Origin of the sequence: Mesorhizobium sp. WSM3862, assembly GCF_002294985.1 — a bacterium.
In the GTDB taxonomy this organism is placed as follows: Bacteria; Pseudomonadota; Alphaproteobacteria; order Rhizobiales; family Rhizobiaceae; genus Mesorhizobium.
In genome coordinates this window covers 109,777-333,251 of record NZ_NSGE01000004.1, presented here as the reverse complement: position 1 = coordinate 333,251, position 223,475 = coordinate 109,777, and the positions used below count along the sequence as shown (strand labels likewise).

The following is a 223,475-nucleotide window of genomic DNA, read 5'->3' as shown; positions in this document are numbered from 1 at the left end:
AGCGTGTCTCCGCACACTGAATGTTGACGAGGGCCGCTGGCTGACCGGCGGCCGCTCTCCTCAATGGCTGAACGACAAGGCCGGCGCGATGCGATCGCGCCGCAGCCAACGGACGAGCAGGAGCACCGCCACCACCGCCAGGCCTGACGACAGGCCGATCCAGATGCCGACGCCGTGAAAGCCGAAATGGAAGGCGAGCAGCACGCCGAGCGGAAGGCCGACCCCCCAATAGCCGATCGCGGCATAGATCATCGGCACCTTGGTATCGTGCAGGCCGCGCAGCATGCCGGCGGCCACCGCCTGGGCGCCGTCGAAGATCTGGAACAGCGCCGCGAACACCAGGAAGGACACGGCAAGCGTGATCACCCTGGCATTGGCCGGATCGGCGAGATCGATGAAGGCGCTGATCAAAAGATGCGGCCACAGGATCATCACCAGCCCCATCAGCGCCATGAAGGAGACGCCGATGACAAAGCTGGTCCAGCCGGCGCGCGAGACGCCCTCGGGATTGCCGGCGCCATGTGCCAGGCCGACGCGCACGGTGACCGCCTGGTTGAGGCCGAGCGGCACCATGAAGGAGATCGAGGCGATCTGGATGGCAATCGCGTGGGCTGCCAGCGAATCCGCGTCGATCAGACCCATCAGCAGGGCTGCCGCATTGAAGATCGTCACCTCGAAGGCGAGGATGCCGGCGATCGGCAGGCCGAGCCTCAGCAGGCCACGGAAGCGCGGCCAGTCGGAGCGCCAGAAGCGGCCGAAGAGGTGATAGCGGCGGAATTTTTTCTCCAGCACCACCACGGCCGCCAGTCCAACAAACATCAGCATGCTGGAAAGCGAGGTGGCGAGGCCCGAGCCGGCGATGCCCATCGGGCGGACGCCGAGGTTGCCGAACATGAAGACCCAATTGAAGAAGGCATTGCAGGCGACGGCGACGAAAACGATGATCAGCGCCCAGCCGGGCCGCTCCAGCGCCGAGATGAAGGAGCGCAGCACGATATAACCGTAAAAAGGCAGCACCGCCCATTGCAGCCAGTGCAGGTAGATGCCTGCCTGGTGCGCGAGGTCCGGCTTCTGCCCCATGGCCAAAAGCACTTCTTCGCCATGCCAGAGGAACAACCAGATCGGGATCGAGACGAGGACCGCCAGCCAGAGTCCTTGGCGCACGGTGCGGCGCAGGTCGCGCACCGAATGGCGGCGGCGGCCGAGCTCGGTCGCCATCATCGGCGAGGTGGCGAGCATCAGGCCAAGCCCGAAGATCAGCGGCATGAAATAGAGATTGGAGCCGAGCGCGCCGGCGGCCAGCGTATCGGGTCCCAAACGGCCCATCATCATGACGTCGGTCGCGGTCATGGCGGTCTGGCCGAGGTTGGTGAGCACCATCGGCCAGGCAAGCAACAATGTCGCCCTGATTTCCTGACGCCAAAAATTTTCCGGCGCGCGAGCGCCGGCTTCGATCGCAGACATTTTTCGCTCTTCAGACCACGGCGCGTCGGGACAACGCCCGGAAGCCGCACGCAAACGGCGCAAAATGGCGCCGTTTGCGCCGTCTTGTGAACGAAATGCGACATATTGGCAAGGAGGAGGAGCGGCGACCTATTGAGCCAGCGGGAAGCGCAGGAGCCGGGCCTTCTATTGGATGGCGTCGAGCGCCTGCCGCTGGCGGTGCATTTCGAGGAAGATGCGATAGTCGCGGTCGAAGCGAGCGCCGGCGGCCGGATTTGGGGGCCGCGTCCTGCCGCCCTGCTGCATGGCCACGCAAGCGGCGTTCAGGTCGGCGTAAAGCCCAGCGGCGGTCGCCGCGACCATGGCGGTGCCGAGCAGCACCGCCTCGTCGGCCAGCGGCTCGATGACGGTGCAGCCGGTGGCATCGGCATAGAGTTCCATCAAGAGCGGGTTCTTGGTGTGGCCGCCGGTGACGTGCAGCGTGTCGATCAAATAGCCGTTCTCGTTCAGCGCCTCGAGCACATGGCGTACGCCGAGCGCGATGCCGACGGCGGTGCGCCAGTAGAGCTTGCACAGACTGTCGAAGGAGGAATCGAGTGTCAGCCCGCTGACGACGCCAACCGCGTGCGGGTCGGCGAGCGGCGAGCGATTGCCGTGGAAATCCGGCAGCACATGCAGCCGCGCCGCCAGCGCATCGCCCTCGGCGGCGCGCAGTTCGGCGACGCGCTTGGCGATCCTGGCATGCATTGCCGCATCCGGCTCGCCGCCGGCGCCGTGCCAGCGGATGATGTGGTCGAGCAGAGCGCCGGTCGCCGACTGACCGCCCTCCGACAGCCAAAGCTTTGGCAACGCCGCGCCATAATATGGTCCCCAGACGCCGGCGAAGGGCTGCGGATCCTGCGACATCGCCATGACGCAGGACGAGGTGCCGGCAATCAGCGCCAGGTGCCGGCTGATGTCCTTCTCGTCGCCGGCAAAGCCGCCGAGCACGCCGAGCGCGCCGGCATAGGCGTCGATCACCCCGGCGCCGACCCGGCATTTCTCCGTCAGGCCGAGATCTGCCGCCGCATCGGCCGTGAGTTGCCCGATATCGGTGCCGACGGGGCTCGCCTTGTCCGGAAGATTGCCATGCTCGAAGAGATCGCCGATGCCGACGAGCTTGAAGAAATCGCGCCGCCAGCCCGTCTCCTCATGCGCGAGATACGTCCATTTGGCCGTCAGCGTGCATTGCGAGCGGGCGAGCGATCCGGTCGCTTTCCAGGTCAGGAAATCGGCGAGATCGAACAGATAGCCGGCTTCATTCCAGGTGGCGGGCAGGTTGCGCTTCAGCCACATCAGCTTCGGCGTTTCCATTTCCGGCGACATCACCCCGCCGATATAGTCGAGCACCGCATGGCCGCTTCTGGTGCATTCGTCGGCTTCGGCGATGGCGCGATGGTCGAGCCAGACAATGGTGTCCCAGCGCTTCTCTCCCGTGACCGAGACGCTCAGCTGATCGCCCTGCCTGCCGCGCACCACCAGCGAGCAGGTGGCGTCAAAGGAGATGCCGACAATATCCGATGCGGCGACGTTCGTCTTCTCGCGCGCGGCCCGCACGGCAGCGCAGACTGCCGACCAGATATTTTCCGAATCGTGCTCCGCGTGATCGGGCTTAGGCTGGTGCATGGCGATCGGCCGCTCGGCGCGGCCGAGCAGGTTGCCATGCGAGTCGAGAATGCCCGCGCGAGCGCTCCCGGTGCCGACATCGACCGCGCAAACAAAACTCGTCAAGATGCTTTTACTCTCGCTCCCAGGTCTGCAATCAGGTCGGGCAATTGCAGCATGTCAGCGAATATAAAGTCCGGTTCGGTCGACGCAAGCCGCGCCTTGAGCGCAGGGTTGTTTGCATGCGATCCGCCGGTGAAGGCAAAGACACGCATGCCCGCCGCACGCGCCGCGGCGATGCCCGCCGGGCTGTCCTCGATGACAAGGCATTTGCCCGGATCAGCGCGCATCGCGGCGGCGGCATGGAGGAACAGGTCCGGCGCCGGCTTGCCGCGCTTGACCATGGCGGCGCTGAAGAGGTGCGGCTCCAGCAGGCCCAGCAGGCCGGTGCACTCGAGGGCGTAGCGGATGCGCTCCAGCGTGCCGGAAGAGGCGACGCAATGGGGCAGGCCAAGCTTCGGCAGGATCTCCTTGATGCCGGGGATCGGCTTCAGCTCCTCGCGGAACTTGCGCATCAGCTCGACGCGCATGGCGGTAAGATGCTGGTCGCTGATCTCAAGCCCGAAATCGCTGCCGAGGAGCTCGCGCACGCTCTTCATGCTCTTGCCGAGGAAATGCTCGTAGGCGACGTCCTCCGAGACCGTGCCGCCGGCGAGCTCGATCATGCCCAGCAACGCCGAGACCGAAAGCGCCTCGCTGTCGACCAGCACGCCGTCACAGTCGAAGATGACGAGCTCGGGCGTCATTGCGGCTGCGTCCAAAGAGCTTCAGAGCTTGCCGGCGAGATAGCGCGTCAAGGTTTCGCGCGCGCCGTTCGCCCACAATTCGTTCAGCGCATGGGCGAAAGCTTCGGCAAAGACGGCGGAGCGGCCGACATCGCCATAGATGTCGTCCATCGCCAGCCAGGCCTCGGGCGAATTCTTCGCGGCTTTGGCGGTCGCCTGCATCCGGTCCCAGCTCGGATCGTTCGGCTCGATGACGGCGCCGCTGTCGGTGGTGCCGAAGCAGTAGCGGCACCAGAGCGCGGACTCCAGGGCCAGGCCGGCAACACCTTTGCCCGCCATCAGCCGGTCCGCAGCGGTCGGAATGATGAATTTCGGCTGGCGGTTGGAACCGTCGAGGCAAAGCCTTCGGATGGTGTCGCCGATCTTGGGGTTGGAGAAGCGGCGCTCGATGAGCTGGTAGTAATCCTCGAGTACCGTGTCCGGCACCGGCGGCACGGTCGGGATGATCTCGTCGCGCTCCAGCTTGGCGAGGAAGCCGCGCACCAGCGGCTCCTGCATCGCCTCATGCACGAAATGGATGTCCATCAGGCCCGCCGGATAGGCGATGGCTGCGTGGCCGCCGTTCAAGATGCGGATCTTCATCAGCTCGTAAGGCGAGACATCCTTGACGAATTGGACGCCGGCCTGTTCCAGCGGCGGCCGACCGGCGGTGAAACGATCTTCCAGCACCCATTGTTTGAACGGTTCGCAGAAGACCGGCCAATTGTCCTCCAGCCCGAAATCATTGGCCAGAATGCTGCGCTCGCGATCGGTGGTGGCCGGCGTGATGCGGTCGACCATGCCGTTCGGGAAAGCGACATTGTCCCTCACCCAGTTGGCCAGAGCCTCGTCGATCAGCCGGGCAAGGCCGATGACGCCGTCGGAGGTGACGTGGCCATTGTGGGGGATGTTGTCGCAGGACATGACCGTGAACGGCACGATGCCGCCGGCGCGCCGGCGCACCAGTCCGGCAAGAATGATGCCGAAGACCGTCTTCGGTGCCGCACCCGGCTGGGCATCGGCGACAATGTCGGGATGGGCCGGATTGAACTTTCCGGAGGCCGGATCGATGAAATAGCCGCCCTCGGTGATGGTCAGCGACACAATCTTGATCGCAGGGTCGGCGAGCTGCTCGACGATCGCCTCAGCATCGCCCGGCATCAGGAAATCGACCATGGCGCCGGTGACGCGGGCGCTCATATGGCCCTGGTCCTGCTCGACCACGGTGGTCAGCCAGTCCTGCTCCTGCAGCCTGGCGCGGCCGGCCTTCTCGCCCTCGAACACGCCGGCGCCAATCAGCGCCCAGTCATGGCCGAGGCCGGAATTGAACAGGTCGTCGAGATAGACAGCCTGGTGCGAGCGGTGGAAGTTGCCGACGCCGAAATGCACGATGCCGGCCTTCAGCGCGGCGCGATCGTATTTCGGACCGGAAACCTTCGACGGAAGCTTTGCGAGGTTCGAGGAAGAGAGTTTCACGGTCATCTTACTTACCCTTTGGCCGATATGCAGCCCGACAATCCAACCCCCAATTCACCCGCTTGGGGCGAGCGGTGAGGGGCAGCATCCGTTTGCCGGTATGCGCCCCTCACCTGCCCCGCGACGCGTCCTCCCCGGAGGAAGGGAGGCGCGCTTCCCCCTCAACTCATCCATTGACCGCCATCGACGTTGTAGGTCTGGGCGACAATGTATTCGGCTTCTTCACTGGCGAGGAAAACCGCCATGCCAGTCAGATCTTCGGCTCGACCCATGCGGCCATAGGGCACGCTTTCGCCGACGAGCCTCTTCTTCTCGCCCTTCGGCCGGTTCTCATATTTGGCGAACAGCGAATCGACGTGATCCCAATGCTCGCCGTCGACGACGCCCGGTGCGATGGCGTTGACGTTGATGCGGTGCTTGATCAGGTCGAGTCCGGCCGACTGGGTAAGCGAGATGACGGCGGCCTTGGTGGCGCAATAGACCGCGACCAGCGGCTCGCCGCGGCGTCCGGCTTGGCTCGCCATGTTGATGATCCTGCCGCCCCGGCCGGCAGCGATCATCGAGCGGGCCGCGGCCTGCAGCATGAACAGCGTGCCGGCGACATTGACGGAGCAGAGCTTGTCGTAGCTCGCGCGGCTGATCTCGACGATGGGCGCAAGGTCGAACAAGGCGGCATTGTTGATCAGGATGTCGAGGCCGCCGGCGTTCGCTTCGACGGCTTTCACGCTGGCCTCGATCGAGGACTGGTCGGTGACGTCGAGCCGGATCGCGTAAGCGGCAGAGCCGATATCCTTTGCCGTCGCTTCCGCCGCTTCGAGATTGATGTCGGCAATCGCTACCGTGGCGCCTTCGCGAACATAGGCTTCGGCGAAGGCCCTGCCGATGCCGCGCGCCGATCCGGTGATCAGCGCCGATTTGCCTTTGAGCCTCACTGCGCCAGCGCCTTGCCGTCGGCGCCGAAGCGATGGAGCTTGGCCTTGTCGGGCGTCAGGTAGACGGTGTCGCCGTGCTTGACGGCAACCTCGCCGTCGGCGCGCACATTGATCGTGCCGATGCCGTCGGTCTGGACATGCAGGAAGGTGTCGGAGCCGAGATGCTCGGCAACGCCGACCGTCGCCTTCCAGTCGCCCTCCGTGGTCGAGATGTTGATGTGCTCGGGCCGGATGCCGATGGTCTTGGCGCCATATTTGTCGGCCGGCGCGCCTTCGATCAAGTTCATCTTCGGCGAGCCGATGAAGCCGGCGACGAACAGGTTCTTCGGCGTCTTGTAGAGTTCCATCGGCGAGCCGACCTGCTCGATGTTGCCGGCATTTAGCACGACGATCTTGTCGGCCATGGTCATGGCCTCGACCTGGTCGTGGGTGACATAGATCATCGTCGTCTTCAGCTGATGATGCAGTTCGCTGATCTCCAGCCGCATGGTGCCGCGCAGGGCGGCGTCGAGGTTGGACAGCGGCTCGTCGAACAGGAAGGCCGATGGCTGGCGCACGATGGCGCGGCCGATGGCGACGCGCTGGCGCTGGCCGCCGGAGAGCTGGCCCGGGCGCCGCTCGAGATAGTTGGTGAGGTTCAAGACGCGCGCCGCGTCCTTGACCTTCTTGTCGATGGTCGCCTGGTCCTCCCCGGCCATCTTCAGCGGGAAGGCGATGTTCTTGGCGACCGTCATATGCGGATAGAGCGCGTAGGACTGGAAGACCATGGCAAGCTTGCGCTTGGCCGGCGCCTCGCGGGTGACGTCGCGGCCATCGATGCTGATGGTGCCGCCGCTGGTGTCCTCCAGCCCGGCGATCAGCCTGAGCAGCGTGGACTTGCCGCAACCCGAGGGGCCGACGAACACGACGAACTCGCCGTCCTCGATGGCGAGATCGATGTTCGGAATGATCGTCGTCGACCCGAAGGACTTGGAGACGTTCTTGAGCGTGATGTTTCCCATGGTTTCCTCCCGGATTTCGTCCGCCGCTTACGGCTTACTTCACGGCGCCAAAGGTCAGGCCGCGCACCAGCTGCTTCTGGCTGAACCAGCCCATGATCAGGATCGGCGCGATCGCCAATGTCGAGGCGGCCGAGAGCTTGGCCCAGAACAGGCCCTGCGGACTGGAGAAGGAGCTGATGAAGGCGGTGAGCGGTGCGGCCTCGGTGGTGGTCAGGCGGATCGTCCAGAACGCCTCGTTCCAAGCCAGGATGATGTTCAAGAGCATGGTCGAGGCAATGCCGGGAACAGCCATGGGCGTCAGCACATAGATGATCTCGTTCCACAGCGAGGCGCCGTCCATGCGCGCCGCTTCGAGGATCTCACCCGGGATCTCGCGGAAATAGGTGTAGAGCATCCAGACCACGATCGGCAGGTTGATCAGCATCAGCATGACGGTGAGGCCGATGCGGCTGTCGAGCAGGCCGGTGTCGCGGAAGATCAGATAGATCGGGAACAGCACGGCGACGGCCGGCATCATCTTGGTGGAGAGCATCCACATCAGGATGTCCTTGGTCCGCTTGGTCGGCGAAAAGGCCATCGACCAGGCCGCCGGCACGGCGACGATGAGCGCAAGGACGGTCGAGCCGACCGACAGGATCACCGAATTGAGGAAGAACTTGAAATAGCCGCTCTGCGCCTGCACTTCCGAATAGCTTTCGGTGGTGCCCGACGGGATCAGGGCGAAGCCCTGGATCGCCTCCTGCTCCGACTTGAAGGATGTGATGATCGTATAAAGGATCGGGAAGAAGATCAGCAGGGCGACGACCCAGGCCGCGACTGTTGCGATCGTCTTGTGCTGGGTGGTGACTGCGCGTGCCATTCTATCCTCCCTACTTGTCCAGGTTCCTGCCGACCGCGCGCATGACGAAGAAGGCGACTATGTTGGCGAGAATGACCGCAATGACGCCGCCTGCTGACGCCTGGCCGATTTTGAATTCCAAGAGCGCCTTCTGGTAGACGAGAAACGGCAGGTTGGTGGAGGCGTAGCCGGGACCGCCATTGGTGGTGACCAGGATCTCGGCATAGACCGAGAGCAGGAAGATCGTCTGGATCAGGATGACGACGGTGATGGCGCGCGACATGTGCGGCAGCGTCAAGTACCAGAAGCGGCTGAGGAAGCCGGCGCCATCCATCTCGGCCGCCTCCTTCTGCTCACCGTCAAGCGATTGGAGCGAGGTGAGCAGGATCAGCGTCGCGAAGGGCAGCCATTGCCAGGCGACGATCAGGATGACGGCGGTCAGAGGATGCTGACCGAACCAGTCGATCGGGTTGGCGCCGAAGAAGCGGGCAATATCGGCAAAGACGCCGTATTGCGGGTGCATGATCATGTTCTTCCAGACAAGTGCCGCCACCGGCGGCATGACGAAGAACGGCGAGATGACCAGGATGCGCACGAAGCCCTGACCCCAGATCGGCTGGTCGAGCAGCAGCGCCAAAAGGATGCCGCCGATCACGGTGATGGCCAGGACACTGACGACGATGGTCAATGTGTTGAGGATCGACTGCAGGAAGGCGGGGTTGGAGTAGAAGAGCTTGTAATTGGCGAACCAGACGAACCCATCGCGGATCGGATTGAGCGGGTTGTACTGGAGGAACGAGAACCACAGCGTAAAGACCAGTGGCACGATCATCCAGATGAACAGCAGGATCACCGACGGCGCCATCATGAAACGGGCAAGCGAACGGGTTTGCTGAGTAGCCATGACGGTCACCCTCCCAAGGTCAGCCGGATTTAGACTTGTGCCAGAATTCCTGATTGCAAAGGTGGCCGCCCGAACTGGGTTTCGGCCGGCCTATGCCGGTCATGATCCGCTACCGGCGTTCGGCACCGGGAGGAGCCTTACTTGAGGTAGCCGCCTTCGGTCATCGCGGCAGTCGCCGCGTCCTGGGCCTGCTTCAGCGCATCATCGACGCTCGACTGGCCGGCAAGGGCGGCGGAGAAGAGCTGGCCGACGGTGGTGCCGAGGCCCTGGAATTCCGGGATGGCCACGAACTGCACGCCGACATAGGGCACCGGCTTGACGGTCGGATGCGTCGGGTCGGCGGCATTGATGGAGTCCAGGGTCATCTTCGCGAAGGGCGCTGCCTTCTGGTACTCCGGATTGTTGTAGAGCGAGGTCCGCGTTCCGGGCGGAACGTTGGCCCAGCCTTCCTTCGAAGCCACCAGGTCGAGGTAGTGCTTCGAGGTCGCCCAAGAGACGAACTTCTCGGCGGCGTCCGCCTTCTTGGTGCCGGCGGGGATGGCGAGAGACCATGCCCACAGCCAGTTGCCGCGCTTGCCGAGACCCTTGTCGGGCGCCAGCGCATAGCCGACCTTGTCGGCGACCTGCGAGGCCTTCGGGTCGGAGACGAAGGACGCGGCGACGGTGGCATCGATCCACATGCCGCACTTGCCCTGCTGGAAGAGCGCAAGATTCTCGTTGAAGCCGTTGGAGGACGCGCCCTCAGGACCATCTGCCTTCATCAGGTCGACATAGAACTGCAGCGTGTTCTTCCATTCCGGCTGCTCGAATTGCGGCTTCCAGTTCTCATCGAACCAGCGGGCGCCGAAGGAGTTCGACATGGCGGTCAGGAAGGCCATGTTCTCGCCCCAGCCGGCCTTGCCGCGCAGGCAGATGCCGTTCACGCCATTGGCCCGATCGGTCATCTTGTCGGCGGCCTCCTTGATGAAGTCCCAGGTCGGCGCGTCGGGCATTTTGAGCCCCGCCTTCTCCATCAGGTCCTTGCGGTACATGACGAAGGAGCTCTCGCCGTAGAAGGGCGCGGCATAGAGCTTGCCGTCGACCGAAAGGCCGCCGGCAATGGCCGGGATGATGTCCTTGACGTCGTAGTCATCGCCGAGCTTCTCGAGCGGCAAGAGCCAGCTCTGCTTGGCCCAGATCGGAACCTCGTAAGTGCCGATGGTCAAGACGTCGTACTGGCCACCCTTGGTGGCGATGTCGGTGGTGACGCGCTCGCGCAGCACGTTCTCTTCGAGCGTGACCCAGTTGAGCTGGATGTCGGGATTGGCCTTCGTGAAGTCGTCCGTCAGCTTCTGCATGCGGACCATGTCGCCATTGTTGACGGTGGCGATGGTGATGGATTCGGCATGCGCGGCGAATGCAAGGGCGCTGGCCGACAACAGGCCCAGGGTGAGCGTGCGAAGTTTCATCAATTCCTCCCTAAAACCAAGATGAGCATTTGCCTTGGCTGTGGGCAATTACTCACTAAGTGTGAATTATGTCAAGGCGGAATCGATGCTGCAGCGCAGCACAAATCGATGCCGCGCCCGTCTGGGCGATGCGCAGCGGAGACGGCAGGCTGTGATGCCGGCCTAATGACAGGCGATCTCGGCGAGAATCCAATCGCGGAAGGCGCGGATCTTCGGCACGTTGCGCCGGGCAGTGGGATAGACCAGCCAGTAGGCGTGGCCGTCGTCGCCGACGAGGTCGAAGGGCTGGATCAGCCGGCCGTCGGCAAGCTCGTTCTTGAACAGGGCGCTGGTGACGATCGCAACACCTTGCCCGGCCATCGCGGCATTGGCCTCATAGGCCTGCGCGCCCATGCTGGTGCCGGGGCGGCTGGCGAGTTCCTCCGCGGGCAGGCCGGCGAGCGCGAACCATTCCTGCCACCAGATGTCGCCGGGATCGAGGATGGGGAGCTTGAGCAGGTCGGCCGGCTCCTTGACGCCGCCGATGCTCGCCGCAAGCCTGGGGCTGAGCACCGGAGTGAAGTCGGCCCTGAACAGCATATGCGTTTCCACGCCCGGCCACTTGCCGCCGCCGGAGCGGATGGCGATGTCGACGTCCTCGCGCGCGAAATCGACGACTCGGTTCGAGGTGTCGACGCGCACGGCAAGCGAGGGGTGCGCGACCTGAAAGGATCCCAGATGCTGCGCCAGCCAGTTCGAGGCGAAGGTGAGCAGGGTGGAAACGCAAAGCACGCCGTCGGCGCCGGCTCGGGCGGCCGCATAGGCGCCGCTCAGCAGCGCGAATGCCTCGCTGACAGCCGGCGCAAGACGCTGGCCGGGTTCGGTCAGCTCGATCTGCCGTGGACGGCGCAGGAACAGCGGCGCGCCGATGCGCTCTTCCAGAAGCTTGATCTGATAGCTCGCGGCGGCCTGGGTCATGCCGAGCTCCTCGGCGGCCTTGGTGAAGGAGAGGTGTCTGGCCACGGCCTCGAACACCCGAATCGCCTGCAGGGGCGGGAGCTGGACATTCTGCCGGGAGCTCAGATCGGGCATAAGGCCTCTTTATGGGTCATGATCGACGTTTGATTGGAAGCACGTGCCGATCAGCCCGATATTTGGGGTCGACGATCACTCCAGTTCAAGCATAGCGAAGGCTGACGATCATGACCCCGATGCAGGAAAAACTCGATTCGACCCCAATACATGGATGGATTTCGCTGCTGGCGCGGGAATTCTCGTGGTTCGCCAGCCGCAGGCGCGGCTATGTCGATGTCCGAGAACTGTCGGAGCACCTGCAGCGGGACATGGGCTTCCTCGACGGCAACGATCCGCATGGACGCTACAAATAGCCGGGTTTCTTTTTATCGCCAACGGCTCGTCGCGTCAGATTCGGCCCGAACCCAGCATCAGGATCACGCGCCGCCGAGCAGGGCGGTGGCTGTCCGTTCATCGGTGATGAGGCCATTGACCAAACGCCGGTTCACGGCGGCGAGAATGCCCGGCAGCTTGCGCTCGCCCATGGCAAGCGCGATGACCAAGGACTTCTCGCGTGACGGCAAGGCGGCGGACGAAACGCGGTCGTTGGTGATGCCTTCGATCATGCGGCCTTCGCGGTCGAAAACCCAGCCGACGATCTCGGCGACGCCGCCGGCTTTCTGCAGCGCCTTCAGTTCCCCCTCCGAGATGAAGCCGTCCTCATAGAGCGGCGCCTTCGGGCCGAGATCGCCGATGCCGACGAAGGTGACGTCGGCTTCCGCGGCCAGCGCCAGCGTCGGCTGGATCATCGGCTGGCTGAGCAGCATGTCGCGCTCTTCCGGCGAGGAGGCGATGACCGGCAGCGGCATCGGGAAGGAGCGCGCCTTGACCCGGTCGGCCATGGTGAAGATGACGTTGTAGAAGGCGGCCGAGCCGTCGGGCGAGATGTTGCCGGTCAAGGACACCACCTTGTGCTGCGGGCACTCCATCGGCGGCAACAGCTCGATCGCTGCCTTCAGGGTGCGCCCGGTGCCGATCGCCATGACGATGGGGGCGGCGGAGCGCAGCCGCCGCTCGATCTCGGCAGCCGCCGCCTCGGCGACGCCGATCGTCGTCGAGGACGAGGTCGGATCGCTCGGCACCACCTCGACGAGATCGAGCGCGAAACGCGACTTCAGCCGCGCGGCAAGGTCGAGGCAATTGGCGATCGGATGATCGACGCGGACCTTGATCAGCCCTTCCGACATCGCCAGCGAGACGAGCCGCTGCGCCGTCTGCCTGGAAATACCGAGCTTGGCGGCGATCTGATCCTGGGTATTGCCGGCAACATAGTAGAGCCAGCCGGCCCGCGCGGCGTCGTCCAACCTGGTGCTGCCGGTTTCCTGTCGCGCGTTCACATTCTGCCTCCCCAAGCCCGACAATAGCGGGCCCTCTAGATTACAGCGAAAGCGGCTCTGCGCAATTGTCAATTGAAGGAGCAATTGCTTGCGCCGCTGCCGACCAAGGTTGGCCCTGTTCGCACTCGCTTCAACCATTTGCCGGGAGAGCGGTTTATCTCTGACCGGAAACCCATTAAGGGATCGGCAAAAGGAGCCTTGCATGACGCCGAAAGCGGTTTTCTGGGACATGGACGGCACGCTGGTCGACAGCGAGCCGCTGCACGAGGCAGCACTTGTGGCCGCCTTGCGCAGCGTCGGCATCACGCCGCCGACCGACCTGCACGAACGGGTGCTGGGCGTCGCGGCATGGCCGGTCTACGAAATGCTGCGCGACCAGTTCGGCCTCGACCTGCACTTCGATGACTGGATCGTGCGCAAATACGACCACTATCTGCCGATGGCCGGGACGCTCAAGCCGCGGCCCGGCGCGATCGAGGTGTTCAACCAATTGCGCGCGCTAGGCGTCGAGCAGGCGGTGGTGTCCAATTCGGACCGGCTGATCGTCGACGCCAATCTCGGCGCGGTCGGTCTCGTCTATCCCGGCATGCACACGGTGAGCCGAAACGACGTACGCCAAGGCAAGCCGCATGCGGAACCCTTCCTGCGCGCGGCCTATCTCGCCGGTGTGGATCCGGCCGACGCGGTCGCGGTCGACGACAGCCGCACCGGGGCGATGGCCGGCCTGGCTGCCGGCATGAAGACGATTTTCTGGCCGGAAGCGCCGATGGAAGGACCGCCCGGCGCAATCGTCATTAACAGCGCCGAGGAACTGCGGGCGCAGTTGGGTCTCTGAATAGACTTTCAGGCGTCGACGCTGCCCCTCGTCCGCCTGCCGGCACCTTCTCCCCGTGACTACTGGGAGAAGGGACACGCTCCGACGCTGGCGATTCCCCTTTCATCGTCCTTCACGGGGAGAGGTAAGGGTGAGCGGCAGCGCCCGGCTTCGAAAATAGGCGAAAGCCAAGCCTCCAGCGTCAACCCACAACCGCGGGGCTCAGTTCCTGTAGACCGGCTCTTCCTCGTCGAGGATTGCCTTCAGCTCGGCAAGGTGGCGCTCGGCTTGGCCGGGATAGTCGTCCATCTCGCTCGCCGTCTTTTCCGCGATCTCGTCGGAGAGCGTGCGCAGCGGCCGACCGGTCCACAGCGCCTTGATGTAGGTCTCGGCGGCACGCTCGAAATAGAACATGCGATTGAAGGTGTCGGCGACAGAATCCCCGATGACCATCACGCCGTGATTGCCCATGACCATCACCTTGACCTTGGGATCGACGAGCAGTCTCGAGCAGCGCTCGCCCTCCTCTTCGAAGGCCAGCCCGCCATAATGAGGGTCCACGACATGGCGGTTGAAGAACATGGCCGAGTTCTGGTCGATCGGCGGCAAGGTGGAGTCGGCCAGCGAGGCAAGCACCGTGGCGTGGATCGAATGCACATGCATGGCGCAGCGCGCATGCGGCACGTTGCGGTGGATGGCGCCGTGCAGGCCCCAAGCCGTCGGGTCGGGCGCGTTGGGGCCGGAGAGCGTTTCGGGATCGTTGGCGTCGATCAAAAGCAGATCGCTCGCCTTGATACGCGAGAAATGCACCTGGTTCGGGTTCATCAGGAACTTCGTGCCGTCCTCGTTGACCGACAGCGAGAAATGATTGGCGACCGCCTCATGCATGTTGAGCCGCGCCGTCCAGCGGAAGGCGGCGGCGAGATCGACCCGCTCCTGGTAATAAGGCAGGTTGGTCAGCGTTTCCTTCTGCAGACGGGCAAGGCTCATCGAAAATCCTCCGGTTTGGCCGAGCATGCCGTGCATGGCGGCTGCCAGCAACCGCAAACTGATGGGTCAGGCGGCAGGCCGTGCCGATTGCAACCCGCCCAGCTCGACGATGAACTCGATCACTTCCTGCAGGCCTTTGCCGCGCGACAGATCGGTGAAGCCGAAAGGCCGCTTGCCGCGCATGCGGGCGGCGTCCGCCTCCATGACGTCGAGGTTGACGTTCACATAGGGCGCCAGATCGCTCTTGTTGATGACGAGGAAGTCTGAGCGGGTGATGGCCGGGCCGCCCTTGCGCGGTATCTCCTCGCCCTGGCAGACCGAAATGACATAGAGGGTCAGATCGGCAAGGTCCGGCGAGAAGGTGGCGGCGAGATTGTCGCCGCCGGATTCGATGAAGACGATGTCGAGGTCGGGGAATTTGCGGTTCAACTCGGCGATCGCCCGCAGGTTGATCGAGGCGTCCTCGCGGATGGCTGTGTGCGGACAGCCGCCGGTCTCCACGCCGACGATGCGCTCCTCCGGCAGTGCCTGCAGGCGCGCCAGCATCATGGCGTCTTCCTTGGTGTAGATGTCGTTTGTGACGACGGCGATCGAGAACCGGTCGCGCAGCGCCTTGCAGAGCTTTTCGGTGAGCGTCGTCTTGCCGGAACCGACGGGACCGCCGATGCCGATGCGCAGGGGACCATTGGCTTGGCTCATGCCGGAAACTCCGTGATGGCGAGGATTGCGAAGCCCAGCCCGATCAACAGGCAGAGCGGCGAGTAGAGGCGCTGGTCGAGCCGTGCGAAAGGCTGCTCCGGCGTCAGCCCGCGCCACCAGGGCGTGAAGCCGGCGATGCCTCGCCCCAAGAAGACGATGCCGAAGAGCAGCGCGGTAGCGGCAAGGCCCTGCCTGGGAAAGGGCGAGGCGAAGACGCCTTCAAGGGCCAGCGGCCATAGCGTCGCGAGCGCCAGGCACGCGGCGACGGCAAAGCTCGCGACGGGCGAGGGCATGTCATCCACGCCGCGAAAGCCGACGACGGCGCGGGCGCAGGATTTCGCGTCCTTTCCCGGCCAGATGCCGCCTATGCCCCAATAGACGTGCAGCGTGGTGATCAGCAGCAGGATGAGGGAGAGGACAAAGGCAAGAATGATCATGAGCGGAACAGACGCGAATATTGGGTTTCGTGCTTCATCGCGGCAATGTCGGATATCAAGGCCGAGCCGCCGAGATCATCGAGCGTGGAGTTCGCGGCGCGAGCAGCTGTCGCGAGCGCCAACGGTTCGAAGCCGGCTAACAACGCTGTGGCGTCGACCTGTCCTACAACGCCGAGCCGGATAGCGGCCTGCACGAGGTTGGAGAAGAAGGCCTGCAGGAAGGCCGACAGCGCGTCCGCCAAGCCGATGCCATGGCTGCCAGCGATCGCGCCGACGGCGACGCAATAGGGGCAATCCGCAGGCAGGCGCTCGAGTGCGGGACAGGGCCAGGCAGAGGCGGCTTTTTGGAAGGCGGCGCCCTGGAGCATGGTTTCCATGTGACGCTGCTGCGATCCGGCAAGCGCCTCGGCAAGCGCGGCGACTTCCGCGATATCGCCGCCGTCACGCGCACGCCGCCAGCTTTCGGCAAACAGCACCGCATCGTTCCAGCCCGAGCCCATCTCGACCAGCGTCCCCAGCCACTCGGCGAGATCCCGGCGATCGGCGACTAGTCCGTCATGCACGGCGCGCTCGAGACCGTGACTGTAGGAGAAGCCGCCGACCGGAAAGGACGGCGACAGCCAGGCCATCAGCCGCAGCAGTGCGGTACCGGACGGTTGGTCAGTCATGGTGATGGTGGTGATCGTGGTCGTGGTCATGATGGCCATGCGCGTGATCATGATCGTGATGGTCGTGGCCGTGATCATCATGCGCATGGCTATGTTCGTGGCCTTGTCCGGAATAGGCGCCGCGCACGGGACTGAACGGTTCCACCACCTCGCCGACCGTGGCGCCGAGCCCTTCCAGCATCGCCTTGATGACATGGTCGCGCAAGATGAGGATACGGTCCGCCTCGATTGCCGCCGCGAGGTGGCGGTTGCCGATATGCCAGGCAAGCTCGGTGAGATGCACGGTGTCGCGGGCGCGGATGTCGTAGACCTCTTCGGGCGCGGCGACGATCTCGAGCTGGCGGCCGTCCTCCAGCACCAGCCGGTCGCCATTGCCGAGCGCCACCGGCTCGGGCAGATCGACCAACACCCTGTCGCCGCCGGCGGTTTCGATGGCGCGGCGGCGCAGATGCCGCTCGTCATGCGTCAAGATAGCCTTGTCGAAAGGTGTCGCCGCTCCGCCCTCGCCGGCCGGGAGCACCGAGACGGCGCGCGGAAATTTGGTGAAATCGGTGTTGATGTTGAGCTTCATTTCATGGCTCCGCCATTGGCTTGCGCCCGCGCCCGGGCGGGTCGCGACAGCACGCGATCGAAATAGGCGTTGACGCGATCTGAGTCGACCGGGAACCGGCCGGCGCGCGCCCAACCACCCATATCGCCGAGCAGAACGTCGACGGCGGAAAAGCGGTCGCCGAGCGCAAAAGGCTTGTCGCCAAGCCGGCGGTCCAGCGCCTTGACTTCCGAAGCGAAATCATGGGCGGCGGCAGGGCCGACATCGACGCGCAGCTCCTTGGGCAGGATGAAGCGGTGGCGCAGTTTGTTCCACAGCGGCGCTTCGAACTCGCTCTGAGCAAAATGCATCCAGGAATCCATCTCGGCGCGGCCGGCGAGCCCGGGATTACCGCCCATCCCCTTATCGGTATGCTTGTCCGCTAAATAGACGCAGATCGCCGCCGAATCAGTGATCGTCAGCTCGCCGTCGATCAGGATCGGCACCTTGCCGGAAGGGTTCAGTGCATAGGCCTCGGGCGAGCGCAGCTTCACCTCTACGAACTCATAGGATTGCCCGAGCTCCTCGAGCATCCAGAGCACGCGGCTGACCCGGGAACCTCGTGATCCGACGGCCTTGTACATGGTTCAAATCCTGCCTCTTCCCGGAGCCTAGACCATCCAAGCCATCAGCCCAATGGCGATCAGGCGATGAGGTCGAAGAGCCGCAGGACGAATGAAATGCGGTAGCGCTAAAACAGAAAATACCGTTGGGCCATCGGCAGCACGGTCGCCGGCTCGCAGGTCAAGAGCTCGCCGTCGGCGCGCACCTCATAGGTTTCCGGGTCGACCTCGACGTGCGGCGTGGCGTCGTTGAGCACCATCGAATGCTTGCCGATGCCGCCGCGCGTGTTCTCGACCGCGACCATCGCCTTCTCTACGCCAAGCCTGCCCTGCAAGCCGGCATCAAAAGCCGCCTTGGAGACGAAGGTGACCGCGGAGTTGGTCAGCGCCTTGCCGTAGGCGCCGAACATCGGCCGGTAGTGCATCGGCTGCGGCGTCGGGATCGATGCGTTGGGATCGCCCATCGGGGCGGCGGCGATTGTGCCGCCTACCAGCACCATCTCCGGCTTGACGCCGAAGAAGGCCGGGTTCCACAGCACGAGATCAGCGCGTTTCCCGGCCGTCACGGAGCCGATCTCCTTCGACAGGCCATGCGCAATGGCCGGATTGATGGTGTATTTGGCGATGTAGCGGCGGACCCGGAAATTGTCGTTGTCGCCCGTCTCCTCAGCCAGCGCACCGCGCTGGCGCTTCATCTTGTCGGCGGTCTGCCAGCAGCGGATGGCCACCTCGCCGACGCGGCCCATGGCCTGGCTGTCGGACGAGATGATCGAGAAGGCGCCGATGTCGTGCAGGATGTCCTCGGCCGCGATCGTCTCCTTGCGGATGCGGCTTTCGGCAAAGGCGATGTCCTCCGGGATCGACGGCGACAAATGGTGGCAAACCATCAGCATGTCGAGATGCTCGGCCAGGGTGTTGACCGTGTAAGGCCGCGTCGGGTTGGTCGATGACGGGATGACGTTGGGCAGGCCGCAGACCTTGATGATATCGGGCGCATGGCCGCCGCCGGCGCCCTCGGTATGGAAGGCGTGAATGGTGCGGCCCTTGATCGCGGCAACCGTGTTCTCGACAAACCCGGACTCATTCAGCGTGTCGGTGTGGATCATCACCTGCACGTCGTAGTCGTCGGCGACCGAAAGGCAGCAGTCGATGGCGGCCGGCGTCGTGCCCCAATCCTCATGCAGCTTCAGCGAGCAGGCGCCGGCGAGCACCATTTCCTCCAGCGCCGCCGGCCGTGACGCATTGCCCTTGCCGGACAGTCCGATATTCATCGGGAAAGCGTCGAAAGACTGTATCATGCGCGCCATGTGCCAGGGGCCGGGCGTGCAGGTGGTGGCCAAGGTGCCATGCGCCGGACCGGTGCCGCCGCCGAGCATCGTGGTGATGCCGCTCATCAGCGCTTCCTCGATCTGCTGCGGGCAGATGAAGTGGATATGCGCGTCGAAGCCGCCGGCCGTCAGGATTTTGCCCTCGCCGGCGATGATCTCGGTGCCCGGACCGATGATGATGGTGACGCCATCCTGGGTGTCCGGATTGCCTGCCTTGCCGATCGCGGCGATGCGACCGTCCTTCAGGCCGATATCGGCCTTGACGATCCCGGCGAGCGCGTCGACGACCAGGGCGTTGGTGATGACGGTGTCGACGGCACCGCCCGCCCTGGAAACCTGGCTCTGACCCATGCCGTCGCGGATGACCTTGCCGCCGCCGAATTTCACTTCCTCGCCATGGACGGTGAAATCCTTCTCGACCTCGATGAAGAGCTGAGTGTCGGCAAGCCGCACCTTGTCGCCGACCGTGGGGCCGTACATCTGCGCATAGGCGGCACGGGAAATTCTTGCCATCAGCGATTGCTCCCAAAAGCGAGTTTGTGTGGGCGCGGAGCGCACATTGTCGCCATCCAATGGTCATGCAATGACCCGCTCGACGACACCTTCCGATCCCATTTGGCGGTTGAGGTGACCGAGTCAGCCCAAAACGACCGTTTTCCAAACCGAGGGAAGGAATATCCATGCGAAAGACGATACTTTTCGCGGCCGCCGCCAGCTTGATGATGGCGGGTGCGGCCGGCGCGCAGCAGCAGCCCGCGCCACAGCCGAGCCCGGGGCCTGCGGCACCTGCTGCCGCCGCGCCCAAGGCGCCGACGATCGAGAGCGTCAGCATCGTCGATATTACGGAACTGCCAAAGGACACGCAGACGCAGGTCAATCAGATCGTGGCGCAACGCGGCGACGCCGGCCTGCAGACCTTGCGCAAATCGATCGACGCGACACCCAAGGTGAAGTCCGCGCTCGAAGCCAAGGGGATGAGCTCGGCGCAGGTGATCGCCGCCAGCCTGCAACCCAATGGCGCGCTGACGCTGATCACCAAGAAGGCGAGCTGACGACCAATGCTGGCGGGCCGGTTGCAGGCCCGTCAGCATCATCGCGAACGGAACCTCCCGCCAACAAGACTCGTTTCGCCTTTTTCGCCCCGCCACAAGTTCAACCAGGAGCGAGCGATGGCGAGCGCCGCGTGCCCCGGAACAGGATTTCCAGCCCTTGTCTTTCCAGCCCTTGTGGTGGCCATGCTTCTCGTGGTCGCCGCCCCAGCGTTTCCCGCGCAGCCTGCGGACGGCAAGCCGCCACTGGACAGCACCAAGCCGGGTGCGACGATCGTCGATTCCGACGTGCGGCAGGAGGAGGCGCTGTCGAAGACAGAGGCCGGCAAGGTCATCACCGCCATCGACCGCACGCGCGACAATATTGGCACCGTGCGCAAGACGACCAAGCTGGATACCGTCGATATCGTTTTCCTGACGGATGCCGCGCGCAGCGAAGGCGGGCCGCCGCCTGCGATCGAGAACAAGGTGAAGCAGCATCAGGAAGACGTCGCGGAGCTGCGGCAGGAGATCGAAGCGAACGCCCTGCTCTTCAACGCCATCGATTCGCGGCGCGTGCAGGCCGAGGACGTGCTTGCCGTCGAGTTCGACAATCCCGGGAAGGTCGTCATCTACGCGGCCGCCAAGCCGCCGAAGTGATTTGAGCGCGCCGCCACGCCTCACAGCTTGCCCATCACCTTCTGTTGAAATCCATAGACCTCGCGCTTGCCGCCGAGCGGCACCAGCGTGACGTCACGTTCCTGGCCCGGCTCGAAGCGCATGGCCGTGCCGGCGGCGATGTCGAGCCGCATGCCGCGGGCGCGTTCGCGGTCGAATTTCAGGCCCTCATTGGTCTCGAAGAAATGATAGTGGCTGCCGACCTGGATCGGACGGTCGCCGCTGTTGGCGACCTTGAGCGTCACCGTCGGCAGGCCCTTGTTCAACTCGATGTCGCCCTTTGACGTGATGATTTCGCCCGGGATCATCGCGGCCTCACAGAACGCCGAAGGCCAGGCCAGCGCCGACCGTCGCGCAGGCGGCGCCGGCAAGACGCGCCAGGGCGCGGAAGCGGAGCCCAAGACCGAGCGCGGCCGCGGTGCCGATGCCATGAAGAAGCGCCGTCGCCACGGCGAAACCCGCCATATATTCGAGGCCGCCGGCATTCTCCGGCACTTCAGTGCCATGCGCATGGCCGTGGAACAGGGCGAACAGGCCGATGATGGCCACACCCGCCGAGACCGGCAGGTCGACCGCCAGCGCTACCAGCAACCCGAGGACAACGACCGAAGCGAGGATACCCGGCTCGACGAAAGGCACCGGCACCTGCAGCATGCCGAGTGCTGCGCCCGCCACCATCACGCCGACAAAGGCGAGCGGCCATGCCCACACCGCCTTGCTGCCTTTCATCGCCGCCCACAGGCCGACCGCGATCATGACGGTCATATGGTCGAGGCCCGACAGCGGGTGCATGAAGCCCGCCGTGAAGGACGAGGTCGTGCCAACGCCGACATGGGCGTCAGCCGGCATCGCCGCCGCCAGGAAGAGGATCGCGGCAAGCGCGGTGCGTTTCGTCGAAGCGGAAATCATGGACGGGCCCTCTTCAAATTGCCGACTCATGCGGCCTTGCGGGGGCCGCAGCCCCCGGCCTTGAGCACGCGTTTGGTCGAGGCCGGGTATTTCTTCAGTTTTGCCGCCGGCCGGATCGGCCGCGGCGCGAAGTTGCCGCCGCAGTTCGGGCAGACACCGCCGAGAACATCTTGCGCACAATCGGCGCAGAAGGTGCATTCGAAGGTGCAGATCAGCGCATCCGCCGCCTCGGGTGGCAGATCCTTGTCGCAGCATTCGCAATTGGGTCTGAGTTCCAGCATCGGATCCTCCTCACCGGATCGGTTCGTGCACGGTCACCAGCTTGGTGCCGTCGGGAAATGTCGCCTCGACCTGGACGTCGTGGATCATCTCGGCAATGCCGTCCATGACCTGGGCCCGTGTGACGACGTGGGCGCCGGCCTCCATCAGCTCGGCCACCGAGCGGCCGTCGCGGGCGCCCTCGACGACGAAATCGGTGATCAGCGCGATCGCCTCGGGGTGGTTGAGCTTGACGCCGCGTTCCATTCGCTTGCGCGCCACGATCGCCGCCATGGCGATCAGCAGCTTGTCCTTTTCACGCGGCGTCAGGTTCATGCGTCTTCTCGGTACTCAAGATCAAAGTAGTCGAAGGTCAAAGTGACCATAATTTGGGCAGGCCAGCCCGTCCGTTGAGCAGCTCGACGAGCGGAACCAGCCGCTTGCGGAGCTGGTAGCCGTCGCCGGCGGTGAGCCTCGCAAGAAGCTTGCCAGATTGCCCGACGCTCCAGAAACTGGCGCCACCCTGATCACCGATAATCGCGCGGGCAGGCTCCAGCATGGTTTCCGCATGCGGGGAGACGAGAAGCATCGTTGCAATTGCAAGCGCGCCACCGGCCACGGCCTGGCGCTGGAGCCCGGCCGCGATATCCGGGCCGATGCGAAAGTCCTCGGCGTGGATGAGCCTGCCACCCTGGCGAACCCGCCAGCGGTCATGAAAATTGCCCAGGACCGTCCGTTCGCCCATCGCAAGCCGGCCGAACAGCGTCGCCTCCAGGAGCAGCGCCTCGGCCCCGACCGCCAGCTCGACATGCAGCGCGCGGGCAAAGGCCGCGCGGTTGAAAACGATGGTTTCCTGCGGCAGCCAGGCAATGCGGCCGCCGGCGCCAACCGTGAGGCTGACCTTCGTCTCGGCCCGGTCGGATGCGGCGCGATAGATCTTCTCGCAGGCCTGGGTGGTGATCGATGCCGAGGCGCCCTCGCCGACCTCGATCTCCCAGCCCAGCCGGTCGCCGCCCGTCAGCCCACCGGCCGTGTTGATCAGCACGGCCTCGAGCGGGTCGCCCTGCACCGCCGGCATGCGAATCTTCGCCGATCCGTCCTGATAGAGACGTTGAAGGCGGCTCCTGCCGCGGCTATTGCCGCAGAAAAGCCTGCCTCGCCCGGCAACACGTTGCGCGGCAGGCAGCGAAATCAGGATATCGTCGATCATGTCCACGGCGCCAACGTTAAGCACTCCACCGGCTTTGTCGATATATAGCTTGTTGCTTGACATCGTTTCGGTTTCTATAGAGGGAGCCACCTTGGAGCGGTCACACGGATTCCTGGCGAGGTAAGGGGCGACGACGTTTGTGAATCCGGGGACACAGGGGCGCTGATCAGTTGGCGTCGGAAAACGACAGGGGAAGGAACCGAATGGCTGACCAGCTGACGACCGAAATCATCGAAAAGATCAAGGCGCATGCCGAACCTGGCGGCGAAGAAATCACGCCGAGCACGGATCTCAACACGCTGGGGATCCATTCGCTGGAATTGACCGAGATCATCTTCGATCTCGAGGAGAAGTACGGCATCGAGATCGAGATGAACACGGTCGACGCCTGGAGCAACCTCAAGAACGTCGGCGACATGGTCGAGGCGGTTCGCGAACTGATCGCGAAAAAAGCCTGACTGCATGCTCAAGCGCGTCGTCATCACCGGCATTGGCGGAATATGCGGGCTCGGCACCGATGTGCCGGCGATCTGGGACGCCATGCGCGCCGGCCGCTCGGCAATCGGCCCGATCGACAATCCTTCGCTGCATGACCTGAAGGTCAAGGTCGGCTCCGAAATCAAGGCGTTGCCCGATCACGGCATCGACCGCAAGCAGGTGGTGTCGATGGACCGCTTCAGCCTGCTGGCGGTGATCGCGGCGCGCGAAGCGATGCGGCAGTCCGGACTGGTCGCGCATACCGACAACACCTATCGGATGGGTGCCGTTGTCGGCGTCGGCGTCGCCGGCTTCGAAACGATCGAGGAGAATTACCGCGCGATCCTGATCGAGGGGCGCAACCGCGCTGCTATCTTCACCGTGCCGAAGGTTATGCCTGGCGCGGCCGCCGGCCAGGTCAGCATGAGTCTCGGCCTGCGCGGACCTGTGTTCGGCGTCACTTCGGCCTGCGCGTCGGCCAATCATGCCATCGCCTCGGCCGTCGACCAGATCCGGCTTGGCCGCGCCGACGTCATGGTCGCCGGCGGCACCGAGGCGCCGCTGGTCTGGGGCGTGCTCAAGGGCTGGGAGGCGCTGCGCGTGCTCTCGCCCGACACCTGCCGGCCGTTCTCTGCCGACCGCCAGGGCCTGTCGCTCGGCGAAGGCGCAGGCATGGCGGTGCTGGAAAGCTACGACCACGCGATGGCGCGCGGCGCCACCATCCTTGCCGAGATCGCCGGCGCGGGCCTCTCGGCCGACGCTTCCGACATCGTCGCGCCGACCGTCGAGGGACCGGAAGCGGCGATGCGCTTCTGCCTGGTGGATGCAGGGCTCAATCCCGAGGACGTCGACTATCTCAATGCGCATGGCACCGGCACCAAGGCCAACGACCAGATCGAGACCGCGGCGATCAAGCGCGTCTTCGGCGAGCATGTGAGCGCGCTCTCGGTCTCCTCGACCAAGTCGATGCATGCGCATTGCCTTGGCGCCTCGGGCGGGCTGGAGATGATCGCCTGCGTCATGGCGATCCGCGACGGCATCGTGCCGCCGACTGCCAATTTCCGCGAGCCCGACCCCGAATGCGATCTCGACGTGACGCCGAATGTGGCGCGCGAGCGCAAGGTGCGCGCAGCACTGAGCAACAGTTTTGCCTTCGGCGGCACCAATGCCGTGCTGGCCTTCAAGGCGATCTGAGACGGGCGATCTGAGATGGGCGACCCGACACGGGCGCTCGCCGGCGCCGGACGCGTTCCCATCCTTGCGGGTGCTTTGGCTGACTGACCGTCCACGGGGGGGTCGATTGCCGGCCATATTGATCCCGAAGGGTCGGGATCCTAATTCTTGCCCACCCGCCACGCGCGCCGCCACGCGCCCATCCGCATCCGGAGCCCCGATGACCGACCTGTCCGCCTTTCCGATCGCCAAGCGCTGGCCGGCCAAGCATCCCGATCGCCTGCAGCTCTATTCATGGCCGACGCCCAACGGTGTGAAGATTTCGATCGCACTGGAGGAGATCGGCCTGCCTTATGAGCCGCATCCGGTCGACATCGGCAAGAACGAGAGCTGGACGCCGGAGTTCCTGTCGCTCAACCCGAACGGCAAGATACCGGCAATCATCGATCCGAACGGGCCCGGCGGTAAGCCGATCGGGCTTTTCGAATCCGGCGCCATCCTGCTCTATCTCAGCGACAAGACCGGCAAGCTGATCCCGGCCGATCCCATCCGGCGCTACGAGACGATCCAGTGGGTGTTCTTCCAGATGGCCGCGATCGGCCCGATCTTCGGACAGGTCGGCTTCTTCAACAAATTCGCCGGGCGCGAGATCGCCGACAAGCGCCCGCTGGAGCGGTATCGCGACGAGTCGAGGCGCCTCATCGGCGTCCTGGAAACGCGGCTCAAGGGCAGGCAATGGATCATGGAAGACGAGTTCACCATCGCCGATGTGGCGACGCTCGGCTGGGTGCGCAACCTGATCGGCTTCTACGAGGCGCGCGATCTGGTCGGCTTCGACGATTTCCCTGGTGTCGCGGCATGGCTGGAGCGCGGCCTCGCGCGGCCCGCCGTGCAGAGGGGCCTGACCATCCCGGCCAGGGGCTGAGTCGCTCTATTTGGGCTTGGCTTTGGCGCCGCCCCGGCCGAGCACCGATGCGGCAAGCCGCGCGGTGGCCACCACCGCGCCGGTCGCCACGCTTGCCACAGTGCGGATCGGCCCCGACCTTGCCGCTGGCTTATGAGGTTTGGCGGCCTTCGCGGGGGCCTTGTGAGCCGTGCCGGGCACGACCTTCTTGGGCGCCGCCTTGCCGAAGCTCGGCTTGGCGTCCTTGGAGCGCTCGGCCGTTGCGGTAGCTGCACCAGCTCTGGATTGATTGGCTCTGCTTCTTGCAAGCGCGGGTTTTCTGGTCTTGGTTGCCATAAGACGGTTCCCTGTTATCGCGCAATTCCGGAAGCCGTTACACACTTTCTTTCCTGGAATCGCGTCAGTGCCGGACAATTCGGGTCATGGAGATAACGACCTGTAAATCTTAAGGTTCCCGCCCGAAAATGGTGAAAATTGAGCAGGTTAACCAATCACCAGGTCGGCCTCCCGGCGACGCGCCAGCACCCGCTCGATATTGGGCATGTCGTTGGAGGCGATCCAGGCGCGGGCGTCCTCGTCGGACTTGCCATGGCCGCGCCAGCGCTCCATCAGCCGGCGCTCGAGCTCGTTGCGCGGGACATCGACGAAAATGGTGAAATCGAACAGCTCTGCCAGCCGCGACCACGGCTCCTCGTCGAGCAGCAGATAGTTGCCCTCGACCAGGATGAACTTGGTGTCGGCGGAAATGATCTCGGCGGCGGCGCGCGAGAGTTCGATGCTGCGGTCGAAGACCGGAATGGCAATGTCCGGCTCGCCGGAGCGGATCCGCTTCAAAAGCGTCTCGAAGCCGGCAAAATCGAAGGTTTCCGGCGCCCCTTTTCGGGCGCGCAGGCCGCGCCGGTTGAGCACGATGTCGTCGTAATGAAAGCCGTCCATCGGCACGACTTCGGACGTGCCCTCCGGCAGCAATTCATGCAGCCTGCCCGATATGGTCGACTTGCCGGCTCCCGGCGGGCCGGCAATGGCAACAACGAAACGCTTGGCCTTGCCGGCGCGCTTGAAGATGGCGGCGGTGATATGGGCTAAGTCGGACATCAGCGCCTCTTCGCTAGCGACTCCGGCCGCATCTTGGCGGTACCGGGGAGAAATTTCAAACGGTTATAAGGCTCTGCCGCACGCCTTTGAGATCGGTCGGCATCCTATGGCGGAGCAAGGGCCTCAGGCGGGCACGGAACGGCCGATGCGCAGGAATTCGCCGTCGAACGGTATCTCCTTCGCTGAGCCATTCGGGGCAAGGACGCGCAGTCGATCGGTCGCTTGTTCCAGGCCGCTTGGCGGTTCGACGTCGGCTGCCGGAACCGCGCCGATGACATGGCGGAAGGAGACGCTGCGCCCTTCGGCAAGCGCGAAGGCCGTCGCCACGCCCTCATGCTTCAGCCAGTTGTCGCCGAGCGAGGCGGCGTGGCCGACCGCGGCGCGGCCGTCCTCGATGCCGAGCACGCCGACATGGCGGCCGCTCCAGGGCGCATAGTCGCGCCCGGCATTGCTGAACCACAGCATGGTGACCGGCAGCTCGGCCGGGTTCTTCAGCACCAGCACCAGATCCTGCTCGGCGCGGCGGGCGAGCGCCGTCCAGCCCGGCCCGCCATGATCGGCCTCGACCAGGGTGATGAAATCCTCGCGCCGGTCTTCCATGCGGTAGTCGGCGAGATCGGCGGTGCCGCCGGCCGCGAGCGGGAAACGGGTCAGGTCGGTGGCGCGGGCGGGATAGGCCAGGCGAAACCGGCCGCGCGCCGGATCGGGCTCCAGCGGGGTCGCCGGCGTGACCGCCAGACGTTTCGGCGAGAAGGCGAGCCGGCCGCCGTCCTGCATCGCCGTCATCGGATGGTGGGCGACGGAAATGGCGCCGGAACCGCCGGAGAAGATGTGTTCCTGGTAGAGGAAGGGATGGTTGTCGCGCAGCGTGAAGAGCTTGTCGATGGAAGCTCCCATCACCTTGCGCCGCAAGCGGAAAACGGCGCGCCAGCCGCCGGCGATGGCACTGCTTTCGACGACATCCCACTCGCTGTTGGCCGTCCAGCCGTGGAGGGGTGCTTCCTCGACATCGCTGGTGGAGAACGGCGCGCAGAGGAAGTCGCCGGACAGGCGCACCGTGCCTTCGGGGAGGTTTTGCGGCAAGGTCGCGCGCGGCGAGCCGACCCAGGGCGCGCGGTGCAGCGGTTTTAGGCGGCGGCCATCGGCCTCGATTTCCAGGGCGGCGATGTGGCCGACGGCGAGATCGAGGGAGACCGAGATGCCTTTTGCGTTGATGCTGAGGGTGTCCATTGCCAAAGCTCGAATCTTCGGTGACAACAAAGCCTGACCGGCGGCAGCGGCGCAAGCAGGGCGATAGGCATTTTGCATCAGGCGAATGCCACCAATTGTCGAACTCGGCGCTGCCCCTCACCTGCCTGCCGGCATCCTCTCCCCGTATAGTGACGGGGAGAGGGACGCTGTCGCCGTCGATTTCGCCAATCGCCAGTGTTGCAGGAAAAAGCGCCGAGGTTGCGGCTGGCCCCCTTCTCCCCGTTACTATACGGGGAGAAGGTGCCGGCAGGCGGATGAGGGGCGGCGCCAACTTCCAAGGCAATGCAACCAAGTGCGACCCTCCAAAAGCTGGGCAAATGCCTCATTCTCGCCGTTAACCAGTTGGACGGGGCATATGCGGTAGGCTAGCTTCGCCGCATCTCCGCAACCGTTTTTGAAACAATCTTGTCCACTCCGCTTTCGCTCCTCCACAAACTGATGGCCGCGCTGGTCCTGCTGCTCCTCATTGCCGGCTGCACCACCGCCGCGCCGCCGGAGACCGTGCTGGCCGTGCCGGCGCAGCCGCAGAAATATGCGGCGATCGTGGTCGACGCTTCGACCGGCAAGACGCTGTTCGAGGTCAATTCGACGGCGCAGCGCTATCCCGCGTCGCTGACCAAGATGATGACACTCTACATGCTGTTCGAGGCGCTGGAGAGCGGCCGGGTGAGCAAGGAGACGCAGATCCCGGTATCCAACCACGCCGCCGCGCAGCCGCCGACGAAGCTGCGCTTCAGGCGCGGCGAGACGATCGACGTCGATTCCGCCATCCGCGCCATGGTGGTGAAGTCGGCTAACGACGTGGCGGTGGCGGTGGGCGAATATCTCGGCGGCGGCAGCGAGGAGCAGTTCGCCGCCATGATGACCGCCAAGGCGCGCCAGCTCGGCATGACCAGCACCCACTTCCGCAACGCCTGCGGCCTGCCCGACGACGGCCAGGTGACGACGGCGCGCGACATGGCGGTGCTGGGCATCGCGCTCCAGCGCCGCTTCCCGCAGCATTTCCACTATTTCTCCGAAAGCGACTTCATGTTCCGCGGCCGGCTGGTGCGCGGCCATAACGACATGCTGGGACGGGTGCGCGGCGTCGACGGCATCAAGACCGGCTATATCCGCGCCTCCGGCTACAACATCGTCACCTCCTACAATGCCGACGGCAGGCATCTGATCGTGGTGGTGATGGGCGCCCAAAGCGCGCGCCAGCGCAACGACCATGTCGAGGCGCTGATCCAGCGCAGCTTGGCGCCGATGAGCGCCGATGCGCAGACGCGGCTGATGTATGCCGGGCAGCAGCCGGCCGGTTCTGCGCTTCCGGGTGTGCCGGCGCCGAGTTCGTCGCTGCCCGGTTTGCCGGCGCAGTAGCGAAGTGCGGGTGGCGGCGGCAGCCTGCTCAAGCGACCGGCTTGACCTTTTGATGTAATTTACTGGCCAGGACCCCCACAGGGCCAGGACAGGCCAGGCGGTGGCGACCATGGCGCCAGCGAGGCAGGACCAATGCTTTCGACCGGTGGCGCTGCTCCTCACCTGCCTGCCGGCATCCTCTCCCCGTAAGTGACGGGGAGAGGGGCGCTCTCATCGCCGGTTTCGCCACTCGGCAGCGGTGCAGCGGAAGGCGCCGAGCCTGCGCCCAGCCTCCTTCTCCCCGTCTATACGGGGAGAAGGTGCCGGCAGGCGGATGAGGGGCGGCGCTGCCCCCAGAGATTTGTTGTTGCTCAGCAAGCCCTTTCAACCAAATCTTCCCAGAATTGGATCTATTTCTTTGCGCGCCGAAAGCACATCCATCCATCACAACAACTTGTTCGGTCACACCAGCTTCACAGTCGCGGTGGATATGCCGCGCCGGCTCGGCGTATCGTAACGAAGCCCGAGAAGAGGAGCACTGAGCATGGCCGGCGACCCGAAGGCATCCGCGCAGACAATGGCCGACACCGAAAACGACTCGGGCGGCGAATATCTTGAGGCGGCCACCGTGCCGGAAGATCAGCATGAGGCGGCGGACGAGATCCTCGAAGAGCCGGAGGTGCCGGATTCGGAGCCGCACCTGCCCGGCGCGGCGCGCGCAAAGCCCAAGAAAAAACCGTCGGCGATCAGCGGCCGGAAGTTCCGCAAGCGCGACTTGGTGCGCGTCGACGACCTCAGACCGAGCCTCGCCGACCGCATCCGCTCCGACCATCCCGACCTGCCGCGCGGCGCCCGCATCAGCCGCGAGGAGCTCGCCCGCTACCGCATGCGCTACATGGAGGAATTGCTGCAGCAGGAGCATGGCGAATTCTCCGAGCTCGACCGCCAGGTGGTGGAATCGATCGCCAGACAGGACACGATCTCGGAAAACTCGGAAGAAGAGTTCGAGGAGCGCCGCTCCTTCGCCGACCGCGTCTCCGACGACATGGCGGCCTTCGGCGGCAGCTGGTGGTTCCTGATCTCGTTCGCGGCGGTGCTTCTGATCTGGATCGGCCTCAACCTCTTCGAGGGCGCGGCCGCCGCCTTCGATCCCTACCCATTCATCCTGCTCAACCTGCTCCTATCCTGCATCGCCGCCATCCAGGCGCCGATCATCATGATGAGCCAGAAGCGGCAGGAGGCGAAGGACCGGCTGCGCTCCTTCAACGACTACCGGGTGAACCTCAAGGCCGAGCTCGAAGTGCGGCACCTGCACGAAAAGCTCGACTACCTGATCTCACGCCAATGGCAGCGGCTGGCCGAGATGCAGCAGATGCAGCTTGATGCCATGCACGAGCTGACCGCGAAGAAGCAGAAGCGGGCGACGCGCGGGGTGCAGCGGAGAGCGGCGAAGAGCGAGGCGGAGGGGTGAGGGCTGGCGAGAGCTTGCGCCTGAACAACGCTCGGAAGTCGCGATGCATTGCCGAAGCGGGGCCGCCGGCCTCCGAGCCTACATGAGTTGGGACCGCTCGCTCTCGACTCCGGCACCTCCACCGGACGAATGCGAGCCTGCCCGCTACGGCGAATATTCCGCCAAGCCAATTGCCCGTTGAAGCCGGCACGCGCTTCCGCTAAGAAGCCGTGGCTGGCCGGCTCACCGGCCGGTTCGTTTTCCGGTTTCCGGGAAGCACCCGTAGCTCAGCTGGATAGAGCGCTGCCCTCCGAAGGCAGAGGTCACAAGTTCGAATCTTGTCGGGTGCGCCATATCGCGGACAATGCGCTCTTCAGGCCGTTTGCTGATCCGAAGGTCTCGGTCCTGCTTCGGACCCTCGCTTATTCACCTGCCAAGAGGATATCGTATAACGACATATAGTCGTCAGCTTCTGTATCTCTCGCGACTTCTGCGCTGGCTAGTGAATACCTGAGAAATGATACCTTTCTCGGGTGACGAATTGCCATAAGGACTGCGACAGAGCTAAATATTTTAGGACCAAATGGCACTATCGACACGGTCGCTTTATCAACGAACGCGTCAACTATGTCGCGCAAGACTCCATGCAACGATACCGGATCTTCAATGTTGTACGGCAATACTTGGTATTTTCCCACTCCAAAGTCAAAATTGAAATTGGCCTTTCGCACTGCCGGCTCATAGTCCTTTGCGCGGCCAACTGGGTAGAAGTAGAAAGCGCTGTTAGGTTCAATCACCTCGATCGCGCTTAAGGCTGCTCCGTACTCATAGCCAAGGCCCATCACAAGACAGCTCTCACGGTATGGCTCTCCGACATTAGCTGCCATAGAGGGGATGGCAGGGCCAAAATACTGAGCTGGCATCATGTATAGGGTCGGCGGCACGAACTTTCCCGGCGTGTAAGTTACCGTTATCCGTCCGACCAATTCGGATAGCCTGAGAAGCGTTGAAAAGCTTTGCGCAATTAGGCTCCTGTTCAAACAGGAAACGTCTATAACCACATGTGCTCGATTGGCACCGCCAGGTCTCAATATATGAGTGAGGTTGGCCTCTAGATCAATGCAATTTGTGTCGAGGCCTATGTCACCTCTTTGCGTGAATTTCCGATAATTGCCATCGTATGAATGTACGCCCTCAGACCTATAAACAAACGCTGCATTTTTCTTGGCGCTCAATTCGTCCCGCATTTTCGCGGATCGCTGCTCGTAACCCACCGCATAAATCAGGAGATCCGGTTCGGTCGGCAGAACAGCAGCCAAATCTGTCTTCTGCAGCCGGTAGCTAGGTAATGCGTCCAAAAAGGTCCTCCATTGTAGGTGGGCGTGAGGGCAGCTTGCTTGGCGCTTCGGTCAATGCCGTGCTTAGGTTAACTCGCCCCGAGACGATAAGAGGCAATCGAAAATACGGGCAAAGCAGGTAGGAGAGACGCAGGCGCGCTTCCGACAGTCCGCCAAAAGAGGCGTCACCCATCGCGTTTTCAACCATGACAAAAGCGCCCTGGTTCAGAGCTTGACCGATCGCCTTCTGGAGCGATGAGCTGATGTTTCCATCAACCACGAAAGTTCCAACCAGCTCGGGAGAGAACTCGGGCCCATAGTTCCTAGATTGGATATAGTCGCCAATCTTTTGAAGCAACTCCAGTATCGAGGTGTTACCTCTCGGCTGATTCAAGGGGGCGGGTATCGCTGATAGGAGCGACAAGAACTTGTCGATAGCCGACTCGACGATCTGAGATTGAATGTGAGTCGGCACTCGCCTGTTCTGATTCCGTCGGAAAGCAGCGATAAGGTCTCGGAACAGTCCAATGGTTACGCGTGGGTTCCCCTCGCACATCGATATTACCGCATCAGATCCGGTATATATCGGCGGTGTTCGCTTGTTAGATGCGCTACGCAAACCCACGTTGCCACCAAACTTGAATGCTTGGTGACTTCCGTAAACCAGCCGAAGCGCTACAGGCCAAATAATCTTGCGCGCAGAGGCCGCGCGTGACCTCTCGTCCATGTCGTTCAACTTTTCGATATCAATTTCACGCGCGTCAAGATATCTTCGAAACGCGGCATCAATCTCATACAGCTCTTTGAATCTTTTGTAGTGGGCGCCGTTTGGGGCTCTGTAAGCGCTATTGAGTTCCCCAGGTTTCCCCTCGTCCGTGATGGGTGATCGCCCTAAGAGGATCTCTGGCGTTGCACCCGATGGGAGATCCTCCGCGCTGAGCAGCTTCCCAACCAATTGACGGACGAAGCGATTTGATTCGGATCGCGACCTATCAGTCAAATTGATAATAGTGTAGTCATGACCGTACATTGGCGCAGCGCCAGGCTCTTCCGTGTCAAACGACGGTGTGTACGGACTTGTTGCCAGCTTCAGCAGAAGTCGTTGATCGGTTGACCTTAAACTAAGATAGAAATAATCTTGTATTGTCTCAGGCATTATTTCTAGTTCATCAACGCAAAGGCACCACATCCTCGATCGATGCTCAACCGATGACTCGAACGCGTCGACAAACGAGCTAACGCTCGAAAGCGTATCAAAGCTCAAGCTATCATCAAAGTCTGTCGCTTTTGCTCCATTTAGCCTTATCTCCATAATTGCTGCATTAATACGTTGAATTCTAGACCAAAGTTCGGCTCTAAGCTCTACTATGTTCCGGATGTCAGAGCTCATTCGCCATGATCTATTCAACAAGACGCAAAAGTCTGCTTCCTGTTGTCGAGACATCTGAACATACTGGTGCGAAACCGCCGAAATGTTCTCGGTAGCTGGATCAGTTATTTCTTTTAGCGTATCCAGCAAAGCGAATTGAGTTCTAATGGCCATCAGTGAGTGCAGCAGACTTTCCAGCGACTTCGGAACATCCCGGCCGACATCTGTAAAACCTCGCATCGGTAGCTCGAACTGACGATCCGCTCCTACATAAACAGGGGTATATTTTATCTCCTTGAACACTCGATGAAATTTCTGCGAGGCGCGTATCTGAGCACCAATCTTCAACATCTTTAATAGTGTTGTTTTCCACTCCCCCTTGGACCCAAAAGCAAGACATTGTTATGCTCAGAGAGCTGCTTGAAAGCCCTTTCACGCATGACGAAGCTGTCGCCGACAGTTTGAAAGTCGACAAACCTTGCGTTGTAAGATCCAAAGAACGTTTCGGCCACTACGGCCTCCTCAGCAGCGTTTCTGACCTCATGTCTCCTACGGTGACCTTCAGCCTGCGCTTCTTCAATTCGCGAACGGCCAAGTCCAGATCGGTAGGCAAAAGGTACTTTAAGAGCGGATCGGCCTCGAACGCCTCATAGAAGTACATGTATGGCAGGCCTGAATTACTGAGGGCGGACTCAAACCGATCGGCTGCCTGTGTAGGATTTAGCCTTGTGCCAAAGCCGGTCCCATATGGCACTTTATGCCGAGAGGGGGAGCGTTCCCACCTACCATCTGGCGACCAAAACCAGGCATCGATTGTACCACAGGGGGTCCAACCGTCGAGTGATCTTCCGCCCTCCGCAAGCTTTAGGAGATAGATCTGATTTGGGGACTCTCTGAGCTACCCCCATAGTGATGGGCGGACGCGCTCCCAGCAGATAGCACGACTGGCGCCAACGCCGATCCTCGCCCATAGTCCAGTTCCGGATAATGTAGATGACCATGGATCACAATCCAGCTTGATTTTGTTGCGTCGGTAAGGCGATGCATGAGTCTACTGCCGCCCCGCATTTCGCTATACTCGTCGGCGTATATGTGCTCGTTGCTGACTATATGATGGTGTGTGATCAGTATATTTACCGGATATTCCTTAGATTTTACCTCTTCAACGATGTTGTTTATTGTCGCTTCCGACACTCTTCCGTGCTCGAACTCCTTAGGAGTACCGGTCTCCTTTCCGTAACCATGGAACGCTGAACTATTTATATTCACGATTCGGCAGATTTCATTGTCATATACGGAATAATGTCGCGACCAATACTTATCGCAGTCGACGTCAGTGATGCCGGGAAACGGAGGCTTTAGCGCCTTGATATTTGCCAATGGATCGAAAGCGCTGTTAACAAACCGCGAATCCAAATCATGGTTGCCGGCGGCGCCGATCAGGAATCGGGCTCCGACCTTTTGCTTCAATGCATTCAATTCGGCCCAAACAAACGCTTGCCCCTCCGGAGAAGCCTTGTCCCCTAGATCGCCCGGACAAACGATCCAATCAGGGCAGACGCCATCGTCTTCTAGGACCTTCGCTATTTCCCGAATCATGTTTGTTCGGGCAGTATGGGACACCTCCAAAAGCGAAGGCTTTCCGGCTGACGGTGAGGGAGCAAATGCATGGGTATCACTAATAATAAGAAATTTAGACATCTGAGCTTCTGATGTTAGTCACTGCAATTTCTGTCGCCATTCGTCTAGTGGACTTAAACCCACCGACATTTCTCCGAACATTAAATAATACGGATCGCCATCCCATCTCGCCCGGATCAAATGGAAGAGACTCTACGTCGTAAGTTAGAACAAACTTGGCTCCAGCTTCGTCTAAAATTCTTAGGGATTTTGTTAAACGTCCCAAGTCGCTGATATTAAACGAATTTTGATGGTACTCTGTGAATGATCTACCCTCCGATTTCGCGTAAGGTGGATCGATAAAAAAGAAGGTATTTGGGTTTGCATTTTCCCGCAAAGTCTTATCAAAATCCCTCGAAACAAACTCCACGCCTGAAAATTTAGAAGCGCGGGCAATGAAATCTTCCTTCGAAATAAATTGAGCCAGTCGCTTACCCGAATAAGGCACGTTAAATTTTCCACGGGTATTTGTTCTATATATACCATTAAAACACGTCCTATTTAGGTAATAAAAATAGGCCGCATTCTGAATTGAGCTTCTGGATTTGTTGAATAAATCCCTAACTCTGTAGTACATGTCAGGATTTACTGGAATCTTCGACGAAATCTCCCAAACCTCTTCTGGATTACTTTGACATTTTTTATAAAAAGAAATTAGATTTTCGTTTATGTCGGCAAGCACCGCGGCTGAGGGGGCCAGGTGGAAGAACAGGGCTGCGGAACCGCAGAACGGTTCAATGTAGGTAGCGTCTGAACGACAGAGATCGGCGAGCGCTTTCACGGATGCCCGTTTGCTCCCCGCCCATCGAAGAAGCGGGCTAAGTGGCGTTGACGGTGTTTCCAAGTCTTACCCCATCGAATCTGGTATCGTTACCCTACCCCGTGCTGCTGAGACAATCGGCATCACTAGTTGCCCACCGAATCTATCGGAAGATCTGGTCATTGATCACCGCAGCAACAGATTGCTAACGCTTTTTAGGCGTACAGCATGCTCTCCGTCGCCTAGTGACCTTCCTTCACCCCAGCGTCTCTCTGATCGTCGCCGCCAGCCGCTCCACCCCGTCCCGCGTCTACGTCGCATCACAGGGCCGCATAACCCAGCACCAGCCCTTGGGTCGCCGCCGTGTTCTGGAACATTTCGACAGCGGCGAGACGTTGATGGCCCTTTTCGCCGCGACCTAGCTGACCTTGATGTCGTCGATGCCCGCCTTCAGATAGCCCACCACCTGGATGCCGGCTTCGGCGGGGAAAAGCGTGATCTCGTCGCGCAGGCGCTCGGAAACGATCTCACGGAAAAGCTGGCGGCGCTGGGCGTAGATGCGGCGCTTGCGCTTTAGGTGCCGGCTCATGTGGCCTTCGGTGATGAAGTCGGCCAAGGCGGCCTGTAAGAGCAGCGGCGCGAATTGGCCGGTGGTGGAGAGCGCGTTGACGGTGCGGCCGGCGAGGTCGATGGGAAGCACCATGAAGCCGAGCCGCAGCGCCGGCAACAGCAGCTTGGCGAAAGTGCCGACATAGATGACGCGGCCGGTGCGGTCCATGCTCTGGATCGCCGGCACGGGACGGCCCTGAAAACCGTATTCGCCGTCGAAACGTCCTCGATCACCCAGTTGTTGGCCGCCTCGGTGATGTCGAGCAGGTGCAGCTGCTCCTTCAGGCGCATAGTGATGCGGCGCAGCTCAGATCGCGCTGAAGGTCAGGGCACGATGCCGCGGCAGGCCCAGGCGACGTTGGCGAAAGACCTCGGCCCATCGGCACGACCGGCCTCATAGGCATCGCGGACTGCAGCCTCCGTGCGGGTCCGCTCGGCTGCGTCGAGCGTGGTCATATATTTGCCGAGCGGGCCTTCGCCGGCGGCAATCGGCGCCCAGTAGTCGTCGAAATTCTGGTAATCCATGCGGATCATCAGCTCGGTTTCGGTGACGTCGGCCAGGCCCTGTTCGACAAAGGTCCGCTTCATTTCGTCGGGCTGCATCATCGGCTGGAAGCAGTAGCGATTGCGCATCTGGCGGCCGCTTTCGCTGAGCGCGGCAACGGTGTCGATCATCATGCGCATGGCCGGCATGCCGCCGAGGTGATCCCACACCACGGCGGCGACCACGCCGCCCGGCCGCGTTACGCGGCGCATCTCGGCCACCGCCTTGCCGGTCTCCGGCACGAAGTGAAGCACCAGCAGCGCCAGCGCACGGTCGAACGCATTGTCCTCGAAAGGCAGCGCCGTGGCGTCCGCCTGCTCAATAGTGATGCGCGGATCGGTGTTCCTCTCCTTCGCCGCCGCGACGAAGACGGCTGAGAAGTCGATGGCCTGGATTTCGGCGAGATCGCGCGACTTCGCCAGTTCGAAGGTCAGGCTGCCGGTGCCGCAGCCGACGTCGAGGATCTTCTCGCCGCCGGCTAGGCCGACGAAGTCGATGAACTTGGGCGCGAGCCTGCGGCTCCAGCGGCCCATGAGCTGCTCATAGCCGGATGCCGCGTGAACGGTGAAGCTTGATGTCATCCCGTCCTCCCTTACTGGTTTCAGCCTAGACCCACGCGGGAACCATGCCAAGCAACGAAACCAGCCTCGTCCCGAGATCGCACAGGTGGGCGTTGGCAGGAGCATACGAGGCCGAGGCCGAGCGCCAGTGTTCTATCGCAACCAGATCGCCGCCGACCGAGCCCGGATCGCCGAGATGAACGCGCCGGCGGAGGCGTTGCCGGTCCGCCGCCGAATCCAGTCATGGCCCGGCTTTTCGCCGCCGCAAGCGAGGATGCCGACGTGTTTCCGCGGCGTGATCGAGATCGCCATGTGCGCTTCGCAGCCGCAGATCACCAGAGCGCATATGGCGCCAAAACTGGCCGAGCTGGGCGGCCGCCCCTTGCCGCCGAATGCCGGCATCATCGATCGCGACCGGATGGCATGCCTGCCTGCCGGCCGATCTTTTCGCAATCCGGATTGCAACTTGTCAGTGACGTCAACGAGCGGAGACTTCGCTCACGCAGGCGTCGATTTGCCGGTCGAAAGCGCTTCGAACACCTCGCCGGTTTCGGCCACGAGTGTCTGCATCAATTCGCCGGCAGGAAGCTCCCGGTTCAAGGCGGCCGCCTGCCCATAGAGATGAAAGGCGAAATCTCCTTTTGCACCGGACTCGCCGAGCGGAGCGCTGAGCGCAACCATTTGCGGGAAGTCGGGGAGGTGCGCCCGGTTCACGTCCATCTCCAAGGCGAAGCGGGTGCGTCTCGCCCGCGCCGCGCGGCCGGTGAAGGCATCGGTGACCATCGTGTCCATGTCCGTGGCGGCGCGGATCAGGGCTCGGCGCGGTCCGTCGGTGCCGGCCTCGTCGCAAGACAGGAAGCCGGTGCCGATCTGCACGCCGCTGGCACCAAGCGCGAAGGCGGCCGCTATGCCGCGGCCGTCGGCGATGCCTCCGGCGGCAATAACCGGCAGCCTGACGGCATCCACGACCTGGGGAACCAGCGCCAGCGTTCCCACGCCGTCACCGGGACGGTTGGGAGCGTGCGATCCCCGGTGGCCGCCTGCCTCCCAGCCCTGAGCTATGACCGCGTCGGCTCCGCTGTCGGCGAGTTGGCGCGCTTCGGCGACATTCGTCGCGGTGCTGATAACCACGATCCCGGCCTCCTTCAACTTGGCGACCGCGGCCGCGTCCGGAATGCCGAAATGGAAGCTGACGACCGGTGGCCGGATCTCGAGCAGCAGTTCAAGCTTTTCATCGTCGAAACCCGGGCCGATCGGCGGAAGCCTCCGCGAGGGTTCGTCGAGCGACAGCTCCTTGTAGTAGGGCCGCAACCTGTCGATGACCTGGGTCAGCACGGCGTCGCTGGTGTCCGGTCTGGGAAAAACAAAGAAATTGAGGTTGAAGGGACGCTCGGTCGAAGCGCGCAGCTGGCGCGCAGCGGTGCGCAAGCCGTCCGGCAGCATCGATGCGCAGCCGAGCGATCCCAGCCCGCCGGCATTGCTCACCGCGGCGGCGAGTTCCGGAGTCGCCGAGCCGGCCATCGGAGCCTGGATGATCGGATGTTCGATCTTTAGGAGATCGCATAAACGACGGTTCGGCCACACGAGCGTTTTTCCTGTGTCAGGAAAGGAACACGCGCAGTCCATCATAGGCCTGGATCAAGACGGGGTCACCGGAATTGTGCGAGGCAGGCTCCCACGCTCTCGCGCTCCACCAAGGGGCATTCAAGCTTGGTGATGGGATAGCGGCCACGGCCGGGCGGCGGCGGTGCCTCCAATTGCTCGATCGCCCATTGGCCCATCGCCAGATGCGGCAGGATCGATGTCGTCAGCGGCGGGAAGAGGTGGCGGGCGATCTCCTCGTCGTCATAGCCGATCACGGAAATGTCGCCGGGGATATGCAGGCCGGCCTCCTTCAGCGCCTCGTAACAGCCGATCGCCGTGCGGTCGTTCTGGCAGAAGATGGCGGTCGGGCGTTCCTTCAGCGCAAGCAGCTTCACCGTCGCGGCATAGCCGGCGCTGGCCGACCAGTCGCCCTCCACCACCAGGTCCGGATCGAAGGGGATGTCGGCGGTGGCCAAAGCGCGGCGATAGCCCTTCAGCCGATCCTGCGCCGCCTGCATCCAGGGTTCGCCGGTGATGGTGGCGATGCGGCGGTGGCCGCGGCTGATCAGATGCCGGGTGGAGCTCTGGCCGCCCGCGATCTCGGAGGGCACCACGGCCGGAAAGGCATAGTCGGCGGTGTAGCAGTTGAGCAGGATGACCGGAATGTCGAGGCTGTAGAGGAACTCGGGCGCGGTGATCTCGCGGGTGAAGATGGTCATGTAGATCAGCGCCGAGAGGCCGCGCCGGGTGAGCGCCTGGATGGCACGCGGCTCCATGACGGCGTCACCCATGGTCTGCGCCACCAAGAGCACGTTGCCGGCATTCCAGGAGGCCTGCCGCGCGCCCTCGATGGCCACAACCGCCTCGGGGCTGGTGGCGAGCTGATCGACGGCAAAGCCGATGACGCCATCCAGTCCTTCGAAGGGCGTGACGGGCGGACGCAAAGCTGAAAAGACCGGCGGCGAATAGCCCAGCGCTCTAGCTGCCTCGATCACACGGTCGCGCGTCTGCCGCGACAGCCTGATGCCCGGCGAATTGTTGAGCACGAAAGAGACCGTCGCCTGCGAACAGCCGGCGGCCCTCGCTATATCGGTCATGGTGACCCGGCCCTTGGGCTTGGCCGAGGCCTTGCGGCGTCTGGACGTTTCCCGTGGATCGCGCAGTTGCGTCGGTTCGCTCATGGTCGTTTCCCAAACCTGCCGGGCTGTTACGCAAAGCCCGCCACCCAGCAGGAATGCTTATAACTATTATCACTAAAAAGGGCGTTGGCACCAGCCACGGCACGCGGCGACAAAATGGCCAAAAAGGTCAGCAAAGCTGTCATTTTTCCCGAGTTTTGCCGACCCGACCAGCGCAAATCCTGCTTCCGCCGGCGCCCACCGCGGCACCCGGTTCGCCGTGTTGGTGTGCCGGTCCGATCCCGCTACTAATACTATTTACTAATATCGGTAAGCGATCTACTGTCAACGCGTCGCCGGGCGAGCTGCGGCGACGGCATCTGGGAGGAGCGCAGGTTCGCTGCCCGGCAATTTGCCGGAAGAGGGCTGCCCTCATCCTCACGAAAATGTCAGACAAATCGGACTATTTACGAACGTCAAATCTGTGTCTAGTGTTTCGGTCGCGGCTGGATCGGCCCCGGACCTTAGGTGCCAGACCCTTGAGGAGGAGGGCGTCCAGGCCGCAGCCGAGACATCAGCGATGAGTTTCAAAAGGGAGGTTGAAGCATGAAATCCATGATACGCAACGCGTCCGTCGCCGCGGCGGCCTTGGCTATTGGCCTGACGGCCAGCGCAGCCGTGCGCGCCGACGACAAGCCGACGCTGGCCTTCGTCGTCAACGGCGCGTCAGACTTCTGGAAGGCGGCGGAAGCCGGCGTGAAGAAGGCGCAGGGCGAACTGACCGACTACAATCTCGAGCTGAAATATCCCGAGCAGTCGTCGGTCGCCATCCAGCAGCGGCTGATGGACGACTTGGTGACGGCCGGCGTGAAGGGCATCATGGTGTCGGCGGTCGACCCCAAGACCTCGACCGACGGGCTGAACAAGATCGCGTCCGAGACCGCTCTGTTCACCACCGATAGCGACGCCCCGCAGACCAAGCGCGTCGCCTATATCGGCTCGTCCAACGTCGATGCCGGCAAGCAGGCGGCCGAGATCGCCAAGAAGGCGATGCCGAACGGCGGCAAGTGCCTGGGCTTCGTCGGCCTGCTCGGCGCCGACAATGCCAAGGAGCGCATCGAGGGCATGAAGGAGGGGCTTGCCGGCAGCAAGATCGAGCTGGTGGACGTGCGCGGCGACGACATCGACCAGGCGCGGGCCAAGAAGAATGTCGAGGACGCGCTGGTCGCCAGCCCCGACATCACCTGCATGGTGGGCTTCTACTCCTACAATACGCCGCGCATCTATGAGGCGCTGCGCGACGCCGGCAAGCTCGGCCAGATCACCGTCGTCGGCTTCGACGACGATCCGATCACGCTGGGCGGCGTCAAGGAAGGCACGGTTGCCGCGACCGTGGTGCAGCAGCCCTTCGAATGGGCCTATCAGGGCATGAAGCTGATGGCCGCCTACCTCAAGGGCGACAAGTCGGGCATTCCGGCCAACGGCCTGATCATCGTGCCGACCAAGATCATCGGCAAGGACGATGTCGACGCCTATGCCGCCAACCTGAAGGCGATGGCCGGCAAGTAATCGATGCACAGTTGCGCCGGCTCAAGCTTCGCCTTGAGCCGGCGTCCGTATTGACGGGCCGCATGCGGCCCGTCAGTCTGCAGCCTACCGGCTGCCGATAAGCGCGATGAACAATGGCGTGATGAATTATTCCGACCCATCCATCGTCCAATCCGCTCCGTTCCTGAGCCTCGAGGCCGTGCGCAAGACCTATCCCGGCGTCGTGGCACTGGACGGCTTCTCGATGCAGGTCAGGCCGGGCGAGGTGATCGGGCTGGTCGGCGAGAACGGCGCCGGCAAATCGACATTGATGAAGATCCTCGGCGGCGTGACGCGGCCGGACAGCGGCACCGTCACCGTCGACGGCGTCGCGCATGACGGCTTGACCGTGGAAGCCAGCATCGGCTCCGGCATCGCCTTCGTGCATCAGGAACTCAACCTGTTCGAAAACCTCGACGTCGCCGCCAACATCTTCTTCGGCCGCGAGCCGCTGAAGGCCGGGCCGCTGAGGCTGGTCGACCGCGCCAAGCTGCGCGAGATGGTGGCGCCGCTCCTGAAACGCGTCGGCGCCAATTTCTCGACCGACGCGCCGGTCGCCTCCCTGTCGCTGGCGCAGCAGCAGATGGTCGAGATCGCCAAGGCGCTGTCGATCAAGGCGCGGCTGGTGATCCTCGACGAGCCGACCTCCAGCCTGCCGATCGCCGAGACCGAAAAGCTGCTCGACGTGATCAAGGGACTGCGGGCGGAAGGCATCAGCGTCATCTTCATCTCGCACCGCCTGCACGAGGTCGAGCGCGTCGCCGACCGCGTCGTGGTGCTGCGCGACGGCATGCTGGCCGGCACGCTGCCGAAGAGCGACATCAATCACGACCAGATGGTCAAGCTGATGATCGGGCGCATGCTGAAGGAGCGCGAGAAAGCAGCGGAGGCGGGTCGCGCGCCGGGCGGCGTCGCACTCTCGGCGACAGCGGTGCGCACCAGCGCCTATCCCGACCACCCGGTCGACCTGGAGCTTCGGCGCGGCGAAATCCTCGGGCTTGCCGGCCTGGTCGGCTCCGGCCGCACGGAGCTCGCGCGCGTCCTGTTCGGCATCGACGAGCGGCTCGGCGGCAGTGTCGCGCTGGACGGCAAGGCGCTCAATGTCGGATCGGCCGCCGATGCGGTGGCGAGCGGCATCTTCCTGGTACCCGAAGACCGCAAGCTGACCGGCATCCTGCTCGACCTCTCGATCGCACAAAACATTTCGCTGCCCAATATGCCGGCGCATGCGAAGCGCTCGCTGGTGTCGACCAGCGCGGAGCTCGCCACCGCCGAGAAGCAGAAGAAGGATCTCGGCATCAAGGCGCCATCGGTCCTGACCCGCACCGGCACGCTGTCCGGCGGCAACCAGCAGAAGGTGGTTCTGGCCAAATGGCTGGCGATGAACCCCAAGGTGATGATCCTCGACGAGCCGACGCGCGGCATCGATATCGGCGCCAAGGCCGAGATCTACGCGCTGATGCGGGCGCTGGCCGATGCCGGCGTCGCGGTGCTGATGATCTCCAGCGACATGGAGGAGGTGATCGGCGTCTCGGACCGCATCGCGGTCATGCATGAGGGGCAGATCTCCGGCATCCTCGACCGGGACGATTTCAGCCAGGAGAACGTGCTGTTGCTGGCGGTGGGCAAGAAGCCGAAGCTGGCGCAAGCCGCGGGAGGAGCGCAATGAGCAAGAAAGACCTCGGCCTGCTGGTCCTGATCCTGGTGGTCGGCGCGGTGGTCACGGCTATAAATCCGCGCTTCCTGTCGACGATCAATCTCGCCAACACCTCAAACCTGGTCGCGCTGTTCGGCATCCTTTCGATCGGCCAGGCCTTCGTCATTATCACCGGCGGCATCGAGCTTTCGGTCGGTTCGCTGATCGCGCTGCTCGGCACGCTGTTCATCGACTTCATCGCCGTGCGCGAGATGGACTGGCCGTTGGCCTTCGTGCTGATCATCGTGCTCGGCGCCATCATCGGCTTCGTGCATGGCTGGCTGATCACGCGGCTCAAGATGCAGCCTTTCGTGGTGACGCTTTGCGGCCTGCTGATCTACCGCGGCGTCGCCCGTTTCTACACCGCCGACGGCACGGCGGGCTTCGCTTTCGGCCAGAATTTCCCGGATCTCGAATTCCTGACCGCCGGCCGCTCCGGCGGGTTGCCGAATTCCTTCATCGCGCTGATCGTGATCGCCATCGTCATGTGGGTGGTGCTGCACCGCTCGGTGTTCGGGCGCTATCTCTATGCCATCGGCAAGAATGAGGAAGCGGCGAAGTATTCGGGCATTCGCACCGGGCGCGTGGTGATCGCGGCATACGTGATCTGCGGTGTGCTGACGGCGCTGTCGGCGATCTACTTCGCCATGTACACGCGCTCGATCTCGCCGGCGAGTCACGGCCAGTTCTATGAGCTCTACGCCATCGCCGCGGCGGTGCTTGGCGGCTTCTCGCTGCGCGGCGGCGAGGGCTCGCTGGTAGGCGTCATCCTCGGCACCGTGCTGCTGCAGGAACTGCAAAACCTCGTCAATCTGCTCGGCATCCCGTCCTCCCTGAACTTCGCGGTGATGGGCGGCGTCATCCTGATCGGCGTGCTGGTCGACCAGCAGTGGGGCGTGTTCCGCGCCCGGCGCCGGATGATGGAGGCGTCGCGCCGGAATGTCGCCGGCGCGCCGGCGGAGTAGCTTCCCTCGTCCGATCTCGGCAGGCAGCGGCGCAAATTTCAACTTCGCGTGCTGCACACATTTTTTGGACGTTGGCGCCGACATCAACAAGTCTCGGCTCAACCTCCCACTCGCAAGCCGGCATCACCCCGTCAGATCATGTCCGAAAGGTCCGAGAACGCCATCGCCTTGCGCAGCACGTCGGCGAAGCGCTCGCCGGCGATCTCCCTGGCGCCGCTGTTGTCGATGGAGGTGACGTCCGGTCCGGAAAGCGTCACGCTGGTGCTGCGCGCCAGACGCGCCAGCACTTCGCCGCGCGATTCACGGCCGCGCGCCGCCAGCCGCTCGGCGAGGATCTCCGGCGCCGCGGTGATCTCGACCACCGCCAGGTTGGCATAGCGCTCACGCAGCGCCGGGATGACGGCACGGGAGACGTTGGCCACCGCGACATGACCATTGGCGATCGCCCAATCGACATCGGCCGGCAGGCCATAGCGCAGGCCATGCGCGTCCCAGCAGATGGCGAAGGCGCCGTCCGCTTCCGCCTCGGCGAAGGCGGCGTCGGCCAGCGTATCGTGGTCCTCGCTGGCGGAGTCGCTCGGACGGGTGATGACGCGGCGGACGAACTCCAGCCGCGTCTCGCCGGCAAAATGCGCCCTGGCGTAGCCGATCACCGTGTCCTTGCCGGCGCCGCTCGGCCCGACCACCGCGACGAAGACGCCGTTGCGGATCGGAAGGGTCTCGGTGAGCTCTCGTTCGATCAGCGCAGAAACCATCATGCGACGCGCCTGCCCTGACGCCAGACGTTGCGCACGACCGGCACATGCTGGTCGACGCGCACGCGCACGAGGTCGGCGCGCCGGCCGGGCTCGATGACACCGCGATCGCTAAGGCCGACCGCTTCCGCCGGGTTCTTCGAGACCATGGCGACCGCCTGCGGCAGCGAAATGCCTTCCACGACATCGCCGAGGAAGAAGGCGGACTGAATCAGGCTGAAGGGGATATAGTCGGACGACAGGATGTCGAGCAAACCGTCGCCGGCAAGCGAGCGCGCCGACACATTGCCCGAATGCGAGGAGCCGCGCATGACGTTGGGCGCGCCCATCAGCACTCCCAGGCCTGCCGCCTTCGAGGCCCTCGCCGCCTCCTCGGTGGTCGGGAATTCGGCAACGCGCACGCCCTGCTCCACCGCCTCGTCGACATGGCCGGCTGTCGCATCGTCGTGGCTGGCAAGCACGATGCCGCGCTCGCGGCAGGCGGCGGAAATGAAGACGCGGTTCGGCCCGGAATTCTTGGCCGATTCCGCCATACGCTTCTCGCAGAATTTCTGGAAGTCGCGGTCGGTCAGCTTCAGCTTGCGCTGGTAATAATAGGCGTAGGTCTCGAGATCGACGAACTGGCGCTGGCCCGGCGCATGGTCCATCAGCGAGGCGAGCTTCACCCTGTGGTCGGTCTCGAAATTGGCGAAGGCCTCGAGGCAATCCGGCGCCGAGACCTCGCAGCGCAGATGGATGAAGTGGTCGGCCCTGAGCCGATCCTGGCGCACGCTGTCCTCGATCGCGTCGGCGAGCTTGCGCACGTCGTCGGACTTCAGGTCGGCATCCTCGTCCATGCCGACACGCAAGGCGTCGAGCACCGTGGTGATGCCGGCGGTCGCCACCTGCGCATCGTGGGCGAGCACGGCGGCGATCGGGTTCCAGCGCACTTTCGGACGCGGCGCGTAATGGCCTTCGAGGTGATCGGTGTGCAGTTCGACGAGACCTGGGATGATGTAGTCGCCGCCCATGTCCTCGCCGGTGCGGGCCGCACCCGGCTCGATCGCGGCGATCAGCCCATCGCGCAGCAGCAGCGAGCCCGCGACGATCTCGTCGGGCAGCACGATGCGGGCATTGTTCAAAACGGTCTCGGCGGTCATTTCAGCAGTCCTATCTCAGGCGGGCGGACATCAGGCGGTTTTTCTGGCCGGGCGGCGTCCAAGCACGTGGTGCGAGAGCACCATGAAGGGCGCGCGCGGTTCGGTTTCGACGAACAGCGTCAGCGTATCCACCGGCACCGGACGCTGCAGCACATCCGCGAACAGGCTGTCGATTGCAGCGCGAAGGCGCGGGCTTTCCTGTGGCCCGACGCGTCCGGAGAGCGTCATGTGGAAGCGGAATGTCTCGAAGACGTAGGGATAACCCCACTGGCAGAGGTTGCGGAACTCATCCGGCTTCAGCGAGTCTGGACTGCGGCGCTCGATCTCGGCCTCGGTCAGCGGCGCGCGGAAGCGGTCGAAAGCGCGCACGACCTCGCCGGCGAAACTGTTGAGCGGCTCGAAAGGACTTTCCGGCACCAGCGCGAAAAAGCCGTCGATCTGGCCGACGACCAAACGCGGGATGACGACTGGCGGCGTGACCTCGGCGAAATCGTCGAGCGCCGCCCGCAGCGAGGCTTCCGATTCGCTGGGCGCCAGCCGGAACGGCGCCTTCAGCGTCGCGTGGAAGCCGTAGCGCCGAGCCGAGGCGGTGTGGAAGGCAACTTCCGCCGCCGACAGGGCACCCACACCCTCAACCGGCCGAGTCGGCGCGCCGAACGGGTCGCGCCCCAGCCAGTTGGCGGCGATCCGCGCCAGCGGCTCATCCTGCCTCGGGGTAAAGTAAATGGCATAGCGCATCGAAAATCCTCGTCAGACCCGCTGCCATAGGTGATTTCCATGACGGATTGACGAAGCTTTCATGGGTTTTCGAAGGCAACCCAGGCTCTGGCGGTCCTTAGCCGACGATTTTCCCGAACTGGACCAACAGGTTGAGGGCTATGAAAAATCTCACGCCTTCATCAGCCACTCATGCTCGGCGGCGTTGTGGAATTTCCATGTCCGCTTCGGGCCGGCCATGACGTTGAGATAATAGAGATCATAGCCGTGGCAGGCCGCACACGGGTGGTAGCCTTTGGGCACCAGCACGACATCGCCGTCCTCGATCGCCATCGCCTCGTCCAGGTCGCGCACGCCATTTCTGTCGGCGTCGGTGTAGACGCGCTGGAAGGCGAAACCCTGCGGCGGGTTGAGGCGGTGATAATAGGTCTCCTCGAGATAGGACTCGGCCGGCAGATTGTCCTGGTCGTGTTTGTGCGGCGGATAGCTGGAGGTATGGCCGCCGGGCGTGATGACCTCGACCACCAGCAGCGAGTCGGCCGGCTTGCCCTCGGGCAGGATGTTGGTGACGTAGCGGGTGTTGGTGCCCTTGCCGCGCACTTCCTGACCGAGATCGTCGGGCGCAATGACGCGAGCGGGCAGGCCGCCGCCAAGACCGGGCGCCGAGCAGACGGCAAGCTCCAGCTCGGTGTCGGCGGTCACTGCCCAGTCGGAGCCTTGCGGCACATAGACCGACCAGGGCTTGCCTTCGAAGGGCGACATGCGCTCGCCGAGCAGGCCGAGATCCTTGCCGCCGGCCGCAGCCTGGCCCTTGCCGGTGACGAACACCAGGCAGACCTCGCGCTCGCCCGTCTTGCCGGCGGCCGTCTCGCCCGGCCGCAAGCGGTGGAGATCGAAACCCACGTAAGTCCAGCCCGCGCTTTGCGGGGTGACGTGGGCGACGTGGCCGTGGCCCTTGTCGGCCTTGACGAGCAGTTTCGACATTTTGTCTCCTGGATCATTCCTTCGGCTCGGCCGGAGGCTTGGGCTCCTCGGCCGGCTTGTAGAGGTAGAAGAACTGCCACACCGCGTAACCGGCGAAGCCGAGCGCGATTACACCCCAGAACGGCGTGCCGGAGGCGAATTCGATCACCGACCAGATTAGGCAGACGGCAACGACGGCAATGCGCCGCCACAGCGGTCGGAAGAAGGGGTGCTCATAGTCTTTCATCGCGCCAATCCGGGACTTGTCCAAACGCATCAGATAGACCGAGCGGCCGGACGAATCCACCGTTTACGCCGGGAAGCCCTGCGTCTCCACCGTATAACCGGCGGCCGTCATCACCCGCATCAGCTCCTTGTGGCCGACCTCAGCCATCCTCAGCGGCGGGTTCTTTTTCGGATCCTGCTCGGCCTCGACCACGAACCAGCCTTCATAGCCGTAGTCGGCGAAGCGCTGGACGATCGCGCCGAAATCGAGCGAGCCGTCGCCGGGCACGGTGAAGGCGCCGAGCGCGACGGCATCGAGGAAGGACTGCTTCGTGCGGTCGAGCCCGTCGATCACGTTCATGCGCACGTCCTTCACATGGACGTGGTTGATGCGCTTGTGGTGGTTGTCGATGGCGCGCAACACATCGCCGCCGGCGAAGGCGAGATGGCCGGCATCGAGCAGCAGCGGGATGCCCTCGCCGGAATGATGCATGAAGGAATCGAGTTCCGGCTCGGTCTCGACCACGGCCGCCATGTGATGATGGTAGGAAAGCGGCATACCCTGGTCGGCGCACCATTCGCCGAATTCGGTGACGCGTCGGCCATAGGCCTTCATCTCGTCGCCGGAAAGCCGTGGCTTGGTGGCAAGAGGCTTGGAGCGGTCGCCCTGGATGGAGCGGCCGACCTCGCCATAGACGATGCAAGGCGCGTTGACCGCCTTGAACAAGTCGATCATCGGCTGGATGCGATCCTTGTTCTTCGACATGTCCTCATCGACCAGCGTGCCGGAGAACCAGCCGCCGCAGAGCGTGACGTCGGCCTCTTTCAGGATCGGCAGCATCACCTTCGGATCGTTGGGGAAGCGGCGGCCCATCTCCATGCCGGTGAAGCCGGCCGAGCGCGACTGGCGCAAACACTCCTCCAGCGACACATCATCGCTCAATTCCACGAGATCGTCGTTCCACCACGCGATGGGAGACATGCCCAGTTTGGCTTTCAAGTCGTCACTCCAGGTTCGGATCGTTCAACTTTCGCTCGTCGGCGCTGCCCTCATCCGCCTGCCGGCACCTTCTCCCTGGAAATGACGGGGAGAAGGGACAGGCTTCAGCGGTGGCGGCCCCTCTCCCCGTTCTTCACGGGGAGAGGGCAAGGGTGAGGGGCAGTGCCAGCTTCAATCACCTAAGCTCCGCATGAGCTTTTTCTCGTCATACGCCTTGCGCGCGGCGTTCACCTGCGGCCGCGACGAGACTTCCGGCACGGCAACATCCCACCAGTGGCCGCCGGCCTCGGTCGACACCAGCGGATCGGTGTCGATGACCAGCACGGTGGTCTTGTCGTTGCCCTTCGCCTTGGCGAGCGCCGTCTCGAGTTCAGCAATCGAGGCCACCTTCTCGGCGACGGCGCCGAGGCTGGCCGCATGGGCGGCGAAGTCGACGTCGGGCATCACCTCGTGGCGAGCGTCCTTCAGGAGATTGTTGAAGTTGGCGCCGCCGGTCGCCATCTGCAGCCGGTTGATGCAGCCATAGCCGCGATTGTCGAGCAACACGATGGTGAGTTTCAGGCCGAGCATCACCGACGTCGCGATCTCGGAATTGAGCATCAGATAGGAGCCGTCGCCGACCATGACGACGACTTCCTGGTCGGGTTTCGCCATCTTGACGCCGAGCCCGCCGGCGATCTCGTAGCCCATGGTCGAGAAGCCGTATTCGGCGTGATAGGAACCGGGCGCGCCCGCTTGCCAGAGCTTGTGCAATTCGCCGGGCAGCCCGCCGGCGGCATGCAAAAGCGTGACACCCGAGCCCATCGCGCGCTGCACGGCGCCGATCACCTGCGCGTCGGAGGGATAGGCGGCGTTGGTCGAGGCCGTCACCTTGGCGGCGGCAGCCTGCCATTCCGTCTTGCCCTTCAGCGCACTGTCGGTCCAGGCGGTCGGCGCCTTCCAGCCCTTCAGCGCGGCGGAAAGCTCGGCGAGCCCTTCGGTGGCGTCGGCAACCAGCGGCAGCGCCCAGTGCTTGCCGGCATCGAAGACCTGGGTATTGAGCCCGATGATGGTGCGGCCGGCATTCTTGAACAGCGCCCAGGAGCCGGTGGTGAAGTCCTGCAGCCTGGTGCCGACGGCAAGAACCACATCGGCCTCTTCCGCCAGCCGGTTGGCCGCTGATGTGCCGGTGACGCCGACGGCCGCCATGTTGAGCGGATGATCGTCGGGCAGCGAGGATTTGCCGCCTTGGGTCTCGCAAACCGGAATGCCGGCGCCCTGCACCAGCTTGGCCAGCTCTCCGGAAGCCTGCGAATAGAGGACGCCGCCGCCGGCGATCACCAGCGGCTTCTTGGCGTTCTTCAGGGCCGCCACGGCGACGGCCAGTTCGTTGCGATCCGGGCGCAGCCGGCGCGGCGTCCAGACGCGCTCGGCAAACAGGCTTTCCGGATAATCATAGCCCTCCGCCTGCACGTCCTGGCAGAGCGAAAGCGTGACCGGGCCGCATTCGGCCGGATCGGTCAGCACCTGCATGGCGCGGTTCAGCGCCGGGATGATCTGCTCCGGCCGCGTGATGCGGTCGAAATAGCGCGAGACGGGGCGGAAGCAATCGTTGACGCTCGCCGTGCCGTCGGAGAAATCTTCGGCCTGCTGCAGCACCGGGTCGGGCAAGCGGTTGGCGAAGACATCGCCGGGAAGCAGCAGCACCGGTAAGCGATTGACGTGGGCGAGCGCCGCAGCCGTCACCATGTTGAGCGCGCCGGGGCCGATCGAGGTGGTCGCGGCCATGAAGCGGCGGCGGAAATTCGCCTTGCCGTAAGCAATCGCCGCATGCGCCATCGCCTGCTCGTTATGGGCGCGGAAGGTCGGCAGCTCGTCGCGGACCTGGTAGAGCGCCTCGCCGATGCCGGCGACATTGCCGTGGCCGAAGATCGCCCAGACGCCGCCGAAGATCGGCGCCTTCATGCCGTCGATCTCGGTCATCTGGCGGCTGAGAAAGCGGGTCAGCGCCTGCGCCATCGTCAGGCGAACGGTCTTGGTCATTGTCGTTTCCTCCGGCTTTCCCTGTGCCGCCTAATATGCTGCCCGTTCTTCTTATGCTGCTTTGCGGCCGCGCGCTGCAAGCCATGCCTCGGTCAATTGCTCGAAGCGCGAGGCCATGTCGGCGACAGCCTCGTCATCCGAGATCTTGCCGGCCAGCCATTGTTCGGCGGCATTGACAAAGATGGTGCGACCGACCGCAAATCCCTTGACGACCGGCGCATTGGCGGTGGCGGCAAAGGCTGCGACCAGCTCGTCCTGCGGCGCCTCCAGACCGAGCAGCACGACGCCGCGGCACCACGGATCGTGCTTGACGATCACCTGCTCTATCCTGGCCCAGGCGCCTGCCGAGGCCTGCGGCTCGAGCTTCCACCAGTCGGGCTTGATGCCCAGCGCATAGAGTTCTTCAAGGGCGCGCGGAATGGTGGCGTCGTCCAGCGTGCCGTGCTTGCCGGCGATGATCTCGACGAGCAGTTCCCTGCCCACTTTCCGCGCCGCCTCGAACAGGGCTCGCAGTTTTTGCTGCTGCTCTGTCTTCAGCGCTTCCGGATCATCCGGATGATAGAAGCAGAGGCACTTGATGCAATGGTCGACCGGCCATTCGGTGAGCTGCGAGCCGACGTCCTGCGAGAATTCGAAGCGCAGCGGCCGCGATCCGGGCAATTCGACCGGCCGACCGAGCCAGGCAAAGGGATGGCGGGCGAATTCGAACATGGCCTCGCGGCCGTATTTCTCATCGATCAGCATGCCGTAGCCGTCGCGACCGGCGGCGACCTTGGCCGCCGCCTTGACGGTGAGCACCTTGAAGTCGGGGATGCGCGAGACATCTGCACCGACCCTGGCGGCGACATCTTCCAGCTGGACGCGATGGTCGCAAGCGAGCGCCATCAGCGAAGGGATGTCGCGCCGGCGCGTCGTCGCCCAGTGGATGTGGTTGATCGCCTCGTCCTTGCGCAGCGCCAGATGCTTGCTGCCGTGCTTCAGAAAGAACTGCAGCTCTTCGAAGGTGGGATATTCCGGCGCGCACAGCAGGCGCGACACGGCGAAGGCGCCGCAGGCATTGGCCCAGGTCGCCGCCGTGGCAAAGCTTTCGCCGCCGAGCCAGCCGCGCAGGAAGCCCGACATGAAGGCGTCGCCGGCGCCGAGCACGTTGTAGATCTCGATCGGGAAGCCCTCGCCGACGACGCCGTCCTCGAGGTCGTCGCTGATCGGCCCGTCATAGACGATGCAGCCTTTGGCACCGCGCTTGAGCACGATGGTAGCGGCCGACAGCGTGCGGATCGTCTTAAGCGCGCTCAGACAATCGTCGGCGCCGGAGGCGATCATGATTTCCTCCTCGGTGCCGACGATGAGGTCGCAATCGGGCAGCACCGTCTTCAGCTGCGCCGAGACCCGGTCCGACTTGACGTAGCGCTCGAAGCCCTCTGCATGGCCGGCGAGCCCCCAGAGGTTCGGGCGGTAGTCGATGTCGAACACGACCTTGCCGCCCTTGGCCTTCATCAAACGGATCGCCTTGCGCTGTGCGGCATCCGAGTTGGGACGCGAGAAATGGGTGCCGGTGACGACCACGGCGCGCGCCGAGGCGATGAAAGCCTCGTCGATGTCCTCTTCGGCGAGCGCCATATCGGCGCAATCCGAACGATAAAAAATCATCGGCGAGACGCCTTCGTCCTCGACGGAAAGCAGCACCAGCGCCGTCAGCCGTTCCTTGTCGGTCTTCAGGCCGTCGACCGAGACGCCCTCACGCCTGAGCTGCTCGCGGATGAAGCGGCCCATCTGCTCGTCGCCGACGCGAGTGAGCAGCGCCGAGCGCAGGCCGAGCCTTGCCGTGCCGACGGAGATATTGGCCGGGCAGCCGCCGACCGACTTGGCGAAGGAGGTTATGTCCTCCAGACGCGAGCCGATCTGCTGGCCGTAGAGATCGACAGAGGCGCGGCCGATCGTGATGACGTCGAGCGGCGGATATTTCGCTTCCACGGCTTCGCCCATTCGAACCTCCCATCGGCTTTGTTGTGCAGAGCAGCGTCGTTTTGGGCAGCACGCGCGAACGGCGGCGTGACACCGTCAATATGAAATAATAATTCCAATCCATAGTCAATATGGAATGAGTGTTCCCTGATGGAAAAACGCCCGTTCGGGGCCGCTCAGGCCTTGCGCCTGCGGCCGGCGTCGCGCCGCTTTTCGCCGACGGCAACGGTCAGCGCCATGGCAAGCGCCATCGTTGCCGACAAAGAGCGGAAGCCGCCGAAATCGGATTCGGCCACCTCGAACCAGACCTTGGCGAATTGGGCGAGCGGCGAGAACGAGCTGTCGGTGATGGCGACGATGGGCACGCCCTGCTCGGCGATCGAGCGCGTCTCCTCGATGGTCGCAGGCGCGTAAGGCGAGAAGCTGATGGCGATGACGGCGTCGCGCGGCGTGGCGAAGCCGATCATCTCGGCGTTCAAGCCCGCGGCCGACTCGATCAGTTGGTTGCGGATCTTGAGCTTGCCAAGCGCGTAGGCGATGTAGGAGGCGACCGGATAGGAGCGGCGCTTGGCTAGCACATAGATTGTCTCGGCCTTTGCCAGCAGCGTGATCGCCTGTTCGAAATGCGCATCGTTCAGCGCGCGCGAAATGTCGCTGAGCGAGGTGCTGGCGGCAGCCACGAAGCCGTCGAAGATCGCCCGGTGTCCAGCGCCTTCCTCGGCCTTGGCGCGCAGTGCCGCCAACCGCTCGTCATAGGAGGAATTGCGTTCGCGCAGCCGCTCGCGAAACACCTGCTGCAGGCTAGTGAAACCATCGAAGCCGAGCTGCTGGGCGAAGCGGATCAACGTCGAGGGCTGGACGCCGGCGGAAGCCGCGATACTCGCCGCCGTGCCGAAGGCGATGTCGTCGGGATTGTCCAGCGCATAGGCGGCGATCTGCGCGATGCGCTTGGGCAGACTGGTGCGCCGCTCCAGGATCGTCGTGCGCAAGGTCTCGAAATCGCGAGGCACCCGTCCGTCCATCGTCGCTCCGCCCACGGCCATGCTGGTGTTCCCTCTCCTGCCTCATCATAGCGGTTTCGCGCAAGAACACCATAAAAAATGATTTGGACGTTCCATTCTCGGCTGAAATGGATTAATTCATCCATGCGAATTCTTCCCCTTCAGCGGAGACAATCGACATGGTCGGAGTGGGCCTCATCGGCACGGGCTTCATGGGCAAGTGCCACGCCATTGCCTGGAACGCGGTCGGCACCGTCTTTCCCGATGTCGAGAAGGCGAGGCTGGTGCATCTGGGTGAGGTCAATGACGAGCTTGCAAAGCGCAAAGCGGCCGAGTTCGGCTTCACTCGAGGCTCGGGCGACTGGCGTGCCGTCGTCAACGATCCGGAGGTCGATGTCGTGTCGCTGACCACGCCCAACCAGTTCCATCCTGAAATGGCGATCGCCATCCTCGAAGCCGGCAAGCATCTGTGGTGCGAGAAGCCGATGGCACCGAGTTTTGGCGAGGCCGAGGCGATGGCAAAGGCAGCGACCAAATCCGGCAAGGCTGCCGTGCTCGGCTACAACTACATTCAGAACCCGGCCATCCGCCACATCGGCGCGCTGCTCGAGGAAAAGATCATCGGCGATGTCAATCTCGTGCGCATCGAGATGGACGAGGATTTCATGGCCGATCCCGAGGCGCTGTTCTTCTGGAAGCATGAGGCGGCTTCCGGTTATGGCGCGCTCGACGATTTCGCGGTGCATCCGCTGTCGCTGATCAAAGTGCTGTTCGGCCGCGTCGCTCGCGTCATGTGCGACATGGCGAAACCCTATGCCGACCGGCGCGTCGCCTCCGGCGGCCGCCGTGCGGTCGAGACCTACGATATCGCCAGTGTGCTGATGCATCTGGAGAACGGTGTCGCCGGTACGCTGCTGGTCAATCGCTCGGCCTGGGGCCGCAAGGGCCGTATCGCCCTCCAGATCTTCGGCTCGAAAGGCTCGATCCTCTACGACCAGGAGCGAATGAACGAGTTCCAACTTTATCTGACCGCCGACCGGCCGACCGAGCAGGGCTACCGCACGATCCTGCTGGCGCCGCACCACAAGCCCTACGATTCCTTCGTGCCGGCGCCCGGCCACGGCCTCGGCTTCAACGACCTCAAGATCATCGAATGCCGCGAGCTTTTGATGCGGATCGCCGGCAAGCCGGCGCGGACCATCGACTTCGACGAGGGGCTGGAGATCGAGCGCACCGTGCATGCGATGGCGCGATCGTTCCAGGAACAGCGCTGGGTGGATGTGAGGTGAGCCGGCTCGCCTTCAGGTGCCGGCGGCTGCTGCCGCATTGATCTCCCAGCCGTCCACCCAAACCTGCCGCAGTTGATCGCCTTCGCCTTTGAACCACAGGCCGGTCGGCTGGCAATCCTCGATGCGGTCGCTGCGGAAATTGCGGATGGCCTGGCGCAGCTCGCACCAAGCGACGATGTTGGCGGTCTCGGCGTAGTAGATCAGCGCGATCGGGCGGACGATACGCTGTGTGTCGCGGCCGGCTTCGTCGCGGTAGGCGAGGTCGAGCTTCTCCTCGTCGCGGATGGCGCGGCGCACCAGCGCCAGATCGACCGCCGCGGCCGCAGGCGAAAAACCCCAGGCATGAAGAGCGTTGGCGTCGAGCGTCTGGCGCAAGGGCGGTGGCACGGCGCCGGCGATCTTCGCGCCGACCCGCTTTGCCGCCTGCTTGAGCTCGTCGTCGCCGGTGCGTTCGAGCAGCGCCAGCGACAGCACGATCGCCTCCATCTCCTCGATCGAAAACATCAGCGGCGGCAGGTCGAAGCCGGGGCGCAGGATATAGCCTATGCCGCGCCCGCCCTCGATCGGCACCCGCATCGCCTGCAGCGCTGCGATATCGCGATAGACGGAGCGCACCGTCACTTCCAGTTGCTCGGCAATCGTCGCCGCGGTCACCGGCTTCTTGGCCAGCCGCAGGATCTGGATGATTTCGAACAGACGCGAGGCCTTGCGCATTTTTCCACTCGATCGTAACGCAACTGACACACCCCCGTCAGTTGGGACGACCTATAGGGCCGCGCATCGGTTTGAAAATCAACAGATTCCTCAGCGTCCTTGGCGGGCGCTGCGACAGGCAACTGACATGAGTTACACGGAAAATCTCTGGCTATTCTTCATCCTGCTGTTCGGCATCATCGCCGTTCCAGGCATGGACATGCTGTTCGTGCTGGCCAATGCGCTGACCGGGGGGCGCGACAGGGGGCTGGCGGCGACCGGCGGCATTATGCTCGGCGGCGTAGTGCATACGTTGAACGGGGCGATCGGCGTCGGGCTGCTGATTCATTTCGTGCCGGTCCTGTTCAAACCGCTGCTGATCGCCGGCGCCGCTTACATGGCCTATATCGGAATTTCGCTGATGCGCAGCTCGATCACCGTCAGCGATGACGGGCCCGCCGGCAGCCGCTCCGCCTGGAAAGCCTTTCGCCAGGGATTGGTCACCTGCCTGATCAACCCCAAGGCCTATCTGTTTATCCTTGCCGTCTATCCGCAGTTCCTGAAGCCGGTTTACGGTCCGATCTGGATGCAGGCGACCATCATGGGACTGCTGACTGTCGTCACACAAGCAGGAATCTACGGCGGCCTCGCCATCACAGCCGGGCGCAGCCGGGCGCTTCTGGTCGGCAATCCGCGGGCAACGGTCATTGCCGGCCGTGCGGCCGGGCTGCTTCTATTCGCGGTCTCGGTATTCACCGCATGGGAAGGGCTGAGGGCGGCGTGAACGCCGCCCTCGCCAGGGTTGTCAGGCGGCGCCCTGACGGGTGGCGAGCAGTTCGCGCTTCACCGACCGGCGCCACTCGACGGCGCCGGCAAGTCCGTGCAGCACCGTTTCGGTGGTCGCCCAATCGATGCAGCCGTCGGTGATGCTCTGGCCGTAGGTGAGCTGCTTGCTGGGCACGACGTCCTGACGGCCGGCGACGAGATTGCTCTCGATCATCACTCCGATGATGCGCTCGTCGCCCGCTGCGACCTGGCCCGCCACGTCGTGCGCGACTTTCGGCTGGTTCTCCGGCTTCTTGCCGCTGTTGGCGTGGCTGACATCGATCATCAGGCGCGGCGCGATGCCGATGCGGCCGAGCTCCGCGGCGGCCGCGTCGACGCTTGCCGCGTCGTAGTTCGGCGCCACGCCGCCACGCAGAATGACATGGCAGTCTTCGTTGCCGGTCGTCGCCGCGATCGCGCTGCGGCCGCCCTTGGTCACCGCCATGAAATGATGCGGCTGCGCAGCGGACTTCACCGCCTCGCCGGCGATTCTCAGATTGCCGTCGGTGCCGTTCTTGAAACCGACCGGGCAAGAGAGGCCCGACGCCAGCTCGCGGTGGATCTGGCTTTCGGTCGTGCGCGCGCCGATGGCGCCCCAGGCGACGAGGTCGGCGATGTATTGCGGCGTCGTCATGTCGAGGAATTCCGTCGCCGCCGGCAGGCCGAGATTGTTGACGGCGGAAAGCACGTTGCGCGCCATCCGCAAGCCTTTGTCGATGTTGAAGCTGCCGTCGAGATCGGGATCATTGATCAGGCCCTTCCAGCCGACCGTGGTGCGCGGCTTCTCGAAATAGACGCGCATGACGATCTCGAGCCGGTCGGCCAGGGCCTCGCGCAGCGCCGCCAGACGGCTGGCGTAGTCCACGGCGGCGACCGGATCGTGGATGGAACAAGGGCCGACGATCACTACCAGTCGATCGTCAGCCCCGGTCAGGATGGAATGGATGGCGTTGCGCGAGGCGGCAACGGTGCGCGTCGCCGTGAGCGAGCGCGGTATCTCGCGCATCACGTCGTCCGGCGTGCTCAGGACTTTGAGTTCCTTGACCCGTAGGTCGTCTGTGGTGGTCAACACGGCTTTCTGCTCCTGGTTAGGAGACCTGCCGGCTGAAACGAAAAAGCCGCCAGGTCTGGCGGCTTTTCGGATTAGATGCTGCAATCTTCAGATCGAGCGCAATCCTCCCGCCGCCAGCGAGCTACCGTAGCTAAAGTACCAAAACGAGGCGGTCAGGTGGATCATGCGGCTCATATAGTCGATGCCGAGGCGCTTGTCACGTCCTCATGAAGCTAAGCATTTGCTTGGTTTGCGCCGTGCTCCGTGGCCTCGGGAAAAAAGAGAGCATCATGCAGCGGTTCACGGTTCATGCAGACCATGGATCGAAAAGTTCGATTGCAAAGCCTTCGAAATCCTTCGAATTACGCGTTGCCAAGGTGAGCTGCTTCGCAATCGCGGTGGCGGCGATCAGACCGTCCATCGACGACAGACCGCGACCGCGGCGCTTGGCAAGGCCCATCAGGTCGCCCCAGGCCAAGGCAACGGCTTCGTCCACCGGCAAAACCCTTTGCTCGAAGCGCTGCGGCAAATCTCGAGCGAGCCATTCGGCCAGTGCCTCTCGTTTGCGGCCCTCATCCATGAGGGAAACGCCGCGCCGGATCTCGGCGATCGACACGACGCTGATGAATGATCGATCCTCATCAAGCCCGTCCAGCCACTTTAGAACGCCTGCATCCGGCGCCGGCCTCGTCACCTCTGACAGGACATTGGTATCGAGCAGAAGCCTCAAAGCGGCTGATCACGCGGTTCGTCGGCTTGACGCTCAAGGTCGAGATCGGCGCCGCGCAGCGGCGACTCCAGGAGGAACTCCGCAAGCGTTCCTTTGCGGGCGGTCTTCCGCCGCCATTCCTCTGCGGACACGACGACAACGCTTGGTTTGCCGTTACGGGTGATCGTCTGAGGCGAAGATTGCGCCCGATCTATTACCTCCGAGAGCCGGGCCTTTGCCCCAGCGACCGTCCAGCTCGTATCGTCTTTGGGTCCGGGCAGCATCTCAATCTCATGACTATTCTGACCATCTTGACTATACCGGAATCGCAATGCTGCGGCAACAGGGGCTCTCAGGGGCCGGATACCTTTGGGCGCACGAGGCTGATCACATCTGCACCCATAGCTGGCCTGCTTCTGGCGTAAAGCTGCTCGTTGTCACTACTCCCCGATCACGCCAGCTATATTTTGATCATAATCGACCAGCGAGCCGGTCATGACGCCGGCCTGCGGGCTGAGCATGTAGGTGATCAGCCGGGCGAGCTGCGCCGGCTTCACCAGCTGACCCATCGGCTGCGCGGCCTCGGCCTTTTCCAGCCAGTCGTCCGGCGCATCGTGCCACTTCTTCTGCACGATCGCCTCGCCCTCGGTGTCCATCCAGCCGGGCAGCACCGCGTTGCAGCGAATGCGGTTTTTCCGGTAGGAGCTGGCGACATTCTTGGTCAGCGTCATCAGCGCGCCCTTGCTGGTCGAATAGGGCGTCAGGAAGGACTGGCCGGCATGCGCCGACATCGACAGCACGTTGACGATCGAGCCCGGCGCCCTGCGCTCCAGGAGATGCGCGACGAGGCCCTGCATCAGGAAAAAGGGGCCGCGCACATTGGTGTCGAAGATCTGATCGAAAAGCTCTTCCGATGTCTCGACCAACGAGCCGCGGGCCGAAGTGGCGGCGGCGTTGACCAGCGCGTTCAAGGTGCCGAAATGCGCGAGCGCCGTTGCGACGGCGCGCTTGCAGTCGGCGACCTTGGCGACATCGGCGCTGATGAAGATGGCGTCGACACCGTTTTTCTTGAGCGCTGCGACCGCCTTGTCGCCCTTCTCCTGCGAGCGGCCGACCAGCGCCAGCGCGCGGCAACCCTCGTCGGCCAAGGCTTCCGCCACGGCGAAGCCGATGCCCTGCGCGCCGCCGGTGACGATGGCGCGCGTTTCTGAATTGCGACCGGCTAGACCGTTCATCGCTCTGCTCCTGTAATCGATTTCAAAACCTTCAGGCGACGCGGACGGTCTTGCCCGTCTTGGCAGACTCCAAGGCCGCATCCGCCAACTTCAAGGCGACCAGCCCGTCCTTGCCGCTCGGCGCCGCCTTCTTGCCGGCAGTCGCGGCGGCGATGAAGGAAGCGATCTCGTTGGCGTAGGCGTCGATATAGCGGGTCATGAAGAAATCGTGCAGCGGCGGGCGGGTGTAGCCCTTGTCATTGGCGAGCTCGATCGACACCGGCCGCTGATTCTCGGCCGCAACCATGCCCTTCGAGCCGTGCGCCTCGATGCGCTGGTCGTAGCCATAGGTGGCGCGGCGCGAGTTGGAGATGACGGCCTGCTTGCCGGACGCCGTTTCCAGAATGACGCTGACGGAATCGAAATCGCCCGCTTCGCCGATCTTCTTGTCGACCAGCACCGAGGCGTGCGCGCTGACCGCCACCGGCTCTTCGCCGAGCAGGAAGCGCGCCATGTCGAAATCATGGATGGTCATATCGCGAAAAATGCCGCCGGATCGCGCGATGTAGTCGAGCGGCGGCGCGCCCGGATCGCGCGAGGTGATGGTGACCATCTCGACATCGCCGATGGCGCCGTCGTCGATCGCCTTGCGGACGGCGGCGAAATGCGGGTCGAAGCGGCGGTTGAAGCCGACCATCAGCGTAGCGCCGGCCTTGTCGACCACGGCCAGGCACTGCTCGACGCGCTTGACGTCGAGGTCGATCGGCTTCTCGCAGAAGATCGCCTTGCCGGCCCTGGCGAAGCGCTCGATGAGGTCGGCGTGAGTGTCGGTCGGCGTGCAGATGATGACGGCGTCGATGTCCTTGGCCTGCTCGATGGCGTCGATGCTGCGCACCTCGGCCCCATAGGCGGAGGCAAGCTCCGTCGCCGCTTTCTCGAAGGCGTCCGCCACGGCCACCAGCTTGGCCTGCGGGTTTGAGGCTACGGCGCGGGCATGCACCTTGCCGATACGGCCGGCGCCGAGAAGAGCGAAGCGGAGAGTCATGGAATGTCCTTTGAGGGTGGCTCTAAAACGTGTCCGCGCCGGCCGGCGCGGACGATTTGGTCTGGTCCCGTCGTGGCGCCTGGTCAGGCGGCCTGAAGCTCCGCCTGCCCGGTCTTGGCGCCGGTGATGTAAGCGACGATGTCGTTGCCGTCGGTGTCCTGCTTGCGCAAATTGGCGACGATGCGGCCGCGCCGGAAGACGACGATGCGGTCGACCAGGTCGAAGACCTGGCGCATGTTGTGGCTGATCAGGATCAGCGGCTCGCCGTTCTCCTTCAGCGTGCGGATGATGTTTTCGACCTGCGCCGTTTCCTGCACGCCGAGCGCTGCGGTCGGCTCGTCCATGATGATCAGCTTGGAGGCGAAGGTTGCGGTCCTGGCGATCGCCACGCATTGGCGCTGGCCGCCCGACATGTGGCGGATGGTGCTGGAAAGGTTCGGGATCTTCACCGCGGTGCGGATCAGCGCCGCCTCCGTCGCCCTGCGCATCGCCTTGCGGTCGAGAATCGAGAAGGGGCCGAGGTTGAAAAGCACCTTCTCCCGGCCGAGGAAGAGGTTCGACGGCACGTCGAGGTCGTCGGCCAGAGCCAGGTTCTGGAACACGGTCTCGATGCCGGCCTCGCGCGCCTCGATCGGGCCGGCGAAGTTCACTTCCTTGCCGTCGAACCAGATCTTGCCGTCGGTGCGCTGCTCGACGCCGGTGATCTGGCGCACGAAGGTCGACTTGCCGGCGCCGTTGTCGCCCATGATGGCGACATGCTCGCCCTTGCGCAGCTCGAAATTCGCCTCCTGCAGCGCGTGAACGCCGCCATAATGCTTGGTGAGGTTTTCGGTCTTCAGAACGATATCGGACATGGTCAAGCTCCTATCGCCCGGCGGCGCTGGCGCCATTGATCGAGAACGACTGCGCCGACAATGATCACGCCCTTGACCATCTCCTGGTAGTAGGCGTCGAGGCGCAGGAAGGTGAAGCCGGAAATGATAACGCCGAAGATCAGCGAGCCGATCACCGTGCCTATGATAGACCCGCGGCCGCCCGAGAGCGAGACGCCGCCGATGACCGCCATGGCGATGGCGTCGAGCTCGTACATCACGCCCATGCCGGCCTGGGCGGTGAGGTTCTTGGAGGAAAGCACCACCGCGGCGATCGAGGCGAGGATGCCGGCAATCACATAGACCAGCACCTTGTGGTTGGCGATCTTGATGCCGGACATGCGCGCGGCGTCCTCGTTGGAGCCAATGGCGTAACAATGCTTGCCGTATCGGGTGTAGCTCAGGATGAGCTGGAACAGGATCGCCAGTGAAATGAAGATGATGACCGGCATCAGCCCCTTGCCGATGGCCGCGAAGCTGTCGGTCGGGAACGAGATCGGTTGGCCCTTCGACCACCATTTGGCGATGCCGCGCGCCGTGACCATCATGCCGAGCGTGGCGATGAACGGCGGAATGCGGGTGTAGGCGATCAGGGCGCCGTTGATCAGGCCGGCAATCAGCCCGCAGCCGATCGCGACCAGAAGCGGCACGATGACCGGCAGGTCGGTCCATCCGTAGTCAATGAACATCGCCTTCGGGTTGGGATTGCCGTTGACGGTCGCAACCTGCGCGAAACTCATGGCGATCATGGCGGTGGCGCCTACGATCGAGCCCGAGGACAGGTCGATGCCGCCGCAGATGATGACCTGCGTGACGCCGATGGCTATGATGCCGACGATCGACACCTGCAGGATGATGATCTGCAGCCGCTGCTCGTTGAAGATAGCATCGACGTTATCGCGGGTGTTGAAGAGGAAGCTGTCGCCGAGGAAGACGCGGCCGATCAGCTCGAATGCGCCGACCAGGATGACCAGCGCCAGAAACACGTTGAACTCGGCAGGCCAGGGGCGCTTCTTGGCGTCATAGCTCAGCCCGCCAATGCCATGCGATGTCTGTGACACGTCTTCTTCCTCCGAATGACCGCGCCCGCTCTCCCGCCCGGTCGGGCGGGAGAAGGAAGGGAGCGACGCTGCTCTGTCTGCAGCCGATTTCAGCCAACTCGATGCGTCGGAGCGCCGCTCCAGGGTTTGTCCTCACGCAAGTCCGTATGGAAAACTTCCTGGAATTGCGTTGGCGCGGCGTCAGTTCTTCTTCAGGAACTTGTCGATGTTCGCCGGCGTCACGAGCTGGAAGGGGATGTAGACCTTGCGCTCCACCTTCTCGCCCTTGGAGAGCTTCAGCGCCGCATCGAGCGCGCCCGCGCCTTGGCCAGCCGCATCCTGGAAGACCGTGACGTCGAGATCGCCCGCCTGCATCGCGGCCAGCGCGTCCTGGGTTGCGTCGACGCCGCCGACCACGACCGACTTCATGTCGATATTGGCGGCCTTCATCGCCTGGATGGCGCCGATGGCGCTTTCGTCATTGTTGGCGATGACGCCGTCGAACGGCTTGCCAGACGACAGCCAGTTGGTCATCAGGTTCTGCGCTTCGTCACGCTTCCAGTTCGAGGTCTGCTTGTCGATGATCTTGATGAAGTTGCAGTCCGGCGTGGCAATCACTTCATCGATATCCTTGGTGCGCTGCACCGCCGCCTGATTGGAAAGCTCGCCCATGATCACATAGACATTGGCTTCCTTCTTGCCGGCTTCCTTGAACAGCCGGCAGATTTCCTTGGTCTCGAGCGTGCCGGACTCGGCCTCATTGGACGCGACGAAAGCCTGGTTGTCGGGCAGCTTGTCGACATTGACCGGCTCGCGGTTGACATAGACCAGCGGGATCTTGGCCGCGGCCGCCGCATCCGACATCGCCTGGGTGGCCGAAGTGTCGACCGGGTTGACGATGATCGCGTCGACGCCGGAAGCGGCGAAGTTCTTGATCTGGTCGAGCTGCTTGGCCACGTCGTTCTGCGCGTCCTCGACCTGCAGTTCGACGCCGTCCATGCCCTTGGCCTGTGCGATCATGCCGTTGCGCAGCACGGTCAGGAAATTGTCGTCGAAAAGAGCCATCGAGACGCCGATCTTGGCGGCGAAGGCGGACGAACACATCAGCGCCGAAAGCGCGACGCCCAAAAGCAGTTTCTTCATTTTAGTTTCTCCTCCACTTGGTGTCCGGCTGCACCGATTGAACCGGAATCCCCGATGTTACCGGGGAATCTCTCCCATGGCCCTTCCGGCGGCGTTTTCCTCGCATAATGGAACGCCTGGTCCTCTGTTTGAAACAGATGTTCCGGAACGAAAGAACCAAAATACCCAGTTGGTGAAATATTTATTCCATTTCGCTTGCAGCCGTCAAGGGAGATTCGAAATGGACGTGCCGGTTTTTCGATGGAGGCAAGCGTGCAGCGCCCTCGCGGCCGGGCATGCAAACGTGCTGCGGCGGACTTCCGGGCGATTTCACGGCGCGAAAGAATTCCATCAGCCTGATGGATCACATCATTCCGACGGGAGGCGGCTTAGATGTTTTCCGGCAGATAGATGTCGAAGGGGAGAAAAGTCTGGCCGGGCGCATTGGCGGCGCCGGTCTCGATAGCATGCGCCATCAGCCCGACAAGCTCGCGGCAGAGCGCCGCCAGCGGGGTCGAGATCACCATGGTCAGGATGTTGTCGGCAAGTGCCGCGCGCGACTCCGCATTGATCTCGTTGCAGACGACCACCGGCATATGCGCCGGCTTCGCCGCCCTTAACGCCGCGACCGCGCCCTCCATGCCGCCGCCGGCGACGTAGCAGCCGGCAAGGTCGGGATGCCGAGCCAGAAGCTCGAGCATCGCATCATGCGTCACCTGGTTGGCCTCCAGGTTGACCAGCGTCTCCATCACAGTGAAATCCGGCGCATGCTCGCGAAAATAGGAGCGGAAGCCGATCTCGCGCAGCTCGTGACCATGAAAACGGTGGCTGCCGACGAAAAGCGCGACCTTGCCTGGCTTGCTGGCGGCCTTGGCGATCATCCAGGCCGCGGTGCGTCCGACCTTGCGGTTGTCGAGCCCGACATAGCCTTCACGGATGCCGGCGGCGAAGTCGGAGAGCAGCGAAAAGACCGGCTGCCCTCGCGCCTTCAGCGCCTCGACCACCGCCGTCAGGGTGGGATGGTCCGGACCGACCACGGCGATGGCCCTGGATTTCGCCGCCAGCTTGCGCATCTGGGCGGCGATCTCATCGGGCGCCAGCGAAGCGGCGAAGTCGATCGTCGCAGTGCCCCGGAAACGTTGCGATTGCGAGACCGCAAGCTCCAGCTCGCGGGCGAAATCGCCGTAGAAAACGTCATTGCCGCGTAGCAGCAGGAAGCCGAGACGATATTCGGGCAACTCCTGGCGCATGCGCTGCCTGATCAGGCCGGCGGCGTGATAGCCGATGTCGGTCGCCGCGTCGTAGACGCGACGCGCCGTCTCCTCGCGCACCGGCAGGCGATTGTTCAACACCCGGTCGACCGTGGCGACGCTGAAGCCTGAAACGCGCGCGAGATCGGTGATTGTCGGCCGCTTAGCCATGAGGTGCTCCATCGCTTGCCCGACTCAGATTAGCCGAATCTGATAGAAAATGATAGAATCTATCTTTGTGACATTGAGGCTATCATGGCTTGGCGCTATGGTGAAGTCGAAGCCAGCCATGGGCGAGGCGCGGCATTGCCGAGGGCCGTTCGCCAGGTGCTGATGGAGGACTCCGCAATGACGGCAATCACGTCTCCGGCGCCGTCCGGACGCGACTACAGCCTGACCGGCCGCGACGCCAAGCGCGCGGTCGAGAACGGGCTTTCGGCGGCCCAATGGTACCACACCGAGATCCCGCGCAAGCAGATGAAGGAGCTGATGCAGCGCTCCGACCAGCCCGCTATCCGCGACACCATCATCTGGCTCGGTGCGCTGATCCTCAGTGGCGCGGGCGGCGCTTGGTTCTGGGGCAGCTGGTGGTGCGTACCGTTCTTCTTTGTCTATGGCACGCTCTACGGTTCCTCGACCGACTCCCGCTGGCACGAATGCGGTCACGGCACCGCCTTCCGCACCCAATGGATGAACGATGCGGTCTACCAGCTCGCCTGCTTCATGATCATGCGCAATCCGGTGACCTGGCGCTGGAGCCATACACGCCACCACACCGACACCATCATCGTCGGCCGCGACCCGGAGATCGCCGTCATGCGACCGCCGGACCTTTTGCGCGTTGTGCTGAATTTTTTCGGCGTGCTTGATGCTTGGCATGCGATGACCGACATGGTGCGCAATGCCGCCGGCGTCATCAGCGCCGCAGAACAGACCTTCATCCCGGAACAGGAGCAGCCCAAGGCCATCCGCATCGCCCGTATTTGGCTCGCGATCTATGTCGCGACGATCGCGCTGGCGCTCTATCTGCATTCATGGCTGCCGCTGATGCTCGTCGGCCTGCCCCGCCTCTACGGCGCCTGGCATCACGTCATGACCGGGCTGCTGCAGCATGGCGGGCTGGCCGACAATGTCATCGACCATCGGCTGAACAGCCGCACCGTCTACATGAACCCGATCAGCCGGTTCATCTACTGGAACATGAACTACCATGTGGAGCACCACATGTTCCCGATGGTGCCCTACCACGCGCTGCCCAAGCTGCATGAGCTGATCAAGCACGATTTGCCGGCGCCGACGCCGTCGATCCTGGCCGGCTACCGCGAGATGATCCCGGCCTTCCTGCGCCAGCTGCGCAACGAGGACTACTTCCTCAAGCGCGAGCTGCCGCCGACGGCAAAGCCCTACCGGGAAGAGCTCCACAACGACAATCCGGTAGCGGCCGCGGCCGAGTGACCGGATCCGACACAACCGACAACGAAGAATTTCGCCGGAGGACGACATGAGCGACTGGGTCGAGGCCTGCGCGGCCGGAGACATCGACGAGGAGGACGTAATGCGGTTCGATCATGCCGGCCGCACCTACGCCATCTATCGCAGCCCGGAGGACGAGTATTACGCGACCGACGGCCTGTGCTCGCATGAGAAAGTGCATCTGGCCGATGGGCTGGTGATGGACGACATCATCGAGTGTCCAAAACACAATGGCCGCTTCAACTACAAGACCGGCGACGCGCGCGGGGCGCCGGTCTGCGTCAATCTCAAGACCTATCCGGTCAAGGTCGACGCCGGCAAAGTCCTCATTCAGCTTGGGTGACGGAATGGCGGGAGGAATGGTCATCATCGGCGCCGGCGAGTGCGGCGGTCGTGCCGTGCTTACCCTGCGCGACCTTGGTCATGAAGGGCCGGTGACGCTGGTCGGCGACGAACCGCATCTGCCCTATGAACGGCCGCCGCTGTCGAAGGAGGCGATGACCAGCGAGGCGCCCCTCATCAAGGCGATCGCCAGCGACAAGCTTTTGGCCGAACGCTCGATCCGCCACATCCATTCCGTTCGGGCCGTCGCTATCGACCGCGCCGCGCATCTCGTGCGCCTCTCCGACGGCTCTTCGCTTGGCTATGGCAAGCTGCTGCTCGCGACCGGGTCCGTGCCGCGCAAGCTGCCGATGCCTGGTCTGGGCGGCCGCTGCGTTTATCTCAGGACCTTCAACGACGCGCTCGCGATCCGCGCCCATCTCAAGCCGGAGAACCGCGTCGCCATCATCGGCGGCGGTTTCATCGGCCTCGAGCTTGCCGCTTCGGCGCGCAAGCTAGGCGCAACGGTCACGGTGCTCGAGGCGCAGCCGCGCATCCTGATGCGCGGCGTGCCGGCCGAGGTCGCGGAAATCATTCATAAGGCGCATCAGGCCGAAGGCGTGAAGGTGCTTACCGGCCAAGGCATCACGGCGATTGCCGATGACGGCACGCAAGTTCGCATCACGCTTGCCGACAGGCAGGACATCGTCGCCGATCTTGCCGTGATCGGCATCGGCGCGGTGCCGGTGACGGCGCTCGCCGCCGAAGCAGGACTTGCGATCGACAATGGTATCGCCGTCGATGAGAACCTTTGCACCGCGGATCCGGATGTTTTTGCCGCCGGCGACTGCTGCTCGTTCCCGCTCGCCGTCTATGGCGGCCGGCGCGTGCGGCTGGAAGCCTGGCGCAACGCGCAGGAGCAGGGCGCGCTCGCCGCGAAGAACATGCTGGGCGCCAAGGAGGCGCATGCCGCGGTGCCGTGGTTCTGGTCGGATCAATATGGGCTCACGCTGCAGATCGCCGGGCTTTCGGACGAAGGCCGCTCGACCGTACGGCGCGACCTCTACGACGGCGCCTTCATTCTGTTCCACCTGGCCGAGGACGGCAGGCTGGTCGCCGCCAGCGGCATCGGGCCCGGCAATGCGGTGGCGCGCGACATACGGTTGGCCGAGATGCTGATCGCCAAGCGGGCGACGCCCGCGCCTGAGGCGCTCGGCTCGCAATCGGTCAAGCTGAAGTCGCTGCTGGCGGCATAGACCCGAATAACCGAGGGGGTTCACGGACATGGCACGCAACAGATCGACCGTCGCCGATTTGCAATCGCTCAAGGGCAAGCGGCAGCTTTCGAAGCTGCGCGTTTTCTCGCTGGAGGAGGCCGAGGCCGCCGAGCGTGCCGGCATCGACATCATCTCGGTCCCCTATGATCTTATCTTCGATCCGCGTTTTCGCGACGCCGCGCCCACCTGCTTTGCCATTCCCGGCGACGAACGCATCAAGATGGGCGCAACCACCGACGAGATCCTGCGCGTGGCGGTGAAGCTGCGCGCGGCCAGCGCCGACGCCATGTATTGCTCGGCCAGCCTGCAGACCATCCGCCGGCTGCGCGACGAGCATATTCCGGTCTGCGGTCATGTCGGCCTGATCCCGGCGCATGCGACCTGGACGGGCGGCTTCAAGGCAGTCGGCAAGACGGCCGAAAGTGCTGCCCTCGTCTGGAAGCAGGTCAAGGAGCTTGAAGCCGCCGGCGCCTTCGCCGCCGAGATCGAAGTTGTGCCGGCGTCGGTTGCAAGCGCGATCTCGCGGCGGACGCCGCTGATCATGATTTCGATGGGCGCGGGCGCCGGCTGCGACGCGCAATATCTGTTCGCGGAAGACGTGCTCGGCAGCAATCGCGGCCATTATCCGCGCCATGCCAAGCGGTACCGCGACTTCGCGGCGGAGTTCGACCGCCTGCAGAGCGAGCGCATCGCGGCCTTCCGCGAATATGCCGACGATATCCAGTCGGGCGCCTATCCAGAGCCGCGGCATATGGTCGAGACGGATGCCTACGAAATGCGCAAGTTCGAGGCGTTTCTCGCCTCGGAAGGCTACTGAGCCGCCCGGCTCAGCCGGCTAGAACAGCGTCTTCAGCTCGTCCAGCTTGTCGTTGACCAGCCAGCCGTAATAATTCTCCTCGGGCAGCTTTTCCGGTTCCCCGGCGGCGCGACGCTTCTCGTTCTCCTCCTCCAACGCATAGGCGCGCTGCTCGGGGTTGCCGACATTGTAGAGCGTGGCGGTCAGGCCCGGATTATGCGAGATGTCGAAGCCGGCGATGCTGTTGTAAGCGTCGATCGACTTCCTGATGGTCGCAGCGACGTAAGGCAGCGTGAGGTCGGGATCCATGATGGTCTTGTAGACCGTGTTCGGATCATTGACGTCGAGCTCGGGCAGGCCGGAGACCTTGTGCACGAGATCGCTCATCTGCAGCGCCGTCAGCGGGTTGAGCTGGCCGAGTCCGAAAGTCTGGCCGGCATAGTAGGGCTGGAAGAAAGTGGCTCCGAAGCGGTCGTTGGGGAAGCTGGTCCCGCCGACGGTCTTGCCGCGGAAGGAATGGTTCCACACCTGCTCGCGGCATTCCCAAAGATCGTAGCTGTCGGTTATGCCGGCGCATTTCTGGAATTGCGGCCGCTCAACGAAATCGCTGACGTCCTCCCCTTCATAAGCAAAGGTGAGCTTGCTCGACAGGTATGACATTGCCTTGACGTAATAGGTCTGCAGCCGATCATAGGCGTCGACATTATAGGTGTGCTCGCCGACGATGGCGCCGACGATGTGCATCGGATCGATGTCGTAGGCGGCCGCCACTTTCCGGATCTTGGCGCGCAGCTCGGCATCGTTCTGCAAGAGCGCGTAGACCTTGCGATACTTGGCCTGGAAGCTGGTGTTGGTGGCCTGAGTGCGCCGGCTGGAAGCGCCCGGAATATCCGGCTGCACGCTGTTGCGATTGCCCGGCGGCACCATGGTCGCCGCGTTCGCCGTTGCCATCGCCGCGGCCAATGCCAGCCCAACAAAAAGAAGTATGCGTTTCTTCATCCACCGCCGCCTTCAAGTCGGCGGCAAACTAGGTAAAGCGCGTGGGAGAGTCGAGACGAGGCAAGCTTCCGACGGGACGAAAGGTGGCCAGATGGTACCATCTGGCCACACATCGCCGGGCTCGCCCGTTAGAGGATGAACCGTGACAGGTCGGTGTTGCGCGAGAGATCGCCGACATGCTTCTGCACGTAGTCGGCATCGATGGTGACCGCCGTGCCGTGGCGGTCCGGCGCGTCGTAGGAAATCTCGTCCAGCACCCGCTCCATCACCGTCTGCAGGCGTCTGGCGCCGATATTCTCGACATTGGCGTTGAGGTCGACGGCAATGCAGGCGAGCGAATCGATGGCGTCGTCGGTGAAGGCCAACTCGACGCCTTCGGTCTTCATCAGCGCAATATACTGCTTGATGAGGCTGGCCTCCGTTTCGGTGAGGATGCGGACGAAATCCTGCTTCTCCAGGGCACGCAACTCGACCCGGATCGGCAAGCGGCCCTGCAGCTCCGGAAGCAGGTCCGAAGGCTTGGAGACGTGGAACGCGCCCGAGGCGATGAAAAGAATATGGTCCGTCTTGATCGGCCCGTATTTCGTCGCAACGGTGGTGCCTTCAACCAGCGGCAGCAGATCGCGCTGAACGCCTTCACGCGAGGGACCGCCCGAAATGTCGCTCCTGGCCGCGATCTTGTCGATCTCGTCGAGGAACACGATGCCGTCATTCTCCGTCGATTCCAGCGCCTGGCGAACCACCTCGTCCTGGTCGAGCAGCTTGTCGGACTCGTCATTGATCAGTAGCGCGTAGGATTCCTTCACCGTCGTCTTGCGGGTCTTGGTCTTCCTGCCGCCCATCGCCTTCGACAGCATATCGTTGATGTTGAGCACGCCGATATTGGCGCCCGGCATGCCGGGGATCTCGAAGCCCGGCATACCGCCGGTGCCGGTGTCCGCCACCTCGATCTCGATCTCCTTGTCGTCGAGCTCACCGTCGCGCAGCCGCTTGCGGAAGCTGTCGCGCGTGGCCGGGCTCGCGGTCTTGCCGACCAAAGCTTCGAGCACGCGCTCTTCGGCATTGATGTGAGCGCGCGCCTTGACGTCCTCGCGCATCTTCTCGCGCGTCAGCCCGATGGCGACCTCGACGAGATCGCGCACGATCTGCTCGACGTCGCGGCCGACATAGCCGACCTCGGTGAACTTGGTGGCCTCGACCTTGACGAAAGGCGCGCCGGCCAGCCGCGCCAGCCGGCGCGAGATCTCGGTCTTGCCGACGCCGGTCGGGCCGATCATCAGGATGTTCTTGGGCATCACCTCTTCGCGCATCTGGCCCTCCAGCTGCTGGCGACGCCAGCGGTTGCGCAAGGCGATCGCCACGGCGCGCTTGGCGTCTTTCTGGCCGATGATGAAGCGGTCGAGTTCCGAAACGATTTCGCGGGGAGAAAAGGTGCTCATATTACTCAAATTCCACTTTGCCACTGCCTGATGGACTCGAACGGATGCAGCAGCATGATCACGTTGAGCGTCAGATTGTCCCGGATGATGTAGCCCGTGCCGAATTCGAAAATGAGCGCCAGGGCCACGATCACCCATATAGGGAGCTTTCGCGCCATCACAAATCCGAGCGCCATGAACAGCGTGTCGGACACCGAATTGATGATGCTGTCGCCGTAATAGTTGAGGGAGATAGTGCCGGCGCGGTAGCGGTCGATGATGAAGGGGCTGTTCTCCAGGAGTTCCCAGCCGCCCTCGATGAGGACGGCGAAAGCCAGCCTCAGCCCGACGGGCGAGCGCGGGAACAGAGCCCAGGCCAGCGCATAGAACAGGAAGCCATGGATGATGTGCGAGAAGGTGTACCAGTCGGCGATGTGCTGGGAATTCTCCGAGCTATTCACCACACCGTGCCAGAGCTTGACGTAGCCGCAGGTGCAGATCGGCGGATGGCCCATGCCGTAGAGAATGCCGGCCTGGAAAACGACGAGAGCCAGCACCAGCAACAGCCCCATGCGCCAGCTGTCTTCATAGGCCGACAGCGTCTTGTCTCCCCCGGATGCGGTCATTGTGATCAGTCCCCCTCTTGTTGGTCGCTTTCGGCCGCATCGACGGCCATCAGCACGACGTCCCCATATTCCGAATGCCTGCGGCCGATCGGCCTGAAGCCGGCCTTTTCATAGGCGCGGATGGCGCGGCCATTGCCGGGATGCGGATCGATGACGACGCGCGGCGCGCCTTCCTCGAACAGTTCCGCGACGAACTGGCGGACGATGGCCGAGCCGTGGCCGATGCCGACCAGGTCCGGCGGCCCGATCGACAGATCGATACCCAGCGTGCCGAATGGCTGGTCGGCGTAAGGATGGTCGTCCTCGAGATGCGGATCGTAGCTCTGCAGATAGGCGATCGGCCTGCCGCCCAATTCGACGATCAGCGGCTCCACCGAAACCGACCCGATATGCTCGCGTATCTCGGCGATCTCCTTTTCCGGATCGCCCCACCATTCGGCGATATGCGGCTCGGCAAGCCAGCGGGCGATCATCGGCAGATCCTTTTGGGTGACCGGCCGAAAATCGTAGCTGTCTTCCTGTTCGACCATGATCTGTTCCAGAAGCCGATTCCCATTTTTCGGGATCATGGCCGGCCGCCTAGGCGGCATCGAGCGTTTCGACGACGAAGCTGCTGTTGGTGTAGACGCAGATATCGGCGGCGATCTGCATCGCCCTGCGGGCGATCTCCTCGGCGTCCTTGTCGGTGTCCATCAGCGCGCGGGCGGCGGCGAGCGCGTAGTTGCCGCCGGAGCCGATGGCCATGACGCCATGTTCTGGCTCGAGCACGTCACCGGTGCCGGTCAGCGCCAGCGAGACCGACTTGTCGGCGACCAGCATCATCGCTTCCAGGCGCCGCAGATAGCGGTCGGTGCGCCAGTCCTTGGCGAGCTCGACGCAGGCGCGGGTCAGTTGGTCAGGATATTGTTCGAGCTTGGCTTCGAGGCGTTCGAGGAGAGTGAAGGCGTCGGCGGTTGCGCCAGCAAAACCGGCAATGACACTGCCGCCCTTGCCGATGCGGCGCACCTTGCGTGCATTGCCCTTCATGATGGTCTGGCCAAGGCTGACCTGGCCGTCGCCGGCGATGACAACCTTGCTGCCCTTGCGCACGGTGACGATGGTCGTGGCGTGCATGGTCAGTTCATTCGACATTTCCTGCTCCGAGTCGCGCTATCCCTCAAAGGCGATTGGCGCGGTACGAGTGACTTTGATCGGCCATATGTATGCATAGGGCGAGTGATTGCAAACCGTCCGCGGCAAGGCCGATACAGTCCGGAATGGCAACTGGCAATCGCCGGATCATGCTGATAGAAGGCTCTCGTTTTCAAGCCCGCGCCTCTGAACAGGACAGACTGATGCCGCCCCGTTCCGCAGAAATCAGCCGCAAGACCAAGGAAACCGAGATTTCCGTATCGGTCCATGTCGACGGCACGGGTAAATCCGACATTTCGACGGGTGTCGGCTTCTTCGACCACATGCTCGATCAGCTGTCGCGCCATTCGCTGATCGACATGACGATCGAGGCCAAAGGCGATCTTCACATCGACGACCATCACACGGTCGAGGATACCGGCATTGCCATCGGCCAGGCGCTGAGCAAGGCTTTGGGGGAGCGGCGCGGCATTATGCGCTATGCCTCGATCGACCTGGCCATGGACGAGACGCTGACCCGGGCGGCGATCGACGTTTCCGGCAGGCCGTTCCTGGTCTGGAACGTTTCCTTCTCGTCGCCGAAGATCGGCACATTCGACACTGAGCTGGTGCGCGAATTCTTCCAGGCGCTGGCGCAGAATGCCGGCATAACGCTGCATGTGACCAACCACTACGGCGCCAATAACCATCATATTGCGGAAACCTGCTTCAAGGCCGTGGCCAGGGCGCTGCGCGTGGCGCTGGAGCCTGACCCGCGCCAGCCCGATGCGGTGCCGTCCACCAAGGGATCCCTGAAAGGATAACCCTATGGCCATCTATGTCGTGATGCAGCCGCCTGCGGGGGGCAACGAGAAGGACGCCGCCCTGGTGCGCGACAGCTTCACCTGGCTCGGTTTCCTGTTCTCGCCGATCTGGCTCGCCTGGCACCGCCTCTGGATCGAGGCCCTGCTCACCTTCGCGGCCATGGCGGCGTTGTCCATGCTCGGCGAGAAACTAAGGCTTGAATGGGCTGGATCGGCGCTCTCGCTGCTGGTGTCGCTCTATATCGGCTTCGAAGGCCAGGCCCTGCGGATCGCGGCGCTCCGCCGCCGCGGCTGGCGGGAATGGGGCGTCGTCGAGGCCGGCAGGCTCGGCGATGCCGAGGTCCGTCACGCGCTTGAAGCCAGCGAGCGCACGCAGGAACAGGCGCCGATGCCGCACATCGTGCCCGACACCAACCTGGCGCGGCCGGCGCAGACGGGCATGGCGCTGGGGCTGACCCATACGCCGGGAAGGCCCTGACATGCGGGTAGCGATCATCGACTATGGGTCGGGCAATCTGCGCTCGGCCGCCAAGGCCTTCGAGCGCGCCGCGCATGAGGCGGGCATCGCCGCGACCATCGATCTCACCGCCGACGCCGAGCGGGTGCGCAGCGCCGACCGCGTCGTCCTGCCGGGCGTCGGCGCCTATGCCGACTGCGCGGCCGGCCTGCATGCCGTCACCGGCATGTGGGAAGCGGTGGAAGAGGCGGCGCTTCGCAAAGGGCGGCCGTTCCTCGGCATCTGCGTCGGCATGCAATTGATGTCGGAACGCGGGCTGGAAAAGACCGTCACCGAGGGTTTTGGCTGGATTGCTGGCGACGTCAAGGAAATCACGCCGAAGGATCCGGCACTAAAGATCCCGCAGATCGGCTGGAACACGATCGAGCTCGCGCGCAAGCATCCGCTGTTTTCGGGCGTCGAGACCGGTCCGAAAGGGCTGCACGCCTATTTCGTCCATTCCTACCACCTGGAGGCGAGGAACCCGGCCGAGGTGCTGGCGACGGCCGACTATGGCGGGCCGGTGACGGCGGCCGTTGCCCGCGACAACTTTGCCGGCACGCAGTTCCATCCCGAGAAAAGCCAGGCGCTCGGCTTGGCGCTGATCACCAATTTCCTGAATTGGAGGCCCTGAATGAGCAAGAAGGGCTACTGGATCGCCATGATCGATGTCCGCGACCCGGACACCTACAAGAAATACATCGAGGCCAACGCGAGGGCCTTCGCCAAATTTGGCGCGAAGTTTGCTGTTCGGGCCGGCCGCCATACCGACCCGGAGGGGGCAACGGGAAACCGCCATGTCGTGGTGGAGTTCGATTCTTACGACAGGGCGCTCGCCTGCTATCAGTCGCCCGAGTACCAGGAAGCCTTGAAATTCCGGCTGGCGGCATCGACCGGCCACTTCGCCATCGTCGAGGGCGCCTGATCGTGATCCTGTTTCCGGCAATAGACCTCAAGGACGGCAAATGCGTGCGCCTGAAGCACGGCGACATGGCAACCGCCACCATCTACAACGATGACCCGGCGGCCCAGGCACGAGCCTTCGAAGAGCAAGGCTTCGAATGGCTGCACGTCGTCGACCTCAACGGCGCCTTCAAGGGACAGAGCGTCAATTCCGCGGCGGTCGGCGCCATCCTCAAGGCGACGAAGAACCCGGTGCAGCTCGGCGGGGGCATCCGCACGCTGGCGCAGATCGAGGACTGGCTGGACCGCGGGCTGGCGCGAGTCATCCTCGGGACCGTGGCGGTGCGGGAGCCCGAACTGGTGAAGGAGGCATGCAGGACCTTTCCCGGCAAGGTAGCGGTCGGCATCGACGCCAAGGGCGGCAAGGTGGCGGTCGAGGGCTGGGCCGAAGCCTCGGAACTCGGCGTCATCGAACTGGCGAGGAAGTTCGAAGGTGCGGGCGTGGCCGCCATCATTTACACCGACATCGACCGCGACGGCGTGCTCTCCGGGATCAACTGGGATGCCACCATCGATCTCGCCGAGGCGGTGTCGATCCCGGTGATCGCTTCCGGCGGATTGGCCTCGATCGCCGACATCGTGCGCATGACCATGCCCGATGCGAAGCGCCTGGAGGGCGCGATCTCCGGCCGCGCGCTCTATGACGGGCGCATCGACCCGGCGGAGGCGCTCGCCATCCTGCGCGGCAACGCGGAGGCACGAGCGTGAACATCTCGATCATCCTGGCGTCCTATGACAGCGGCCACTTTCACGGCCGCTGTGGCCAAGGCCCCGATGCGCTGATCTCCGGCGGGCTGGCCGAGGCGCTGAAGCTTGCCGGTCACGACGTCGAGGTGCGCGACATCGGCAAGGTCGTCGAGGACGAGCAGGAGCGCGAGATCGGCACGGGATTTGCCGTCTGCAACGTCGTTTCGGGCGAGGTCCGCATCGCGCTGGACAATGGGCGCTTTCCCATCGTTCTGGCCGGCAACTGCCTGACCAGCGCGGGCGCGGTCGCCGGTGAAGGCGCGGACGCCATCATCTGGGCCGACCAGCATGGCGACCTCAACACGCCGGAAACCTCCACCTCCGGCTTTCTCGACGGCATGGCGCTGGCAACGGCGCTTGGATTGTGTTGGCGGCGCATGGCGGCGCAGATTCCCGGCTTCAGGCCGATCGAGCCGGCCCGCTGTGTCCTGGTCAACGCACGCGACCTCGATACGGCCGAGAAAGAGCTTTTGGAGAAGCTGCCGATCATCCGCACCGAGTGTCCGGACTGGGCAGTGGCCGCGGCGAAGCTGAAGGCCACGGGTGCCGAGCGCATTCACATGCATGTCGACCTCGACGTGCATGATCCGGAAACGCTGCAGGCCAATCGTTACGCAACGCTCGGCGGCCCGGCGCCGGAGCAGGTCCGCACCGCGATGTGCGGCTTTGCCGGCCCGCTCAGCATCGCCGGACTTACCATTTCCGCCTACGATCCGGCGTTCGACCCGAAGGGCGAGGTGCCGCCGCAGGTCGGCGAGCTGGTGGTCGACCTTTTGTCGACCATGGAGGGGCGCTGATGCTGAAAGCCCGCGTCATTCCCTGTCTCGACGTCAAGAACGGCCGCGTGGTCAAGGGCGTCAATTTCGTCGACCTGGTCGATGCCGGCGATCCGGTCGAGGGGGCGAAGGCCTATGACGAGGCGGGCGCCGACGAGCTCTGCTTCCTCGACATCACCGCATCGTCCGACAATCGCGAGACGATCTTCGACGTGGTCGCCCGCACGGCCGAACAATGTTTCATGCCGCTCACCGTCGGCGGCGGCGTGCGCCAGGTGGCCGACATCCGAAGGCTGCTTCTGGCCGGCGCCGACAAGGTATCGATCAACACGGCGGCGGTGAAGAACCCGGATTTCGTCGCGGAGGCTGCCGACAAGTTCGGCAACCAGTGCATCGTCGTCGCCATCGACGCCAAGAAAGTATCGGCTGCCGGCGAGGCCGACCGCTGGGAGATCTTCACGCATGGGGGGCGCGAGAAGACCGGCATCGACGCGGTCGAGTTCGCCAAGAAGATGGTCGATCGCGGCGCCGGCGAGATCCTGCTGACCTCGATGGACCGCGACGGCACCAAGGCCGGCTACGATATCGCGCTGACCCGCGCGATCGCCGATGCCGTGCGTGTGCCGGTCATCGCTTCGGGCGGCGTCGGCACGCTTGATCACATGGTGGAAGGCATCCGCGATGGCCATGCCGCCGCCGTGCTTGCCGCCTCGATCTTTCATTTCGGCACCTACACCATCGCCGAGGCCAAGGCGCATATGGCGGGCGCCGGCCTGCCGATGCGGCTGGACTCGACCGTGCATCGGACTTAAACCACTGCTATGGCTCAATTTTCGCTCGCCGAGCTGGAAACGATAATCCATCAGCGCGCCCATTCCGGCGACCCGGACTCATGGACGGCAAAACTGTTCGCCAAGGGCATGGACAAGGCGGCGCAGAAGCTCGGCGAGGAAGCGGTCGAGGCGGTGATCGCCGCCATTCGCGGCGACAGGCAGGCCCTCGTTTCAGAAAGCGCCGATCTTCTATATCATTGGCTGGTCGTTCTCGCGATCGCGGGCATTCCGCTGCAGGACGTGATGAAGGAGCTCGAGGGCCGCACCGGCCGCTCGGGCGTCGCCGAAAAGGCGTCCCGGCCCCGGGGCTGACCGCTAAAGACGGATAGAGCATGATGTCGTCCGAAAACCGCTCCACACTTTTCGGCATCATGCTCTAGGAGGGCAGGAGACTCGATGGACCAGCTTGCTCCGACCGAGAAATACTCCCCCTTTCGTTTCTTCTCGGCCGAGCAATGGTCACAGTTCCGCGCCGACACGCCGCTCACGCTGACCGAGGACGAGATCGACCGGCTGCGTTCGCTCAACGACCCGGTCGACCTCGAAGAGGTCAAGCGCATCTACCTCTCGCTTTCCCGTCTGCTTTCGGCGCATGTCGAGGCGAGCCAGCTGCTTTTCAGGCAGCGCCAGGCCTTCTTCAACGCGCAGGACGTCGTCAAGACGCCGTTCATCATCGGCATCGCCGGCTCGGTCGCGGTCGGCAAATCGACCACCGCCCGCGTGCTCAAGGAACTGCTGGCGCGCTGGCCGTCGAGCCCGAAGGTCGATCTCATCACCACCGACGGCTTCCTCTTGCCGAACGAGATCCTGCGCCGCAACAATCTGATGGAGCGCAAGGGCTTTCCAGAAAGCTACGACGTCGGCGCCCTGCTCCGCTTCCTGTCCGGCATCAAGTCGGCGCAGCGCGACGTCCGGGCCCCGGTCTACTCGCACCTGACCTACGACGTCATTCCGGGCGAGTTCGTCACCATCGACAGGCCGGACATTTTGATCTTCGAAGGCATCAATGTTTTGCAGCCGGGCAAGCTGCCGAAGGACGGCAAGATCGTGCCGTTCCTGTCGGATTTCTTCGACTTCGCCATCTATATCGATGCCGACGAGAAGCTGATCCACCAGTGGTACACCCAGCGCTTCATGCGACTGCGCGAGACTGCCTTCCGCAACCCGGACTCCTTCTTCCACCGCTATTCGCAGCTGTCGGAGGATGCCGCCCGCGCCATCGCCGAGGGCCTGTGGAGCAACATCAACCTGAAGAATTTGCGCGAGAACATCCTGCCGACCAGGGCGCGCGCCGACCTCATCCTGCGCAAGGGCGCCAACCACCTGGTCGAAGAGGTGGCATTGCGGAAACTCTGATCGAATCCGGGGGACCGGCGCCTAGGGCGCATGGTCCTGGCGCCGATTCAGGCTACGCGCTTTCAAATTAGTCTTTGTTCTTAGTCGGGGGCAGCTTCGATAAGGAGCCGGGTCTCAGCAGACCGTAGCGGCCGCCACGGGACGGTTGACGGCTCCGATCGGCATGTTCGGCACGAGGCAACGGTCGGCGGGGATCAGCTTGCGAGCGACGATGTAAATCACAGACACGACGATGACGGCGACATAGCTGTCTATTGCATAGTGCCATGCCAGATAGACCGAGCTGACAGCAACAAAGGCCACGTAGAGCAGAGCGAAGGCGCCGAGGAGGCGGCTGTATTCGCGCACGAACAATGCATTGAGCATCGCAAGGCCGACGTGAACGCTGGGAAACGCCGAGATACCCGTGGCAAAACCGGTCTGCTTGGCCTCATACAGCGACCATAGATACTGCTGGTAGGCGGCCGCGGAGTTGCTTGACCCAGCCCCGCGGGCCAGGAATGCAAGCTGTTCACCAAATCGCGCCGTGTCTCCCGTGACCGCGCCGTAAAATGCCGGACCCGCCGAGAGGAACAGCGCCGCCAGGATGTTCCCGACCAGGATCCAGACTGCCATAAAGCAGGCGAGATAGCGCGTTCGGACCGATGCCACCATGGGCGATGTCGCGACGAAGAACAAGCCGACGAAATTCAGCAGAAACCAGAAGACGTTGTAGTTCCATTCTATTATGGCGCGCACCAGATCACTTTCGGCCACGGAGTAGAGCCAGCGCCACGGATCGGCGCCCAAATGGAGGAAAGCGTCGATGTCCGCGTGCAGGACATCGAATTGAAAACCGCCTTGCCAGGCCGACATTCCGTTCTTCACGGACGTGAAATTGCCCTGAAAGATCATGAGCGCCATCAGAAGGCACAATCCCGATAGCGAGTATGCCAACCGCCCGGTCGAAAACACTCTTTTCGCAGCCAAACGTCGCCGGGAATTGAAGCGATGTATAATGAGAATTGCGTCGGCAAGGATTGCTATTGTGGGCAGTGCGAAGCCATTGAGAGAAATCCAGGACCCGAAATATATCGAGAACGCGAGGCGGTCGGCGGCGCCAATCGCGTTCAGAAAGATCAGCCCGGCCAAAACATAAATGACGATGGCCAGATAGAGGCCCGAATCCCTGCGAACGAGTTGGGCTGCCTCCGTGACGATTGCCCACAGGCCGCGGAGGACCGAATAGCTTTGCGACATTGCCGAGCCCCAAGCTGCAATAGCTGCCCGTCTTTATGAGGAAAACTTCTAGATTTCGTTAGCTTGCGGGCACCGTTACCCGCCGCAGCGTCAGATTGATACGGCCGCCACTCCTCAACAGCGCCGAGGTCGCTGGGTAGATGCGGTCAACGCCGTGGAAACAGAGGCGTCCCTCCCCGCCAAGCACGACGACATCGCCGCTCTTCAGCCTGAACGACTTGGTGCCGCCTTCGCGCGTGGTGTGACCGACCCGAAATAGGCAGTCGTCGCCGAGCGACACCGAAACGACGGGTGCTGCGAAATCCTGCTCGTCGCGGTCCTGGTGCAGGCCCATCTTGGCCTCGCTCGAATAGAAATTGACGAGGCAGGCTTCAGGCGCGTGCGGATAGGCCGACACCTCGCGCCACACTTTTATCAGGGCTTCGGGGATCGGCGGCCAGGGCTCGCCTGTCACCGGGTGCATCGGCTGGTAGCGATAGCCGCGCTCGCGGTCGGTCACCCAACCGAGCGTCCCGCAATTGGTCATGCGCACGCTCATTTCCTTGCCGGTGCGCGGCATGGCCGGCACATAAAGCGGCGCCGCCTGCACGATGCGCCTGATCTCCTCAACCAGCGCTTCCTGCTCCGTGCGCGACAGATAGCCCGGCATATGGCGAATGCCCTTGGGCAGAACGAGCATGGGATTCGATCCGATCAGTTCGTCCGAGCATGCCACCGGCAGAACGGCTTCGCGACCCGAAAGCGGCCGTCGTCGGATGTCGGCCCCTAGTCACTTTCCACTCGGCCGCGCAGCTTCTTCACCGTCGAGCGCCCGGCCTTGGTCTTGAGGCGCCGCTCGACGGCGCCCTTCGAAGGCTTCGTCTTCTTGCGCGGCGGCGGCGGCGGCTCGGCCGCCTTGGCGACCAGTGCCGTCAACCTGGCTCGCGCGTCGGCGCGATTCTGTTCCTGAGTGCGGAAGCGCCCGGCCTCGATGACGATGACGCCATCCTTGGTTGCGCGCTGGCCGGCGAGCTTGATGGCGCGCTCCCGCACCCGCTCCGACAGGCCCGGCGCATTGGCGGCGTCGAAGCGCAGCTGGACGGCGGTCGCCACCTTGTTGACGTTCTGGCCGCCCGGGCCGGAAGAGCGGATGAAATCCTCGTGCAGGTCGTCCGGATGGATGACCGCGTCACTGGCGATGATGATGCTGTCGTCGGCATTCATGCGCACAGTCATGGCGCGGCGGCGGGAAAAAGAAAAGGCCCGGCCAAAGCCGGGCCCTGGAGGAAGATGTTGGAGCGGCAGCTATTCCGCCGCCTCCTGCAGGCGCGGCGCGGCGCCGCGGATGGCCGCGTCGACATGTGTTTCGAATTTCTCGAAGTTGGCGGCGAACATGCTGACCAGCCTGGAGGCCTGCCGGTCATAGGCCGCCTTGTCGGCCCAGGTCGAGCGCGGATCGAGAATGGCGCCGTCGACGCCCGGCACCGCCACCGGGACCTCGAAGCCGAAATTGGCATCGGTGCGGAATTCGGCGGCATTGAGCGAGCCGTCGAGCGCCGCGCCGAGCAGGGCGCGCGTCACTTTGATCGGCATGCGACGGCCGGTACCAAAGGCGCCGCCGGTCCAGCCGGTGTTGACCAGCCAGCAATCAACGCCATGGCCGGCGATCAGCTCGCGCAGCAGATTGCCGTATTCTGACGGATGGCGCGGCATGAAGGGCGCGCCGAAGCAGGTCGAGAAGGTCGCCTCGGGCTCAGTTATGCCCTTTTCGGTTCCGGCGACCTTGGCGGTATAGCCTGAAAGGAAGTGATACATCGCTTGCGCCGGCGTCAGCCGGGCGATCGGCGGCATGACGCCGAAGGCGTCGGCCGTCAGCATGATGACGTTCTTCGGATGGCCGGCGCGGCCGGTCCTCGAGGCATTGGGAATGTAGTCCAGCGGATAGGCGCAGCGCGTGTTCTCGGTGAGGCTGCCGTCGTCGAAGTCCGGCACGCGGGCGGCGTCGAGAATCACATTCTCCAGCACCGTCCCGAAGCGCTGCGTGGTGGCGAATATCTCGGGCTCCGCCTCGGCCGACAGCCTGATCGTCTTGGCGTAGCAGCCGCCTTCGAAGTTGAAGATGCCGTGCGGCCCCCAGCCGTGCTCGTCGTCGCCGATCAGCGTGCGCGATGGATCGGCCGACAGTGTCGTCTTGCCTGTGCCGGAAAGGCCGAAGAAGACGGCCGCGTCGCCGGCGGGTCCTTCGTTGGCCGAGCAATGCATCGGCATGACGCCTTTTTGCGGCAGCAGGTAGTTCAGCACGGTGAATACCGATTTCTTCATCTCGCCTGCATAGGACGTGCCGCCGATCAGCACGATCTTGCGGGTGAGGTCGACCGCGATAACCGTCGCCGCGCGGGTGCCGTGGCGGGCCGGGTCGGCGCGGAAGGACGGCAGGTCGATGATCGTCATCTGCGGCACGAAGCGGTCGAGCTCGGCGGCTTGCGGGCGGATCAGGAGATTGCGGATGAACAGCGAGTGCCAGGCGAATTCCGTCACGACGCGAACCGGCAGCTGGAACTCGGCGTCGGCGCCGCCGACGAGATCCTGCACATAGAGATCCTTGGCCGCAGCATGGGCGCGGAAATCGGCGAGGAGCGTCTCGAACTGCGCCGGCGAGATCGCCTTGTTGTTTTCCCACCAGACATGCGGGGCGGTGCTGTCGTCACGCACGACGAATTTGTCCTTCGGCGAGCGTCCGGTGTGCTGGCCGGTCTCGGCAACCAGCGCGCCCTGCGCCGTCAATTTCGCCTCGCCGCGGCGGATCGCTTCCTCATAGAGCTCGGCAGCGCCGAAATTATATCGCACCGTGCCCGTGGTCCTCAGGCCGATCGCGTCAATGGCGCAGTCGGGGTTGCGTTTGCCGGCTTCCGACATCAAATTTCCTCTCCGGATTTTGGCCGCGCTGACCGGTCATTGCCGGAACGCGCAAGGGACTAGGTAGGGTCAGAACCAGAAAAGGCGAATGATATCAAATCATTAATCGATTTAAAAATTTTGAAAGTTGTTTAAATCGTTTATATGTGCAAAAAATCACAGAGGTTGCCCAAAGGATTGGCAGGCTTCGTTCGTCCAATCCGGTTATGGGTGCGATCGTGTGTAGCGGCAGGCCGCCCGTGACTTCGGACAAGGCCCGTGCCACATTTTGTACCCAATTTGTCCTGCAAAAGCCCTTTCTCGACGACAGAAGGGACAGCTCATGAGGGAGCCGCTTGAAATGGCAACAATCGCGCTTGTCGACGACGACCGAAATATTTTGACTTCGGTGTCGATCGCGCTCGAATCCGAGGGCTACCGCGTCGAAACCTACACCGACGGCGCGTCGGCGCTCGAAGGCCTGGCGGCGCGGCCGCCCAACCTCGCCATCCTCGACATCAAGATGCCGCGCATGGACGGCATGGAGCTGTTGCGCCGGATGCGGCAAAAATCCGACTTGCCGGTGATCTTCCTGACCTCGAAGGACGACGAGATCGACGAACTGTTCGGCCTCAAGATGGGGGCCGACGATTTCATCCGCAAACCGTTCTCGCAGCGCTTGCTTGTCGAGCGGGTGCGCGCGGTGCTGCGCCGCACCAGCGCCCGCGAGGCGGCGGCCAAGGCGCCCAGCCAGCAGGCGCGCTCGCTCGAGCGCGGCCAACTGGTGATGGACCAGGAGCGGCACACCTGCACCTGGAAGGGCGAGCCGGTGACGCTGACGGTAACCGAGTTCCTGATCCTGCATTCGCTGGCGCAGCGCCCCGGCGTGGTAAAGAGCCGTGATGCGCTGATGGACTCGGCCTATGATGAGCAGGTCTATGTCGACGACCGCACCATCGACAGCCACATCAAGCGGCTGCGCAAGAAGTTCAAGGCCGTCGATGACGACTTCGAGATGATCGAAACCCTTTACGGAGTCGGCTACCGGTTTCGGGAGGCTTGATATAGTGAATAGGCAATGGTGAATGGTGGATGGTGCGAACGGCCCACTGGGCTCTATCTAAGCGCCCCATTTTTCCATTCACCATGCACCATTCACCGGACAGGGACTGCTAGTTGATGGCAGTGGACGTAGAGCGAGGCAGGCGGGCGGGCGCGGCGAAGCGCCCGTCCCGTATCGTGCCTGCATTCCTGTCGAAGATCACGGTGCCGATGCGCCGCTTCCTCGGCCACCACATCTTCTCCAGCCTGACGCGGCGCATCCTGTTTCTCAACCTGGCCGGCCTCGCCGTGCTGGTCACGGGCATCCTCTATCTCAACACCTTCCGCGACGGGCTGATCGACGCCCGCGTCGAAAGCCTGATGACGCAAGGCGAGATCATCGCCGGCGCCATCGCGGCCTCGGCGACGGTCGAGACCGACTCGATCAGCATCGATCCGGAAAAGCTGCTCGAGCTGCAGGCCGGCGAAAGCCTGGGGCCAGGCTCCGACCAGCTCGACAATCTCGATTTCCCGATCAATCCCGAGCGCGTGGCGCCGGTGCTGCGGCGGCTGATCTCGCCGACCCGCACGCGCGCCCGCATCTACGACCGCGACGCGAACCTGCTGCTCGATTCGCGGCATCTCTATTCGCGCGGCCAGATCCTGCGCTACGACCTGCCGCCTGTCGACGACGAGCAGCCCGGCCTGTTGGAACGCGTCGAGAAATTCGTCTTCGACTTCTTCCGCAACAAGGACCTGCCCGTCTATCACGAACAGCCCGGCGGCAATGGCGCGGCCTTCCCCGAAGTGGTCAAGGCGCTGACCGGCAGTCCCTCGACCATCGTTCGGGTAAGCGAGCAGGGCGAGCAGATCGTCTCGGTGGCGGTGCCGATCCAGCGATTCCGCGCCGTGCTCGGGGTCTTGATGCTGTCCACCGAAGGCGGCGATATCGACAAGATCGTCGCGGCCGAACGCAAGGCGATCCTGCGCGTGTTCGGCATCGCGGCGCTTGTCACGGCCATCCTCTCGCTGCTGCTGGCCTCCACCATCGCCAATCCGCTGCGGCGGCTGTCGGCTGCCGCCGTACGGGTGCGGCGCGGCGTCAAGAACCGCGAGGAGATCCCTGACTTCTCCGACCGTCAGGACGAGATCGGCAATCTGTCGATCGCGGTGCGCGACATGACAAACGCGCTCTATGCGCGCATCGAGGCGATCGAAAGCTTCGCGGCCGATGTCTCGCACGAGCTCAAGAATCCGCTGACCTCGCTGCGCAGCGCGGTCGAAACGCTGCCGCTGGCCAAGAACGACACCTCACGCGCGCGCCTGATGGAAATCATCCAGCACGACGTGAAGCGGCTCGACCGACTGATCACCGACATTTCCGATGCGTCGCGGCTCGACGCCGAATTGGCGCGCGAGGATGCCTCGACGGTCGATCTGAAGAAGTTCATCACCGATCTTGTCGCGGTCTCGCGCGAGACGACGCGCAACAAGAAGTCGGTCGAGATCGAGCTCAAGGTCGCCAAGCTGCCGCAGGGCGTCAAAGGCTACGTCGTTGTCGGCCATGATCTGAGGATAGGCCAGGTCATCACCAACCTGATCGAGAACGCGCGTTCCTTCGTTCCCGAGGAACACGGCCACATCACCATCTCGCTGGCGCGCGCCGGCAAGTTCAACATCGTCACCATCGACGACAACGGTCCGGGCATCAGAGCCGAAAAGATCGACCGCATCTTCGAGCGCTTCTATACCGACCGGCCCGCCGGCGAGGCCTTCGGCCAGAACTCCGGCCTCGGCCTGTCGATCAGCCGGCAGATCGTCGAAGCGCATGGCGGCACGCTGACGGCGGAAAACATCCCCGGCACCAAGCCGGGCGAGATCAAGGGCGCGCGCTTCGTGGTGACCCTGCCGGCCGAAGGCTGATCTCCGTTCCCAGACACGATTCGAAGAAACGATCATGTCCGATCCTGCCGTGAAGCCCGAAAATATCCACGCAACGGCGATCCTGATCGGCGATCGCGGCGTCCTCATCACCGGGCCGTCCGGCGCCGGTAAGACGACGCTGGCGCTGACGCTCATCGACCATTGCCGGATGCGCGGGCTGTTTTCGCGACTGATCGGCGATGACAGGCTGCTTGCCGCCCCGCGTCACGGGCGGCTGGTCTGCCGGGCGCCGGCCACCATCGCCGGTCTCGCCGAAGTGCCCGGCTTCATTCCGAGCCCGCTGCCGTTCGAGCCGGGCGGCGTGATCGACCTGCACGTCCGGCTGGTGCCGAAAGAGGAAATGGCCCGCTTCCAGGAAGAAATCAGCGAGCCGGTCGCGGGCTGCCCGGTGCCGCGCATCGATCTTGCCGAGCGCAATGTTGTCACAGGCGTGCCGGCCGTGATGGCGCGGCTGTCGATAGCGCCTTTTTCATGATCCGGTCCGGATTTTTTGCTGCAATGCGTCAAAATGGACCGGGCCGTCGCAATTTTGGGCTTGTCAACCGGCCGTGCGTCGACAAGATAGCGCTCCCGCCGCCTGGAATGGTTGGCGAACATAAAATACGCCAGTGAAGCGGCGATGACGGGAGCCACCAAAGAATGATCGGACTCGTGCTCGTGACGCACGGTCAACTCGCCACCGAGTTCCGGCATGCCGTCGAACACGTGGTGGGGCCACAGGACAATTTCGAAACGGTCGCGATCGGCGCCGACGACGACATGGAGAAGCGCCGGGCCGACATCGTCGACGCGGTGGCACGCGTCGACACCGGGGCCGGCGTCATCGTGCTCACCGACATGTTCGGCGGCACGCCTTCCAATCTCGCCATCTCGGTGATGGAATCGGGCCGCACCGAGGTCATCGCCGGCATGAACCTGCCGATGCTGATCAAGCTCTCCTCGGTCCGCAAGGGCGACAACATGGCGGCCGCGCTCGACGAGGCGCAGGCCGCGGGGCGCAAATACATCAACGTCGCCAGCCAGCTTCTGAGCAGCAAATGAACGCCCATGCGCCGGAAAGAGACGAGGTTGTGCGAGAGTTTCCGATCGTCAACCAGCGCGGCTTGCATGCCCGCGCCTCGGCCAAGTTCGTCCAGGTCGCCAGCGGCTTCGACGCAACCATCCATGTCGAGAAGGACGGCGTGAAGGTCGGCGGCACCTCGATCATGGGCCTGATGATGCTGGCGGCAAGCCCCGGCTATTCGATCCGCGTCACCGCCAGCGGTCCGCAAGCCGGTCCGGCCATGGACGCGCTGGAGCAATTGGTCGCCTCGCGCTTCGGCGAGGAAATCTGACGGTTGCCGCTCGCTGCTCGCATCGTCTCGAAAGACATGCACGAATAAAGATTTCTTTATATCCCATTGTCGTTTGGCAGCCGATCTGCTACTCAGGCCGGCAATCCGCGCCCTCCATGCGCCGTCCCGGCCCCGGCGCGCTTTTGAAGACAATCACACCGGAGCACTGCCATGACGGGTAGCAAGGACTATGTGGTCGCCGACATTTCGCTTGCCGGCTGGGGCCGCAAGGAGATCGAGATCGCCGAAACCGAGATGCCGGGCCTGATGGCCTGCCGCGAGGAATTCGGCGACAAGAAGCCGCTCAAGGGCGCGCGCATCACCGGCTCGCTGCATATGACGATCCAGACCGCGGTGCTGATCGAGACGCTGAAAGCGCTGGGCGCCGATATACGCTGGGCCTCCTGCAACATCTTCTCCACCCAGGATCACGCCGCCGCGGCGATCGCCGAGGCCGGCATTCCGGTCTTCGCCATCAAGGGCGAGTCGCTGCAGGACTACTGGGATTACACCGACCGGATCTTCCAGTGGGCCGACGGCGGCACGTCCAACATGATCCTCGACGACGGCGGCGACGCCACCATGTACATCCTGCTCGGCGCGCGCGCCGAGGCGGGTGAGGACGTGCTGTCCAGTCCCGGCAGCGAAGAGGAAGAGATCCTGTTCGCCCAGATCAAGAAGCGCATGAAGGCTTCGCCGGGCTTCTTCGCCAAGCAGAAGGAAGCGATCCGCGGCGTCACCGAGGAGACGACCACCGGCGTCAACCGCCTCTACCAGCTGCAGAAGAAAGGCCTGCTGCCCTTCCCGGCGATCAACGTCAACGACTCCGTCACCAAGTCGAAGTTCGACAATAAATACGGCTGCAAGGAATCGCTGGTCGACGGCATCCGCCGCGGCACCGACACGATGATGGCCGGCAAGGTCGCCGTGGTGTGCGGCTATGGCGACGTCGGCAAAGGCTCGTCGGCCTCGCTGCGCGGCGCCGGCGCTCGCGTCAAGGTGACCGAGGTCGACCCGATCTGCGCGCTGCAGGCGGCGATGGACGGCTACGAAGTGGTCACGCTGGAAGACGCAGCCCCCACCGCCGACATCGTCATCACCACCACCGGCAACAAGGACGTCGTCACGCTCGACCATATGCGGGCGATGAAGGACATGGTGATCGTCGGCAACATCGGCCACTTCGACAACGAGATCCAGGTGGCGTCTCTGCGCAACCTGAAATGGACCAACGTCAAGCCGCAGGTGGACATGATCACCTTCCCGGACGGCAAGCGGATGATCCTTCTCTCCGAAGGCCGCCTGCTCAACCTGGGCAACGCCACGGGCCATCCGAGCTTCGTCATGTCGGCTTCGTTCACCAACCAGGTGCTGGCTCAGATCGAGCTCTTCACCAAGCACGGCCAGTACCAGAACCAGGTCTATGTGCTGCCCAAGCACCTCGACGAGAAGGTGGCGCGGCTGCATCTCGACAAGCTTGGCGCGCGCCTCACCGAGCTCTCTTCCGAGCAGGCGGCCTATATCGGCGTGACGCCGCAGGGCCCGTTCAAGCCTGAGCACTACCGCTATTAACCAAAACGAAAATATCTACCACATATTGAAGCCGGGTGTTGACTTTCCGCCCGGCTTCATTTTTTGCAACTGTGATTCTTCACGCCGATTCCGGCAGGCGTTATTGTTGTGATTCGCGGTCCGGGGACAGTTGGACCGGGGACGCATTCAGGGCGGTCTTGCATTCAAGCGGCGAAGAGGACCAAGACATGCCGGGGGATAACCCGCCACGCGCGGGAAAGGCCGTTTCCGGCGGCCACGAGGATTCGATCACGACCGGCTCCGCCGCGGCGGGCGGAGCTCTCCCATGGCGCGCCGGCGCCCGTCTCGGCACGCTTCTTGCCGCCGCCACGTCTGCTGCCCCATTGCTTAGCGTTGCGGCGCACGCCGATACAGGCGTGGCCGCGGCGGTCAGCACGGTCGAAGTGATGCAACTTGCCATGTTTGCCGGCGTCATGGGGGCAGCCCTTGTCTCGGCCATCTTCCTGATCCGCGAGCGGGCACGGACGGCGTCGCAAAATGTCCAGCTCAGGGCGCGAATCGCCGACGTCAACGCGGCCCTGCAGCGCTCCGAGGCGCTGCTCAATTTGCGCGACCAGCGCGTCGTCGTGTGGAGTTCGGAGATCAAGAAACCGGAGCTGATCGGCAGCCTGCCGCTCGAAAGCGGCGCACCGGACGAGCGGTCCGCCTTCCTCGCTTTCGGCCGCTGGCTGATGCCGCGCTCCGCCGCGGCGCTCGAGAACGCCATAGCGGCGCTGCGCGACCAGGCGAAGACTTTCGACCTCGTCATCGAAACGCAGGCGGGCATGCCGCTGGAGGTGCATGGCCGCAAGAGCGCCGCGCATGTCCTGGTCCGCTTCATATCGCTGTCCGAAACGCTGCGCAGCCAGGCCCGGCTGAAGATCGAGAACCAGCGGCTCAGCGCCGACTACGATACCATGCTCGGCCTGCTCGACGCGCTGAAGATGCCGACATGGCTGCGGGCGGCCGACGGTCGGCTGAAATGGGTCAACCGCGCCTATGCCGAGGCTGTCGAAGCGGGAAGCGCGGAGGCCGCCGTGCGCGAGGCCAAGGAGTTCCTCGGCGGACAGGCGCGCGAGCAGATTGCCGAACAGCACAAGTCGCGCCCCGTCTTCGAGCAGACATTGTCGACGGTGATCGAGGGTGATCGCCACATGTTTTCGGTCACCGACTTTGCCAGCGCCGACGGCTCGGCGGGGCTCGCCTGCGACATCAGCGCGATCGAGACGATCCGCGCCGAATATGAGCGCACCGTGCGCAGCCATGCCGACACGCTCGACCAGCTCAACACGGCGGTGGCGATCTTCGATACCGACGAAAACCTGCGCTTTTTCAACCAGGCATTCCAGAAACTGTGGGGCCTGGACGGCGGCTTCCTGCACAGTGCCCCCTCCAACGCGCTGCTGCTCGACCGGCTGCGCAGCGAAGGCAAGATCGCCGAACAGCCGGAATGGCGGCGCTGGAAGGAGAACCTGCTCGGCGCCTATCGCGCCGTCGAATCGCAGGAGCATTGGTGGCACCTGCCGGACGGCAAGACGATCCGCGTGGTGGCCAACCCGCAGCCCAAGGGCGGCGTCACCTGGGTGTTCGAGAATCTGACCGAGAAGATGGACCTCGAAAGCCGCTACCAGACCGCCGTGCGTGTGCAGGGCGAGACGCTGGACAATCTGGCGGAGGGCGTGGCGGTGTTCGGCCCGGACGGACGGCTGCGCCTGTCCAACCCCGCCTTTATCGCGCTGTGGGGGCTGGCGCCGGACGCGATCAAGGCTAACGTGCATGTCTCGGCGATCCGCGATCTTTGCGACCAACGCGCGGCAGACAGTCCGTGGGGCGGCTTCGTCGCCGCCATCACCGGCTTCGACGACGAACGCCGCGACCGCCACGGCCAGGCCGAACTCGTCAACGGCACGGTGCTGAGCTATGCCGTGATCCACCTGCCCAACGGGCAAGTGATGATGACCTTTGTCGACGTCACCGACACCGTCAATGTCGAGCGGGCGCTGAAGGACAGGAACGAGGCGCTGGAGAAGTCAGACCAGTTGAAGAACGAGTTCGTGCAGCACGTCTCCTACGAACTGCGCTCGCCGCTGACCAACATCATCGGCTTCACCGAACTGCTGTCGCTGCCGACGACGGGACCGCTGACGCCGAAGCAGCGCGAATATGTCGAGCATGTCGGCTCGTCGTCCTCGGTGCTGCTCACCATCGTCAACGACATACTGGATCTTGCGACGGTCGATGCCGGCATCATGCAGCTCGACATTTCCGAGATGAGCATCGACAGGACGATCGCCGCGGCCGCCGAGCTGGTCGCCGATCGGCTGGAGGAGCATCAGATCAAGCTCAAGGTCGACGCTGCATCGGCGCCGAAGAGCTTCCACGGCGACGAGATCCGGGTCCGCCAGATCCTCTACAATCTCTTGAGCAATGCCGCGAATTATGCCCCAGCGGCGAGCACGATCACGCTCACTTGCCGTCAAATGGCCGACGGCGTCGAATTTTCGGTGCATGACGACGGGCCGGGCATGCCGCCGGACGTGCTGGAATCGGTCTTCCGACGCTTCGAGCCGCGCGCCAATGGCGGCCGCCGACGCGGCGCCGGGTTGGGGCTGTCGATCGTCAAGAGCTTCGTCGAATTGCATGGCGGAACGGTGCGCATCGAGACCGGCGCGGACAAGGGCACGACCGTGATCTGCACCTTCCCGGAGACGCCCTCCGGCGGCATCCGCGAAGCGGCCGAGTAACGCGCTTTGGCAGAAATGGTGTTGAGACGTTTTCTCGCCGACGAGGCGGCGACCGCAAGGCTTGGCGAAGACCTTGCCATGGCGCTGCGGGCTGGCGACGCGATTGCGCTGAAAGGCGATCTCGGCGCCGGCAAGTCGACGCTGGCCCGCGCGCTTATCCGGGCGCTTGCCGACGACGCCGGCCTCGAAGTGCCGAGCCCGACCTTCACGCTGGTGCAGAGCTACGAGACGCGGATACCCGTGCACCATTTCGACCTCTACCGCCTATCCTCGCCGGACGAGCTCGACGAGCTCGGCCTCGACGACGCGCTGGCGCAGGGCGCGGCACTGATCGAATGGCCGGACCGAGCCGGCGACCAGCTGCCGGCAAATGCGCTCCAGGTCGAGCTTATCGAGCAGGGCGCGGGCCGGTCGGCAAGGATCTCCGGACAGGGAGCCGCCTTCGAGCGCGCGGCGCGCTCGCTGGCGATGCGTGATTTCCTGGCCTCGGCCGGCTGGGGCGAAGCGAGCCGCCGTCATTTCGTCGGCGACGCGTCCGCCCGTTCCTACGAGATCGCCTCGCTTCCCGGCCGGGCGCCGCGGGTGCTGATGAACTCGCCGCGCCTGGTGCTCGGACCGCCGGTGCGGGACGGCAAGCCTTACGCCGTGATCGCTCACACCGCACAATCGGTCACCGCCTTCGTCGCCATCGACCGCGCACTTCTCGCCGCCGGCGTCAGCGTGCCGCTTACCCATGCGCAGGATCTCGACCAGGGCTTTCTGCTGCTCGAACATCTCGGCTCGGAAGGATTTTTGGGCGGCGACGGCCAGCCGATCGTCGAGCGCTATGAGGCAGCGGCGGAGCTGCTCGCCATGATGCATGGCAAGGCCTGGCCCGACCGCATGGAGGCCGCGCCGGGCGTGTACCACGACGTTCCGCCCTTTGACCGCGAGGCGATGCTGATCGAAGCGGACCTTCTGGTCGATTGGTATGTGCCGATGGTCACCGGCGAGCCGGCAAGCGATGCATTGCGGGCAGGCTACCACAAGGCATGGAACGCGGTGCTCGACCGGCTCGAGGGCCAGGAATACACGCTGATGCTGCGCGACTTCCATTCGCCCAACATCATCTGGCGGGCAGAGCGTTCCGGCCTCGATCGGCTCGGCATCATCGACGTGCAGGACGCGCTGATTGGCCCGGCGGCTTACGACGTCGCCTCTTTGGCCATGGATGCGCGTGTCACCGTCTCGACCGAGATCGAGCGGCGGACGGTCGAAGTCTATGTCGCAGCGCGGCGTTCGGCCGGCGCCTTCGACGAAGCCGGCTTCGCCGAGGCCTATGCGATCATGGCGGCGCAGCGCAATTCGAAGATCCTCGGCATCTTCGTGCGGCTCGAAAAGCGCGACGGCAAGCCCTACTATCTGAAGCACCTGCCGCGCATCCGCGACTATCTGAGGCGGGCGCTGGCGCATCCGGCGCTTGCCGGCCTGAAGGAATTTTACATGGCCCACGGCCTGCTCGAGGAGCGCTCGCCATGAAGCCGAAGACCGCGATGGTGCTTGCGGCCGGTCTCGGCAAGCGCATGCGGCCGATCACCGACACGATGCCGAAGCCGCTGGTGACGATCGCCGGCAAGACCTTGCTCGACTGGGGGTTGGACAGCCTGGAAGCCGCCGGCGTCGCCAGCGCCGTCGTCAACGTTCACTACCTGCCGGAGCAGATCATCGCCCATGTCGCCGGGCGCCGGGCGCCGAAGATCGACATTTCCGACGAGCGCGCGGGCCTGCTGGACTCGGCCGGCGGCATCGTCAAGGCGCTGCCGTTCCTGGGGGGCGAGCCTTTCTACATCATCAATGCCGATACGTTCTGGATCGACAGCGGCGAGCCCAGCCTCGAGCGCCTCGCCCTTGCATGGGACGCCGCCAGAATGGATATTCTGCTGATGCTCACCGATCTCGACTCAGCGATCGGACACTGCGTCGGCACCGACTTCCTCGTGGCGCCGGACGGCGCGCTGCGCCGGTCCAAAGGCGACCCTGCCGGCTTGATCTATGCCGGTGCCGCGATCATCGATCCGCGCATCTTCAAGGATGCGCCCGAAGGCCCGCATTCGATCAACGCCTATTTCGACAAGGCAATCGCCGCCGGCCGCCTGTTCGGCATGAAGATGAGAGGCCGCTGGATCACCGTCGGGACGCCGGACGCCATTCCGGCGGCCGAAGCGGCGGTCACCGGCGCGCCCGCGACCGCATCGGCCCAAAAATCGGGTGCGATTTTTGGAAAGCACGATGCGTAGACTCAAAGAGTTAGATCGTCGTTTGTGCGCCCAAACGGGCGCACAAAGATCTAATGCGGTATGAGCGGCTCGCGCCGCGTCTTTTCCATCCCGTCCGGAGCGCCGTTCCTGCCGACGCTGGCGGAGGCGTTGCTCGAAGGCCGCCTGATCCCAACCTTCCGCTTCGACGGCGAGCCGCTGGCGCTGGCCGATGCGACCATCTATGTGCCGACGCGGCGCGCGGCGCGCGCCCTGCGCGGCGCCTTCGTCGACATGCTCGGCAGACGCTCGGCCATCTTGCCGACGGTGCGGCCGCTCGGCGAGTTCGACGAGGACGAGGCCGCCTTTGATGCCGAGGCGGCACCGGCAATAGACCTCGCACCGCCGATCGCCGCGCAGGAAAGGCTGCTGTTGCTGGCGCCGCTGGTGCGCGCCTGGAAGGAAAGCCTGCCGGCGCATGTCAAGGCTCGCTTCAACGAGGAGTTCGTCGTCCCGACCTCGGCCGCCGACGCCATTTGGCTTTCGCGCGACCTTGCCCGGCTGATGGACGAGATCGACACCGAGGGGACGGATTGGGCGAAGCTCGCCACGCTGGTCACCGGCAACCTTGCGGGCTGGTGGCAGGTGACGCTCGATTTCCTCGGCATCGTCACCGACAACTGGCCGGAGTTGCTCAAAGAGCGTGACCGCTCTAATCCGGCCGCGCACCGCAGCGCGCTGATCCGGCTGGAAGCGGCGCGGCTGAAGCGCAGTCCGCCGACCGGACCGGTGATCGCCGCCGGTTCGACCGGCTCCATTCCAGCCACGGCCGAGTTGCTTGCCGTGATCGCCGGCTTGCCGAACGGCGCCGTCGTGCTGCCCGGGCTCGACCGTGAGCTCGACGACGCGTCCTTCGCGGCGATAACCGCGCCCGGCGCGCGGCCGGCAACACTTGGTCACCCACAATACGGCCTCGCCAAGCTGATCGGCAGCATTGGCATTGAGCGCCGCGATGTCGAGGAGATCGGCGCTGCGTCAAGACCGCTTGCATTACGCGCCGCCCTTGTCGGCGAGGCGCTGCGGCCGGCCGAGACCACCGAGCTTTGGACGGAGTCGCGGCCGCGTTTCCCGGTCAGCGATGTCGAGCAGGCGCTGGCCGGCGTGACGCTGGTCGAGGCTGCCAATGAGCGCGACGAGGCGGCAGCGATTGCCATTGCGCTAAAGCGCGCAGTGGAAATGCCGGACAAGCGCGCGGCACTCGTCACCGGCGACCGCGCCCTGGCGCGACGCGTCTCGGCCGAGCTGCTACGCTTCGGCGTCGTCGCTGACGATTCCGGAGGCACGCCGCTAGCCAACACGCCGGCCGCCAGCCTGCTCAGACTGGCGGTAGGCGCAGCATTCCGGCCAGGCGATCCGGTGGGTCTATTGTCGCTGCTCAAGCATCCGTTGCTTGGCCTCGGTCTCGAACGCCAGAGCGTGCGCAAGGCTGCCGAGCTGATCGAGCTGGTGGCGCTGCGCGGCGGCACCGGCCGGCCGGACGTCGCTTCCCTCGACGCGCTTTTCGAGACGCGGCTCGCGGGCCTTGGCGGCGACAGCCGTCAGCCCTTCTGGTTCCAGCGCCTCACGGTACGCGGCATCGAACAGGCGCGGGGCGTGCTCAATCGCCTCACCGATGCGCTATCCCCGCTCACGGCGATGCGCGGCGAGAAGGATGCCGATATCGCGACATTGACGCGGGCGAGCGTCGTGGCGCTGGAAGGTCTCGGCCGCGCGGCCGATGGCAGCCTGACCGGCCTCTACGCCGGCGACGCCGGCGAGAAGCTGGCCGATCTGCTGCGCGGGCTCGTTGCCGCGTCATCGCCGTTTAAGTTCGATGCGGGCGAATGGCCCGACGTGATGGAGGCGCTGATCGCGCCGGAAACGGTCAAGCCGGCGCAAGGCACCGACCGCAACATCGCCATCTGGGGCGCGCTGGAAGCTCGCCTGCAAAGCGTCGACACGCTGGTCATCGGCGGCCTCAATGAAGGGGTCTGGCCGCGCAAGCCCGAGAGCGACCGGTTCATGTCGCGGCTGATGAAGACCGGCATCGATCTCGAGCCGCCGGAGCGGCGCATCGGCCTTGCCGCGCATGATTTCCAGATTGCGATGGGTACTGAAACGGTGGTGCTGACCCGCTCGGCCCGATCCGGCGACGCGCCGGCAGTGCCGTCGCGCTGGCTGCAGCGCATCCTCACCTTCATCGGCAAGGACCAGGCGACGGCAGTTCGCCGGCGCGGCGACGCGCTGCTTGCCTGGGCGCGCGCGCTCGATGCCGGCGACAGGAAGGACTTCGCGTCCCGCCCACAGCCGAAGCCGCCGCTGCACCTGCGGCCACAGCATTTCTCGGTCACCGAGATCGAGACGCTGCGCCGCGACCCCTATGCGATCTATGCCAGGCGGATTCTCGGCCTGATGCCGCTCGACCCGGTGATCCGCGACCCCGGTGCTGCCGAACGCGGCACGCTGTTCCACGAAATCCTGCATTTGTTTTCGCGAAGGGTGGAAGATCCGAGGGCGCCGGGCGCGCTGGCAGCCCTCATCGAGGCCGGTCGCGCGTGCTTTGCCGACGCGGCACTTCCGCCCGATATCGAGGCGGTGTGGTGGCCGCGCTTCGAAAAGCTCGCGGAAAACATCATCGAATGGGAGCATACCCGCGCCGACGCCGTCGCCCGGCGCTATGCCGAGGAACGCGCCGAAAAGACCGTTGTCGGCCGCACCGGCATCACGCTTTCGGGCTATGCCGACCGGGTCGACCTTCTCGCCGGCGGCATGGCCGACATCCTCGACTACAAGACCGGTTCCTCGCCTTCGAAGGCGCAGGCGCATACGCTTCTGTCGCCGCAGCTGGCACTCGAGGGCGCGCTTCTTCGACGGGGCGCCTTCAAGGAGCTCGGCATCTGCGAGCCCTCGCAGCTTGCCTTCGTGCGGCTGAAGCCGAACGGCGAGGTGTTCGAGGAATCGATCCTCGAATACAACCGCAAGCCGAAGACCGCCAACGAGCTTGCCGAGGAAGCGTGGGCGCGGCTGGAAAGGCTGCTCTTCCACTATGCTGACCCGACCACCGGCTATCTGTCACGCGCGCTGCCGTTCCGCGAAGGCGAGGCCGATGGCGACTACGACCATCTGGCGCGCGTGCTGGAATGGTCGGCCGGCGGCGCAAGCGAGGACGAGGCGGAAGGATGAGATATCCGATCCCCTCCGACACCGCCGCCAGCCAGGCGCGCGCTTCCGATCCGCAAAATTCCGCCTGGGTCTCGGCCAATGCCGGCTCGGGCAAGACCCATGTGCTGGCGCAACGCGTCATCCGGCTTCTGCTCAACGGCACCGATCCGTCGAAGATCCTGTGCCTGACCTACACGCGCGCCGCCGCCGCCAACATGTCGAACCGCGTGTTCTCGACGTTGTCGGAGTGGACGGCGCTTCCAGACGCCGAGCTTGCGACACGGATCGCGGAGCTCGACGGGCGGGCGGCCGACCGCGATACGATGCGGCGCGCGCGCCGATTGTTTGCCGAGGCGCTGGAAACGCCGGGTGGCCTGAAAATTCAGACCATCCACGCCTTCTGCGAATCGGTGCTGCATCAGTTCCCGCTGGAAGCCAACATCCCGGCGCATTTCGACATGCTCGATCCGCAGATGGAGGCCTCGCTTTTCGCGGATGCGCGCCGCGACATGATTTCGGGTGCCGGCGCCGGTGTCGAAGGCCTGGCGGAAGCCTTTGCCACGCTGCTGGAGCGCGGCGGCGAATTCGGGCTCGACATGCTGCTCTCCGAGATCGTCGGCAAGCGCGACGAACTGCGCGCCTTTATCGAAAAGCTGGGCAGGGACCGGGAATTCCGGCTGCTGTTCGCCGAATTCGGCTTCAAACCCGGACAGACGGCAGCCGGCATTGCCGCTTCGGTCTGGCCGCTGCCGGGCTTTGGGCCGAGCCAGTTCGCTGAATTCGCGCGCGCCGCCGAAGCCGCCGACGCGCGGCAAGTGCTGAACAACGTGCTGCCCTATGCGCAGACCGCTTTTGCCGAAGCCGATCCGATCAGGCGACTGCGACTGCTCGCCAAGGCATTTCTGCGCTCCGATGGCGACCCTTACGATCCACCGAAGATCTTCAAGAAAGCGCTGGTCGACAGGCTGCCCGACCTGCCCGAGCGCTATCTCGCGGCGGCCAAGGCGATCCTCGATGTATCGGACCGGCTGGCGCTGTTCCGCATGCTCGAAGGCACGGCCGCCGCGCTCACCGTCGCCGGTTGGCTGATCGCCCGCTACGAGCAGTTGAAGCGAAGCCGCGGTTTCCTCGACTTCAACGATTTGATCACCCGCACGGTCAGCCTGCTGTCGCGGCCCGATGCCGGGCCGTGGGTGCAGTTCAAGCTCGACCAGGGCATCGACCATATCCTGCTCGACGAGGCGCAGGACACCAGTCCCGACCAGTGGGAAGTGGTGAAGAAGCTGACGGAAGAATTCTTCGCCGGGCTCGGCCAGCGCGAGACGGTGCGGCGCACCGTGTTCGCCGTAGGCGACGAGAAACAGTCGATCTACTCCTTTCAAGGCGCAGCGCCCGATTCCTTTGCCGAAAGCCGGCTTTTGTTTGCCGGGCGGGTGCGCGACGCGGAGGCTTCGTTTGCCGACCTGAAGCTCACCTGGTCGTTCCGCTCGAGCGACGACGTGCTCGCCGCCGTCGACCGCGTCTTCGCCGAACCAGGCGTGCGGCGCGGCATCAGCCACGATCCCGATCCGCTCAGCCACAAGGCGATCCGCACCGATGCGCCGGGCTATGTCGAGGTGTGGCCCTCGATCGGCGCCGAAATGGTCGAAGAGCCCGACGACTGGACCTTGCCGGTCAACCACGCCAGCGCGCCCGCCGTGCGCGTGGCCGAACATGTGGCAACGACGATCCAGAACTGGCTGCGCCACGGCGAGGCCATCGAAGGCAAGGGCCGCAAGCTGACCGCCGGCGACATCCTGGTGCTGGTGCGCAAGCGCGATAGCTTCGTGCACGCGCTGTCGCGCAGCCTCAAGAACCGGCAGATCCCGGTCGCCGGCGCCGACAGGCTGAGCCTTCCCGGCCATATCGCCGTGCAGGACCTGATCGCGCTCGGCCATTTTTTGATTCAGCCGGAGGACGACCTGTCCCTGGCCGCCGTGCTGCGCAGCCCGATCTTCGAGGTTTCCGAGGAGACGTTGCTCACGCTCGCCGGCGAGCGGCCAAAGGGCCAGTCGCTGATCGCATCACTCCGGCAGCATGCCGGCGGAGACGAGGCCTTGGCTGCCGTTGTTAGCCGGCTCGATGGCTGGGCGACTGAGGTGGCGTTCAAGCCGGTCTTCGAATTCTATGCCGCCGCGCTTTCGCGTGACGGCCTGCGCCGCAAGATGACGGCCCGGCTCGGGCCGGAAGCCGGCGACATCCTCGACGAGTTCCTGAGTTTCTGCCTGGCTGAGGAACGTATCGGCCTGCCGGGGCTGGAATCCTTCCTCTCGACGCTGGAAAACAGCGGGCCGGAGATCAAGCGCGAGATGGACCAGACCCGCAACGAGGTGCGCGTCATGACCGTGCACGCCGCCAAGGGCCTGGAGGCGCCGGTCGTCTTCCTGGTCGACGGCGGCTCGGCGCCGTTCAGCGACCAGCACCTGCCGCGGCTGATGGCCTTCGAAAGCTCGGGCGCTGATTGGAAGGGCAAGGGCTATCTCTGGCGCTCGGCGAGTGATGTCGCCAACGGCGTTTCGAAAGCGGCCTCGGCGCGGGCGCGCGAGCTTGCCGACGACGAATACCGGCGGCTGCTCTATGTCGGCATGACGCGCGCCGAGGACCGGCTGATCGTCTGCGGCTATCACGGCAAGCGCGCGCCGAGCACCGGCACCTGGCATTCGATCGTCAGCCGGGCACTGCTGGGTGCGCCGGAAAGCGCTGAACGGCGGCATCCGGCGACACCCGATGTGGCAGTACATCGCTTCCATATGACCAAGCTGCCGCCGATGGCGCTCAATCAGGCTGAGGAGACGATACCGTTCAATCATGCCGCGCCGCTGCCGGACGACCTGTTCCGGCCGCTCCCGCCCTATGAGGACTTACCGCGACCGCTCTCGCCTTCAGGCGCCTCGGCGCTGATCGACGAAGCGACGGAAAGCTTGCCCGACACGCGCTCGCCGGTGCTCGACGCGGAAACCGAACCAGGCTTTGCGGTGATGCGCGGGCTGGCACTGCACAAATTGCTGCAGATGCTGCCCGGCATCGCCGAGGACGGGAGGCGGAGCGCGGCCGAACGCTATCTGGCGCGCGCCGGCGCCGACTGGCCGGCTGAAGAGCGCGACACCGCGCTGGAAGCCGTGCTTTCCATCCTGTCCGACAGAAGCTTCGGGGCGCTGTTCTCGCCGTCCTCGCGGGCGGAAGTCGCCGTCATGGGCAGCCTGGAGGTGAAGGGCAGGCTGCGCTCGATCTCCGGCAAGATCGACCGGCTGGCCGTCACCGCGGAAACGGTCTCGATCGTCGACTACAAGACCAACCGGCCGGCGCCGGCCAGCCTGGCCGAAGTGCCGCCGGCCTATGTCCTGCAGCTTGCGCTCTACCGCGCGCTGCTTCAGCCGCTCTATCCGGGCCGCACGGTGACGGCCGCGCTGCTGTTCACCGAGGCGCCGCGCCTGATCGAGCTGCCGGCAGCGGCCATGGACGGTGCCCTTGCCCGACTCACGGGAGCGTGACACAAGAACTGCTTGAACATCGCCACCACAGCCACCACATTTGGTGCAACCCGAGTTTTCGAAAGGATTTCAGCATGGCCACCATCAAGGTCGACAAGGGCAATTTCCAGGCCGATGTGCTCAATGCCAAGGAGCCGGTCGTGGTGGATTTCTGGGCCGAGTGGTGCGGTCCGTGCAAGATGATCGCCCCGGCGTTGGAAGACATCGCCAAGGAGCTCGGCTCGAAGGTGAAGGTCGCCAAGCTCAACATCGACGAGAATCCCGAGTTGGCCGCCCAGTACGGCGTGCGCTCGATCCCGACGCTGATGATCTTCAAGGGTGGCGAAGTGGCCGACATGAAGGTGGGTGCGGCACCGAAGACCGCACTGTCGCACTGGATCAATGGCAGCCTCGCCTGAGCCAATCCGAATATTAGAGAGATCGAGCCCGGCCATTGCGCCGGGCTTTTTCTTGGCGCCATCGCTGACGGCACTCTGGCCCTGACGCTTCGGGCGGCCATCTCCTTTCCTTAAGAAAAGGAGCCCCACATGACCGGAACAGCCAAGGCCACAGTTCACGTCGACAATGAGCGCGTGATCGTCACCGAATACCGCTTCGCCCCGGGCGCCAACACCGGCTGGCACCGCCATGGCCACGACTATGTCGTCGTGCCGCTGATGGACGGCAAGGTGAAGCTGGTGACCAACGACGGCGAATCCTTCGCAGAGATGAAGCAAGGCGCGCCCTACTTCCGCCGGGAAGGCGTCGAGCACGACGTCATCAACGCCAATGACGGCGAATATGCCTTCATCGAGATCGAGCTGAAATAACCTTCGAGGCAGGCGCCGCTACCAATCGGCGACGCGATCGCCGCCGATGAATTGCGCGCTTTTGGCCGTGTATTCGAACAGCTCGATCTTCACGCCGTTGGGGTCTTTGATCCAGGCCTGCCAGGTGCCGTCGCAAGCGAGCTTCTTCGCCGTGACCTCGACCCCTTGCGACCGGATATGGGTGATCGCGGCGTCCATGTCTTCCACCTCCAGGCAGAAGTGGTTGATCTGGTTCGCCTCGCTGTAGCGGGCTTCGGCCTTCTCGAACACCTCGACATGGCTGCGGCCGCCGCAATCGAGATAGAAACCGAAGATCTTGCCGTCGCGCAGGAAGTTGAACTGCGTGTCCATGCCGAGCACATCCCGGTAGAAGCCGCGCGTCGCCTCAAGGTCATGCGCGAAGATGCAGACATGGGCCAGCTGGTTCACCTTGATCACGATTGCTCCTCGCGACTGCCTCGGCGCTATCAGGTCGGCGGCGTGCCGTTCTCGTCCAGCACAGCGCCGGCGAAATAGAGCGAGCCGCCGATGAGGATGCGCGGCGCCGGACCGTCCCAGCTGTCGCGCAACAGCATCAGCGCATCGGCGACGGAGTTGACCGGCTCGGCCGACAGGCCGGCCTCGGTGGCGCGCAGCGCGAGCTCGTCATTCGGCACGCCGGCATCGCTCTTGCTCACCGGCACCGTGTAGACGTGACGGGCCAGTCCCTTGAAAGCGCTGAAGTAGCCGGTCTGGTCCTTAGTGTTGATCATGCCGGAGATGAGGATCAGCGGGCGCGGGTTCTTTTCCTCCTGCTCGGCCAGCGCTTCGGCGATGACGACGCCGGCGCCCGGATTGTGACCGCCGTCGAGCCAGATCTCGGCGCCCTTTGGGGCAAGCTCAACCAGCCTGCCCTGCGTCAGCTTCTGCATCCGGGCCGGCCAGGCGGCACTGGTCATCGCTTTTTCGGCAGCGCGATGGCTGATCTCGAAGCCGGCGGCCTTGACCGCGGCGATCGCCGCGGCGGCATTGGCGAACTGATGCCGACCGGGCAGGCGCGGCAGCGGCAGGTCCATCAGACCGTCCTCGTCCTGATAGACCATGCGGCCGTTCTCCTCGAAGGCCAGGAAATCCTGACCGTAGACGACAGTCGGGCAATCCAGCCGCTCGGCGGTCTCGATCAGCACCTCCAGCGCGGTCTCGCTTTCCTGCGCGCCGATCACCACCGGGCAGCCGCGCTTCATGATGCCGGCCTTTTCGGCCGCGATCAGCTCAACGCGGTCGCCGAGATAGGCTTCGTGATCCATCGACACCGGCATGATCACCGAAACGGCAGGCCGGGAAATGACATTGGTGGCATCGAAGCGGCCGCCGAGCCCGACCTCGATGATCGCCGCCTCGGCCGGATGCTCGGAAAACAGGATGAAGGTGACGGCGGTGAGGATCTCGAAAACGGTGATCTTCTGGCCCTGATTGGCCTTGGCGACGCGCGCGATGGCCTCGGCAAAGACATCGTCGTCGACCAGCTTGCCGCCGCCCTCGGCGGCCAGCCGGTAGCGCTCGTGCCAGTTTACCAGATGCGGCGAGGTGTGCACGTGGACGAGATGACCGGCCGCCTCCAGCAGCGCCCGCGAGAAGGCGGCGCAAGAGCCCTTGCCGTTGGTGCCGGCGATGTGGATGACCGGCGGCAGCCGGTCCTGCGGGTTGCCGAGACGCTCGAGCAGGCGGGCGATGCGGTCCAGCGAAAGGTCGAAACCTTTCGGATGGAGCGTCATCAGATGTTCGATTTCACGAGCGGCGGCGAGCGTTGTCATGGCGGAATCCTAGAGCATTTGCGGCGAAAGAACAGGATCGCCTTCAATGCTTTTCGTTCGTGTGCAATTCCGGACGCAAAACCGCTGCGCACTCTTGCTGGAATTGCTCTGGCGCATGAGCCCGAAAACCGGGATCGGTTTTGGAAAGGGATCATGCGCAAACAGCTACTGCGCAGCGCAGCTGGCGCAATCGCGGTGGGCGGCAAACGATGTCGCGTCAGGCCTGCGGCCGGGATTCGGCGTTGACGACCGCCGGCGGCAGGATCTCAGGCTCCAATGGCGTCTCGGCCACTGGGGTCTTGAGCAGCATCTTCAACAGTCGTGCGATGGTCGAGCGCATCTCCAGACGCGAGACCACCATGTCGACCATGCCGTGTTCCATCAGATATTCGGCGCGCTGGAAGCCATCGGGGAGTTTCTCGCGGATCGTCTGCTCGATGACGCGCGGCCCGGCGAAGCCGATCAGCGCGCCGGGCTCGGCGATGTGAACGTCGCCCAGCATGGCATAGGACGCGGTCACGCCGCCGGTGGTAGGGTTGGTCAGCACGACGATATAGGGCAGACCGGCTTCCTTCAGCCGGTCGACGCCTACCGTGGTGCGCGGCAATTGCATCAGCGAGAGGATGCCTTCCTGCATGCGGGCGCCGCCCGAGGCGGCGAACAGGATCAGCGGCCGCCTGCGCTGCAAAGCGACCTCGAAGGCATGGACGATGGCTTCGCCCGCGGCCATGCCGAGCGAGCCGCCCATGAAGGCGAAATCCTGCACGGTAACCACCACCGGCAGGCCTTCGATGGTGCCGACTGCGTTAAGAATCGCGTCCTCGAGGCTTGTCTTGGCCTTCGCCTCTTTCAGCCGATCGGTGTAGCGCTTCTCATCGCGGAACTTCAGCGGATCCTGCACGACCTTGGGGTTTTCCAGCGTCTCGTATCTGCCGTCGTCGAAGAAGTATTTCAGCCGCTCCTTGGCCGAGATCTTCATATGGTGGCCGGAAGACGGGATGACGAACTGGTTGGATTCGAGGTCCTTGTGGAAGATCATCTCGCCGGTCTCGGGATCCTTGATCCAGAGATTTTCCGGCATGTCGGTGCGCCGTCCGAGCATCGAATTGATCTTCGGTCGAACGTAGTTGGTGATCCAGTTCATCGCTTCGGCTCCTGTCCCGACGAAGAGACGTCCAGCAATTCCAGGAAAAGTGTGTGGCGGTTTTCCGTCCGGAATTGCGTAAAAACAAATAATCAGACTATTCGGCGGCAGCAAGGCGGGCCGAGCGGACGCCCTGGGCAAGCCCGCTGACCAGCGTGGCGACCGCTTCGGCCGGATCGGCGGTCTTCTCGCCCTTGGGCCCGAGCACATTGGCGACCGCGTTGACAATCGCCGTGCCGACGACGACGCCGTCCGCGGAGGCGCCGATGGTACGCGCCTGCTCCGCTGTCTTGACGCCAAAACCGACGCAGACGGGCAGCGCGGTGTGACCCTTGATCCGTTTGACCGCCGCCGACACCTTGGCAGTGTCGGCCAAGGCCGAGCCGGTGATGCCCGTCATCGATACGTAGTAGACGAAGCCGGAGGTGTTCTCGAGCACCTTCGGCAGGCGCTTGTCGTCGGTGGTCGGCGTCGCCAGGCGGATGAAATTGATGCCCGCCTTCAGCGCCGGAACGCAGAGCTCCTCGTCCATTTCCGGCGGCAGGTCGACAACGATCAGGCCGTCGATGCCGCTCGCCTTGGCGTCGGCCAGGAAGCGATCGACACCGTAAACGTAGATCGGGTTGTAGTAGCCCATCAGCACGATCGGCGTTTCGTCGTCGCCGGCGCGGAATTCGGACGCCATCTTCAGCGTCTTGACCAGCGTCTGACCGCCTTTCAGCGCCCTGAGACCCGCCGCCTGAATGGCCGGGCCGTCGGCCATCGGATCGGAGAAAGGCATGCCGAGCTCGATGACATCGCTGCCGGCGCCGGGAAGCGCCTTCATGATAGCGAGCGAAGTGTCGTAATCCGGATCGCCGCCCATGAAGTAGGTGACGAAAGCCGGACGGCCCTCGGATTTGAGCTTCGCCATGCGGCGGTCGATGCGGGTCGTCATTGTCAGATCTCCATGCCCAGCATCTTGGCCACCGTGTGCACGTCCTTGTCGCCGCGGCCGGACAGGTTGACGATGACGATCTGGTCCGTGTCCATTTTCGGTACGATCTTCATCGCATGCGCGATGGCGTGCGCCGATTCCAGCGCCGGGATGATGCCTTCGACGCGGGTCGTCAGTTGGAAGGCCTCCAGCGCCTCCTCGTCGAGGATCGGCTCATATTCGACGCGGCCCGAATCGCGCAGCCAGGCATGCTCGGGCCCGACGCCCGGATAATCGAGACCGGCCGAGATCGAATGGCCGTCGAGAATCTGGCCGTCCGCATTCTGCAAGAGATAGGTGCGGTTGCCGTGCAGCACGCCCGGCGCGCCGGCATTCATCGAGGCGCAGTGCTCGACGCCGTCGAGGCCGCGACCGCCGGCCTCGATGCCGATGATGCGCACATCCTTGTCGTCGAGGAAGGGGTGGAACAGGCCGATAGCGTTGGAGCCGCCGCCGACGGCGGCGATGATGACGTCGGGCAGCCGGCCCTCCTGCTCCAGCATCTGGGCGCGTGCTTCCGTGCCGATCACCGACTGGAAGTCGCGCACCAGCTCCGGATAGGGATGCGGGCCGGCGGCGGTGCCGATCAGATAATAGGTGTCCTCGACATTGGTGACCCAGTCACGCAGCGCCTCGTTCATCGCGTCCTTCAGCGTGCCGTGGCCGGCGGTGACCGGGCGAACCTCGGCGCCGAGCAGCTTCATGCGAAAGACGTTCGGGCTCTGGCGGGCGACGTCGGTTGCACCCATGTAAACCACGCAGGGATAGCCGAAGCGCGCAGCGACCGTGGCGGAAGCGACACCATGCTGGCCGGCACCGGTCTCGGCAATGATGCGCTTCTTGCCCATGCGCTTGGCGAGCAGGATCTGGCCGAGGCAATTGTTGATCTTGTGCGAGCCGGTGTGGTTCAGGTCCTCGCGCTTGAAATAGACCTTGGCGCCGCCCCCGAGGCCCTTCGCCGAGGAAACCTCCCGAAGATACCTTGTCAGGCCCTCGGCGAAATAGAGCTTCGACGGTCTACCGGCATAATGGGTCGAAAGGTTCTCCAGCTCCGCCTTGAACTCCGGATCATTCTTGGCCTTGTTCCACTGCTCTTCGAGATCGAGGATCAGCGGCATCAGCGTCTCGGCGACGAAGCGGCCGCCGAAAATGCCGAACATGCCCTGCTCGTCGGGCCCGGTGCGGAAGGAATTGGGCATAGCCGGCCTGTTCATCGCCGATCTCCTGAGTCTTTGCTTCTGAGCACGTCCTTATCGGAAAACCGGTTCCCACTTTTCCGGGACATGCTCGGGTTTGAAAACTTCCTCAGGCGGCGCGGTCGTCGCGCGCGGCCCTGACGGCCCGGAAAAACTGCTCGATCAGCGCCGGATCCTTGACGCCCGGAGCGCTCTCCACGCCGGAGGAGATGTCTATCCCGGGCGGATTGGCCAGTCTGAGGGCATCGCCGACATTGGCGGCGTTGAGCCCTCCGGAAAGCATGTAATCGAGGCCGGCGTCAAGGCCGGCAAGGATGCGCCAGTCGAAGGCGACGCCGTTGCCGCCCGGCAATTGCGATCCCTGGGGCGGCTTGGCGTCGAACATGACGCGGTCGGCAACGCCGACATAGGGCTTTATCCGCTCGAGATCCGCGGCTTCGCTGACCGACAGCACCTTCATCACCGGCAGGCCGTAGCGGGTCTTGAGCTCGGCCACCTGCACCGGCGTTTCGGAACCATGCAGTTGCAGCATATCCGGCTGCATCCTCGCGACAATCTCGTCGAGAAGGGCATCATCCGCATCCACGGTGACGGCAACCGCCTTGGCCTTGCCGATGGCCGCCTGGCGCAGACGGCCGGCCTCGGCCGGATGGACGAAGCGCGGGCTTTTGGCAAAGAAGATGAAGCCGACATGGCTGGCCCCGCCAGCGAGCGCGGCGGCCATCGCGGCGTCGGTCTTCAATCCGCAGATCTTGATGTCGAGCGTCATGGCGCGGGATTGGCACGAAAAGCCGCAAGAGTCGAGAAAAAGCATGCCGTTGCCGGGCCGACGGAAAGCGCTACCTTTCGAGTAGGGACACAGGCGGGAGCAGAAAGATCATGACCGACAAGACCGTCGCCGAACTCAGGCAGAAGATCGCGCAGGCGCGCGAGGTGATCGTGCATCTGATGGACAAGTCCGCTTTCAACGGCGCCGAGGCGCACCGGGCGCTCGACTATTTCGGCAGCGACGCGTTCGACCGGAATTTTCTGCCGTGGCCGCATGCGAGTGAGGAAGGGCTGCGGCCGGAGGAACTCAACGCGGCGAATGACGATTGAGCGGCTGCGGTGGGCCGCCAGCTATACGGGTGCCAGGGCGACGCCTACTCAAACACGATCGCCTGCAGCGCGCCGCCGTTGCGCTTCAGCCAGTCCTTGCAGCGATCGGTGTCGGGGCAGAGCTTTTCGCACAGCTTCCAGAATTTCGGTCCGTGGTTCATCTCTTTCAGATGCGCGACCTCATGCGCCACCAGGTAATTGATGACCGGCGGCGGCGCCATCATGATGCGCCACGAGAAGGACAGATTGCCCTCCGAGGTGCATGACCCCCAGCGGCTGGAGGTATCCTTGTAGCGGATCGCCTTGGCGCGCTTGCCGATCGCCTCGGTGTGCTTGACCACCAGCTTCTCGATCTCGCGCTTGGCCTCGCGTTTCAGATAATCGGCGATGCGGCGCGGCAGGTGGACACGCTCGCCATGGATGATGAGCAGCGGGCCGCGCTCGTCGCGCGCGATGGTGACGGTGCCGCGTTTCGCCGGCTCATGGACGATGCGGTGCGGCACGCCGCGGATCGGGATCTTGATGCCGGGCCGCACCTGCGGGCGCATCGGCACCTTGGCCAGGCGCTGCTCCAGCCAGTCCTGATGGCGGTCGAGGAACTTCTCCACCTCGCCGCGGCGCAAGCCGGGCGGCACGGTTATGCGCAGCCCCTGGCCGCCGGAATCGATACGCAGCGTCAACCGCCGGGCCCTCGCGCTCTCGACGATTTTGAGCGGCAGGGTGCGGCCGGCGACGCAATGCTCGCGCTCCACGACGGGCTTGGGTTCTGGCTTGGTCAGATTGCGAAAGAAGCCGAGGGTCATGGCCGGACGATACGCGATTCGAGAAAAACGACCAGTAGAGTGAGGCTACATGGAGAACAAAAAAGAAACGGCGCCGCTCGCGCGACGCCGCATGTCGGCCGAGCCTTATGATTGAGGCTCAGTCGTCAAGGAGGTTCGACCCCTTGCCGCGCTTCGGCCCCGTCGCTCCGGTTGGACCACTCGTCGTGGTCGGCGCGGTCCGGTTGTTACGCTCGGCCATGAAGCGGTCGAACTCTTCCTGGTCCTTGGCACGGCGCAGCTCGCGGGCATACTCGTCGAACTCGTTCAGCATCTCGTCGAGCTTGCGGCGCTCCTCGGCGAGGCGTTCGAGTTCCTTCTCGCGCCAGTCGTCGAAAGCGACGTTGCCGGTGCGGGACGAGCCATGGCCCCAGCGGGCCGCCTTTTCCGAGCCACGGCGGCAGCCGGCGAAGATGCCGTCGGTGGCGCGGTTGACATCGCGCTTGAAGCCTTCGAGCCGGTCGCCCCAGATGATGTAGGCAAGCATGGCGAAGCCCAGCGGCCAGAACACCATGAAGCCGATCACCATCAGCGCGATGGTCGCCGGCGTCCAGGCCGGACGGATCAATGCACTTGTGTTCATTTTCTCCCAATCCTTCCGTTGGAGACAGCCAAACCGGCTGCGTGGAATCGAAATGGGAAGGCGAAATCGGCGATTCAAGGCAAGTCCGGCCAAAACCGGCGAAAGGCCTGAAATGATTATCGCTTTTTGAGTTTCTCGAGGAAAAGCACTGCCATTCCGGCGACCAGCCCCCAAAAAGCCGCGCCGACGCCGAACAAGGTGAGCCCTGAGGCCGTCACCGCAAAGGTGAGCGTGGCCGGCATGCGCTCGCCCGCATCATGGAGCGCGATCGAGAGCGCGTTGGCTAAAGGCGCCATCAGCGCCAGGCCGGCGACCAGCACGATCAGGCTCTGCGGCAGGACGGCGAAGATCGCCACCAGCGAAGCGCCGAAGATGGCGAAGACCAGATAGGCGAGCGCATAGAACGGCCCCGTCTTCCAGCGCTCGGCGGGATCCGGATGGACATCCGGGCCGGTGCAGATCGCCGCGGAGATCGCCGCCAGATTGGTCGTCGAGGCGCCGAACGGCGCCGAGAGCAGCGAGAACAGCCCGGTGACGCCGATCAGCGGGCCAGGTTCCGGGTGGTAGCCGGCGGCTTTCAGCACCGCGAGACCGGAGAGGTTCTGCGAGGCCATGGTGACGAGGTAGAGCGGCAAGGCCAGGCCAATGATCGCCGAAACGGTGAACTGCGGAGCGATCAGCGTCAGTGTCGACAATTCCGGCGCCGGCAGGCCGCCGACGCGGCCGGTGAGGAAGGCGGCAAGGCCGCCGCCGATCAGCACGACAAGGACCGAAACCGCCGGGTTGAACAGCCGGATGACGAAGAAGGCGGCGATCAGCGGCAGGATCAGCCACGGATCGGCGGGAATGGCCTTGACCGCGTTGATGCCGAAGCCGACCAGGATGCCGGCCAGCATGCCGGACGCCACCGAGGCCGGAATCTGCGCGATCAGCCGGGTCAGCGGCTTGAACAGGCCGGTGGCGATCAAGAGGATGCCGGTGACGATGAAAGCGCCGACGGCTTGCGCCATGGTGAAGCCGCTGGAGGCCGCGATCAGCGCCAGGCCCGGCGTTGACCAGGCGGTGATGACCGGCATTTTCGTGCGCCAGGACAGCCACAGGCATTCGATGGCCATGGCCAGGCAGATCGCCGTCACCCCGCTCGCGGTCTCGATCTGAGTGGCGCCGATCGCCTTGGCGGCGGCAATGACGATGGCCAAAGTGCCGCCAAAGCCGACGATGGCCGCAACGAAGGCGGATATCGGGATGGAAATGCGCATGCTTATGAAACTCGCTGGATCAGGTCGCCGACGGCGCGGTTGAGCATGTCGAGATCCTCCGGGCGGGAGAGGCGATGATCGCCGTCGGGGATAAGCGACAGCGTGACGTCATCGGCCGGCAGCAGTGCGGCGAGCTTCAGCGCATGACCGGAAGGCACGTCGGGATCGGCGAGACCCTGCACGATATGTACCGGGCAATGAGTGTCGATCGGCCCGGTCATCACCCGGTTCGCGCGGCCGTCCTCGATCAGCGCGCGCGTGTAGATATAGGGCTCGGCGGAATAGTCGGACGGTTCCTCGAAAAATCCCTTTTTCGAAAGGTCGCGCTTCTGCGCCCTGGTCAGCACCGGCTCGATCAGCTCGACGGTAAAGTCGGGCGCCGGCGCAAGCAGCACCAGGCCGGCGATGCGGTCGTCGCCGGCCTTGCGCAATTCCTGCACCATGCGCAGCGCAATCCACGCCCCCATCGAGGAGCCGACCAGGATCTGCTTGCCCTTGCTGAAGCGGCGAAAGACGGCGAGGCTCTCGGCCAGCCATTTCGAGATCGTGCCCTCGGCGAATTCGCCGCCCGATTCGCCGTGGCCGGAATAGTCGTGGCGCAGATAGGCGCGGCCTTCGCGGCTCGCCCAGGCCGACAGCGCCTCGGCCTTGGTGCCCAGCATGTCGGACTTGTAGCCGCCCAGCCAGACGATGCCCGGCGCTGAGCCCAGCGCCTGCCTGACAGCGATCTGCGTTCCGTTCACGTCGATGAAAACTGGTGCGCTGGCGTCCATGACCTCGTCCTTCCGGCCGGTCTTTTGGCACATCCGGCGGTTCGCGGAAAAGTGCTCGCACCTTTTCTTTGCTTGGTGCAGGCAATGGCAAGCTTTGAGGTGATTTCCTGGCGAGGCTGTGCTATTGACTCCGGCCGCGCGCTCACCACATAGGCGCGTCCAAGCGATTGAACTCAAAGAAACCCTGAACGAAACGGCCGAGGAGACCACGACCATTCGCAGACCTTTCAAAGCAGCGGCCCCGACCAAGGACGGTCCGCGCTCCAACCGAGACATCCGGGTGCCCCGGGTCCAGCTCATCGACGCAGAAGGCCACAACCGTGGCGAAGTTTCCATCAACGACGCGCTGCTGCTGGCCGAAGAGGCCGGGCTGGATCTCGTCGAGATATCGCCCAACGCGCAGCCGCCCGTCGTCAAGATCCTCGATCTCGGCAAGCTGAAATACGCCAACCAGAAGAAGGCGGCCGAGGCGCGCAAGAACCAGAAGGTCATCGAGATCAAGGAGATCAAGATGCGCCCGAACATCGACAGCCATGACTACGAGACCAAGATGAAGGCCGTGCGGCGCTTCTTCGAGGACGGCGACAAGGTCAAGCTGACGCTGCGTTTCCGCGGCCGCGAAATGGCGCATATGGAACTCGGCATGCAGCTCCTGAACAAGGTGCGCGAGGAAGTCGCGCCGATCGCCAAGGTCGAGGCCGAGCCGAAGCTCGAAGGCCGACAGATGATGATGGTGCTGGCGCCCCGCTGACGGTGCGCCTCACGTTTCCTTTCCGTCCTGGAGCCATTCCGGCGCGATCGCCGCAAACTGTCGCGCCGATCACGGTTTCGCGAAGGAGAATTGACCGGCCGCCGCTGCTTGGTGCTCCAAAATCCGCCTGAATTGCCGCGCAGGGGCGACCCGACGATCGGCGGGGGCGCCTGTTTTTCTATCCGATCGCCGGCTCCTCGACGATCGAGCTCTTTGATCGCGAGCAAATCGACGATCGGGTGTTCCCGATCGCGATCAAAACACGACGATCGGATTGGCCATGGTCGATGAAACAAAGATCCCGACCGACAACCAGATAGAAGGGTTGGGCGGCTACCAGTATATGCGCCGCATCGTACTGGCGGTGCTCATCGTGGTGCTGTTTGCGGCACTCCTTTTCGGCCAGTCGACGTTCCCTCCCGAGACGCCCGTGCACGAGACGATCGAGATGTTCGGCGTGCTCCTGATCTTCCTGGGCATCGTCGGGCGCTTGTGGTCGACGCTCTACATCGGCGGCCGCAAATCCTCCGAAGTGGTCACCGGCGGGCCCTATTCGATCACCCGCAACCCGCTCTATCTGTTCTCGACCGTGGCGGCAGCCGGCGTTGGCGCGCAGATCGGCTCGTTTTCCGGCATCATCCTCTTCGCGGTCCTTTGCGCCGGCGCCTTCCACGTCGTCATCCTGCGCGAGGAGCGCTATCTCAAGGAAGTCCTCGGCGCTCCCTACAAAGCCTATCTGGCGCGCGTGCCTCGCTTCTTTCCGAAGCTTTCACTCTACCAGGAAGGCGACACCGGCAGCTTCAAGCCGCGCCTGCTGTTGAACACGCTGCTCGACGGGCTGGTGTTCCTGGTGGCGCTGCCGGCCTTCGAACTGATCGACGGCGCGCAGCAGTCGGGGGTGCTGCCGGTGTGGTTCACGCTGCCCTGAACGGGAAAGCGCGCCGCGGGGCGGGTAGTGTCTCAGTTTGAAATTAGGAATTGAGATCAGCAATCGGAGTCGCATAGACGACGATACCGTAACCCTCTTGGACCGCAGTCGCAGCTGCGTTTCGCAACGGTTCGTCGCTGATCGAAGAAATTTCGATTTCCAGCCTTTTCGAGCCTCTTACCTCGATCAGCTCCCATCCGCATTCGGCCAGAAACCGTGGTGATGATGAGAGTGCAGTCCCCAAGTCGTAGGCATTGATGTAGACCAAAAGTGCGTGGCGTTCCCCATCGGGATACTGGGTGTGCCTGTTCGCGCAGGCTATGATTTTCAATACGTGGATGCTCATTTGGCCTTTCGTACTTTTCCCGTAGGGACCGCGCTTGCCCGGCTTCGGAGCAACGGCGTCCATCTTCGCGCAATGGTCGTCCATCGACCAGAGCGTCTTGGACACGCCAGCGGCCATTGCCGGCGTCATCTTCAGCGTCTTGTGCTTTGCGGTAAGTACATAGGAGTTCGGCGCAGGCGATAACCCTTAGGCGGAAGCGCATATTTCAAACTGAGACACTACCGCATGGCGTGAGGTGTTGCGCACGAGCCCTGTTTGATCTATAGGACCGCCGTTCCGCGTATCGGCCCGGAAATCATCTCTGATTTACGGAAAGCAAGATACGCAGAGCAAAAAACAAAAACCGCCCGGCAGGGCATGCCGTGGCGGTTTCATTTGCTTTTCGGGCTTTGGTCGGCCCGAAGCGAGAAAAGAAGCGCGATGGTGCGCTACCAATACGGAGTAGCAAAATGCCCAAGATGAAGACCAAATCGGCCGCCAAGAAGCGGTTCAAGATTACCGCCACCGGCAAGGTGCTGTCGGCTGCCGCCGGCAAGCGCCACGGCATGATCAAGCGTTCCAACAAGTTCATTCGCGATGCCCGCGGCACGATGGTTCTGGCTGAACCGGACGGCAAGAAGGTCATCAAGAATTTTCTGCCGAACGGCCTTTAAGCATTCGGTCCGGAACAGCGTTTAAGGAGATCATGACATGGCACGCGTAAAGAGAGGCGTCACCGCCCACGCCAAGCACAAGAAGGTCCTGAAAGCCGCCAAGGGCTTCTACGGCCGTCGCAAGAACACCATCCGCATCGCCAAGCAGGCGGTGGAAAAGTCGCTGCAGTACGCCTATCGCGACCGCAAGAACCGCAAGCGCTCGTTCCGCGCGCTGTGGATCCAGCGCATCAATGCAGCGGTGCATGAGCACGGCCTGACCTATGGCCGCTTCATCGACGGCCTCAACAAGGCCGGCATCGAGATCGACCGCAAGGTCCTTTCGGACATGGCCATCCACGAGCCGCAGGCTTTCGCAGCCCTTGTGGCCAAGGCCAAGGTGGCGCTCGAATATCTGAAGAACACCACGCCGAATGCTTTTGAGAGCGCTGTCGCCTAAGCCAGCGCTTCCCAAGCATTCGCTATTCTGATTTTGGGGAACCCGCGCTGGCACGGCTGGCGCGGGTTTTTCTTATGCCTGATGCAACCAAATTGGTGACGCGCCGAACCCCGGTGGTTGCCCGATCGAGAGAGTTTCGCCGTGAACGCCACCGCTGGAAATCTTGAAACCCTTGAAGCTTCTTTGATGGCCGACATCGCGGCCGCGGCCGACGAGCAGGCGATCGAGGCGGTGCGCGTCTCGGCGCTGGGCAAGAAGGGCTCGGTCTCCGAGATGCTGAAAACGCTCGGCGCGATGAGCGCCGAGGAGCGGCAGGTCAAGGGCCCGGCGATCAATGGGCTGAAGAACCGCGTCACCGAGGCGCTGACGGCGCGCAAGTCGGAGCTGAAGGACGTGGCGATCGCGGCGCGGCTCGCCGCCGAGACGGTCGACGTCACGCTGCCGGTGCGCCAGTCGCCGGCCGAGCGCGGCCGCATCCATCCGATCAGCCAGGTGATCGACGAAATCGCCGCGATCTTCGGCGACCTCGGCTTCGCGATCGCGGAAGGTCCGGACATCGAGACCGACTATTACAATTTCACCGCGCTCAATTTCCCGGAAGGCCACCCCGCGCGCGAGATGCACGACACCTTCTTCTTCCAGCCGGACGAGAAGGGCGAACGCAAGCTTTTGCGCACGCACACCTCGCCCGTGCAGATCCGCACCATGGAGCAGCAGAAGCCGCCGATCCGCATCGTCATCCCCGGCAAGACGTACCGGCAGGATTCGGACGCAACGCACTCGCCGATGTTCCATCAGGTCGAGGGGCTGGTAATCGACAAGACCGCCAACATCGCCAACATGAAGTGGGTGCTGGAGGAATTCTGCAAGGCCTTCTTCGAAGTGCCGAGCGTCAAGATGCGCTTCCGGCCGTCCTTCTTTCCGTTCACCGAGCCCAGCCTCGAGGTCGACATCCAGTGCGACCGCTCGCGGCCGGGAGAAGTGCGCTTCGGCGAAGGCTCCGACTGGATGGAGATCCTGGGCTGCGGCATGGTGCATCCCAACGTGTTGCGTTACGGCGGGCTCGATCCCGACGAATACCAGGGCTTTGCCTGGGGCATGGGCATCGACCGCATCGCCATGCTGAAATACGGCATGCCGGACCTGCGCGCATTTTTCGACGCCGACGTGCGCTGGCTCACGCATTACGGCTTCCGGCCGCTCGACATGCCGACGCTGTTCGGGGGCCTTTCCACATGACCGCTCCCCATACCGGGGGCTGCTGCTGCGGTGCCGTGCGGTTCCAGGCCTCGGCCGAGCCGCACCACATCAGCTATTGCCATTGCGGCGATTGCCGGCGTGCCAGCGGCGCGCCGGTGTCGGCCTTTATCGGCTTCACGGCCGACCAGATCGCGCTCGAAGGCAAGTCGCTGAAGAGCTACCGGAACGGCCCGGTGGCGCGCTCGTTCTGCGGCATTTGCGGCTCGCCGATCGCCTATAGCGACGAGCGGCTCGCCGGCCATATTTACTTCACGCTCGGCGCCATGGACATGCCTGCCTATTTCAGGCCGACGCTGCATGCGCATGTGCGCGAGCAGCTGCCCTTCCTGCATATGCCGGATTCACTGCCGCGGCACCTCAAGACGAGCGTGGCTAGACCTGACGCGCAAAGCCCTTCCTACGGAACACAGTCATGAAATTCACCCTCTCCTGGCTCAAGGACCATCTCGAGACCGACGCTTCGCTTGCCGAAATCGTCGAGCGGCTGACGGCGATCGGCCTCGAAGTCGAACATGTCGACGACAAGGCGGGCCTAAAACCCTTTGTCATAGCCAAGGTGCTGACTGCCGTGCAGCACCCCGACGCCGACCGCCTGCGGGTGCTTAGCGTCGATACCGGCGACGGCAGGCCGCCGCTGCAGGTGGTGTGCGGGGCGCCCAACGCCCGCGCCGGCCTGGTCGGCGCTTTTGCTGCGCCCGGCACCTATATTCCCGGCATCGACGTGACGCTTTCGGTCGGCAAGATCCGCGGCGTCGAGAGCCATGGCATGATGTGCTCCGAACGCGAGCTGCAGCTTTCGGACGAGCATACCGGCATCATTGATCTGCCCGAAGACGCACCGGTCGGCACCAGCTTCGCCGCCTACGCGCATCTCGACGATCCGGTGATCGAGATCAACCTGACGCCGAACCGCCCCGATGCCACCAGCGTCTACGGCATCGCGCGCGATCTCGCGGCGAGCGGCCTCGGCCGGCTGACCGGCGGCGCGATCATGCCGCACGCCGGCGACGGCATGTGCCCGGTGAAAGTCAAGATCGAGGCGCCGGAACTCTGCCCCGGCTTTGCGCTGACGCTGGTGAAGGGCGTGAAGAACGGCCCGTCGCCGAAATGGCTGCAGCAGCGGCTGATCGCCATCGGGCTTCGGCCGATCAGCGCGCTGGTCGACATCACCAACTACGTCACCTTCGACCGCGGCCGGCCGCTGCATGTGTTCGACGCGAAGAAGGTCACCGGCAACCTTGTGGTGCGCCGCGCCAGGGACGGTGAAAAGGTGCTGGCGCTCGACGGACGCGAATACTCGCTGACGCCCGAGATGTGCGTGATCGCCGACGACAACGGCATCGAATCGATTGCCGGCATCATGGGCGGCGAGCATTCGGGCTGCGACGAGAACACCACCGACGTGCTGATCGAATCGGCGCTCTGGGACCCGATCACGACAGCCCGCACCGGTCGCACGCTCGGCATCATCAGCGATGCGCGCTACCGCTTCGAGCGCGGCGTCGACCCTGAGTTCATGGTTCCAGGCGTCGAGCTCGCGACCAAGCTGGTGCTGGAATTCTGCGGCGGCACGCCGACCGAAATCGAGGTGGCGGGCTATGCCGGCCACAAGCCGAAGATCATTTCCTTCCCGCTGTCGGAAGTGAAGCGGCTGACCGGCATCGACGTGCCGAAAGCAGAAGCGCTCGCAATCCTGACCCGACTCGGCTTCGAGCCGCGCAGCTCAGGTGACGGCGTCGAGGTTAAGGTCCCCTCCTGGCGTCCAGATGTCGACGGCAAGGCCGATCTCGTCGAGGAAGTGATGCGCATCCACGGCGTCGACAACATAGCGCCGCAGCCGCTCACCTCGCATGACGCGGTCAACGGCAGGATCCTGACCATGCTGCAGGTGCGCACCCGGGCCGCCAAGCGCGCGCTCGCCGTGCGCGGCATGATGGAGGCGGTCACCTGGTCGTTCATTCCGGCGAAACACGCCGAGCTGTTCGGCGGCGGCCAGAACGGGCTGAAGCTCGCCAATCCTATCGCCGCCGACATGTCCGACATGCGGCCGTCACTGCTGCCCGGGCTGATCAGCGCCGCCCAGCGCAATGCCGATCGGGGCATCGGCGACGTGGCGCTGTTCGAAGTGTCCGGCACCTATGAAGGCGACTTGGCCGACCAGCAGCGGCGCGTCGCCGCGGGCGTGCGGCGGGGCACCGCCAAGCTCGACGGCTCGGGCCGCAGCTGGGCCGGCAATGCCGGGCCGGTCGGCGTGTTCGACGCCAAGGCGGACGCGATCGCGGCGCTCGAAGCCTGCGGCGCACCGGTCGACAGGCTGCAGATCGAGCCTGGCGGCCCGGCCTGGTACCATCCTGGACGCTCAGGCACGATCAAGCTCGGGCCGAAGACCGTGCTCGGCACTTTCGGCGAGTTCCATCCAAAGACGCTCGAAGTGCTCGACGCCTCCGGGCCGCTCTGCGGCTTCGAGGTCTTTGTCGATGCGGTGCCGGAGCCGAAAGCCAAGCCGACGCGCACCAAGCCGAAGCTGGAGCTTTCGCCGTTCCAGGCGGTGAAGCGCGACTTCGCCTTTGTCGTCGACAAGGCGGTCGAGGCCGGCACGCTGGTGCGGGCAGCTTTGGCCGCCGACAAGAAGCTCGTCACCGGCGTCTCGGTGTTCGACGTCTTCGAAGGCGCCGCGCTCGGCGCCGCCAAGAAGTCGATCGCCATCGAAGTCTCGATCCAGCCGGTGGAAAAGACGCTGACCGACGAGGATTTCGAGGCGCTGGCCAAGCGCATCGTCGAGAACGTCAACAAGCAGACGGGCGGCGTGCTGAGAGCATAAAGGATTGCCGGAAGGTGGCGAATCGCCCTCCAAAGGGCGATGCACCATCTCCGCTATTCCGGCCTGCCTTTCGAGGAGCAGCGCGCGGCGTTCCTCGAAATCGTGGCGGCGGACCCGCTGCTGGCCAAAACGCTGGCGCGAGTGCGTGAACTGGCGTTGCCGGACTGGCTGGTGGTTTCCGGCGCGCTCTACAACAGCATCTGGAACCATCTCACCGGCAGGCCCTCAGGCTACGGCATCAAGGATGTCGATCTGTTCTATTTCGACGGCACCGATCTCTCCTACGAGGCCGAGGACGCGGTGATCCGCCGGGCGGCGCAGCATTTCGAAGGACTGACGCTACCGGTGGAGGTGCGAAATCAGGCACGCGTGCACCTGTGGTATCCGGCCAGGTTCGGGCAGGCATGCCCGCGCTACACGAGCGCGAGTGAATCGATCGGCTATTTCGCCTCGAAGACGCATGCGGTCGGGGTGCGGTTCGACGCAGACGAGGCGTTGGAGCTGGTGGCTCCGTTCGGGCTCGACGACATTTTTTCGTTTCGCATCACGCCGAACCGGGCGCTGGACAACCAGCGGACGCATGAGGCGAAGGGGAGGAGGGCGCGAGAGAACTGGCCGGAGATCAGCGTGGTGCCTTGGTAGGTCAGCGAGAGGCGCCCCCCTCTGTCCTGCCGGACAGAGGGGGGCGCTGTCCCGCCAGCGTCTCAAAGCAAGCTGAAATGTCTAACCATTCACCAGCGCCAGCAGCTCTTCGGTATAGCGCTTGCCGACGACCTTGTCGGGCGACAGCGCGTCGCCGATGGCCGCGACCTCGGCGGCGCTCAGCTTGATCCCGGCCGCTGCCGTGTTCTGCTCCAAATGGCGGATCTTGCGCGCGCCGGGGATCGGCACGATGAAATCGCCCTGGTGCAGCACCCAAGCGAGCGCCAGTTGCGCCGCTGTCACGCCCTTTTCCGCCGCCAACTTTTCCAGCACAGCGATGACGGCATTGTTGGCTTCCATGGCTTCGGCCTGGAAGCGCGGCAGGCCGAGGCGCCAGTCGCCGGCGCCGAGCGTATCGCGCTTGGCGATGGTGCCGGTGAGCAGGCCGCGGCCGAGCGGACTGTAGGGGACAAAGCCGATGCCGAGCTCGCGGCAAACGGCAAAGACCTCGTCCTCGGGATCGCGGCTCCACAGCGAATACTCGCTCTGCACGGCGGCGATCGGGTGCACGGCATGCGCCCGGCGCAGCGTGGCGCCGCTCACTTCCGACAGGCCGAGCGCCCGCACCTTGCCCTCGCGCACCAGTTCGGCCATGGCGCCGACCGTGTCCTCGATCGGCACGTTCGGGTCGACACGGTGCTGGTAATAGAGGTCGATGACGTCGGTATCGAGCCGCTTCAGCGAGGCCTCCGCCACCGCCTTGACGTGCTCAGGGCGGCTGTCGACGCCGATCATGCGGTCGATGCCCGAACCGTGCTCGGATATCTTGAAGCCGAATTTGGTGGCGATGGTGACCTTCTCGCGTACCGGCTTCAGCGCCTTGCCGAGCAGGATCTCGTTCTCGTAAGGGCCATAGACTTCGGCGGTATCGAAGAAGGTGACACCGATCTCGACGGCGCGGCGCAGCGTGGCGATGGCTTCCGCCTCCGGCTGTCCGCCATAGACAAAGCTCATGCCCATGCAGCCGAGGCCGACGGGGAAGACCTCGAGTTCAGTTCCTAATTTGCGGGTTTGCATGGCGCATCTCCTTGTTGCGATGGCGATGAAATAGCGCCTAGTCATCCGTTCGATAATCATGTCTCTTTCGCACAGCTCGCTCTATAAGATAGATCAATGAACCGGACGAACCTTTCCCAGCTGGCCGTTCTCGCCGCGGTCGCGCAATGCGCCAGCTTCCGCGGCGCGGCCCGCGAGCTCGGCATCGCGCCGTCGGCGGTCAGCCATGCGGTGGCGAGCCTGGAGGCGCGGCTCGGCGTGCGGCTTCTGGCGCGCAGCACGCGCAGTGTCGCCCCGACCGAGGAAGGCGCGCGGCTGTTGGAGCGCCTGCGGCCGGCACTGTCCGAGATCGACCTGGCGCTGGAAACGGCGGTCGAGACGCGCGACCGGCCGGCTGGCAATCTCAGGCTTAGCGTGCCGCGCACCGCCGCGCATCTGGTGCTGACGCCGCGGCTCGCTGCCTTCACAGCCGCCTATCCCGAGATCGTGCTGGAGGTCGTCATCGAGGACCGCTTCACCGATGTGGTGGAGGGTGGGTTCGACGCCGGTGTCAGGCTGGGCGAAAGCCTGCAGCGCGACATGATCGCGGCGCGCATCGGACCGAACATCCGCGGCGCGTTGGTCGGCGCGCCCTCCTACTTCGCGACCATGCCCAAACCGCGTCATCCGCGCGATCTCGCCGATCACCGCTGCATCCGCTTCCGCTTCTCCAGCGGCATCCTCTACCGCTGGGAGTTCGAGAAGGACGGCGAGGAAATCGAGATCGCAGCACAAGGGCCGCTGATCCTCGACGAGGACCATCTGATCGCCCAGGCCGCGATCGACGGCGCCGGGCTCGCCTTCGTCTTCGAGGACTATGTGAAGGCGCCGCTCGCCGATGGCCGGCTGATCCGCGTGCTGGAGGACTGGTGCCCCGCCTTCGACGGCTTCTTCGTCTACTACCCAAGCCGCCGCCAGATGCGGCCGGCGTTGCGGGCCTTCGTCGATTTCTTCAAGGTGAGCGGGTAGGCTCCTCCGTTCCCCTTGTGGGGAGGGCTGGAAGAAAGGTGATTTCAGCGACGTTTTTCGACCATGCAATCGTCCATCACCAACACCGCCACCCGCTATGGCTGGGCGATGATCATCCTTCACTGGCTGATCGGCCTCATCTTCATCGGCCAGTTCGTGCTCGGCTTCGTGATGATGCGGATCGACAGCCAGCGGACATCCTTCGAGCTGATCCAGCTGCATAAGTCCTTCGGCTTCCTGCTGCTTGGGCTGGTCATCCTGCGCATCGCCTGGCGTGTCGGCGATGCGGCGCCAGCACTCCCGCCTTCGGTGGGAACATTGGAGCGCAAGGCAGCGCCGCTGGCGCATTTCGCGCTTTACGCCTTCCAGGTTGCGCTGCCGCTCTCCGGCTGGACGCTGGTCTCGGTCTCGACGCTGGAAATCCCGACGATGCCGTTCAACCAGTTCGTCATGCCCGACCTGCCGCTCGCCGAATCCGACGCCGCGGAAAGCTTCTGGTCGGCCGCGCATTGGTATCTTGCCTATGCCGGCATCGCGCTGGTCGCGTTGCATATCCTTGCTGCGATGCGCCACCATTTCCTGCTGCGCGACAGCGTGCTCACGCGCATAATCACGCCTTCGTCAGCCCGGGAATAGGGCGTGCCGCCCGTTCGTTGGTGGCGGGAAGACAGCAATGCGCTGGTTCAGGATAGGAAAGATGTCGATGCATGCGCGCATCCTCGGATTGGCGGCCTTTGCCGCTTGCCTTGCCGCGCCGGTTTGCGCCGCGGTGGCGCTCAGTGACGCCGCCGGCAGCTATACGATCAGCCCGGCGGGCTCCTCGATCCGCTTCACCATCGGCAAGGCCGGCGGTGGCGGCTTCGGCGGCGCCTTCGGCCGCTTCAAGGGCACGATCCGCATCGACAATGCCGATGTCGGGCGCTCGAAGGTCAACCTCACCATCTTTCCGGAAAGCGTCGGCACCGGCCAGGGCCGCATCGATGCTTTCCTGCGTTCCGACGCCGTCTTCGACAGCGCCAACAATCCGGAGATCCAGTTCCGCTCGACAAACGTGACCCGCACCGGCGAGACCACCGCCGTGGTCACCGGCCGGCTGACGGCGCGCGGCAAGACGTTTTCGGAAAAGTTCACGGCCGAGCTCGATGGGCTGAAGTCAGGAACCATCAAGTTCCATGTCACCGGCAAGGTGCTCAGATCGCGCTACGGCATGGATGTCGGCACGCCGATCTATTCCAACGTCGTCGACTTCGACATGACCCTGACGGGGAGAAGGGGTTAGCTCTGGTCGCGCATCCTCGGGTTCGTCATCCTAGGGCGGAGCAAGGAGCGAAGCGACGCGCGCAGACCCTAGGATCCATGCCGTGACGCTAAGGCGTTGCAACGGTTACAGAATTCTGCATCCCTGCACTTTACGTCATAGGTCACGGAATGGATCCTCGGATCAAGCCCGAGGATGACGAAGGCGCTTTGTGGCCCGCGTCTGCGATTGGCTTTTCTCCGGAATTGGGGCACACCTCCATCGACGTAACCGACATGGAGAAGCATGATGTTCCGATGGGGTGTTCTGTCGACGGCCAAGATCGGCCGCGAGCAGCTTTTGCCGGCGATCGTGGATTCTGAGAACGGCGTGCTGTCGGCGATCGCCAGCCGCGATCTGGCGAAGGCTCGCGCCCTGGGCGAGCGTTTTGGCGCCCGCCATGCCTTCGGCTCCTATGAGGAACTGCTCGCTTCCAAGGAGGTCGACGGCGTCTATATTCCGCTGCCGACCTCGCAGCATGTCGAATGGACGGCGAAGGCAATCGAGGCGGGAAAACATGTGCTGGTCGAGAAGCCTCTTGCGCTCGACGCCAAGGACATCCCGCCGCTGATCAAGCTGCGCGACGAGAAGAACGTGCTGGTCTGCGAGGCCTTCATGGTCGTCTACCACCCGCAGTGGATCAAGGTGCGCGACCTGATCGCCAGCGGCGCGATCGGCCGGCTGCGCCACGTCCAGGGCGCGTTTTCCTATTACAATGTCGATCCCACCAACATGCGCAACCAGCTCGATCTCGGCGGCGGCGCGCTGCCCGACATCGGCGTCTATCCGACCGTGTCGACGCGCTTCTCGACCGGCAAGGAACCGGTCCGCGTGCAAGCCACCATCGAGCGCGACAAGACCTTCGGCACCGACATCTATTCCTCGATCCGCGCGGATTTCGGCGACTTCGAACTGTCCTTCTACCTGTCGACGCAGATGGCGGCGCGACAGGTGATGGTGTTCCACGGCGAGAAGGGTTTCATCGAGGTCTTTGGCCCGTTCAATGCCGGGCTCTACGACCACCATCGCATCGAATTGCACAACCAGAACCACACCGAAGCGCAGGTGTTCCGCTTCCCAGGCACCCAGCAGTACCGGCTGGAATGCGAGGCCTTCGTACGCGCGGCCCAGGGCGGCAAGGAGCGTGTCTTCACGCTGGAGGAATCGGTCCTCAACCAGAAGGTCATCGACGCCATCTTCCGCGCCGGCGACAAGGACGGCTGGGAGCCCGTCTGACAGGCCGTCGGAAGGCGCTGGGGGGAACGAAGATGGCTGACGACGCGGATGTCATCATTGTCGGCGCGGGGCTGGCAGGCCTCGTCGCCGCGACAGAACTTGCCGAGGCCGGCAAGAAAATCATCATCGTCGACCAGGAGCCCGAGCAATCGCTGGGCGGCCAGGCCTTCTGGTCGTTCGGCGGGCTCTTCCTGGTCGACTCGCCCGAGCAGCGGCGCATGCGCATCCGCGATTCCCACGACCTCGCGCTCGCAGACTGGATGGGCACCGCCGCCTTCGACCGCCCTGAGGATTTTTGGCCGCGCAAATGGGCTGAAGCCTATCTCGGCTTCGCGGCGGGCGAGAAGCGCTCCTGGCTGATCGAGCGCGGGTTGAAATTCTTCCCCGTCGTCGGCTGGGCCGAGCGCGGCGGCGGCACTGCCAGCGGCCACGGCAATTCGGTGCCGCGCTTCCACATCACCTGGGGCACCGGGCCCGGCGTGCTGGAGCCCTTCGTGCTGCGCGTGCGCGAGGCGCAGAAGCGTGGGCTCGTCGAGTTCAAGTTTCGCTACCGGGTCAACGAGATCACGCGGACCGGGAAGACGGTGACCGGGGTGCGCGGTGACGTGCTGGAGCCAAGCACGGTCGAGCGTGGACGCAGGAGCTCGCGCAACGTGGCCGGGGATTTCGAGCTCCACGCCCAGGTCGTGATCGTCGCTTCCGGCGGCATCGGCGGCAACCACGAGCTGGTGCGTAAGAACTGGCCGCAGCGTCTCGGCGCGACGCCGAAGCGGATGATCACCGGCGTGCCGGACCATGTCGACGGCCGCATGCTGGCAATTGCCGAAGCAGCGGGCGGGAGGGTCATCAACCGCGACCGCATGTGGCACTATGTCGAGGGCATCAAGAATTGGGCGCCGGTCTGGACCGATCACGCCATACGTATCCTGCCGGGCCCCTCTTCGCTATGGCTCGACGCGCGCGGCAGACGGCTGCCGGTGCCGCTTTTCCCAGGCTTCGACACTTTAGCCACGCTCAGCCATATCATGAGCACCGGCTTCGATTATTCCTGGTTCATCCTGACGAAGAAGATCATCCAGAAGGAGTTTGCGCTGTCGGGCTCGGAGCAGAATCCGGACCTCACGGGCAAGAGCTGGCGGCAGGTGCTCGGCCGCGCCACGTCGGGCATTCCCGGGCCGGTGAAAGCCTTCATGGAAAAGGGCGAGGATTTCATCGTCGAGGCCAACCTTTCGAAGCTGGTGACGCGGATGAACGGGCTGGCCGGCGAGCCGCTGCTCGATGTGGCGCAGGTCGAACGCGAGATCAGCGCCCGCGACATGCAGCTCGACAACCCGTTCTCCAAGGATGCGCAGGTCACCGCGCTGCGCGGCGCGCGCGCCTATCTCGGCGACAGGCTGATCCGCACCGCAAAGCCGCACAAGATGCTCGATCCGGCGAACGGCCCGTTGATTGCGGTCCGCCTCAACATCCTCACCCGCAAGACGCTGGGCGGCCTGCAGACCGATCTCGACAGCCGCGTGCTCGACGCGGCGGGCGAGCCGGTCCCTGGTCTCTACGCGGTGGGCGAGGTCGCCGGCTTCGGCGGCGGCGGCGTGCACGGCTATGCGGCGCTCGAAGGCACCTTCCTCGGCGGCTGCATCTTTTCCGGCCGCAGCGCCGGAAGGGCGGCGACGAAAGCGGTCGGCTGAGCGAACGAACGGTTTGCCACAAGCTCGTGAGCTCGGCCCACCTTGTATGCTGCGGCCTCATTCCGGGGATTGATGTTGCTTGAAGTCGATGCCGGAAAGGGCGTCGACGATGCACGGAGACCTCATACGAAGCGGCCTCCGGCAAGTTTGGCCTCTTCCCAAGCAAGATGGCCCCTTACAATGGGTACCCACGCGCTTTAACGGATGCTAATATTCTCCGTTACTCGGGAACGTCGCAATGTCCAAGATTTGTTTGTTGTGCGCGTGCCTTCTTTTTCTGGCCGGCTTGTCGACACCGGCTTCCTCTGAGACCCAGATCGGTCAACGCAGCCATAGATATGCGCTCGTAATCGGTAACTCGGCCTACCGTTTTGCGTCATCGCTTCCCAACGGGGTAAATGATGCGAATGCCATCTCCCGAGTTTTGCAAGAGACGGGCTTCGACGTCACCCTTGGATTGGATACTGACGCATCAACGTTCAGGGAACTCATCGGAAAATTCAGGCGAAACCTGCGGCCGGGTGACGTCTCGCTTTTTTACTTCGCCGGACACGGGCTCCAAGCGAACGGGGAGAACTACCTATTGCCGGTTGACGCCGCCCTTCAACGTCCGGCCGACTTGGCTCTGGAGGCTGAGCGCCTGCAAGACATCATCGCCGCCATGACGGCCGAGGAAAATATCGCAATCGTCCTTCTCGATGCCTGTCGGGACAATCCTTTCGTTAAGCAATTGAGTGGACCGGGTCAAAGTCGCGGCCTTGCCATAGGAAAGGGGCTGGGAGCCTTGGATGCTGGCAGGGGAGTCTTTATCGGCTTTGCAACACAACCCGGCAACGTGGCTCTCGATGGAGCCGTCAATCATAGTCCGTTTGCAGACTCTCTTGTGAAGCGGATAAAGACTCCTTCGATCGACATTGAAATTCTCATGCGTCGCGTCCGGTTGGACGTCATGAACGCGACTTCTGGGAAGCAGGTTCCCTGGAGCAACTCGTCCCTGGTGGAGCCGGGATTCTCATTCAACCCAGATGCCGCGTCTAGTCAGTCTCCGCCAGACCCCTATCAGCCAGACATCAACGCGGCGGCAGAGCTTGAATTCTGGAAATCAATCAAGGATACATCCGATGTCTCGATGTATCGTGCTTATCTAGCGGCATTTCCGAATGGTGCATTCGTCGAAATTGCAAAGAGCCGAATTGCCAAGTTCCAAGCACCTACGCCGCCACGCAAAAAGATCCTGCCAAAGAAAGTCAGTCGCAAGCCGCAAGTGTCGTTGCCTATCGATGAACCTTCCAATCGTTCGGCAAAAACGAGCGCACCAGCTAAACCGGAATCCGTGGGGCGATGCAGGGATGGCAACAAGGAGAGGTGTCGCCAGAGATGCCGTGAAGGCGCAAGGCGTGCCTGTCGCAAGCTGCAACAGCTAGGGGGTTAGTAACGCCAATGACTGCCTCGCGCCCGGCGGACTTAGGCCGCGCCGCCTGCGGCTGGAGACGAGCAAGGGTGCATGAAAAAAAGCAGAACTCAAGAACGCTCCGGGCACCACTGCCGACCCGATCAGGATCGTGGATTAATACGCCACGTGAACCTCGCCGCGTGAGCGTAGGCAGCCAGCGACCGCTTCGGCCGGCGAGGCAAATGCGCGGGAGTTCAGTTTGATTAATTGGCGCACCGGAGCGGATGAAACTGGGAACTCGTATGTCATTGTGGTTACTTCAGATTCGTGACGGGAACGTCCGCTTTGCGCCACCATTTTCGCCATTCAGACCACCGTTGCAGCTTCCCGAGAGCTGACGGTCTGCCTAAGCCGGCACTAAGGCCCCGAACGCGTTGGTAGCGTTTACGCCGGTCACAGGTCCTGGAACACCGCCCAAAGCGTAGAGGTTTGGACTGAGCTGCTGCCGGTTCGGTGGACACGAGGTTAGGCTAGGTTATCCGCCCGCGTGGTCATTGCCACCGTGCGCGGCGATGAACATGGCGACGGCCGACCGGCAATAGGATTCGATCTCGTTGTCGTCCTCTGCTCTCGCCTCATCGAAGCGTGCGATAATCAGGAGATCGGAGCCTTTGAAAAGCGCGGCAAACAAACGGGCGGACCGGAGAGGATCGGGCACGTTCAGAACCGCCTTCGCGTGCAACTGACGCAACAGGGCCTCGATTTGGGCGATGATATGGGCGGGGCCGGCTTCGTAATGGAGCTTGCTCAACGACTTTTGACTCGTCATGTCGGCCATGACCATGGCTTCGACATTGCGGACGTCCGGGCGCAACAGCGTGCGAAGCAGTGATGATCCCACCGCCATGAGCTGATCTTCGGCCGAACCGTCGACGCCTTCAAAAAGGGCCTGTGGTATTAACTGATTGCAGCGGGCCGCAAACGCCGCGCCAAACAGCGTCTCCTTGTTCTCGAAGTGCCGATAGATGCTGAGCTTGGATATCTTCGCTCGCTGGGCGACCTTGTCCAATGTCGTCGCTTGAAAACCCAGTTCCGCAAAAAGTTCGCCCGCGGTGTCGACGATCGTTTGGCCAAGCGCCTCGTTGGCGGGCCGGCCGCGCCGGCCTCGGCTATTTTCGGTCACGACAATTCCAGTCCTTGACAGTATCCTAATTCCTGAATTACGATACCATACAGTTTCTTAAATGCGCAAGCCATTGGGGAGGTTTCAACCATGTCCTCCAAATCCGGGCCGCCCGGCGATATCGAATGCGGCATCGTCCGGTCGATCAACGCAGTGATGGGCGACTCGCTGGACGATATTGCGCGCCAGGCCCAACCCAACCCCCTCCAACCACAACACGGAGCCCATCACCATGGATGACGTCATCATCATCGGCGGCAGCTTTGCCGGTCTCGCTGGCGCCCTGCAGCTCGGCCGTGCCCGCCGCAAAGTCACCGTTCTCGATACCGGCCTGCCGCGCAATCGCTTCGCCGGCCACTCGCATGGTCTGCTCGGCCACGATCACAAGCCACCGCTGGACATCCTGGCTGAGGCGCGGCAGCAGCTGGCCCGCTATCCCACGGTCAAGCTGGTCAATGCCCGGGCCGAAAGCGTCTCCGGCGCCATCGACGATTTCTCAGTCGTCACTGATGATGGCGAAACCCTTAGGGCGCGCCGTCTGATCCTGAGCTATGGCGAAACCCTTAGGGCGCGCCGTCTGATCCTGAGCTATGGCGTCATCGACCAGATGCCTGATGTGCCGGGCTTTGCCGAAGGCTGGGGCACGTCCATCGTGCCCTGCCCCTATTGCGACGGCTTTGAAGTCGCCGGCCAGCATTGGGGCCTCGTCTGGTCCGGCCGGCAGTCGCACAATCAGGTCAGGCTGTTCCACGATTGGACCGACAGGTTGACGGTGTTCGCCGATGGTCATGACATTCCGCCCGATATCCGGGCCGATCTGGCGCGCCGCAACACACCTGTCGTCGATGGCCGGATCATCGAGATCGCCCATCACGGGGGCCATAACGCCACCGTCAAGCTCGATACCGGCCCGAATGTCGCGGTCGACATCCTGTTCGCGCATCCGCGCAACAAACCGTCCGCAAGCCTGCATCAATCACTGGGCCTCGCCACGGTCGATACGCCCGTCGGCATCATCCTCAAGGTCGACGAGCGCCGCGAAACCAGCATGCCCGGCATCTACGCCGCCGGCGACCTCGCCAACCCCCTCACGCCGCCATCGGTTACCCTGGCATCATCGCACGGCGCGATGGCAGGTATCTTCGCCCAGCAGTCCATGCTGGTTTGAGAGCAGAGATTGGAGAGGAGCATGGCCGTCGAACCGGACAGCGCGGGTGTGCGCTTCCCTCCGCCTTTGGTCTATCTGGGAGCGCTGCTGTTGGGGCTGGCGGCGGAGCGGTTCGTCACCCTGCGCTCTTTCGACATCGACTGGCGGTTGCTGGTCGCGACGGGCGCGCTGCTGTTCGTTGCCGGCGCGGCGATGATGCTTGCGGCGGCGGGGCTGTTCCGGCGGCTGGGCACCAACGTTCCGCCGTCGCAGCCAACGACCCTCATCGCAACGACCGGTCCTTATCGGTGGACCCGCAATCCCATGTATCTCGGCATGGCGCTTATCTATGCCGGCCTTGCGATCGGCTTCGACGGGCCGATCGCCTTCGCGTTGCTCCCATTGGTGCTGATCGCGATCCAGACGCAGGTGATCGACCGCGAGGAGCGCTATCTCGAAGCGAAGTTCGGCGACGACTACCGCCGCTATAAGGCCGAGGTTCGCCGCTGGCTCTGACTGTTCCGCCGCTGCCGCCTGCGGGGCTTTCTGATAAACCAGCACCGGCTTCCTTGCCGCGAGCTATCATATTCTGAAGGTTGCGGGCCGGTGTCATGGAAAACCGACTGGCCGGCTGACCCCGCAGTACACCCGGCGCCTGAGGAGACGCACAGATTTGGTCACCGCTTGCCGCCACAAATGAGCCGTCGACGCACTGCATGCCGACGTCTGCTTTCGAGAAGCGGTAACCAAGAGCGGAGAGACCGCCACCGGCCAACTCCGGTCATCGGACCGAAACGGACTGGAATGTGCGGAAAGGGTCTGGAAGCGGCCACCTTAGGAAGCCTGACGACGTCCGCACCACATTGGTATGTGCATTACAAAATGGCGCGCCCGAAGAGATTCGAACTCCTGACCCCCAGATTCGTAGTCTGGTGCTCTATCCAGCTGAGCTACGGGCGCGCATCAGGCCGTGTGAGACACAAGCCCCGCGATCCGGTCGAGACGCCGACCGCGATGTGGAGTGTTCCCTAACGACTGAATTTCGGAAAAGCAAGCCGGCCCGGCAAAAGTTTTGTCGCAGGCGTTTACAGGATCACATTCCGACCGGGTTCTTTGCTTCGCGGAACTCCGAAGCGGGAACGTCTTCCCTGGCCTGCCACGATCAAGCCGGGCGGCGCAGGCCGTTGCGGGCCTGATCGAGCCGCACCGGCTGGTCGGGGATGGTGACGGCGAAGACCGTGCGGCCGCCGATCGATTCGACCAGCTCCACCGTGCCGCCATGGGCGCGGATCAGCTCATGGGCGATCGCCAGGCCAAGGCCGGTGCCGCCGCTGCGCGCCGAGCCGCGGAAGGCGGCGAACAGGTTCTCGCGCGCCTTGGGCGGGAGGCCGGGGCCGGTGTCGCTGACGGTGATGCGGCTGACGCTGCCCAAGCGCTCGGCCGAGACGGCGAGCCGACGCACCACCGCGCTCTCCGTGTCGGCCGCCATTGCCTGCACCGAGTTGCGGCACAGATTGGTGAGCACGCGGAAGAGCTGGTCGGAATCGGCGTCGACTTCGAAGGTGAGCTCGACGGCATTGATGAATTCGATGCCCTCCTCGATGTCGAGCAGGCCGTGCACGTCGTCGACCAGCTGGCGCAGCCGCAAGCGGCGGCGCGACGGCGCCGGCTCCTGTGTGCGGCCATAGGCAAGCACGCCCTCCGAATAGGCGACGGCGCGGTCGAGCGCGCGCAACAGCTTCGGCGCGAAGGACTGGACGGTCGGATCCTTCACCTGGCGCAACCGGTCCGACATAAGCTGCGCGGAAGCCAGGATGTTGCGCATGTCGTGGTTGATCTTGGACACGGCAAGCCCGAGGTTGGCGAGGTGCTTCTGCTCGGCGAGCATTTTTTGCAGCCGATCCTGCATCTGCGACAACTCGCGCTCGGCGACGCCGATCTCGTCGGCACGCTCCGTCGGGCAAATTATGCGGCCGGGATCGTCCGGCGCTTCGGAGAAGGACAGGATCGAGCGCGTCATGGTGCGGATCGGGCCGATCATGATCAGATCGATCGCCGCATAGACGAGCATGGCGGTGAACAGCGAGATCAGCAGCGAGACGACGGCGACGTTGCGCGAATATCTGAGCATGGCGTTGCGCAGACTGTAGTCCGGCATGATCAGCTCGAATTCCTTGTCGCTGTCGCCGACCGGGCCGAAGACGCGCAGCATGCGGTTGCCGCCGGCGAACAGCGTTTCCAGCGCGCCGGTCATGCCGTTGACCAGGCCGACATTGGCAATGTCGATATGCTCGTCGACCTTCGGCGGCATGTCGGCCACGACCAGCAGCCGCGAGACGCCGCCGTCGCGCACCGCGATCGCCTTGGCGCCGATCGCCATCAGCACGTCGTTCTGGGCGGTGTGCGACAGGGAGTTGGGCTCGCCCTGCAGCAACACGATCGACACGGCGGCGGAGGTGCTCAGCCGCTCCTTCAGCCAGTTCACCCGGTAGCTGGCGATCCAGGGCAGGAAGATCAGGATTTCGGCGAGCAGCACGAAGACGATGGTGAGAAGCAGAAGCTTGGTCGACAGACCGCGCGACAGCGGCACCCGGCGCGGCGAGCTTGCCGCCGCGGGGCGTGGCTTTTCATCCGTTGACAGGACTTCACTTGTCATGACGCGGTTTTCACGAAGGCTTGATCGAGCAAGATTATGCGATTTGCGGCTTTTTTGCCAATTTCGCCGCCGGCCAGTGAAAAAATGCCTTTGGGCGGGCTGGATTGACTTCCAAAATCCTTCTTCCTATAAGCCCGCTCACGCTCGGGCCTTCCGTCCCGGCGCGGTTTCGATCGCGCCTATAACCGGCCCGGCAAAGCTCCTGTTACAGTGTGACAGAATCAAGAAGGGCCGCACGCCGCGGTATTAAAACAAATGAAGCGTACCTACCAACCGTCCAAACTCGTCCGCAAGCGCCGGCACGGTTTCCGTGCCCGTATGGCCACCAAGGGTGGCCGCGGCGTCGTCGCAGCCCGCCGCAACCGCGGCCGCAAGCGGCTCAGCGCCTGAACGAAAGACGAGATCGTTGCCCGCAACCGGCAAGCCAAAGGGGAAAACTCCCGGGCGGCTTCTGAAACGCGCGGATTTCATGGCTGTGCGCGGCGGCGAGAAGCGCCGCGGGCGGCTTTTTCTCGTCGAGGTTCTCGACCGGGGCGACGATTGTGCGCCACGCGTCGGCTACACCGTGACCAAGAAGGTCGGCAACGCCGTGGTGCGCAACCGCGTCCGGCGGCGGCTGAGAGAAGCCGTGCGAACGCATGCCGCCGATGACATGGCGCCCGGCAGTGACTATGTCATCGTCGGGCGCGAAGACGTGCTTGCCATTCCGTTCGGCCAGTTGAAGGCCGAGCTTTCCCGCCGGCTGCGCGGAACACGATAGGCCAAGGGCTTTCGATGGAAAACAACCGCAATTTCTTCATCACCATCGCGCTGTCGGTGCTGATCCTGACGCTCTGGCAGGTGTTCTACATGAACCCCAAGATGGAGCAGCAACGCGAGCAGGCCCGCATCGAGCAGCAGCGCGTCGAGGCGCAGAAGAACGAAGCGCAGGGGACCAATCCGGGCGCGGCCGGGACGCCGGCGCCGGCTCCGGGCGCCATCCCAACTGCGCCTGGCGGCGAGACAGTCACTGTCGAGAGCCGTGACCAGGCTGTTGCCGCGACCAAGCGCATCAAGATCGACACGCCGAGCCTCGAGGGCTCGATCAATCTCACCGGCGCTCGCCTGGACGACCTCAAGCTCAAGCACTACACCGAGACGGTCGACAAGAATTCGCCCGAGATCCAACTCCTCAATCCGCAGGCGCTACCGACCGGCTATTTCGCCGAGATCGGGTTCGTCGGCACCGACAAGACCGGCGCGGTGCCGAGTTCCGACACGGTGTGGAGCGTTGAGGGCAATCCGACGCTGACCCCGTCGACGCCGGTGACGCTGACCTACACCAACGACAAGGGCCTGACCTTCAAGCGCACCATCTCGGTCGACAACGATTATATGTTCACCGTTTCGGACACCGTGCAGAATTCGGGAAGCGCTGCCGTCAGCCTGTTCAACTACGGTCGCGTCACGCGCTACGACAAGCCGGCGGTCGCCAGCACTTATGTGCTGCATGAAGGCCTGATCGGGGTTACTGGCACCGAGGGGCTGACGGAATACAAATACGCCGCCATCGAGAAGGACAAGGAAGTCAAGCCAGGCAAGTCGACCGACGGCTGGCTCGGCATCACCGACAAGTACTGGGCCGTCACCATGGTGCCGACCGAAAAGCAGCCCTTCCAGCCGCGCTACGGCTATTTCGAGGACGGGCGCCATCGCTACCAATCCGACTTCCTCACTGATCCGATCAACATCGAGGCCGGCCAGTCCGCAACCATCGAAACCGAAGTGTTCGCCGGCGCCAAGGAAGTCGCCAAGATCAACGCCTATGAGGCTGACCGCCATATTCGCCAGTTCAATCTGCTGATCGACTGGGGCTGGTTCTATTTCATCACCAAGCCGATGTTCTGGCTGATCGACACGCTGTACAAATTCTTCGGCAATTTCGGCCTAGCGATCCTGGCCACGACCGTCATCGTCAAGGCCATCTTCTTCCCGCTGGCCAACAAGTCCTACGCGTCGATGGCGAACATGAAGAAGGTGCAGCCGAAGATGCTGGAAATCCGCGAGAAATACGCGGACGACAAGATGAAGCAGCAGCAGGCGATGATGGAGCTCTACAAGACGGAAAAGATCAATCCGTTGGCCGGCTGTTGGCCGGTGGCGCTGCAGATCCCGGTCTTCTTCTCGCTCTACAAGGTGCTCTACATCACCATCGAGATGCGGCACGCGCCGTTCTTCGGCTGGATCCACGACCTCGCGGCGCCCGATCCGACCTCGGTGTTCAACCTGTTCGGCCTGCTGCCCTTCGCGCCGCCGGCCTTCCTCCCGCATATGGGCGCCTGGGCGGTCGTGATGGGCATCACCATGTTCCTGCAGATGCGCATGAACCCGACGCCGCCGGACCCGACGCAGGCCGCGGTGTTCACCTGGATGCCGGTCCTCTTCACCTTCATGATGGGTTCCTTCCCGGCCGGCCTCGTCATCTACTGGGCCTGGAACAACCTGCTCTCGATCCTGCAGCAGGGCGTGATCATGAAGCGCCAGGGCGCCAAGATCGAGTTGTGGGACAATCTGGCGGCGATGTTCCGCAAGAAACCATCGCCGGCGGAATAGATGGCACCCCGGCCCTAACACCAAAACCCCGGCATGACCGGGGTTTTTCGTTGGCGGCTTGCCCTATGGCGCTCCGGACAGAACTTCGCGCAGCCGTCTTTCGGAATTTGGCCTGCCCCCGCGAAACTGCGGCATGGCCTGCCTCGTAGCTTCCCCGGTCCTCCCCAAAAGCCGCGACGGCTTCCGGCGCAGCGACGCCGGTGTTGGGAAGGCCGTCCGGCAGGCCGGGGTCCCGCGGGGGGACCCCGGTTTTTCCTCCTAAAGCGCGACGCGCTTTAGGGACTTTGTTTTAATGCAGTGTCGTTTTCCCAAAACCGCTCCACGCTTTTGGGCGACATGCACCAGCTCACTCCATGACGGCGCTGTGGTCGACCTTGGCCGGTGTGCCAGGCTTGCGCAGCAGAAGCACAAGCGGGATGGCGGCGAGCGAGAGCAACATCATCAGCTCGAAGTCGTCGACATAGCTGATGATCGTTGCCTGCAGCGTGACCAGCCCGTCGAGCGCGGCGCGGCCGGCGGCGGTGTAAGGGCTCAGCGCCTGCGCGATCGCCGGATCGCCGAACGCCGGATTATAGGGCGTCACATAGTCGGCGATGTTGGCATGGTTGATCTGCTGGTTCTGCGTCAGAAGCGCGGTGACGACCGAGATGCCGACGCTGGAGCCGATGTTGCGCGACAGATTGTAGAGGCCCGTCCCTTCAGCGCGCCGTTCCGGCGCCAGCGTGGCGAAGGTGATGGTGGTGAGCGGCACGAACAGGAAGCCTAAGCCGGCGCCCTGGATGAAGCCGGTGCGGATGATCGTCCATTGCGAAACGTCCGGGGTCCAGCCGGTCATGTCGTACATCGCCCAGGCGGTGACCGCGAGCCCCGTGAACAGCAGCCAGCGCGTGTCGACCTTGCCGACCAGCCGGCCGACAAGGAACATGCAGGCCATGGTGCCTAGGCCGCGCGGTCCCATGACGATGCCGGCGGTCACCACGGGATAGCCCATCAGCGTTTGCAGGTAGGGCGTCATCAGCGCCAGGGAGGCGAGATAGGTGATGCCGATGATGAAGATGAACACCATGCCGACCGCGAAATTCCGGTCGAGGAACAGCCGCGGGTTCACGAAGGTGTCGCGGGCGGTGAAGGTGTGGACGATGAAGATATAGAAGGCCGACGCGCAGACCAGCGCCTCGACGATGATCTCGGACGAGGAGAACCAGTTGAGCTGCTCGCCGCGGTCGAGGAACATCTGCAGCGAAGCGATGGCGAGGCTGAGCATGCCGAAACCCAACCAGTCGAGCCGGGCCTTGAGGTCGAGCTTGGTCTCCTGCACGAACATCGAGACGCCGGCGAAAGCCAGCACGCCGATCGGCACGTTGATGTAGAAGACCCAGCGCCAGGAAACATTCTCGGTCAGCCAACCGCCCATGACGGGCCCAAGCACCGGGCCGACCATCACCGAGACGCCGAACAGCGCCATGGCCGAACCGCGCTCCTCGACGCTGTAGATGTCCAGCAGGATACTCTGGGACAGCGGTACAAGGGCGGCGCCGAACAGGCCTTGAAGCAGCCGAAAGCCGACGATCTGCGGCAGCGACTGGGCAAAGCCGCACAGCACCGAGGCGACGACGAAGCCGGTGATGGCGACCAGCAGGATGCGCTTGCGGCCGAAGCGGTTGGCAAGATAGCCCGAAGGCGGCGTCATCACCGCCGCGGCGACGATATAGGAAGTGAGCACCCAGTTGATCTGGTCGGCGCTCGCCGACACGCTGCCCTGGATATAGGGCAGCGCCACATTGGCAATGGTGGTGTCCAGCGCCTGCATGATGACCGCCAGGATGACGCAGGCGGTGATGGCTCCGCGATTGGCGACCGCAGGCGTGCCCGTGGCGACGGTGCTCATGACTTTTGCTCAAACCGCTTGAAGAGGTCGGTCACGAAATCGGGCAGGCCGCGGGCATGGCCGGTGTCTATGCTGACAACCGCGCTCATGCCCCCGCGCAGCGGCGGCTTGCCTTGCGGGTCGTCGATCGTCACCCGCATCGGAATGCGCTGCACGACCTTGACCCAGTTGCCGCTGGTGTTCTGCGCCGGAAGCAGCGAGAAGCTCGAGGACGAGGCCGGGCTGATGCTGCCGACCTCGCCATGCCAGACCTCGCCCGGATAGCCATCGATGCTGATCGTCGCCTTTTGCCCCGGCCGGACATAAGTGAGCTCGGTTTCCTTCGGCTCGGCGGCGATCCAGATGTCGGTCGACGAGACCAGGCTGAAGGCCGGCTGTGAGGCGGGCAGGTACTTGCCGACTTGCAGCGCATCGACATTGGTGACGACGCCGTCGAACGGCGCCTTGACGACGGAATCGCCGAGATTGCGCTCGGCATCGTCCACCGCCGATTTGGCCTGCAGGTAGAAGGGGTTCTTCTCGACCGGCTGGTCGGCGTCGCCGCCGAGCTGGGCGAGCGTTGCGTGCGCCTGCGCCTTGGCGACGATGACTTTCTGCCGGGCGGCGATGAGATCGTGCTGGGCGCTGTCGAAAGTCGCCTTCGAGGCGGTTGAGGTCTTGAGCAGGTCCTGCTGACGCTGGAAGGCCGACTCGTAATAGGGGATGTCGGCCTCGGCCTGGGCGATCTGCGCCAGCGATTGCTGGTAGCTCGCCTGCAAGGTCAACACCTGGTTGCGCACCGTGCCGAGTTGCGCTTGAGCGCCGGCCAGCGCCGTCTCGAACGAGCCCGGCCGCAAGCGGAAGAGCACCTGGCCCCTCTTAACCGCCTCGTTGTCATGCACGTCGATCTCCTGCACGGTGCCGGAGACATCGGTGGAGACGCCGAGCGACTGCGCCTGGATATAGGCATTGTCGGTGGTCATGACCTGACCGCCGGCGACGTAGTAATAGCCGCCGACCGCCAGCGCCACCGGAAGCAGCGCAAACAGGACAGACCGGGTTAAGCTGCGCCGCGGCTTGGCCCGGGCCGGCGAAGCTATCGTGACGGCGGCCGGCTTCGGCTGGGCCGAGGGTGCTTCGAGCGCAGCAGGTTCCGGCGCGACAGGGGCTTCCAGCTCATCGTTTTCGAGCCCCGGATTGGCGGCACGCCTTTGCTCGCGCTGGCTGTCCAGGCGAATGACCTGGTCGCTGCTTCTGTCGCCGGCATTGTCGCCGTCGGCGGGTTTGCGTGGTGAGGCTGGTTCAGACATGGACTTTCTCCCGGTCGACAGCCGGCTGGACGCAGGCCTCGAGCAGATTGGATTTGATCAGACAAAGTGTTTGCAGCTCCTGCCGCGCGTCCGCGGAAAGCTGAATGCCTTGCTGTCGAGACAGATAGGGCCGCACCTGCCAATGCCCGCGAGTCAGGCTCGAGCGGCGCGAGCGCTGTTCGAAGCGTTTTCCGGGCAGGCGCGCGACGTCGTGCAGGACGAAGCTGCTGGTGAGCGAGGAAGGCATGGGAGGAACTTCGGAGTCGGCAGACAAGCTTTCGTGAGCATGCTTATTATCATCATGCACATAATCCTGCTGGACGCGGTGCGCAAGACCAGCTAAGCCGCCTGGAGCAAACGTCGCGCCGACGTGGCGCAACTGAAGGCCGGCAGAGGCACGCACGAAAAATGAAGATGAACCGGCTCAGGATCGCGACCGTGGCTGCCCTCCTGAAATGCGCGTTTCCGGCCGCCGCCAAGGAAGCGGTGAGCTGCGGCGGCGCGGCAATGCTCGGCGGCGCGCAGCTCAACTGCAGCCACGTGCAACCCAAGGCTCCGCCGCAGTTCTGCACCTATAGCTGGGCCCTGCACACCTCGGCCGGCGACCAGAAAGTCGTCGACGGCAGTTTCACGCTGCCGCCCGGCGCCTCCAACGTCCAGGTCTATCAGGGCAGCGGTTTCGACAGCGCGCTTTCCAACCCGATCGTGATCTGTCGCGGCAGCCGCTGAGCGCGGGTTGGTGCTGCAGCCGGATCACGGTAGTTTGATCGGGAGACAGCGTCGCCAGGGCGCCGCCTCGTGCCTGCCAACTACGGACTGACCGTGATGACCGGACCCAACCCCAACATCAAGCATCCCATTGCGATGCATCCGCGCGTCGGCTTCCTGAAGCCGCTGGTCAATGCGCCGAACATCGAGATCGGCGACTTCACCTATTACGACGATCCCGACGGCCCGGACAAATTCGCCGAGAGGTGCGTGCTGCACCACTATCCCTTCATCGGCGACAGGCTGATCATCGGCAAATTCTGCGCCATCGCCGAGGGTGCCCGCTTCATCATGAACGGCGCCAATCACGCCATGTCCGGCTTCTCCACCTATCCGTTCAACATTTTTGGCCGTGGCTGGGAGGAAGGTTTTGACCCCGAGACCTGGTCGAAAGAGATCCGCGGCGACACGATCGTCGGCAATGACGTGTGGATCGGCATGGATGCGGTGATCATGCCGGGCATCGAGATCGGCCATGGCGCGATCGTCGCCGCGAAATCGGTTGTCACGCACGACGTGCCGCCCTATGCGATCGTCGCCGGCAATGCGGCCAAGGTGGTGAAGATGCGCTTCGATGAGTTCACGGTGCGACGGCTTTTGAAAGCGGCCTGGTGGAACTGGCCGGTCGACAAGGTCAGCCGCAACCTCAACGCCATTCGCGGCACCGATATTGCCAAGCTGGAGACCGCCGTTTGAACGCGCCGGATAAAACCACGAGCGAAACTGCCCTAAGTCCGGAGCTGTTCACCCGCGCGTGGATCTTCATCCGCGGCGTGCCGTCGATGAAATTCCTGCCGCCGGAAGGGCCGCCGGAGATCGCCTTTGCCGGCCGCTCCAATGTCGGCAAGTCGTCGCTGATCAACGCGCTGGTCGGCCAGAAGGGGCTGGCGCGCACCTCCAACACGCCGGGACGTACGCAGGAGCTGAACTATTTCGTGCCGGACGGCTTCTCCGGCGAAGGCGCCGACCTGCCGCCGATGGCGCTGGTCGACATGCCGGGCTACGGCTACGCCAGCGCGCCGAAGGACAAGGTCGATGCCTGGACGAAGCTGATCTTCGAATATCTGCAGGGCCGCGTCACGCTGAAGCGCGTCTATGTGCTGATCGACGCCCGGCACGGCATCAAGGCCAAGGACGAGGAGGTGCTGTCGCTGCTCGACAAGGCGGCGGTGTCCTACCAGATCGTGCTGACCAAGACCGATAAGATCAAGGCAGCCGGCGTGCCGAAGCTGATCGAGGAGACGCTTGCCAAGATCAAGAAACGGCCGGCGGCGTTCCCGGCGGTGCTCGCGACTTCGTCGGAAAAGGCCTCAGGGCTCGAGGATCTGCGCGAGGCGATCGCCTTGGTGGCGAACGGCGGCTGACGCATTTTCGCCTTGGAGCAGGGCAGTCGCGTATGGTGCTCCCCCTGACCCAGCCCCCGCTTCGCCCGGCTGACCTCTCCCCGACGGCCCCAGATCGAACAAGGACGCGGGCAGGACCAGCCGTAATCGGCCGACCTGACTGCGCCTCCCGACGCCCCGCTCAATCTGTCTCGTCGCGCTCCGGCGCATGGTCGCGCCGGCCGGCAAGGATTTCGCGCTTGCCGACATGATTGGGCGCGCCGACCAGGCCTTCCTTCTCCATGCGTTCGACCAGCGAGGCGGCGCGGTTATAGCCGATGCCGAGGCGGCGCTGGATGTAGGAGGTCGAGCATTTCTTGTCGCGCTTGACCACTTTGACCGCCTCCTCATAGAGGGCGTCGCCATCTTCGGCGTCTATCGAGCCCTTGTCGAAGACTGGACCCGTGTCGGCCGGATCTTCTTCCTCTTCCTCGCCGGCGGTGACCGTATCGAGATATTCCGGGCGGCCTTGCGCCTTCAAATGCGCCACGACGTGCTCGACCTCGAGATCGGAGACGAAGGGACCGTGCACGCGCACGATGCGCCCGCCGCCGGCCATGTGCAGCATGTCGCCCTGGCCGAGCAACTGCTCGGCGCCCTGCTCGCCAAGGATGGTGCGGCTGTCGATCTTGGACGTCACCTGGAAGGAGATACGGGTGGGGAAATTGGCCTTGATGGTGCCGGTGATGACGTCGACCGACGGGCGCTGTGTGGCCATGATCAAATGGATGCCGGCGGCGCGCGCCATCTGCGCCAGCCGCTGGATGGCGCCTTCGATCTCCTTGCCGGCCACCATCATCAGGTCGGCCATCTCGTCGACGATGATGACGATGTAGGGCATCGGCGCGAGGTCGATCTCCTGCTCCTCGAACAGCGGCTCGCCCGTGCCCTTCTCGAAGCCGACCTGCACCTGCATGACGACGACCTCCCCCTTGTCGCGGGCGGCCGCGGCGCGCTGGTTGTAGCCGTCGATGTTGCGCACGCCGAGGCGCGCCATCTTGCGGTAGCGCTCTTCCATCTCGCGCACCGCCCATTTGAGCGCGGTGACCGCTTTCTTGGAATCGGTGACGACCGGCGTGAGCAGATGCGGGATGCCGTCATAGACGGACAATTCGAGCATCTTGGGATCGACCATGATGAGGCGGCACTCCGCCGGCTTCATCCGGTAGAGCAGCGACAGGATCATGGTGTTGATGGCGACCGACTTGCCCGAGCCGGTGGTGCCGGCGACCAGCAGATGCGGCATCTTGGCAAGGTCGGCGATGACCGGCTCGCCGCCGATGGTCTTGCCCAGCCCCAGCGCCAACTTGCACGACGTGTTGCGGAAGCCGGTCGACTCGATCAGCTCGCGGAAATAGACCGTCTCGCGCGTTTCGTTGGGCAGCTCGATGCCGATGACGTTGCGGCCCGGCACCACCGCGACGCGCGCCGAGATGGCCGACATGGAGCGGGCGATGTCGTCGGCCAGGCCGATGACGCGGCTGGACTTCACGCCCGGCGCCGGCTCGAACTCGTAGAGCGTGACGACCGGACCCGGCCGGACATGGATGATTTCGCCCTTGACGCCGAAATCTTCCAGCACGCTTTCGAGCAGGTCCGCGTTCTGTTCCATCCGCTCCTGAGACATGTAGAAGCCCTGGCCTTCCGGCGGCATCTGCAGCAATTCCTCGGACGGAAGCTCGTAGCCGGCCGAAGCGGGCTGCGGCGCGACCTTGCCGGCGACGGGCAGGGACGGCGCGGGTCTCGCGGCCTGGGCGCTCTTTGCAGCGGAACGCGGCGCGACGGACTCAGGCGCGGGCGCGCGCGATTCGATTTCCACAGGAGCGGGCCGGAGCGCGGGCAGATCGACCGACGGAGTCAGCGGGGCCAGACTTGCGGCCGGCCCGTGCGAGCGCCATTCGATGACGCGGTAGAACGAGGTCGCCTCGCCGATCGCGGCGGGGCGGAACGAGCTCGGTTGCGCCGCAGGACTCACCCGCGCGGAAGCCGCGGGCGTCTGCAAAGGATCGTTCAGCCGTGCCCGCGCCAGGCGCTCGGCGAGCAAGGGCAGGCTGAACTCGAAAAACGCATCGTCGGAGAGATAGGACCAACGAAATTTCGGCGGCTGCGGCTTTTGCGCCGGAGTGGCTGCCGCCCGCGGCGGCGCGGCGCTGGCCTGCTGCGGCTTGACGATGGCCTGCGGCGGCTTGGCCGGGGCGGTGGCGGCCGCGGCGGGGACTGCCCGGCCCGGATTGGTCGGCTGGGGCGCCGGCGGCGCCGGGCGAATGGGAAGCCCGCGGGAAGCCACCGCCTTGGCCGGCGCTTCATCAACTGGCTCCGGTGCGGGCCGTTTGTCGGAATCCGGCGTGCGAGTGAAGCGCACATTGGGCGCGAGGAAGAAATATTGCTGCCAGGCCTGGCCGCCGAACTCGTCGCCGCCAGCCGAATCGGCGGTGTTCGATTCGCCGTCAGCGGCGGCTCGCAGCGTGACGACCTGCCCCGTTTGTCGCTGCGGCGGCACGGCAGCGCCATGATGCCGCGCGTCTTCCGAGCTGCTGTCGTCGTTGTCGCCGTAAGCGGAAGCGCCGGAAGGATTGGCACGGGTAAAACGCATGGATGTCACACTCGAGATTCGTCGAACAAACGTGTCCCGAGACATAGGAACCGATGGTTAACAAGCTCTTCCGGAAGGGTCCGGGAAAAGTGCCGGTCGACGGTTCGAGTTGAGCTGGAAGAAGGAGGTGACCGGTGGCATCGAAGTCGGCTGCCGCGGCGCCGTAGCGTCGTCAAAGCGCCTCGCGTTCCTTCGCAATCGCTGCGCGCCGCAGGTTCACGCCGAGAGCGACGCCTGCTCCTCGGCCGCGAGCTTCTCGGTGCCGTAGGCCTTCAGAAAGACGTTCACGCCGGAGCGGACGACATGCTCGATCTCGGCCTGGCTCGGCGCCTTGGTGCGGTAGGAAAAGATGCACTGGCGGAAGAGGCCGGCGAGGCAGAGCTCGGTGAACTGATAGGCGGCGAGATCGACATCGTCGATCTTCAGCAGGCCGCGTTCGACGGCTTCGTTGAGGAAGATCATCACCTTGTCGTGGCCACGCTTGGGACCGCGCTCGTAAAAGCGGGCGCCAAGCTCGGGAATCCTGTCGGAAGCGCCGACCACGGTGCGCTGCGCCTGGATGACCTTGGCCGAGGTGATCTTGGCGGAGAGCACCATGCCGAACTTCACCAGCGTCTTGCGCAGATCGTCGAAATGGTCGAGCACCTCGTACATATTCTTGAAGATGGTGCCACGCTCTTCCTCGATGAGAGCCTCGAACAGCTCTTCCTTGTTGGCGAAATAGACATAGATCGTGCCCTTGGAGACGCCGGCCTCGCGCGTGATGTCGTTCATCGACGCGGCTTCGAAGCCCTTGTCGATGAAGACGCGGCGCGCGCCTTCGATGATCTGGGCCCGTTTTATCGGATCCTGCCCGGCCGCAGGACGGCCTTTGCGCAGGTCGAGCAGATCGCTATCGGCTGTCGTTTCGACCATCGACGTCAAACCTCGCGAAATATTTCGAACCAACCGGTTCGATTTGCTCTTGATATGGGCCTCTTTCCGCGCTATGTCAATCACCAATTCGAACCGAACGGTTCAGTCTGACTGACTTGTCCCAGAGAGATTATCATGTCCTCGAACGCGCCCGCTACCGCCGAAGTCCGCAATTTCCCCAACGCCAAGGTCCAGCCGTCGACCGAAGCTCCGGAAGCGCCTGTACTGCCCGCGCCTGCCGAAGCGCCGGCCAAGAAGAAGCGCTCTGTCCGCTCGCTGCTGCTGCCGATCATCGGGCTGGGCCTCCTCGGCGCCGGCTGCTGGTACGGGTACGATTACTGGACCGACGGCCGGTTCATGATCTCCACCGACGACGCCTATGTCCAGGCCGACATGTCGTTCGTGTCGCCGAAAATCTCCGGCTATGTGGACAAGGTGCTGGTGAGCGAGAACCAGAGCGTCAAGGCCGGCGATCCGCTGTTCGTCATCGATGACGGCGACTACAAAATCGCGGTCGCCCAGGCCGAGGCGCAGATCGCCACGCTGGCGAAGACGCTCGACCGCATCGACGCGCAGACCAAGGCGGCGCAGGCCTCGCTGGCGCAAGCACAGGCGCAGAAGATCGCCGACCAGGCGGCAGCCGACAATGCGGCACGCGCCCAGGCCCGCGCGGCGCAGCTGCTCAAGACCCATGTCGGCACGCAGGCGCAGCTCGACGACGCCCAGACGGCGCTCGACCAGGCAAAGGCAGCCCTTGCCGGCGCCGACGCGCAGATCACCGCCGCGCACGCCAATATCGGCGTGCTTGAAGCCCAGCGCGCGGAATCCGCCAGCACGCTCGCCTCGCTGCAGCTCACCCGCGACAAGGCGCAGCGCGACCTTTCCTTCACCGTGCTCAAGGCGCCCTATGACGGCGTCGTCGGCAACCGCTCGGTCGAACAGGGCGACCTCGTCACCCCCGGCCAGAAGCTCGCCGTCGTCGTGCCGATGGACAAGCTCTACATCGTCGGCAACTTCAAGGAGACGCAGCTTGGCCGGCTGGTGCCCGGCGAGAAGGTCCGCATCACGGTCGATGCCATCGACGGCCAGACCTTCGAGGGCACGGTTTCGTCGCTGGCACCGGCTTCGGGCGCGGTGTTCTCGCTGCTGCCGCCGGAAAACGCTACCGGGAACTTCACCAAAGTCGTGCAGCGCGTGCCGGTCCGCATCGACGTGCCGGCCGACGTGCTGAAGACCGGCAAGCTGCGCGCCGGCCTGAGCGTCATCGTCGCCGCCGACAGCCGCACCGCGCCGGCCACGACGACCAACTGAGAGTTTGGGGGGCGGCCCGGTGGCCAATTTGAGCGCCGAGCCGCCCAGCCTGTTTTGACGCAGTTCCGGGCGGAAAACGCCGCGCACTTTTGGAGCTGCCGTAGGGAGGCCATGAGATGGCAACCGCAACCATTACCGCAGGAGCAGCGCCGGCCCGGCCGGCAGCCGCCGCACCCGCCGACCACATGCCGGCGCGCCGCGTCATCGCCTTCCTGGCGATGGTGTTCGGCATGTTCATGGCAATCCTCGATATCCAGATCGTCTCGGCATCGCTGGCCGAGATCCAGGCCGGCCTCAGCGCCAGCTCCGACGAGATCCCGTGGGTTCAGACCGCCTATCTGATCGCGGAAGTGGTGATGATCCCGCTGTCGGGCTTCCTCAGCCGCATGCTGTCGACCCGCGTGCTGTTCACGACCGCGGCCGCCGGCTTCACAGCAGCAAGCGCGCTGGCCGCGACCGCCACCAACATCGACCAGATGATCGTCTACCGCGCCATCCAGGGCTTTATCGGCGGCGGCATGATTCCGAGCGTGTTCGCTGCCGCCTTCACCATCTTCCCGCCGTCGCGCCGCGCCGTCGTCTCGCCGATGATCGGCCTCGTGGCGACGCTGGCGCCGACCATCGGCCCGACGGTCGGCGGCTATATCAGCCATGCCATGTCCTGGCACTGGCTGTTCCTGATCAATGTCGTGCCGGGCATACTGGTGGCGACGGCTGCCTGGTCGCTGATCGATTTCGACAAGCCGAACCTCAAGCTGTTTTCCAAGTTCGACTGGTGGGGCCTGATCGGCATGGCCGCCTTCCTCGGCTGCATGGAATACGTGCTGGAGGAAGGCCCGAACCATGACTGGCTGCAGGAGCCGGCCGTCTTTGCCTGCGCCATCATCATGACCATAGGCGGTCTCATCTTCTTCTGGCGCGTCTTCACCGCCGAGGAGCCGATCGTCGATCTGCGGGCCTTCAACAATGTCAATTTCGCCTTCGGCTCGCTGTTCTCCTTCGTGGTCGGCATCGGCCTTTATGGGTTGACCTACCTCTATCCGGTGTTCCTCGGCCGGATCCGCGGTTACGATTCGATGATGATCGGCGAGGCGCTGTTCGTCAGCGGCCTGGCGATGTTCTTCACCGCGCCCGTTGCCGGCATCCTGTCGAACAAGATCGATCTCAGGCTGATGATGATGGTCGGCTTCATCGGCTTCGCCACCGGCACATGGTGGATGACGCATCTCACCGCGGACTGGGATTTTTATGAGCTCTTGATCCCGCAGATCCTGCGCGGCTGCTCGATGATGCTGTGCATGGTGCCGATCAACAACATCGCGCTCGGCACGCTGCCGCCGGAGCGGCTGAAGAATGCGTCGGGCCTGTTCAACCTGACCCGCAATCTCGGCGGTGCCGTCGGCCTGGCAGTCATCAATACGGTGCTGATCGACCGCAATGCCTTCCACTATGCAAGGCTTTCCGAGCATGTGCAGTGGGGCAGCGAGGCCGCGCAGACCAAGCTGCAGAACATGACGCTGACCTTCCAGCAAAACGCCGGCCTCGACGCCACGACCGCCGCCATTTCGAAGCTGTCCGGCATGGTGCAGCAGCAGGCGGCGCTGCTGTCATTCATGGACGTGTTCATGATGCTGACCGTGCTGTTCGCCTCGCTCGGATTTTTCGTGCTGTTCATCAACAAGCCGGCGCAGCAAGGCGGCGGTGGCGGCGGAGGCCATTGAGGAGCCGGAACCCCCGCCTGGCGTCCTCAACGCGTGACCCCGGAAATCGTCGCCGATTTCCGGGGTCATTTCTTTGGGCAGATCGCAGTCCGCTCAGGCCGCGGCGGGCTTGAAGGTCAGCGCCACGCCGTTGATGCAGTGGCGCAGGCCGGTTGGCGGCGGGCCGTCGTCGAAGACATGGCCGAGATGACCACCGCAGCGGCGGCAATGCACCTCGGTGCGCGTCATGCCGAGCGAACGGTCTTCGGTCTTGCCGATGGCATTGGGGATCTCCTGCCAGAAGCTCGGCCAGCCGGTGCCGGAATCGAACTTCGTTTCCGACGGATAGACCGGCAGGTCGCAGCCGGCGCAGGCGAAGATGCCCTTGCGGTGTTCGTTGAGCAGCGGGCTGGTGCCCGGATATTCGGTGCCCTCCCTGCGCAGCACGTCGAAGGCGGCATCCGAAAGGATGGCGCGCCATTCGGCGTCGGTCTTGGTGATCTCGAAGGTCTCGGCGGCCAGAGCCGGCTTCGCGCCGCCCATGCGCAACGCCGCTCCGGTTCCGATTGTGAGGGCAGTGGCGGCGGCACCGCTCCAGAGAAAGTCGCGACGGTTCATGGCCTTTCCTCCTGACGTGATCTTACAAACTAGGACGCCACCGGAAAAGCAAAAGCCGGTGACGGTTCGCGCGCCACCCCGCGTCGACCCAAGCCCTGGCGATGCGGAGCGGCGCTTGACGGCAACACGGATCGTGGGAGGGAGACCGTGCGGCCGACGCGGACATACGCCACTTCGCCGGCCGCACGCGCTTTGTTACATCTTCGGCAGAAGAACCTTGTCGACGACGTGGATGACGCCGTTCGACTGGCGCACGTCGGCGATCGTGACATGAGCGACGTTGCCGTTCTCGTCGGTCGCCGTAACCTTGCCCTTTTCCGACTTCAGCGTCAGGGCGCAACCGCCGACGGTCTTGACCTCATGCGCACCGCCATCGGCCTTGGCCATCTTGGCGACGTCGGCGGCCAGCGCCTTGGCGGCAATGACATGGCAGGTGAGGATCTTAGTCAGCTTGTCCTTGTTCTCGGGCTTGAGCAGCGTCTCGACGGTGCCGGCCGGAAGTGCAGCGAAGGCCTCGTTGGTCGGGGCAAAGACAGTGAAAGGACCGGGGGTCTGCAGCGTGTCGACCAAGCCGGCGGCCTTGACGGCGGCGACCAGCGTGGTGTGGTCCTTCGAATTGACGGCATTCTCGATGATGTTCTTCTTGGCATACATCGGGGCGCCGCCGACCATCGGATTGGCGGCATAGGCAACGGCGCCAAGCGCGGAAAGGCCGATTGCAGAGGCAAGCAGAAGGGTGGCGAGTTTACGCATTGTATCAGTCTCCTCTGGTTGTTTTTCCCAATCCTTGGGAACGCGAGGAGATACGAGGCGTCAAAAACTTAGTTTCGAGAATCTCGAAGATTTTTTATTCGTCGACCTCGATGCAAACGTGCTGCGTCTAAGCGCGTGACAACGCCGCTGCCGACACATTTCGGGCAGATAGACTTCGACTAATCTCCGAGATTTTCCGGAAAGTCGATCAGATGCCCTTCAGATCACCCGCGGCGACGACCGGGCCGGTCGGCTGGCCGGTCGGCGAACCGCCGGCCGGCTCGAGACTGACGGCGAGCACGGCGCCTTGCGCCAGCTTCTCCTGCACGGCCGGCGTGACGGCCATGCGCGCGCTCTGACCGGCCGGGATGACGCCCATCGAGACCGGCGCGTTCTTGCCCTCGATCAGCCACAGCTCGAAGTCCTTGCCCGCGCCGCGTTCGCCGGAAACAAGCGAGAGGCCGACCTCGTGGCGCGCAGCGTCATAGACAGCGAGGTATTTGACGTTGCTGTTGTCGGCGGCGAGCGAGGCGACCAGGCTGGTCTCGGGCTGCGGCAACGGCGGATTGACGAGAGGCAGGGCGACAAAGACGGCCAAAGCGGCAAGCGCAAGCCCGCGCCAGAAGGCGAGGCTCCCCAGCAGGCCGATGCTGGGCGCGGCGGGGGTGGTCACTGATGAGGCAAACAGCCGCCGGTCGATCGCCGCCTTGGCCGAAGCCGGCGCCTCGACCGCAGCGTAGGCGTCTGCCATCGGCGCGAAATGGGCTTCCCAGGCATCGACCAGGCGGGCAAAACCCGCCTCGGTATCGATGCGGCGGGAGGCGATCTGGCGTTCGTCGGCTGCCAGAACGCCGAGAACGTATTCGGCGGCGAGCAGGTCGTCGCCTCCGCGTTCCGGTCCGTTGTCTTCCGCCAGCGTCATCTTTCCAGGCATTCTCTCAGTTTGAGCAAGCTTCGCCGCAGCCAAGTCCGCATCGTGTTCAGCGGGACCTTGTGGCGCTCCGCCAGCTCGGCATAGCTTTCGCCGTTGAGATAGGCGCCCCGGACCGCCGCCGCCCGGTCTTTCTCCAATTCGTCGAGGCAATGGTAGATGCGGTCGGTCTCGCCGCCCGCGACAGCCATGGCCTCAGGCCCCGGCGCCGGATCGGCGACCTCGAGCGCTGCATCGATATTGGCGGAAGGACCGCGCCGGGCCCTGATGCGGTCGATCGCATGATTGCGCGCAATGGCCACCAGCCAGGAAATCGGGCTGAGATCGGAAACCGCGAAACGATCGGCCTTGGTCCAGATCTTGACGAAGACCTCCTGCAGCGCTTCTTCCGCCTCACTCCTGTCCCTCAATACACGAAGGCAGACGCCGAAAAGTTTCCCGCTGGTCTGCTTGTAGAGCAGATCGAACGCAGCCCGGTCCTTCATCGAAGTCCGGACGATCAGCTTGCTGATGTCCTGAGGCCCCATGCAGGCAAATTAGAAGATTGCGATCTATTTGCAACGGCGCCGACGGTGTTGTCCCCTCAAGACTGCCGCAGCGTCAGTATCTGAAGTCATCTTCCTCAATGCGAGATGAACAACGCAAATCCGGATTTCGATTTGCGGCTTCATGCGATAGCCTTCGCCAAAACAGGGGAGCGGCAATGTCGATCGAACGCGTGCTTTGGGAACAGGATGCGAGCGGACTTGCCGAGCTCGTCCACAAGGGGGAAATCTCGCCGCAGGAGCTGGTCGACGCCGCGATCGCCCGCGCCGAGGCGACAAGACCCGACATCAACGCCATAGCCACGCCGCTCTATGAGACCGCCAGGGCGAGGACGAAGGCTATCGACCGCAAGCTGCCGCTCGCCGGCGTACCCTTCGCGCTGAAGGATCTCGGCATCGGCATCAAGGGCGTGCCGATCCATGGCGGCAGCCGCATCCCGGCCTTCACGGCCGATTTCAACTCGGTGATGGTCGAGCGCTATCTGGCCGCGGGCCTGATCCCGATCGCTACCAGCACCTCGCCCGAGCATGGGCTGCGGCTGATGACCGAATCGGCCCGCTTCGGCATCACCCGCAACCCCTGGAACACCGGCCACACCACCGGTGGCTCGTCCGGCGGATCGGCGGCGCTGGTGGCGGCCGGCGTGGTGCCGGCGGCGCACGCTTCCGACGGCGGCGGCTCGATCCGGGTGCCTTCGGCCTGCAGCGGCTTGGTCGGGCTCAAGACCTCGCGCGGCCGGGTGCCGCTGACGCCGCTCACCAGCGAGAGCTGGTACGGCATGGTCGTCGACCATGCGGTAAGCCGCTCGGTGCGCGACACAGCCCTCCTGCTCGACCTGACGCACGGCGCCGATCCGCTGTCGCCTTATGCGGCGCGGGAGCCGAAAGGCTCCTTTGCTGCTGCCGCGGCCCGCGATCCAGGCCGGCTCAGCCTCGCCGTCTACCGCAAATCGCCGCTCGGCCTGCCGATCTCGGCTGAGACGATCGAAGCGCTGGACACCGCGGTGGCGCTGGCGCGCGAGGGCGGGCACACGGTGGAAGAGATCGACCTGCCCTATATCGGCCGCGACTTCATCGCCGATTTCTGCAAGAGCGTCGCCTCGGCCGTCGCAGGCATGATGCGTGCCGAGGCGAAGCGCGTCGGCCGCCCGGTGACCGGCGAGGTCGAACGTGCGACGCGCGTGCTCGGCCGCCTCGGCGAAATGCTGTCCGCCGGCGAGGTCTATGACGCCGTGCAGCGGCTCAACGCCACCGCGCGACAGATGATCGAAGACACCGCGCGCTTCGATGCCGTGCTGATGCCGATCATTGCGCACCCGCCGCTCGCCTGCGGCGCGATGGACCCGAAAGGCGCCGACGAGCTCGTCGAGAACGTCCTCGACAAACTGCATCTTACCGGGCTGCTCAGGATCAAATCATTTTTCGGCCAACTGATGGACAAGAGCCTGTGGTTCACTCCCTGGCCGGCGATCCACAATGTCAGCGGCCAGCCCTCGATCGCGCTGCCGGTGCATGTCACCGCAGGTGGCCTGCCGCTCGGCATCCAAGCCGCGGGACGGCCCGGCGACGAGGAGACGCTTTTGTCGCTCGCCGCGCAGATCGAGAAGATTTCAGGATGGCTGAAACGCCGCGCACCGCTCAAGGTGCCCGGCTAGGTCTGTCGATATTCAGGTGATGCCGGCCTGCGAATGGCGGTTTTCTGCGCTTCCGGTACTCACGTAGCAGAAAGTACGCTCTGTTCCGGTTCTCGAAATCCGCCATTCTCGACTCGACCTGACCTGAATCTCGACAGACCTTGAAACCCGCCGATTTCGTCATTGTGAGCGCAAAGCCGTTTGCGACCTGCGGCAATTCCCGCTAAGACGCCCGCCATCCTTGCCACCTAGGGAAAAGCACCGATGACGGACATCGCCGCCAACGCCGAAATGCAGGCCGCGCTGCTTTCCAGAGCGCTGCCTTATATGCAGCGCTACGAGAACAAGACGGTGGTGGTGAAGTATGGCGGCCATGCCATGGGCGACAACGAGCTCGGCAAGGCCTTTGCCCGCGACATCGCGCTGCTCAAACAGTCCGGCGTCAATCCGATCGTCGTTCACGGCGGCGGGCCGCAGATCGGCGCCATGCTCAACAAGATGGGCATCGAATCCAAGTTCGAGGGCGGGTTGCGCGTCACCGACCAGAAGACGGTCGAGATCGTCGAGATGGTGCTGGCCGGCTCGATCAACAAGGAAATCGTGGCGCTGATCAACGCCGAAGGCGAATGGGCGATCGGTCTCTGCGGCAAGGACGGCAACATGGTCTTCGCCGAAAAGGCGCGCAAGACCATGATCGACCCGGATTCCAACATCGAGCGGGTGCTGGATCTCGGTTTCGTCGGCGAGCCGGTCGAGGTCGACCGCACGCTGCTCGATCTGTTGGCCCGTTCCGAGATGATCCCGGTGCTGGCGCCGGTGGCGCCCGGCCGCGACGGCCATACCTACAACATCAACGCCGATACCTTTGCCGGCGCCATCGCCGGCGCCTGCCGCGCCTCGCGCCTGCTGTTCCTGACCGACGTGCCCGGCGTGCTCGACAAGAACAAGAAGCTGATCGACGAGCTGACGGTCGGCGAGGCCAAGGCGCTGATCAAGGACGGCACGATATCGGGCGGCATGATCCCGAAGGTCGAGACCTGCATCGAGGCGATCGAGCGCGGCGTCGAGGGCGTGGTCATCCTCAACGGCAAGACGCCGCATTCGGTGCTGCTCGAGCTGTTCACCGAGCACGGGGCCGGCACGCTGATCGTGCCGTAGCGATTATTTAGCCGGCTATCCTTCTGCTTTCCGCCCGCTTATCTTCCGTGACGGGCATGGCCCGCGCCGGGCGCTGAGAGACCATCGATTCCTCGTCGGCGTCCTGCGGCGCGCCCCAGAATTCGGCAAGCGTCGGGCCCGCGGCCACGCGGCGGTCGCGGACCAGAAAACCCCAGACCTCGCGGAACCAGACGCGGCGGCCCATCTTGGTGTACCAACGCATCGAATGCCGCTGCTCTGGATCGGGATGGAAAAGGACCCGCGCCAGCGCTTTCGGCCGTGACTGCACGGCAAGCTCGATCAGCTTGACAGCGAAGAACAGCATCCACGGTTTCAGCCGGGTCATATGCAGCACCTGGTGCTTGTAATCCCAGAGCCGGATGTCCTTCTGGATCACCCTGCGCTCCTTGGCGATGCGGAAGAACGGCGTCCAGCGATGCGGCGTCACATAGAGCGCCTGGATCTGGTCGGGATCATAGGCGATGAGCTGGCGAAAGCCGCGCCAGAGATCGCGAAAACTCTCATCCTCGAAGCCAGCGACCCAGGTCGCCATGGACAATATGCCGTGCCGGCGAAGCAACCTGATCGCCTCGCGGTCGGACTTGGTGCTGCCGCCCTTGCGGATCAGCGACAGTGTGGCCTCGTCGGTGTTCTCCATGCCGAGCAGCCAGCGGATGACGCCGGCCTTGCGATAAAGGTGCAGGATATCGGCATCGCGCACGATATCGTCGGCGCGCGTCGAGCCGACGATCAGCACCGGCACGTTCTCGGCGATCATGGCATCGAGAAAGGCGCACCAGGCCTTCTTCGAAGAGGTCGGGTTCTCGTCGGCCAGATTGACCAGCTCGACGCCATACTCGCGGTGCAGCCAGGCGATCTCCTTGGCGAAGCTGACCGGATCGCGATGTCGCCAGCGGGTCCAGAAGCCGCGCTGGCCGCAATAGTTGCACAGATGCGGACAGCCGCGCGAGAACTGCATGACCACGGCGCGCTTGCCGCCCCAATAGCTGTAGCGGCCATGCTCGATCAGATCCCAGCCGATGCGGCAGGCGTCGAGATCGGTAATCGTCATCGCAGGTGGCGTCGCAAAGGGTCGGCCGCAATCGTCGCGATAGGCGATGCCGGCGACACCCGACACCGGCCGGCGCCTTTCCAGCGCCTCGACCAGCGCCAGCGCGGTCGCCTCACCCTCGCCGCGCACGATGAAGTCGAAGACGTTCGTTGCGGCGAGCACGTCGCGCCAATGATAGGTCGGGAAGACGCCGCCATAGAGGATGACGACCCCTAGCGCGCGGGCCTTGATCATTTCCGCGATCCGCAGCGCGGTCGGATGCGCCGAGGTCGAGCCGGAATGGCCGATCAGGACGAAATCCGGATTATCGCTCAGGGCCTCATCGACGAGCGTGGAAAGCGGCATCGGCCCGAACTCCGCGTCGACCAGGCGCACCCGATGGCCGGCATCGAGCAGCGGACCGCCGATCGCCAGCAGGCCCAAAGGCGGCAGGTGATCGTCGGGCACGCGGCTGCCGATGGCCGTATGCGGCGGGTTGACCAGCACGATGTTCATGGCGGACCTCCGTTGCGTCGGTCCGCCGGTCGTATTTGGCGATGTCGAAGCCGCCTTGGCGCGGTTCAGCAGTTTCGATGCAGCTTTCCCACAGATTTGATGGGCACACCCGAAACGTCGCGCAGAGCGGGAGACGGCGTCAGCCCAGTGCATAACAAAAAGTTAAGGACGTGCGCGTTGCGCAGCTCGATCGAGCTCTGGTTTTCGGCGCTTCAAACCTTCGGCAAGGAGAGTATTAGCAGCAACTAATGCAGTTGACCCTAAACTTTTATTAAAACTCTAAGCATTTATAATTGTCGGTGGGGGACCACAAGGAAATGCCCATATGGCGCTGAATCCCGATCTGAAAATCGATGAGGCGAGCCTCATCACATCGACGTTGATCAAGAAGCACAAGGCGGCGTCCGCGGAGGCGGTCGACGCCGCCGAGCTCAAGGCGCGGGCGGCCCAGCTCGCCCTGGTGCTGGACCTCGCTCATCAGGCTTTCGCGCGCCAGGAGCCCGCAGGGCAAATCGTCGAGCGCCTGGCCGGTCGACTGCATGAAGTGCGCCGGGAGGTCGCTCCGGCTCTTTGGCAGGAACTGATCCCGCTCGCTCAGCAGCACCGCGTGGCGGCCTACCTGAAGCAGGATCCGTTCACGCGCTGGTCCTTCGAAAAGCCGCGCGGCTATTCGGGCGACGCGACGCTGCTGGACATCTACTACAAGCACCCGAGCGCCGACGAGATCGTGGCATCGTCGAGCGAACTCGGCCGCGAGATCTTTGCCTATACGAGCGAAGCGGCAAGCTCGGTGGCGGGGCGCGAGCGCCGCGAGATACTGGCCAAAACGGTCGACGAAACGGCTGCCCGGGTAGAAAACGCCGAGGTGCTGGCAATCGCCTGCGGCCATTTGCGGGAAGCCGAACTCTCAAAGGCGCTCGCCGAGAGAAGGTTAAAGCGCTGGATCGGTCTCGACCAGGACCCGGTGAGCGTCGGCACGGTCAACCGCGACCTCGCCGGTACGGCGGTGGAAGCCGTGGACGGATCGGTGCGCGGTCTTTTGCGGCGCGCCTACCCGCTTGGCACATTCGATCTCGTCTATGCGTCCGGGCTGTATGACTACCTGCCGCTTCCGGTCGGCGCACGGCTGCTGCAGCGCGCCATGGAACTGGTCAAGCCGGACGGCGAATTCCTCTTCGCCAATTTCAGCGACGAGATCACGACCGACGGGTACATGGAGACGTTCATGGACTGGCCGCTCATCCTGCGGTCGGCCGGCGACATGTGGGACATCATCAATGCCGCGGTGGACAAGAACCGCGTCGAAGCCGAGGTCTATTACGGATCGAATAGGAACATCGTCTACGGCAAGATCCGCAAACGCGTGGATTTCGCGGCGCCCGCCATGGAGCGGTAGCGGAGCCGCTTCACATTCCGATTTTCAAGTCGGGCCGTGCAGCGGCCCGGCTTTCTGATGCATCGCGCGGCGTGCTCGTTTCGCCGAGATGGCGCCGCCCTACATTCCTGCCGCACTGCTTTGAGTTAAGCGACGAGGTCCTGCCTGGCCTGCATGATCTCTTCGATCGGGACGGGACGTCCGGTCAGGAAGCCCTGGATCGACTGAATGCCCATGTGCTGTAGCAAATTCTGCTGCTCTTTCGTCTCGACACCCTCGACAAGGACCGTATGGCCCAGATTGCGCAGCAGTCTGACCATGTCCTGCAACAGGCTCAGGCCTCGAACCGTCTGGCAATCGTGCAAGAAACTGCGGTCGATCTTGACGACGTCGAACTTGAAACGACGGAGCCAGGCCAGACCCGCAAATCCGGTTCCGAAATCATCGAGCCAGATCTGAACGCCCAGGTTTCGAAGCTGCTCGATACTTCTGGCGGCCTGTGCCTCCAGGGATATATCGCTGCCTTCGGTGACCTCGAGCGCCAGCCTCTGGGGCGCCATGCCGTGGCGGCCAAGGATCTCGGTGACGTGAAGCGGGAAATTCGGAGCCTTGAGCTGGACGACCGAGACGTTCACGGACACGACCGATCCCAATCCGTGCTCGACCATGTCGCCGCAAGCCCGATCGATCACCCACATCCCGAGTTCCTCGATCCCGCCGGTCTGCTCGGCGACAGGTATGAACACGGACGGGCTGATCACGCTGCCGTCGAAGTCGCGCAGCCGCATCAACGACTCATGGCCAAGCACCTTGCCGGATATCGCATCGCAGATCGGCTGATAGACGACGGAGACCAGTCCCTCCGAAACGGCTTGCTTGAGCAGTTCCGAAAGATTCTGGCTGGCGCGCTTCTGATCGATGGCCTGCGCATCATAGATGGTGACGGTCGCGCGACCGGAAAACTTGGAGGCGTAAAGCGCGCGATCGGCCTCCTGCAACAAGATCCGAAGCTCTATGCTTTGATCGGCGCGCGTTAACGAGGCGCCAGCGCTGATGGTGACGATGTTGAGTTTATCGTCCCGGTCGGGATGGGAGATGTTCAAGTCCTCGACGGCCCGGCAGAATTGATGGGTCACCTCGCGCAGGTGATCCGGTCCGGCGACCTTGCAGAGCACCACGAATTCTTCGCCGCCGTACCGTCCCGCGATGGCGTGATTGGACGCCGCCGTCTCGTCGAAGGCTCGGGCAAGCTCGATCAGGCAGTCGTCGCCGGCCTGATGGCCGAGCCGATCGTTGAACCGCTTGAAATAGTCCACGTCCATGAGAATGACGCCTATTTCGTCATTGTCCCTGGCCCATTCCTTGCACAACTCCGCGAATTCCCGGGTGATCGCCCTGCGGTTCTTAAGCCCGGTAAGCGGGTCGGTGTCCGCGATCTCGATGAGCTTTTGACCGTTTTCGATGGCGACCTGCTCCTGGATCTGCGCCTGAAGGGCATGCAGGAAGGTTTGGTAGCGCTCCATGCTGAGGCGCCATGACAGATAAAGCGACAAAACAAGGCAATTCACGAAATAGGTTGCAAGCACCAGACGGGTGCCAAGATCGGCTTGAAGCAAGAACAGCGTGGCGCCGAGGAATGCTATTGTCACGGTTGCGGACGACAGCGCCGAGAGCCATAGCCGGAAGTTGAAGAAAAGGTTGGCACCGAGAATGAAAACCGTGCCGAAGATGATGAAATGGGACAGCGCCTCCTGATGCGTCGTTCCGAGGGCCGACAGCAGCCATCCGATCGCGCCCGCCACGATCGCCAGAGCAGCAACGTAGTGCAGAGTGGTGACGGCAAAATCGCGTCGAGCAACAAGTTCGACAAGCACCAGGAAGGTCAATCCCAACGTCAGGCGCGTCAGAATCACACGGTCGGCAATGTCCGGGAAAAGGAACCAGTCGAAGGCCCCGTAGCATATGTAGCTCAACACAGCCGCCGCTATGCCCCAGCGCACGACCTTGCGATTCTGATCCGCGTTCTTCTGCAGCAGCATCGCAAAAAGCGTCGGATCGGCGGATTTCCACGGCGGGCGTGAAATCGCTTCAGTGACCCTCTGAGCCACGTCCTCCGTCAGTTGCATGCAATGCTCCTTTGCGATCATCCTCCGCATGAACGGGTTCGAGCAAGCGAAGTCCGTCAAGTCCTTACGGAAGGACGAAGGCAAGCCTGGTTCATTATAAGACACTAATGTTGCTAACCGCCGGTAAACGGATCATGCGATTGCACCGGCCCAGCGACCCGCTAAGGATTCCATGCAACAATCATGAGTTACCGAATAATGCATGGTCACACTTTCTCCAGATCGCAAGAGAAGACGCACGAAACATTGCGTAAATTTCCAAGGGCGTCTTTTGTTAAGATTCGTGTAACCTTAATTTCAGTTGATATCGGGGAAATCGTCCCGAAGTAGATTCGCTCCGACAACATTGTCGGGCCGTTCTTTACGGAGAACCGTTTCGGGCACGATTACCGCCGCAAATGGCTGAGCGGCACGTGGCCTGGCCCCTTGATGTTCTGCAGCACAAGCTGGGTGTGGACGTCGCGGACGCCGGGCAGCCGCATCAGCCGGTGCATGACGAAAGCATTGAGATCGTCCACCGACGGCACCATTACATGCAGCAGGAAATCGTGGTCGCCGGTCATCGTCCAGCAGGACGAGACCTCGTCCATGCGTTGCACGGCGGCGATGAAGCTTTCCGGCGAGCCGTCGCTGTGGCTCACCAGGCGGACCTGGATGAACACCTCGACCGTCAGCCCCAGCGCGCGTCGGCTGAGCACGGCGGCAAAGCCCTTGATGATGCCGGCGCCTTGCAGCGCCTCGAAGCGCCGCGCGCAGGGCGTGGTCGACAGGCCGATCTCCTGCGCGAGTTCCGACACGGCCTTGCGCCCGTCGCGCTGCAGGGTGTCGAGCATTCTTATTTCGAACTCGTCCAACTGAGGCATTTTCCCTCCTAAATGTTTAAATTTGAGCGGAGTTTACCTCAAAATGCGTCGCGTGGCTACAAACAAGGCTGATTTGCCTCACGAGCCGCGGCTACGATGACGCCACGATCCGGGAACCGACGATTTTTTTCAGGAGGAAGAAATGACGATCAGCGTTGCCGACTATGCCCGCGAATGCGCGGCGCAAGGCCTTCGCGGCGACTATTCGGTGTGCCGCGCCGACTTCACAGTGGCTCAGGATTACGACTATTCCGCCGACGAGCAGGCAGTGTGGCGCACGCTCTGCGATCGCCAGTCGAAGCTGACGCAGAGGCTGGCGCACCGTTCCTATCTCGACGGCGTCGCGACGCTCGGGCTGCTCGACAAGATTCCGGATTTCGACGCCATCAGCGAGAAATTGCGCAAGCTCACGGGCTGGGAAATCGTGGCGGTGCCCGGGCTGATCCCCGCCGGCCCCTTCTTCGACCATCTCGCAAACCGCCGTTTCCCGGTCACCAACTGGCTGCGGACCAGGCAGGAACTCGACTACATCGTCGAGCCGGACATGTTCCATGACTTCTTCGGCCATGTGCCGATCCTGACGCAGCCGGTGTTCGCCGATTTCATGCAGATGTATGGTGAGAAGGCCGAGGACATGATCGCGCTGGGCGGCGACGAGATGATCACCCGGCTCTACTGGTACAGCGCCGAATACGGCCTCATCCAGGAAGCCGGCCAGCCGGTAAAGGCTTTCGGCGCAGGACTGATGTCGTCTTTCACCGAGCTGCAATTCGCGGTCGAAAGCAAGGACGCCCATCATGTGCCGTTCGACCTGGAGACGGTGATGCGCACCGGCTACGAGATCGACAAGTTCCAGCGCGCCTACTTCGTTCTGCCGTCCTTCGACGCATTGCGCGATGCATTCGCCGGCGACGACCTCGCCGGGATCGTCACGCGGTTCAAGGGTCAGCCGGCGCTCGACCCCGCCACGGTCTAGGCATTGAAACAAAATGCGCGAGCCCGAAATCGTTCGGTGCGGCGCGCTTCGGGGTCCGGCTTTCGCCCAGCCGGCCGTCAGAGCGGTTCGGTGGCTAAAAGGCGACTGAGCCGCTCTGGGTTTTGCGGAAGCAAGCCGCCAGTGTTGGGTCGCTCGGGCATCAGCCGGCCGAAGCCGGCTCGGCCTTGAGCCTCGCCAACTGCTCGCGCTGCAGCTTCAGCGCGGCGTCGATGAAGCGCAGCACGGTCGCCAACTCGGCGTCGCTGAAACCCGCCATCACTTTCTCGCCCTCGCGCGCGATGGCGCCATAGTAGCGCTCCGAAAATTCTCTGGTCAGCTCGGTCGCCTCGATCACCACCTTGCGCCTGTCTTCCAGGCTGCGGGTTCGGGTAACGAGCCCACGCGCCTCAAGGCGGTCGATCAAGGCCGTCACCGCTGCCGGCGTCAGCCCCGTCGCCGCCGCCACGGCGCCGGCCGATTGCGGCCCCGCGTAGAGCAAGCTCAGACAATGGCGCTCGGCCGCGATCAGCCCAAGCCGCTCCCCGACCGCCTCGTCATAGGCTTGCGTCGCGTCCTGCCAGCGCATGACGGCACGGCTGACGGCCGCCGTCATCTCAGCACGATTCATGCTTGACGAATTTAGTTCGATCATCTAACTATCAAGTTGTCTAACATTCAGACTATCGTATCAATATGCGATGCCACCCTTTGCGAAGCAAGGGCAAAGTCGCCGACAGGAGTGAACAATGAGCTTGATTCAACAGCGCCCCCCTCTCTCGCATGAGGAGGAGTACAGATACGCCAAGCTGGCCATGGAATGGTATGGCTGGGGCTCGCCCATCGGCCTCGGCATCCTGCTGGTGGCACTTGCCGCCGCGGCCGTGCTGGTGCGGGTCGCCGTTTACGGACTGTAGATCCGACCCCCAAAGGCGCGCCAGGGCGGCGCCGGTTGCCATTGCAGGCGCCGGCGCCGCCCGCCTGTCGGGAGTTCAGACTGTGATCACCTTCCTGAGGTGGCCGCCCAGCCGGCAGGTACCCATGCGGGTGCCGCCCATATGGTGATGGCCCGCCGTCCCCTCATTCGTCGGATAATCGCCGCCTTTGCCGATCCAGTCGGCGATGCGCACGCGGCCGAGATTCTTCCGCGCCATGGTCGTGCCGAAGAGCCGCAAGCCCTCAGGCGGCTTCCGAAAGGTCGCGATCGAGAACGGACAGGTTGCGGCCGCGATGCTTGGCCTCGTAGAGCCTGCGGTCGGCGGCGCGCATCAGCTCCGACACGGTGGCGCTCTCGCCACAGGTGATGCCGCCGATCGAGACCGTCAAAGGCACGGTCCGCTCGTCGACAGGGCGAAAGCGGATCAGTTCGACCTCGCGGCGGATGCGCTCGGCCACGCGCCTTGCTTCCGGTTCGGTGGCGCCAACCAGGAAGGCGGCGAACTCCTCGCCGCCGATTCGGCCGAGCACATCGCCGCTGCGCACGCCGCGCTCGATGGCGCCGGCGATCAGAAGCAGCGCATCGTCGCCGGTCAGGTGACCGTAATTGTCGTTGATGGTCTTGAAATGGTCGGCATCGATGATCAGCAGGGCGCCGCGATCGGCCTTGCGCCGGGAACCGTCGAGCGCGGCGAAGAAGGTCTCGCGGTTGAGCATGCCGGTCATGTCGTCGCGGCTTGCCTTCTCCGACAGGCGTCTGTGGGCCGCGGCGAGCTGAGCATGCGCGCGGGCAAGCTCGCGATGCGCATTTTTCAGCCGGTCGCTTTGCCAGAAGGTGCCGACGCTAGCGATCCAGGCGAGAATCAAAGGGCAAACTGTGGCCGTCAGCCAGACGGTGCGGCTGATCGGAAAGCCCATGGCCGGGACCACAACCAGCGTCAACAAGAGCGAGACAGCGACCGAAGCGAACGCGACGACTGCGGACTTCAAGATTATGCGACTCATCGCTGTCTCCCAACGGACTGCCTCTGTGCCAGCAAGCGCTGAAGGTGACCTTTCCGGGACGATTAAAATTTGAAGCGAGGCGCCATTTTCACGACGCAAGACGCGCGGAAGTTGTGGATAAACTCCGCGTCCGCATGTCATAAGGAGGCCATGACGACGACACCCGAGCCCGCCCGTTTTGCCCATGTCACGGATTGGGTATTCGACCTCGACAACACGCTCTATCCGCATCACTCGAATCTGTTCGCGCAGATCGACGTGAAGATGACCGCCTATGTCGGCGAGCTGCTGACGCTCTCGCGCGAGGAGGCGCGCAAGCTGCAGAAAGAGCTCTACCTGGAGTACGGCACGACGCTGAACGGGCTGATGGCGCGCCACGGCATCGACCCCGACGACTTCCTCGAGAAGGTGCACGACATCGACTATTCCTGGCTGGTGCCCGATCCGGTGCTCGGTGCCGCGATCCGCCAATTGCCGGGCCGCAAGTTCATTTTCACCAATGGCGACCGCAAGCATGCCGAGCGCGCCGCGCGCCAGCTCGGCGTATTGGATCATTTCGACGACATCTTCGACATCGTCGCGGCGGGTCTCAACCCCAAGCCGGCCCGCCAGACCTATGAGCGGTTCGCCGAGCTGCATTCCGTGACCGGCCACAACGCGGTGATGTTCGAGGATCTGGCGCGCAACCTCTCGGTGCCGAAATCGCTCGGCATGACGACGGTGTTGGTCGTGCCGCGCAATTTCGAGCCGACTTTCTCCGAGATCTGGGAGCGCGACCCGGCGAATGAGGACGACGTGGATTTCGTCACCGACGACCTCGCCGGCTTCCTGACGGCAATCGTCGAGGTCCCGGGCTGAACCAACTCCAGATTGCCGGCGCCGCCGTCAGAACTCGCTGGTCATTGCGGTAACGACGAGCGCGCACTCAGAGGCTGTAGAAGCGGCGAACGATGTCCCAGGCTTCGTCGGCGGTGTCGACGAAATCGATGATGTCCTGGTCGCCGGGCGAGATCGTGCCTTGCTCGGCAAGGAAGTCGAGGTCGATCGCCCGTTGCCAGAACGCCTTGCCGAACAGGATCACCGGCACGCGCTCCATGCGCCCGGTCTGGATCAGCGTCAGCGTCTCGAAGAATTCGTCCATCGTGCCGAAGCCGCCCGGAAACACGGCTACCGCCTTGGCGCGCATGACGAAATGCATCTTGCGGATGGCGAAATAGTGGAAGTTGAAGCAGAGTTCGGGCGTCACATAGGCGTTCGGCGCCTGTTCGTGCGGCAGCACGATGTTCAAGCCGATCGACGGCGCGCCGACATCGTCAGCGCCGCGATTGCCCGCCTCCATGACTCCCGGTCCGCCGCCGGTGACGACGACGAATTCGCGATAATAGGACGTGGCCGACTGCTGCGAGCACAGCCGGGCGAACTTGCGCGCCTCTTCGTAATATTTGCTGTTCAGCTCGAGGTTCTTCTTCTGCGTCTCGTTCTTGGCGGCCCAGGCGGCGCCGCCCGGCTCGGGAAGCCGCGCCCCGCCGAACAGGATGACGGTCGAGCGGATGCCGCGCTCGGCGAGGATCATCTCCGGCTTCAAGAGCTCGAGCTGCAGGCGCACCGGACGCAATTCGCGCCGCGTCATGAAGTCGGGATCGTTCCAGGCCAGGCGATAGGTTTCGGCCCGCGTCTGCGGCGTGTCCGGCACGCTTTTCGACCGCTCGAGATCCTCGTCCGAATGGGGCAGCGGCGTCCAGCCCGCCTTTTCCATGGGTGTCATCGAATCCACCGTCCTAATTCCTTTACTTGCGCCGTCCCGTGACGCAGTCGCGATTGACCCCCATTAAGGCTTCACATAGGGTCCGCGCGATTTCAAAACAGGTTAAGGCGCAGGCCTTAACAGCTTTGTAATGGAGCAAATTCATGTCGAAGCCCGATCTGGCGAGCCTCGAAAAGACCATCGAAAAGGCCTTCGAGGAGCGCGATACGATTTCGACCGCGACCCGCGGCGAAACGCGCGACGCCATCCAGTCGGCGCTCGACTTGCTCGACCGCGGCGTGGTTCGCGTCGCCGAGCGGCAGGACGACGGCAAATGGCTGGTCAACCAGTGGCTGAAGAAGGCGGTGCTGCTCTCCTTCCGGCTGAACCCGATGGAGATCATCAAGGGCGGCCCGGGCCACTCGGTATGGTGGGACAAGGTGCCGTCGAAGTTCGAGGGCTGGGGCGCGGTCGATTTCGAGAAGGCCGGCTTCCGCGCCGTGCCGTCCTCGGTCGTGCGCCGCTCGGCCTATGTCGCGCCGGGCGCGGTGCTGATGCCGTCCTTCGTCAATGTCGGCGCCTATGTCGATACAGGCACCATGGTCGACACCTGGGCTTCGGTCGGTTCTTGCGCCCAGATCGGCAAGAACGTGCATCTCTCCGGCGGCGTCGGCATCGGCGGCGTGCTGGAGCCGATGCAGGCCGGTCCGACCATCATCGAGGACAATTGCTTCATCGGCGCGCGCTCCGAGGTGGTCGAAGGCTGCATCGTGCGCGAAGGCTCGGTGCTCGGCATGGGCGTGTTCATCGGCCAGTCGACCAAGATCGTCGACCGCGCCACCGGCGAGGTCTTCTACGGTGAAGTGCCGGCAAATTCGGTGGTCGTCGCCGGCTCGCTGCCGGGCAAGCCGCTGCCAAATGGCGAGCCGGGCCCGAGCCTCTACTGCGCCGTCATCGTCAAGCGCGTCGACGCCAGGACCCGCTCCAAGACGTCGATCAACGAATTGCTGCGCGATTGATCTTTCCCGCGAACAGACGCAGCCTCCGCCGGCGCGACATTCCGTCGCGTTGGTTCAACGGAGGGGCGTCATGGACTGGAAGTATCTGCTGACGAGTTTCGACGGCCGCATCAACCGGGCCAAGTTCTGGGCCGGCATCGGCATATTCATCGTCATCGCCATCATTGCGTTCATTCTCGACTCGATCCTCGGCACACGTTTCACCACCGCCGGCGGCGACCAGATCGGCATCCTCGGCATCCTGGTCGCGCTGGCATCGATCTATTTCGCGATTGCTCTCTATGCCAAACGCTGGCACGACCGTAACAAGTCGGGCTGGTGGACACTGATCGGCCTTATACCCATCATCGGCGGCATCTGACTGCTCATCGAACTGGGCATGCTCGAAGGCACCAGGGGCGCCAATCAATACGGACCGGACCCGCTTGCCTGAAAAAGCAGACTTCATCTGGCTCTTCTTCAAAACCTCGGGCCGCGTCAGCCGCGCAGCCTATTTTCTCGGCGGATTGCTGGTTGCTATCGTCCAGGCCTTTCCGCTTTATCGCTTCACACTGGTGCCGGAAGGTTCGGCCGAGAGCAACATGTGGTCGTTCGTCTTCTTCCTCACCTTCCTCGCCTCGTTGTGGTCGAACGTCGTGCTGGCAGTGAAGCGGCTGCACGACCTCGACAAGCCGGGCATCGCGGCGCTGGTGCTGTTCGTTCCCGTCGTGTCGATCGTTGCCTTCCTGGTGCTCTGCCTGTTTCCGGGACAGCCCGGATCCAATCGCTACGGCAGCCGCACGAATGCGCCGGCCGACCGCTAGCGCCGGATGATTTTTAGGTCGTTTCGACCTCAAATCTGATCCGGCTCTAAATCACAGAGCTAAGGCGTGATGTAATCGGTCAATGACGATGTCGTCATCCTTGGCGTCAACGAGACCGAGAATTTGAGCATCTGTCGCGCAAATATCACGCTGATCGAGGACCGCGGCTGACCTCGTCGGGCGTCAATCCGGGCGGACCGCGCCTGTCCGCTTCCGCCTGACGCACCAGCGCCATGATGCGCTTCGTCACAGGCGCCGGCACGCCGGTCTTTTGCGCGAGCCGCAGGATCGCTCCCTGCAATTCGTCGACCTCGGTCGGCCGACGACGACGGAGATCGTCCCACATCGAGGAGCGCGCCTTGGGGTCGATCGCCAGCAGCCGCCGGGCCAGGATTCCGAACAGCCAGTCCGGAAGCCGCAGCACTTTCGGCAGCAGCCATGGGGGCGGCCCAGCGATGCGCGCCGGCTCGATACGACAAGCTTTCATTGCGGCCAGCGCCTCGTCGATTTGGTCCGCCAGAATGACGCGCCAGCCGCGGTCCGCCAATTCGGTCGCCAGCGGCAGATCGGAGAGCGCGACCAGCGCATTGTTGAGGTTCATCAGCAGTTTGCTCCACTGCACCGCCCTCATGTCGGCATGGGTTTCGACCCCAAGTCCTTCGACATCGAGCAGTGCTGCAAGGCCGGGCTCAGTATTCTCGATGATGACCATGCCGTCGCTGGCGCGGCGGACGTTGAACGGCGTCTCGCCATCCGGCGATTGCACGACATTGAACGCAACCATACCGGCAAGCACGCGATGCGCGGGAAGCGCTCCACGCAGTTTGTCCGGATTGTCGACGCCATTCTGCAGGCTGACCACAATGGAATCGGGGCGGACATGAGCCGCAACAAGCGCCGCCATCTCCTCGGTCGCGCCGCTCTTTACGGTGACTAGAACGATATCCGCGTTGCGCAGCGCCAGCGCCGGATCGTCGCTGACCGCCAGCGTCTCAGGCCCGATGCGTCGGTCGCGGCCGTCAAGATCGCTGATCCGCAGCCCGTCCTTGCGCAACGCCTCCACAATGCGGCCGCGGCCAAGGAAGACGACCTTACGCCCGGCGAGCGCCAGGCAGCCGCCGACATAGCAGCCGATGCTGCCGGCGCCGGCTATCGCGATCGTCTTTCCTTCTTTGGCCATGCGATCATCCCGTCCTGGCCCGCGCGACTATACGACACGACAACCATATTGTCGGCGGCTTGCTCGGCGAACATCTGCCACCGTGACAGGCCTGCCGCTTTCGACTATCGCTTTGCCCATGAAATTGCCGACCGATCCTGCCCAGAACCTTGCCGCCCTGATCCGCTGCCCTTCCGTGACGCCCGCCGAAGGCGGCGCGCTGCAGACCTTGGAAGACATGCTGAAGCCACTCGGCTTCGCCGTCGAGCGGCCGATATTCTCGGAAGATGGCACGCCGGACATCGAAAATCTCTATGCGCGCCGCTCCGGCAACGGCCCACATCTGATGTTTGCCGGCCATACCGACGTGGTGCCGGTCGGCGACGAGGCGGCGTGGACGCATCCGCCCTTTGCCGCCGAGATCGCCAATGGCGAGATGTATGGCCGCGGCGCCGTCGACATGAAAGGCGGCATCGCCTGCTTCATCGCCGCGGTGGCGCGCCACATCGAGAACAATGGCGGCCCGAAAGGCTCGGTCTCGCTGCTGATCACCGGCGACGAGGAAGGGCCGGCCATCAACGGCACGGTGAAGCTGCTCGACTGGGCGGACGCCAAGGGCGAGAAATGGGACGCCTCGATCGTCGGCGAGCCGACCAATCCGGATGCGCTTGGCGATATGATCAAGATCGGCCGGCGCGGCTCGCTCTCCGGCAGCGTCATCGTCAATGGCCGTCAGGGCCACGCCGCCTATCCGCAACTTGCCGACAACCCGGTGCGCGGGCTTATGAGCCTTGTCGACGCGCTGCTCCATCCGGTGTTCGACAGGGGAACAAAGGATTTCCAGCCGACCAATCTGGAAGTGACGTCGATCGACGTCGGCAACCCCGCGACCAATGTCATCCCGGCCAAGGCCACCGCCACGTTCAACATCCGCTTCAACGACACTTGGGATGCCGAGACCGTCCAGGCCGAGATCCACAACCGGCTCGACCAGGCGGCGGGCCGCAAGAAATATCGGCCGGGCAAGAAGACCGCCGTCGACTACGAGCTTGTCTGGCGCGACCGGCCGAGCCATGTCTTCCTTACCCGCGACGAAAAGCTGATTGACACGCTGAGCGGTTCCGTGGCCGCGGTGGTCGGCAAGAGGCCTTCGCTCTCCACCTCCGGCGGCACTTCGGATGCGCGTTTCATCAAGGATTTTTGCCCGGTGGTCGAGTTCGGGCTGGTCGGCAAGACCATGCACATGGTCGACGAGCGCGTGGCGGTCGCCGATCTCGAGACGCTGACAGGGATATACGAGCGCTTTATCGAGGACTGGTTCGGACAAGGTCTGACGTGACCATGCTCTCAACGGACGAAACCTTTGCTTCGCTGGCCGGCGCCTGGCGGCTGATGCTCGGCAGGGCCGACGGCCTGCGCATGCTCGATCTGTCTGCGGACGGTTTTTGGAATTCCTTCTTCGCCATCGTCGTGGCGGCGCCGGCGCTGATCGTCGGCTGGGTCGGGATCGCCAATGAGATAGGCGATCCGAATGCGTTCGCCGGGCGGCTCGGCATGCTGCTCCGGCTGGCAACCGTCGGCATCGGTTCCTGGGTGCTGCCGCTGGTGGCGCTTGCGCTGGTCGCGCCGCGCGCCGGCATCGGCGGCCGCTTCGTCCACTACGTCGTCGCCTCCAATTGGGCTTCCGCGATCATCGCCTGGCTGATGCTGCCGTCGGCGCTGCTGAGGCTGTTCCTGCCTTCGACCGACGAGGTCAGCGGCCTGGTCTCGCTGCTGCTGTTCGCGCTGTCGATGGTGCTGACCTGGCGCATGACCAACGCGACGATCGGCAAGGGCGCGGCTGTCGGCACCGCGGTGTTTGTCGGCATGTTCGTCGCCTCGCTGCTCGTCTTGTTCGGGCTGCAGGCGCTGCTCGGCATCGACATTCCGGACGGCGCGAGGGGCTGATCTTGGCCGGCTGACGGGGTCTTTTCTTGAGACAGGGGGGTATGATAGTTTCACACCACTGTCCTCCCGGAGCGCTAGCCATGTCCGCTACCGAAAAACGCACCTTCAGCCTGCCGGCCGAGCAAGCGGCCTTCATTGATCAGCTCGTCCGCTCGGGCACGTATGCGACCAGCAGCGAAGTCATCCGCGCCGGGCTTCGCGCCCTTCAGGAGCGCGACGCCGCGGTGGAGCGTTGGCTGCGCGAGGAGGTCGCTCCGGCCTATGATGCGTGGAAGGCAAACCCCGGCAAAGGCATTTCGCCGGAGGAAATGGCCGAACGGGCGCGCAAGCGTCACGAGCGCTATTCGCAAAAGAAACCGTGAAGCGTCGGACCGTCGTCTATACGCTTGATGCCGGCGACGATCTCGATCGCATTTACAACTTCATTGCTCAAGCCAGCAATCCCATCCTTGCAGACCGCTACGACGCTCGCATCCGCGCGTTCTGCGAGCGCCTCGAGCATGGCTCTGAACGCGGCACGCGCCGTGATGACGTGCGGCCGGACCTTCGCGTCGTCGGATTTGAGCGCCGGATAACTGTCGCTTTCGTTGTGGAGCCTGAGCGCGTCGTGATTCTGCGCCTCTTCTATGGCGGCGCGAATTGGTCGGACGAACTCGCCGGGAACGACGCCGGCTGATCGACGCCGCCTCAGACGTCCTCTGGATAATCCACCCCGACAAGAAACAGCCCGTCGGGCGGCGCTACCTGTCCGCAGGCTGCCCGGTTGCGCGCTTCGAGCGCTGCCTTGAGATCGGCGGCGCTCCAGGAGCCGTCGCCGACCCTGCGCAGTGAGCCGACCATCGAGCGCACCTGGTTGTGTAGGAAGGAACGCGCCGAGGTTCGCACCTCGATGAGATCTCCGGCGCGGGTGACATCGAGACGGTCAAGCGTGCGCACCGGGCTTTCGGCCTGGCACTGGGTGGAGCGGAAGGTGGTGAAATCGTGCCGCCCGAGCAGCACCCTCGCCGCCTCGTGCATGGCCTCGGCATCGAGCCGTTTCGGCACCCACCAGACCTTGCCCTTTTCAAGCGCCGACGGGGCACGGCGGTTGAGGATGCGATAGAGATAATGGCGGCCGGTGGCGGAAAACCGCGCATCGAAATCGTCGGCGACGACGGCAGCCTTGAGGATGGCGATGCGCGCGCCAGCCGCCTGCAGATGGGCGTTGACGGCGTCGCGCACCTTGTCGCCCGCCCAGTCCCTGGCCAGATCGACATGGGCCACCTGGGCGGTCGCGTGCACGCCGGCATCGGTGCGGCCGGCGGCACGTATTCGCACCTCTTCGCCGCAGAACTTTTCGATCGCCTGCTCGATCGCCTGCTGCACCGAAAGCTGGTCCGCCTGATGCTGCCAGCCGGCGAATTGGCTGCCGTCATATTCGATATCGAGCCGAAAACGCGGCATGCCAGCTCTGCGTTTGGCGCTCGCCTAGGCGGCCAGCGCGGTGAAGGCCGAAGCGTATAGCAGTCTGCCGGCCTCGGGCGCGTCGCCCCAGGCCAGCGCCTGCAGCGCCTCGCCCTGGTATTCGCTCTCGAATTTCTCGGCGCGGGCGTGGGTGTAGCCGAAGCGGCCGTAATAGGCCGGATCGCCGAGCACCACCGCCAAAGCCTCGCCAGCCTCCTTCAGACGGACATGCGCCTCGCGGATCAGCGCGCCGCCGATGCCGGTGCCGTGGAAGGACGGCTCGACGGCCAGCGGCGCCAGCGCCACGGCCGCGAAGCGCTTGCCGCCGTTCTGCACAAAAAGCCTGGAAAACAGAATGTGGCCGACGACCTGGCCATCTTCTTCCGCAACCAGCTCGACGACGGCGTCGCCGCCGGTGACCAGCGCATCGACCAGGCCGGCCTCCGCCTGCTGGCCGAAGGCATGCTCTTCGACGAGGCGGATCGCCTCGCGATCCCGCGGCGTCGCCGCACGTATCGACATCATGCTCATTGGAGTTTCGTTCCTTTTTCGATCTTGGCCCCGCGCAAAAACTCCTGCGCGGCGGCGGGCCTTCCACCCGCCCGTTGAACTTCGACCAGCCGCACCGCGCCTGACCCGCAGGCGACCGTCAGCCGATCATCGAGAATACCTCCCGACTCGCCGACGCCGTTGGAAAGCGTCGAGCGAAGCAGTTTCAGCCGCTCCACGCGGCCACCAATTTCGACCTCGCACCACGCGCCCGGAAAGGGCGACAGGCCGCGAATGTGATTGTGGACTTCGCCGGCAGGCCGCGTCCAGTCTACGCGTGTCTCCGATTTATCGATCTTTCGCGCATAGGTCACCCCTTCCGTCGCCTGCGGGGCAAATGTCAGACAATTTATCCCCAACTGTGCGAGCGCATCCACCATCAGCGAGGCGCCTCGAGCCATGAGGAGGTCATGCAATTCCCCGGCGGTCATATCGGGACCAATGACGCATTTTTCAACCAATGCCACCGGGCCGGTGTCCAGCCCCTCTTCCATGCGCATCACCATCATGCCGGTTTCGACATCGCCGGCCATGATGGCGCGCTGTATGGGAGCAGCACCGCGCCAACGCGGCAAAAGTGATGCATGGCCGTTGAGGCAACCGAGCCTGGTGGCCTCGAGAACGGGTTTCGGCAGAAGGAGGCCATAGGCGACGACCACGGCGACATCGGCCCGCAAACCGGCAAAGGCCTGCTGCTCCGTCTCTGCCTTGAGCGATGTCGGCGTGCGCACCTCGAGCCCGAGCCGTTCCGCCTCGCGCTGCACGGGCGAGGGCGTCAATTCCAACCCGCGCCGGCCGGCGGCGCGCGGCGGCTGCGTATAGACGGCGGCGATCTCGTGGCCGGCCTCGGCGATGGCGCTGAGCGTCGGCACGGAAAACTCCGGCGTGCCCATGAAGATGACGCGAAGGGGCATGCCCTTCTAGCCCGCCATCTTGCCCGGCGCCTTGTCCTTGGCGAGCTTCTTGAATTTTCTGACCACCATGTCGCGCTTCAGCTTCGAGATGTGGTCAATGAACAGCACGCCGTTAAGATGGTCGATCTCGTGCTGCAGGCAGGTCGCCATCAGGCCTTCGGCCTGCATCTCCTGCAGCTTGCCGTCGCGGTCGAGATATTTCACCCGCACCGCTGCGGGACGCTCGACCTCGGCATAGTAGTCAGGGATCGACAGGCAGCCTTCCTCATAAACCGAGCGCTCGTCGGAGCTTTCGAGGATTTCCGGATTGATGAAGACATGCGGCGCCGGCGGCTCGCCTTCCTTGGCGAGGTCGATGACCAGCAAACGCCGCGGCTCGCCGACCTGGATCGCCGCCAGCCCTATGCCCGGCGCGTCATACATGGTTTCCAGCATGTCGTCGGTGAGCTTGCGCAAGTCACCGTCGACGCGCTCGACCGGTTTGGAAACCTGGCGCAGGATTGGATCGGGAAGGATGATGAGCGGCTTGATCGACATGGCGTCTCACCTAAGACGTCGATGGAAAAGCGTCAACCGGGGCGGCTTTGACTTGTTCACGTTTTGATCTGTGCCAGCAGAGCGAATCGGTTATGCTGCCCAAATGAACGACATGACCTCGATCCTTTCGCAGCCCGTCGCGCGGCTCGGCGCCACCACGATCAGGCTCGGCGAGACGTTTGGCTTCGGAGCGCTGCTGCTGCTGACGCTGTTCCTGGCGCTCGTCATCGCGTTGTGGCGCGCGGGAAAGGCGCGCGCGGCAGCGGCGGCAGAAGCGGCCGACCATGCCCGCGACACCGAGGCCAGGATGGCGGACATTCTTCAGGCGCAGGCCGAGATGCAGGGTCGCATGGGCGCGATCGCCGAAGTGTTCGGCGCCAGGCAGGCCGAGCTCACTCAATCGCTCGGACAGCGGCTCGACGCCATGACCGGCCGCCTTGGCCAGACCATGGCCGAGCAGACCAAGTCGACGCATGAGAGCCTGGCCAAACTGCAGGAGCGGCTGGCGGTGATCGACACGGCGCAGGGCAACATCCAGTCTTTAGCCGGACAGGTCGTGCAGCTGCAGGCGATCCTCTCCAACAAGCAGACTCGCGGCGCCTTCGGCCAGTCGCGCATGGAGGCGATCATTGCCGACGGCCTGCCGCACGGCGCCTACGAGTTCCAGGCGAGCCTTTCCAACGGCAGCCGGCCCGACTGCCTGGTGCGGATGCCGAACGGCGCGCCGATGCTCGCCATCGACGCCAAGTTTCCGCTGGAGGCCTGGAATGCCATTCGTGCCGCCGAAGCCGCCGACTTGCAGAAGGCGGCGGCGCAGGCGTTCCGGCGCGACATCGAGGTGCATATCCGCGATATCGCGGAAAAATACCTTATCCAGGGCGAGACGCAGGACACCGCCTTCATGTTCGTGCCCTCGGAATCGGTATTCGCCGAGATTCACGAGAATTTCGAGCCCGTGGTGCAGAAGGCGCACCGCGCCCGCGTCGTCATCGTCTCGCCGTCCTTGCTGATGCTGTCGATCCAGGTCATCCAGGCGATCCTGAAGGACGCGCGCATGCGCGAGCAGGCGCATCTGATCCAGGGCGAGGTCATCCGCCTGATGGAGGACGTGGCGCGAGTCGACGAGCGCGTGCGCCGGCTGCAGACGCATTTCGGCCAGGCGACCAGGGATATCGACGACATCCTCGTCTCGACGACGAAGGTCACCAAACGCGGGCAGAAAATCGAGGCGCTGGAGTTCGCCGAGGGCGAACCCGAACCGCCACGCGGTCCTGCCAAGGTGGAGGCGGGCGCGCGCGTGGCCGATTCCAAGACGGGTCAGCTCAGGCTGCGCGTCGTCGAAGGCGACGACTGAGCTGTCGTAACTCCGTTACTGCTCCTCGATGGTGGTGATGCCTTCGATTTCCGGCAGCCAGTGCAACGCCGAGCGGTGCCAAACCTGTCTTCTCGGCACCAGCTGGTCGCGCTGGCGCGCCGTGCCCACCCGAATGCCGTAGATTTTCGGTCCATCGCCAACCGACGTGGCATAGAGATGCGATCCGCATTCGCCGCAAAACCCCTGAGCGCGCTTGGCGCCGCTGGATCCGGTCTTGATGTAGACCTTCGGCGTGCCCTTGGTAATCCGGTAATCCTCTTCTGGCGCGCCCACCGTCACGCGAAAGGCCGTTCCCGTCAGTTGCTGGCAATCGGTGCAATGGCAGATCGAGGTCTTTTCGGGATCGACCTCCGCTTCGTAGGTGATGGCGCCGCAATGACACCCGCCGTCGATTCTCATTCGGCATGCTCCCAAAAGATTGCTTCGCTCAAATCTAATCCTCTTCGAAGGCCCGGGCGATAGCCTTACGCCTGCGCTCCCATGTGCCGGTCGCCTGCGGCTTGACGAACAGCCTGGTGATTTCGGGCATGTCGCTTTTCAGTCGCGCCTCCAGGCGTTCAACGCAGGCTTCGATCTCAGGCGCCGTGAGATGATCCTCGAATTCGATGCTTAGGCCTGCGACGATCTCCTCCGGGCCGATATGGACGCTCAGTATGCCGTTCGCCCGCTGCACGGCCGGGTCTTCCTGAGCGATCGCCAGAACCTTGCGCTGCACCTCGGGCGAAGCGGGCTCACCGATGAGCAGACCCTTGCTCTCGCGCGCCAAGAAGATGGCGGTGGCGCCCAGGATGACGGCGATGCCGATCGAGCCGGCGCCGTCGAGCTCGGGGATACCCAGGAGTTCGGCAGACAGGATGCCGACGAAGGCGACGACGAGGCCGAGCAGCGCGGCGCTGTCCTCGAACAGCACCGTGTAGATGCTGGGATCCTTGCTCATCCGGACCGCCTCGAACCAACCCAGCCTTCCCTTCTGTCCCCGGAACTCCTTCAGCGCCACCAGCCAGGAACTGCCTTCGAACAGAAAAGAAAGACCAAGCACGATGTAGTTGACCTTGGCGTTGACGATCGGCTCGGGCGCCATGATGTGGATCACGCCCTCATAGAAGGAAACGCCCGCGCCCAGCGCGAAAACCAGAAGCGCGACGATAAAGCTCCAGAAATAGAGTTCGCGTCCGTGTCCGAGCGGATGCGTGCGGTCGGGCGGGCGCGCGGCACGGCGCATGCCGTAAAGCAGAAGCGCGCCATTGCCGGTGTCGACCAGCGAATGCACGCCCTCCGACAGCATGGCTGAAGAGCCTGTGAAGAACGCTGCGGCGAATTTGGTCAGGGCGATCGCAACATTGCCGGCGAGCGCGGCGTAGATCACTCTTTTCGAGCCGCTATGCCCTGCCATGCGCTTCCGATCCTCTTCCAAGTGGGAGCTCAGCCGCCGCCCAAAGCTCCACCGACAATGCGCCAGCCGCTCCGAGGTTCAGATGCCCCTATGCATTTCTGTTGCCTGATCGATCCCGAGGTCGCGGGATCAAGGGAAAACGGTTGACATAGCGCAAGCCGGCTTTCGAAGCTGCAAGCGGCCTCTTGCGGTCGGGCGCTTCTCTTGTTTCACTTGTGCTGCCCACAAATCGGAGGAGCGAATCATGGCGAAAGGTGCGATGAAGGCGGGCAAGGAACCCCGCAAGCCGAAAAAGGACGCCAAGAAACCGGCCGCGGCCCCGGCTCCGAAGGCGCCGCCGGTCAAGGCGATGCGCATCAAGGAGAAGTAGGCCGTCAGCGCGGCCGATCCGTCTCGATGCGGATTTGAACCGGCGGCATGCCGAATGCTGCCGGTGTTTTGTTGATCGGGGTACAGAACTCACTATATCGGTACCGCGAGGACGACCTCGCTTCCCCGAAACCCGGCCGGGACGACCCGCCACGTCAAACGTCGAGCATTCGATGCTCGATCGATGGAGCGTTCGCGATGTCCTGGATCTTCCTTTTCTTCGCTGGCCTGTTCGAGATCGGCTGGGCGATCGGCCTCAAATATACCGATGGTTTCTCGAAGCCGCTGCCGACCGTGCTCACAATCGTCTCGATGATCGTCAGCCTTGGCCTGCTCGGGCTTGCGTTGAAGACATTGCCCGTCGGCACCGCTTATGCGGTGTGGACCGGCATCGGCACTGTCGGCACGGCCTTGCTCGGCATATGGCTGCTCGGCGAGCCGGCGACCGCGGTGCGGCTTGCCTGCATCGGGCTGATCGTCTGCGGCATCGTCGGGCTGAAGCTCGTCGCCTGATGCAGCACGAACGCACTCAGGGCCGCTCCTGGCGACCCTGAATCATTTTTCGAACGAACTCGAACCTAGCGGGCCGAGAAGCCAGGAGGCGTGCGACCGACGCGCGCCTTGCGGGCGGCGTAGCGCGCATCGCGCTTGGCCTTGCGTTCGGCCTCCTCGGCGAGCAGGCGGGCGATGCGTTCGGTTTCCTCGGCTTCGCGGATCTTGGCCTCGGCAGCCGCTGCCTCTTCGGCAGCAATACGGGCCGCTTCGGCCACTGCCTCGCGTTCAGCCTTCTCGGCCGCTTCGCGCGCCAGCTTTTCCTGCTTCAATCGGGCCTTCTCGGCCTCGCGGATCGCACGGGCCTCGAGGATCGCCTTGCGTTCCGCCTGACGCGCCAGAACCGCTGGATCGTCCGCCGCCGGCTTTGACTTGAAGCGCTCCAGGAGCGCCTTCTTTGCCTCGTTCGCGGCGTTGCGCCGCTCGAATATGTCTTTTTCCCTGTAAATAGCCAAGTCCACTTCCCTGAAGTCAATTCGCGACGCTTACATACGCGGGAAAGCGGTGAGTTCAAGCGCCAAAACGGTATGCCAGCCATGAAAATCTGGGCTGTTGCCGTCGGGATACGTCGTCGCGGCGCGATGCACTGTTCACAAATCGCGCCTCTGGCGGCTCTGGGGGCCGCTCGCTACCTCTAGCGCCAACAATCAACGCCCAAGCGGCGCATCAGGATGCATGAAAATGGAACTTGGCCTCTACACTTTCGCGGATGTCAGCCCGGAGCCGGGCCCCGGCGCCATCGGCCCGCACGAACGGCTGCGCAACCTGATCGAGGAGGTCGAGCTGGCCGACCAGGTCGGTCTCGACGTGTTCGGCCTCGGCGAACACCATCGCCCCGACTATGCGGCCTCGGCGCCGGTCGTGGCGCTGGCCGCGGCCGCGGAGCGGACGAAGCGGATCAAGCTCACCAGCGCGGTCACGGTGCTTTCTTCCGACGATCCGGTGCGGGTCTTCCAGCAGTTCGCGACGCTCGACCTTCTGTCCGGCGGCCGCGCCGAGATCATGGCCGGGCGCGGCTCCTTCATCGAATCGTTTCCGCTGTTCGGTTACAATCTCGAGGACTATGACGAGCTCTTCGCCGAGAAGCTCGATCTCCTGCTTGCCATCCGCGACCAGGTGAAGGTGACGTGGCAGGGCAAGCTGCGCGCGCCGATCAACGGCCGCGGCGTCTATCCCCGACCTTTCCGGGACAAGCTGCCGATCTGGATCGCCATTGGCGGGACGCCGCAGTCCGCCGCCCGCGCCGGCGTGCTCGGCCTGCCGCTGGCGCTTGCCATCATCGGCGGCGAGCCGGCCCGCTTCGCGCCGCTGTTCGAGATCTGTCGCGAGGCGGCAAGGCGCGCCGGCAACGATCCCGCCTCGCTCGCGACCAGCTTGAACGTGCATGGCTTCGTCGGCGAGACGACCGAGAAGGCGGCCGACGATTTCTACGCACCGCAGGCCGAGGTGATGAACCGCATCGGCCGCGAGCGCGGCTGGGGGCCGACCTCGCGGGCGCATTTCGATCAGTCGCGCGGGCCGAACGGCGCGCTGTTCGTCGGAAATCCCGAACAGGTGGCGGAAAAGATCGTCGCCCAGCACAAGATCTTCGGCAACGACCGCTTCCTGTTGCAGATGGCGATCGGCACCATGCCGCATGCCAAGGTCATGAAGGCGATCGAGCTCTACGGCACCAAGGTGGCGCCGGTCGTGCGCAAGGAAACGGCGAAGGCCGCGCCGGCGCCCGTCGCCTGAGGACGCCTGCCCGGCAAGATGCGCCCTCACCGCCGGCTAAGGAACCTTGGCGGCGGCGCGTACGTTTTCCTCGGCGATCGCGAGGGAACGGATGAAGGTCGAAACGAGCGCTTCGGGTTCGAACGTTGCCGAAAGCCCGGACGAGCGCGCCAGCGCCCGCGCCGAATTGCGCCTGATTCGATTGCTGCTGATCGGCATCTTCGTGCTGATAACGATCGCCGCGCTTTATTTGGCCCGCGCCTTCTTCATGCCGGTGATCCTCGCCTTCCTGCTGGCGCTGACGCTGACCCCGATCGTGCGCTTCCTGCGCAAGCGCGGCATCCCAGAAGTCGCCTCCGCGACGCTGCTGGTTTTGCTGTCCCTCTTCGTCTTCGCCAGCGCCGGTTACCTGCTCAGTGGCCCGGTCATCGACCTCATCAACAACAGCTACTCGATCGGCGAGCAACTCACCGAGCGGCTGGCGCCGTTCAAGCGTCCGCTGGAGAGGGTCATGGATCTCTCGCGTCAACTGCAGGCCCTGACCGAGACATCGCAGGAACCGGGTGTGCAGAAGGTCGCGCTGGCTCCGTCCGGCATCCTGTCGACGGCGGCCAGCAACATTCTGGGGGCCGGCACGAGCATCACCCTCGTCTTCGTGCTGTCGCTGTTCCTGCTCGCCTCCGGCACCTTGTTCTACGAGAAGATCGTCCAGTCCTTCGCCCACCTCAGCGACAAGAAGCGCGCGCTGCGCATCGTCTATGACGTCGAGCACGAGATTTCCCATTACCTGCTTACCGTGGCGGCCATCAATGCCGGCCTCGGCACGGTGATCGGACTTGGCCTTTGGGGACTTGGGATGCCGAACCCGCAGGTCTGGGGCGCGGCCGCGGCGCTGCTCAACTTCCTGCCCTATGTCGGCGGGCTGATCACCTTGCTGCTGGTCACGATCATCGCGCTGATCAGCTTCGATACGATCCCCTACGCGTTGCTGGCACCCGCCTTCGTTTTGTTGTGCGACATCGTCGAGGGCCAGTTCGTGACCCCGACGGTGGTCGGCCGGCGGCTCGAGATAAACGCGGTGGCGATCTTCATCGCCATCGCCTTCTGGTCATGGCTCTGGGGTTTCGTCGGCGCGCTGATGGCGGTGCCGCTGCTGGTGGTCATCAAGGTGTTCTGCGACCATTTCGATGGCCTCAGCCATGTCGGCAATTTCCTCGCCGCGCAGCAGACCATGGCGATCGACGACGAGGCCGGCGATAACAACCACAAATCCGGCGCGTGAGGCCTGGCCCAATCTGCATGTCCGGCCGCTGTTTGCGGCGCCCATGGCGAGTGCCTATATCGGTCCGGTCTAGCCGGACCCGCCTGCATGAATGACTTCGATCTCGCGCTGCGCAACAACCGCCTGTCTATCCATCATCTCGGCGGCCGCAGCGAGCAGCGGGAAATCGCCTCGGCGACCGGACTCGCCGACGTGCTGGAAGGCCAGTTCGCCATCGTCATTCCCGACCGCGCCGAATTCGAGGCCCGGTTGCGGCAGAAGCAAATCGTGGAGACCTGACCAATGACGGCCCTTTCGGTTCTCGACCTGTCGCCGATCACGCAAGGCAGCAATGCCTCGCGGTCGCTGGCCAATTCGCTCGACCTTGCCCGCCATGCCGAGCGGCTTGGCTACAAGCGCTACTGGCTCGCCGAGCACCACAACATGCCGGGCATTGCCAGTGCCGCGACGTCGGTTGTGATCGCCCATGTCGCCGGCGGGACGAAGACTATCCGCGTCGGCGCCGGCGGCATCATGCTGCCCAACCATGCGCCACTGGTAATTGCCGAGCAGTTCGGCACGCTGGCAGCACTTTTCCCAGGCCGCATCGATCTCGGCCTCGGCCGCGCGCCAGGCACCGATATGATGACGGCGCGGGCGCTTCGCCGCAACCTGGAGGCCAGCGACAACTTCCCCCAGGACGTGGTCGAGCTGATGGGCTATTTCCAGCCGGCCGAGGAAGGTCAGCGCATCCGCGCGGTGCCGGGCGAAGGCCAGGACGTGCCGGTCTGGATCCTTGGCTCCAGCCTCTATGGCGCGCAGCTCGCGGCGCTGCTTGGGCTGCCTTATGCTTTCGCCTCGCATTTCGCGCCGGCCGAACTCGACCACGCGCTGGAGGTCTATCGCACCCGCTTCCAGCCGTCGGCGCAGCTCGACAGGCCTTATGTGATGCTCGGCGTCAATGTCTTTGCGGCACCCACCGATGCCGAGGCGAAGCTTTTGTTCACCTCGCTGCAGCAGGCCTTCGTCAACCTGCGCAGCGGCCGGCCCGGCCAGCTGCCGCCGCCGGTCGAAAACTACGACCGCGACCTCGATCCCGTGGCCAAATCCATGCTGGCCCAGGCGCTGTCCTGCGCCGTCGTCGGCGCGCCGGAAACGGTGCGCCAGGGCATCGACGCCTTCGTGCGCCGCACCGGCGCCGACGAATTGATGGTGACGGCGCAGATGTTCGACCACACCGCGCGGGTGCGCTCCTTCGAGATCCTGGCAGACGTGCACAGATCGATGTCGCAAGCGGCCTGACCGCTGGGCCGCCTGTCAGCCGGGGCGAAAGAGCGATCGCCGGCGGAAAACACATCTTTCTGAAGCTCCGCGCAACTCCGTTCGCAGGCATTCACGCCCCGATCATGGCGACTGCGACGTTTTTGCCCGCGCCGGATTTACGTCGGTCCGGGCGTATCGGGCGGCAAATCGGCCGCAAAATTGGCGATTTAGCACCGTTCCCGGCAGGGGATCGGCTTGGTGGATGCGTTGCGCAGGATGCTTGCGCCTCGTGCCGCCTGTTCTTATATACGCGCCAACCGCCCGGCCTTGAAAACCCGGGGACCGTGGCGGAATTTCTTGTGAACAGGGGCTTTCGTCGGAACGCCTTATCAGGGTCCTGAGAGCCTGCTTAGAGGAGAGACTAGAACAATGGCAAAAGTAATCGGTATCGACCTCGGAACCACCAACTCCTGCATCGCCATCATGGACGGCAAGGAGCCAAAGGTTATCGAGAATGCGGAAGGCGCGCGCACGACCCCTTCCATCGTCGCCATCAACAGCGATGGCGAACGCCTCGTCGGCCAGCCGGCCAAGCGCCAGGCGGTCACCAATCCTGAAAACACCATCTTCGCGGTCAAGCGCCTGATCGGCCGCCGCTATGACGATCCGGTGACGGAGAAGGACAAGAAGCTTGTCCCCTACAAGATCGTCAAGGGCGACAATGGCGATGCCTGGGTCGAGGCCGGCGGCAAGAAGCTTTCGCCCAGCCAGATCTCGGCCATGATCCTGCAGAAGATGAAGGAAACGGCGGAAGCCTATCTCGGCGAGAAGGTCGAGAAGGCGGTCATCACCGTTCCGGCCTATTTCAACGATGCCCAGCGCCAGGCGACCAAGGACGCCGGCAAGATCGCCGGTCTCGAAGTGCTGCGCATCATCAACGAGCCGACGGCTGCCGCACTTGCCTATGGTCTGGAGAAAAAGGACGGCAAGACCATCGCCGTCTATGACCTTGGCGGCGGCACGTTCGACATTTCGGTGCTCGAGATCGGCGACGGCGTCTTCGAGGTGAAGTCGACCAATGGCGACACCTTCCTCGGCGGCGAGGACTTCGACATGCGCCTGGTCGAGTACCTGGCGGCCGAGTTCAAGAAGGAGCAAGGCATCGACCTCAAGGCCGACAAGCTCGCCCTGCAGCGCCTGAAGGAAGCGGCCGAGAAGGCCAAGATCGAGCTGTCGTCGACGACGCAGACCGAGATCAACCTGCCCTTCATCACTGCCGACGCCAGCGGGCCGAAGCACCTGACGATGAAGCTCACCCGGGCGAAGTTCGAGAGCCTGGTCGAGGACCTCGTGCAGCGCACCATCGACCCCTGCAAGGCGGCGCTCAAAGATGCCGGCCTGAAGGCGGGCGAGATCGACGAAGTGGTGCTGGTCGGCGGCATGACCCGCATGCCCAAAATCCAGGAGATCGTGAAGCAGTTCTTCGGCAAGGAGCCGCACAAGGGCGTCAACCCGGATGAGGTCGTCGCGCTCGGCGCCGCCATCCAAGCCGGCGTGCTGCAGGGCGACGTCAAGGACGTGCTGTTGCTCGACGTGACGCCGCTGTCGCTCGGCATCGAGACGCTGGGCGGCGTGTTTACCAGGCTGATCGAACGCAACACCACGATCCCGACCAAGAAGAGCCAGGTGTTCTCGACGGCCGAGGATTCGCAGTCGGCGGTCACCATCCGCGTCTTCCAGGGCGAGCGCGAGATGGCGGCCGACAACAAGCTGCTCGGCCAGTTCGATCTGGTCGGCATTCCGCCGGCTCCGCGCGGCGTGCCGCAGATCGAGGTCACCTTCGACATCGACGCCAACGGCATCGTCAACGTCTCGGCCAAGGACAAGGGCACCGGCAAGGAGCACCAGATCCGCATCCAGGCTTCGGGCGGTCTGTCCGATGCCGACATCGAGAAGATGGTGAAGGACGCCGAGGCAAATGCCGAGGCCGACAAGAAGCGCCGCGCCCTCGTCGAGGCCCGCAACCAGGCCGAATCGCTGGTGCATTCGTCCGAGAAGTCGCTGAAGGACTATGGCGACAAGGTCTCGGAGGCCGATCGCACCGCGATCGCCGACGCGATTGCGGCGCTGAAGTCCGCAGCCGAAGGCGATGACGTGGCCGATATCGAGGCCAAGTCGCAGTCGCTCGCCGAAGCTTCGATGAAGCTTGGCCAGGCCATGTACGAGGCCTCGCAGAAGGAAGCGGCCGAAGCCGACGCCAAGGCGGACGCCGCCAAGGATTCGGACGTGGTCGACGCCGACTTCGAGGAAATCGACGAAGACGACGACAAGAAGAAGTCGGCCTGAGCCGGGTGACGGCCACATAATGCGAAAAGCCCGGCGCAAGGCCGGGCTTTTTTGCAACCTTCACCGAAAAAACTGCGGACCTGGCCCAAAAATTGACGGAAAAACACCGGTGAGCCCGGCTCGGCTCTGGCATCCGGGCAACATCGCTCCTAAATCGAACAACGTGCCGGCGACGACGCGACAATGCTTGAAGACATTGAGCATCCGGACAGCGGGAAAAAATGAAAGCTGATTTCTACGAAACGCTGGGCGTGCAAAAAGGCGCCGACGACAAGGAGCTGAAGAGCGCTTTCCGCAAACTCGCCATGCAGTTCCATCCCGACCGCAACCCCGGCGACCATGCCTGCGAGCACAAGTTCAAGGAAATCAACGAAGCCTACGAGACGCTGAAGGACCCGCAGAAGCGCGCGGCCTACGACCGTTTCGGCCACGCCGCCTTCGAGCAGGGCGGCATGAACGGCGCCGCGCACGGCTTCGGTGCCGGCGGCTTCGCCGACATCTTCGAAGACATTTTCGGCGACATGATGGGTGGCCGCCAGCGCCGCTCGTCGGGCGGCCGCGAGCGCGGGGCCGACCTGCGCTACAACATGGAAATCTCGCTGGAAGAGGCGTTTTTGGGCAAGACGGCGCAGATCCGCGTGCCGGCATCGATTTCCTGTTCGGAATGCTCCGGCAGCGGCGCCAAGCCCGGCACGCAGCCGGTCACCTGCGCGATGTGCCACGGCCATGGCAAGGTGCGGGCAACGCAAGGCTTCTTCTCGATCGAGCGCACCTGCCCGCAATGCCAGGGGCGCGGCCAGACGATCAAAGACCCCTGCCCGAAATGCGCCGGCCAGGGCCGCGTCACCGAGGAGCGTTCGCTGTCGGTCAACATCCCGGCCGGCATCGAGGACGGAACCCGCATCCGGCTTGCCAATGAGGGCGAGGCCGGCCTGCGCGGCGGCCCATCGGGCGACCTCTACATCTTCCTTGCCGTCAAGCCGCACGAATTCTTCCAGCGCGACGGCGCCGACCTCTACTGCAAGGTGCCGATCTCGATGACGACCGCCGCCCTCGGCGGCTCGTTCGAGGTCACCACGCTTGACGGCACTCAGACCAAGGTGAAAGTGCCGGAAGGCACCCAGAACGGCCGCCAGTTCCGGCTGAAGGGCAAGGGCATGCCGGTGCTGCGGCAGCCCAATGTCGGCGATCTCTACATCCAGACCGCGGTCGAGACGCCGCAGAACCTGTCGCGGCGCCAGCGCGAGCTCCTGGAAGAGTTCGAGCAGCTCTCCTCGAAGGACAATTCGCCCCAGTCGAGCGGCTTCTTCGCCCGCATGAAGGACTTTTTCGAATCCTTCGGCGAGCCCTGAGTGGGGTGCGGCAGGGGTTGACGCGCTGCCTCAACGTCATCAACATCTTATGCCAGATCTTGCCTTGCCTTGTTCCACCTAGCTGCTAAGTAGCGAGTCGGGGAGCGTTGAGGAGAGCTCGCATGGCACGTGGTCCCGGGTTGCGCAAAGCGCTGACGGAAAAATTCGACGACGAGCTGAAGTTCTTCAAAGGCTGGATCGACAAGCCGAAAGCTGTCGGCTCGATCGTTCCCACCAGTTCCGTCACCGCCCGCAAGATGGCCTCGATCGTCAACCCGAAATCGGGCCTGCCGGTGCTGGAGGTCGGCCCCGGCACCGGCGTCATCACCCGTGCCATCCTCGCCCAGGGCGTGAAGCCGGAGAACCTCTATGCGATCGAATACTCGACCGACTTCGTGCGCCATCTGCGCCGGCTCTACCCGCGCGTCAACGTCATCGAGGGCGACGCCTTCAACCTCGACGCAACACTCGGCGACAAGCGCGACATGGTGTTCGATTCGGTCGTCTCCGGCGTGCCGCTGCTCAATTTCCCTGTCGCCCAGCGCATCGCCTACATCGAAAGCCTGCTCGACCGCATTCCCGTCGGCCGGCCGATCGTGCAGCTGACCTACGGCCCGCTGTCGCCGATCCCGCCCGGCCGCGGCGACTACACGGTCAAGCATTTCGATTTCATCATCCGCAACATTCCGCCTACGCAGCTGTGGATCTACCGACGCGAGGCATGTTGACCGAAAGCGCTTGGCCATCGAAAGCGCTTGGGGATTGATCGCTCTTCGGCCTATACGTCGTTCGACAGGTGGCCGATGGCAGTAATCCCAAGAATCCTCGTTTTCGCAGGCTCGATCCGCACCGGCGCTTTCAGCGGCCGGACGGCCGATGTCGCGCAAAAGGAACTCGCCATGCAGGGTGCGGAGGTGACCCGCATTTCGCTCGGCGACTATCCGCTGCCGATCATGGACGAGGATCTTGAGAAGGACAAAGGCATTCCCGAGAATGCCGTGAAGCTCGGCCATCAGATTTCCGCCCATGACGGGCTGCTGATCGCGACGCCTGAATATAACGGCTCGATCCCGCCGCTCTTGAAGAATTCCATCGACTGGGTGAGCCGGCTCCGGCGCGACGGCAGCCGCTCGTTCAGGCCGCTTTACGGCAAGCCCGTCGCGCTCTGCTCCTCCTCCGAGGGCAAGTTTGCCGGCATACGCTGCATCAACCACCTGCGCGCGGTGCTGGTGCGCTGCCAGATGGAAGTGATCACGCCGGAATGCTCGGTTTCCGGCGCCGATGAAGCCTTCGCCGAGGACGGACAATTCCGCGACGCCAGACTGCATCAATCGATGGAGCGCCTATGCCGTACACTGATCGAAACCTCGCGCATGCTGTCCGTGAGGATCGAGGTCTGATGCATCCGGTCGAGACCATGCGCGACAGGCTGATCGTCGGCCTCGACGTGCCGACGCTGAAAGAAGCCGAACAGACGGTGCGCGAGCTCGAAGGCAGCGTCTCTTTCTACAAGATCGGCTATCAGCTCGCCTTTGCCGGCGGGCTCGATTTCGCGCGCGAGCTCGCCAGCGGCGGCACCAAGGTCTTCCTCGACATGAAGCTGCTCGATATCGACAACACGGTGGCCAAGGGGGTCGAGAATATCGTCAGGATGGGGATCTCGATGCTGACGCTGCATGCCTATCCCAAGGCTATGCAGGCGGCGGTGGAAGCAGCCAAAGGCAGCGATCTCTGCCTGCTCGCGGTGACCGTGCTGACCTCGATGGACGAGCAGGACATGATCGATGCCGGTTATGAATACGATCCGCACACGCTGGTGCTGCGGCGCGCCGAACAGGCGCTGCATGCCGGCATGGGCGGCATCGTCTGCTCGGCCGAGGAAGCCGAAACCGTGCGCCGGATCGTCGGTCCCGACATGGCCGTGGTCACGCCGGGTATACGGCCGAGCGGCAGCGCCCATGGCGACCAGAAGCGTGTGGTGACGCCGGCGCAGGCGATCCGCAACGGCTCCAGCCACCTTGTCGTCGGCCGGCCGATCGTCAAGGCGCCGGATCGGCGGGCGGCGGCCGAGGCTATCTTGGCCGAAATGTGCTCGGCATAAGGCCGATCCCGTTTGCGAACCGAAACAGGAGAAAATGATGCCAAAGGGATATTGGGTTGCCCGCGTCGATGTGCGCGACCCGGAAGGCTACAAGGACTATGTCGCCGCCGCCAAACCGGCTTTCGAGCGCTTCGGCGCGAAATTCCTGGCGCGTGGCGGCGAGCATGAGAAAGCCGAGGGGCCCGGCCGCGCGCGCAACGTGATCATCGAGTTCCAATCGCTTGCCGCCGCGCATGACTGCTACCACTCGCCGGAATATCAGCGCGCCGTCGCCATTCGCCAGAAAGTGGCCGATGGCGAGATCGTGCTGGTCGAGGGCGTTTAGTTCGTCTGAATCGTCCTGCCTTGACATGATCATGGAAGGCGGTGGCGCAGAATAAAGATTTGCAGCGATCCTTCGCCGGCGTCTCAAAGCCGCTCCGCTGCCGCAGACCGGTCCAATCCCTAAGCTTATGCCCTCAGCCGGCTGGTCGCCGTCTCCGCCATCGCATCCGCCAGGCTCATGCCCCATTGCCTGCGGCAATAGTCGCGGAAATCGAAGCAGGGCAGGCCGGGACAGACTTCGAACTCGATGAGATGGATGGTGTCGTCGGCCTCGACCCTGAAATCGACCGAGAAGACGTCCTTCAGGCCAAGCCCGGCGATCAGCTCCTGCGCGATGGCGCGGATCGCGCGATCGGCCGCCGGCTGGCTGGCGGCGACCTGCTCGAGTTCCGGCTCGGCATAGGTGCCTGCGTCCCTGGCGGCTTGGCCGCTATCGCCGTAGAGCGCCATAGAGTCGGCCATGGTCTGGAAGTCGCCGCCGGACTCGACGAAGGCGATGCCGAGCGCCTCGACGCCGGTATCCGGCTTCAGACCGAGGAAGCTTGCCCGCACATTGCGGCCGGCGACATAAGGCTGGACGACGACATCGTCGCGATAATGGTCAAAGACACGCCGGCTGAGCTCCTGTGCATGACCAAGTTCGGTGATGCGCGAATCCGGCCAGATGCCGATCTTGGCGCCGAGCCGGTTGGGTTTGACGAACCAGCCGGCGGGCGAGGACGGCGGGTCGACCAGCCATTTCCCATTGCGGGCCAGCCCGGCCGGCGGCACCGGCAGGCCAAGCGCGCCGAGCACGGCGCCGGAGCGGAACTTGTCCTGGCAGAGCGCGAACAGCGAATCGTCGGCGCCGATCGTCTTCAGTCCGTTCAGCCTTGCCAGCGCAGGCGAAGCGCCGCCGCGGAAATAGGCGATGCCGTCGGTCAGCGTCCAGACCAGGGTTTTGGCCGGATCGGCGTTCGCCAAGACGGTCGCCGCGTCGTCCAGCTCGACGGCCATCAAGGTGAGGCCGCGCGTTTCGCAAGCGGCGGCGAGCTGGCCGAATTCGGGCGCGAGGTCGGTCGACTGCGCCAGATAGGACGATATCTCGGTTGCGCGTTCCGTCGGGTAGCCGTCGGCGACCAGCCGGTCGAAGCAAGCCTTCTCCGGCTCGTGAACAAGGATCAGCGTCGGGCCGTTGCTCGGCATGGAAGCTCCCAGAAAAGTCTGGTGCTACCATCGCATGGCGGTTGCAATCGGCTTTCAGGAAACCGACCTGAGCGAGCGATAATGCGCAAGCCGCTCAGGCGATCAGCACGCGCGGCTCGAAGCGGCCCCGGACCGGAATGTCGAGCAGGAAGGTCATGCCGGCCTGAGGATCGAGCTTGCGCTGCTTGTCGTCCTTGCCTTTCCATGCCGATGTCACCGCAAGGCGGTCGGCGTTCGGCCCGACAAAGGCGGGGCAGGAAGGCTGGGTTACCGGCATCGGGATTTCGCGCAGCAGCATGCCGTCCGGCGAATACGCCTTCACCGCCTTGCCGCCCCAGACGGCGTTCCACAGCACCCCGTCGCGGTCGACGACCGAGCCGTCGACATAGCCTTTTTGCGAACGATGATCGACGAAGATGTTCGGCTCGCCCGTCGGCAGGCCGGTCGCCGGATCGCAAGCGACGCGCATCAGAAGCCCGGTCGCGGTGTCGGTGTAATAGGCGATCGTCCCGTCGGCGGAAAAGCAGATCGAGTTGGACACGGTAATGTAGGAGAACAGTCGGCGAAGCTCGCCCTTGAAGAACCAGTAGATCGCGCCGGCGCCCTTGCCCTCGTCCTTGCCCATCGTGCCGGTCCACAACGCGCCGCAGGGATGGACGCGGGAATCGTTGGAGCGGGTCAGCGGATTGTCAGCTTCGATCGGCGTGTGCAGCGTCAACTTGCCGGTCGCCACATCGCGGACCTGCAGGCCGATCTCGGTGGCGATCAGCTGGCGGGCATCGTCGATGACGGCTATGGCGCTGGCCATCACGCCGAGATCATGGATTTTCAGCGCGCCGGCGAGCGGCTTTTCCAGAAGCTTGCCATCGACGATGTCGAACCAGAACAGTGTCTCGGTGCCGGGATCGTAGCTCGGTCCCTCCCCCAACTGGCAAATGTGATCGCTGAAGACCGAAACGCTGTCCATCAAATCCCTCCGAAGGCTTCGTCCCAGGCCGCGACCGCGGCGCGGGCGCGCTCAGCCACTTCATCGACGCTGGCGCCCGGCTTATAGAGGCTCGACCCCAAGCCGAAGACGCTGACGCCGACGGCTTTGTAGCCGGCAAAATCCTTGTCCGAAACGCCGCCGACGGCGCCGATCAGCGCCGTTGCCGGCAGCACGGCGCGGATCGCCGAAATGCCGCCGGCGCCGAGCACGCTTGCCGGGAAGAATTTAAGCGCCGAAGCACCGAGCCTGATCGCCTGGAAGGCTTCGGTGGGCGTGAACACGCCCGGCATCGTCACCATGCCGTACTGCATGGCGCGGCCCATGACATCGGCATCGATGTTGGGGCTGACCAGCAGCCGGCCGCCGGCCTTGTGCAAGGCATCGACATCGGCCGTCGTCAGCACCGTGCCGGCGCCGACCAGTGCGGTTTCGGGGAGGACTTCCGCGATCCTGGTGATCGACGAAAACGGTTCCGGCGAATTGAGCGGCACCTCGATCGCCTCGATGCCGGCGTCGAAGATCGCCTGGCCTATTGAGATCGCCTCTGTCGGCTTGAGGCCACGCAAGATGGCGACCAGCCCGCGTTTCAGTTTGGGAAAGGGTGCTGTCTGCGTCACGCGTCGCCTCCGATCATGCGGTTCTCGCGCGCGGCTTCGACAAGGCCGGCGCGCACCGCTTCATCCGCATCGACGACGCGAAAAGCAAGACCGGCGAAGCCAAGAGCGGCGCCATAGAGCGAAGCCAGCGCGCCGGAAGCGATCAGCACGACGGGCGCTTCACCGACGCCGTAGCGCCGCTTCGCCGAAGCGATTTCTCCGCCGATGAGCAACCCGGACAGACAGGCCACCGCCTCGTCGGATTTCAAATCCTGCAGCAACCCGGCGGCGCGGATCGCAAACAGCTTTGACGTGACGTCGCCGCCTTCGCCCAGCGCCCGCTCGCACCACTGGCGGAAGAACGGACCATCCGCCGTGACCGGTGCCGGATGTTCCCCCAGCGAATGTTTCAGGATCGAATGCGCGGCCAATACCGAAAACAACTCGCCGGTCGGCCAGGTGCCGAAGCCGGCGACCGCGCCGTCCTCGACCACGACCCATTTGGAATGGGTGCCCGGCATGCAGACGATGTGGCGCCCCGTTGCCGGCAGATTCGCGCCGGCAAGTTGCGTTTCCTCGCCGCGCATAACATCCGGGGCGTCGGCGAGGCGCTGGGCGAGGCCGGGCACGATACGGATGTCGCGGCGCTCGCCTTCGATGCGGACGGCCCCTGCCAAGATGGCGCCGATTGGGGCAGGCACGGTGACGTAGGGCGCCTCGATCCAGCCCTGGCGGGAACCCGCCATGCCGCAGATGATGACGGGCAGGGACTCCGGCGCGCCCATGGCGGCGAGATGGCCTTCCAGCACCGTCGCAAAACCCTTTTCGCGCGCGGTGATCAGGCCGTCGTCGCCGCGCCGCTCGGCGAGCAGCTGACCCGCGCCGTCGAGCAGCCAGGCCCTGAGCCTGGTCGTGCCCCAGTCGAGGGCGGCGACCGCAGGCGCGCCGCTCACAGCACGCCTCCGTCGACGATCAGCATCTGCGCCGTCAGCATGCGCGAGGCGTCAGACGCCAGGAACAGCACCGTGCCGACAATGTCGTCGGGCTGCATGGACTGCTTGATGCATTGCTTGGCGACATGGGCGGCAAGCGCCTCCTCGGTGACCCAAAGCTCGCGCTGGCGTTCGGTGATCACCCAGCCGGGCGCAACCGCGTTGACGCGGATACCGTCGGCGCCGAGCTTGCCGGCAAGGCCTTTGGTGAGACCGAGGATACCGGCCTTGGCGGCGGTGTAAGCCGGCAGATCGGGATGGTTGATAAGATAGGACGTGGAGCTGAAATTGATGATCGAGCCGCCGCCGGCGCGCTTCATGCCCGGCGCCACCGCCTGGGCGGTGAAGAAATGCGGCCGCAGGTTGATGGCCAGGTTGTTGTCCCAGAACTGGACCGTGACATCCTTCACCTCATGGCGATCGTCGAGCGCGGCGTTGTTGACCAGCGCCGTGACATCGCCATGCGCTTTCGCCGCCTTCGCTGCCGCGGCGCGCAGCTCCTCGACGTCGCGCAGATCGGTCTTGAGATAGAGCGGTCGCCGGCCAAGCTCCCTTTCCAGACGGTCGGCCAGCGCCGTGCTGGGCTTGTCGGCGATGTCGATGAAGGCGACCTTGGCGCCTTGCCGCATGAAGCCCTCGGTCAGCGCCGCGCCGATGCCGGAACCGCCGCCGGTGATCAACACCGAGGCGCCGTCGAGGTCGGCGAAACGCGCCGATGGCATCATAATTTCTGTCTCCCTTTGGCCGGCGCGCATCCTAGCCATGCCGGCCCGGGGAGCAAGGGTGAAAAGGCGATTTCGGCGGCAATATGTCTGACAAAATAGCAGCCGCGCTTCCGCGAGGCGCGGACGGGTGGGCTTGGATCGCGGGTTGGCTCGATCAGATCGCCTTGGCGCGCAGTGCGCCGCGATAGGAATCGCGCAGATAGCCAAGCGTGGCGTCGGCATCGACGGGCTTGCCGAACAGATACCCCTGGCCACCCGCGCAGCCGAACTGGACGAGGCGGTCGGCCTGAGCTTCCTCCTCGATGCCTTCGGCCACAACGTCCATGCCGAGGCCTTCGCACATGGCGAGAATGGCACGGATGATGTGTTCCGAAGGCCGGTCTTCGAGGATCGAGGAAACGAAGGCGCGATCGATCTTCAGCTTGTCGAAATGGAATTCGCGCAGGCGCCCGAGTGAGGACTGGCCGGTGCCGAAATCGTCGAGCGAGACGCGGATGCCGACGCGGCGCAGATCCTCGACGATCTTCTCGGCCGAAGCCGGGTCGGTCATCAGGCCGGTTTCGGTGATCTCGATCTCCAGCCGGCGCGGATCGAAGCCGGTGCGGTCGAGGATCGCCAGGATATGCAGGCCGGTGTTCTGGTCGACAAGCTGCGACGGCGACAGGTTGAAGGACAGGAACAGGTCCTTCGGCCAGTTGCGCGCCGCCTCGGTCGCCTTGCGCAGCACCAGCTGCGACAGCGGGCCGATGATGCCGCGCTCCTCGGCGATGGGAATGAACACGCTCGGCGGCACCATGCCGAGATCGCGGTCGGTCCAGCGAGCCAGCGTCTCGAAGCCGATGGTGCGGCGACTGGTGAGGTCGACGATCGGCTGGAAATGCGGCTCGACCTCGCCGGCCGAGACGGCGCGGCGCAGTGCCTGCTCGATGCGGGTGACGCGCTTGGCGGCCTCCTCCATCTCGCGTGTGTAGACGACGACGCGGCCGCGGCCCGAGCGCTTGGCGTGGTAGAGCGCGGTCTCGGCCTTGTTGATCAGGATCTCTGTGGTCTCGTCGCCGGAATAAAACAGCGAGCAGCCGACCGAAGCCGACAATCTGGCGGTGCGCTCGCCGACATCATAGGGCGCCGACAGGATCTCGATCAGCATGCGCGATTTTTCGGCCGCCTGCTCCTCGCTGAACACCATCGGGTAGAGGAAGGCGAACTCGTCGGCGCCGATGCGACAGACGGTGGAATAGCCATCCATCGAGGCACGCAAGCGCATAGCCACCTGGATCAGGATGTCGTCGCCGGCCTTGTGGCCGAACAGATCGTTGATCGGTTTGAAGCCATCGAGATCGAGAATGCCGACGGTGAAGGGCGCGGGATCGTCGGCGCGGTCGCTGATCAGGCGATCGACCTTGTCGTAAAAGCGACGATGGTTGCCAAGTCCGGTCAGCGGATCGGTGAAGGCCAGATCCGCGTTTTCCCTGCCTGGCTGCCCGGTGCCAAACGTCGTTTGCATCATGTTCCTGTTCTGACGGGGGAATTTGTGACCAGACTGGCAGCAAAGCGTTTAGGAAAGGTATCGGAAAATCGATTTTCTGAAGATGCGGAAAGGGTCTTGGCGCCACGCCTGGCGGTCCAGGGTCTTTGGCGGTGGAGGCTTAAACCGGGCATTAACAGCTTCAATAAATAGTAAAGCGGCCCGGAGACGCCGGCATTGGCGCGGCTGGTCGGCTGGGCCCGGGCACCGGAGACAGGCATGCCGCACGAGGTCCGCAACGAGCCGGCGATCGCCGTGCTCCTGCCCTGCTACAATGAGGAGCTGACGATCGGTGAGGTCGTGCGGCGCTTCCGCGAGACGCTGCCCTCCGCGACGATCTATGTCTACGACAACAATTCGAAGGACCTGACCGCGCTCAGGGCCCGCGCGGCCGGCGCGGTCGTCGTGCGCGAACCGCGCCAGGGCAAGGGCAATGTGGTGCGCCGCATGTTCGCCGACATCGACGCCGACATCTATGTGATGGCGGACGGCGACGGCACCTACGCGCCGGAAGATGCGCCGGAGCTGATCAACACACTCTTGACCGAGCGCTCGGACATGGTGGTGGGCACCCGGCGCGGCGTCACCGACGACGCCGGCCGCTCCGGCCACGCCTTCGGCAACCGCATCTTCAACCGGCTCTACAAGGGCCTGTTCGGCGCCGATTTCACCGATATCTTTTCCGGCTACCGGGTCTTTTCGCGGCGCTTCGTCAAGAGCTTCCCGGCGGTTTCCGGCGGCTTCGAGATCGAGACCGAGATGTCGGTCCATGCCTCGCAGCTCAAGCTGCCGGTGAACGAGATGGCGCTCGACTACGGCCGCCGCCCGGAAGGCTCATCGTCGAAGCTGTCGACTTTCCGCGACGGCGCCAGGATCCTATGGATGTTCGCCATGCTGGTGAAGGAGACGCAGCCGCTGCGTTTCTTCGGCACGTTTGCCCTGTTCTTCCTGGCGGCCAGCATCGGGCTGATGATCCCGGTGCTGATCGAGTTCGCCGAGACAGGACTTGTTCCGCGCATGCCGACCTGGGTGCTGTCCGTTGGCCTGCTCCTCTTGTCCATGCTGGCGATGGTCACCGGGCTGATCCTCGATTCGGTGTCGCGCGGCCGGGCCGAACAGAAGCGCATCTTCTATCTTTCCATCCCTGCCGGCCGCATCGAGCGACGCGCGGGCTTCAACGGCGAGGCCTCCCGGAAGAGGGAGCCGGGCAAGGCCTCGCGAGCCGCCTGATGGTCCGGCTTGGCCGCTTCGTGCTTGCCGGCGGCATCGGCTTCGTTGCCGATGCGGCCGCGCTCTGGCTGCTGCTTTCCGTCACGCCGCTCGGGCCGCTGGCCGCGCGCGTGCTGTCGATCGGCTTCGCGCTCACCGTCACCTGGCAGATCAACCGGCATTTGACCTTTGCGCCGTCGAGCCGAGGCATCGCGCAGGAGGGCGCGCGCTACGGCGGCGTCGGCGTCGCCACCAGCATCGTCAATTATCTCATCTATTGTGCCCTTCTGTTCGCGCTGCCCTCCCTGGCGCCGCTGGCAGCGCTGACGGTCGCCTCGCTGGTCGCGATGGCGCTGTCCTTCGTCGGCTATTCCCGGCTGGTCTTCGACCGATAATCTCTGGCCGATTGGCAGAAGCCGCCGATTTCCCTATATCGGCGACAGAGATTGCCGGAGACCCGAGATGCCGTTGAAAATCGCCGTCCAGATGGACCATGTCTCGACGGTGTCGATCGCCGGCGACACCACGTTCGCGCTGTCGTTGGAAGCGCAGCGGCGCGGCCACCAGCTTTTCCACTACACGCCCGACCGGCTGTCGATGCGGGGCGGCAAGGTGTTCGCGCGCGCCGAGGAGATGCAGGTGCGCGACGAGAAGGGCAGCCATTATTCGCTGGGCGAGCCGGTGCGCACCGATCTGTCGGAGATGGACGTGGTGCTGCTGAGGCAGGACCCGCCCTTCGACATGAACTACATCACCACAACCCACATTCTGGAACGCATCCATCCGAAGACGCTGGTGGTCAACAACCCGGCCTGGGTGCGCAACAGCCCGGAAAAGATCTTCGTCACCGAATTTCCGGACCTGATGCCGGAAACGCTGATCACCAAGGACCCTCAGGAGGTGGCCGCCTTCCGCAAGGAGTTCGGCGACATCATCGTCAAGCCGCTCTACGGCAATGGCGGGGCGGGTATCTTCCATCTGCACGAGGCCGACCGAAACCTCGCCTCGCTGCTCGAAATGTTCGGCCAACTGTTCCGCGAGCCCTATATCGTGCAGCGCTATCTCAAGGACGTGCGCAAGGGCGACAAGCGCATCATCCTGATCGACGGCGAGCCGGTGGGCGCCATCAACCGCGTGCCGGCCGAGCACGATTCGCGCTCCAACATGCATGTCGGCGGCCGCGCCGAGAAGACCGAGCTGACGGAGCGCGAACGCGAGATCTGTGCCCGCATCGGGCCGGCGCTCAGGGAACGCGGCTTCATCCTGGTCGGCATCGATGTCATCGGCGACTACATGACCGAGATCAACGTCACCTCGCCGACCGGCGTGCGCGAGGTGCGGCGCTTCGGTGGCGCGGACATTGCTGCCCTGTTCTGGGACTGCGTCGAAGGGAAGCGGAAGTAGCGCCCCTCAGCTGCCCGGTGGGCGGGACCGTATGTTCCCGTAATGTTCTTGCTTAAGCTGCAAATCTGTGGTTGTCTAACCTGATCCCGCTCGCCGCCTGATCGCAGGACCGGCGAGCGAGCCGGTATCCGGGGGCTTGAGACAAGATGGTAGCGCGGGTTCGCACGGTGGCTTTCCAGGGCATCGAGGCCGTGCCGGTCGATGTCCAGGTGATGATCGCGCCGGGCAAGGTCGGCATGCAGATCGTCGGTTTGCCGGACAAGGCGGTGGCAGAGAGCCGGGAACGCGTGCAGGCCGCGCTTCATGCGTCTGGCCTGTCGATGCCGTCGAAGAAGGTGACGGTGAATCTCGCGCCGGCGGACCTGCCCAAGGAAGGCAGCCATTACGATCTGCCGATCGCGCTCGGATTGATGGCCGCGCTCGGCGCCATTCCGGGCGATATGCTGGCCGGCTATGTCGTGCTCGGCGAATTGTCGCTCGACGGCACCATCGCCGCTGTCGCCGGCGCGCTGCCGGCGGCGATCGGCGCCAACGCCGAAGGCAAAGGGCTGATCTGTCCGTTCGCCTGCGGGCCGGAGGCAGCCTGGGCCGGCAAGGATTTCGATATCCTGGCGCCGCGCAGCCTGATCGCCATCGCCAACCATTTTCGCGGCACCCAGGTGCTGTCGCGTCCCGAGGCAGGCATCCAGGTCGCCGCGCGCGATCTGCCGGACCTTGCCGACATCAAGGGCCAGGAAAGCGCCAAGCGGGCGCTGGAAGTGGCGGCGGCGGGCGGCCACAATCTTCTGATGGTCGGACCGCCGGGCTCGGGCAAGTCGATGCTGGCGCAAAGGCTGCCCTCGATCTTGCCGCCGCTGGCGCCGAAGGAGCTGCTCGAAGTCTCGATGATCGCGTCGGTGGCGGGCGAGCTCGGCGAAGGCAAGCTGACAGACCGACGGCCGTTCCGCGCGCCACATCATTCGGCGTCGATGGCGGCGATGGTGGGCGGCGGCTTGCGCGTGCGGCCGGGCGAAGTGTCGCTTGCGCATCACGGCGTGCTGTTCCTCGACGAGTTCCCGGAATTCACGCCGCAGACGTTGGACGCGCTGCGCCAGCCGCTGGAGACCGGCGACTGCGTGATCGCGCGCGCCAATCACCGCGTCACCTATCCGGCGCGCATCCAGCTGGTGGCGGCGATGAACCCGTGCCGCTGCGGCATGTCGGGCGAGCCCGGCTATCGCTGCCTGCGCGGCGAGCGCTGCCGCACCGAATACCAGGCGCGCATTTCCGGCCCGCTGCTCGACCGCATCGATCTCAGGATCGAGGTGCCGGCGGTCTCGGCGAGCGACCTGATCCGGCCGGACAAGGCCGAGACCAGCGCCGCGGTGGCGCAGCGCGTGGCGCGCGCCCGGGCCATGCAGCGCGAGCGGCTGGAAAGGCTGGGTGCGGCGGCCACCACCAACGCGCACTGCCCGCCTTCGGTCATCGAGGCGATCGCCAGGCCCGACGCCGCCGGGCTGACGCTGCTCAAGGACGCCAGCGAAAAGCTCGCCTTCTCGGCGCGAGCCTATCACCGCGTGCTGAAGGTCGCGCGGACGCTCGCCGATCTCGACGCCAGCGAAACCGTCGGCCGCATCCATCTCGCCGAGGCGATCTCCTACCGCATGAGCGCGGAGCGCATGGCGCAGGCGGCGTAAGGTCCCTGGCGAGCTTCGCTGCAGCGAATCCCGGACCTGGATCTCCGAGCACACCTTGTGGCGCAGCCAGTTGGCGATGTGCTGCGAGGAGATGCGCAGCGTGGATGGGCTGTCGCAGGACGTCTGCCAGACGTCCCTTTAGAGCGTTCGGGCCTTCGAAGCGTTCAGGAAAGACCGGAGTGTCGCGAAATTCGGACTCGCGCGACACCCAGGCTCAGGCATTTGTCGCGGCAGTTGGAGCGCCGCGGGCCTTCAGCTCAATGGCCGACCCGATACACGCGCCCCGTCTGCACGCCTTCAATGCTGCGTTTGTAGGCCATTGCGACACGCGTTCCCGAGACGCTTTCATAACCGGGGAAGAACGGACCAAAGCGGTCCATCGATTCCGTTAGCATCGTCGGGCTGACTGCATTGATGCGGATGCCTCTGGAGAAATCGCAGGCGGCGGCACGCACGAACCCCTCGATCCCGGCATTGGAGCTTGCGGCATTGGAGCCTTGCGCAATCGGATCATCGACGGCGATGCCGGAGGTCAGCGTGATCGACCCTCCGTCCGCAAGGTAATGCTGACCAACCAGCGCAACACGCACCTGACTGAGCAGCTTGTCCTGCAAGCCTCTGTGGAACTCGGCCGCCGTCATTTTTTCGATCGGCGCCAGGATGACATTGCCTGCGGCAACAGTGATGGCATCAACTCGTCCGATTTTCCTGAACAGCGCATCCACGCTCTCATCATCAGCGATGTCGACCTGGTGATCACCCTGGGTGCGACCGACACGAATGATGTCGTGCCTGCCATCGCGCGCAAGCTCTTCCACCACGAAGCGACCGACATCGCCACTGGCGCCGATTACAACGATCCTCATAGAACATTCCTTTTCAATTTCAGGCTGAAGCGTTGCTACTATTCACCGAACCATTGCGGTGATAAATGCGCCACAACTTCGTTGTTTGCGAACTGGTGGTTAGCAATATGGATAGACTACGGGCCATGGAAACCTTCGTTGCCGTCGTGGAAGGAGGCAACTTCACCGAGGCTGCGCAGCGGCTCGAAATGTCGGCCGTCATGGTTGGAAAATATGTGCGTCAGCTTGAAGAAAGCCTCGGCGCGCGCTTGCTTGAGCGCACCACACGACGCCAGGGACTGACGGATGCTGGTCGTGTTTATTACGAAGATTCAAAGCGCGCGCTCGAATACATACGCGTGGCCGAAACGTCGATCGAACGACTGCGCGCATCGCCATCGGGCACGTTGCGTGTCAGTGCTCCGATCACCTTTGGCGCATGCGTCATCGCTCCCCTGATCGCGACGTTCCAGCGGACCTATCCGCTTGTGCATATTGAACTGGAACTAAGCAATCGCGTCGTCGATCTTATCGACGAGGGATTTGATATGGCCATCCGCATCGGCGATCTGGGTGATGTCGACCTCATAGCAAAACCGTTGACGATGTATCGCATGGTGATCTGTGCGTCGCCGGACTATCTGGTCCGATATGGCTATCCGCAGACCCCGCACGATCTCGGCGCGCATCACTGCCTCTCTCATACGGTATGGAACAGCCGCAATGCCTGGAAACTGAAAGGCTGGGATGAGGTGCAGCCACCGATCGCACCGTCTTTCACATGCAACGATGGCAACGGATTGCGCATGGCTGCGCTGGCCGGTGCGGGATTGTTACTGCAGCCCGAAGTTCTGGTGGCCCAGGATATGGCGAGCGGGGCGCTGGTTTCAGTCCTACAAGCCTATTTGCCCGAACCGCGCCCTGTCCATATCGTGCATCGACCGGATCGACGACCGCTCCCAAAGCTTACTCGTTTCATTGGGCATTTGCTCGCGCATGTCAGGGAGCGGGAGGCATACTAGCTCATTTCATGGCGGATGGGTCTGAAGTCCGCAATTGGCGTAAAGCGGAAGAGGCTAGCACCAGACCAATTTGCGCCGGTCCCGGCTCCGTCTCATCATTGTGGGGCGAGGGCAATGGAGGAGCAGCCGATGCAACCCATCAGGAAGAAGCGCGCTACCCCGCCCGGTCCTGCGCCTTCAGCTCCAATCTGCGCGCATGCAGCACCGGCTCGGTGTAGCCGTTGGGCTGAACGGTCCCCTTGAATACCAGGTCGCAGGCGGCCTGGAAGGCGATCGACTTGTCGAAATCCGGCGCCATCGGCCGGTAGAACGGGTCGCCGACATTCTGGCGATCGACGATCGCCGCCATGCGCTGCAGCGAATCCCGGACCTGGATCTCCGAGCACACCTTGTGGCGCAGCCAGTTGGCGATGTGCTGCGAGGAAATGCGCAGCGTGGCGCGGTCTTCCATCAGGCCGACATCGTTGATATCGGGCACTTTCGAGCAGCCGACACCCTGATCGATCCAGCGCACGACATAGCCGAGAATGCCTTGCGCGTTGTTGTCGAGCTCGCGCTGGATCTCGTCCGGGGTCCAGTTCGGCCGCACCGCCACGGGCACCGACAGGATGTCGTCGAGCCTGGCCTTCGGCCGGCTCCTCAGCGCCGCCTGCACGGCGTGCACATCCACTTTATGATAGTGCGTGGCGTGCAGCGTCGCCGCGGTCGGCGAGGGCACCCAGGCGGTGTTGGCGCCGGCCTTGGGGTGCGCGATCTTTTGCTCGAGCATCGCCGCCATCAAATCCGGCATCGCCCACATGCCCTTGCCGATCTGGGCGTGGCCGGCGAGCCCGCATTCCAGGCCCGTATCGACGTTCCACGCCTCATAGGCGGAAATCCAGGCCGCCTGCTTCATGTCGCCCTTGCGGATCATCGGGCCGGCTTCCATCGAGGTGTGGATCTCGTCGCCGGTGCGGTCGAGGAAGCCGGTGTTGATGAACACGACGCGCTCCCTTGCGGCGCGGATCGCTTCCTTGAGGTTGACTGTGGTCCGCCGCTCCTCGTCCATGATGCCCATCTTGATGGTGTTCTTGGCCATGCCGAGCAGGACCTCGACGCGATCGAAGATTTCCACGGCGAAGGCGACCTCTTCTGGCCCGTGCATCTTCGGCTTCACCACATACATCGAGCCGGCGCGGGAGTTGGCGCGGCGGCCGTTGTCGCCGACATCGTGCAGCGCGATCAGCGCGGTGAGCGCCGCGTCCATGATGCCTTCCGGCACCTCGTTGCCGTCGCGGTCGAGGATCGCCGGATTGGTCATCAGGTGGCCGACATTGCGCACCAGCATCAGCGAGCGTCCGGGCAGCAGCAGCTGGCCGCCATTCGGCGCCGTGTAGCGGCGGTCCGGATTGAGCTTGCGGACAAAGCTCTTGCCGGCCTTAGTGATCTCTTCCGCCAGGTCGCCCTTCATCAGGCCGAGCCAGTTGCGATAGACGACGACCTTGTCCTCGGCATCGACGGCGGCGACCGAATCCTCGCAATCCTGGATGGTGGTCAGGGCGGCCTCGAGGATGACGTCGGCAATGCCGGCCGCATCGGTCTTGCCGATCTGACTGGCATGGTCGACGACGATCTCGATATGCAGGCCATTCTTTACCAAAAGCACGGCTTCCGGCGTGGCGGCGTCGCCGCGATAGCCGACGAACTGCTTCGGGTCGGCAAGCGTGGTGGCGCCGGCGCCTTCGCCGACCTTCAGCGCGCCGTTCGCCACCGACAGCCCGTTGATGCCGGCCCATTTGCCGGTGGTGAGCGGCACGGACTGGTCGAGGAAATCCCTGACCCAGGCGATCACCTTGGCCCCGCGGACCGGGTTGAACGCCTTGCCCCTTTCGGCGCCTCCCGTCTCGGGAATGGCGTCGGTGCCGTAGAGCGCGTCATAAAGCGAGCCCCAGCGCGCATTGGCGGCATTGAGCGCATAGCGCGCGTTCATCACCGGCACGACCAGCTGCGGTCCGGCGACGACCGCGATCTCCGGGTCGACGTTTTCGGTCGAGACGCTGAAGGCCGGGCCTTCCGGCTCCAGATAGCCGATCTCCTCGAGGAACGTTCTGTACAGCTCCATGTCGACCGGCGCGCCGTTGGCGCGGTACCAGTCGTCCAGCCTCTCCTGCATGGCGTCGCGCTTGGCGAGCAGCGCGCGGTTCTTCGGCGCGAGGTCGTGGACGATCTCTGAAAAGCCGGTCCAGAACTTTTCCGGATCGATGCCGGTGCCGACTGCTGCCTCCTCGGCGACGAAGTCATGGAGCTCCCGGGCAATCTGCAACCCGGCGATCTCGATGCGGTCGGTCATCAGCACGTCTCCAGATGGGTAAGGCTTTGCCGGGGCTTTGACATGTTTGGGGTTCAAGGGTCAATTCGGCTTAGGGTGAAGGTGCGGATTTTGGCGGCAAGCGAATCTCCCCCCTTGAGGGGGAGATGGCCGGCAGGCCAGAGGGGGTCGCCTCGCGTGGAGCGCGAGCTCTATTCGTTGCAGCAGGCCGGGCCCAGTCGGGCCGACCCCCTCTGTCTCCTTCGGCGACATCTCCCCCTCAAGGGGGGAGATTGCTTCTAAACCGCAATCCTTGGGCGCCCTGAGGCCACCGCCACCACATGCGCCTCGATGAACATGCGCTGGTTCTCGACCGTCGAGACCTTGAATTCGGTGGAAACATCGATTTCGGCGCTGTCGGTGCCGGCATTTTTCGCGCGTTCGGCGACGATCGCCCGCAGGTCGGCTTCCGCCGCGGCGATCGCCTTCTCCTCCTCGGTGAAGTCGCGCACCGTCTGCCCCGAGGCAAGCCGGAAAAGCCCTTCCCTGGGCTGGCTGACGCGGGCTTCGGCCGAGACGCGGACCTGGCCGACGACCGCGCCGAGCGCGTTGGCGACGTCGGTGTCCTCCGGCACGATGCAGCCATTGCCGATCAGCGGCGGCAGGCCGGCGTAATGCAGCGGCGCCGAGGCGCCGAGGCCGATCACCGGCCGGTCGAGCGCGACGCTAAAGCGGGCGATGCCGGGATGCGCATCGACGGCGCGCTGCACCAGCGCGTGCGCGACGGTGGCGGCGCCGTCCAGCCCGTCCTCGGCGAAGGCGGTTTCGAGAATATATTCGGCCGACCAGCGCGTCAGCGTGACGAGCACGCGCTGGGCGAGCACTTCCGGCGTCGCGGCGATCGGCTGGCCGCGGCCGTCGCGGCGGCGAGAAAACAGCTCGGCGCCGAGGCGCGCGGCGGCGGGATCCCAGTTCGACTGCTTGCCGAGCACATGGGCGGCGTCGGACGGCGTGAAGCCGCAGATGTGCACCAGGCCGCGCGCCACCAGCCGGTTCAGCGTGGCGTTCTGGGCGTTGGAGCTGAGCAGCCGGTCAAGCGCCAGCGGGGTGGCGCCGATCGCCTCGTAGAGTTTCGCTTCCGGCGCGGTGAGGCCGGCGGCGAGGCGATCCGGCACGCCGGTGCGCACGGCAAAACGCCCGTCCATGCGGCCGGGATTCGGCGCGCGCAGCTGCCGCTCCAGCTCGGCGGTGACCGCCTCGCCATGCGCCAGGCCGGCCAGCGCCAGCGGCACCAGGCGGCGCGGCCCGAGCAGGATCTTCGGGTCGAGCGCGCCGTCCTCCAGCGCCACTTCGGAGTCGCCGCCAAGGCCGAAGGTGCGCATGGCGACGGCTTCGACCATGGTGCGGAAGCCGCCGACGGTGGCGCCTTCCGGATCGAGCCGCGGCCGGCCGCTATCCAGCACGGCGACGTCGGTGGTGGTGCCGCCGATGTCGGAGACCATGGCGTCGTCCAGCCCGGTCATGTGGCGGGCGCCGACCAGGCTGGCGGCCGGACCGGAGAGGATGGTCTCGATCGGCCGCTGGCGGGCGAAGGCCGCCGACACCAGCGCGCCGTCGCCGCGCACCACCATCAAAGGTGCGGCGATGCCGCGACGGCCAAGAAAGCCTTCGGTCGCCGCGACCAGCCGGTCGATCATCGAGATCAGCCGGGCGTTAAGCAGCGTGGTGAGCGCGCGGCGCGGACCGCCGAGCTTGGCCGAAAGCTCGTGGCTGGCGGTGACCGGCAGGCCGGTCTTTTCGCGGATCAGGTCGCGCGCGGCGAGCTCATGCGCCGGGTTGCGGGTGGCGAAATAGGCGCAGACGGCGAAACCCGACACCGAACCCCCAAGCTCCGGCAACGCCGCCTCGAGGCCGGAAAGATCGAGCTTCGCGGCATTGCCGTGTACGTCATGGCCGCCGGGGCAGAACACCACCGGATCGCTGCCGAGAGCCGTCTTCAGCCCGTCGCGGGCGAGGTCGGCCTCGGAAAAGCCGATCATCACCAGCGCCACGCGCCCGCCCTGGCCCTCGACCAGCGCGTTGGTGGCAAGCGTGGTCGACATCGAGACAAGCTTGATCGCGGCCGGGTTGGTACCGGATTTTTCCAGCACCGCGTCGACCGCGCCGGAAATGCCGACGGCGAGGTCGTGGCGCGTGGTCAGCGCCTTGGCCTTGGCCAGCACCTTGCCCTTATCTGGGTTGTCCAGGGGCCCGCCCTCCTCCGACCACAGCACGGCATCGGTATAGGTGCCGCCGGTGTCGATGCCGAGGAAGAGCGGTTTTGGCTTGGCGGTCATTTGGCGGTGGCAAGTCCGGGCAAGAGGTTTGGTGCCTGCCCCTTAGCCGATACGGGCCGGCGGATAAAGGCGGGAGCGATGGGCCAAGAGCAGAGATGGTGCGGCTTCGAAGAATTTGCTGAGACGCTAAGCGCCAAGCCACCCCCCTCTGTCCTGCCGGACATCTCCCCCTCAGGGAGGGAGATTGGCAACTTCCGCGCCGCGCCATTCCTGCAATGTTGGCAATAGGCGAGGGCCGGTGTGACAGCTGATCTCCCCTTGAGGGGGAGATGGCCGGCAGGCTAGAGGGGGTCATCTCGCATGGAGCGCCAGCCTCGTTCTGCAGCCGGAGGCCGAGTCCGGTCGGACCGACCCCCTCTGTCGCCTTTGGCGACATCTCCCCCTCGAGTGGGGAGATTGGCAGCTTCACTCCGCCAGATCCACCGTCTCCGTCGAGTGGTCAGTGCAGATGAAGCAGCAGGTGTCGCAGGGCTGGTCGTTGTCGGGGCCGACGCCAGCCGTGACGGAATCGTTGCCGACCACCCAGGCGCCCCAGCAGATGTGCTCGCCGGGCTCGCAGGAGATCGGCACGGATTTGCGCGCCTGCGGGCGGATGAGAAAAACCTTGTCGCCGCCCGGCCAGACCTTTTCGCTGTCGCGGCTGAACAGTTCCAGCGCGACGCCGTCGGAGCGCTGGTTGCGGACAAAGACCGACATGTCGGCGGCGAAGGCCGGCGCGGTGAGGAGAAGAGCGGCGAGCAGAGCGCGAATCATGGCGAGGTCCCCGATGGGAGTAGAGCACGGGAAGCACCGGTAATCTCCCCCCTCGAGGGGGAGATGGCCGCGAAGCGGTCAGAGGGGGTCCTTGCGCGTAGAACGCCGACCTCATCTCGTGCCGCACGGCGTCGGCGCTCCACGCGCGGCGACCCCCTCTGTCGCCTTTGGCGACATCTCCCCCTCGAGGGGGGAGATCAGCGCCTCACCACCACGTGCGGCGCCAATGTCTTCACCGCCTCGATCAAGTCCTGGTCGTGGATGTCGAGCGAGGAGATCTCCATGTGCACGGTGGTCTTGCCGAAGGGCATTATCCCGAACGCATTGGCGGCCGAATATTTGATGGCGTCGGGCGGCTCCTCGGTGAGCTCGAAATTGAGCAGCGCCGCGCCCTTGCCGCCGGAGGCGAGGCGCACGCTCCGCACCTTGTTCCACGGCACCAGCACGTCACCGGCGCGAGCATCGCGGAAGCCGCGCTGATCAAGCGTGACCTTGACCGAATTGTCGAAGGCGCCGCGCGAAATGAAGACGCCGAGCGCCAGGAGGGCGACGCTGAGCAGCGCGATCCACAGCACATGACCGCTGCTCGCCCCCGAGGCCGCGCCCTGCAGCGCGCCGAAGCCGAAGATGCCGCCGATCAGGAACGGGCCCACGGCCGGCAGGATCTTGCCCGAGGCGCTGTTGCGGATTTCGAGCGGCGCGGCCATGTCCGCCCGCTCAGCGTTCCGATTTCATGAGCGTCCAGATCCAGCCGATTAAGGTGAGGACCAGGAACGGATAGCCGGCGGCGGGCAAAGGCGCCGAGGTGGGCAGAAAGTCTCTTTTGTTTGTCCGCAATTCCGGACGCAAAACCGCTGCGCACTTTTGCTGGAATTGCTCCCGGGCGCCCCACAGGATCATCAGGACCGAGACGGCGAAGAGCAGAGCGGCGACGAAAGCCGTGAGCCGCATCCAGAGCGCGAAAGTGGCCTGCGCGCTGACCATGACCAGCCCCGCCGCCCAGAGGCAAATGCCGCCGACATAGGATGGCACGCTGGCCTCAAGGCCCGCCGCATTGCCGGCCAGAAGCAGGCTTTCGCCGGCGAGAAAGGTGAGGAAGCCGGCGGCGACGAGGTCATTGCCGAGCCGCTGGTATTTCAGGGTGAGAAGTGCTGCAGCGACGACGACGCCCACGCCGTCGATGGTCCACAGCGTCTCGCGCAGAGCGTCGCTGGCAACGAAGGCGCCTGCCATGCCCAACGCGCCGCCGACGGCGAGGCCGATCGCGGCGACGGTGTCCGAGGTGGAGCGCATGCGGTGTCTCCCCAAGCCCGGAGGGGAGGATACGCCAAGGTGGGGGAGGATCAAAGGGTGCGGATGCCGCTAGGCTGAAGCCAGAGGAGTCTGGCAACAGCCCGCCCCTCCACAAGGCAAGCCGTTCGCGTTTCAGGTCTTCGCTAAAGCGCTAACCTTGCGTAATCCGGAATTGCACATATATGCAGCGCTATCGGGCTGCGACCTCAAATTTCAACAAGAAGGATTTCGAATGACGTACACATACTACAGGCACATTTCCGGCAAAGACGGGTTGCAGCTGGTGCTCCCGACCGGCGCCGATTTTCCCAAAGAGGCAACCGCTGCAGATTGGATACAGACCGCAGTAAAGGACGGGAAAGACGCCCCGCAGATCGACAAGGACGAGGTTGCAAAAAAGGGTTACAGGCTTACCAAAGTGAAGGTGACCTTTACCGAGGGTATCGGCAATCCGCCTGCCGACTCAAAATAGGCAGCAATGCTAAACCCAAGTTGCGGGCTTGGTTATGGACCCACCGCCAGAAAGGTTGATCGTCGCGGGAAACTGGGATTGCCGCAAATGCCCGGGCCGAATTCTGAGATAGAACGATGCTGCGTTCATCAGGCTTTGGTTCGGGTATTTGACTGGCACGAGAAGACCGACGCGTTTGCCAGCCTCGTGGATAGCAATACGAATTGGTTCCACGAGATCTGAATCGTTGGTGATGACTACGGCGACGTCAAAGGCATCAAGGAATGCGTCGCGCACCAAGTGGACACCTAGATTTACGTCGCTGCCTTTCTCTTCGCTTTTTATGACCTTCACAACAGCTGGCTGCGGCATCGTCCAGTTATAGCCGTTTGGCTTTGATTGAGGTGGATTGGCGAGAGGCATCCATGGCTCCGAGATCATGAAGGTGCCTTCGTGGATCACAATCTCAGGTACCGTGCCGAGAGCATTCAAATAGGTGGCTTGTCGGGCGGGGGCCTGCGGGTCATGCGCGCGGGCGGACACCCTAGCGATATAGTAGTTTACGCGGGTGATGATGTGGCCCGGCTGCAGGACGTTCTGCGCCAGAGCTAGCTGGTTCACCCATTTGAGCGATGGGCGGTCTTTCAACATCCGGTAATATAGGTTGAAACCGTCCACATAGACGATTGTGCGCATTGGTCACCCCTACCAAAAAAGCAAAGGCCGCTCAAGGAGTTGCCCCCTTTGCGGCCTTTGAGCCCACAGCAAGCTGTGGGTGGGTGATACTGCATTATATGGGGATTGACAGCCAAAAGTCAACGTGATACCGCCGAAAGAGCGGTATCACGAACATCGATTCTCGCTGGAAAAATTCCAAAAAACTATTTTGAAGTCTTTCTAAGATTATTCGATGGTGGCGACTTCGCCATCTTCTTCAACATTTGGTCAAAGTTCCCTTCGGTATCATCAGTTCAAACTCGTCGCGCTTGCTGGCGTCCGCTGCCTATCGATGGCTTGGCGCGCTCCGCGCGCCAACCGCCGCTCAATCCCCCATCTTCAGCGCCTGGATGAACGCCTCCTGGGGGATATCCACCTTGCCGAACTGCCGCATCCGCTTCTTGCCCTCTTTCTGTTTGTCGAGCAGCTTGCGCTTGCGGGTCACGTCGCCGCCGTAGCATTTGGCGGTGACGTCCTTCCTGAGCGCCGAGACGGTCTCGCGGGCGATGATGCGGCCGCCGATCGCGGCCTGGATCGGGATCTTGAACAGGTGCTGCGGGATCAGCTCCTTCAGCTTCTCGCACATGGCGCGGCCGCGCTTTTCCGCCGCCGACCGGTGCACCAGCATGGACAGAGCATCGACCGGCTCGTCATTGACCAGGATCGACATCTTCACCAGATCGCCCTCGCGATAGTTGGTGAGGTGATAGTCGAAGGAGGCGTAGCCCTTGGAGATCGACTTCAGCCGGTCGTAGAAGTCGAACACCACCTCGTTGAGCGGCAAGTCGTAGGTCAGCATGGCGCGCTTGCCGACATAGGAGAGGTCGGCCTGAATCCCGCGCCTGTCCTGGCAGAGTTTTAGAATGCCGCCGAGATAGTCGTCGGGGGTGAGGATGGTGGCACGGATCCACGGCTCCTCGATCGAGGCGATCTTGACCACGTCTGGCATGTCGGCCGGGTTGTGCAGTTCCTTGGTCGTGCCGTCGATGAGGTTCATGCGGTAGACGACGCTAGGTGCTGTGGCGATGAGGTCGAGGTTGAACTCGCGCTCCAGCCGCTCCTGGATGATCTCCAGATGCAGCAGCCCGAGGAAGCCGCAGCGAAAGCCGAAGCCGAGCGCGGCCGACGTCTCCATTTCATAGGAGAAGGACGCGTCGTTGAGGCGCAGCTTGCCGACGGCGGCGCGCAGATCCTCGAAATCGGCGGCGTCGACCGGGAACAGGCCGCAGAACACCACCGGCTGCGCCGGCTTGAAGCCGGGCAGCGCCTTTTGCGTCGGGCGGCGGTCCTCGGTGATGGTGTCGCCGACGCGGGTGTCGGCCACTTCCTTGATCGAGCCGGTGAAAAAGCCGAACTCGCCGGGGCCGAGCTCGTCGACATTGACGCGGGCCGGCTTGAAGACGCCGGTGCGCTCGACGAGATATTTTGCGCCGGTGCCCATCATGCGGATGGTCTGGCCCTTCTTCATCACGCCGTCGATGACGCGGACCAGCACGATGACGCCGAGATAGGCGTCGTACCAGCTGTCGACCAGCATCGCCTTCAGGGGCGCTGCAATGTCGCCCTCGCGCGGCGGCGGCAGCTGGTGGACGATCGCCTCCAGCACGTCCGGCACGCCAAGGCCGGTCTTGGCCGAGATCAGCACGGCATTGGAGGCGTCGAGGCCGATCACCTCCTCGACCTGCTCGCGGATGCGCTCGGGCTCGGCCGCCGGCAGGTCGACCTTGTTCAGCACCACGACGATCTCGTGGTTGTTGTCGATGGCCTGATAGACATTGGCCAGCGTCTGCGCCTCGACCCCTTGCGAGGCGTCGACCACCAGCAGCGAGCCCTCGCAGGCGGCGAGCGAGCGCGACACCTCGTAGGCGAAGTCGACATGGCCGGGCGTGTCGATGAGGTTCAGCACGTAGTCCTCACCGTTTTTGGCGCGGTAGTTGAGCCGAACGGTCTGGGCCTTGATGGTGATGCCGCGCTCGCGCTCGATGTCCATCGAGTCCAGCACCTGCTCCTTCATGTCGCGCTCCTCCAGCGCGCCGGTGAGCTGGATCAGCCGGTCGGCAAGCGTGGATTTGCCATGGTCGATATGGGCGACGATGGAGAAATTGCGGATGTGGTCGAGGGGCGTCGTCATGCGGCGCGCTTTAGCAGGGGCGGGTTTAAGGGGCAAGCGGTGGGCCCGGGGAGATCGGAGCAGAGCAGGCAAACACGCTCGCCAATGTCTGAACACGGCCAATGATCGGAGGCCGGCGCTGCCCCTCATCGCCCTGCCGGGCACTTCTCCCCGTAAGTGACGGGGAGAAGGGGCTGGCCGCCGCCTCGGTACCTTTCTTGCAGCGTTCCAAATTGGCGAAATCGTCGATGGGGGCGCCCCTCTCCCCGTTACCATACGGGGAGAGGATGCCGGCAGGCAGGTGAGGGGCAGCGCAAGCGCTTGAAGGTTAGGGCGCCTCCGCGCAAAAATTCAAATCCACTTAAACTTTCATGCACTCATTTTGGGCATATCTCCACCTCTGGTGGCAGGCAGGTTGCATTGCCGGTGTGTATGGGGTTGGGGCATGTTCTCGTCGGCAAGAGATTTCGTTCGATCGCAAGGCGGCTCAATGCTGCCGATGATGGCGCTGTTGGCGATCCCGCTGCTGCTCGCGGTCGGCTTTTCCGTCGACTACACCTCGGCGGTGACGACCAGGAGCAACATGCAGCAGGCGCTTGACGCCGCGATCCTGTCGATCACCACGCTGCCGACCACGACCTCCAAGGCCGACCGCCAGACGGCGCTGCAGCAGGCCTATGTCGCCAATAGCGGGCTGGGCGACGCGACGCTCACCGCCGTCAACGTCGCCGCCGACGGCACGGCGACGTTCAGCGCCACGGCGGCCTATCCGATGCCGACCAGTTTCATGCAGATCGCCAGGATCAATTCGGTCGATGTCGGCGTCGGTTCCTCGGTGCGCAAGGCGCCGGCGCTGGTGCAGTCCACCTTCAAGGTGACGAAGGTGTCGGGCTACTGGAACAAGACGATGACGCTCTACGGCACCCAGTTCGGCCAGACCAAGGCCAAGCCGCTGATGACGATCAGCTATAATTACAACGGCTATGGCGACCCGAAGGGCTACGGCACAACCACGGTGAGCACCATCAACGGATCGACCACGACCGTGGTGCAAAAACAGGTCTGCACGACCTCGACGGTCGACAGTTTCAACAATCTGCCGAGCGGGGCGATCACCCAGACCAGCGGCAGCAACAAGTACGTCACGACCTGCGCCGATACCTTCTATCCGGCCAATGGCGCCGGCGCGGTGATCGATGTCAGCCAGATGGACCAACTCTATCTGCAAATGGATGTGCCCTCGGGCAACCCGAAGGTGCTGAAGTCGAACGATCCCAACACCTCGAACCGACTCTATATCGGCACCAGCGCCACCGATATGCCCGAGGTCGCGACCGGCCAGAAGGTCGACATCTTCACCTCGGTGCCCTGCGGCCAGACCGGCTACCAGGCCTGGGAAGACGGCGGCAACCCGGTGCCGGCGCCGGTTTCCAATGCCGATTTCTTCTACAATGTGACCGGCAAATGCGCCTTCGATCAGCGGCCGTCCGAGACGGTGCTGACGCAGTAGCGCCCTCGCTTCTCCCCTTGTGGGAGAAGGTGTCGCCGAAGGCGACGGATGAGGGGTGCTCCAGCTTGGCGGCGCCTTAAGTCTAGACAAGAATCTAGCAGACGCGCTCGCGAGCGTCTCACTCCGCTGGAGCGCCCCTCATCCGTCTCGGCGCTGCGCGCCGATCCACCTTCTCCCACAAGGGGAGAAGGGGAAGGCGCCTCTCAATCACAAACCGGTGAAGCTGTAACGAAGTCCTCCGCGGCGGCGAAATGGGAGCATTGCCCCGCTACGGAGACTGCTTCCAATGACCGGATTGAAGACAAGGATCGGCCTGCTTGCCGGCGCGGCATTTGCTGCGCTTGCCGCCACGCTCGATGCCGCTTCCGCTGAGCCGCTTACCGTGGTCGAGCTGTTCACCAGCCAGGGCTGCTCGTCCTGCCCGCCGGCCAATGCCAATCTGATCAAGGTCAAGGACCGGCCGGGCGTGCTGGCGCTGTCCTTCAACGTCACCTACTGGGACTATCTCGGCTGGAAGGACAGTTTCGGCCGGCAGGAATTCACCCAGCGCCAGGTCGCCTACGAGCCGCCGCTCGGCCATGACGGGCCGTTCACGCCGCAGGTGGTGGTGAACGGCAGCGCCGACGCCGTCGGTGCGGCGCCCGGCGAGATCGAGCGGCTGATCTCGACAACCCCGTACGCCAAGGGTCCGGCGCTCTCGCTCGGCGACGGCAAGGTGAGCATCGGCGCCGGCACGGCGCCCGGCAGGGCGGCCGATGTCTGGCTGGTGCGCTACGCACGCGGCGTCGTCGAGGTGCCGGTGGCGCGCGGCGAGAACACCGGACGCACGCTGCCGCATGCCAATGTCGTGCATTCGCTGCAGAGGCTCGGCCGCTGGAACGGCGAGGCGACGACGCTGCCGCTGCCTGCGGCACCCAAGGGCTTGAGCACGGCAGTGCTGGTGCAGACGCCGGCCGGCGGGCCGATCCTGGCCGCCGCGGCAAACTGATTTTTCTTTTCGCGCGGGCCGCATCAGAGCGGCAACGCTTAACCAAGGGCCCGCATCCGCGCGCCGCAACCCAAGGAGAACTAGCATGACCAAATTCCTTACGCTGCCGGCGCTGGCTTTCGCGCTTGCCGCTGCCGCGTTCGTTGCCGGCGCCCGCGCCGACGACACGACCGACGCGATGAAGCCCGCCAATGCGATGGCGACCGAAGCCATGAAGCCGGCGACCGATGCTATGATGCCGACCGGCGCGATGAAGCCCGCGGATAAAATGAAGCCCGATGCGATGGCGACCCAGGCGATGAAACCCGCCACGGATGCCATGAAGCCCGCGGATGCGATGAAGCCCGTGACGGATGCGATGAAGCCTGCCGACGCGATGGCGCCGGCGCAATAAGTCAGCGGCCCGGTCTCTTGGCAACAATCGCCATCGGCCAGAAGCCGCCGCACGGCAAAGTGAGAAACCAGCGGCGGCTTGCTTCGTATATAGTGGAACAACGAACAAGGAGATCCGACATGAACGGCATCGACAAAAAGGCGGCGCGGCGCTCGCTGGCCCCGCTTGCAGCGCTGGTGCTGACGGCGGCCGCGGCCGTCTTCTGGCAGACGCCGGCGCGTTCGGCCGAGGACGCGGTGGTGATCCCGCCGCCGGCTATGGATGAAAAGGCCGCCGGCGGCACGGAGAAAGCGATCTTCGCCGGCGGCTGCTTCTGGGGCGTGCAGGGCGTGTTCCAGCACGTCAAGGGCGTCAGCAAGGCCGTCTCCGGCTACGCCGGCGGCAGCGCCGAGCACGCCGTCTACGAGGTCGTCGGCACCGGCCGCACCGGACACGCGGAATCGGTCGAGATCACTTACGATCCGTCGAAGGTCACCTATGGCCAGCTGCTGCAGGTCTATTTCTCGGTCGCGCACAATCCGACGCAGCTCAATTACCAGGGGCCGGACCAGGGCACCCAGTACCGCTCGACGATCTTCGCCGAGAATGACGAGCAGAAGAAGATCGCCGAGAGCTACATCGCCCAGCTCGACAAGGCCAAGGTATTTTCGAAGCCGATCGTGACGACGCTGGAAACCGGCAAGACCTTCTATCCGGCCGAGGATTACCATCAGGATTTCCTGACGCTGAACCCGAACTACCCCTATATCGTCTACAACGACCTGCCGAAGATCGAGAATTTGAAAGCGCTGTTTCCCGCGCTCTACAGCGAGAAGCCGGTGCTGGTGCTGGCAAGTAGCAAAAGCTGAGCCGCGCAGATCTCCCCCCTCGAGGGGGAGATGTCGCCGAAGGCGACAGAGGGGGTCGCCGCGCGTGGAGCGCCGACTGTCTGCAGCAAAGCAGGCTGAGCCCAGTCGGACCAACCCCTCTGCCTGCCGGCCATCTCCCCCTCGAGGAGGGAGATTATGCGCTCAATCGTAGGTCAGATCTGTCGCCTTGCCGCCGAACACGCGGTAGGCGTAGAACGAATAGAAAATAATGATCGGCAGCACGACGACGGTGCCGACCAGGATGAAGGCCAGGCTCTCCGGCGCCGAGGCGGCCTGCCAGATCGTCAGCTTGTCGGGCACGACATAGGGATAGAACGACCAGGCAAGCCCGGCGAAGCCGAGCGCGAAGATGGCGGCCAGAGTCAGGAACGGCCGCAGCGCATGCCGGTCGTCGGACTTGGGCAGATGAAACGTCTGCCGCCACAGCCACAGGAACAAGAGCGCCGATACGATCGGCAGCGGCGAGAGATAGAGGATCTCCGGCCAGAGGAACCATCTGTCGAAGATGCGCGGGCTTGCGAAGGGCGTGGCCAAAGAGACCGCGACCATGCCGAGCGCCGTCAACACCAGCGTGACGCGCAGCCAGCGCACCGCCTTTCCTTGCAGGTCGCCCTCGGTCTTGTAGATCAGCCAGGCCGAGCCCATGGCGGCGTAGGCCGCCGACAGGCAGAGCGCGACCAGCGCGCCGAAGGCCATGCCGCCAAGGCCGACATCGAGGCCGAGCACATAGACGCCGAGCATATAGCCCTGCGCCAGCGAGGCCATGGTGGAGCCGAGAAAGAAGATGCGGTTCCAGCGGTGCTTCTTGCCGGCCGGCACCTTGGCGCGGAAATCGAAGGCAACGCCGCGCAGGATCAAGCCGACCAGCAGCAGGAACACCGGGATATAGAGCGCGGTGAGGATGGTGCCGTGCGCCATCGGAAAGGCGACCAGCAAGAGCCCGACCGCCAGCACCAGCCAGGTCTCGTTGGCGTCCCAGAACGGGCCGATCGCCGCGATCATCGTGTCCTGCTCGGCATCTTCGGCGCCTGCGAACAGGATGCCGATGCCGAGGTCGAAACCGTCGAGAATGACGTAGATCAGGATGGCGAGGCCCATCAGGCCGGCAAAGATCAGCGGAAGCGCGGTTGGCCAGTCGAAGGTCATCTTTCTTTCCTCCAACCGAGATTGGTCCGACATGCGGCCATACTGTTCGAAGCAACCGTTTCGGATCGATTGCGAGGGTTGGCGCCGCCCCTCATCGCATTGCCAGCCGCAACGCGAGCGGCAGCGCCGACCTCAGAAGAAAGCCCCGCATCGAACCGACCGCACCGCTTGTCTTGCTCCTGCATGTTCACTCTCCGGCGGCCGGCTGCGACATCGCGGCGTTCATGACGCCGGGCAGCGGCGAGGTGTCGCCTTCCTTGGCCGCCTTCAGCGCCAGATGCACCAGCACGCCGAGATAGGCGATCAAGAGCAGTACATAGAGGATGAGATAGACGGCCAGGGTCAGCGCGACATGGCTGCCGGCGACCGGGCCGACGGCATCGGCCGTCTTCAACACGCCGGTGACCAGCCAGGGCTGGCGGCCGATCTCGGTCGTGTACCAGCCGGCCAGCGTCGCCAGCCAGCCGGAGAGCGCCATCGGCACCATGATCAGGGCCAGCGGCTTAGGCAGGCTGCGGCGACGCTTGAGGAAGAAGGCCGCCGACCAGGAGACGATGAGCATCAGGATGCCGGTGCCGACCATGACGCGGAAACCCCAGAACACCGGGAAGACCGGCGGGTGGTTGCCTGGATAGTCGTTGAGGCCGGGCACGACGCCGCTTGTGCTGTGGCGCAGGATCAGGCTGGCGCCGTCGGGAATGGCGAGCTCGAACCTGTTTTCCTTGGCCGCCTCGTCGGGCAGCGCGAACAGCACCAGAGGCACGTGGGCGCCGGTGTTCCAGTTCGCCTCCATGGCGGCGATTTTCTGCGGCTGGTGCTCGAGCGTGTTCAAGCCGTGCTGGTCGCCGGCAAAGATCTGGATCGGGATCAGGATGGCGGCGGCGAAGACGCCGGTGCGCAGCGCCTTCCACATCGATTCCGAGCGGTCGCCATAAAGGTAACGCAGCGCCGAGCAGCCGGCGATCAGGAAGGAGACCGTGAGCCCGGAGGCGAGCAGCATGTGGACCAGCCGGTAGGGCATGGACGGATTGAAGATGACCGCCCACCAGTCGAGGGCGTGCGCCTTGCCGTCGATCATCTCGAAGCCGGCCGGCGTCTGCATCCAGGAGTTCAGCGCGATGATCCAGAAGGCGGAAACCGTGGTGCCGCCCGCCACCAGCACTGTCGCCAGCGTGTGGATGCGGTTGGAGACGCGGCGGAAGCCGAACAGCATGATGCCGAGGAAGGCCGCCTCGAGAAAGAAGGCAGTCAGCACCTCATAGGCAAGCAGCGGGCCGGCGATGTTGCCGACCGTTTCCATATAGCCCGGCCAGTTGGTGCCGAACTGGAAGCTCATGGTGACGCCCGAAACCACGCCCATGGCGAAGGAGAGCGCGAACACCTTCACCCAGGTGAAATAAGCGCGCATCCAGGCCGAGTCGCCGGTGGCGTTGTAGCGGAGCTTGAAGAAGAGAAGCACCCAGCCAAGTGCAATGGTGATCGCCGGAAACAGGATATGGAACGAGATATTCGCGCCGAACTGGATGCGCGACAGGATGAGCGGGTCCATGCTGGGCTCCGGCTGCAATTCAGGCTTGAAGGATAGGCTTCGAACACGCATCGGTCAAAGCGGCGCGGCGTCACGCGAGGCGCGTTGTCGCAGCGTCGGGCGATCATGGACAGACGCACCGCGTGACAGCTTGCAGAGGCCGTTCGACGTCGCGAGCGGCGGCGACTGTCGAGAACTGTCAGCAGCACGGTCGATTGTCGGTTTGCATAAAACGACATCCGACCTATATCAGGTCACGTTTTCCAGCCGGCCATATTTCAGCATGTCATCCATCATCTCCATCTCCGGCGTCACGAAAACCTATGCCACCGGTTTCAAGGCGCTGAAGGAAATCAACCTCGACATCGAGCGCGGCGAGATCTTCGCCCTGCTCGGACCGAACGGCGCCGGCAAGACGACGCTGATCTCGATCGTCTGCGGCATCGTCAACCGCTCGTCGGGCAGCGTCACCGTCGATGGTCACGATATCGGCAGGGACTACCGCGCGGCGCGCAGCCTGATCGGGCTGGTGCCGCAGGAGCTCACCATCGACGCCTTCGAGACGGTCTGGGCGACGGTGAACTACAGCCGCGGCCTGTTCGGCAAGGCGCCCGACAAGGCTTTCGTCGAGAAGGTGCTGCGCGATCTCTCGCTGTGGGACAAGAAGGACGCCAAGGCGATCACGCTTTCGGGCGGCATGAAGCGCCGGCTGATGATTGCCAAGGCGCTGTCGCACGAGCCGCGCGTGCTGTTCCTCGACGAGCCGACGGCGGGCGTCGACGTCGAGCTGCGCCAGGACATGTGGGCGATGGTCAGGCGGCTGCGCGAGGACGGCGTCACCATCATTCTGACGACGCATTACATCGAGGAGGCCGAAGCGATGGCCGACCGGGTCGGCGTCATCAACCGCGGCGAGATCATCCTGGTCGAAGGCAAGGCCGAGTTGATGCGCAAGCTCGGCCGCAAGCAGATGACGCTGGAGCTGCGCGCGCCGCTCGCCGCCTTGCCCGTGGGCCTGTCGCGCTATGCGCTGGAGCTGTCGGCGGACGGCAACGAACTCACCTACACCTATGACAGCCAGAGCGACCGGCCGGGCGTCGCCTCGCTGATCCGCGATCTCGAGGCCGCAGGCATTCAGTTTCACGATCTCGACACCAAAAACAGCACGCTCGAAGAGATCTTCGTCAATCTGCTGAGGCAAGAGCCATGAACCGCCACGCGGCTATGAACCTTCGTGCAGTGTGGGCGATCTACCGGATGGAGATGGCGCGTGCGTTCCGCACGGTGCTGCAGAGCATCGTCTCGCCGGTGATCTCGACATCGCTCTATTTCGTCGTCTTCGGCTCGGCGATCGGCTCGCGCATCACCGAGATCGACGGCATCAGCTACGGCGCTTTCATCGTGCCGGGGCTGATGATGCTTTCGCTTTTGACGCAGTCGATCTCGAACGCCTCCTTCGCGATCTATTTCCCGAAATTCGTCGGCTCGATCTACGAGCTCCTGTCGGCGCCGGTCTCCTATCTCGAGATCATCATCGCCTATGTCGGGGGCGCGGCGACCAAATCGATCATGCTCGGGCTGATCATCTTGGCCACCGCGGCGCTGTTCGTGCCGCTCAGGATCGAGCACCCGTTCTGGATGATCGCCTTCCTGGTGTTGACGGCGGTGACCTTCAGCCTGTTCGGCTTCATCATCGGCATCTGGGCCAAGACCTTCGAGCAGCTGCAGCTGGTGCCTCTGCTGATCGTCACGCCGCTCACCTTCCTTGGCGGCAGCTTCTATTCGATCCATATGCTGCCCGGCATCTGGAAGACGATCACGCTGTTCAACCCGGTCGTCTACCTGATCAGCGGGTTCCGCTGGAGTTTCTACGGCAAAGCGGACGTCTCGGTCGGCGTCAGCCTCGGCATGACGCTGGTGTTTTTGGCCGCCTGCATCGCGATCGTGGCGTGGATTTTCCGCACGGGGTACAGGCTGAGGAATTGAAGGGACGTCGTGTTGGTGCTGGAGTGATTGCAAGCCTGCGTGATTGGTCGAAACGCCTGCCGCCTGCAACGCTGCGGCCGATCGCGGACGTTCGCGGTTCCGCTAAATCGCCTTGATCAGCCGCAGCAGTCCAAGCATCTCCATCAGCGTACCCTTGCGGAAGGCGATGTAGGTCGGCTCCTCCAGCCCGTGGAAGCGGCGCTTGAAGGCGGCCTGGCCCTGCAGGTTGAAGCGCGAGCGGTTGACCCAGGGCGACTCGTAGGCGCGCCGGAAGGTGCTGCGCCAGAAGCTCGATTCGGCAAAGCCGCTCGGTTCGACGTCGAGCAGCGGCGACAGGCCAAGCGTGACCACCGAAACGCCCTCCTCGCGAAAGCGATCGACGGCGAATTTGGTCAGGCCGATCTCGGCATGCGGCGTGGCGTCGACCTGCTTGCGCTTGAAGGCGGTGGTATAGCCGATGACCTCGCCATTGCTGAACAGCGGGTCGAAATCGAGAATGGCGACGAGTTCGCCCTGCGGGCCGTGGAGGACGAAGCGGCGCATGTCGGCGCCGAGATGGTCGGCGAAAGGGCGGTTCAGGAAGCCCATCTCCCAGCGTTTGACGATGCGCTCGCCGCGCCAATTCTCGGACAGCCGGGAAACCTCGTCGAGCAGCATGTTGGCCCTGTCCTCGGCGAAGGTGAAGCCCTTCTTCGCCAGCCAGCGCTCCGAATAGCGCACGGTCTCGTTGCGCTTGCCGGAGAAATCATGCGCCGGCAGCTGCAGCCTCGTGTCGACGCCAAGCCGATTGATCTGATAGCCGAGCCCGGCCAGCACCTTTGCCGTGGCGGCGCTTATCTGAACGAACCAGGGGCCGCCGGCGGCCTCGACGAAGCGCTTGATGTAGCCAGGCCGGTCCGGCGGATCGACGACCGGATCGCCCAGCGCGAAATGGTGCTTCATCTTGGTGCCGAATGCGATGTAGCCATCGCCTTCGCTGAAGTAGGACAGCTTCTGCTGCACGGCGGTGGAATAGGCGAGCGAGAAGTCGCCATGGCGCCGCACCAGCGCCAGGCGCTCGAGATGCGTCAGCTCGCGCCGCGGCACCTTGGGCGCCGCGCCGTCAAGAAACCTGTCGATATGGATGCGCAGGGATGGCATCAAGCGTCCGCATGCCGATGAAGAAAGACCCGAAGCCCACGGGCGTCGAATCAGTCGCCTTGGCGCGACGGATCGGTCATGTCGCGCCAGCGCCATATAGGATGCTATCGGCGGCGAATGAAGAGGGAATGTCTACCGGCCAAAGCCGGCGCTCCGGCTGCATCGTGAAACCGTATTGCCAATTTCCATGCAATGTTATATATCATGTTATCTTTTTGTTCCGGCAGTTCGACGATGGAAGATGTTCTGAGGTCCCTCGGCTTTCTCTGCCTCGGCAGCAGGCTGAAGCGCATTGGCGAGCAGTTGCAGGCCGACACGCAGCGCGTGCTCGATCGCCTGGATGTGCGGATCCAGTCGAGCCAGTATCCGCTGCTCGCCGCGCTCGACAGGCTGGGGCCGCTGCCGGTCGGCGAACTGGCGCAGTCGCTCGGCATCGCGCAGCCAGGCGTGACGCGGGCCGTGTCGCTGCTCACCGAGCTCGGCCTGGTCGAAGTCACACCATCGGATGACGACCAGCGGCGCCGGATCGTTTCCCTCTCAGCGGACGGCCAGCGGCTGGTCGACGCCGCGAAGCACGACGTCTGGCCGCGCATCGAGGGCGCGGTCGCGGAATTGTGCGCGGACCTCTCCGGGCCGCTGCTTGGCCAGCTCGCCGCCATCGAGGATCGACTGGCCGCGACCCCGATCGACCGCCGGGCGGACAAGGCCAAGGCAGTCGCGCCCAAGGCCGTTGCACAATGAAACATGTTCTCGACCGTCCGATCTGGAGCGCATTGGCGACGCGCCACCAGGCCTTTGCGGAAGGCGATACCCTCGCCCGGCGGTACCGGCCTTCGATCGTTCCCTTCGCCGCCACCGTCGCGGACGATGCGGAAAGCCTGCAAGCTCTGGGCAAGCTGCTCCCGCCGCTTGAAAGCGCCATCCTGGTTCAGACGGACCCGATCGCCCTGCCTTCGGAACTTTCCGCGGTTTCGACCGCGTCCCTGGTGCAGATGGTTGCCGAGCAGCCGGTTGAGGCCGTCTCCGACGAGCGCGTGCAGCGACTGACGCGGGACGATGCGGCCGAGATGCTCGATCTGGCATCGCTCACCAAGCCCGGCCCGTTCACGCTGGAGGCCTTGAGCCTCGGCGAGTTCTGGGGCGTGAAGATCGACGGCAGGCTCGCGGCGATGGCCGGCGAGCGCATGAAGCAGCCCGGCTACTCCGAGCTCAGCGGCGTGTGCACGCATCCGGATTTGCGCGGCGGCGGCCTTGCCAGGCTGCTGTCGCTGTTCGTGGCGAACCGGATCATGGCGCGGGGCGAGGTTCCATACCTGCACGCCTATGACAGCAATGCTCCGGCCATCGGCCTCTACGAGGCCATCGGCTTCCGGTTGAGAACCACCCTGAACATGGCCGTGGTCCGAGGCGTGGAGTAATCGCAAGGTGAGGAGGGTCGCGGATCACCGCAACCCTTCCCCTGCTTAAGCGAGTCGCCAATCAGACCGCGATCTTGCCGCCGCCCTGCTTGGTGATGGCAACGACCGCCGGACGCACCGGCATGTCCGGCTTGAAGTCCGGCCAGCGGGTCGATGGATCCTCGTAATAGGAGGGGCGGCCAAAAGCTTCCCAGTCCTCGCCGCCGTCGCCCGGATGCTGGACGGCGACGAAGGCGGTTTGGTCGTCCGGCGCGAATAGCGGGCCGCACATCTCGGCGCCGATCGGCACGCGGAAGAACAGCTTTGAGGTCGCCCGCGCCGCGCCCTCAGTGTCGACCGCCCACAGGCCGTCGGTACGGCCGGTGGCCTTCGGGCCCTGGCCGTCGGTCGCGACCCACAGGCGGCCGGCCGAGTCGACGGCACAATTGTCCGGCATGCCGAACCAGCCATTGGCGGTGGTGGCGGTCGAGAAGGTGGCGCCGACATCGGCCACCGCGGGATCGCCGCACTTCAGGAGCACTTCCCACTTGCCCTTCGCGGCGGCGAAGTCGCCGCCATCCTCGACGATCTCGATGATGTGGCCGAAGGCGTTCGCCGCGCGCGGATTGGCGGCGTCGACCTGGTCGGCCTTGCGCTTGGAATTGTTGGTCAGCATGACATAGACCTTGCCGTTGCCGGCATTGGGCTGGATGTCTTCCGGCCGGTCCATCTTGGTGGCGCCGAGCAGGTCGGCGGCGCGACGCGTCTCGATCAGAACGTCGGCCTGGCTGGCGAAACCGTTTTCCGCCGTCAGCGGACCTTCGCCGAACACGATCGGCATCCATTCGACCGAGCCGTCCTCGGCGAATTTGGCAACATGCAGCGTGCCCTCGTCGAGCAGGTTCATGTTGGCGGCGCGGTCGTTCGGATTGAACGTGCCTTCGGTGACGAATTTGTAGACATAGTCGAAGCGCTCGTCGTCGCCGAGATAGAAGACGACGCGGCCATCCTTGGTGACGATCGATTCGGCGCCTTCATGCTTGAAGCGACCCATGGCGGTTCGCTTCCTCGGCACCGAATTCGGGTCGTTGACGTCGACCTCGACGACCCAGCCGAAGCGGTTGGGCTCGTTCGGTTCCTTGGCGAGGTTGAAGCGATCGTAATGCGCGCCCCATTCATAGGCGCCCTCCGGAATGCCGAGGCGCTTGTAGTTGGCGGCCTCCTTGTGGCCTTCCGGCAGCTCGCCCGAGAAATAGCCGTGGATGTTCTCCTCGGCCATCACATAGGTGCCCCAGGGCGTAACGCCGCCGGCGCAGTTGTTGAGGGTGCCGAAGACTTTGGTGCCGGACGGGTCGGCATTGGTCTTGACGCGATCATGGCCGGCTACCGGACCGGACAGCGCCATCTCGGTGGTGGACATGATGCGGCGGTTGAGCTTGCCGTCGCGCACCGTCTGCCATTTGCCGCCCTCCTTGCGGATCTCGACGATGCTGCCGCCGTGCGCCGCCATCTCGACATCGACCTGCTCCTTGCTGAGCGGCGCCACCTCGGCGGCCTTCTTGCCGTCCTTGTCGACAATCTTGACGATGCCGGGGAACATCAGATGCGGGTTGGTGTATTCGTGGTTGACGACCAGCAGGCCATGCTCGGCCGAGCCGTCGATCGGGATATAACCGACATAGTCGTTGTTGTAGCCGAACTGTCTTGCCTGAGCTCCGGCCGATTGTTTTGCCGGGTCGAATTCCGGCGAATCGGTAAAGAGCGGGTCGCCCCAGCGCAAGAGCACGTCGGCATCGTAGCCGGGCGCGACGTGGTGCTTGTCGTCGATGCCGGCCTCGAGTTCGTCGAATTTGAAGGCCGAGACCTCGGCGGCGCGCGCCTCGACTGCCGCGACGAGCGCCAGCGGGCTCACGGTGGCGGCGATGGCCGAGACGGCCAACGAGCCCTTGAGGAAGTCGCGGCGCGAGAAACGCGCGGCGATGATCTCGCCCATCGTGCGGTTGTCGGTAGGATTGACGGGCGGGCCGTCATTCTCCTCGAGCTGGCTGGTACGGAAGCGGATCTCAGGTTGGGTCATGGGCTGTCCTCTGGCTCTTGAGGTGGCTGGAACGTGTAACCGGTCGATCCCTATAGGCGGCCGATCACATTTTCGTGACATCAGCCCCATTAAGCAACGCCGATTTGCCGGCTGATGACTGTTCGCCCACGCATTGGCCCCACACGAGGCCACAACACACGGCGGGCAGACTCCCGAGCGCGCTCGGCGCAAGGACGCCAACCATGGCTGCGGGGCTTGCCTTGCGAGATTCCGCCTTCGATCCCGTCGCAGCGTAGCTTGCCCGACGCCATCAGCTTGACGGCTTCGCGCGCTTCGGAAACAAAAGCGGCGAGCGGCGCGGCGAAGGCCGCTTCGGGAGGGATGAAGGTGAGTCTCTGGGGACTGGCGCAGCTTGGCGTTTCGACTGTGATTTTCCTGCTGGCCGCGATGGCGGCCAAACAATGGGGATTGGCGCCAAGTCTCGGCAAGATCGTGCTGACGCTGGCGCTCTATTCCGCCGGCAATCTGATCATGCTCAGGCTGATCCGCGAATTCGGCATGTCAGTGTCATTCAGCCTGTCGGCAGTGATCCAGCTGGTCTCAGTCAATGTCGTGGCGCTGGTCTTCTTTGGAGAGCGCCTCAACACTTTCCAAGCGACAGGCGTCGTGCTGGCAATCGCCGCCGTCGCGCTGATCACGCTCGGACCCTATATGCAGCGGCTGTAGTTGGAGCAGGCCCGGCATGAAATCGACCGCCAAGGCGCTGCTCAACAGAATAGAATTCCCGGTGCTTGTGGCCGGGCTGGCCATCGCCTGCGGGCTATGGGGCCTGGTGGAACTCATGGGGGTGGCGCGTGCCACGACTCCGCATACCTTCGACACGGAAATCCTGCTCGCCTTCCGCCATGCCGGGCAGCCGGACAGCCCGATCGGTCCGCTTTGGCTGCAAGGCGCGGTGCGCGATATCACCGCGCTCGGCAGCACCAGCGTGCTGGTGCTGATCACGACTGCGGTGATCGTCTATTTTCTGCTGATGCGCCGACCGGCGACCGCACTGTTCGTGTTCGTTTCGGTGGCGGGCGGCCAGGCGGCATCCAGCCTGCTCAAGTTCGAGGTCGACCGGCCCCGCCCCGATCTCGTCTCGCATCTCGTCAACGAGACCTCGCTCTCCTTTCCGAGCGGCCATGCGATGCTGTCGGCGGTGACCTATCTCACGCTGGGCTCGCTCGCCGCGCGCTTCCTACCGAACCGCAGGATGAAGATCTTCGTGCTCGGCCTCGCCGTGCTCACCACGGTGCTGGTCGGAACCAGCCGCGTCTATCTCGGCGTGCATTGGCCGTCCGACGTGCTTGCCGGCTGGTGCGCCGGCTTTGCCTGGGCCATGTTGTGCTGGCTTGCAGCGCGCCTGCTGCAGCGGCGCAAAGTGGTGGCGGACAGCGAATGAGTGCTCATGTTTAAACTGTTTGTTATGATGCTTGAACCGTCATGATATTTGGATTATCCATTGATGCTGCAGACTCAGACAGGGGTTCTGGCCGATGATCACTGCCGCGCAGATGCGCGCCGCGAGGGCGTTGGCCGGTATCGACCAGAAAACGCTCGCCGAGCGCGCCGGGGTTTCGCTTCCGACCATCCAACGCATGGAAGCGAGTGAAGGTGTCGTCAGAGGCGTGGTCGATACGCTGATGAAGGTCATCCAGGCACTCGACGAGGCCGGGGTGGAGCTGATCGGCGAGAACCAGGCCAGCGAGCGCGGCGGCAGGGGCGTGCGTCTCAAGCCTGCCACGCCGCAGAACTCCCAAGGCTGAGCCGCACAAGAAGTCGCGACGGCGACCGCCGACAGCCCTGCCGACGATCCCGCCGCCTCTACGGAGCGGAAGAAGGCAGTTCATGGATCAGGTCCGGCGGTCAATCCACCCCCAGGCGCGGCCGTCCTTTGCCGAGCTGTTCACGCCCAAGCTGGTCACGGTGCTGCGCGAAGGCTACACGCTGGCGCATTTCAGGGCTGACGCCGTCGCCGGGTTGACGGTCGCCATCGTGGCGCTGCCGTTGTCCATGGCGATCGCCATCGCGTCCGGCGTGACGCCGGAGCGAGGCCTCTACACCTCGATCGTTGGCGGCTTCATCATCTCCGCGCTTGGCGGCAGCCGCTTCCAGGTCGGCGGTCCGGCCGGCGCCTTCATCGTGCTGGTAGCGGCGACCGTGGCGCGCGTCGGCGTCGACGGGCTGCTGCTCGCAACGATGATGGCCGGCGTCTTCCTGCTCGCCATCGGCTATCTCAGGCTTGGCACCTACATCAAGTTCATTCCCTATCCCGTGACCGTCGGCTTCACCGCCGGGATCGCGGTCATCATCTTCTCCGGGCAGATCGTCGAACTGCTCGGGCTGAAACTCGCCGGCAAGGAGCCCGGGCCGCTGGTGCCGAAGCTGACCGCGATCGGCGAGGCGATCGGCACGATCAGTCCGGCCGCGACCTTCGTGGCGATGCTGACGGTCCTCACCATTGTCTTTCTGCGGCGCTGGCGGCCGAGATGGCCAGCGATGCTGATCGCCATCGGCATCGCCTCGCTGGTCGTGGGGCTGTTCGTCCTGCCTGCGGAAACGATCGGCACGAGGTATGGCGGCATCCCGCGGAACCTGCAATGGCCAGCCCTGCCGCCGGTCAGCTTGGAGAGGACGATCGACGTGCTGCCGGACGCGATCGCCTTCGCGCTGCTCGGAGCGATCGAGTCGCTGCTCTCGGCCGTGGTCGCAGACGGCATGAGCGGAAGGCGGCACCGCTCCAATTGCGAACTGGTGGCGCAAGGCTTCGCCAACATCGCGTCAGCCTTGTTCGGCGGCATATGTGCCACCGGCACGATCGCTCGCACGGCCACCAATGTGAGGGCCGGCGCGCATGGCCCGGTCTCCGGCATGCTGCATTCGGCGATCCTGCTTGTCCTGATGCTGGCGGCGGCGCCCCTGGCCAGCTACATCCCGCTCGCCGCATTGGCCGGCGTACTCGCCGTCGTGTGCTGGAACATGTTCGAGAAGCAGGCTTTCGTCACGCTGCTCAGGGCCTCGCGTGGCGACGCGCTGGTGCTGATGGCGACGTTCCTTATCGTCATCTTACGCGATCTGACGGAAG

228 protein-coding genes, 2 tRNA genes and 1 pseudogene (2 of these 231 only partly in view) are annotated in these 223,475 nt (G+C 64.0%); 111 read left to right on the top strand and 120 right to left on the bottom strand.

The features are described 5' to 3' along the window. Positions 1-20, top strand: partial view of an amino acid ABC transporter permease gene (locus tag CK224_RS14050; protein WP_095782177.1) — the final stretch only. 625 nt of this gene lie to the left of the window's left edge; only the last 20 of its 645 coding nucleotides appear in the window; its start codon lies off the left edge, out of view; its stop codon occupies positions 18-20. A 40-nt stretch (positions 21-60) separates the two neighbouring features. Here CK224_RS14050 and CK224_RS14045 read toward each other — a convergent pair whose 3' ends face one another. The 10 genes from CK224_RS14045 to gcvA form a co-directional block, all read right to left on the bottom strand. After that, positions 61-1,464, bottom strand: coding sequence for an MATE family efflux transporter (locus tag CK224_RS14045; protein ID WP_095782176.1), 1,404 nt, complete (start codon positions 1,462-1,464; stop codon positions 61-63). 165 nt (positions 1,465-1,629) lie between these two features. Further along, positions 1,630-3,216 (bottom strand): FGGY-family carbohydrate kinase, encoded by a 1,587-nt coding sequence (locus tag CK224_RS14040; protein ID WP_095782175.1) that lies wholly within the window; start codon positions 3,214-3,216, stop codon positions 1,630-1,632. Then, a complete protein-coding gene (locus tag CK224_RS14035) occupies positions 3,210-3,893 on the bottom strand; it encodes an HAD family hydrolase (RefSeq protein WP_095782174.1) in 684 nt (227 codons plus the stop codon). Before CK224_RS14035 ends, CK224_RS14040 begins: the two co-directional genes overlap by 7 nt. Before the next feature lie 21 nt (positions 3,894-3,914). Continuing rightward, positions 3,915-5,393 carry a mannitol dehydrogenase family protein gene (locus CK224_RS14030; protein ID WP_095782173.1) on the bottom strand — a complete coding sequence of 493 codons (1,479 nt, stop codon included), beginning with the start codon at positions 5,391-5,393 and terminating at the stop codon, positions 3,915-3,917. Positions 5,394-5,548: 155 nt separating this feature from the next. Beyond that, complete coding sequence (locus tag CK224_RS14025) at positions 5,549-6,319, bottom strand: L-iditol 2-dehydrogenase (protein WP_095782172.1); 771 nt, start codon at positions 6,317-6,319, stop codon at positions 5,549-5,551. Continuing rightward, on the bottom strand, positions 6,316-7,320 hold the full coding sequence (locus CK224_RS14020; protein ID WP_095782171.1) for an ABC transporter ATP-binding protein: 1,005 nt from the start codon (positions 7,318-7,320) through the stop codon (positions 6,316-6,318). The genes CK224_RS14025 and CK224_RS14020 overlap by 4 nt, the downstream gene beginning before the upstream one ends. 34 nt (positions 7,321-7,354) lie before the next feature. Next, a complete protein-coding gene (locus tag CK224_RS14015) occupies positions 7,355-8,179 on the bottom strand; it encodes a carbohydrate ABC transporter permease (protein ID WP_066999172.1) in 825 nt (274 codons plus the stop codon). 10 nt (positions 8,180-8,189) lie between these two features. Continuing rightward, positions 8,190-9,062: a sugar ABC transporter permease gene (locus CK224_RS14010; protein WP_095782170.1), complete on the bottom strand. Its 873-nt coding sequence runs from the start codon at positions 9,060-9,062 to the stop codon at positions 8,190-8,192. Between the two features lie 137 nt (positions 9,063-9,199). Next, positions 9,200-10,510 (bottom strand): sugar ABC transporter substrate-binding protein, encoded by a 1,311-nt coding sequence (locus CK224_RS14005; RefSeq protein WP_095782169.1) that lies wholly within the window; start codon positions 10,508-10,510, stop codon positions 9,200-9,202. 162 nt (positions 10,511-10,672) lie between these two features. After that, complete coding sequence (gene gcvA, locus CK224_RS14000) at positions 10,673-11,581, bottom strand: transcriptional regulator GcvA (protein WP_095782168.1); 909 nt, start codon at positions 11,579-11,581, stop codon at positions 10,673-10,675. 110 nt (positions 11,582-11,691) lie between these two features. Here gcvA and CK224_RS13995 point away from each other — a divergent pair, with 110 nt between their 5' ends. Next, positions 11,692-11,877 (top strand): hypothetical protein, encoded by a 186-nt coding sequence (locus CK224_RS13995; RefSeq protein WP_095782167.1) that lies wholly within the window; start codon positions 11,692-11,694, stop codon positions 11,875-11,877. 63 nt (positions 11,878-11,940) lie between these two features. Here the strand turns inward: CK224_RS13995 and CK224_RS13990 are convergent, their stop codons facing one another. Beyond that, positions 11,941-12,900 carry a sugar-binding transcriptional regulator gene (locus CK224_RS13990; RefSeq protein ID WP_066999158.1) on the bottom strand — a complete coding sequence of 320 codons (960 nt, stop codon included), beginning with the start codon at positions 12,898-12,900 and terminating at the stop codon, positions 11,941-11,943. A gap of 202 nt (positions 12,901-13,102) precedes the next feature. Between CK224_RS13990 and CK224_RS13985 the strand changes: the two genes are divergently transcribed. After that, a complete protein-coding gene (locus CK224_RS13985) occupies positions 13,103-13,735 on the top strand; it encodes an HAD family phosphatase (protein WP_095782166.1) in 633 nt (210 codons plus the stop codon). A gap of 201 nt (positions 13,736-13,936) precedes the next feature. Here the strand turns inward: CK224_RS13985 and CK224_RS13980 are convergent, their stop codons facing one another. The 7 genes from CK224_RS13980 to ureC all read right to left on the bottom strand — a co-directional run bounded on the left by CK224_RS13980 (position 13,937) and on the right by ureC (position 19,504). Next, positions 13,937-14,704, bottom strand: coding sequence for a class II aldolase and adducin N-terminal domain-containing protein (locus CK224_RS13980; protein ID WP_067324682.1), 768 nt, complete (start codon positions 14,702-14,704; stop codon positions 13,937-13,939). Positions 14,705-14,770: 66 nt separating this feature from the next. Continuing rightward, a complete protein-coding gene (ureG, locus tag CK224_RS13975) occupies positions 14,771-15,403 on the bottom strand; it encodes an urease accessory protein UreG (protein WP_095782165.1) in 633 nt (210 codons plus the stop codon). After that, a complete protein-coding gene (locus CK224_RS13970) occupies positions 15,400-15,840 on the bottom strand; it encodes a DUF3995 domain-containing protein (protein WP_066999149.1) in 441 nt (146 codons plus the stop codon). The genes ureG and CK224_RS13970 overlap by 4 nt, the downstream gene beginning before the upstream one ends. After that, positions 15,837-16,508 carry an urease accessory protein UreF gene (locus tag CK224_RS13965; protein WP_095782377.1) on the bottom strand — a complete coding sequence of 224 codons (672 nt, stop codon included), beginning with the start codon at positions 16,506-16,508 and terminating at the stop codon, positions 15,837-15,839. Before CK224_RS13965 ends, CK224_RS13970 begins: the two co-directional genes overlap by 4 nt. After that, positions 16,501-17,079: an urease accessory protein UreE gene (gene ureE, locus CK224_RS13960; RefSeq protein ID WP_095782164.1), complete on the bottom strand. Its 579-nt coding sequence runs from the start codon at positions 17,077-17,079 to the stop codon at positions 16,501-16,503. The genes CK224_RS13965 and ureE overlap by 8 nt, the downstream gene beginning before the upstream one ends. Beyond that, positions 17,076-17,681 (bottom strand): glutathione S-transferase family protein, encoded by a 606-nt coding sequence (locus CK224_RS13955; RefSeq protein ID WP_095782163.1) that lies wholly within the window; start codon positions 17,679-17,681, stop codon positions 17,076-17,078. The genes ureE and CK224_RS13955 overlap by 4 nt, the downstream gene beginning before the upstream one ends. Positions 17,682-17,788: 107 nt before the next feature. Continuing rightward, the gene (ureC, locus tag CK224_RS13950) at positions 17,789-19,504 is read right to left on the bottom strand and encodes an urease subunit alpha (protein WP_176477934.1); all 1,716 of its coding nucleotides are present in this window, start codon (positions 19,502-19,504) and stop codon (positions 17,789-17,791) included. A 164-nt stretch (positions 19,505-19,668) separates the two neighbouring features. Between ureC and CK224_RS13945 the strand changes: the two genes are divergently transcribed. Together CK224_RS13945 and CK224_RS13940 are read left to right on the top strand one after the other, a co-directional pair. Continuing rightward, the gene (locus tag CK224_RS13945; protein WP_066999139.1) at positions 19,669-20,040 is read left to right on the top strand and encodes a hypothetical protein; all 372 of its coding nucleotides are present in this window, start codon (positions 19,669-19,671) and stop codon (positions 20,038-20,040) included. A gap of 117 nt (positions 20,041-20,157) precedes the next feature. Next, positions 20,158-20,676 carry a hypothetical protein gene (locus CK224_RS13940; protein WP_245425932.1) on the top strand — a complete coding sequence of 173 codons (519 nt, stop codon included), beginning with the start codon at positions 20,158-20,160 and terminating at the stop codon, positions 20,674-20,676. Positions 20,677-20,696: 20 nt separating this feature from the next. On the opposite strand, the gene CK224_RS13935 is transcribed toward CK224_RS13940, so the two are convergent. The 5 genes from CK224_RS13935 to CK224_RS13915 are packed head-to-tail and all read right to left on the bottom strand — an operon-like array spanning position 20,697 to position 23,077. Next, a complete protein-coding gene (locus tag CK224_RS13935) occupies positions 20,697-21,002 on the bottom strand; it encodes an urease subunit beta (protein ID WP_066999133.1) in 306 nt (101 codons plus the stop codon). A gap of 7 nt (positions 21,003-21,009) precedes the next feature. Further along, the gene (locus CK224_RS13930; RefSeq protein ID WP_095782161.1) at positions 21,010-21,603 is read right to left on the bottom strand and encodes a HupE/UreJ family protein; all 594 of its coding nucleotides are present in this window, start codon (positions 21,601-21,603) and stop codon (positions 21,010-21,012) included. A 26-nt stretch (positions 21,604-21,629) separates the two neighbouring features. Continuing rightward, positions 21,630-21,884: a DUF1272 domain-containing protein gene (locus CK224_RS13925; protein ID WP_066999128.1), complete on the bottom strand. Its 255-nt coding sequence runs from the start codon at positions 21,882-21,884 to the stop codon at positions 21,630-21,632. Positions 21,885-21,894: 10 nt separating this feature from the next. Beyond that, positions 21,895-22,197, bottom strand: a complete 303-nt coding sequence (locus CK224_RS13920; RefSeq protein WP_066999125.1) for an urease subunit gamma — start codon at positions 22,195-22,197, stop codon at positions 21,895-21,897. A gap of 37 nt (positions 22,198-22,234) precedes the next feature. Beyond that, positions 22,235-23,077 (bottom strand): urease accessory protein UreD, encoded by an 843-nt coding sequence (locus CK224_RS13915; RefSeq protein WP_176477923.1) that lies wholly within the window; start codon positions 23,075-23,077, stop codon positions 22,235-22,237. 197 nt (positions 23,078-23,274) lie between these two features. Here CK224_RS13915 and CK224_RS13910 point away from each other — a divergent pair, with 197 nt between their 5' ends. The 3 genes from CK224_RS13910 to CK224_RS13900 all read left to right on the top strand — a co-directional run bounded on the left by CK224_RS13910 (position 23,275) and on the right by CK224_RS13900 (position 25,646). Beyond that, positions 23,275-23,529, top strand: a complete 255-nt coding sequence (locus CK224_RS13910; RefSeq protein ID WP_040975089.1) for an acyl carrier protein — start codon at positions 23,275-23,277, stop codon at positions 23,527-23,529. A gap of 4 nt (positions 23,530-23,533) precedes the next feature. Further along, positions 23,534-24,742, top strand: coding sequence for a beta-ketoacyl-[acyl-carrier-protein] synthase family protein (locus CK224_RS13905; RefSeq protein ID WP_066999123.1), 1,209 nt, complete (start codon positions 23,534-23,536; stop codon positions 24,740-24,742). Between the two features lie 199 nt (positions 24,743-24,941). After that, a complete protein-coding gene (locus tag CK224_RS13900) occupies positions 24,942-25,646 on the top strand; it encodes a glutathione S-transferase N-terminal domain-containing protein (protein ID WP_095782160.1) in 705 nt (234 codons plus the stop codon). 6 nt (positions 25,647-25,652) lie between these two features. Here CK224_RS13900 and CK224_RS13895 read toward each other — a convergent pair whose 3' ends face one another. The 3 genes from CK224_RS13895 to CK224_RS13885 all read right to left on the bottom strand — a co-directional run bounded on the left by CK224_RS13895 (position 25,653) and on the right by CK224_RS13885 (position 27,950). Beyond that, entirely contained in the window at positions 25,653-25,961 is a 309-nt protein-coding gene (locus CK224_RS13895) for a hypothetical protein (RefSeq protein ID WP_095782159.1), read from the bottom strand. Positions 25,962-26,108: 147 nt separating this feature from the next. Next, a complete protein-coding gene (locus CK224_RS13890; RefSeq protein WP_095782158.1) occupies positions 26,109-26,720 on the bottom strand; it encodes a nucleoside triphosphate hydrolase in 612 nt (203 codons plus the stop codon). A 123-nt stretch (positions 26,721-26,843) separates the two neighbouring features. After that, positions 26,844-27,950 carry a hypothetical protein gene (locus CK224_RS13885; protein ID WP_066999112.1) on the bottom strand — a complete coding sequence of 369 codons (1,107 nt, stop codon included), beginning with the start codon at positions 27,948-27,950 and terminating at the stop codon, positions 26,844-26,846. Between the two features lie 459 nt (positions 27,951-28,409). Between CK224_RS13885 and CK224_RS13875 the strand changes: the two genes are divergently transcribed. From CK224_RS13875 to CK224_RS13865, 3 genes are all read left to right on the top strand, one after another. Next, entirely contained in the window at positions 28,410-29,333 is a 924-nt protein-coding gene (locus CK224_RS13875) for a D-alanyl-D-alanine carboxypeptidase family protein (protein WP_095782375.1), read from the top strand. A 523-nt stretch (positions 29,334-29,856) separates the two neighbouring features. After that, positions 29,857-30,783: a DUF1003 domain-containing protein gene (locus tag CK224_RS13870; protein WP_095782157.1), complete on the top strand. Its 927-nt coding sequence runs from the start codon at positions 29,857-29,859 to the stop codon at positions 30,781-30,783. Positions 30,784-31,038: 255 nt separating this feature from the next. Further along, a tRNA-Arg gene (locus tag CK224_RS13865) sits at positions 31,039-31,115 on the top strand. Positions 31,116-31,184: 69 nt separating this feature from the next. Here the strand turns inward: CK224_RS13865 and CK224_RS13860 are convergent. The 9 genes from CK224_RS13860 to CK224_RS13820 all read right to left on the bottom strand — a co-directional run bounded on the left by CK224_RS13860 (position 31,185) and on the right by CK224_RS13820 (position 40,386). Beyond that, a complete protein-coding gene (locus CK224_RS13860) occupies positions 31,185-32,081 on the bottom strand; it encodes a hypothetical protein (protein WP_210199656.1) in 897 nt (298 codons plus the stop codon). A 22-nt stretch (positions 32,082-32,103) separates the two neighbouring features. Then, complete coding sequence (locus CK224_RS13855; protein WP_176477922.1) at positions 32,104-33,771, bottom strand: hypothetical protein; 1,668 nt, start codon at positions 33,769-33,771, stop codon at positions 32,104-32,106. A 561-nt stretch (positions 33,772-34,332) separates the two neighbouring features. Continuing rightward, entirely contained in the window at positions 34,333-35,169 is an 837-nt protein-coding gene (locus CK224_RS13850; protein WP_095782154.1) for a metallophosphoesterase, read from the bottom strand. After that, positions 35,162-35,992: a Dam family site-specific DNA-(adenine-N6)-methyltransferase gene (locus CK224_RS13845; RefSeq protein ID WP_095782153.1), complete on the bottom strand. Its 831-nt coding sequence runs from the start codon at positions 35,990-35,992 to the stop codon at positions 35,162-35,164. The genes CK224_RS13850 and CK224_RS13845 overlap by 8 nt, the downstream gene beginning before the upstream one ends. 334 nt (positions 35,993-36,326) lie before the next feature. After that, complete coding sequence (locus CK224_RS13840) at positions 36,327-36,686, bottom strand: aminotransferase class I/II-fold pyridoxal phosphate-dependent enzyme (RefSeq protein WP_141245812.1); 360 nt, start codon at positions 36,684-36,686, stop codon at positions 36,327-36,329. Between the two features lie 155 nt (positions 36,687-36,841). Beyond that, a complete protein-coding gene (locus CK224_RS13835; RefSeq protein ID WP_095782151.1) occupies positions 36,842-37,642 on the bottom strand; it encodes a class I SAM-dependent methyltransferase in 801 nt (266 codons plus the stop codon). A gap of 132 nt (positions 37,643-37,774) precedes the next feature. Then, complete coding sequence (locus tag CK224_RS31280; RefSeq protein ID WP_176477920.1) at positions 37,775-37,933, bottom strand: hypothetical protein; 159 nt, start codon at positions 37,931-37,933, stop codon at positions 37,775-37,777. Between the two features lie 186 nt (positions 37,934-38,119). After that, on the bottom strand, positions 38,120-39,205 hold the full coding sequence (locus CK224_RS13825; protein ID WP_245425930.1) for a nitronate monooxygenase: 1,086 nt from the start codon (positions 39,203-39,205) through the stop codon (positions 38,120-38,122). Between the two features lie 65 nt (positions 39,206-39,270). Beyond that, a complete protein-coding gene (locus CK224_RS13820) occupies positions 39,271-40,386 on the bottom strand; it encodes a LacI family DNA-binding transcriptional regulator (protein WP_176477919.1) in 1,116 nt (371 codons plus the stop codon). Between the two features lie 543 nt (positions 40,387-40,929). On the opposite strand from CK224_RS13820, the gene CK224_RS13815 reads away from it, so the two are divergent. The 3 genes from CK224_RS13815 (at position 40,930) to CK224_RS13805 (ending at position 44,571) form a co-directional block, all read left to right on the top strand. Continuing rightward, positions 40,930-41,892, top strand: a complete 963-nt coding sequence (locus CK224_RS13815) for a sugar-binding protein (RefSeq protein WP_095782149.1) — start codon at positions 40,930-40,932, stop codon at positions 41,890-41,892. A 121-nt stretch (positions 41,893-42,013) separates the two neighbouring features. Continuing rightward, on the top strand, positions 42,014-43,579 hold the full coding sequence (locus CK224_RS13810; RefSeq protein ID WP_095782372.1) for a sugar ABC transporter ATP-binding protein: 1,566 nt from the start codon (positions 42,014-42,016) through the stop codon (positions 43,577-43,579). Continuing rightward, positions 43,576-44,571: an ABC transporter permease gene (locus tag CK224_RS13805; RefSeq protein ID WP_067323934.1), complete on the top strand. Its 996-nt coding sequence runs from the start codon at positions 43,576-43,578 to the stop codon at positions 44,569-44,571. Before CK224_RS13810 ends, CK224_RS13805 begins: the two co-directional genes overlap by 4 nt. Positions 44,572-44,702: 131 nt before the next feature. On the opposite strand, the gene phnN is transcribed toward CK224_RS13805, so the two are convergent. The 9 genes from phnN to CK224_RS13760 all read right to left on the bottom strand — a co-directional run bounded on the left by phnN (position 44,703) and on the right by CK224_RS13760 (position 54,379). Next, positions 44,703-45,329 carry a phosphonate metabolism protein/1,5-bisphosphokinase (PRPP-forming) PhnN gene (phnN, locus tag CK224_RS13800; RefSeq protein ID WP_067002849.1) on the bottom strand — a complete coding sequence of 209 codons (627 nt, stop codon included), beginning with the start codon at positions 45,327-45,329 and terminating at the stop codon, positions 44,703-44,705. Beyond that, positions 45,326-46,465 carry an alpha-D-ribose 1-methylphosphonate 5-triphosphate diphosphatase gene (locus tag CK224_RS13795; RefSeq protein ID WP_095776909.1) on the bottom strand — a complete coding sequence of 380 codons (1,140 nt, stop codon included), beginning with the start codon at positions 46,463-46,465 and terminating at the stop codon, positions 45,326-45,328. The genes phnN and CK224_RS13795 overlap by 4 nt, the downstream gene beginning before the upstream one ends. Positions 46,466-46,495: 30 nt before the next feature. Beyond that, positions 46,496-47,203 carry a DUF1045 domain-containing protein gene (locus CK224_RS13790; RefSeq protein ID WP_095782148.1) on the bottom strand — a complete coding sequence of 236 codons (708 nt, stop codon included), beginning with the start codon at positions 47,201-47,203 and terminating at the stop codon, positions 46,496-46,498. Positions 47,204-47,353: 150 nt separating this feature from the next. Next, positions 47,354-48,166, bottom strand: a complete 813-nt coding sequence (gene iolB, locus CK224_RS13785; protein ID WP_095782147.1) for a 5-deoxy-glucuronate isomerase — start codon at positions 48,164-48,166, stop codon at positions 47,354-47,356. Positions 48,167-48,179: 13 nt separating this feature from the next. Continuing rightward, complete coding sequence (locus CK224_RS13780; RefSeq protein ID WP_067003268.1) at positions 48,180-48,392, bottom strand: hypothetical protein; 213 nt, start codon at positions 48,390-48,392, stop codon at positions 48,180-48,182. A gap of 63 nt (positions 48,393-48,455) precedes the next feature. Beyond that, positions 48,456-49,370 (bottom strand): myo-inosose-2 dehydratase, encoded by a 915-nt coding sequence (gene iolE, locus CK224_RS13775; protein ID WP_067002856.1) that lies wholly within the window; start codon positions 49,368-49,370, stop codon positions 48,456-48,458. Positions 49,371-49,541: 171 nt separating this feature from the next. After that, complete coding sequence (iolD, locus tag CK224_RS13770; protein ID WP_095782146.1) at positions 49,542-51,392, bottom strand: 3D-(3,5/4)-trihydroxycyclohexane-1,2-dione acylhydrolase (decyclizing); 1,851 nt, start codon at positions 51,390-51,392, stop codon at positions 49,542-49,544. A gap of 51 nt (positions 51,393-51,443) precedes the next feature. Next, positions 51,444-53,378, bottom strand: coding sequence for a 5-dehydro-2-deoxygluconokinase (gene iolC, locus CK224_RS13765; protein WP_095782145.1), 1,935 nt, complete (start codon positions 53,376-53,378; stop codon positions 51,444-51,446). A 155-nt stretch (positions 53,379-53,533) separates the two neighbouring features. Next, positions 53,534-54,379: a MurR/RpiR family transcriptional regulator gene (locus CK224_RS13760; protein ID WP_170950336.1), complete on the bottom strand. Its 846-nt coding sequence runs from the start codon at positions 54,377-54,379 to the stop codon at positions 53,534-53,536. A gap of 158 nt (positions 54,380-54,537) precedes the next feature. Between CK224_RS13760 and CK224_RS13755 the strand changes: the two genes are divergently transcribed. Further along, positions 54,538-55,647: a Gfo/Idh/MocA family oxidoreductase gene (locus CK224_RS13755; protein WP_095782143.1), complete on the top strand. Its 1,110-nt coding sequence runs from the start codon at positions 54,538-54,540 to the stop codon at positions 55,645-55,647. A gap of 12 nt (positions 55,648-55,659) precedes the next feature. Here the strand turns inward: CK224_RS13755 and CK224_RS13750 are convergent, their stop codons facing one another. Then, positions 55,660-56,361: a YafY family protein gene (locus tag CK224_RS13750; RefSeq protein WP_095782142.1), complete on the bottom strand. Its 702-nt coding sequence runs from the start codon at positions 56,359-56,361 to the stop codon at positions 55,660-55,662. Positions 56,362-56,488: 127 nt separating this feature from the next. On the opposite strand from CK224_RS13750, the gene CK224_RS13745 reads away from it, so the two are divergent. Continuing rightward, positions 56,489-57,124, top strand: a complete 636-nt coding sequence (locus CK224_RS13745; protein ID WP_095776900.1) for a LysE family translocator — start codon at positions 56,489-56,491, stop codon at positions 57,122-57,124. 21 nt (positions 57,125-57,145) lie between these two features. On the opposite strand, the gene CK224_RS13740 is transcribed toward CK224_RS13745, so the two are convergent. From CK224_RS13740 to CK224_RS13700, 9 genes are all read right to left on the bottom strand, one after another. Further along, entirely contained in the window at positions 57,146-58,237 is a 1,092-nt protein-coding gene (locus CK224_RS13740) for a 3-deoxy-7-phosphoheptulonate synthase (RefSeq protein ID WP_067323911.1), read from the bottom strand. A 286-nt stretch (positions 58,238-58,523) separates the two neighbouring features. Then, the gene (locus CK224_RS13735) at positions 58,524-58,946 is read right to left on the bottom strand and encodes a type II toxin-antitoxin system VapC family toxin (protein ID WP_095782141.1); all 423 of its coding nucleotides are present in this window, start codon (positions 58,944-58,946) and stop codon (positions 58,524-58,526) included. Further along, positions 58,943-59,209 carry a type II toxin-antitoxin system Phd/YefM family antitoxin gene (locus tag CK224_RS13730; protein WP_067002873.1) on the bottom strand — a complete coding sequence of 89 codons (267 nt, stop codon included), beginning with the start codon at positions 59,207-59,209 and terminating at the stop codon, positions 58,943-58,945. The genes CK224_RS13735 and CK224_RS13730 overlap by 4 nt, the downstream gene beginning before the upstream one ends. Before the next feature lie 156 nt (positions 59,210-59,365). Continuing rightward, positions 59,366-60,160, bottom strand: a complete 795-nt coding sequence (locus CK224_RS13725; protein WP_067002874.1) for an SDR family oxidoreductase — start codon at positions 60,158-60,160, stop codon at positions 59,366-59,368. A 31-nt stretch (positions 60,161-60,191) separates the two neighbouring features. Then, complete coding sequence (iolG, locus tag CK224_RS13720) at positions 60,192-61,184, bottom strand: inositol 2-dehydrogenase (protein ID WP_067002875.1); 993 nt, start codon at positions 61,182-61,184, stop codon at positions 60,192-60,194. Between the two features lie 83 nt (positions 61,185-61,267). Further along, positions 61,268-62,038, bottom strand: coding sequence for an ATP-binding cassette domain-containing protein (locus CK224_RS13715; RefSeq protein ID WP_067003269.1), 771 nt, complete (start codon positions 62,036-62,038; stop codon positions 61,268-61,270). Positions 62,039-62,040: 2 nt separating this feature from the next. Next, on the bottom strand, positions 62,041-63,117 hold the full coding sequence (locus CK224_RS13710) for an ABC transporter permease (RefSeq protein WP_095782140.1): 1,077 nt from the start codon (positions 63,115-63,117) through the stop codon (positions 62,041-62,043). A gap of 180 nt (positions 63,118-63,297) precedes the next feature. Next, complete coding sequence (locus CK224_RS13705; protein WP_067002877.1) at positions 63,298-64,239, bottom strand: sugar ABC transporter substrate-binding protein; 942 nt, start codon at positions 64,237-64,239, stop codon at positions 63,298-63,300. 368 nt (positions 64,240-64,607) lie between these two features. Next, positions 64,608-65,639: a LacI family DNA-binding transcriptional regulator gene (locus CK224_RS13700; protein ID WP_095777088.1), complete on the bottom strand. Its 1,032-nt coding sequence runs from the start codon at positions 65,637-65,639 to the stop codon at positions 64,608-64,610. A gap of 177 nt (positions 65,640-65,816) precedes the next feature. Between CK224_RS13700 and CK224_RS13695 the strand changes: the two genes are divergently transcribed. From CK224_RS13695 to CK224_RS13680, 4 genes are read left to right on the top strand one after another with little or no spacing between them, the layout of a single operon-like run. Further along, entirely contained in the window at positions 65,817-66,923 is a 1,107-nt protein-coding gene (locus tag CK224_RS13695; protein WP_095782371.1) for a fatty acid desaturase family protein, read from the top strand. A gap of 46 nt (positions 66,924-66,969) precedes the next feature. Then, positions 66,970-67,284 (top strand): MocE family 2Fe-2S type ferredoxin, encoded by a 315-nt coding sequence (locus CK224_RS13690; RefSeq protein WP_067002880.1) that lies wholly within the window; start codon positions 66,970-66,972, stop codon positions 67,282-67,284. Between the two features lie 16 nt (positions 67,285-67,300). Further along, positions 67,301-68,518, top strand: coding sequence for an FAD-dependent oxidoreductase (locus tag CK224_RS13685; protein WP_245425928.1), 1,218 nt, complete (start codon positions 67,301-67,303; stop codon positions 68,516-68,518). Positions 68,519-68,546: 28 nt separating this feature from the next. Then, positions 68,547-69,356 (top strand): 3-methyl-2-oxobutanoate hydroxymethyltransferase, encoded by an 810-nt coding sequence (locus CK224_RS13680; RefSeq protein WP_095782138.1) that lies wholly within the window; start codon positions 68,547-68,549, stop codon positions 69,354-69,356. 18 nt (positions 69,357-69,374) lie between these two features. Here CK224_RS13680 and CK224_RS13675 read toward each other — a convergent pair whose 3' ends face one another. The 5 genes from CK224_RS13675 to hslV all read right to left on the bottom strand — a co-directional run bounded on the left by CK224_RS13675 (position 69,375) and on the right by hslV (position 73,509). Continuing rightward, the gene (locus tag CK224_RS13675) at positions 69,375-70,334 is read right to left on the bottom strand and encodes a DUF1402 family protein (RefSeq protein WP_067323893.1); all 960 of its coding nucleotides are present in this window, start codon (positions 70,332-70,334) and stop codon (positions 69,375-69,377) included. A 128-nt stretch (positions 70,335-70,462) separates the two neighbouring features. Next, positions 70,463-71,773, bottom strand: a complete 1,311-nt coding sequence (gene hslU, locus CK224_RS13670; RefSeq protein WP_095782137.1) for an ATP-dependent protease ATPase subunit HslU — start codon at positions 71,771-71,773, stop codon at positions 70,463-70,465. A 5-nt stretch (positions 71,774-71,778) separates the two neighbouring features. Next, entirely contained in the window at positions 71,779-72,378 is a 600-nt protein-coding gene (locus tag CK224_RS13665; protein WP_067002893.1) for a DUF2585 domain-containing protein, read from the bottom strand. 5 nt (positions 72,379-72,383) lie between these two features. Next, positions 72,384-72,908, bottom strand: coding sequence for a GNAT family N-acetyltransferase (locus tag CK224_RS13660; RefSeq protein ID WP_095782370.1), 525 nt, complete (start codon positions 72,906-72,908; stop codon positions 72,384-72,386). A 49-nt stretch (positions 72,909-72,957) separates the two neighbouring features. Continuing rightward, positions 72,958-73,509: an ATP-dependent protease subunit HslV gene (gene hslV / locus CK224_RS13655; protein ID WP_067002895.1), complete on the bottom strand. Its 552-nt coding sequence runs from the start codon at positions 73,507-73,509 to the stop codon at positions 72,958-72,960. 203 nt (positions 73,510-73,712) lie between these two features. On the opposite strand from hslV, the gene hisB reads away from it, so the two are divergent. The 9 genes from hisB (at position 73,713) to coaA (ending at position 79,483) form a co-directional block, all read left to right on the top strand. Then, complete coding sequence (hisB, locus tag CK224_RS13650) at positions 73,713-74,312, top strand: imidazoleglycerol-phosphate dehydratase HisB (protein ID WP_095782136.1); 600 nt, start codon at positions 73,713-73,715, stop codon at positions 74,310-74,312. A 4-nt stretch (positions 74,313-74,316) separates the two neighbouring features. After that, the gene (locus CK224_RS13645; RefSeq protein ID WP_095782135.1) at positions 74,317-74,790 is read left to right on the top strand and encodes a DUF2628 domain-containing protein; all 474 of its coding nucleotides are present in this window, start codon (positions 74,317-74,319) and stop codon (positions 74,788-74,790) included. Between the two features lies 1 nt (position 74,791). After that, on the top strand, positions 74,792-75,442 hold the full coding sequence (gene hisH / locus CK224_RS13640; RefSeq protein ID WP_095782134.1) for an imidazole glycerol phosphate synthase subunit HisH: 651 nt from the start codon (positions 74,792-74,794) through the stop codon (positions 75,440-75,442). Then, positions 75,443-75,733, top strand: coding sequence for a DUF1330 domain-containing protein (locus CK224_RS13635; RefSeq protein ID WP_095782133.1), 291 nt, complete (start codon positions 75,443-75,445; stop codon positions 75,731-75,733). A gap of 2 nt (positions 75,734-75,735) precedes the next feature. Then, positions 75,736-76,479: a 1-(5-phosphoribosyl)-5-[(5-phosphoribosylamino)methylideneamino]imidazole-4-carboxamide isomerase gene (gene hisA / locus CK224_RS13630; protein ID WP_095782132.1), complete on the top strand. Its 744-nt coding sequence runs from the start codon at positions 75,736-75,738 to the stop codon at positions 76,477-76,479. Then, positions 76,476-77,315 (top strand): arginase family protein, encoded by an 840-nt coding sequence (locus CK224_RS13625; protein ID WP_095782131.1) that lies wholly within the window; start codon positions 76,476-76,478, stop codon positions 77,313-77,315. Before hisA ends, CK224_RS13625 begins: the two co-directional genes overlap by 4 nt. Further along, positions 77,312-78,106: an imidazole glycerol phosphate synthase subunit HisF gene (gene hisF / locus CK224_RS13620; RefSeq protein ID WP_176477933.1), complete on the top strand. Its 795-nt coding sequence runs from the start codon at positions 77,312-77,314 to the stop codon at positions 78,104-78,106. The genes CK224_RS13625 and hisF overlap by 4 nt, the downstream gene beginning before the upstream one ends. A gap of 9 nt (positions 78,107-78,115) precedes the next feature. Then, on the top strand, positions 78,116-78,439 hold the full coding sequence (locus CK224_RS13615) for a phosphoribosyl-ATP diphosphatase (protein WP_067002906.1): 324 nt from the start codon (positions 78,116-78,118) through the stop codon (positions 78,437-78,439). Between the two features lie 84 nt (positions 78,440-78,523). Beyond that, positions 78,524-79,483 carry a type I pantothenate kinase gene (gene coaA, locus CK224_RS13610; RefSeq protein ID WP_067002907.1) on the top strand — a complete coding sequence of 320 codons (960 nt, stop codon included), beginning with the start codon at positions 78,524-78,526 and terminating at the stop codon, positions 79,481-79,483. Positions 79,484-79,597: 114 nt separating this feature from the next. Here coaA and CK224_RS13605 read toward each other — a convergent pair whose 3' ends face one another. The 4 genes from CK224_RS13605 to CK224_RS13590 form a co-directional block, all read right to left on the bottom strand. Beyond that, complete coding sequence (locus CK224_RS13605; RefSeq protein WP_095782129.1) at positions 79,598-80,722, bottom strand: phosphatase PAP2 family protein; 1,125 nt, start codon at positions 80,720-80,722, stop codon at positions 79,598-79,600. Positions 80,723-80,780: 58 nt separating this feature from the next. Further along, a complete protein-coding gene (locus CK224_RS13600; protein ID WP_095782369.1) occupies positions 80,781-81,401 on the bottom strand; it encodes an alpha-ketoglutarate-dependent dioxygenase AlkB in 621 nt (206 codons plus the stop codon). 86 nt (positions 81,402-81,487) lie between these two features. Then, a complete protein-coding gene (arfB, locus tag CK224_RS13595; RefSeq protein ID WP_095782128.1) occupies positions 81,488-81,925 on the bottom strand; it encodes an alternative ribosome rescue aminoacyl-tRNA hydrolase ArfB in 438 nt (145 codons plus the stop codon). Positions 81,926-82,006: 81 nt separating this feature from the next. Further along, the gene (locus tag CK224_RS13590; protein WP_095782127.1) at positions 82,007-83,617 is read right to left on the bottom strand and encodes a phosphoenolpyruvate carboxykinase; all 1,611 of its coding nucleotides are present in this window, start codon (positions 83,615-83,617) and stop codon (positions 82,007-82,009) included. A 340-nt stretch (positions 83,618-83,957) separates the two neighbouring features. Here CK224_RS13590 and CK224_RS13585 point away from each other — a divergent pair, with 340 nt between their 5' ends. From CK224_RS13585 to CK224_RS13525, 13 genes are all read left to right on the top strand, one after another. Beyond that, positions 83,958-84,659 carry a response regulator transcription factor gene (locus CK224_RS13585; protein ID WP_006201274.1) on the top strand — a complete coding sequence of 234 codons (702 nt, stop codon included), beginning with the start codon at positions 83,958-83,960 and terminating at the stop codon, positions 84,657-84,659. A 116-nt stretch (positions 84,660-84,775) separates the two neighbouring features. Continuing rightward, positions 84,776-86,560, top strand: coding sequence for a sensor histidine kinase (locus tag CK224_RS13580; RefSeq protein WP_095782126.1), 1,785 nt, complete (start codon positions 84,776-84,778; stop codon positions 86,558-86,560). A 34-nt stretch (positions 86,561-86,594) separates the two neighbouring features. Beyond that, on the top strand, positions 86,595-87,056 hold the full coding sequence (locus CK224_RS13575; protein ID WP_095782125.1) for a serine kinase: 462 nt from the start codon (positions 86,595-86,597) through the stop codon (positions 87,054-87,056). A gap of 164 nt (positions 87,057-87,220) precedes the next feature. Next, positions 87,221-87,622 carry a PTS sugar transporter subunit IIA gene (locus CK224_RS13570; protein ID WP_067002921.1) on the top strand — a complete coding sequence of 134 codons (402 nt, stop codon included), beginning with the start codon at positions 87,221-87,223 and terminating at the stop codon, positions 87,620-87,622. Then, positions 87,619-87,915, top strand: a complete 297-nt coding sequence (locus CK224_RS13565) for an HPr family phosphocarrier protein (RefSeq protein WP_067002923.1) — start codon at positions 87,619-87,621, stop codon at positions 87,913-87,915. Before CK224_RS13570 ends, CK224_RS13565 begins: the two co-directional genes overlap by 4 nt. A 171-nt stretch (positions 87,916-88,086) precedes the next feature. After that, positions 88,087-89,487 (top strand): adenosylhomocysteinase, encoded by a 1,401-nt coding sequence (gene ahcY / locus CK224_RS13560; protein WP_095782124.1) that lies wholly within the window; start codon positions 88,087-88,089, stop codon positions 89,485-89,487. Between the two features lie 188 nt (positions 89,488-89,675). Beyond that, a complete protein-coding gene (locus CK224_RS13555; protein WP_095782123.1) occupies positions 89,676-92,231 on the top strand; it encodes a PAS domain-containing sensor histidine kinase in 2,556 nt (851 codons plus the stop codon). A gap of 15 nt (positions 92,232-92,246) precedes the next feature. Further along, positions 92,247-93,749: a tRNA (adenosine(37)-N6)-threonylcarbamoyltransferase complex ATPase subunit type 1 TsaE gene (gene tsaE, locus CK224_RS13550; RefSeq protein WP_245425926.1), complete on the top strand. Its 1,503-nt coding sequence runs from the start codon at positions 92,247-92,249 to the stop codon at positions 93,747-93,749. Further along, positions 93,746-94,507, top strand: a complete 762-nt coding sequence (locus CK224_RS13545; RefSeq protein ID WP_095782121.1) for a nucleotidyltransferase family protein — start codon at positions 93,746-93,748, stop codon at positions 94,505-94,507. Before tsaE ends, CK224_RS13545 begins: the two co-directional genes overlap by 4 nt. Positions 94,508-94,567: 60 nt before the next feature. Beyond that, entirely contained in the window at positions 94,568-97,687 is a 3,120-nt protein-coding gene (gene addB, locus CK224_RS13540; RefSeq protein ID WP_095782120.1) for a double-strand break repair protein AddB, read from the top strand. Continuing rightward, positions 97,684-101,196, top strand: a complete 3,513-nt coding sequence (gene addA, locus CK224_RS13535; RefSeq protein WP_095782119.1) for a double-strand break repair helicase AddA — start codon at positions 97,684-97,686, stop codon at positions 101,194-101,196. The genes addB and addA overlap by 4 nt, the downstream gene beginning before the upstream one ends. A gap of 74 nt (positions 101,197-101,270) precedes the next feature. Then, positions 101,271-101,594, top strand: a complete 324-nt coding sequence (trxA, locus tag CK224_RS13530) for a thioredoxin (protein WP_095782118.1) — start codon at positions 101,271-101,273, stop codon at positions 101,592-101,594. 129 nt (positions 101,595-101,723) lie between these two features. Beyond that, a complete protein-coding gene (locus CK224_RS13525; protein ID WP_095776877.1) occupies positions 101,724-102,005 on the top strand; it encodes a cupin domain-containing protein in 282 nt (93 codons plus the stop codon). Between the two features lie 18 nt (positions 102,006-102,023). On the opposite strand, the gene CK224_RS13520 is transcribed toward CK224_RS13525, so the two are convergent. The 6 genes from CK224_RS13520 to CK224_RS13495 form a co-directional block, all read right to left on the bottom strand. Further along, positions 102,024-102,443, bottom strand: coding sequence for a VOC family protein (locus CK224_RS13520; RefSeq protein ID WP_095782117.1), 420 nt, complete (start codon positions 102,441-102,443; stop codon positions 102,024-102,026). Between the two features lie 29 nt (positions 102,444-102,472). Next, complete coding sequence (locus tag CK224_RS13515; protein ID WP_095782116.1) at positions 102,473-103,798, bottom strand: folylpolyglutamate synthase/dihydrofolate synthase family protein; 1,326 nt, start codon at positions 103,796-103,798, stop codon at positions 102,473-102,475. A gap of 217 nt (positions 103,799-104,015) precedes the next feature. Next, positions 104,016-104,942: an acetyl-CoA carboxylase, carboxyltransferase subunit beta gene (gene accD, locus CK224_RS13510; protein WP_067002939.1), complete on the bottom strand. Its 927-nt coding sequence runs from the start codon at positions 104,940-104,942 to the stop codon at positions 104,016-104,018. A 97-nt stretch (positions 104,943-105,039) separates the two neighbouring features. Beyond that, a complete protein-coding gene (gene trpA / locus CK224_RS13505; RefSeq protein ID WP_095782115.1) occupies positions 105,040-105,879 on the bottom strand; it encodes a tryptophan synthase subunit alpha in 840 nt (279 codons plus the stop codon). Positions 105,880-105,881: 2 nt separating this feature from the next. Next, a complete protein-coding gene (gene trpB, locus CK224_RS13500) occupies positions 105,882-107,132 on the bottom strand; it encodes a tryptophan synthase subunit beta (protein WP_095782114.1) in 1,251 nt (416 codons plus the stop codon). A 91-nt stretch (positions 107,133-107,223) separates the two neighbouring features. Next, complete coding sequence (locus tag CK224_RS13495) at positions 107,224-107,883, bottom strand: phosphoribosylanthranilate isomerase (RefSeq protein ID WP_095782368.1); 660 nt, start codon at positions 107,881-107,883, stop codon at positions 107,224-107,226. Between the two features lie 110 nt (positions 107,884-107,993). On the opposite strand from CK224_RS13495, the gene CK224_RS13490 reads away from it, so the two are divergent. Beyond that, positions 107,994-108,212, top strand: a complete 219-nt coding sequence (locus tag CK224_RS13490; RefSeq protein ID WP_095782113.1) for a hypothetical protein — start codon at positions 107,994-107,996, stop codon at positions 108,210-108,212. A gap of 44 nt (positions 108,213-108,256) precedes the next feature. On the opposite strand, the gene CK224_RS13485 is transcribed toward CK224_RS13490, so the two are convergent. The 4 genes from CK224_RS13485 to CK224_RS13470 form a co-directional block, all read right to left on the bottom strand. Further along, entirely contained in the window at positions 108,257-109,015 is a 759-nt protein-coding gene (locus tag CK224_RS13485) for a M48 family metallopeptidase (protein WP_067002950.1), read from the bottom strand. Positions 109,016-109,133: 118 nt separating this feature from the next. Continuing rightward, positions 109,134-109,616: a DUF2852 domain-containing protein gene (locus tag CK224_RS13480; protein WP_095782112.1), complete on the bottom strand. Its 483-nt coding sequence runs from the start codon at positions 109,614-109,616 to the stop codon at positions 109,134-109,136. Positions 109,617-109,732: 116 nt separating this feature from the next. After that, positions 109,733-110,875, bottom strand: coding sequence for a benzoate/H(+) symporter BenE family transporter (locus CK224_RS13475; RefSeq protein ID WP_082980726.1), 1,143 nt, complete (start codon positions 110,873-110,875; stop codon positions 109,733-109,735). A gap of 2 nt (positions 110,876-110,877) precedes the next feature. After that, entirely contained in the window at positions 110,878-111,648 is a 771-nt protein-coding gene (locus CK224_RS13470) for an alpha/beta hydrolase (RefSeq protein WP_095782367.1), read from the bottom strand. Positions 111,649-111,862: 214 nt separating this feature from the next. On the opposite strand from CK224_RS13470, the gene infC reads away from it, so the two are divergent. Both infC and CK224_RS13460 read left to right on the top strand, forming a co-directional pair. Next, positions 111,863-112,399, top strand: coding sequence for a translation initiation factor IF-3 (gene infC, locus CK224_RS13465; RefSeq protein ID WP_067003282.1), 537 nt, complete (start codon positions 111,863-111,865; stop codon positions 112,397-112,399). Positions 112,400-112,679: 280 nt separating this feature from the next. Continuing rightward, positions 112,680-113,327: an isoprenylcysteine carboxylmethyltransferase family protein gene (locus CK224_RS13460; RefSeq protein WP_095776868.1), complete on the top strand. Its 648-nt coding sequence runs from the start codon at positions 112,680-112,682 to the stop codon at positions 113,325-113,327. Between the two features lie 43 nt (positions 113,328-113,370). Here the strand turns inward: CK224_RS13460 and CK224_RS13455 are convergent, their stop codons facing one another. Then, positions 113,371-113,802, bottom strand: a complete 432-nt coding sequence (locus tag CK224_RS13455; protein WP_141245811.1) for a hypothetical protein — start codon at positions 113,800-113,802, stop codon at positions 113,371-113,373. 320 nt (positions 113,803-114,122) lie between these two features. Between CK224_RS13455 and rpmI the strand changes: the two genes are divergently transcribed. From rpmI to CK224_RS13425, 6 genes are all read left to right on the top strand, one after another. Continuing rightward, positions 114,123-114,326, top strand: coding sequence for a 50S ribosomal protein L35 (gene rpmI / locus CK224_RS13450; protein ID WP_027166935.1), 204 nt, complete (start codon positions 114,123-114,125; stop codon positions 114,324-114,326). A gap of 37 nt (positions 114,327-114,363) precedes the next feature. Then, positions 114,364-114,765 carry a 50S ribosomal protein L20 gene (gene rplT, locus CK224_RS13445; RefSeq protein WP_040968947.1) on the top strand — a complete coding sequence of 134 codons (402 nt, stop codon included), beginning with the start codon at positions 114,364-114,366 and terminating at the stop codon, positions 114,763-114,765. Between the two features lie 186 nt (positions 114,766-114,951). Next, complete coding sequence (pheS, locus tag CK224_RS13440) at positions 114,952-116,004, top strand: phenylalanine--tRNA ligase subunit alpha (protein ID WP_245322440.1); 1,053 nt, start codon at positions 114,952-114,954, stop codon at positions 116,002-116,004. Then, complete coding sequence (locus CK224_RS13435; protein ID WP_095782110.1) at positions 116,001-116,441, top strand: GFA family protein; 441 nt, start codon at positions 116,001-116,003, stop codon at positions 116,439-116,441. Before pheS ends, CK224_RS13435 begins: the two co-directional genes overlap by 4 nt. Next, positions 116,438-118,846 (top strand): phenylalanine--tRNA ligase subunit beta, encoded by a 2,409-nt coding sequence (gene pheT / locus CK224_RS13430; protein ID WP_095782109.1) that lies wholly within the window; start codon positions 116,438-116,440, stop codon positions 118,844-118,846. Before CK224_RS13435 ends, pheT begins: the two co-directional genes overlap by 4 nt. A 39-nt stretch (positions 118,847-118,885) precedes the next feature. Continuing rightward, complete coding sequence (locus CK224_RS13425) at positions 118,886-119,488, top strand: nucleotidyltransferase family protein (protein ID WP_095782108.1); 603 nt, start codon at positions 118,886-118,888, stop codon at positions 119,486-119,488. An 81-nt stretch (positions 119,489-119,569) separates the two neighbouring features. Here the strand turns inward: CK224_RS13425 and CK224_RS13420 are convergent, their stop codons facing one another. Further along, positions 119,570-120,565, bottom strand: a complete 996-nt coding sequence (locus CK224_RS13420) for an aldo/keto reductase (protein WP_095782107.1) — start codon at positions 120,563-120,565, stop codon at positions 119,570-119,572. Positions 120,566-120,661: 96 nt separating this feature from the next. On the opposite strand from CK224_RS13420, the gene CK224_RS13415 reads away from it, so the two are divergent. From CK224_RS13415 to CK224_RS13390, 6 genes are all read left to right on the top strand, one after another. Continuing rightward, positions 120,662-121,552: a LysR family transcriptional regulator gene (locus tag CK224_RS13415; protein ID WP_095782106.1), complete on the top strand. Its 891-nt coding sequence runs from the start codon at positions 120,662-120,664 to the stop codon at positions 121,550-121,552. Positions 121,553-121,615: 63 nt separating this feature from the next. Further along, positions 121,616-122,188, top strand: a complete 573-nt coding sequence (locus CK224_RS13410; RefSeq protein ID WP_095782105.1) for a cytochrome b — start codon at positions 121,616-121,618, stop codon at positions 122,186-122,188. Between the two features lie 67 nt (positions 122,189-122,255). Beyond that, entirely contained in the window at positions 122,256-122,831 is a 576-nt protein-coding gene (locus tag CK224_RS13405) for a YceI family protein (protein ID WP_067003284.1), read from the top strand. Positions 122,832-123,098: 267 nt separating this feature from the next. Continuing rightward, positions 123,099-124,085 (top strand): Gfo/Idh/MocA family oxidoreductase, encoded by a 987-nt coding sequence (locus tag CK224_RS13400; RefSeq protein ID WP_095782104.1) that lies wholly within the window; start codon positions 123,099-123,101, stop codon positions 124,083-124,085. Positions 124,086-124,117: 32 nt separating this feature from the next. Then, complete coding sequence (locus tag CK224_RS13395; protein ID WP_095782103.1) at positions 124,118-125,773, top strand: FAD-binding dehydrogenase; 1,656 nt, start codon at positions 124,118-124,120, stop codon at positions 125,771-125,773. A gap of 238 nt (positions 125,774-126,011) precedes the next feature. After that, the gene (locus tag CK224_RS13390; protein WP_095782102.1) at positions 126,012-127,205 is read left to right on the top strand and encodes a caspase domain-containing protein; all 1,194 of its coding nucleotides are present in this window, start codon (positions 126,012-126,014) and stop codon (positions 127,203-127,205) included. Positions 127,206-127,701: 496 nt separating this feature from the next. Here CK224_RS13390 and CK224_RS13385 read toward each other — a convergent pair whose 3' ends face one another. Continuing rightward, positions 127,702-128,349, bottom strand: a complete 648-nt coding sequence (locus CK224_RS13385) for a TetR/AcrR family transcriptional regulator (RefSeq protein WP_095776857.1) — start codon at positions 128,347-128,349, stop codon at positions 127,702-127,704. Between the two features lie 232 nt (positions 128,350-128,581). Here CK224_RS13385 and CK224_RS13380 point away from each other — a divergent pair, with 232 nt between their 5' ends. Together CK224_RS13380 and CK224_RS13375 are read left to right on the top strand one after the other, a co-directional pair. Further along, on the top strand, positions 128,582-129,517 hold the full coding sequence (locus tag CK224_RS13380; RefSeq protein WP_095782101.1) for an NAD(P)/FAD-dependent oxidoreductase: 936 nt from the start codon (positions 128,582-128,584) through the stop codon (positions 129,515-129,517). A 21-nt stretch (positions 129,518-129,538) separates the two neighbouring features. Continuing rightward, positions 129,539-130,012, top strand: coding sequence for an isoprenylcysteine carboxylmethyltransferase family protein (locus CK224_RS13375; RefSeq protein ID WP_067002982.1), 474 nt, complete (start codon positions 129,539-129,541; stop codon positions 130,010-130,012). A 367-nt stretch (positions 130,013-130,379) separates the two neighbouring features. On the opposite strand, the gene CK224_RS13370 is transcribed toward CK224_RS13375, so the two are convergent. After that, positions 130,380-130,456: transfer RNA gene (locus CK224_RS13370), tRNA-Arg, on the bottom strand. A 202-nt stretch (positions 130,457-130,658) separates the two neighbouring features. Further along, entirely contained in the window at positions 130,659-132,152 is a 1,494-nt protein-coding gene (locus tag CK224_RS13365; protein WP_067002984.1) for a HAMP domain-containing sensor histidine kinase, read from the bottom strand. A 255-nt stretch (positions 132,153-132,407) separates the two neighbouring features. On the opposite strand from CK224_RS13365, the gene rpmH reads away from it, so the two are divergent. Genes rpmH through yidC form a run of 3 tightly spaced genes read left to right on the top strand, consistent with a single transcriptional unit; the run spans position 132,408 to position 134,744 of the window. Beyond that, the gene (rpmH, locus tag CK224_RS13360) at positions 132,408-132,542 is read left to right on the top strand and encodes a 50S ribosomal protein L34 (RefSeq protein ID WP_008833937.1); all 135 of its coding nucleotides are present in this window, start codon (positions 132,408-132,410) and stop codon (positions 132,540-132,542) included. A gap of 16 nt (positions 132,543-132,558) precedes the next feature. Continuing rightward, a complete protein-coding gene (rnpA, locus tag CK224_RS13355; protein ID WP_067323826.1) occupies positions 132,559-132,912 on the top strand; it encodes a ribonuclease P protein component in 354 nt (117 codons plus the stop codon). A 14-nt stretch (positions 132,913-132,926) separates the two neighbouring features. Continuing rightward, positions 132,927-134,744, top strand: coding sequence for a membrane protein insertase YidC (gene yidC, locus CK224_RS13350; protein ID WP_095782100.1), 1,818 nt, complete (start codon positions 132,927-132,929; stop codon positions 134,742-134,744). Positions 134,745-135,090: 346 nt separating this feature from the next. On the opposite strand, the gene CK224_RS13345 is transcribed toward yidC, so the two are convergent. From CK224_RS13345 to CK224_RS13335, 3 genes are read right to left on the bottom strand one after another with little or no spacing between them, the layout of a single operon-like run. Beyond that, positions 135,091-136,632: a DHA2 family efflux MFS transporter permease subunit gene (locus CK224_RS13345; protein WP_095782099.1), complete on the bottom strand. Its 1,542-nt coding sequence runs from the start codon at positions 136,630-136,632 to the stop codon at positions 135,091-135,093. Then, complete coding sequence (locus tag CK224_RS13340) at positions 136,629-137,921, bottom strand: HlyD family secretion protein (RefSeq protein ID WP_095782098.1); 1,293 nt, start codon at positions 137,919-137,921, stop codon at positions 136,629-136,631. Before CK224_RS13340 ends, CK224_RS13345 begins: the two co-directional genes overlap by 4 nt. Beyond that, a complete protein-coding gene (locus CK224_RS13335; protein ID WP_245425923.1) occupies positions 137,914-138,300 on the bottom strand; it encodes a hypothetical protein in 387 nt (128 codons plus the stop codon). Before CK224_RS13335 ends, CK224_RS13340 begins: the two co-directional genes overlap by 8 nt. Before the next feature lie 35 nt (positions 138,301-138,335). Here CK224_RS13335 and CK224_RS13330 point away from each other — a divergent pair, with 35 nt between their 5' ends. From CK224_RS13330 to yihA, 3 genes are all read left to right on the top strand, one after another. Then, complete coding sequence (locus tag CK224_RS13330) at positions 138,336-138,650, top strand: hypothetical protein (RefSeq protein WP_095782366.1); 315 nt, start codon at positions 138,336-138,338, stop codon at positions 138,648-138,650. 96 nt (positions 138,651-138,746) lie between these two features. Then, positions 138,747-139,385 carry a CatB-related O-acetyltransferase gene (locus CK224_RS13325; RefSeq protein ID WP_095782365.1) on the top strand — a complete coding sequence of 213 codons (639 nt, stop codon included), beginning with the start codon at positions 138,747-138,749 and terminating at the stop codon, positions 139,383-139,385. Next, positions 139,382-140,053 (top strand): ribosome biogenesis GTP-binding protein YihA/YsxC, encoded by a 672-nt coding sequence (gene yihA, locus CK224_RS13320; protein WP_095782096.1) that lies wholly within the window; start codon positions 139,382-139,384, stop codon positions 140,051-140,053. Before CK224_RS13325 ends, yihA begins: the two co-directional genes overlap by 4 nt. A gap of 160 nt (positions 140,054-140,213) precedes the next feature. Here the strand turns inward: yihA and CK224_RS13315 are convergent, their stop codons facing one another. Continuing rightward, complete coding sequence (locus tag CK224_RS13315) at positions 140,214-142,664, bottom strand: DNA translocase FtsK (protein ID WP_095782095.1); 2,451 nt, start codon at positions 142,662-142,664, stop codon at positions 140,214-140,216. 216 nt (positions 142,665-142,880) lie between these two features. Further along, the gene (locus CK224_RS13310; protein ID WP_067323814.1) at positions 142,881-143,579 is read right to left on the bottom strand and encodes a TetR/AcrR family transcriptional regulator; all 699 of its coding nucleotides are present in this window, start codon (positions 143,577-143,579) and stop codon (positions 142,881-142,883) included. 135 nt (positions 143,580-143,714) lie between these two features. Between CK224_RS13310 and CK224_RS13305 the strand changes: the two genes are divergently transcribed. After that, positions 143,715-144,890, top strand: a complete 1,176-nt coding sequence (locus CK224_RS13305; RefSeq protein ID WP_095782094.1) for an HlyD family secretion protein — start codon at positions 143,715-143,717, stop codon at positions 144,888-144,890. A 116-nt stretch (positions 144,891-145,006) separates the two neighbouring features. Beyond that, positions 145,007-146,611, top strand: a complete 1,605-nt coding sequence (locus CK224_RS13300; RefSeq protein ID WP_067003293.1) for a DHA2 family efflux MFS transporter permease subunit — start codon at positions 145,007-145,009, stop codon at positions 146,609-146,611. Positions 146,612-146,704: 93 nt separating this feature from the next. On the opposite strand, the gene msrB is transcribed toward CK224_RS13300, so the two are convergent. From msrB to CK224_RS13280, 4 genes are all read right to left on the bottom strand, one after another. After that, positions 146,705-147,208, bottom strand: coding sequence for a peptide-methionine (R)-S-oxide reductase MsrB (msrB, locus tag CK224_RS13295; protein ID WP_095782093.1), 504 nt, complete (start codon positions 147,206-147,208; stop codon positions 146,705-146,707). A 195-nt stretch (positions 147,209-147,403) separates the two neighbouring features. After that, on the bottom strand, positions 147,404-147,961 hold the full coding sequence (locus CK224_RS13290) for a fasciclin domain-containing protein (protein WP_095782092.1): 558 nt from the start codon (positions 147,959-147,961) through the stop codon (positions 147,404-147,406). Positions 147,962-148,169: 208 nt separating this feature from the next. Then, entirely contained in the window at positions 148,170-148,883 is a 714-nt protein-coding gene (locus tag CK224_RS13285) for an anti-sigma factor (protein ID WP_095782091.1), read from the bottom strand. Further along, on the bottom strand, positions 148,880-149,419 hold the full coding sequence (locus tag CK224_RS13280) for a sigma-70 family RNA polymerase sigma factor (RefSeq protein ID WP_095782090.1): 540 nt from the start codon (positions 149,417-149,419) through the stop codon (positions 148,880-148,882). Before CK224_RS13280 ends, CK224_RS13285 begins: the two co-directional genes overlap by 4 nt. Positions 149,420-149,595: 176 nt before the next feature. Between CK224_RS13280 and CK224_RS13275 the strand changes: the two genes are divergently transcribed. Together CK224_RS13275 and argB are read left to right on the top strand one after the other, a co-directional pair. Beyond that, positions 149,596-151,092, top strand: a complete 1,497-nt coding sequence (locus CK224_RS13275; protein WP_095782089.1) for an amidase — start codon at positions 149,596-149,598, stop codon at positions 151,090-151,092. A gap of 243 nt (positions 151,093-151,335) precedes the next feature. After that, positions 151,336-152,229 carry an acetylglutamate kinase gene (argB, locus tag CK224_RS13270; RefSeq protein WP_067003018.1) on the top strand — a complete coding sequence of 298 codons (894 nt, stop codon included), beginning with the start codon at positions 151,336-151,338 and terminating at the stop codon, positions 152,227-152,229. 7 nt (positions 152,230-152,236) lie between these two features. On the opposite strand, the gene bchE is transcribed toward argB, so the two are convergent. Beyond that, the gene (gene bchE / locus CK224_RS13265; protein ID WP_095782088.1) at positions 152,237-153,796 is read right to left on the bottom strand and encodes a magnesium-protoporphyrin IX monomethyl ester anaerobic oxidative cyclase; all 1,560 of its coding nucleotides are present in this window, start codon (positions 153,794-153,796) and stop codon (positions 152,237-152,239) included. A gap of 325 nt (positions 153,797-154,121) precedes the next feature. Between bchE and CK224_RS13260 the strand changes: the two genes are divergently transcribed. Next, positions 154,122-155,192: a class I SAM-dependent methyltransferase gene (locus tag CK224_RS13260; protein WP_095782087.1), complete on the top strand. Its 1,071-nt coding sequence runs from the start codon at positions 154,122-154,124 to the stop codon at positions 155,190-155,192. A gap of 125 nt (positions 155,193-155,317) precedes the next feature. Here the strand turns inward: CK224_RS13260 and CK224_RS13255 are convergent, their stop codons facing one another. Beyond that, positions 155,318-157,297, bottom strand: coding sequence for a GGDEF and EAL domain-containing protein (locus tag CK224_RS13255; RefSeq protein WP_067003295.1), 1,980 nt, complete (start codon positions 157,295-157,297; stop codon positions 155,318-155,320). Between the two features lie 386 nt (positions 157,298-157,683). Beyond that, a complete protein-coding gene (locus tag CK224_RS13250) occupies positions 157,684-158,160 on the bottom strand; it encodes an Lrp/AsnC family transcriptional regulator (protein ID WP_067003023.1) in 477 nt (158 codons plus the stop codon). Positions 158,161-158,302: 142 nt separating this feature from the next. Here CK224_RS13250 and phhA point away from each other — a divergent pair, with 142 nt between their 5' ends. Next, positions 158,303-159,136, top strand: a complete 834-nt coding sequence (phhA, locus tag CK224_RS13245; protein WP_067003025.1) for a phenylalanine 4-monooxygenase — start codon at positions 158,303-158,305, stop codon at positions 159,134-159,136. Positions 159,137-159,296: 160 nt separating this feature from the next. Here the strand turns inward: phhA and CK224_RS13240 are convergent, their stop codons facing one another. Further along, positions 159,297-159,788, bottom strand: a complete 492-nt coding sequence (locus tag CK224_RS13240) for a MarR family transcriptional regulator (protein ID WP_095782086.1) — start codon at positions 159,786-159,788, stop codon at positions 159,297-159,299. A gap of 94 nt (positions 159,789-159,882) precedes the next feature. Between CK224_RS13240 and CK224_RS31275 the strand changes: the two genes are divergently transcribed. Next, the gene (locus CK224_RS31275; RefSeq protein ID WP_164747443.1) at positions 159,883-160,050 is read left to right on the top strand and encodes a hypothetical protein; all 168 of its coding nucleotides are present in this window, start codon (positions 159,883-159,885) and stop codon (positions 160,048-160,050) included. A 117-nt stretch (positions 160,051-160,167) separates the two neighbouring features. Here CK224_RS31275 and CK224_RS13235 read toward each other — a convergent pair. Together CK224_RS13235 and CK224_RS13230 are read right to left on the bottom strand one after the other, a co-directional pair. Continuing rightward, positions 160,168-160,314: pseudogene (locus tag CK224_RS13235) on the bottom strand (GMC family oxidoreductase); the annotation flags it as partial. Beyond that, on the bottom strand, positions 160,313-161,074 hold the full coding sequence (locus tag CK224_RS13230) for a GGDEF domain-containing protein (protein ID WP_067323795.1): 762 nt from the start codon (positions 161,072-161,074) through the stop codon (positions 160,313-160,315). The gene CK224_RS13230 and the pseudogene CK224_RS13235, both read right to left, overlap by 2 nt. Before the next feature lie 150 nt (positions 161,075-161,224). Between CK224_RS13230 and CK224_RS13225 the strand changes: the two genes are divergently transcribed. Beyond that, the gene (locus CK224_RS13225; RefSeq protein ID WP_067003034.1) at positions 161,225-161,932 is read left to right on the top strand and encodes a pyrimidine 5'-nucleotidase; all 708 of its coding nucleotides are present in this window, start codon (positions 161,225-161,227) and stop codon (positions 161,930-161,932) included. A 67-nt stretch (positions 161,933-161,999) separates the two neighbouring features. Here CK224_RS13225 and CK224_RS13220 read toward each other — a convergent pair whose 3' ends face one another. Next, a complete protein-coding gene (locus CK224_RS13220; protein WP_082953833.1) occupies positions 162,000-162,839 on the bottom strand; it encodes an LOG family protein in 840 nt (279 codons plus the stop codon). 143 nt (positions 162,840-162,982) lie between these two features. Here CK224_RS13220 and dapD point away from each other — a divergent pair, with 143 nt between their 5' ends. From dapD to CK224_RS13205, 3 genes are all read left to right on the top strand, one after another. After that, positions 162,983-163,837 (top strand): 2,3,4,5-tetrahydropyridine-2,6-dicarboxylate N-succinyltransferase, encoded by an 855-nt coding sequence (gene dapD, locus CK224_RS13215; RefSeq protein WP_067323788.1) that lies wholly within the window; start codon positions 162,983-162,985, stop codon positions 163,835-163,837. 70 nt (positions 163,838-163,907) lie between these two features. Further along, entirely contained in the window at positions 163,908-164,198 is a 291-nt protein-coding gene (locus tag CK224_RS13210) for a DUF805 domain-containing protein (RefSeq protein WP_245425921.1), read from the top strand. Positions 164,199-164,262: 64 nt separating this feature from the next. Next, on the top strand, positions 164,263-164,640 hold the full coding sequence (locus tag CK224_RS13205; RefSeq protein ID WP_067003040.1) for a DUF805 domain-containing protein: 378 nt from the start codon (positions 164,263-164,265) through the stop codon (positions 164,638-164,640). Positions 164,641-164,785: 145 nt separating this feature from the next. Here the strand turns inward: CK224_RS13205 and CK224_RS13200 are convergent, their stop codons facing one another. Then, complete coding sequence (locus CK224_RS13200; RefSeq protein ID WP_095782085.1) at positions 164,786-165,820, bottom strand: 2-dehydropantoate 2-reductase; 1,035 nt, start codon at positions 165,818-165,820, stop codon at positions 164,786-164,788. A 118-nt stretch (positions 165,821-165,938) separates the two neighbouring features. Between CK224_RS13200 and dapE the strand changes: the two genes are divergently transcribed. The 4 genes from dapE (at position 165,939) to CK224_RS13180 (ending at position 168,422) form a co-directional block, all read left to right on the top strand. Further along, a complete protein-coding gene (gene dapE, locus CK224_RS13195) occupies positions 165,939-167,138 on the top strand; it encodes a succinyl-diaminopimelate desuccinylase (RefSeq protein ID WP_095782364.1) in 1,200 nt (399 codons plus the stop codon). A gap of 2 nt (positions 167,139-167,140) precedes the next feature. Next, complete coding sequence (locus CK224_RS13190; RefSeq protein WP_095782084.1) at positions 167,141-167,746, top strand: transporter; 606 nt, start codon at positions 167,141-167,143, stop codon at positions 167,744-167,746. A gap of 80 nt (positions 167,747-167,826) precedes the next feature. After that, positions 167,827-168,108, top strand: coding sequence for a type II toxin-antitoxin system ParD family antitoxin (locus CK224_RS13185; RefSeq protein ID WP_095776834.1), 282 nt, complete (start codon positions 167,827-167,829; stop codon positions 168,106-168,108). Next, positions 168,105-168,422 carry a type II toxin-antitoxin system RelE/ParE family toxin gene (locus CK224_RS13180; protein ID WP_095782083.1) on the top strand — a complete coding sequence of 106 codons (318 nt, stop codon included), beginning with the start codon at positions 168,105-168,107 and terminating at the stop codon, positions 168,420-168,422. Before CK224_RS13185 ends, CK224_RS13180 begins: the two co-directional genes overlap by 4 nt. Positions 168,423-168,433: 11 nt before the next feature. On the opposite strand, the gene truA is transcribed toward CK224_RS13180, so the two are convergent. Genes truA through def form a run of 4 tightly spaced genes read right to left on the bottom strand, consistent with a single transcriptional unit; the run spans position 168,434 to position 171,189 of the window. Next, positions 168,434-169,189, bottom strand: a complete 756-nt coding sequence (truA, locus tag CK224_RS13175) for a tRNA pseudouridine(38-40) synthase TruA (protein WP_067003051.1) — start codon at positions 169,187-169,189, stop codon at positions 168,434-168,436. Between the two features lie 24 nt (positions 169,190-169,213). Beyond that, positions 169,214-169,720 carry an N-acetyltransferase gene (locus CK224_RS13170; RefSeq protein WP_067323775.1) on the bottom strand — a complete coding sequence of 169 codons (507 nt, stop codon included), beginning with the start codon at positions 169,718-169,720 and terminating at the stop codon, positions 169,214-169,216. Continuing rightward, positions 169,717-170,652, bottom strand: coding sequence for a methionyl-tRNA formyltransferase (fmt, locus tag CK224_RS13165; protein ID WP_067003054.1), 936 nt, complete (start codon positions 170,650-170,652; stop codon positions 169,717-169,719). The genes CK224_RS13170 and fmt overlap by 4 nt, the downstream gene beginning before the upstream one ends. A gap of 6 nt (positions 170,653-170,658) precedes the next feature. Next, the gene (gene def / locus CK224_RS13160; RefSeq protein ID WP_067003060.1) at positions 170,659-171,189 is read right to left on the bottom strand and encodes a peptide deformylase; all 531 of its coding nucleotides are present in this window, start codon (positions 171,187-171,189) and stop codon (positions 170,659-170,661) included. 103 nt (positions 171,190-171,292) lie between these two features. Here def and CK224_RS13155 point away from each other — a divergent pair, with 103 nt between their 5' ends. Beyond that, on the top strand, positions 171,293-172,543 hold the full coding sequence (locus CK224_RS13155; RefSeq protein WP_095782082.1) for a DNA recombination protein RmuC: 1,251 nt from the start codon (positions 171,293-171,295) through the stop codon (positions 172,541-172,543). Between the two features lie 15 nt (positions 172,544-172,558). On the opposite strand, the gene CK224_RS13150 is transcribed toward CK224_RS13155, so the two are convergent. Together CK224_RS13150 and CK224_RS13145 are read right to left on the bottom strand one after the other, a co-directional pair. Next, on the bottom strand, positions 172,559-172,963 hold the full coding sequence (locus CK224_RS13150; protein ID WP_067323761.1) for a GFA family protein: 405 nt from the start codon (positions 172,961-172,963) through the stop codon (positions 172,559-172,561). A gap of 34 nt (positions 172,964-172,997) precedes the next feature. Beyond that, the gene (locus CK224_RS13145; RefSeq protein ID WP_095782081.1) at positions 172,998-173,957 is read right to left on the bottom strand and encodes a cation diffusion facilitator family transporter; all 960 of its coding nucleotides are present in this window, start codon (positions 173,955-173,957) and stop codon (positions 172,998-173,000) included. A 244-nt stretch (positions 173,958-174,201) separates the two neighbouring features. On the opposite strand from CK224_RS13145, the gene CK224_RS32355 reads away from it, so the two are divergent. Further along, positions 174,202-174,327 carry a hypothetical protein gene (locus tag CK224_RS32355; protein WP_082953831.1) on the top strand — a complete coding sequence of 42 codons (126 nt, stop codon included), beginning with the start codon at positions 174,202-174,204 and terminating at the stop codon, positions 174,325-174,327. A gap of 197 nt (positions 174,328-174,524) precedes the next feature. Next, positions 174,525-174,839: a quaternary ammonium compound efflux SMR transporter SugE gene (sugE, locus tag CK224_RS13135; RefSeq protein WP_095776826.1), complete on the top strand. Its 315-nt coding sequence runs from the start codon at positions 174,525-174,527 to the stop codon at positions 174,837-174,839. 65 nt (positions 174,840-174,904) lie between these two features. Here the strand turns inward: sugE and CK224_RS13130 are convergent, their stop codons facing one another. After that, complete coding sequence (locus CK224_RS13130) at positions 174,905-175,333, bottom strand: DUF6481 family protein (RefSeq protein ID WP_095776825.1); 429 nt, start codon at positions 175,331-175,333, stop codon at positions 174,905-174,907. Positions 175,334-175,559: 226 nt separating this feature from the next. Between CK224_RS13130 and CK224_RS13125 the strand changes: the two genes are divergently transcribed. From CK224_RS13125 to CK224_RS13080, 10 genes are all read left to right on the top strand, one after another. Next, the gene (locus CK224_RS13125) at positions 175,560-176,612 is read left to right on the top strand and encodes an LLM class flavin-dependent oxidoreductase (protein ID WP_095782080.1); all 1,053 of its coding nucleotides are present in this window, start codon (positions 175,560-175,562) and stop codon (positions 176,610-176,612) included. A gap of 91 nt (positions 176,613-176,703) precedes the next feature. After that, positions 176,704-177,873: an AI-2E family transporter gene (locus CK224_RS13120; RefSeq protein WP_095782079.1), complete on the top strand. Its 1,170-nt coding sequence runs from the start codon at positions 176,704-176,706 to the stop codon at positions 177,871-177,873. An 87-nt stretch (positions 177,874-177,960) separates the two neighbouring features. Further along, on the top strand, positions 177,961-178,152 hold the full coding sequence (locus tag CK224_RS13115; RefSeq protein ID WP_245425919.1) for a hypothetical protein: 192 nt from the start codon (positions 177,961-177,963) through the stop codon (positions 178,150-178,152). Between the two features lie 3 nt (positions 178,153-178,155). Further along, on the top strand, positions 178,156-179,154 hold the full coding sequence (locus CK224_RS13110; protein WP_095782078.1) for an LLM class flavin-dependent oxidoreductase: 999 nt from the start codon (positions 178,156-178,158) through the stop codon (positions 179,152-179,154). 390 nt (positions 179,155-179,544) lie between these two features. Then, on the top strand, positions 179,545-181,461 hold the full coding sequence (dnaK, locus tag CK224_RS13105; RefSeq protein ID WP_095782077.1) for a molecular chaperone DnaK: 1,917 nt from the start codon (positions 179,545-179,547) through the stop codon (positions 181,459-181,461). 221 nt (positions 181,462-181,682) lie between these two features. Further along, entirely contained in the window at positions 181,683-182,813 is a 1,131-nt protein-coding gene (gene dnaJ, locus CK224_RS13100) for a molecular chaperone DnaJ (RefSeq protein WP_067003083.1), read from the top strand. Between the two features lie 122 nt (positions 182,814-182,935). Then, entirely contained in the window at positions 182,936-183,541 is a 606-nt protein-coding gene (gene pmtA, locus CK224_RS13095) for a phospholipid N-methyltransferase PmtA (protein WP_095776821.1), read from the top strand. A 75-nt stretch (positions 183,542-183,616) separates the two neighbouring features. Continuing rightward, positions 183,617-184,213 (top strand): NADPH-dependent FMN reductase, encoded by a 597-nt coding sequence (locus tag CK224_RS13090; protein ID WP_067323746.1) that lies wholly within the window; start codon positions 183,617-183,619, stop codon positions 184,211-184,213. Beyond that, positions 184,213-184,914 carry an orotidine-5'-phosphate decarboxylase gene (pyrF, locus tag CK224_RS13085; RefSeq protein ID WP_067003089.1) on the top strand — a complete coding sequence of 234 codons (702 nt, stop codon included), beginning with the start codon at positions 184,213-184,215 and terminating at the stop codon, positions 184,912-184,914. The genes CK224_RS13090 and pyrF overlap by 1 nt, the downstream gene beginning before the upstream one ends. Before the next feature lie 37 nt (positions 184,915-184,951). Beyond that, a complete protein-coding gene (locus CK224_RS13080) occupies positions 184,952-185,239 on the top strand; it encodes a DUF1330 domain-containing protein (protein ID WP_067003299.1) in 288 nt (95 codons plus the stop codon). 125 nt (positions 185,240-185,364) lie between these two features. Here the strand turns inward: CK224_RS13080 and CK224_RS13075 are convergent, their stop codons facing one another. The 6 genes from CK224_RS13075 to CK224_RS13050 form a co-directional block, all read right to left on the bottom strand. After that, complete coding sequence (locus CK224_RS13075) at positions 185,365-186,423, bottom strand: D-alanine:D-lactate ligase-like protein (protein WP_095782076.1); 1,059 nt, start codon at positions 186,421-186,423, stop codon at positions 185,365-185,367. 94 nt (positions 186,424-186,517) lie between these two features. Next, entirely contained in the window at positions 186,518-187,390 is an 873-nt protein-coding gene (locus CK224_RS13070; protein WP_176477918.1) for an SMP-30/gluconolactonase/LRE family protein, read from the bottom strand. Beyond that, complete coding sequence (locus CK224_RS13065; RefSeq protein WP_095782074.1) at positions 187,390-188,028, bottom strand: 2-dehydro-3-deoxy-6-phosphogalactonate aldolase; 639 nt, start codon at positions 188,026-188,028, stop codon at positions 187,390-187,392. The genes CK224_RS13070 and CK224_RS13065 overlap by 1 nt, the downstream gene beginning before the upstream one ends. Next, positions 188,025-188,960, bottom strand: a complete 936-nt coding sequence (locus CK224_RS13060) for a 2-dehydro-3-deoxygalactonokinase (RefSeq protein ID WP_095782073.1) — start codon at positions 188,958-188,960, stop codon at positions 188,025-188,027. Before CK224_RS13060 ends, CK224_RS13065 begins: the two co-directional genes overlap by 4 nt. Then, on the bottom strand, positions 188,957-189,724 hold the full coding sequence (locus CK224_RS13055; RefSeq protein ID WP_095782072.1) for an SDR family oxidoreductase: 768 nt from the start codon (positions 189,722-189,724) through the stop codon (positions 188,957-188,959). Before CK224_RS13055 ends, CK224_RS13060 begins: the two co-directional genes overlap by 4 nt. A gap of 154 nt (positions 189,725-189,878) precedes the next feature. Continuing rightward, positions 189,879-191,228, bottom strand: coding sequence for an EAL domain-containing protein (locus tag CK224_RS13050; protein ID WP_067324636.1), 1,350 nt, complete (start codon positions 191,226-191,228; stop codon positions 189,879-189,881). Positions 191,229-191,468: 240 nt separating this feature from the next. On the opposite strand from CK224_RS13050, the gene CK224_RS13045 reads away from it, so the two are divergent. The 4 genes from CK224_RS13045 (at position 191,469) to CK224_RS13030 (ending at position 195,538) form a co-directional block, all read left to right on the top strand. Then, positions 191,469-192,479 (top strand): glycosyltransferase, encoded by a 1,011-nt coding sequence (locus tag CK224_RS13045; protein ID WP_095782363.1) that lies wholly within the window; start codon positions 191,469-191,471, stop codon positions 192,477-192,479. Then, a complete protein-coding gene (locus tag CK224_RS13040) occupies positions 192,479-192,853 on the top strand; it encodes a GtrA family protein (protein WP_067003099.1) in 375 nt (124 codons plus the stop codon). The genes CK224_RS13045 and CK224_RS13040 overlap by 1 nt, the downstream gene beginning before the upstream one ends. A gap of 67 nt (positions 192,854-192,920) precedes the next feature. Next, positions 192,921-193,862, top strand: a complete 942-nt coding sequence (gene gshB, locus CK224_RS13035) for a glutathione synthase (protein ID WP_067003101.1) — start codon at positions 192,921-192,923, stop codon at positions 193,860-193,862. A 146-nt stretch (positions 193,863-194,008) separates the two neighbouring features. Further along, positions 194,009-195,538, top strand: a complete 1,530-nt coding sequence (locus tag CK224_RS13030; protein WP_067003103.1) for a YifB family Mg chelatase-like AAA ATPase — start codon at positions 194,009-194,011, stop codon at positions 195,536-195,538. A 257-nt stretch (positions 195,539-195,795) separates the two neighbouring features. Here the strand turns inward: CK224_RS13030 and CK224_RS13025 are convergent, their stop codons facing one another. Further along, positions 195,796-196,404, bottom strand: a complete 609-nt coding sequence (locus CK224_RS13025) for a short chain dehydrogenase (RefSeq protein ID WP_095782071.1) — start codon at positions 196,402-196,404, stop codon at positions 195,796-195,798. Between the two features lie 125 nt (positions 196,405-196,529). On the opposite strand from CK224_RS13025, the gene CK224_RS13020 reads away from it, so the two are divergent. Beyond that, a complete protein-coding gene (locus CK224_RS13020) occupies positions 196,530-197,405 on the top strand; it encodes a LysR family transcriptional regulator (RefSeq protein ID WP_280952263.1) in 876 nt (291 codons plus the stop codon). Between the two features lie 154 nt (positions 197,406-197,559). Here CK224_RS13020 and CK224_RS13015 read toward each other — a convergent pair whose 3' ends face one another. The 5 genes from CK224_RS13015 to CK224_RS31270 all read right to left on the bottom strand — a co-directional run bounded on the left by CK224_RS13015 (position 197,560) and on the right by CK224_RS31270 (position 204,074). Then, on the bottom strand, positions 197,560-199,734 hold the full coding sequence (locus tag CK224_RS13015; RefSeq protein ID WP_095782069.1) for a malate synthase G: 2,175 nt from the start codon (positions 199,732-199,734) through the stop codon (positions 197,560-197,562). A 257-nt stretch (positions 199,735-199,991) separates the two neighbouring features. Beyond that, on the bottom strand, positions 199,992-202,028 hold the full coding sequence (locus CK224_RS13010) for a hydantoinase/oxoprolinase family protein (protein WP_095782068.1): 2,037 nt from the start codon (positions 202,026-202,028) through the stop codon (positions 199,992-199,994). A gap of 405 nt (positions 202,029-202,433) precedes the next feature. Further along, positions 202,434-202,781: a hypothetical protein gene (locus CK224_RS13005; protein ID WP_095782067.1), complete on the bottom strand. Its 348-nt coding sequence runs from the start codon at positions 202,779-202,781 to the stop codon at positions 202,434-202,436. A gap of 197 nt (positions 202,782-202,978) precedes the next feature. Next, on the bottom strand, positions 202,979-203,488 hold the full coding sequence (locus CK224_RS13000; RefSeq protein ID WP_067003114.1) for a hypothetical protein: 510 nt from the start codon (positions 203,486-203,488) through the stop codon (positions 202,979-202,981). Positions 203,489-203,498: 10 nt separating this feature from the next. Then, positions 203,499-204,074, bottom strand: a complete 576-nt coding sequence (locus CK224_RS31270) for a hypothetical protein (RefSeq protein ID WP_176477917.1) — start codon at positions 204,072-204,074, stop codon at positions 203,499-203,501. Positions 204,075-204,306: 232 nt separating this feature from the next. Between CK224_RS31270 and CK224_RS12990 the strand changes: the two genes are divergently transcribed. After that, on the top strand, positions 204,307-204,546 hold the full coding sequence (locus CK224_RS12990) for a hypothetical protein (RefSeq protein WP_095782066.1): 240 nt from the start codon (positions 204,307-204,309) through the stop codon (positions 204,544-204,546). Between the two features lie 9 nt (positions 204,547-204,555). On the opposite strand, the gene CK224_RS12985 is transcribed toward CK224_RS12990, so the two are convergent. Together CK224_RS12985 and lepA are read right to left on the bottom strand one after the other, a co-directional pair. Then, positions 204,556-205,221 (bottom strand): NYN domain-containing protein, encoded by a 666-nt coding sequence (locus CK224_RS12985; RefSeq protein ID WP_095782065.1) that lies wholly within the window; start codon positions 205,219-205,221, stop codon positions 204,556-204,558. A gap of 346 nt (positions 205,222-205,567) precedes the next feature. Then, entirely contained in the window at positions 205,568-207,373 is a 1,806-nt protein-coding gene (gene lepA / locus CK224_RS12980) for a translation elongation factor 4 (protein WP_095782361.1), read from the bottom strand. 469 nt (positions 207,374-207,842) lie between these two features. On the opposite strand from lepA, the gene CK224_RS12975 reads away from it, so the two are divergent. The 4 genes from CK224_RS12975 to msrA all read left to right on the top strand — a co-directional run bounded on the left by CK224_RS12975 (position 207,843) and on the right by msrA (position 211,092). After that, on the top strand, positions 207,843-208,862 hold the full coding sequence (locus tag CK224_RS12975) for a pilus assembly protein TadG-related protein (RefSeq protein ID WP_348628386.1): 1,020 nt from the start codon (positions 207,843-207,845) through the stop codon (positions 208,860-208,862). 286 nt (positions 208,863-209,148) lie between these two features. Further along, entirely contained in the window at positions 209,149-209,850 is a 702-nt protein-coding gene (locus CK224_RS12970; protein ID WP_095776803.1) for a DUF1223 domain-containing protein, read from the top strand. A gap of 85 nt (positions 209,851-209,935) precedes the next feature. Then, positions 209,936-210,244, top strand: a complete 309-nt coding sequence (locus CK224_RS12965) for a hypothetical protein (protein WP_095776802.1) — start codon at positions 209,936-209,938, stop codon at positions 210,242-210,244. A 119-nt stretch (positions 210,245-210,363) separates the two neighbouring features. Continuing rightward, positions 210,364-211,092 carry a peptide-methionine (S)-S-oxide reductase MsrA gene (gene msrA, locus CK224_RS12960; RefSeq protein WP_095776801.1) on the top strand — a complete coding sequence of 243 codons (729 nt, stop codon included), beginning with the start codon at positions 210,364-210,366 and terminating at the stop codon, positions 211,090-211,092. 162 nt (positions 211,093-211,254) lie between these two features. Here msrA and CK224_RS12955 read toward each other — a convergent pair whose 3' ends face one another. Further along, a complete protein-coding gene (locus CK224_RS12955) occupies positions 211,255-212,259 on the bottom strand; it encodes a cytochrome d ubiquinol oxidase subunit II (RefSeq protein WP_095782063.1) in 1,005 nt (334 codons plus the stop codon). A gap of 187 nt (positions 212,260-212,446) precedes the next feature. After that, positions 212,447-213,808, bottom strand: a complete 1,362-nt coding sequence (locus tag CK224_RS12950) for a cytochrome ubiquinol oxidase subunit I (RefSeq protein ID WP_095776800.1) — start codon at positions 213,806-213,808, stop codon at positions 212,447-212,449. A 262-nt stretch (positions 213,809-214,070) separates the two neighbouring features. On the opposite strand from CK224_RS12950, the gene CK224_RS12945 reads away from it, so the two are divergent. Both CK224_RS12945 and CK224_RS12940 read left to right on the top strand, forming a co-directional pair. Next, positions 214,071-214,997, top strand: a complete 927-nt coding sequence (locus CK224_RS12945; RefSeq protein WP_095776799.1) for an ABC transporter ATP-binding protein — start codon at positions 214,071-214,073, stop codon at positions 214,995-214,997. Positions 214,998-215,011: 14 nt separating this feature from the next. After that, positions 215,012-215,773 carry an ABC transporter permease gene (locus CK224_RS12940; protein WP_067003307.1) on the top strand — a complete coding sequence of 254 codons (762 nt, stop codon included), beginning with the start codon at positions 215,012-215,014 and terminating at the stop codon, positions 215,771-215,773. A gap of 102 nt (positions 215,774-215,875) precedes the next feature. On the opposite strand, the gene CK224_RS12935 is transcribed toward CK224_RS12940, so the two are convergent. After that, complete coding sequence (locus CK224_RS12935) at positions 215,876-216,913, bottom strand: phosphatidylglycerol lysyltransferase domain-containing protein (protein ID WP_095782062.1); 1,038 nt, start codon at positions 216,911-216,913, stop codon at positions 215,876-215,878. A gap of 234 nt (positions 216,914-217,147) precedes the next feature. Here CK224_RS12935 and CK224_RS12930 point away from each other — a divergent pair, with 234 nt between their 5' ends. Both CK224_RS12930 and CK224_RS12925 read left to right on the top strand, forming a co-directional pair. Further along, on the top strand, positions 217,148-217,654 hold the full coding sequence (locus CK224_RS12930) for a MarR family transcriptional regulator (RefSeq protein WP_095782061.1): 507 nt from the start codon (positions 217,148-217,150) through the stop codon (positions 217,652-217,654). After that, positions 217,651-218,331: a GNAT family N-acetyltransferase gene (locus tag CK224_RS12925; RefSeq protein WP_095782060.1), complete on the top strand. Its 681-nt coding sequence runs from the start codon at positions 217,651-217,653 to the stop codon at positions 218,329-218,331. Before CK224_RS12930 ends, CK224_RS12925 begins: the two co-directional genes overlap by 4 nt. A gap of 61 nt (positions 218,332-218,392) precedes the next feature. Here CK224_RS12925 and CK224_RS12920 read toward each other — a convergent pair whose 3' ends face one another. Further along, positions 218,393-220,387, bottom strand: coding sequence for a PhoX family phosphatase (locus CK224_RS12920; RefSeq protein ID WP_095782059.1), 1,995 nt, complete (start codon positions 220,385-220,387; stop codon positions 218,393-218,395). A 348-nt stretch (positions 220,388-220,735) separates the two neighbouring features. Between CK224_RS12920 and CK224_RS12915 the strand changes: the two genes are divergently transcribed. The 4 genes from CK224_RS12915 to CK224_RS12900 all read left to right on the top strand — a co-directional run. After that, positions 220,736-221,074, top strand: coding sequence for a hypothetical protein (locus CK224_RS12915; protein ID WP_067003308.1), 339 nt, complete (start codon positions 220,736-220,738; stop codon positions 221,072-221,074). 16 nt (positions 221,075-221,090) lie between these two features. Beyond that, positions 221,091-221,792: a phosphatase PAP2 family protein gene (locus CK224_RS12910; protein WP_095782058.1), complete on the top strand. Its 702-nt coding sequence runs from the start codon at positions 221,091-221,093 to the stop codon at positions 221,790-221,792. A 94-nt stretch (positions 221,793-221,886) separates the two neighbouring features. Next, positions 221,887-222,156: a helix-turn-helix transcriptional regulator gene (locus CK224_RS12905; protein ID WP_067003144.1), complete on the top strand. Its 270-nt coding sequence runs from the start codon at positions 221,887-221,889 to the stop codon at positions 222,154-222,156. Positions 222,157-222,238: 82 nt separating this feature from the next. Next, positions 222,239-223,475 carry the 5' portion of a SulP family inorganic anion transporter gene (locus CK224_RS12900; RefSeq protein ID WP_095782057.1) on the top strand. 464 nt of this gene lie beyond the right edge of the window, so only the first 1,237 of its 1,701 coding nucleotides appear in the window; it begins with the start codon at positions 222,239-222,241; its stop codon lies beyond the right edge, outside the window.

Bases quoted from the DNA above. Each gene is read 5' to 3' on its own strand.
- CK224_RS14045 (WP_095782176.1), bottom strand. From the start codon at position 1,464: ATGTCTGCGATCGAAGCCGGCGCTCGCGCGCCGGAAAATTTTTGGCGT.
- CK224_RS14035 (WP_095782174.1), bottom strand. From the start codon at position 3,893: ATGACGCCCGAGCTCGTCATCTTCGACTGTGACGGCGTGCTGGTCGAC.
- CK224_RS14030 (WP_095782173.1), bottom strand. From the start codon at position 5,393: ATGACCGTGAAACTCTCTTCCTCGAACCTCGCAAAGCTTCCGTCGAAG.
- CK224_RS14020 (WP_095782171.1), bottom strand. From the start codon at position 7,320: ATGGGAAACATCACGCTCAAGAACGTCTCCAAGTCCTTCGGGTCGACG.
- CK224_RS14015 (WP_066999172.1), bottom strand. From the start codon at position 8,179: ATGGCACGCGCAGTCACCACCCAGCACAAGACGATCGCAACAGTCGCG.
- CK224_RS14010 (WP_095782170.1), bottom strand. From the start codon at position 9,062: ATGGCTACTCAGCAAACCCGTTCGCTTGCCCGTTTCATGATGGCGCCG.
- CK224_RS14005 (WP_095782169.1), bottom strand. From the start codon at position 10,510: ATGAAACTTCGCACGCTCACCCTGGGCCTGTTGTCGGCCAGCGCCCTT.
- gcvA (WP_095782168.1), bottom strand. From the start codon at position 11,581: ATGCCCGATCTGAGCTCCCGGCAGAATGTCCAGCTCCCGCCCCTGCAG.
- CK224_RS13995 (WP_095782167.1), top strand. From the start codon at position 11,692: ATGACCCCGATGCAGGAAAAACTCGATTCGACCCCAATACATGGATGG.
- CK224_RS13985 (WP_095782166.1), top strand. From the start codon at position 13,103: ATGACGCCGAAAGCGGTTTTCTGGGACATGGACGGCACGCTGGTCGAC.
- CK224_RS13980 (WP_067324682.1), bottom strand. From the start codon at position 14,704: ATGAGCCTTGCCCGTCTGCAGAAGGAAACGCTGACCAACCTGCCTTAT.
- ureG (WP_095782165.1), bottom strand. From the start codon at position 15,403: ATGAGCCAAGCCAATGGTCCCCTGCGCATCGGCATCGGCGGTCCCGTC.
- CK224_RS13970 (WP_066999149.1), bottom strand. From the start codon at position 15,840: ATGATCATTCTTGCCTTTGTCCTCTCCCTCATCCTGCTGCTGATCACC.
- CK224_RS13965 (WP_095782377.1), bottom strand. From the start codon at position 16,508: ATGACTGACCAACCGTCCGGTACCGCACTGCTGCGGCTGATGGCCTGG.
- ureE (WP_095782164.1), bottom strand. From the start codon at position 17,079: ATGAAGCTCAACATCAACACCGATTTCACCAAATTTCCGCGCGCCGTC.
- CK224_RS13955 (WP_095782163.1), bottom strand. From the start codon at position 17,681: ATGTACAAGGCCGTCGGATCACGAGGTTCCCGGGTCAGCCGCGTGCTC.
- CK224_RS13945 (WP_066999139.1), top strand. From the start codon at position 19,669: ATGCGAAAGACGATACTTTTCGCGGCCGCCGCCAGCTTGATGATGGCG.
- CK224_RS13940 (WP_245425932.1), top strand. From the start codon at position 20,158: ATGGCGAGCGCCGCGTGCCCCGGAACAGGATTTCCAGCCCTTGTCTTT.
- CK224_RS13935 (WP_066999133.1), bottom strand. From the start codon at position 21,002: ATGATCCCGGGCGAAATCATCACGTCAAAGGGCGACATCGAGTTGAAC.
- CK224_RS13930 (WP_095782161.1), bottom strand. From the start codon at position 21,603: ATGATTTCCGCTTCGACGAAACGCACCGCGCTTGCCGCGATCCTCTTC.
- CK224_RS13925 (WP_066999128.1), bottom strand. From the start codon at position 21,884: ATGCTGGAACTCAGACCCAATTGCGAATGCTGCGACAAGGATCTGCCA.
- CK224_RS13920 (WP_066999125.1), bottom strand. From the start codon at position 22,197: ATGAACCTGACGCCGCGTGAAAAGGACAAGCTGCTGATCGCCATGGCG.
- CK224_RS13910 (WP_040975089.1), top strand. From the start codon at position 23,275: ATGGCTGACCAGCTGACGACCGAAATCATCGAAAAGATCAAGGCGCAT.
- CK224_RS13905 (WP_066999123.1), top strand. From the start codon at position 23,534: ATGCTCAAGCGCGTCGTCATCACCGGCATTGGCGGAATATGCGGGCTC.
- CK224_RS13900 (WP_095782160.1), top strand. From the start codon at position 24,942: ATGACCGACCTGTCCGCCTTTCCGATCGCCAAGCGCTGGCCGGCCAAG.
- CK224_RS13895 (WP_095782159.1), bottom strand. From the start codon at position 25,961: ATGGCAACCAAGACCAGAAAACCCGCGCTTGCAAGAAGCAGAGCCAAT.
- CK224_RS13890 (WP_095782158.1), bottom strand. From the start codon at position 26,720: ATGTCCGACTTAGCCCATATCACCGCCGCCATCTTCAAGCGCGCCGGC.
- CK224_RS13885 (WP_066999112.1), bottom strand. From the start codon at position 27,950: ATGGACACCCTCAGCATCAACGCAAAAGGCATCTCGGTCTCCCTCGAT.
- CK224_RS13875 (WP_095782375.1), top strand. From the start codon at position 28,410: ATGGCCGCGCTGGTCCTGCTGCTCCTCATTGCCGGCTGCACCACCGCC.
- CK224_RS13870 (WP_095782157.1), top strand. From the start codon at position 29,857: ATGGCCGGCGACCCGAAGGCATCCGCGCAGACAATGGCCGACACCGAA.
- CK224_RS13850 (WP_095782154.1), bottom strand. From the start codon at position 35,169: ATGTCTAAATTTCTTATTATTAGTGATACCCATGCATTTGCTCCCTCA.
- CK224_RS13840 (WP_141245812.1), bottom strand. From the start codon at position 36,686: ATGGACCGCACCGGCCGCGTCATCTATGTCGGCACTTTCGCCAAGCTG.
- CK224_RS13835 (WP_095782151.1), bottom strand. From the start codon at position 37,642: ATGACATCAAGCTTCACCGTTCACGCGGCATCCGGCTATGAGCAGCTC.
- CK224_RS31280 (WP_176477920.1), bottom strand. From the start codon at position 37,933: ATGGCGATCTCGATCACGCCGCGGAAACACGTCGGCATCCTCGCTTGC.
- CK224_RS13820 (WP_176477919.1), bottom strand. From the start codon at position 40,386: ATGAGCGAACCGACGCAACTGCGCGATCCACGGGAAACGTCCAGACGC.
- CK224_RS13815 (WP_095782149.1), top strand. From the start codon at position 40,930: ATGAAATCCATGATACGCAACGCGTCCGTCGCCGCGGCGGCCTTGGCT.
- CK224_RS13810 (WP_095782372.1), top strand. From the start codon at position 42,014: ATGAATTATTCCGACCCATCCATCGTCCAATCCGCTCCGTTCCTGAGC.
- CK224_RS13805 (WP_067323934.1), top strand. From the start codon at position 43,576: ATGAGCAAGAAAGACCTCGGCCTGCTGGTCCTGATCCTGGTGGTCGGC.
- phnN (WP_067002849.1), bottom strand. From the start codon at position 45,329: ATGATGGTTTCTGCGCTGATCGAACGAGAGCTCACCGAGACCCTTCCG.
- CK224_RS13795 (WP_095776909.1), bottom strand. From the start codon at position 46,465: ATGACCGCCGAGACCGTTTTGAACAATGCCCGCATCGTGCTGCCCGAC.
- CK224_RS13790 (WP_095782148.1), bottom strand. From the start codon at position 47,203: ATGCGCTATGCCATTTACTTTACCCCGAGGCAGGATGAGCCGCTGGCG.
- iolB (WP_095782147.1), bottom strand. From the start codon at position 48,166: ATGTCGAAACTGCTCGTCAAGGCCGACAAGGGCCACGGCCACGTCGCC.
- CK224_RS13780 (WP_067003268.1), bottom strand. From the start codon at position 48,392: ATGAAAGACTATGAGCACCCCTTCTTCCGACCGCTGTGGCGGCGCATT.
- iolD (WP_095782146.1), bottom strand. From the start codon at position 51,392: ATGACCAAGACCGTTCGCCTGACGATGGCGCAGGCGCTGACCCGCTTT.
- iolC (WP_095782145.1), bottom strand. From the start codon at position 53,378: ATGGGCGAAGCCGTGGAAGCGAAATATCCGCCGCTCGACGTCATCACG.
- CK224_RS13760 (WP_170950336.1), bottom strand. From the start codon at position 54,379: ATGGACGGACGGGTGCCTCGCGATTTCGAGACCTTGCGCACGACGATC.
- CK224_RS13755 (WP_095782143.1), top strand. From the start codon at position 54,538: ATGGTCGGAGTGGGCCTCATCGGCACGGGCTTCATGGGCAAGTGCCAC.
- CK224_RS13750 (WP_095782142.1), bottom strand. From the start codon at position 56,361: ATGCGCAAGGCCTCGCGTCTGTTCGAAATCATCCAGATCCTGCGGCTG.
- CK224_RS13745 (WP_095776900.1), top strand. From the start codon at position 56,489: ATGAGTTACACGGAAAATCTCTGGCTATTCTTCATCCTGCTGTTCGGC.
- CK224_RS13730 (WP_067002873.1), bottom strand. From the start codon at position 59,209: ATGCTGCCCGGACCCAAAGACGATACGAGCTGGACGGTCGCTGGGGCA.
- CK224_RS13725 (WP_067002874.1), bottom strand. From the start codon at position 60,160: ATGAACGGTCTAGCCGGTCGCAATTCAGAAACGCGCGCCATCGTCACC.
- iolG (WP_067002875.1), bottom strand. From the start codon at position 61,184: ATGACTCTCCGCTTCGCTCTTCTCGGCGCCGGCCGTATCGGCAAGGTG.
- CK224_RS13715 (WP_067003269.1), bottom strand. From the start codon at position 62,038: ATGTCCGATATCGTTCTGAAGACCGAAAACCTCACCAAGCATTATGGC.
- CK224_RS13705 (WP_067002877.1), bottom strand. From the start codon at position 64,239: ATGAAGAAACTGCTTTTGGGCGTCGCGCTTTCGGCGCTGATGTGTTCG.
- CK224_RS13700 (WP_095777088.1), bottom strand. From the start codon at position 65,639: ATGGCTAAGCGGCCGACAATCACCGATCTCGCGCGCGTTTCAGGCTTC.
- CK224_RS13695 (WP_095782371.1), top strand. From the start codon at position 65,817: ATGACGGCAATCACGTCTCCGGCGCCGTCCGGACGCGACTACAGCCTG.
- CK224_RS13690 (WP_067002880.1), top strand. From the start codon at position 66,970: ATGAGCGACTGGGTCGAGGCCTGCGCGGCCGGAGACATCGACGAGGAG.
- CK224_RS13685 (WP_245425928.1), top strand. From the start codon at position 67,301: ATGGTCATCATCGGCGCCGGCGAGTGCGGCGGTCGTGCCGTGCTTACC.
- CK224_RS13680 (WP_095782138.1), top strand. From the start codon at position 68,547: ATGGCACGCAACAGATCGACCGTCGCCGATTTGCAATCGCTCAAGGGC.
- CK224_RS13675 (WP_067323893.1), bottom strand. From the start codon at position 70,334: ATGAAGAAACGCATACTTCTTTTTGTTGGGCTGGCATTGGCCGCGGCG.
- hslU (WP_095782137.1), bottom strand. From the start codon at position 71,773: ATGAGCACCTTTTCTCCCCGCGAAATCGTTTCGGAACTCGACCGCTTC.
- CK224_RS13665 (WP_067002893.1), bottom strand. From the start codon at position 72,378: ATGACCGCATCCGGGGGAGACAAGACGCTGTCGGCCTATGAAGACAGC.
- CK224_RS13660 (WP_095782370.1), bottom strand. From the start codon at position 72,908: ATGGTCGAACAGGAAGACAGCTACGATTTTCGGCCGGTCACCCAAAAG.
- hslV (WP_067002895.1), bottom strand. From the start codon at position 73,509: ATGTCGAATGAACTGACCATGCACGCCACGACCATCGTCACCGTGCGC.
- hisB (WP_095782136.1), top strand. From the start codon at position 73,713: ATGCCGCCCCGTTCCGCAGAAATCAGCCGCAAGACCAAGGAAACCGAG.
- CK224_RS13645 (WP_095782135.1), top strand. From the start codon at position 74,317: ATGGCCATCTATGTCGTGATGCAGCCGCCTGCGGGGGGCAACGAGAAG.
- hisH (WP_095782134.1), top strand. From the start codon at position 74,792: ATGCGGGTAGCGATCATCGACTATGGGTCGGGCAATCTGCGCTCGGCC.
- CK224_RS13635 (WP_095782133.1), top strand. From the start codon at position 75,443: ATGAGCAAGAAGGGCTACTGGATCGCCATGATCGATGTCCGCGACCCG.
- CK224_RS13615 (WP_067002906.1), top strand. From the start codon at position 78,116: ATGGCTCAATTTTCGCTCGCCGAGCTGGAAACGATAATCCATCAGCGC.
- coaA (WP_067002907.1), top strand. From the start codon at position 78,524: ATGGACCAGCTTGCTCCGACCGAGAAATACTCCCCCTTTCGTTTCTTC.
- CK224_RS13605 (WP_095782129.1), bottom strand. From the start codon at position 80,722: ATGTCGCAAAGCTATTCGGTCCTCCGCGGCCTGTGGGCAATCGTCACG.
- CK224_RS13600 (WP_095782369.1), bottom strand. From the start codon at position 81,401: ATGCTCGTTCTGCCCAAGGGCATTCGCCATATGCCGGGCTATCTGTCG.
- arfB (WP_095782128.1), bottom strand. From the start codon at position 81,925: ATGAATGCCGACGACAGCATCATCATCGCCAGTGACGCGGTCATCCAT.
- CK224_RS13590 (WP_095782127.1), bottom strand. From the start codon at position 83,617: ATGTCGGAAGCCGGCAAACGCAACCCCGACTGCGCCATTGACGCGATC.
- CK224_RS13585 (WP_006201274.1), top strand. From the start codon at position 83,958: ATGGCAACAATCGCGCTTGTCGACGACGACCGAAATATTTTGACTTCG.
- CK224_RS13580 (WP_095782126.1), top strand. From the start codon at position 84,776: ATGGCAGTGGACGTAGAGCGAGGCAGGCGGGCGGGCGCGGCGAAGCGC.
- CK224_RS13575 (WP_095782125.1), top strand. From the start codon at position 86,595: ATGTCCGATCCTGCCGTGAAGCCCGAAAATATCCACGCAACGGCGATC.
- CK224_RS13570 (WP_067002921.1), top strand. From the start codon at position 87,221: ATGATCGGACTCGTGCTCGTGACGCACGGTCAACTCGCCACCGAGTTC.
- CK224_RS13565 (WP_067002923.1), top strand. From the start codon at position 87,619: ATGAACGCCCATGCGCCGGAAAGAGACGAGGTTGTGCGAGAGTTTCCG.
- ahcY (WP_095782124.1), top strand. From the start codon at position 88,087: ATGACGGGTAGCAAGGACTATGTGGTCGCCGACATTTCGCTTGCCGGC.
- CK224_RS13555 (WP_095782123.1), top strand. From the start codon at position 89,676: ATGCCGGGGGATAACCCGCCACGCGCGGGAAAGGCCGTTTCCGGCGGC.
- tsaE (WP_245425926.1), top strand. From the start codon at position 92,247: ATGGTGTTGAGACGTTTTCTCGCCGACGAGGCGGCGACCGCAAGGCTT.
- CK224_RS13545 (WP_095782121.1), top strand. From the start codon at position 93,746: ATGAAGCCGAAGACCGCGATGGTGCTTGCGGCCGGTCTCGGCAAGCGC.
- addB (WP_095782120.1), top strand. From the start codon at position 94,568: ATGAGCGGCTCGCGCCGCGTCTTTTCCATCCCGTCCGGAGCGCCGTTC.
- addA (WP_095782119.1), top strand. From the start codon at position 97,684: ATGAGATATCCGATCCCCTCCGACACCGCCGCCAGCCAGGCGCGCGCT.
- trxA (WP_095782118.1), top strand. From the start codon at position 101,271: ATGGCCACCATCAAGGTCGACAAGGGCAATTTCCAGGCCGATGTGCTC.
- CK224_RS13525 (WP_095776877.1), top strand. From the start codon at position 101,724: ATGACCGGAACAGCCAAGGCCACAGTTCACGTCGACAATGAGCGCGTG.
- CK224_RS13515 (WP_095782116.1), bottom strand. From the start codon at position 103,798: ATGACAACGCTCGCCGCCGCTCGTGAAATCGAACATCTGATGACGCTC.
- accD (WP_067002939.1), bottom strand. From the start codon at position 104,942: ATGAACTGGATCACCAACTACGTTCGACCGAAGATCAATTCGATGCTC.
- trpA (WP_095782115.1), bottom strand. From the start codon at position 105,879: ATGACGACCCGCATCGACCGCCGCATGGCGAAGCTCAAATCCGAGGGC.
- trpB (WP_095782114.1), bottom strand. From the start codon at position 107,132: ATGAACAGGCCGGCTATGCCCAATTCCTTCCGCACCGGGCCCGACGAG.
- CK224_RS13495 (WP_095782368.1), bottom strand. From the start codon at position 107,883: ATGACGCTCGACATCAAGATCTGCGGATTGAAGACCGACGCCGCGATG.
- CK224_RS13490 (WP_095782113.1), top strand. From the start codon at position 107,994: ATGACCGACAAGACCGTCGCCGAACTCAGGCAGAAGATCGCGCAGGCG.
- CK224_RS13485 (WP_067002950.1), bottom strand. From the start codon at position 109,015: ATGACCCTCGGCTTCTTTCGCAATCTGACCAAGCCAGAACCCAAGCCC.
- CK224_RS13480 (WP_095782112.1), bottom strand. From the start codon at position 109,616: ATGAACACAAGTGCATTGATCCGTCCGGCCTGGACGCCGGCGACCATC.
- CK224_RS13475 (WP_082980726.1), bottom strand. From the start codon at position 110,875: ATGCGCATTTCCATCCCGATATCCGCCTTCGTTGCGGCCATCGTCGGC.
- CK224_RS13470 (WP_095782367.1), bottom strand. From the start codon at position 111,648: ATGGACGCCAGCGCACCAGTTTTCATCGACGTGAACGGAACGCAGATC.
- CK224_RS13460 (WP_095776868.1), top strand. From the start codon at position 112,680: ATGGTCGATGAAACAAAGATCCCGACCGACAACCAGATAGAAGGGTTG.
- CK224_RS13455 (WP_141245811.1), bottom strand. From the start codon at position 113,802: ATGACGCCGGCAATGGCCGCTGGCGTGTCCAAGACGCTCTGGTCGATG.
- rpmI (WP_027166935.1), top strand. From the start codon at position 114,123: ATGCCCAAGATGAAGACCAAATCGGCCGCCAAGAAGCGGTTCAAGATT.
- rplT (WP_040968947.1), top strand. From the start codon at position 114,364: ATGGCACGCGTAAAGAGAGGCGTCACCGCCCACGCCAAGCACAAGAAG.
- pheS (WP_245322440.1), top strand. From the start codon at position 114,952: ATGGCCGACATCGCGGCCGCGGCCGACGAGCAGGCGATCGAGGCGGTG.
- CK224_RS13435 (WP_095782110.1), top strand. From the start codon at position 116,001: ATGACCGCTCCCCATACCGGGGGCTGCTGCTGCGGTGCCGTGCGGTTC.
- pheT (WP_095782109.1), top strand. From the start codon at position 116,438: ATGAAATTCACCCTCTCCTGGCTCAAGGACCATCTCGAGACCGACGCT.
- CK224_RS13425 (WP_095782108.1), top strand. From the start codon at position 118,886: ATGCACCATCTCCGCTATTCCGGCCTGCCTTTCGAGGAGCAGCGCGCG.
- CK224_RS13420 (WP_095782107.1), bottom strand. From the start codon at position 120,565: ATGCAAACCCGCAAATTAGGAACTGAACTCGAGGTCTTCCCCGTCGGC.
- CK224_RS13415 (WP_095782106.1), top strand. From the start codon at position 120,662: ATGAACCGGACGAACCTTTCCCAGCTGGCCGTTCTCGCCGCGGTCGCG.
- CK224_RS13410 (WP_095782105.1), top strand. From the start codon at position 121,616: ATGCAATCGTCCATCACCAACACCGCCACCCGCTATGGCTGGGCGATG.
- CK224_RS13405 (WP_067003284.1), top strand. From the start codon at position 122,256: ATGCATGCGCGCATCCTCGGATTGGCGGCCTTTGCCGCTTGCCTTGCC.
- CK224_RS13400 (WP_095782104.1), top strand. From the start codon at position 123,099: ATGTTCCGATGGGGTGTTCTGTCGACGGCCAAGATCGGCCGCGAGCAG.
- CK224_RS13395 (WP_095782103.1), top strand. From the start codon at position 124,118: ATGGCTGACGACGCGGATGTCATCATTGTCGGCGCGGGGCTGGCAGGC.
- CK224_RS13390 (WP_095782102.1), top strand. From the start codon at position 126,012: ATGTCCAAGATTTGTTTGTTGTGCGCGTGCCTTCTTTTTCTGGCCGGC.
- CK224_RS13380 (WP_095782101.1), top strand. From the start codon at position 128,582: ATGGATGACGTCATCATCATCGGCGGCAGCTTTGCCGGTCTCGCTGGC.
- CK224_RS13375 (WP_067002982.1), top strand. From the start codon at position 129,539: ATGGCCGTCGAACCGGACAGCGCGGGTGTGCGCTTCCCTCCGCCTTTG.
- CK224_RS13365 (WP_067002984.1), bottom strand. From the start codon at position 132,152: ATGACAAGTGAAGTCCTGTCAACGGATGAAAAGCCACGCCCCGCGGCG.
- rpmH (WP_008833937.1), top strand. From the start codon at position 132,408: ATGAAGCGTACCTACCAACCGTCCAAACTCGTCCGCAAGCGCCGGCAC.
- yidC (WP_095782100.1), top strand. From the start codon at position 132,927: ATGGAAAACAACCGCAATTTCTTCATCACCATCGCGCTGTCGGTGCTG.
- CK224_RS13345 (WP_095782099.1), bottom strand. From the start codon at position 136,632: ATGAGCACCGTCGCCACGGGCACGCCTGCGGTCGCCAATCGCGGAGCC.
- CK224_RS13340 (WP_095782098.1), bottom strand. From the start codon at position 137,921: ATGTCTGAACCAGCCTCACCACGCAAACCCGCCGACGGCGACAATGCC.
- CK224_RS13330 (WP_095782366.1), top strand. From the start codon at position 138,336: ATGAACCGGCTCAGGATCGCGACCGTGGCTGCCCTCCTGAAATGCGCG.
- CK224_RS13325 (WP_095782365.1), top strand. From the start codon at position 138,747: ATGACCGGACCCAACCCCAACATCAAGCATCCCATTGCGATGCATCCG.
- CK224_RS13315 (WP_095782095.1), bottom strand. From the start codon at position 142,664: ATGCGTTTTACCCGTGCCAATCCTTCCGGCGCTTCCGCTTACGGCGAC.
- CK224_RS13310 (WP_067323814.1), bottom strand. From the start codon at position 143,579: ATGGTCGAAACGACAGCCGATAGCGATCTGCTCGACCTGCGCAAAGGC.
- CK224_RS13305 (WP_095782094.1), top strand. From the start codon at position 143,715: ATGTCCTCGAACGCGCCCGCTACCGCCGAAGTCCGCAATTTCCCCAAC.
- CK224_RS13300 (WP_067003293.1), top strand. From the start codon at position 145,007: ATGGCAACCGCAACCATTACCGCAGGAGCAGCGCCGGCCCGGCCGGCA.
- msrB (WP_095782093.1), bottom strand. From the start codon at position 147,208: ATGAACCGTCGCGACTTTCTCTGGAGCGGTGCCGCCGCCACTGCCCTC.
- CK224_RS13290 (WP_095782092.1), bottom strand. From the start codon at position 147,961: ATGCGTAAACTCGCCACCCTTCTGCTTGCCTCTGCAATCGGCCTTTCC.
- CK224_RS13285 (WP_095782091.1), bottom strand. From the start codon at position 148,883: ATGACGCTGGCGGAAGACAACGGACCGGAACGCGGAGGCGACGACCTG.
- CK224_RS13280 (WP_095782090.1), bottom strand. From the start codon at position 149,419: ATGGGGCCTCAGGACATCAGCAAGCTGATCGTCCGGACTTCGATGAAG.
- CK224_RS13275 (WP_095782089.1), top strand. From the start codon at position 149,596: ATGTCGATCGAACGCGTGCTTTGGGAACAGGATGCGAGCGGACTTGCC.
- argB (WP_067003018.1), top strand. From the start codon at position 151,336: ATGACGGACATCGCCGCCAACGCCGAAATGCAGGCCGCGCTGCTTTCC.
- bchE (WP_095782088.1), bottom strand. From the start codon at position 153,796: ATGAACATCGTGCTGGTCAACCCGCCGCATACGGCCATCGGCAGCCGC.
- CK224_RS13260 (WP_095782087.1), top strand. From the start codon at position 154,122: ATGGCGCTGAATCCCGATCTGAAAATCGATGAGGCGAGCCTCATCACA.
- CK224_RS13255 (WP_067003295.1), bottom strand. From the start codon at position 157,297: ATGCAACTGACGGAGGACGTGGCTCAGAGGGTCACTGAAGCGATTTCA.
- CK224_RS13250 (WP_067003023.1), bottom strand. From the start codon at position 158,160: ATGCCTCAGTTGGACGAGTTCGAAATAAGAATGCTCGACACCCTGCAG.
- phhA (WP_067003025.1), top strand. From the start codon at position 158,303: ATGACGATCAGCGTTGCCGACTATGCCCGCGAATGCGCGGCGCAAGGC.
- CK224_RS13240 (WP_095782086.1), bottom strand. From the start codon at position 159,788: ATGATCGAACTAAATTCGTCAAGCATGAATCGTGCTGAGATGACGGCG.
- CK224_RS31275 (WP_164747443.1), top strand. From the start codon at position 159,883: ATGAGCTTGATTCAACAGCGCCCCCCTCTCTCGCATGAGGAGGAGTAC.
- CK224_RS13230 (WP_067323795.1), bottom strand. From the start codon at position 161,074: ATGAGTCGCATAATCTTGAAGTCCGCAGTCGTCGCGTTCGCTTCGGTC.
- CK224_RS13225 (WP_067003034.1), top strand. From the start codon at position 161,225: ATGACGACGACACCCGAGCCCGCCCGTTTTGCCCATGTCACGGATTGG.
- CK224_RS13220 (WP_082953833.1), bottom strand. From the start codon at position 162,839: ATGACACCCATGGAAAAGGCGGGCTGGACGCCGCTGCCCCATTCGGAC.
- dapD (WP_067323788.1), top strand. From the start codon at position 162,983: ATGTCGAAGCCCGATCTGGCGAGCCTCGAAAAGACCATCGAAAAGGCC.
- CK224_RS13210 (WP_245425921.1), top strand. From the start codon at position 163,908: ATGGACTGGAAGTATCTGCTGACGAGTTTCGACGGCCGCATCAACCGG.
- CK224_RS13200 (WP_095782085.1), bottom strand. From the start codon at position 165,820: ATGGCCAAAGAAGGAAAGACGATCGCGATAGCCGGCGCCGGCAGCATC.
- dapE (WP_095782364.1), top strand. From the start codon at position 165,939: ATGAAATTGCCGACCGATCCTGCCCAGAACCTTGCCGCCCTGATCCGC.
- CK224_RS13190 (WP_095782084.1), top strand. From the start codon at position 167,141: ATGCTCTCAACGGACGAAACCTTTGCTTCGCTGGCCGGCGCCTGGCGG.
- CK224_RS13185 (WP_095776834.1), top strand. From the start codon at position 167,827: ATGTCCGCTACCGAAAAACGCACCTTCAGCCTGCCGGCCGAGCAAGCG.
- truA (WP_067003051.1), bottom strand. From the start codon at position 169,189: ATGCCGCGTTTTCGGCTCGATATCGAATATGACGGCAGCCAATTCGCC.
- CK224_RS13170 (WP_067323775.1), bottom strand. From the start codon at position 169,720: ATGAGCATGATGTCGATACGTGCGGCGACGCCGCGGGATCGCGAGGCG.
- fmt (WP_067003054.1), bottom strand. From the start codon at position 170,652: ATGCCCCTTCGCGTCATCTTCATGGGCACGCCGGAGTTTTCCGTGCCG.
- def (WP_067003060.1), bottom strand. From the start codon at position 171,189: ATGTCGATCAAGCCGCTCATCATCCTTCCCGATCCAATCCTGCGCCAG.
- CK224_RS13155 (WP_095782082.1), top strand. From the start codon at position 171,293: ATGAACGACATGACCTCGATCCTTTCGCAGCCCGTCGCGCGGCTCGGC.
- CK224_RS13150 (WP_067323761.1), bottom strand. From the start codon at position 172,963: ATGAGAATCGACGGCGGGTGTCATTGCGGCGCCATCACCTACGAAGCG.
- CK224_RS13145 (WP_095782081.1), bottom strand. From the start codon at position 173,957: ATGGCAGGGCATAGCGGCTCGAAAAGAGTGATCTACGCCGCGCTCGCC.
- CK224_RS32355 (WP_082953831.1), top strand. From the start codon at position 174,202: ATGGCGAAAGGTGCGATGAAGGCGGGCAAGGAACCCCGCAAGCCGAAA.
- sugE (WP_095776826.1), top strand. From the start codon at position 174,525: ATGTCCTGGATCTTCCTTTTCTTCGCTGGCCTGTTCGAGATCGGCTGG.
- CK224_RS13125 (WP_095782080.1), top strand. From the start codon at position 175,560: ATGGAACTTGGCCTCTACACTTTCGCGGATGTCAGCCCGGAGCCGGGC.
- CK224_RS13120 (WP_095782079.1), top strand. From the start codon at position 176,704: ATGAAGGTCGAAACGAGCGCTTCGGGTTCGAACGTTGCCGAAAGCCCG.
- CK224_RS13115 (WP_245425919.1), top strand. From the start codon at position 177,961: ATGAATGACTTCGATCTCGCGCTGCGCAACAACCGCCTGTCTATCCAT.
- CK224_RS13110 (WP_095782078.1), top strand. From the start codon at position 178,156: ATGACGGCCCTTTCGGTTCTCGACCTGTCGCCGATCACGCAAGGCAGC.
- dnaK (WP_095782077.1), top strand. From the start codon at position 179,545: ATGGCAAAAGTAATCGGTATCGACCTCGGAACCACCAACTCCTGCATC.
- dnaJ (WP_067003083.1), top strand. From the start codon at position 181,683: ATGAAAGCTGATTTCTACGAAACGCTGGGCGTGCAAAAAGGCGCCGAC.
- pmtA (WP_095776821.1), top strand. From the start codon at position 182,936: ATGGCACGTGGTCCCGGGTTGCGCAAAGCGCTGACGGAAAAATTCGAC.
- CK224_RS13090 (WP_067323746.1), top strand. From the start codon at position 183,617: ATGGCAGTAATCCCAAGAATCCTCGTTTTCGCAGGCTCGATCCGCACC.
- pyrF (WP_067003089.1), top strand. From the start codon at position 184,213: ATGCATCCGGTCGAGACCATGCGCGACAGGCTGATCGTCGGCCTCGAC.
- CK224_RS13080 (WP_067003299.1), top strand. From the start codon at position 184,952: ATGCCAAAGGGATATTGGGTTGCCCGCGTCGATGTGCGCGACCCGGAA.
- CK224_RS13075 (WP_095782076.1), bottom strand. From the start codon at position 186,423: ATGCCGAGCAACGGCCCGACGCTGATCCTTGTTCACGAGCCGGAGAAG.
- CK224_RS13070 (WP_176477918.1), bottom strand. From the start codon at position 187,390: ATGGACAGCGTTTCGGTCTTCAGCGATCACATTTGCCAGTTGGGGGAG.
- CK224_RS13055 (WP_095782072.1), bottom strand. From the start codon at position 189,724: ATGATGCCATCGGCGCGTTTCGCCGACCTCGACGGCGCCTCGGTGTTG.
- CK224_RS13050 (WP_067324636.1), bottom strand. From the start codon at position 191,228: ATGCAAACGACGTTTGGCACCGGGCAGCCAGGCAGGGAAAACGCGGAT.
- CK224_RS13045 (WP_095782363.1), top strand. From the start codon at position 191,469: ATGCCGCACGAGGTCCGCAACGAGCCGGCGATCGCCGTGCTCCTGCCC.
- CK224_RS13040 (WP_067003099.1), top strand. From the start codon at position 192,479: ATGGTCCGGCTTGGCCGCTTCGTGCTTGCCGGCGGCATCGGCTTCGTT.
- gshB (WP_067003101.1), top strand. From the start codon at position 192,921: ATGCCGTTGAAAATCGCCGTCCAGATGGACCATGTCTCGACGGTGTCG.
- CK224_RS13030 (WP_067003103.1), top strand. From the start codon at position 194,009: ATGGTAGCGCGGGTTCGCACGGTGGCTTTCCAGGGCATCGAGGCCGTG.
- CK224_RS13025 (WP_095782071.1), bottom strand. From the start codon at position 196,404: ATGAGGATCGTTGTAATCGGCGCCAGTGGCGATGTCGGTCGCTTCGTG.
- CK224_RS13020 (WP_280952263.1), top strand. From the start codon at position 196,530: ATGGAAACCTTCGTTGCCGTCGTGGAAGGAGGCAACTTCACCGAGGCT.
- CK224_RS13015 (WP_095782069.1), bottom strand. From the start codon at position 199,734: ATGACCGACCGCATCGAGATCGCCGGGTTGCAGATTGCCCGGGAGCTC.
- CK224_RS13010 (WP_095782068.1), bottom strand. From the start codon at position 202,028: ATGACCGCCAAGCCAAAACCGCTCTTCCTCGGCATCGACACCGGCGGC.
- CK224_RS13005 (WP_095782067.1), bottom strand. From the start codon at position 202,781: ATGATTCGCGCTCTGCTCGCCGCTCTTCTCCTCACCGCGCCGGCCTTC.
- CK224_RS13000 (WP_067003114.1), bottom strand. From the start codon at position 203,488: ATGGCCGCGCCGCTCGAAATCCGCAACAGCGCCTCGGGCAAGATCCTG.
- CK224_RS31270 (WP_176477917.1), bottom strand. From the start codon at position 204,074: ATGCGCTCCACCTCGGACACCGTCGCCGCGATCGGCCTCGCCGTCGGC.
- CK224_RS12990 (WP_095782066.1), top strand. From the start codon at position 204,307: ATGACGTACACATACTACAGGCACATTTCCGGCAAAGACGGGTTGCAG.
- CK224_RS12985 (WP_095782065.1), bottom strand. From the start codon at position 205,221: ATGCGCACAATCGTCTATGTGGACGGTTTCAACCTATATTACCGGATG.
- lepA (WP_095782361.1), bottom strand. From the start codon at position 207,373: ATGACGACGCCCCTCGACCACATCCGCAATTTCTCCATCGTCGCCCAT.
- CK224_RS12975 (WP_348628386.1), top strand. From the start codon at position 207,843: ATGCTGCCGATGATGGCGCTGTTGGCGATCCCGCTGCTGCTCGCGGTC.
- CK224_RS12970 (WP_095776803.1), top strand. From the start codon at position 209,149: ATGACCGGATTGAAGACAAGGATCGGCCTGCTTGCCGGCGCGGCATTT.
- CK224_RS12965 (WP_095776802.1), top strand. From the start codon at position 209,936: ATGACCAAATTCCTTACGCTGCCGGCGCTGGCTTTCGCGCTTGCCGCT.
- msrA (WP_095776801.1), top strand. From the start codon at position 210,364: ATGAACGGCATCGACAAAAAGGCGGCGCGGCGCTCGCTGGCCCCGCTT.
- CK224_RS12955 (WP_095782063.1), bottom strand. From the start codon at position 212,259: ATGACCTTCGACTGGCCAACCGCGCTTCCGCTGATCTTTGCCGGCCTG.
- CK224_RS12950 (WP_095776800.1), bottom strand. From the start codon at position 213,808: ATGGACCCGCTCATCCTGTCGCGCATCCAGTTCGGCGCGAATATCTCG.
- CK224_RS12945 (WP_095776799.1), top strand. From the start codon at position 214,071: ATGTCATCCATCATCTCCATCTCCGGCGTCACGAAAACCTATGCCACC.
- CK224_RS12940 (WP_067003307.1), top strand. From the start codon at position 215,012: ATGAACCTTCGTGCAGTGTGGGCGATCTACCGGATGGAGATGGCGCGT.
- CK224_RS12935 (WP_095782062.1), bottom strand. From the start codon at position 216,913: ATGCCATCCCTGCGCATCCATATCGACAGGTTTCTTGACGGCGCGGCG.
- CK224_RS12930 (WP_095782061.1), top strand. From the start codon at position 217,148: ATGGAAGATGTTCTGAGGTCCCTCGGCTTTCTCTGCCTCGGCAGCAGG.
- CK224_RS12925 (WP_095782060.1), top strand. From the start codon at position 217,651: ATGAAACATGTTCTCGACCGTCCGATCTGGAGCGCATTGGCGACGCGC.
- CK224_RS12920 (WP_095782059.1), bottom strand. From the start codon at position 220,387: ATGACCCAACCTGAGATCCGCTTCCGTACCAGCCAGCTCGAGGAGAAT.
- CK224_RS12910 (WP_095782058.1), top strand. From the start codon at position 221,091: ATGAAATCGACCGCCAAGGCGCTGCTCAACAGAATAGAATTCCCGGTG.
- CK224_RS12905 (WP_067003144.1), top strand. From the start codon at position 221,887: ATGATCACTGCCGCGCAGATGCGCGCCGCGAGGGCGTTGGCCGGTATC.